184 protein-coding genes, 3 tRNA genes and 1 pseudogene (2 of these 188 only partly in view) are annotated in these 230,686 nt (G+C 42.0%); 87 read left to right on the top strand and 101 right to left on the bottom strand.

The window, feature by feature from the left end; all coding sequences use genetic code 11:
• A protein-coding gene (locus WKF66_RS12680) for a CocE/NonD family hydrolase (protein ID WP_489674828.1) crosses the window boundary here: on the top strand, positions 1-1,298 show its 3' portion. It extends 952 nt beyond the left edge of the window; only the last 1,298 of its 2,250 coding nucleotides appear in the window; its start codon lies off the left edge, out of view; its stop codon occupies positions 1,296-1,298.
• A 45-nt stretch (positions 1,299-1,343) separates the two neighbouring features.
• Here the strand turns inward: WKF66_RS12680 and WKF66_RS12675 are convergent, their stop codons facing one another.
• The 6 genes from WKF66_RS12675 to WKF66_RS12650 all read right to left on the bottom strand — a co-directional run bounded on the left by WKF66_RS12675 (position 1,344) and on the right by WKF66_RS12650 (position 12,043).
• On the bottom strand, positions 1,344-4,160 hold the full coding sequence (locus WKF66_RS12675) for a M16 family metallopeptidase (RefSeq protein ID WP_489674827.1): 2,817 nt from the start codon (positions 4,158-4,160) through the stop codon (positions 1,344-1,346).
• 262 nt (positions 4,161-4,422) lie between these two features.
• Positions 4,423-4,496: transfer RNA gene (locus WKF66_RS12670), tRNA-Pro, on the bottom strand.
• A 175-nt stretch (positions 4,497-4,671) separates the two neighbouring features.
• Entirely contained in the window at positions 4,672-6,300 is a 1,629-nt protein-coding gene (locus WKF66_RS12665; protein ID WP_489674826.1) for a sodium/sugar symporter, read from the bottom strand.
• Positions 6,301-6,368: 68 nt separating this feature from the next.
• Positions 6,369-8,042, bottom strand: a complete 1,674-nt coding sequence (locus WKF66_RS12660; protein ID WP_489674825.1) for a RagB/SusD family nutrient uptake outer membrane protein — start codon at positions 8,040-8,042, stop codon at positions 6,369-6,371.
• 18 nt (positions 8,043-8,060) lie between these two features.
• Positions 8,061-11,063, bottom strand: coding sequence for a SusC/RagA family TonB-linked outer membrane protein (locus tag WKF66_RS12655; RefSeq protein ID WP_489674824.1), 3,003 nt, complete (start codon positions 11,061-11,063; stop codon positions 8,061-8,063).
• Between the two features lie 107 nt (positions 11,064-11,170).
• Positions 11,171-12,043 (bottom strand): inositol oxygenase family protein, encoded by an 873-nt coding sequence (locus WKF66_RS12650; protein ID WP_489674823.1) that lies wholly within the window; start codon positions 12,041-12,043, stop codon positions 11,171-11,173.
• Positions 12,044-12,180: 137 nt separating this feature from the next.
• Between WKF66_RS12650 and WKF66_RS12645 the strand changes: the two genes are divergently transcribed.
• Complete coding sequence (locus WKF66_RS12645) at positions 12,181-13,194, top strand: LacI family DNA-binding transcriptional regulator (protein ID WP_489674822.1); 1,014 nt, start codon at positions 12,181-12,183, stop codon at positions 13,192-13,194.
• Between the two features lie 7 nt (positions 13,195-13,201).
• Here the strand turns inward: WKF66_RS12645 and WKF66_RS12640 are convergent, their stop codons facing one another.
• From WKF66_RS12640 to WKF66_RS12625, 4 genes are all read right to left on the bottom strand, one after another.
• Complete coding sequence (locus WKF66_RS12640; protein WP_489674821.1) at positions 13,202-13,666, bottom strand: hypothetical protein; 465 nt, start codon at positions 13,664-13,666, stop codon at positions 13,202-13,204.
• Between the two features lie 109 nt (positions 13,667-13,775).
• Positions 13,776-15,425 carry an ATP-binding protein gene (locus WKF66_RS12635; RefSeq protein ID WP_489674820.1) on the bottom strand — a complete coding sequence of 550 codons (1,650 nt, stop codon included), beginning with the start codon at positions 15,423-15,425 and terminating at the stop codon, positions 13,776-13,778.
• Between the two features lie 48 nt (positions 15,426-15,473).
• Entirely contained in the window at positions 15,474-16,349 is an 876-nt protein-coding gene (locus tag WKF66_RS12630) for a universal stress protein (RefSeq protein ID WP_489674819.1), read from the bottom strand.
• A gap of 207 nt (positions 16,350-16,556) precedes the next feature.
• Positions 16,557-19,268 (bottom strand): cation-translocating P-type ATPase, encoded by a 2,712-nt coding sequence (locus tag WKF66_RS12625; RefSeq protein WP_489674818.1) that lies wholly within the window; start codon positions 19,266-19,268, stop codon positions 16,557-16,559.
• A 173-nt stretch (positions 19,269-19,441) separates the two neighbouring features.
• Here WKF66_RS12625 and glgP point away from each other — a divergent pair, with 173 nt between their 5' ends.
• A complete protein-coding gene (glgP, locus tag WKF66_RS12620) occupies positions 19,442-21,106 on the top strand; it encodes an alpha-glucan family phosphorylase (RefSeq protein ID WP_489674817.1) in 1,665 nt (554 codons plus the stop codon).
• A gap of 30 nt (positions 21,107-21,136) precedes the next feature.
• Here the strand turns inward: glgP and WKF66_RS12615 are convergent, their stop codons facing one another.
• On the bottom strand, positions 21,137-21,466 hold the full coding sequence (locus WKF66_RS12615; protein WP_489674816.1) for a phage holin family protein: 330 nt from the start codon (positions 21,464-21,466) through the stop codon (positions 21,137-21,139).
• A gap of 109 nt (positions 21,467-21,575) precedes the next feature.
• Between WKF66_RS12615 and WKF66_RS12610 the strand changes: the two genes are divergently transcribed.
• Positions 21,576-22,160 (top strand): PAS domain-containing protein, encoded by a 585-nt coding sequence (locus tag WKF66_RS12610; RefSeq protein WP_489674815.1) that lies wholly within the window; start codon positions 21,576-21,578, stop codon positions 22,158-22,160.
• Positions 22,161-22,165: 5 nt separating this feature from the next.
• Here the strand turns inward: WKF66_RS12610 and WKF66_RS12605 are convergent, their stop codons facing one another.
• Positions 22,166-23,353: a glycosyltransferase WbsX family protein gene (locus WKF66_RS12605; protein ID WP_489674814.1), complete on the bottom strand. Its 1,188-nt coding sequence runs from the start codon at positions 23,351-23,353 to the stop codon at positions 22,166-22,168.
• Between the two features lie 442 nt (positions 23,354-23,795).
• Here WKF66_RS12605 and WKF66_RS12600 point away from each other — a divergent pair, with 442 nt between their 5' ends.
• The 4 genes from WKF66_RS12600 (at position 23,796) to WKF66_RS12585 (ending at position 27,365) form a co-directional block, all read left to right on the top strand.
• On the top strand, positions 23,796-24,353 hold the full coding sequence (locus WKF66_RS12600) for an RNA polymerase sigma factor (protein WP_489674813.1): 558 nt from the start codon (positions 23,796-23,798) through the stop codon (positions 24,351-24,353).
• The gene (locus WKF66_RS12595; RefSeq protein WP_489674812.1) at positions 24,346-25,137 is read left to right on the top strand and encodes a HEAT repeat domain-containing protein; all 792 of its coding nucleotides are present in this window, start codon (positions 24,346-24,348) and stop codon (positions 25,135-25,137) included. Before WKF66_RS12600 ends, WKF66_RS12595 begins: the two co-directional genes overlap by 8 nt.
• 13 nt (positions 25,138-25,150) lie before the next feature.
• Positions 25,151-26,071, top strand: a complete 921-nt coding sequence (locus WKF66_RS12590) for a DUF4097 family beta strand repeat-containing protein (RefSeq protein ID WP_489674811.1) — start codon at positions 25,151-25,153, stop codon at positions 26,069-26,071.
• 337 nt (positions 26,072-26,408) lie between these two features.
• On the top strand, positions 26,409-27,365 hold the full coding sequence (locus WKF66_RS12585; protein WP_489674810.1) for a CvpA family protein: 957 nt from the start codon (positions 26,409-26,411) through the stop codon (positions 27,363-27,365).
• On the opposite strand, the gene WKF66_RS12580 is transcribed toward WKF66_RS12585, so the two are convergent.
• The 3 genes from WKF66_RS12580 to WKF66_RS12570 all read right to left on the bottom strand — a co-directional run bounded on the left by WKF66_RS12580 (position 27,366) and on the right by WKF66_RS12570 (position 30,154).
• Entirely contained in the window at positions 27,366-28,214 is an 849-nt protein-coding gene (locus WKF66_RS12580) for an NAD(P)-dependent oxidoreductase (RefSeq protein ID WP_489674809.1), read from the bottom strand. It lies immediately after the preceding gene.
• Positions 28,215-28,419: 205 nt separating this feature from the next.
• The gene (locus tag WKF66_RS12575) at positions 28,420-29,475 is read right to left on the bottom strand and encodes an oxygenase MpaB family protein (RefSeq protein WP_489674808.1); all 1,056 of its coding nucleotides are present in this window, start codon (positions 29,473-29,475) and stop codon (positions 28,420-28,422) included.
• A gap of 199 nt (positions 29,476-29,674) precedes the next feature.
• The gene (locus WKF66_RS12570; RefSeq protein ID WP_489674807.1) at positions 29,675-30,154 is read right to left on the bottom strand and encodes a CinA family protein; all 480 of its coding nucleotides are present in this window, start codon (positions 30,152-30,154) and stop codon (positions 29,675-29,677) included.
• 139 nt (positions 30,155-30,293) lie between these two features.
• Here WKF66_RS12570 and WKF66_RS12565 point away from each other — a divergent pair, with 139 nt between their 5' ends.
• Positions 30,294-30,476: a hypothetical protein gene (locus tag WKF66_RS12565; RefSeq protein ID WP_489674806.1), complete on the top strand. Its 183-nt coding sequence runs from the start codon at positions 30,294-30,296 to the stop codon at positions 30,474-30,476.
• Positions 30,477-30,487: 11 nt separating this feature from the next.
• Here WKF66_RS12565 and WKF66_RS12560 read toward each other — a convergent pair whose 3' ends face one another.
• Together WKF66_RS12560 and WKF66_RS12555 are read right to left on the bottom strand one after the other, a co-directional pair.
• Complete coding sequence (locus WKF66_RS12560; RefSeq protein WP_489674805.1) at positions 30,488-31,903, bottom strand: PQQ-dependent sugar dehydrogenase; 1,416 nt, start codon at positions 31,901-31,903, stop codon at positions 30,488-30,490.
• A 22-nt stretch (positions 31,904-31,925) separates the two neighbouring features.
• Positions 31,926-32,930, bottom strand: coding sequence for a TIGR03885 family FMN-dependent LLM class oxidoreductase (locus WKF66_RS12555; protein ID WP_489674804.1), 1,005 nt, complete (start codon positions 32,928-32,930; stop codon positions 31,926-31,928).
• 130 nt (positions 32,931-33,060) lie between these two features.
• On the opposite strand from WKF66_RS12555, the gene WKF66_RS12550 reads away from it, so the two are divergent.
• Positions 33,061-33,894 (top strand): MBL fold metallo-hydrolase, encoded by an 834-nt coding sequence (locus WKF66_RS12550; protein WP_489674803.1) that lies wholly within the window; start codon positions 33,061-33,063, stop codon positions 33,892-33,894.
• Positions 33,895-33,915: 21 nt separating this feature from the next.
• On the opposite strand, the gene WKF66_RS12545 is transcribed toward WKF66_RS12550, so the two are convergent.
• A complete protein-coding gene (locus tag WKF66_RS12545; protein WP_489674802.1) occupies positions 33,916-34,209 on the bottom strand; it encodes a hypothetical protein in 294 nt (97 codons plus the stop codon).
• Positions 34,210-34,295: 86 nt separating this feature from the next.
• Entirely contained in the window at positions 34,296-35,222 is a 927-nt protein-coding gene (locus WKF66_RS12540) for a L,D-transpeptidase scaffold domain-containing protein (protein WP_489674801.1), read from the bottom strand.
• A gap of 156 nt (positions 35,223-35,378) precedes the next feature.
• Here WKF66_RS12540 and WKF66_RS12535 point away from each other — a divergent pair, with 156 nt between their 5' ends.
• The 4 genes from WKF66_RS12535 to WKF66_RS12520 are packed head-to-tail and all read left to right on the top strand — an operon-like array spanning position 35,379 to position 38,399.
• A complete protein-coding gene (locus tag WKF66_RS12535) occupies positions 35,379-36,149 on the top strand; it encodes an MlaE family ABC transporter permease (protein WP_489674800.1) in 771 nt (256 codons plus the stop codon).
• Positions 36,150-36,154: 5 nt separating this feature from the next.
• On the top strand, positions 36,155-36,898 hold the full coding sequence (locus tag WKF66_RS12530) for an ABC transporter ATP-binding protein (RefSeq protein ID WP_489674799.1): 744 nt from the start codon (positions 36,155-36,157) through the stop codon (positions 36,896-36,898).
• An 11-nt stretch (positions 36,899-36,909) separates the two neighbouring features.
• The gene (locus WKF66_RS12525) at positions 36,910-37,917 is read left to right on the top strand and encodes an MlaD family protein (RefSeq protein ID WP_489674798.1); all 1,008 of its coding nucleotides are present in this window, start codon (positions 36,910-36,912) and stop codon (positions 37,915-37,917) included.
• Positions 37,918-37,958: 41 nt separating this feature from the next.
• Positions 37,959-38,399 carry a universal stress protein gene (locus WKF66_RS12520; protein ID WP_489674797.1) on the top strand — a complete coding sequence of 147 codons (441 nt, stop codon included), beginning with the start codon at positions 37,959-37,961 and terminating at the stop codon, positions 38,397-38,399.
• A gap of 52 nt (positions 38,400-38,451) precedes the next feature.
• Here WKF66_RS12520 and WKF66_RS12515 read toward each other — a convergent pair whose 3' ends face one another.
• On the bottom strand, positions 38,452-39,834 hold the full coding sequence (locus WKF66_RS12515) for an NAD-dependent succinate-semialdehyde dehydrogenase (RefSeq protein WP_489674796.1): 1,383 nt from the start codon (positions 39,832-39,834) through the stop codon (positions 38,452-38,454).
• Between the two features lie 192 nt (positions 39,835-40,026).
• On the opposite strand from WKF66_RS12515, the gene WKF66_RS12510 reads away from it, so the two are divergent.
• Together WKF66_RS12510 and WKF66_RS12505 are read left to right on the top strand one after the other, a co-directional pair.
• Positions 40,027-41,277: a PAS domain-containing sensor histidine kinase gene (locus tag WKF66_RS12510; RefSeq protein ID WP_489674795.1), complete on the top strand. Its 1,251-nt coding sequence runs from the start codon at positions 40,027-40,029 to the stop codon at positions 41,275-41,277.
• Positions 41,274-42,326, top strand: coding sequence for a response regulator (locus WKF66_RS12505; RefSeq protein ID WP_489674794.1), 1,053 nt, complete (start codon positions 41,274-41,276; stop codon positions 42,324-42,326). Before WKF66_RS12510 ends, WKF66_RS12505 begins: the two co-directional genes overlap by 4 nt.
• 21 nt (positions 42,327-42,347) lie before the next feature.
• Here the strand turns inward: WKF66_RS12505 and WKF66_RS12500 are convergent, their stop codons facing one another.
• From WKF66_RS12500 to WKF66_RS12465, 8 genes are read right to left on the bottom strand one after another with little or no spacing between them, the layout of a single operon-like run.
• Complete coding sequence (locus WKF66_RS12500; protein WP_489674793.1) at positions 42,348-42,659, bottom strand: chaperone modulator CbpM; 312 nt, start codon at positions 42,657-42,659, stop codon at positions 42,348-42,350.
• On the bottom strand, positions 42,649-43,521 hold the full coding sequence (locus WKF66_RS12495; protein WP_489674792.1) for a DnaJ C-terminal domain-containing protein: 873 nt from the start codon (positions 43,519-43,521) through the stop codon (positions 42,649-42,651). The genes WKF66_RS12500 and WKF66_RS12495 overlap by 11 nt, the downstream gene beginning before the upstream one ends.
• 39 nt (positions 43,522-43,560) lie before the next feature.
• The gene (gene fumC, locus WKF66_RS12490; RefSeq protein WP_489674791.1) at positions 43,561-44,949 is read right to left on the bottom strand and encodes a class II fumarate hydratase; all 1,389 of its coding nucleotides are present in this window, start codon (positions 44,947-44,949) and stop codon (positions 43,561-43,563) included.
• 11 nt (positions 44,950-44,960) lie between these two features.
• Positions 44,961-45,707, bottom strand: coding sequence for a succinate dehydrogenase/fumarate reductase iron-sulfur subunit (locus WKF66_RS12485; protein ID WP_489674790.1), 747 nt, complete (start codon positions 45,705-45,707; stop codon positions 44,961-44,963).
• 4 nt (positions 45,708-45,711) lie between these two features.
• The gene (locus WKF66_RS12480) at positions 45,712-47,628 is read right to left on the bottom strand and encodes a fumarate reductase/succinate dehydrogenase flavoprotein subunit (RefSeq protein ID WP_489674789.1); all 1,917 of its coding nucleotides are present in this window, start codon (positions 47,626-47,628) and stop codon (positions 45,712-45,714) included.
• Positions 47,625-48,302 (bottom strand): succinate dehydrogenase cytochrome b subunit, encoded by a 678-nt coding sequence (locus tag WKF66_RS12475; protein WP_489674788.1) that lies wholly within the window; start codon positions 48,300-48,302, stop codon positions 47,625-47,627. Before WKF66_RS12475 ends, WKF66_RS12480 begins: the two co-directional genes overlap by 4 nt.
• A 15-nt stretch (positions 48,303-48,317) precedes the next feature.
• Positions 48,318-49,808 carry an anion permease gene (locus WKF66_RS12470; protein ID WP_489674787.1) on the bottom strand — a complete coding sequence of 497 codons (1,491 nt, stop codon included), beginning with the start codon at positions 49,806-49,808 and terminating at the stop codon, positions 48,318-48,320.
• A gap of 24 nt (positions 49,809-49,832) precedes the next feature.
• Positions 49,833-51,044, bottom strand: coding sequence for a porin (locus tag WKF66_RS12465; RefSeq protein WP_489674786.1), 1,212 nt, complete (start codon positions 51,042-51,044; stop codon positions 49,833-49,835).
• A 152-nt stretch (positions 51,045-51,196) separates the two neighbouring features.
• Between WKF66_RS12465 and WKF66_RS12460 the strand changes: the two genes are divergently transcribed.
• Positions 51,197-51,826, top strand: a complete 630-nt coding sequence (locus tag WKF66_RS12460) for a hypothetical protein (protein WP_489674785.1) — start codon at positions 51,197-51,199, stop codon at positions 51,824-51,826.
• A 7-nt stretch (positions 51,827-51,833) separates the two neighbouring features.
• Positions 51,834-52,619: a DUF3307 domain-containing protein gene (locus WKF66_RS12455; RefSeq protein WP_489674784.1), complete on the top strand. Its 786-nt coding sequence runs from the start codon at positions 51,834-51,836 to the stop codon at positions 52,617-52,619.
• Here WKF66_RS12455 and WKF66_RS12450 read toward each other — a convergent pair.
• Complete coding sequence (locus WKF66_RS12450; protein WP_489674783.1) at positions 52,597-54,099, bottom strand: hypothetical protein; 1,503 nt, start codon at positions 54,097-54,099, stop codon at positions 52,597-52,599. The two genes, WKF66_RS12455 and WKF66_RS12450, sit on opposite strands and share 23 nt — an antisense overlap.
• Positions 54,100-54,201: 102 nt before the next feature.
• On the opposite strand from WKF66_RS12450, the gene WKF66_RS12445 reads away from it, so the two are divergent.
• On the top strand, positions 54,202-55,515 hold the full coding sequence (locus WKF66_RS12445) for a hypothetical protein (RefSeq protein ID WP_489674782.1): 1,314 nt from the start codon (positions 54,202-54,204) through the stop codon (positions 55,513-55,515).
• Positions 55,516-55,618: 103 nt separating this feature from the next.
• Positions 55,619-57,784 (top strand): hypothetical protein, encoded by a 2,166-nt coding sequence (locus WKF66_RS12440; protein ID WP_489674781.1) that lies wholly within the window; start codon positions 55,619-55,621, stop codon positions 57,782-57,784.
• Positions 57,785-57,868: 84 nt separating this feature from the next.
• Here WKF66_RS12440 and WKF66_RS12435 read toward each other — a convergent pair.
• Both WKF66_RS12435 and WKF66_RS12430 read right to left on the bottom strand, forming a co-directional pair.
• A tRNA-Ser gene (locus tag WKF66_RS12435) sits at positions 57,869-57,955 on the bottom strand.
• A 65-nt stretch (positions 57,956-58,020) separates the two neighbouring features.
• Positions 58,021-60,099, bottom strand: a complete 2,079-nt coding sequence (locus WKF66_RS12430) for an HD family phosphohydrolase (RefSeq protein ID WP_489674780.1) — start codon at positions 60,097-60,099, stop codon at positions 58,021-58,023.
• 132 nt (positions 60,100-60,231) lie between these two features.
• Between WKF66_RS12430 and WKF66_RS12425 the strand changes: the two genes are divergently transcribed.
• The 7 genes from WKF66_RS12425 to WKF66_RS12395 all read left to right on the top strand — a co-directional run bounded on the left by WKF66_RS12425 (position 60,232) and on the right by WKF66_RS12395 (position 67,588).
• Positions 60,232-61,089: an SPFH domain-containing protein gene (locus WKF66_RS12425; RefSeq protein WP_489674779.1), complete on the top strand. Its 858-nt coding sequence runs from the start codon at positions 60,232-60,234 to the stop codon at positions 61,087-61,089.
• A gap of 11 nt (positions 61,090-61,100) precedes the next feature.
• Positions 61,101-61,277, top strand: a complete 177-nt coding sequence (locus WKF66_RS12420; RefSeq protein WP_489674778.1) for a type II toxin-antitoxin system antitoxin — start codon at positions 61,101-61,103, stop codon at positions 61,275-61,277.
• 31 nt (positions 61,278-61,308) lie between these two features.
• Entirely contained in the window at positions 61,309-62,487 is a 1,179-nt protein-coding gene (locus WKF66_RS12415) for an acetyl-CoA C-acyltransferase (RefSeq protein ID WP_489674777.1), read from the top strand.
• Complete coding sequence (locus tag WKF66_RS12410) at positions 62,487-63,410, top strand: hypothetical protein (protein ID WP_489674776.1); 924 nt, start codon at positions 62,487-62,489, stop codon at positions 63,408-63,410. Before WKF66_RS12415 ends, WKF66_RS12410 begins: the two co-directional genes overlap by 1 nt.
• Before the next feature lie 66 nt (positions 63,411-63,476).
• A complete protein-coding gene (locus WKF66_RS12405) occupies positions 63,477-65,246 on the top strand; it encodes a peptide MFS transporter (RefSeq protein ID WP_489674775.1) in 1,770 nt (589 codons plus the stop codon).
• A gap of 9 nt (positions 65,247-65,255) precedes the next feature.
• Positions 65,256-66,806, top strand: a complete 1,551-nt coding sequence (locus WKF66_RS12400; protein ID WP_489674774.1) for a peptide MFS transporter — start codon at positions 65,256-65,258, stop codon at positions 66,804-66,806.
• A 32-nt stretch (positions 66,807-66,838) separates the two neighbouring features.
• Positions 66,839-67,588 (top strand): polyprenol monophosphomannose synthase, encoded by a 750-nt coding sequence (locus WKF66_RS12395; protein ID WP_489674773.1) that lies wholly within the window; start codon positions 66,839-66,841, stop codon positions 67,586-67,588.
• Here WKF66_RS12395 and WKF66_RS12390 read toward each other — a convergent pair.
• From WKF66_RS12390 to proS, 4 genes are read right to left on the bottom strand one after another with little or no spacing between them, the layout of a single operon-like run.
• On the bottom strand, positions 67,575-68,087 hold the full coding sequence (locus WKF66_RS12390; RefSeq protein WP_489674772.1) for a YdeI/OmpD-associated family protein: 513 nt from the start codon (positions 68,085-68,087) through the stop codon (positions 67,575-67,577). The genes WKF66_RS12395 and WKF66_RS12390 overlap by 14 nt on opposite strands.
• Positions 68,088-68,098: 11 nt before the next feature.
• Positions 68,099-68,872: a TIGR02757 family protein gene (locus WKF66_RS12385; RefSeq protein ID WP_489674771.1), complete on the bottom strand. Its 774-nt coding sequence runs from the start codon at positions 68,870-68,872 to the stop codon at positions 68,099-68,101.
• 1 nt (position 68,873) lies between these two features.
• The gene (locus tag WKF66_RS12380) at positions 68,874-70,013 is read right to left on the bottom strand and encodes a cystathionine gamma-synthase (protein ID WP_489674770.1); all 1,140 of its coding nucleotides are present in this window, start codon (positions 70,011-70,013) and stop codon (positions 68,874-68,876) included.
• 26 nt (positions 70,014-70,039) lie between these two features.
• A complete protein-coding gene (proS, locus tag WKF66_RS12375) occupies positions 70,040-71,512 on the bottom strand; it encodes a proline--tRNA ligase (protein WP_489674769.1) in 1,473 nt (490 codons plus the stop codon).
• A 103-nt stretch (positions 71,513-71,615) separates the two neighbouring features.
• Here proS and WKF66_RS12370 point away from each other — a divergent pair, with 103 nt between their 5' ends.
• Both WKF66_RS12370 and WKF66_RS12365 read left to right on the top strand, forming a co-directional pair.
• Positions 71,616-72,527 carry a hypothetical protein gene (locus tag WKF66_RS12370; protein WP_489674768.1) on the top strand — a complete coding sequence of 304 codons (912 nt, stop codon included), beginning with the start codon at positions 71,616-71,618 and terminating at the stop codon, positions 72,525-72,527.
• Positions 72,528-72,550: 23 nt separating this feature from the next.
• Positions 72,551-74,062 carry an OmpP1/FadL family transporter gene (locus WKF66_RS12365; RefSeq protein ID WP_489674767.1) on the top strand — a complete coding sequence of 504 codons (1,512 nt, stop codon included), beginning with the start codon at positions 72,551-72,553 and terminating at the stop codon, positions 74,060-74,062.
• Positions 74,063-74,136: 74 nt separating this feature from the next.
• On the opposite strand, the gene WKF66_RS12360 is transcribed toward WKF66_RS12365, so the two are convergent.
• Together WKF66_RS12360 and WKF66_RS12355 are read right to left on the bottom strand one after the other, a co-directional pair.
• Positions 74,137-75,957 (bottom strand): UbiD family decarboxylase, encoded by a 1,821-nt coding sequence (locus WKF66_RS12360; RefSeq protein ID WP_489674766.1) that lies wholly within the window; start codon positions 75,955-75,957, stop codon positions 74,137-74,139.
• A 68-nt stretch (positions 75,958-76,025) separates the two neighbouring features.
• Entirely contained in the window at positions 76,026-76,505 is a 480-nt protein-coding gene (locus WKF66_RS12355; protein ID WP_489674765.1) for a Dps family protein, read from the bottom strand.
• Between the two features lie 204 nt (positions 76,506-76,709).
• On the opposite strand from WKF66_RS12355, the gene WKF66_RS12350 reads away from it, so the two are divergent.
• Positions 76,710-77,891: a LysM peptidoglycan-binding domain-containing protein gene (locus tag WKF66_RS12350; protein ID WP_489674764.1), complete on the top strand. Its 1,182-nt coding sequence runs from the start codon at positions 76,710-76,712 to the stop codon at positions 77,889-77,891.
• Positions 77,878-78,528: a uridine kinase family protein gene (locus tag WKF66_RS12345; protein ID WP_489674763.1), complete on the top strand. Its 651-nt coding sequence runs from the start codon at positions 77,878-77,880 to the stop codon at positions 78,526-78,528. Before WKF66_RS12350 ends, WKF66_RS12345 begins: the two co-directional genes overlap by 14 nt.
• Here the strand turns inward: WKF66_RS12345 and WKF66_RS12340 are convergent.
• From WKF66_RS12340 to WKF66_RS12325, 4 genes are read right to left on the bottom strand one after another with little or no spacing between them, the layout of a single operon-like run.
• Positions 78,525-79,184, bottom strand: a complete 660-nt coding sequence (locus WKF66_RS12340; protein ID WP_489674762.1) for a 3-oxoacid CoA-transferase subunit B — start codon at positions 79,182-79,184, stop codon at positions 78,525-78,527. The two genes, WKF66_RS12345 and WKF66_RS12340, sit on opposite strands and share 4 nt — an antisense overlap.
• 5 nt (positions 79,185-79,189) lie before the next feature.
• Positions 79,190-79,891 (bottom strand): CoA transferase subunit A, encoded by a 702-nt coding sequence (locus tag WKF66_RS12335; RefSeq protein ID WP_489674761.1) that lies wholly within the window; start codon positions 79,889-79,891, stop codon positions 79,190-79,192.
• A gap of 10 nt (positions 79,892-79,901) precedes the next feature.
• Positions 79,902-82,277: an endonuclease MutS2 gene (locus WKF66_RS12330; RefSeq protein ID WP_489674760.1), complete on the bottom strand. Its 2,376-nt coding sequence runs from the start codon at positions 82,275-82,277 to the stop codon at positions 79,902-79,904.
• A 2-nt stretch (positions 82,278-82,279) separates the two neighbouring features.
• On the bottom strand, positions 82,280-82,840 hold the full coding sequence (locus WKF66_RS12325) for a DUF4296 domain-containing protein (protein WP_489674759.1): 561 nt from the start codon (positions 82,838-82,840) through the stop codon (positions 82,280-82,282).
• Between the two features lie 70 nt (positions 82,841-82,910).
• Here WKF66_RS12325 and WKF66_RS12320 point away from each other — a divergent pair, with 70 nt between their 5' ends.
• The 6 genes from WKF66_RS12320 (at position 82,911) to WKF66_RS12295 (ending at position 90,471) form a co-directional block, all read left to right on the top strand.
• Positions 82,911-83,600 (top strand): YggS family pyridoxal phosphate-dependent enzyme, encoded by a 690-nt coding sequence (locus WKF66_RS12320; RefSeq protein WP_489674758.1) that lies wholly within the window; start codon positions 82,911-82,913, stop codon positions 83,598-83,600.
• A gap of 1 nt (position 83,601) precedes the next feature.
• Positions 83,602-84,063 carry a GNAT family N-acetyltransferase gene (locus tag WKF66_RS12315; protein WP_489674757.1) on the top strand — a complete coding sequence of 154 codons (462 nt, stop codon included), beginning with the start codon at positions 83,602-83,604 and terminating at the stop codon, positions 84,061-84,063.
• The gene (locus WKF66_RS12310) at positions 84,060-84,875 is read left to right on the top strand and encodes a DUF3298 and DUF4163 domain-containing protein (RefSeq protein WP_489674756.1); all 816 of its coding nucleotides are present in this window, start codon (positions 84,060-84,062) and stop codon (positions 84,873-84,875) included. The genes WKF66_RS12315 and WKF66_RS12310 overlap by 4 nt, the downstream gene beginning before the upstream one ends.
• The gene (locus WKF66_RS12305; RefSeq protein ID WP_489674755.1) at positions 84,875-86,149 is read left to right on the top strand and encodes an aspartate kinase; all 1,275 of its coding nucleotides are present in this window, start codon (positions 84,875-84,877) and stop codon (positions 86,147-86,149) included. Before WKF66_RS12310 ends, WKF66_RS12305 begins: the two co-directional genes overlap by 1 nt.
• A gap of 8 nt (positions 86,150-86,157) precedes the next feature.
• Positions 86,158-87,336, top strand: a complete 1,179-nt coding sequence (locus WKF66_RS12300; protein ID WP_489674754.1) for a THUMP-like domain-containing protein — start codon at positions 86,158-86,160, stop codon at positions 87,334-87,336.
• Between the two features lie 135 nt (positions 87,337-87,471).
• Positions 87,472-90,471 carry a glycosyltransferase family 117 protein gene (locus WKF66_RS12295; protein WP_489674753.1) on the top strand — a complete coding sequence of 1,000 codons (3,000 nt, stop codon included), beginning with the start codon at positions 87,472-87,474 and terminating at the stop codon, positions 90,469-90,471.
• Positions 90,472-90,515: 44 nt separating this feature from the next.
• Here WKF66_RS12295 and WKF66_RS12290 read toward each other — a convergent pair whose 3' ends face one another.
• The 4 genes from WKF66_RS12290 to WKF66_RS12275 all read right to left on the bottom strand — a co-directional run bounded on the left by WKF66_RS12290 (position 90,516) and on the right by WKF66_RS12275 (position 93,847).
• Positions 90,516-91,151: a peroxiredoxin gene (locus tag WKF66_RS12290; RefSeq protein ID WP_489674752.1), complete on the bottom strand. Its 636-nt coding sequence runs from the start codon at positions 91,149-91,151 to the stop codon at positions 90,516-90,518.
• 88 nt (positions 91,152-91,239) lie between these two features.
• Positions 91,240-92,169: a DUF72 domain-containing protein gene (locus tag WKF66_RS12285; RefSeq protein WP_489674751.1), complete on the bottom strand. Its 930-nt coding sequence runs from the start codon at positions 92,167-92,169 to the stop codon at positions 91,240-91,242.
• A gap of 18 nt (positions 92,170-92,187) precedes the next feature.
• Positions 92,188-93,276: a trypsin-like peptidase domain-containing protein gene (locus WKF66_RS12280; protein WP_489674750.1), complete on the bottom strand. Its 1,089-nt coding sequence runs from the start codon at positions 93,274-93,276 to the stop codon at positions 92,188-92,190.
• 4 nt (positions 93,277-93,280) lie between these two features.
• The gene (locus WKF66_RS12275; RefSeq protein WP_489674749.1) at positions 93,281-93,847 is read right to left on the bottom strand and encodes an RNA polymerase sigma factor; all 567 of its coding nucleotides are present in this window, start codon (positions 93,845-93,847) and stop codon (positions 93,281-93,283) included.
• A 139-nt stretch (positions 93,848-93,986) separates the two neighbouring features.
• Here WKF66_RS12275 and WKF66_RS12270 point away from each other — a divergent pair, with 139 nt between their 5' ends.
• The 3 genes from WKF66_RS12270 to WKF66_RS12260 all read left to right on the top strand — a co-directional run bounded on the left by WKF66_RS12270 (position 93,987) and on the right by WKF66_RS12260 (position 96,266).
• Complete coding sequence (locus WKF66_RS12270; protein ID WP_489674748.1) at positions 93,987-94,190, top strand: hypothetical protein; 204 nt, start codon at positions 93,987-93,989, stop codon at positions 94,188-94,190.
• Between the two features lie 100 nt (positions 94,191-94,290).
• Entirely contained in the window at positions 94,291-95,637 is a 1,347-nt protein-coding gene (purB, locus tag WKF66_RS12265; RefSeq protein WP_489674747.1) for an adenylosuccinate lyase, read from the top strand.
• A 77-nt stretch (positions 95,638-95,714) separates the two neighbouring features.
• Positions 95,715-96,266, top strand: coding sequence for a NifU family protein (locus WKF66_RS12260; protein ID WP_489674746.1), 552 nt, complete (start codon positions 95,715-95,717; stop codon positions 96,264-96,266).
• A gap of 299 nt (positions 96,267-96,565) precedes the next feature.
• Here WKF66_RS12260 and WKF66_RS12255 read toward each other — a convergent pair whose 3' ends face one another.
• The 4 genes from WKF66_RS12255 to WKF66_RS12240 are packed head-to-tail and all read right to left on the bottom strand — an operon-like array spanning position 96,566 to position 100,499.
• The gene (locus WKF66_RS12255; protein WP_489674745.1) at positions 96,566-97,366 is read right to left on the bottom strand and encodes an inositol monophosphatase family protein; all 801 of its coding nucleotides are present in this window, start codon (positions 97,364-97,366) and stop codon (positions 96,566-96,568) included.
• Positions 97,367-97,378: 12 nt separating this feature from the next.
• On the bottom strand, positions 97,379-98,533 hold the full coding sequence (locus WKF66_RS12250) for a prolipoprotein diacylglyceryl transferase (RefSeq protein WP_489674744.1): 1,155 nt from the start codon (positions 98,531-98,533) through the stop codon (positions 97,379-97,381).
• 29 nt (positions 98,534-98,562) lie between these two features.
• Positions 98,563-99,882 carry a tRNA (N(6)-L-threonylcarbamoyladenosine(37)-C(2))-methylthiotransferase MtaB gene (gene mtaB / locus WKF66_RS12245; RefSeq protein WP_489674743.1) on the bottom strand — a complete coding sequence of 440 codons (1,320 nt, stop codon included), beginning with the start codon at positions 99,880-99,882 and terminating at the stop codon, positions 98,563-98,565.
• Positions 99,883-99,935: 53 nt separating this feature from the next.
• A complete protein-coding gene (locus WKF66_RS12240) occupies positions 99,936-100,499 on the bottom strand; it encodes a UbiX family flavin prenyltransferase (protein ID WP_489674742.1) in 564 nt (187 codons plus the stop codon).
• Positions 100,500-100,798: 299 nt separating this feature from the next.
• Here WKF66_RS12240 and WKF66_RS12235 point away from each other — a divergent pair, with 299 nt between their 5' ends.
• Positions 100,799-101,671: an AraC family transcriptional regulator gene (locus WKF66_RS12235; RefSeq protein ID WP_489674741.1), complete on the top strand. Its 873-nt coding sequence runs from the start codon at positions 100,799-100,801 to the stop codon at positions 101,669-101,671.
• Positions 101,672-101,676: 5 nt separating this feature from the next.
• Here the strand turns inward: WKF66_RS12235 and WKF66_RS12230 are convergent, their stop codons facing one another.
• From WKF66_RS12230 to kduI, 3 genes are read right to left on the bottom strand one after another with little or no spacing between them, the layout of a single operon-like run.
• Positions 101,677-102,447: an SDR family NAD(P)-dependent oxidoreductase gene (locus WKF66_RS12230; protein ID WP_489674740.1), complete on the bottom strand. Its 771-nt coding sequence runs from the start codon at positions 102,445-102,447 to the stop codon at positions 101,677-101,679.
• Between the two features lie 4 nt (positions 102,448-102,451).
• A complete protein-coding gene (locus WKF66_RS12225; protein WP_489674739.1) occupies positions 102,452-103,597 on the bottom strand; it encodes a BT3233 family polysaccharide utilization protein in 1,146 nt (381 codons plus the stop codon).
• Positions 103,597-104,439, bottom strand: coding sequence for a 5-dehydro-4-deoxy-D-glucuronate isomerase (gene kduI, locus WKF66_RS12220; protein ID WP_489674738.1), 843 nt, complete (start codon positions 104,437-104,439; stop codon positions 103,597-103,599). Before kduI ends, WKF66_RS12225 begins: the two co-directional genes overlap by 1 nt.
• A 162-nt stretch (positions 104,440-104,601) precedes the next feature.
• On the opposite strand from kduI, the gene WKF66_RS12215 reads away from it, so the two are divergent.
• The 3 genes from WKF66_RS12215 to WKF66_RS12205 are packed head-to-tail and all read left to right on the top strand — an operon-like array spanning position 104,602 to position 107,293.
• On the top strand, positions 104,602-105,336 hold the full coding sequence (locus WKF66_RS12215; RefSeq protein ID WP_489674737.1) for a (Fe-S)-binding protein: 735 nt from the start codon (positions 104,602-104,604) through the stop codon (positions 105,334-105,336).
• Between the two features lie 3 nt (positions 105,337-105,339).
• Positions 105,340-106,719, top strand: a complete 1,380-nt coding sequence (locus tag WKF66_RS12210) for a lactate utilization protein B (protein WP_489674736.1) — start codon at positions 105,340-105,342, stop codon at positions 106,717-106,719.
• Entirely contained in the window at positions 106,709-107,293 is a 585-nt protein-coding gene (locus WKF66_RS12205; protein WP_489674735.1) for a LutC/YkgG family protein, read from the top strand. Before WKF66_RS12210 ends, WKF66_RS12205 begins: the two co-directional genes overlap by 11 nt.
• On the opposite strand, the gene uxaC is transcribed toward WKF66_RS12205, so the two are convergent.
• The 5 genes from uxaC to WKF66_RS12180 form a co-directional block, all read right to left on the bottom strand.
• Positions 107,282-108,691 (bottom strand): glucuronate isomerase, encoded by a 1,410-nt coding sequence (uxaC, locus tag WKF66_RS12200; RefSeq protein ID WP_489674734.1) that lies wholly within the window; start codon positions 108,689-108,691, stop codon positions 107,282-107,284. The two genes, WKF66_RS12205 and uxaC, sit on opposite strands and share 12 nt — an antisense overlap.
• Positions 108,688-109,878: a mannonate dehydratase gene (gene uxuA / locus WKF66_RS12195; RefSeq protein ID WP_489674733.1), complete on the bottom strand. Its 1,191-nt coding sequence runs from the start codon at positions 109,876-109,878 to the stop codon at positions 108,688-108,690. Before uxuA (WKF66_RS12195) ends, uxaC begins: the two co-directional genes overlap by 4 nt.
• 130 nt (positions 109,879-110,008) lie before the next feature.
• Positions 110,009-112,741 carry a TonB-dependent receptor gene (locus tag WKF66_RS12190; protein WP_489674732.1) on the bottom strand — a complete coding sequence of 911 codons (2,733 nt, stop codon included), beginning with the start codon at positions 112,739-112,741 and terminating at the stop codon, positions 110,009-110,011.
• Between the two features lie 62 nt (positions 112,742-112,803).
• Entirely contained in the window at positions 112,804-115,131 is a 2,328-nt protein-coding gene (locus WKF66_RS12185; RefSeq protein WP_489674731.1) for a glycoside hydrolase family 95 protein, read from the bottom strand.
• 19 nt (positions 115,132-115,150) lie between these two features.
• Positions 115,151-117,436, bottom strand: a complete 2,286-nt coding sequence (locus WKF66_RS12180; protein WP_489674730.1) for a glycoside hydrolase family 95 protein — start codon at positions 117,434-117,436, stop codon at positions 115,151-115,153.
• A gap of 191 nt (positions 117,437-117,627) precedes the next feature.
• On the opposite strand from WKF66_RS12180, the gene WKF66_RS12175 reads away from it, so the two are divergent.
• Positions 117,628-118,950: a hypothetical protein gene (locus tag WKF66_RS12175; protein WP_489674729.1), complete on the top strand. Its 1,323-nt coding sequence runs from the start codon at positions 117,628-117,630 to the stop codon at positions 118,948-118,950.
• A gap of 67 nt (positions 118,951-119,017) precedes the next feature.
• Complete coding sequence (locus WKF66_RS12170) at positions 119,018-120,139, top strand: Gfo/Idh/MocA family protein (RefSeq protein ID WP_489674728.1); 1,122 nt, start codon at positions 119,018-119,020, stop codon at positions 120,137-120,139.
• A 3-nt stretch (positions 120,140-120,142) separates the two neighbouring features.
• On the opposite strand, the gene WKF66_RS12165 is transcribed toward WKF66_RS12170, so the two are convergent.
• Positions 120,143-120,712: a pentapeptide repeat-containing protein gene (locus WKF66_RS12165; RefSeq protein ID WP_489674727.1), complete on the bottom strand. Its 570-nt coding sequence runs from the start codon at positions 120,710-120,712 to the stop codon at positions 120,143-120,145.
• Positions 120,713-120,799: 87 nt separating this feature from the next.
• On the opposite strand from WKF66_RS12165, the gene WKF66_RS12160 reads away from it, so the two are divergent.
• On the top strand, positions 120,800-121,309 hold the full coding sequence (locus tag WKF66_RS12160) for a PPC domain-containing DNA-binding protein (RefSeq protein WP_489674726.1): 510 nt from the start codon (positions 120,800-120,802) through the stop codon (positions 121,307-121,309).
• Positions 121,310-121,414: 105 nt separating this feature from the next.
• On the top strand, positions 121,415-121,975 hold the full coding sequence (gene efp, locus WKF66_RS12155) for an elongation factor P (RefSeq protein ID WP_489674725.1): 561 nt from the start codon (positions 121,415-121,417) through the stop codon (positions 121,973-121,975).
• Position 121,976: 1 nt separating this feature from the next.
• Here the strand turns inward: efp and WKF66_RS12150 are convergent, their stop codons facing one another.
• Positions 121,977-124,037 (bottom strand): FUSC family protein, encoded by a 2,061-nt coding sequence (locus WKF66_RS12150; protein ID WP_489674724.1) that lies wholly within the window; start codon positions 124,035-124,037, stop codon positions 121,977-121,979.
• A gap of 119 nt (positions 124,038-124,156) precedes the next feature.
• Here WKF66_RS12150 and WKF66_RS12145 point away from each other — a divergent pair, with 119 nt between their 5' ends.
• The 4 genes from WKF66_RS12145 to WKF66_RS12130 all read left to right on the top strand — a co-directional run bounded on the left by WKF66_RS12145 (position 124,157) and on the right by WKF66_RS12130 (position 126,502).
• On the top strand, positions 124,157-124,543 hold the full coding sequence (locus WKF66_RS12145) for a DUF4174 domain-containing protein (protein ID WP_489674723.1): 387 nt from the start codon (positions 124,157-124,159) through the stop codon (positions 124,541-124,543).
• 86 nt (positions 124,544-124,629) lie between these two features.
• The gene (locus WKF66_RS12140; protein WP_489674722.1) at positions 124,630-124,776 is read left to right on the top strand and encodes a hypothetical protein; all 147 of its coding nucleotides are present in this window, start codon (positions 124,630-124,632) and stop codon (positions 124,774-124,776) included.
• 3 nt (positions 124,777-124,779) lie between these two features.
• Entirely contained in the window at positions 124,780-125,643 is an 864-nt protein-coding gene (locus WKF66_RS12135) for an MBL fold metallo-hydrolase (RefSeq protein WP_489674721.1), read from the top strand.
• A 46-nt stretch (positions 125,644-125,689) separates the two neighbouring features.
• Entirely contained in the window at positions 125,690-126,502 is an 813-nt protein-coding gene (locus tag WKF66_RS12130; RefSeq protein WP_489674720.1) for an MOSC domain-containing protein, read from the top strand.
• A gap of 23 nt (positions 126,503-126,525) precedes the next feature.
• On the opposite strand, the gene WKF66_RS12125 is transcribed toward WKF66_RS12130, so the two are convergent.
• From WKF66_RS12125 to katG, 4 genes are all read right to left on the bottom strand, one after another.
• Positions 126,526-127,509 carry an HNH endonuclease gene (locus WKF66_RS12125; protein WP_489674719.1) on the bottom strand — a complete coding sequence of 328 codons (984 nt, stop codon included), beginning with the start codon at positions 127,507-127,509 and terminating at the stop codon, positions 126,526-126,528.
• An 11-nt stretch (positions 127,510-127,520) separates the two neighbouring features.
• Positions 127,521-130,670 (bottom strand): DEAD/DEAH box helicase, encoded by a 3,150-nt coding sequence (locus WKF66_RS12120; RefSeq protein ID WP_489674718.1) that lies wholly within the window; start codon positions 130,668-130,670, stop codon positions 127,521-127,523.
• A 2-nt stretch (positions 130,671-130,672) separates the two neighbouring features.
• Positions 130,673-131,104, bottom strand: coding sequence for a (deoxy)nucleoside triphosphate pyrophosphohydrolase (locus WKF66_RS12115; RefSeq protein WP_489674717.1), 432 nt, complete (start codon positions 131,102-131,104; stop codon positions 130,673-130,675).
• A gap of 85 nt (positions 131,105-131,189) precedes the next feature.
• Positions 131,190-133,466 carry a catalase/peroxidase HPI gene (katG, locus tag WKF66_RS12110; RefSeq protein WP_489674716.1) on the bottom strand — a complete coding sequence of 759 codons (2,277 nt, stop codon included), beginning with the start codon at positions 133,464-133,466 and terminating at the stop codon, positions 131,190-131,192.
• A gap of 153 nt (positions 133,467-133,619) precedes the next feature.
• On the opposite strand from katG, the gene WKF66_RS12105 reads away from it, so the two are divergent.
• Positions 133,620-133,961 carry a trimeric intracellular cation channel family protein gene (locus tag WKF66_RS12105; protein WP_489674715.1) on the top strand — a complete coding sequence of 114 codons (342 nt, stop codon included), beginning with the start codon at positions 133,620-133,622 and terminating at the stop codon, positions 133,959-133,961.
• On the top strand, positions 133,958-134,215 hold the full coding sequence (locus WKF66_RS12100; RefSeq protein WP_489674714.1) for a trimeric intracellular cation channel family protein: 258 nt from the start codon (positions 133,958-133,960) through the stop codon (positions 134,213-134,215). The genes WKF66_RS12105 and WKF66_RS12100 overlap by 4 nt, the downstream gene beginning before the upstream one ends.
• 487 nt (positions 134,216-134,702) lie before the next feature.
• Here WKF66_RS12100 and rnhA read toward each other — a convergent pair whose 3' ends face one another.
• Positions 134,703-135,164: a ribonuclease HI gene (rnhA, locus tag WKF66_RS12095; RefSeq protein ID WP_489674713.1), complete on the bottom strand. Its 462-nt coding sequence runs from the start codon at positions 135,162-135,164 to the stop codon at positions 134,703-134,705.
• 175 nt (positions 135,165-135,339) lie between these two features.
• On the opposite strand from rnhA, the gene WKF66_RS12090 reads away from it, so the two are divergent.
• Positions 135,340-135,415, top strand: a tRNA-His gene (locus WKF66_RS12090).
• 283 nt (positions 135,416-135,698) lie between these two features.
• Here the strand turns inward: WKF66_RS12090 and WKF66_RS12085 are convergent.
• Complete coding sequence (locus tag WKF66_RS12085) at positions 135,699-137,171, bottom strand: capsule assembly Wzi family protein (protein ID WP_489674712.1); 1,473 nt, start codon at positions 137,169-137,171, stop codon at positions 135,699-135,701.
• 1,786 nt (positions 137,172-138,957) lie between these two features.
• Between WKF66_RS12085 and WKF66_RS12080 the strand changes: the two are divergent.
• Positions 138,958-139,140: pseudogene (locus WKF66_RS12080) on the top strand (TOTE conflict system archaeo-eukaryotic primase domain-containing protein); the annotation flags it as partial.
• A 64-nt stretch (positions 139,141-139,204) separates the two neighbouring features.
• On the opposite strand, the gene WKF66_RS12075 reads toward WKF66_RS12080, so the two are convergent.
• Together WKF66_RS12075 and WKF66_RS12070 are read right to left on the bottom strand one after the other, a co-directional pair.
• Positions 139,205-140,650, bottom strand: coding sequence for a serine hydrolase (locus WKF66_RS12075; RefSeq protein ID WP_489674711.1), 1,446 nt, complete (start codon positions 140,648-140,650; stop codon positions 139,205-139,207).
• 74 nt (positions 140,651-140,724) lie between these two features.
• Positions 140,725-141,546 carry a universal stress protein gene (locus tag WKF66_RS12070; RefSeq protein ID WP_489674710.1) on the bottom strand — a complete coding sequence of 274 codons (822 nt, stop codon included), beginning with the start codon at positions 141,544-141,546 and terminating at the stop codon, positions 140,725-140,727.
• 208 nt (positions 141,547-141,754) lie between these two features.
• Between WKF66_RS12070 and WKF66_RS12065 the strand changes: the two genes are divergently transcribed.
• Entirely contained in the window at positions 141,755-142,108 is a 354-nt protein-coding gene (locus WKF66_RS12065; protein ID WP_489674709.1) for an MASE3 domain-containing protein, read from the top strand.
• Positions 142,109-142,452: 344 nt separating this feature from the next.
• On the opposite strand, the gene WKF66_RS12060 is transcribed toward WKF66_RS12065, so the two are convergent.
• From WKF66_RS12060 to WKF66_RS12015, 10 genes are all read right to left on the bottom strand, one after another.
• Positions 142,453-144,060 (bottom strand): RagB/SusD family nutrient uptake outer membrane protein, encoded by a 1,608-nt coding sequence (locus tag WKF66_RS12060; protein ID WP_489674708.1) that lies wholly within the window; start codon positions 144,058-144,060, stop codon positions 142,453-142,455.
• 23 nt (positions 144,061-144,083) lie between these two features.
• Positions 144,084-147,008 (bottom strand): SusC/RagA family TonB-linked outer membrane protein, encoded by a 2,925-nt coding sequence (locus tag WKF66_RS12055; protein ID WP_489674707.1) that lies wholly within the window; start codon positions 147,006-147,008, stop codon positions 144,084-144,086.
• Positions 147,009-147,075: 67 nt separating this feature from the next.
• Positions 147,076-148,590: a fasciclin domain-containing protein gene (locus WKF66_RS12050; protein ID WP_489674706.1), complete on the bottom strand. Its 1,515-nt coding sequence runs from the start codon at positions 148,588-148,590 to the stop codon at positions 147,076-147,078.
• A 5-nt stretch (positions 148,591-148,595) separates the two neighbouring features.
• Positions 148,596-150,035, bottom strand: coding sequence for a RagB/SusD family nutrient uptake outer membrane protein (locus tag WKF66_RS12045; protein WP_489674705.1), 1,440 nt, complete (start codon positions 150,033-150,035; stop codon positions 148,596-148,598).
• 12 nt (positions 150,036-150,047) lie between these two features.
• On the bottom strand, positions 150,048-152,792 hold the full coding sequence (locus tag WKF66_RS12040; RefSeq protein ID WP_489674704.1) for a SusC/RagA family TonB-linked outer membrane protein: 2,745 nt from the start codon (positions 152,790-152,792) through the stop codon (positions 150,048-150,050).
• Positions 152,793-152,813: 21 nt separating this feature from the next.
• On the bottom strand, positions 152,814-153,224 hold the full coding sequence (locus WKF66_RS12035) for a carboxypeptidase-like regulatory domain-containing protein (RefSeq protein WP_489674703.1): 411 nt from the start codon (positions 153,222-153,224) through the stop codon (positions 152,814-152,816).
• Between the two features lie 95 nt (positions 153,225-153,319).
• The gene (locus WKF66_RS12030) at positions 153,320-154,912 is read right to left on the bottom strand and encodes a fasciclin domain-containing protein (protein WP_489674702.1); all 1,593 of its coding nucleotides are present in this window, start codon (positions 154,910-154,912) and stop codon (positions 153,320-153,322) included.
• A 424-nt stretch (positions 154,913-155,336) separates the two neighbouring features.
• Entirely contained in the window at positions 155,337-156,215 is an 879-nt protein-coding gene (locus WKF66_RS12025) for an alpha/beta hydrolase (protein WP_489674701.1), read from the bottom strand.
• A gap of 35 nt (positions 156,216-156,250) precedes the next feature.
• Positions 156,251-157,093, bottom strand: coding sequence for a sialate O-acetylesterase (locus WKF66_RS12020; protein WP_489674700.1), 843 nt, complete (start codon positions 157,091-157,093; stop codon positions 156,251-156,253).
• A gap of 88 nt (positions 157,094-157,181) precedes the next feature.
• Positions 157,182-159,122: a sialate O-acetylesterase gene (locus WKF66_RS12015; protein ID WP_489674699.1), complete on the bottom strand. Its 1,941-nt coding sequence runs from the start codon at positions 159,120-159,122 to the stop codon at positions 157,182-157,184.
• Positions 159,123-159,351: 229 nt separating this feature from the next.
• On the opposite strand from WKF66_RS12015, the gene WKF66_RS12010 reads away from it, so the two are divergent.
• Genes WKF66_RS12010 through WKF66_RS11990 form a run of 5 tightly spaced genes read left to right on the top strand, consistent with a single transcriptional unit; the run spans position 159,352 to position 167,390 of the window.
• The gene (locus WKF66_RS12010) at positions 159,352-161,391 is read left to right on the top strand and encodes an alpha-glucuronidase (RefSeq protein WP_489674698.1); all 2,040 of its coding nucleotides are present in this window, start codon (positions 159,352-159,354) and stop codon (positions 161,389-161,391) included.
• Between the two features lie 15 nt (positions 161,392-161,406).
• A complete protein-coding gene (locus WKF66_RS12005) occupies positions 161,407-162,183 on the top strand; it encodes an SDR family NAD(P)-dependent oxidoreductase (protein WP_489674697.1) in 777 nt (258 codons plus the stop codon).
• A 21-nt stretch (positions 162,184-162,204) separates the two neighbouring features.
• Positions 162,205-163,416, top strand: a complete 1,212-nt coding sequence (gene uxuA / locus WKF66_RS12000) for a mannonate dehydratase (protein ID WP_489674696.1) — start codon at positions 162,205-162,207, stop codon at positions 163,414-163,416.
• The gene (locus WKF66_RS11995) at positions 163,409-166,270 is read left to right on the top strand and encodes a glycosyl hydrolase 115 family protein (protein ID WP_489674695.1); all 2,862 of its coding nucleotides are present in this window, start codon (positions 163,409-163,411) and stop codon (positions 166,268-166,270) included. Before uxuA (WKF66_RS12000) ends, WKF66_RS11995 begins: the two co-directional genes overlap by 8 nt.
• Before the next feature lie 22 nt (positions 166,271-166,292).
• Positions 166,293-167,390, top strand: coding sequence for a glycoside hydrolase family 43 protein (locus tag WKF66_RS11990; protein ID WP_489674694.1), 1,098 nt, complete (start codon positions 166,293-166,295; stop codon positions 167,388-167,390).
• Here WKF66_RS11990 and WKF66_RS11985 read toward each other — a convergent pair.
• Both WKF66_RS11985 and WKF66_RS11980 read right to left on the bottom strand, forming a co-directional pair.
• The gene (locus tag WKF66_RS11985) at positions 167,382-171,554 is read right to left on the bottom strand and encodes a hybrid sensor histidine kinase/response regulator transcription factor (protein ID WP_489674693.1); all 4,173 of its coding nucleotides are present in this window, start codon (positions 171,552-171,554) and stop codon (positions 167,382-167,384) included. The genes WKF66_RS11990 and WKF66_RS11985 overlap by 9 nt on opposite strands.
• 475 nt (positions 171,555-172,029) lie before the next feature.
• A complete protein-coding gene (locus tag WKF66_RS11980; RefSeq protein ID WP_489674692.1) occupies positions 172,030-173,700 on the bottom strand; it encodes a glycoside hydrolase family 43 protein in 1,671 nt (556 codons plus the stop codon).
• Positions 173,701-173,949: 249 nt separating this feature from the next.
• On the opposite strand from WKF66_RS11980, the gene WKF66_RS11975 reads away from it, so the two are divergent.
• The 8 genes from WKF66_RS11975 to WKF66_RS11940 all read left to right on the top strand — a co-directional run bounded on the left by WKF66_RS11975 (position 173,950) and on the right by WKF66_RS11940 (position 182,597).
• The gene (locus WKF66_RS11975; RefSeq protein ID WP_489674691.1) at positions 173,950-175,083 is read left to right on the top strand and encodes an endo-1,4-beta-xylanase; all 1,134 of its coding nucleotides are present in this window, start codon (positions 173,950-173,952) and stop codon (positions 175,081-175,083) included.
• Positions 175,084-175,108: 25 nt separating this feature from the next.
• Positions 175,109-177,547, top strand: coding sequence for a glycoside hydrolase family 95 protein (locus WKF66_RS11970; protein ID WP_489674690.1), 2,439 nt, complete (start codon positions 175,109-175,111; stop codon positions 177,545-177,547).
• 95 nt (positions 177,548-177,642) lie between these two features.
• Positions 177,643-178,164 (top strand): VOC family protein, encoded by a 522-nt coding sequence (locus WKF66_RS11965; protein ID WP_489674689.1) that lies wholly within the window; start codon positions 177,643-177,645, stop codon positions 178,162-178,164.
• Positions 178,165-178,224: 60 nt separating this feature from the next.
• The gene (locus WKF66_RS11960) at positions 178,225-179,121 is read left to right on the top strand and encodes a poly(ethylene terephthalate) hydrolase family protein (protein ID WP_489674688.1); all 897 of its coding nucleotides are present in this window, start codon (positions 178,225-178,227) and stop codon (positions 179,119-179,121) included.
• Between the two features lie 77 nt (positions 179,122-179,198).
• The gene (locus tag WKF66_RS11955) at positions 179,199-179,675 is read left to right on the top strand and encodes a MarR family winged helix-turn-helix transcriptional regulator (protein WP_489674687.1); all 477 of its coding nucleotides are present in this window, start codon (positions 179,199-179,201) and stop codon (positions 179,673-179,675) included.
• Positions 179,676-179,731: 56 nt separating this feature from the next.
• On the top strand, positions 179,732-180,727 hold the full coding sequence (locus tag WKF66_RS11950) for an NADP-dependent oxidoreductase (RefSeq protein WP_489674686.1): 996 nt from the start codon (positions 179,732-179,734) through the stop codon (positions 180,725-180,727).
• Positions 180,728-180,738: 11 nt separating this feature from the next.
• Positions 180,739-181,899: an iron-containing alcohol dehydrogenase gene (locus tag WKF66_RS11945; RefSeq protein WP_489674685.1), complete on the top strand. Its 1,161-nt coding sequence runs from the start codon at positions 180,739-180,741 to the stop codon at positions 181,897-181,899.
• Positions 181,900-181,913: 14 nt separating this feature from the next.
• Positions 181,914-182,597 (top strand): type 1 glutamine amidotransferase domain-containing protein, encoded by a 684-nt coding sequence (locus tag WKF66_RS11940; RefSeq protein ID WP_489674684.1) that lies wholly within the window; start codon positions 181,914-181,916, stop codon positions 182,595-182,597.
• Positions 182,598-182,699: 102 nt separating this feature from the next.
• Here the strand turns inward: WKF66_RS11940 and WKF66_RS11935 are convergent, their stop codons facing one another.
• From WKF66_RS11935 to WKF66_RS11860, 16 genes are all read right to left on the bottom strand, one after another.
• On the bottom strand, positions 182,700-184,259 hold the full coding sequence (locus WKF66_RS11935; RefSeq protein ID WP_489674683.1) for a protein adenylyltransferase SelO: 1,560 nt from the start codon (positions 184,257-184,259) through the stop codon (positions 182,700-182,702).
• A gap of 99 nt (positions 184,260-184,358) precedes the next feature.
• Positions 184,359-184,715, bottom strand: coding sequence for a nuclear transport factor 2 family protein (locus tag WKF66_RS11930; RefSeq protein ID WP_489674682.1), 357 nt, complete (start codon positions 184,713-184,715; stop codon positions 184,359-184,361).
• Between the two features lie 39 nt (positions 184,716-184,754).
• Positions 184,755-185,327, bottom strand: coding sequence for a DUF4964 domain-containing protein (locus WKF66_RS11925; protein ID WP_489674681.1), 573 nt, complete (start codon positions 185,325-185,327; stop codon positions 184,755-184,757).
• Between the two features lie 101 nt (positions 185,328-185,428).
• Complete coding sequence (locus WKF66_RS11920; protein ID WP_489674680.1) at positions 185,429-186,535, bottom strand: DUF5013 domain-containing protein; 1,107 nt, start codon at positions 186,533-186,535, stop codon at positions 185,429-185,431.
• A 173-nt stretch (positions 186,536-186,708) separates the two neighbouring features.
• The gene (locus tag WKF66_RS11915) at positions 186,709-187,737 is read right to left on the bottom strand and encodes a PKD domain-containing protein (protein WP_489674679.1); all 1,029 of its coding nucleotides are present in this window, start codon (positions 187,735-187,737) and stop codon (positions 186,709-186,711) included.
• 156 nt (positions 187,738-187,893) lie between these two features.
• Entirely contained in the window at positions 187,894-188,931 is a 1,038-nt protein-coding gene (locus WKF66_RS11910) for a PKD domain-containing protein (RefSeq protein WP_489674678.1), read from the bottom strand.
• 45 nt (positions 188,932-188,976) lie between these two features.
• The gene (locus WKF66_RS11905; RefSeq protein ID WP_489674677.1) at positions 188,977-190,464 is read right to left on the bottom strand and encodes a hypothetical protein; all 1,488 of its coding nucleotides are present in this window, start codon (positions 190,462-190,464) and stop codon (positions 188,977-188,979) included.
• A 57-nt stretch (positions 190,465-190,521) separates the two neighbouring features.
• Entirely contained in the window at positions 190,522-192,333 is a 1,812-nt protein-coding gene (locus WKF66_RS11900; RefSeq protein WP_489674676.1) for a DUF4983 domain-containing protein, read from the bottom strand.
• 49 nt (positions 192,334-192,382) lie between these two features.
• Positions 192,383-193,999, bottom strand: coding sequence for a DUF5008 domain-containing protein (locus tag WKF66_RS11895; protein WP_489674675.1), 1,617 nt, complete (start codon positions 193,997-193,999; stop codon positions 192,383-192,385).
• Between the two features lie 77 nt (positions 194,000-194,076).
• Positions 194,077-194,877: a fasciclin domain-containing protein gene (locus WKF66_RS11890; protein WP_489674674.1), complete on the bottom strand. Its 801-nt coding sequence runs from the start codon at positions 194,875-194,877 to the stop codon at positions 194,077-194,079.
• Positions 194,878-194,896: 19 nt separating this feature from the next.
• Positions 194,897-196,528 (bottom strand): RagB/SusD family nutrient uptake outer membrane protein, encoded by a 1,632-nt coding sequence (locus tag WKF66_RS11885; protein WP_489674673.1) that lies wholly within the window; start codon positions 196,526-196,528, stop codon positions 194,897-194,899.
• A 24-nt stretch (positions 196,529-196,552) separates the two neighbouring features.
• Positions 196,553-199,717 (bottom strand): SusC/RagA family TonB-linked outer membrane protein, encoded by a 3,165-nt coding sequence (locus WKF66_RS11880; protein ID WP_489674672.1) that lies wholly within the window; start codon positions 199,715-199,717, stop codon positions 196,553-196,555.
• A 25-nt stretch (positions 199,718-199,742) separates the two neighbouring features.
• Positions 199,743-200,855: a DUF5007 domain-containing protein gene (locus WKF66_RS11875; RefSeq protein WP_489674671.1), complete on the bottom strand. Its 1,113-nt coding sequence runs from the start codon at positions 200,853-200,855 to the stop codon at positions 199,743-199,745.
• Between the two features lie 29 nt (positions 200,856-200,884).
• Positions 200,885-202,111 carry an ATP/GTP-binding protein gene (locus WKF66_RS11870; protein ID WP_489674670.1) on the bottom strand — a complete coding sequence of 409 codons (1,227 nt, stop codon included), beginning with the start codon at positions 202,109-202,111 and terminating at the stop codon, positions 200,885-200,887.
• A gap of 16 nt (positions 202,112-202,127) precedes the next feature.
• Positions 202,128-203,678, bottom strand: a complete 1,551-nt coding sequence (locus tag WKF66_RS11865) for a RagB/SusD family nutrient uptake outer membrane protein (RefSeq protein WP_489674669.1) — start codon at positions 203,676-203,678, stop codon at positions 202,128-202,130.
• A gap of 48 nt (positions 203,679-203,726) precedes the next feature.
• Positions 203,727-206,735, bottom strand: a complete 3,009-nt coding sequence (locus tag WKF66_RS11860) for a SusC/RagA family TonB-linked outer membrane protein (protein ID WP_489674668.1) — start codon at positions 206,733-206,735, stop codon at positions 203,727-203,729.
• Between the two features lie 662 nt (positions 206,736-207,397).
• On the opposite strand from WKF66_RS11860, the gene WKF66_RS11855 reads away from it, so the two are divergent.
• From WKF66_RS11855 to pgl, 4 genes are read left to right on the top strand one after another with little or no spacing between them, the layout of a single operon-like run.
• A complete protein-coding gene (locus tag WKF66_RS11855; RefSeq protein ID WP_489674667.1) occupies positions 207,398-208,162 on the top strand; it encodes an ROK family protein in 765 nt (254 codons plus the stop codon).
• Positions 208,162-209,574, top strand: a complete 1,413-nt coding sequence (gene gndA, locus WKF66_RS11850) for an NADP-dependent phosphogluconate dehydrogenase (RefSeq protein ID WP_489674666.1) — start codon at positions 208,162-208,164, stop codon at positions 209,572-209,574. Before WKF66_RS11855 ends, gndA begins: the two co-directional genes overlap by 1 nt.
• Positions 209,575-209,592: 18 nt before the next feature.
• Positions 209,593-211,104, top strand: coding sequence for a glucose-6-phosphate dehydrogenase (gene zwf / locus WKF66_RS11845; protein WP_489674665.1), 1,512 nt, complete (start codon positions 209,593-209,595; stop codon positions 211,102-211,104).
• Entirely contained in the window at positions 211,105-211,833 is a 729-nt protein-coding gene (gene pgl / locus WKF66_RS11840; RefSeq protein ID WP_489674664.1) for a 6-phosphogluconolactonase, read from the top strand.
• 324 nt (positions 211,834-212,157) lie between these two features.
• On the opposite strand, the gene WKF66_RS11835 is transcribed toward pgl, so the two are convergent.
• Positions 212,158-212,757 carry a DUF4833 domain-containing protein gene (locus tag WKF66_RS11835; protein ID WP_489674663.1) on the bottom strand — a complete coding sequence of 200 codons (600 nt, stop codon included), beginning with the start codon at positions 212,755-212,757 and terminating at the stop codon, positions 212,158-212,160.
• A 133-nt stretch (positions 212,758-212,890) separates the two neighbouring features.
• Between WKF66_RS11835 and WKF66_RS11830 the strand changes: the two genes are divergently transcribed.
• From WKF66_RS11830 to WKF66_RS11795, 8 genes are read left to right on the top strand one after another with little or no spacing between them, the layout of a single operon-like run.
• Entirely contained in the window at positions 212,891-214,009 is a 1,119-nt protein-coding gene (locus WKF66_RS11830) for an NAD(P)/FAD-dependent oxidoreductase (protein WP_489674662.1), read from the top strand.
• Positions 214,010-214,723, top strand: a complete 714-nt coding sequence (locus WKF66_RS11825) for a methyltransferase domain-containing protein (protein WP_489674661.1) — start codon at positions 214,010-214,012, stop codon at positions 214,721-214,723. It begins immediately after the preceding gene.
• Positions 214,702-215,784 (top strand): type III polyketide synthase, encoded by a 1,083-nt coding sequence (locus WKF66_RS11820; protein ID WP_489674660.1) that lies wholly within the window; start codon positions 214,702-214,704, stop codon positions 215,782-215,784. Before WKF66_RS11825 ends, WKF66_RS11820 begins: the two co-directional genes overlap by 22 nt.
• Positions 215,778-216,575 (top strand): SDR family oxidoreductase, encoded by a 798-nt coding sequence (locus WKF66_RS11815; protein ID WP_489674659.1) that lies wholly within the window; start codon positions 215,778-215,780, stop codon positions 216,573-216,575. Before WKF66_RS11820 ends, WKF66_RS11815 begins: the two co-directional genes overlap by 7 nt.
• 29 nt (positions 216,576-216,604) lie before the next feature.
• Positions 216,605-217,051 carry a 3-hydroxyacyl-ACP dehydratase FabZ family protein gene (locus tag WKF66_RS11810; protein ID WP_489674658.1) on the top strand — a complete coding sequence of 149 codons (447 nt, stop codon included), beginning with the start codon at positions 216,605-216,607 and terminating at the stop codon, positions 217,049-217,051.
• Positions 217,044-218,312 (top strand): beta-ketoacyl-[acyl-carrier-protein] synthase family protein, encoded by a 1,269-nt coding sequence (locus tag WKF66_RS11805; RefSeq protein ID WP_489674657.1) that lies wholly within the window; start codon positions 217,044-217,046, stop codon positions 218,310-218,312. The genes WKF66_RS11810 and WKF66_RS11805 overlap by 8 nt, the downstream gene beginning before the upstream one ends.
• A 9-nt stretch (positions 218,313-218,321) precedes the next feature.
• Positions 218,322-218,576, top strand: a complete 255-nt coding sequence (locus WKF66_RS11800) for an acyl carrier protein (protein WP_489674656.1) — start codon at positions 218,322-218,324, stop codon at positions 218,574-218,576.
• Positions 218,573-219,037, top strand: coding sequence for a 4'-phosphopantetheinyl transferase family protein (locus WKF66_RS11795; RefSeq protein ID WP_489674655.1), 465 nt, complete (start codon positions 218,573-218,575; stop codon positions 219,035-219,037). The genes WKF66_RS11800 and WKF66_RS11795 overlap by 4 nt, the downstream gene beginning before the upstream one ends.
• On the opposite strand, the gene WKF66_RS11790 is transcribed toward WKF66_RS11795, so the two are convergent.
• From WKF66_RS11790 to WKF66_RS11780, 3 genes are all read right to left on the bottom strand, one after another.
• Positions 219,028-219,924, bottom strand: coding sequence for a Ppx/GppA phosphatase family protein (locus tag WKF66_RS11790; protein ID WP_489674654.1), 897 nt, complete (start codon positions 219,922-219,924; stop codon positions 219,028-219,030). The genes WKF66_RS11795 and WKF66_RS11790 overlap by 10 nt on opposite strands.
• A gap of 5 nt (positions 219,925-219,929) precedes the next feature.
• Positions 219,930-221,987: a polyphosphate kinase 1 gene (ppk1, locus tag WKF66_RS11785; protein WP_489674653.1), complete on the bottom strand. Its 2,058-nt coding sequence runs from the start codon at positions 221,985-221,987 to the stop codon at positions 219,930-219,932.
• 111 nt (positions 221,988-222,098) lie between these two features.
• Positions 222,099-222,689, bottom strand: a complete 591-nt coding sequence (locus WKF66_RS11780; protein ID WP_489674652.1) for a hypothetical protein — start codon at positions 222,687-222,689, stop codon at positions 222,099-222,101.
• Between the two features lie 94 nt (positions 222,690-222,783).
• On the opposite strand from WKF66_RS11780, the gene WKF66_RS11775 reads away from it, so the two are divergent.
• Both WKF66_RS11775 and WKF66_RS11770 read left to right on the top strand, forming a co-directional pair.
• Positions 222,784-223,275 carry a YajQ family cyclic di-GMP-binding protein gene (locus WKF66_RS11775; RefSeq protein ID WP_489674651.1) on the top strand — a complete coding sequence of 164 codons (492 nt, stop codon included), beginning with the start codon at positions 222,784-222,786 and terminating at the stop codon, positions 223,273-223,275.
• Positions 223,275-223,715: a GNAT family N-acetyltransferase gene (locus tag WKF66_RS11770; RefSeq protein WP_489674650.1), complete on the top strand. Its 441-nt coding sequence runs from the start codon at positions 223,275-223,277 to the stop codon at positions 223,713-223,715. The genes WKF66_RS11775 and WKF66_RS11770 overlap by 1 nt, the downstream gene beginning before the upstream one ends.
• Here WKF66_RS11770 and WKF66_RS11765 read toward each other — a convergent pair.
• Entirely contained in the window at positions 223,712-225,025 is a 1,314-nt protein-coding gene (locus WKF66_RS11765) for a nicotinamide mononucleotide adenylyltransferase (RefSeq protein WP_489674649.1), read from the bottom strand. The genes WKF66_RS11770 and WKF66_RS11765 overlap by 4 nt on opposite strands.
• Before the next feature lie 59 nt (positions 225,026-225,084).
• Here WKF66_RS11765 and WKF66_RS11760 point away from each other — a divergent pair, with 59 nt between their 5' ends.
• Entirely contained in the window at positions 225,085-226,797 is a 1,713-nt protein-coding gene (locus WKF66_RS11760) for an ABC transporter ATP-binding protein (protein ID WP_489674648.1), read from the top strand.
• Here the strand turns inward: WKF66_RS11760 and WKF66_RS11755 are convergent, their stop codons facing one another.
• On the bottom strand, positions 226,798-227,736 hold the full coding sequence (locus tag WKF66_RS11755; RefSeq protein WP_489674647.1) for a mechanosensitive ion channel family protein: 939 nt from the start codon (positions 227,734-227,736) through the stop codon (positions 226,798-226,800).
• A 111-nt stretch (positions 227,737-227,847) separates the two neighbouring features.
• On the opposite strand from WKF66_RS11755, the gene rnr reads away from it, so the two are divergent.
• Positions 227,848-229,980: a ribonuclease R gene (gene rnr, locus WKF66_RS11750; RefSeq protein ID WP_489674646.1), complete on the top strand. Its 2,133-nt coding sequence runs from the start codon at positions 227,848-227,850 to the stop codon at positions 229,978-229,980.
• Positions 229,981-229,991: 11 nt separating this feature from the next.
• Positions 229,992-230,686: the 5' portion of a polyprenyl synthetase family protein gene (locus tag WKF66_RS11745; RefSeq protein WP_489674645.1), read on the top strand. The gene runs 274 nt beyond the window's last position; the window shows 695 of its 969 coding nt (coding positions 1-695); the start codon lies at positions 229,992-229,994; the stop codon falls past the right edge of the window.

The raw sequence follows: 230,686 nt of genomic DNA, 5'->3' as shown, positions 1-230,686 counted from the left end.
ATCTGCATCCAGCCTTAAAAACCATAGTGCCCCAAGCGGCGGCTGCCCCTGGTGTAGATTTTCCGGTGATGAACGGCATCATCCCAACTTACTTGCTGCGTTACCTGCATTTTGTGATGGATAACAAATTGGCCGATTATGCAGGTTTTGCTAATGTTAAAAAGTGGGAGACCCTTGCAGGCACTTGGTATCAAAAAGGCACGAGTTTTCGGTCGTTGGATACATTGGAAGGCCGCCCCAACTCTGTATTTCAAAGGTATCTCAACCATCCTGCCTATGATTCCTTCTGGCAAAACATGATTCCCCAGAGAGAGGAATTCTCTAAAATTAATATACCGATCTTAACCACTACGGGGTATTATGATGATGATCAGCTTGGCGCAATGTATTACTACAAACAATACCATGAGTGGAATAAAAACCCCAATGATTACTTGCTTATTGGCCCATTCGATCATGGCGGTTCACAATATAAGGCTTCTAAAGTATTAGGTGGGTATGCAATTGACCCGGTTGCGCAAATCTCCATCATTGAAATCGTATTTAAGTGGTTCGATCATGTGCTAAAGGGAGGCGACCTTCCATCCATCTTAAAAGATCGGGTAAACTTTGAGGTGATGGGCGCTAACGAATGGCGTCACGTGCCTTCTTTAGCTCAAATGCACAATGATTCACTTATCTTATACCTTGGCAATACAGTACATGAAAAAATTTATCCGCTAAAGTCTTCAAAACCAACAAAGAAGGGTTTTATTAGTCAGCAGGTAGACTTTAGGGAAAGGACCGATATCCGTTTCAGGGGTGAGAATATAATTGCCTTCACTAAACTAACTGATAGTACGCTGAAACCTGAAAAAGAGAAACTGGTTTTTATAAGCGACCCTGTGGATGGGACGTTTGCCATCAGTGGCGCTTTGAAAGCCAATATCAACCTAATGATTAACAAGATGGATGTCGACCTGGTACTTGACCTTTATGAACAAACCCCTGACGGGCAATATTTCGCACTCAATGAGTCCTTACAACGAGCGAGTTATGCTAATGACAGAACTAAAAGACAGTTGCTGCGGCCAGGGAAGGTAACTACCGTTAAGCTTATACATAATTTCATTACAAGCAGAAAGCTGCAAAAAGGCAGCCGCATTGTTCTTACCGTCGGCATGAATAAAAGCCCCAACTGGCAAGTAAACTACGGTACGGGAAAGGATGTAAGTAAGGAAACCATTGCAGACGGAAAAATACCTTTAGACATAAAGTGGTTCAATAGTAGTTATGTCACCATCCCTATTCTCAGATGATTAATATCCGTCTTGATAGTGCTAATCAATTTACCAATGGGGCTTTTATTTAGTCATCAATATCGGCTCACCAAATCCCAACGCTGTTAGACGTGGCAGTTGTGTAGCGGCATCTCCTACAACCAACCAGATCATTTTGTTTACATCTAAATATTTATTGGCTAGTGCCTTAACCTGATCCAAGGTCATATTCCTGACAAGCTCTTCCCTATCTTTTACGTAGGTAGGTTTCCAACCGAACTTACTGATGTTCTCCAGCAGGTTTAATTTAGAAGCAGCAGTTTCAAATGAACGGGCAGTACTTTTTATGATAAAACCTTTGGTTGTTTCAAGGTCTTTTTGGTTGTAATTCGTTCCGTAATGCTGTAAAATATCTTTAATTGCTTGTGCAGATTCTAATGTCACATTTGCTCTCACGCTACTTGCAATTGTAAAGGGACCTACACTATTCGTTCCAGAAAAGCTGGAACCTATGCCGTAAGTGTAACCTTTACCTTCACGTAGTTGCTGTGTAAGTTGCGATGCAAAGCCGCCACCTCCTAGTATGTAATTCATTACAGTTGCCGCATAATAATCTTGATCTGTTGCCGCAAGCGCGGGATAACCGAAACGTATTACAGATTGTTTAGCGTTGGGCACATCGTAGAAATAAACCTGAGATTTCACTGGGACTTTTGGAACACTTGTCACTGGGATTGTAACCGGAACGTTCTTCCAATTTGTGGTTAGGGAAGCCATTGACTTTAGTATTTCGGTTTGACCGAGGGCACCTACCACATTCATTCTGGCAACTTCTGGAGAAATGTTCTTCGCATAAAATAATTTGAGGTCATTCAATACAATTGCATTTACGCTTTCAACAGTACCTAAAGCATTTTTAGATCGAATATTCTCATTTCCATAAATTAACTGACTGTATTTATTTTGTGCAATTGCATTTGGGTTGGCCTCTTGCTGACGAATCTGACTTACTGTACTCTCTTTTAAAAGTTCAAACTCTTTAGAATCCCAACGTGGCTCTAATAAAATCTCTTGTACTAGCTCAATGGTTGCAGCGTAGTTCCTGGCTAAAGTATTTACGATAATCCGGACATCCTCGGTACTCGCAGTGATGTTTATTCTGGCGCCAAGTTGTTCTATTGCCTCTTCCAATTGTTCAGGCGTTTTTTTCTGAGTTCCCTGCAATAACAATTTAGACATTAGATTGGCAACGCCTACTTTGTTAGGATTTTCTAATAGCAATCCTCCTTCAATAACCAGCTCAAACTGGACTAAAGGCACCTCTTTATTTTCGATTCCATATAAATGCAGTCCGTTCGGCAGTTTCTCATTCCAGACAACTGGGGTCTTGATGACTGGCGCTTTGCCATAAGCTGGTTCTTTACTGCGATCAAAACTAGATGGCGTACGGGTATAAGTAGCTATAATAGAAGGATCAATCTTCTCTTCAGCACCCTGCACAATGCTTTCTTCTGCTACTTCTGCCTTAACCGATGCAGTTAGCGCTAAATCTAATTGACCTTTCGGTACAAAACTGGTAGCCACATAGTTTTTATTTTTGATGTACTTGTTATATACCCGCATCACATCTGCTGTGGTTAATGCAAGGGTAGCGTTTATTTGCTTTTCAGTGTAACCCGGATCGCCTGCAAAAATATTATTCTGTGCCAATTGAGATCCTTTACCCAAAACGCTCGACAGAGAATTATAAAACTGTGTTTCCAGGCCCGCTTTTATTCTAACGAGGTCTTTTTCAGGCATACCTTCCTTCTCGAATTTCGCGAATGCTTCTGTTATCGCTAAAGCTACTTCGTCTAGCTTCCTACCTGCAAATGCAAGTACGGATAACTCGGTTTGTCCAGCAATTTCAGCATCACCATTGTACATGCTTACATCAGAAGTTAATTTCTTATCCTCAACAAGAACTTTGTATAAAGGAGCTTTTTTCCCTTCAGACAAATATTGCGTCAAGATCTGCAGCGGATAAGAATCTGGATGATACTCCTCTACAGTTGGCCACGCCATTGTTAGTTCTGGTAATCTGGCAAAATTATCCTCGTGGTAAAGCTTAATGGTTTTTTTAACAATACCAGGTTGCTTAACAAGCTGAGGAATTTCTTCACCTCTTTTGATTTCGCTAAAATATTTCTCTACCCATTTCTTGGCTTGCACAGTATCGAAATCTCCCGCTACTACCAATGTTACGTTATTTGGGACATACCACCTTTTAAAGAAGTCTTTAACATCAGCCAACGTTGCATTTTGCAGGTCTTCAAGAGAGCCGATTACCTGCCAATTATAGGGATGCACTTCAGGATAAAGATTCTTATCGATCACATAGGAAGTATGTCCATAAGGATTGTTATCATAACTTTGGCGTTTCTCATTTTTGACGACCTGTTTCTCTTTTGCTAAAACAGCATCGGTAACGGTATTGATGAACCAACCCAACTTATCTGCCTCTGCCCAAAGCATTTTCTCCAACGCATCATTTGGAACAGTTTGAAGATAATTGGTACGATCGGTATTGGTAGATCCATTAGCGCCCGAACCACCGATCCTTGCCGTCATTTTATCTAATCCCCCTTTACCAAGATTTTCTGACTCCAGAAACAATAGGTGCTCGAATAAATGTGCAAAACCTGTGCGACCCGGTTTTTCGCGTGCAGACCCCACATGTGCTGTTAGTGACACTGCGACAACAGGATCTGAGCGGTCAATGTGAAAAATCACCTGAAGCCCATTAGGTAAGGTGAACTTATCGAAATCAATCTTAAGCGCGCTTTTCGTTTTAGCGATTTGTGCGTGGGTTATTATAGAAAAGGCCACTATAAGGACCAATAGGAATTGAAGTTTACGCATTGTCGAAGCGGATAATTAGTTTTGATACTCTGATTCCCTAAATTTATCTTTTTTTAGAGATAAAAAGAAGTAAACCAGTTGCTAAATTGATGGTATTTCTACAAATCTGGATGTGTTTATTGAACTGATGCATCGGGTGATTTATATAAACCTCGAACTGTTCGTGTGAATGAAGTTTTGAGGACTATCTGGCAGAAAGACAGTGAGTTACTTGAAAATAAAAAAGGACAAAATGAAACTGAATTCACTTTGTCCTCTTATGTCGGGGTGGCAGGATTCGAACCTACGACCTCCTGCTCCCAAAGCAGGCGCGATACCGGGCTACGCTACACCCCGAACTGGTATCACCTTTATAAATGATAAATCATTTATCCTTCATAACTACTGGTGTTATTTGGGATTGCAAACATAGGAAACCAAACCTTCTTCTGCAACTTTATCTTACATATTTTGTAACCAAAACAGCAACTGGCTGACTCCCACCCTACTTTTCTTACGATAAAACATCCATTTACCAAAAGACCGTATACAAAGCGATCAGAATCCCCGAAATTAGAAGCGAGCCAATTGCAAAGCTAGTGCTGATCTTGAACATCGACGTATCCACTTCTATCGCCTGCTCATTTGCCAAAGTCTGTGGTTTGCTTAAACTAATGCCGATCATTAACAATACAATTACCACAAAGTCTATTGCCATGCGATCTAAGAAAGGATAATCAGGGAAGGCACCATTGGTCCACACCGGTAAGAATTTCAACACTGTAGAGAGTGGAATGGTAACTAAAGCACCTGCCATTGCAGCAGCCGCAGTGGTACGTTTCCAGTAAAAGCCCAGCAAGAATATCGCAAGCACACCAGGGGAAATAAAGCCCACGTATTCCTGAATAAACTGATAGGCCTGATCCAACGATTTTAAGGCAGGTGTTACAATCGCCGCAATAGTCATGGAAATGGCTACGGCCCAGCGACCAACCAACACCATCTTGCGGTCGGATGCTTCTTTGTTAAAGAACTTCTTGTAGATATCTAGGGAGAAAATGGTGGATATACTATTTGCCTTACCCGCTAAAGAGGCAACAATGGCTGCAGTTAATGCCGCAAATGCTACTCCTTTCAATCCAGGAGGAAGTAGGTTCATCAATGTTGGGTAAGCATGATCCGGTTTAAGGACTCCCCCACTTGACATTTCGGCCTGGAACAATCCTTTATTGTGCAACACGTACATCACAATCCCAGGAAGGACAGCGATAACAGGTACCAATAGTTTTAAGAACGCAGCGAATAAGATCCCTTTCCGTGCGGTATTCAAATCTGCTCCCAGAGCTCGTTGTACGATGTACTGGTTACATCCCCAGTAGGCTAAATTGTTAATTAACATTCCACCAAACAGCACAGATAATCCTGGCAGTTCTTTGTAATACTTGTCCGTCGGACTAAAGATCATGTGGAAGTGAGTCGGTGCTTCCTTCCTTAAAACAGATAGACCCGCGAAGATATCATCTCCAAAGCCGTACTCGTTGGATAGCAAGGAAAGCGCTAGATAGGTGGTAACAAGTCCGCCGACAATCAACACCAAAACCTGAATGACATCGGTATAGCCGATTACTTTCATCCCGCCTAAGGTTACAATCATCGAAAAGATGCTTAAGCCAACGATACACCACTCGAAACTTAGGTTAGAGATGGAAGAGATCGCTAATGAACCCAGGTAAATGATAGAGGTAAGGTTCACAAACACATACACCAATAGCCAAAATACTGCCATCACTGTGCTCACGCTATCATTATAGCGCTTGGCCAGGAACTGCGGCATCGTAAAAATCTTGTTCTTAAGATATACAGGGATAATAAAGATGGCCACAATGATGAGTGTTGCCGCGGCCATCCATTCATAAGTAGCAATGGCTAGTCCGAGCGCAAAACCGGAGCCAGACATACCAATAAAGTGTTCAGCAGAAATATTTGAAGCAATTAATGAAGCACCTATTGCCCACCAGGTCAGCGATCCTTCTGCCAGGAAAAAGTCTTTCGAACTGATGTTCTTCGACCTTTTCTTCTGATAGATATAATAGCCATACGCGGTTATCGCAATAAAATACACAAAGAAGACGATGTAGTCTGCAGTTTGTAAGTGGTTCATTGATTTGGTTAGTCTAATATACTATAATAACCCGGGGTATGAAATTAAACACCCCGGGTTTGTGGGTTTTAATAACCCGGGTTTTGCACTAAATATCCCGGTAAATTAGAAGAACCATCTATCTGCGTTTGTGGAATAGGGAAAATTCTCTTTCTCACATCAGTGTTCTTTTTCTCTGTCCAGATGCCTTCATACTTTCCAAAACGGATCATATCTGTACGTCTAACCATCTCCCAGTAAAACTCAAATCCTCTTTCTCTGAATAAAAGATCAAGGTTGATCGTGGTAAGCGGTGCAGCAGGTTTAGTAATTGTTCTAGCTGCTCTTACCATGTTTACATCAGCTAACGCAGTTGCATCGCCTTTTCTCAGCTTTGCTTCAGCACGCATCAGGTAAATATCAGCTAAACGCAAGATGATGATATCATGCTCTCCAAAGTTTCTTCCACTTACCGAAGTTTTACTAAACTCATACTTCGAAACGCGGTAACCGGTGTTGTAATTACTTCCAGCAACGGTATAATCCACAGTTTCCGTGAAGTCAACAGCCATTGTAGGCCTGCTACGCGTAACATAAAACAGCTTGTCTACCTGCAATTTGCCATCCGGACATTTCGCAAACACACCACCTGTTCTGATCAAACCATACTGTTGTCCACGTAAGATCCCACGGTTAATGTTAAAATTGGCAGCATCCACACAAGCAGTTGCTGATGGCAGATTTTGTTTGAAGAAACGAGGATCTGCAATGGCAGGATCTACCGCCCCATTAGCTTCAACCCATGTTTTGTAGAAATCAGAAGTAATAGCTGCACCATCGGTTCCATTAGCTCCTGTATAGGCAGGCAAGGGAAACTGATCACCAGAAAGCGAGAAGTATGCTAAACGGTTATGCCCGTTCAAATTAGCACGCTGGTCTACTGCGAAAATCAATTCCTTGTTCGAATGGTTATTATCGTTAAATAGAGAGAAGTAATCATTAGATAAATTGTAGGTACCAGAACTGATGATCTTATTACAATATTCAATTGCTTTGTCTAAATCATCAGGGTTGAACGTAACAGTTGGTGCATACACATTTCTGTAAACGCCTGCATTCATGTGTAGTCTCGCCAACAAGCCCCAAACCGCTCCTTTTGTAATTCTACCCGGACCAGTAGTAGTTTCTACAATAGGTTCTATCGCTAGCAATTCTGATTTGATGTACTCAACAGCATCATTGCCCCTCAAGATCTTTGAAGTCTCGCTCGCATCATCTTTCACAAATACCAGCCCATAAAGGTCTAACAAAAGCATGTTATAATAAGCTCTCATTCCTCTCGCCTCAGCAGCAAAAAGCTGAGCACCTGGGTCAGGGTTAGTTTGGAGCGCATTGATAGCGGTTACACTTCTTGATATTCCAATCAGGATATTGTTCCAGGTATTCCTCACGTTCACATCCGAACTGATGTTTTCATGCTGATGCAACTGAAGATAGATTCCATTATCTCCCCAATCTGTTCCGCCACGGAAAGGCAAGATCGCCTCATCTGTCGAGATTTCCTGTAACGCAAAGTAATTGGTGTGGATAAAAATGTCTTCTAATTTAGCATATACGGGTGCTATAATTCCCTCGGCCTGTTGTTTGTCAGTAAGCCCGGCAACTGATTTTTCGTCGAGTACCTTTTCTTCCAGTTTCGAACAACTGTAAGTCGCTGTTAAGCCTATAAAAGCTAAAGACAGCATCAATATTTTATTTTTCATACTTATGAATAAGACGTATTACAATGAGAAATTTAAACCGAATATTACCGTTCTTGCTTTCGGATAGCTTAAGAAGTCAATTCCGTAAGAAGACACACCGTTGATCGCTCTGTCAGCGTTTACCTCTGGATCATAACCTTCATAATCTGTTACGACAAAAAGATTCTGACCAGTTACCGATAAACGGATGTTCGAAAACCATTTGTTGATTCCTAAATTTTTGGTATTGAAAGTGTAGCCCAACGAAGCGTTGTTTAATCTTAAAAAAGCACCACTGCTCAGGTATCTGGTTGTTACCGGAGTTGCATTGTTGAGCGACTCGGTAGGATCTGCAATCGATTCAAACGTCGCGTTCGTGTTTTTCGCCAATCTCGATTTAGAGAAGCTTACATTCTGCGTGAAATCATAAATCTTGTTGCCAGCTACACCGTTGAAGTTTACACTCAAATCAAAGCCTTTCAAAGCAACACTTCCATAAAAGCCATAGATGGTGTTCGGGATCGCTGTACCAGCAGAAATCCTGTCCTTATCAGTGATCAGTCCGTCTCCGTCTAAATCACGGTAGGTACTCATACCTGCGGCATCAAATCCAGTAAATTCCTTCAGGAAGAATGTTCCTACCGGTTGATCATTGATGTATCCATTGATAGTTGAAGATGTAATACCAGCACCGGAAACTGATCCTGCAGGGATCACAGAATATGGTGAGTTTTTCACCTTATTTTTCAGATAGGTCAAATTACCACCTACGTTATACGTGATGCCGTTTTCTGCAGTATGTCTGTAATCTAACTCGAATTCTATCCCTTTATTGGTGATGGTCATGTCTTTTACGTTCGACCATACTTCTGTTGCTGGCTGAACCGGATCTGCCGGGATCACTTGCAATAAGATATTGTCCGAAACTTTGTTAAACACATCTATCGTTCCTGTAATTGCTCCATCGAACAAACCAAAGTCTAGTCCTATATCTGTTTGTTTCGAAGTTTCCCACTGAATGTCAGGGTTAGCCAAACGAGAATAGGTTGTTCCGGCTGGATAGGCTCCAGTTGGGTTAAGGGGATAACTTGCAGTTGGTTCCAATCTAAACAGATCTTGCGTAATTTTTGGTGGAATTTCCTGGTTACCCGTTATTCCGTAGCCTCCTCTTAATTTTAGAGTACTGAATATCGAGTTCTCCATGAAGTCTTCTTCCGCAATGTTCCATCCCAAAGAGAATGATGGAAAATAGCCATATCTGTTATTGGCACCAAACTTCGAAGAACCATCGGCTCTAAAGTTAGCCGTTAACAAATACTTGTTGTCGTATTGATAGGTTACTCTTCCAAAGAAAGATTGCAACTCGTTATTAAATGCAAATCCTCCGGGACGGTTGAGACCTAAGGTCAAATCCTGTCCAATACCAGGGTTAAAGATCGGGTCTATTCCGCCGACTAAAAACCTGTTGATGCTGCTGTTTCGTTGTTGTACAAAGATTTTCTGGTAAGAATGGCCTGCCAGTGCAGAGATGTTATGCACAGACTTTGTCCAGTTATACGTTAAGTAATTTTCTATTAACGTGTTTCTATTAATGTTATCGAAGGTCTCGAATCTTCCATCACGGAAAGGAACTGCATTAGGCAAATTCACTATGTCCCTTGTAGCCGTAGAATTGTCAATACCTAAATTCATCTTGAACACCAATCCTTCAATAATTTTAAATGAAGGGGAAAGATTACCGATCACACGGTTTGTAGTCGTGATTTCTTTATCCAAATCGAAAGATAGGTATGGGTTGGTAACGTTCTCATTAATTACGAGGTTGCCGTTTACGTCCCTTGCCGGATAAGTCGGGTTACTCACAAGCGCAGAGCCAATTATAGTTTCAAGTGGTGGGCGCTGCTGTTTAACGTTATTTGCACTCAAGTTAAGGTCGATCACCAATCGATCTTCCAGATACTTCTGGGTTGCATTGAACCTGCCTGAATACCTATCCAAGTCATTTTTCTTAATGATACCTTGCTGCTTTTGCACACCCAGAGAAGAGAAATAAGTAAGCTTCTCTGACCCACCGCTCATGTTTAAATTGTAGTTCTGAGTTTTGGCTGTTCTGGTGATCTCTTTTTGCCAGTCGGTAGAACCGCCTTTGTCATCAAGCGTACCACCTGCTTTCGGCACTTCCGTACGGAATTCATCTGCTGTTAAAACTGGTAAGGCTCTAGCCAGGTTAGAAACGCCATAGCTTACTACCGCACCAAGGGTTGAGGCGCCTGCTTTACCTTTTTTAGTAGTCACGATGATTACTCCATTTGCTCCTCTGGAACCATAAATAGCGGTTGCAGATGCATCTTTTAATACATCAATCGATTCGATGTCCTGTGGATTGAGAAAATTCAATGGGTCTCCGCCACCTGTACTTGAATTGTCCAATGGCAAACCGTCTACTACAAATAGTGGTGAGCTGCCAGATCTTACTCCACCAGGTCCCCTAACGTTGATCCCGGTAATTCCTCCAGGCTCGCCGCTTGCAGAGGTTACATTTACCCCTGATACTTTTCCTTGCAACAATTGCTGCGGAGAGTTGATGATCCCCTGGTTGAAGTCTTCGCTTTTCAACGACTTTACCGCTCCGGTTACATCGCTTTTTCTTTGGGAGCCGTAACCTACGACTACCACTTGAGACAAACTTGATGCGCTGGCAACTAGTCTTACTTCTATCCGGGTTCTGCTGCCAACTAAGACTTCCTGCGTCTCATAGCCTACATACTTAACCAGCAAGACTGCGTTATCATCGGGAACAGAGATGCTGAAAGAGCCGTTTCCATCTGTAATTACAGAAGTTGAGGTACCTTTAACTGTGATACCTGCACCAGGCAATGGCTTTCCTTCTTCGTCCAGGATAGTTCCGGTAATGGTTTTTTGCTTAACTATTTTCGACGTAGTGTTTGTGGCAAATGTATGCTCCGGACTTAAGGTGCAACAACTGATTATTAACGCCACAGAAAATAATTTTAGAAAGTAATGAACGTAAGTTTTACTCATATAGTTAGCTTTTGTTTGGTTGGATATTTTTCGGCAAAGTAAGGATGCGCGTATTAACTCCATGTTACTGGAAGCACACCTATTTGTTAATTATGAAGAAGATTAACCTAAAATTTTAAAGTATCCGGCAAGTATTTCGCAACGAGATCTTCGTAATAGGACTTCAGCTTATTCCAGTCTGGCGGTTCCGGATTTTTGGAATACAAATCATATGGATTAAACAATTTTACCCATTTCAACATCTCCCTGTCATGGTCGTCGAGCAAATATTGGTATTCACCCTCCCGATGCCAGGAGTAAAAAGAGTGATAGCGGAGCATGTACAGACCGCCTTCAGGGATCCGGCCTTTAAGCATTTGGTACACATATTCATCATGCCCCCAGGACATAGTTACATTACGTAAGCCACATCCTTCTGTATAGATTCCCAATGGTGTGTTGTATGCCGGGTTCGAGTAATCCGGATTGTTTTTAAAGAACTCAGGGTAGACAATTTTATCGGAATAGGCGCAACCTACCGGGAAGGTATCACCAACCACCGCCCATTGCGGTTCGTCAAATAAGCAGAGCACCTTGCCCATGTCGTGCATTAAGCCCACTAGCACCATCCAGTCCGGGTGACCATCGCGACGAATGGCTTCAGAAGTTTGCAGTAAATGTTGAAACTGATCCAGGTCAGTATCGGGATCCGAATCGTCTACCAGTTGGTTTAAGAACTGAAAGGCGTCCCAAACGGGCATTTCTTTTTTATCAAACTTTAAATAGTTGTTTCGTTTCTGTTGAACAAACTCATAGGTTTGATAGGTATGGTTTAACCTATAAAACTCTCTGACCGTGTCTCTACCCGGCTCATCGTAATTGCGATATTCGTCTGTTTTCTTTGCAGTGGCGATGCTATCCGGTTCTGGGTAACGTTGTAGTACATCATCCTCCCATTCTTCCAGATTGGCTAAAGGATTGTTTTGGTTTGAGTCCATCATACAAGTATTTGGTTAGGCTAATTTTGAGTTTTTTATACTTACTTAACGCATAATAGCCTGTGTTTATTTACGAAACCGTTTTCGCGATTCTTTAATTGTAAAGAAATTCGGTATGTTGTATCAGCAATTTGCGTCAAATGAAGAATATTAACATTAAAGAACTTGCGCTAAAGCTTAAACTCTCCGTTTCTACCGTGTCAAAGTCGTTGAACGACAGCTATGAAATTAGCGAAGAGACAAAGCGGCGCGTATTGGAAACAGCAGAATTACTGAACTATGTCCCAAATCCCTACGCCAGCAGTTTACGGGGCAGGAAAAGTAAGAATATTGGCGTGGTAATTCCAGAAGTTGCCGATAGCTTTTTTTCCCTTGCGATCAACGGCATTGAGTCGGTAGCCAAGCAAAAGGGTTATCATGTACTGATTTGTTTAACGCACGAAAGCTTTGAAAATGAGCAAACGATTTTAAAGGAGTTTCAGGGTGGAAGAGTAGACGGCGTACTCCTCTCCGTTTCGAGAGAAACCACGCAATGCAGTCACATCAACGATTTAATTGAGAACGGTTTGCCTCTCATTTTCTTTGACAGGGCATGCGACGATGTGGAGACCGCAAAGATTACTACAGATGATTTTGAAAGTGGATATAAAGCCACCGCTCATTTGATAGCGCAAAAGTGTAATGAGATTGCTTTTTTAAGCATTTCAGATAGCTTATCGATTAGTAACAAGAGACTGGAAGGATACCTGCAGGCGCTAGGCGATAACAAAATTAAGGTCAACTCTAAACACATCATACTTTGCACAAACGAAGCAGAACAAAACTATCTGCTGATTAAAAAGTTACTGCAACAAAAGAACAGGCCAGATGCTATTTTAGCCTCCGTTGAAAAACTAACCACACCGGTTTATATGGCTTGTGAAGCATTAGCGCTAAATGTGCCCAAGGATATAAAAGTAGTTTGCTTTTCAAATCTGGAGACAGCGGCTATTCTCAATCCATCGCTGACCACCATTACGCAGCCCGCTTTTGAAATGGGTAAAGCGGCTGCCTCACTCCTATTTAAAGCATTAGAAAACAGCAATTTTAGCATAGTGAAAGAAGATGTCATCATTCCGTCTATCCTTGTGGTAAGAAGGTCGACAGGCCATTAAAAAGCGATTAATAAATGGGATAGCGATGCGCCCTTTTGAGCGGACCGGCATTCTTTACCCGATTTCTAAACGGACTCTCCTGTTGAGTGAATGAACAAAGTTCGTCTTTTAGCAATTTTTCTGCAACCATTAATGATTTGATCTCGGTTACAATTGCAGCGTCCTCTTCAACGAATTCGAGCTTAATAGTCACCTTAGTACCCGCTAACAATTCTTCGATCTGACGTTTACGATTTAACAAAACAGTTTTCAGTTGCTTACGTCTTTCCAGAATAACGTTTAAAAGCGCACTGTTTAACTCAAGTTTCGGAAAACTTTCTCTTTTGACCCCTCCATCGAGTACCCGCTCAAAAAGCTTGTTTAGAAACCGCATTTCATCTTCCAGAAATAGGATGCCTGATAACCATTCTTTGTTTTCAAGGTACAATTCCTGAAGTTCAGCGGACAATGTTGAATCGATTAGCGTTTTCATAATACATCTAGTTTTATAGTCCAAAGATGAACATAGATGCGGGAGTGGCATGTGATTGCTGTCACTTGTTGAGTTGATTCTGGTCACCTTGCAGGCAGGGATTCAGCTGTCAAAGCGATGCCATTGGAACGCTAAAATAGAATGATGAACCTTGATTAATTTTACTTTCCATCCAGATCTTACCTTTGTGTTCTTTTATTATTTCAGATGATAGGTATAGTCCTAAACCGAAACCCGAGATGGTCTTCGTTTCCATAGATTTCACCCGGTAATAACGGTCAAATAGCTTATCCTGATCTTGCTTCTTTACGCCGATGCCCTCATCTTTTACACAAACCTGAGCCGCTCCATTAAGTTCAGTTAACGACAAATGGATAGGCTTTCCAGGCGGGGAATATTTGACGGCATTGCTAAGAAAGTTATTAATAACCTGTCCAATTTTATCACGGTCGGCATGAACTGTTAGTTCGGGGCAGCTTTCCAACACAATGTTTATAAGCGGGTTAACAAACCTTGACTCCTCCACAATCTCATCGATCAATACGCTCATTTCAAATGTCTCCAGGTCCAGGTTGAGTTGCCCCTCTTCTGAGGCTGCGACTGTCAAGAAGCCATTGATCATCCTGTTCATTTTTTTAATGGATGCATTCACTCTTGTTACCGAAGTGCTGACGATGTCTTCTTCCGCTTTTTTAAGCTTCATAGTAATTAACTGCATATAAGCCTGAATCGCAGCAAGCGGTGACTTGAGGTCATGGCTTACCATGGCAATGAAATCATTTTTTCGGATCTCATCTTGCTTATGTACGGTAATATCATTGAACACGCCCGTGAAGTATGACGGTGTTTTGTCGTTATTGTAAGAGAGGTTTCCAATAATTCTCAGCCAGTGGAGTTCATTATCTTTTACATGGCGGAACGGTACTTCCAAATCGCATTTATCACCTCGGTTGATGCTTGATTCAATTGCATTGACAAAATTTGCCCGATATCCATCCTCTATTCTTTCTACGACGTTTTCAAAAGACAATTCCTGATCTGCATAATAGCCGAGGATTGATTTAAGTTGCATAGACGTTTTGAAAGTACGGGTGCGGGCATCGATGGAAAAGGTTCCCAACTCAGCCGCATCTATACTCATAAGGAGCAGTTTATTGCTGCTATCCAATTCCAGCTGAACTTTCTTCAATTCAGTGATGTCGTTAAATGTAATGATCGCCCCACTGTTCCCGGGAGCAGACTTCCGCAAATAGGGCATGGTCATTACCTGGTACCATCTACCGTTAGTGGTCTCTATTTCCTTGGTTATGACAATCCCGTTGATGCAGACTTGCTGTACATCTTCTATAAGCGTCTCAATTTTGATATTGGTAGTAATATCACTTAACGGTCTGCCGATATCTGTATCCAGCAAGTTGATCAGTTTTACTGTTCCGGGTGAAAACTTCATGAGCAGCAAGTCTTTGTTGATAAACAACTGCCCATTGATATTGCTCCTGAAATAGTTATTCAGATCATCATTGATATCCAGCAGTTGCCTGTTCTTCAATTTATAGTCTAAATTGATGGCATCCAGCGCTACATTTACTGATTGTATCTCGTCGTTTGTACTCCGCATTTCTTCATTAGCAGCAGTCAATTCTTCGTTATAGGACTGCAAAGTCTCATTCGATCCAATCAACTGTTCGTAAGCAGAATTGAGTTTCTTCTTTGTTTCAAAAAGTTCCAGTTCCATATCAGTAACATGTCGTTTAGTCATTCTCTAATGAGTTATCTTTTTATTTATAGTAAAGTGGAGGCAGTTGCTTCAGTTTATAAGTTCGCGATCAAGCTCTTTTTTGAGTACGAGTAAGGGTAAGGTTAAATTGGCTGATAACTCTTGCGTAAAACTTCCTTTGAAAATCCCATCGAATAAGCCTCTATGACGATGAACTGTGACCAACAAATCTATATCACCAAGAGTCATTATTGATTCCAGGCCTGCTTTTTCTATCGTGCCTTTAATAGCCTTGTACTGAAGATTAGCACAGTTGTTATCAGCGCAAATGGTCGTCAAAATGTCTTTAACTGACTTTTCAAATTCTGGCTCCTCTTCTGCTGCTGAACATACGTGGGTAATTAAAACGTCCGCCTGAAGGAGGCTTGCAAATTCAATTGATCTTTTAACAAATTTCAGATCGCTTACCAGATCTTTAAAATCCAGAGCCAAACCAATCTTTTTGATAACCGTCAATTCTGACGTAGCTGGGATGATAAATACGGGTGCTCCGGTTTCATTGATCAAGCTTCGGACCTGATTTCCCATCACCAGCTTTTCCAAACCTGCTCCATGCGAAGCCATAACAATATAGTCTATGTGACTTTTGGCAGAGATCTTTCTTACTACATCAACAAGTATCCCCTTCCTGCTTCTAATGGAAACTTTAGGCCTGAAACTATCCTGATTATCTACTTTTTGCAGGAGTATTTTCAGCTTCTTTAACTCCAACTGGCTATCCTTTAAGTGCATTTCAGCATCTTGTAAAGGCCAGATCAGAAGACCTGCTTGCGGAAGTTCTGATTGTACGGCAAATACATTACATAAGATGAGACTGGCACGAAGCTGCTTGGCCAAAGCATAAGCATAGACAGCTGCATGATTTGCGGCTTCCGAAAAATCAGTGAGTACCAATAAGGTTTTCATACGTATATGTAAAAGCAACGTTTATGTTAGAATCCTTCAGCAGAATTGATTTAGACATGAGTTGATTTCAGCTGTAATGGCATTTCCTCCAAGTCGGTCATCAGATTGTGATTCATATGATAAAGATCGTCTTAAGCAGGTAGTTAGAAATGATCTAGCCAGGCAATTCGGGTGATGCTCATCACATTGGGTCGTGTAAAGACACGTTTAGCGATGAATTGTATCATACTTAATGGGATTGGTATTTGTTAATTTCCAGATTGCCTTATACAGCTGCACTAGTAGTAAAGGAAAAAAACTAGCGGATATAGCGACCATGATTGCCTGCATGGGAAGTAATGTTAAACCAAGCGCGACGCGTGATTGTGGAAATAAATAAACCGACAGGATAAGTAACGCGCATAGCACGAGTGCAAACCATATAAACTTATTTTTAGTGACTTCGTTCGACCAAACCTTAGCTCGTTTCGAGGACATATTGAATACATGAAATAGTTGAGCCATGGCTAAGGTAATGAAAGCTACATTATTAAGCACCTGAGGATCAGTGCTTACGTACGACCTGCAATAAAATACTGCTGCGGCAACGGAACCAGTAATTAAACAGGCGTAAATTACAATCACCAGCCAGTTTCTATTGGAGATTATTTCTGAATCTGGTTTTCTTGGTGGTCTTTGCATGACTGTTGGATCTCCCTTACCTAAACCCAGTGCAAGTGCCGGACAGACATCAGTAACCATGTTTAGGAAGAGGAGTTGTAAGGGAAGTAATGTGCTTGAAGGGATCAGAAATCCGAGGATGGTCACGATAAAGATTTCACTGATATTACAGGACACTAAGTAGATTACAAAGCGTTGTATATTCTGAAAGATCTCTCTTCCGTGGGCGACGGCTCTCGAAATAGAAATGAAAGAATCGTCTTTCAGCACGATGCTTGCGGTTTCTTTGGCCACCTGAGTGCCTCTTAATCCCATTGCAATCCCAATATCAGCTTGCTTTAGCGCTGGTGCATCGTTAACACCGTCCCCAGTCATCGCAACTAAATATCCGGCTTTCTGATAAACTTCAACGATTTCCAACTTCTGTCTGGGTGTAGTTCTTGCGAAGACTACTGCTGAAAGGATCTTCTTTCGCCAGGTTTCGCTGAGTGATTGCATATCTGGCAATTCGCTTCCTCTGATTACGATCTGATTGTCCTGAGCCGCTATTCCGGTTTTAAGCGCAATGTTCAATGCAGTGAGTGGATGGTCTCCTGTGATCATTACCGTTTTAATCCCAGCTTTTCTACAGGTCGATATCGCATCCTTTATGGCTGGCCTTGGCGGATCTAAGAAATTGATCATTCCCACATATACCAGATCTTCAACAAAATGTTCCTGGTTAATGTTGGGACCGATGCGGTATGCAAAGGCTAAAACGCGCATTCCTGCCGCAGATGCATCTTCCGCTGTTGATGTGATCTCTGCCTTCTGGATGGCACTCAATACCTGGTATTCTTCAGCAACTTGAAAATGTGTGCATTTCTCCAGTATACTTTCAACTGCACCTTTAGCGGCAACATAATGGCCTTTTTCGTGCTCATTTAGTGTCGCCATCATTTTGGTTTCCGCACTGAATGGGTGTTCAGCGAGCCTTGGATAAGCACTGAGCAGCTTCGGCAAAGACTCACCTGACGCTTCGGTCAAATGAAGTAAGGCCACTTCTATCGGATCACCCACATCTTTATGTCCCCCTTTTTCGTCCAGAGTAGCGTCATTGCACAACGATCCGATGAGGATCAATTTTTGCAAGGTCTGCAGATAGATTTTTGGATCGTTGTCCAGATATTTCAGCTGACCTTTGTCGATCGCTACCTTAAAAGCCTGATCTGGAAAGACGATTGATTCTACATGTATCTTATTTTCAGTCAGCGTACCCGTCTTATCTGTCAGTATTACGCTAACCCCTCCCAGCGTTTCCACTGCAGAAAGCTTTTTTACAATAGCATTTTTTCTGGCCATCAGCAACATGCCATAAGCCAATGCTACGGTAGCAACAATCGGCAGGCCTTCTGGGAAAGCTGCGACCGCCAGGGCAATAGACGTTTCGAGGATCGATAACCATGGCTTTCCTTCCAGTAGTGCCGAGAGCGAAAAAAAGCCTGTCATGATCAAAGTGATCCAAATCAACTTTTTAGTTAACCTGTTAATTTTCAAGTCGAGTGGCGTGGTGACTACTACAGAGTTGTCAACCATTGCGGTTATTTTTCCCAGCTCTGTGTTTTTGGAAATTCCGGTAACGACCACTTTGGCGTTGCCATTCACAACTGCGGTGCCCTTAAAGACCATATTGGTCCTATCTGCGAGTGCTGCCTCCTGCGATATTGGTTCTGGCTGTTTCAGGACAGGGAAAGATTCACCAGTGAGCGATGACTCGTCACATTGCAATTGATTACATTCTACAATACGACCGTCTGCCGATATGATATCTCCTGCTTCTAAGGACATCAGATCACCGGGTACTAATTGTTCTGCAAGAAGTGATTTCAATTTCCCTTGCCTGATGACCTTTGAAAAAGATTGATCCATTTCTCTCAGGGCTCGCATGGAAGTCCTCGCTTGTAGTTCCATCGAAAAGCCAATGATGGCATTCAGGAAAATTACCGCGAGGATGGTAATTGCCTCAATTTGGTCTCCGAAATAAACGGAGGCCGATGCGGCAGCAAACAGGAGATAAACAATCGGGCTTTTAAATTGCCCTATAAGAATCATCCAGATACTTTTCTTTTTTTGGTTTTGATAAACATTTAACCCGAAAGCTAAAGTTCGCTGTTCTGCTTCCGCATTTGTTATCCCGGAGATCTCATCAGTTGCGAGCTCCTCACATACCGTGGCAACACTTTGTGTATAGCTTCCTTCCAGAGGATAAGTTAGTTTCATTCCTGGTATCGCTTTGTTAACTGGCTTAAAGGTAATGCGCTATTCTTTTTTGCAGAATGATTATACCCCCAAACGATTGTGACGATCATCATTATTGGCTTTCGTTATCTTAAAAATACTTTGTCCTTGATGGCGGTCATTAATAATCTGCGGGAAATACAATAGCTTTGTTTATGATCAATAGCAGAAAGGACATATTCAATTACGATCCGAACCCAGCGTACAATTTACCAGTTGCCTACTTTTCAATGGAATTTGCCGTCGATCAGGCATTGAAGATCTATAGTGGTGGATTAGGCTTCCTCTCTGGATCACACCTTAGAAGTGCCTATGAACTGAAACAGAATCTAATAGGAGTTGGGATGCTTTGGAAGTACGGCTATTACGACCAGCAAAGGGATGGTAATAACTTAATGAAGGCCAACTTTATTGAAAAAGACTACTCCTTTTTAGAAGATACGCAAGTGACTATAGCTGTTAAAGTGCATGATGCCACGGTCTATGTTAAAGCCTTCCTGCTTCGGTCTGATATTTTTGGAACAGCGCCATTGTTACTGCTGAGTACAGACCTGCCTGAGAATGATGAGCTTTCACGGTCGATCACGCATCGCCTTTATGATGCGAATGAAGCTACGCGAATTGCACAGAGCATTGTCCTGGGAATTGGAGGAGCCATGATGCTTGACCAACTCAACCTTACTCCGGAGATCTATCATATGAATGAAGGTCATGCGGTAGCCTTAAATTTTTACCTATACCAGAAATTTCAAACTTTAGAACAGGTACAAAAAAGAGTTGTTTTTACCACGCATACCCCAGAGAAGGCTGGAAATGAAGAGCATGGTTTTGGGCTACTAGAAGAGATGTCATTCTTTTATGGACTGAACCAGGAACAGGTAAGGTCTCTTTTAGGTATGGAACAGGAAGGCTCTAGTTTCAGTTATACCCTTGCGTCATTGAAATTCGCCAAGAAGGCCAACGGAGTTTCCAAGTTACATGGCGAAGTGTCCAGAGACATGTGGTCCGGCTACCCCGGAATCTGCGAGATTCTTTCCATTACCAACGCACAAAATAGCAGCTATTGGGCAGATCTTGCCATTAGTAAAGCGATCAGCACGGGCGACAACGAGTCTTATATTGCCCGGAAAGCAGAACTTAAAGATCAGCTATTTCAGATCGTTGCAGATCAATGCGGCAAGCTGTTTAGTAAAAACAAGCTTACTATTGTTTGGGCGAGACGGTTCGCAGGTTATAAGCGGGCAGATCTGGTTTTACAGGACTGGGAAAGGTTTCTGAAAATGGTTAACAATACCCAATATCCTGTGCAGTTTATCTGGGCAGGAAAACCTTATCCAGAGGATTACGAAGCTATCAGCCAATTTAACAGTATTATCACCAGAGTCGCAGGTTTAGAGAACTGCGCCGTATTGACCGGCTACGAACTGGGCTTATCAGCTAGTTTGAAGAAAGGCTCGGATGTCTGGCTTAATAATCCGAGGATGTACCGGGAAGCTTCGGGAACTAGCGGTATGGCCGCGACAATGAATGGTAGTGTGAACTTATCAATGCCTGATGGCTGGGTACCTGAGTTCGCAAAGGATAAAGCAAATTGTTTCCTTATTCAACCAGCGCCCGATGGGATATCAGTTGAAGATCAGGACAAGTTTGACAACGCCAGCTTAATGAGAACATTGGAGGAAGTAGTTTTACCAACGTACTTTAACAATCCTTCTGCTTGGTTCTCAATTGTAAAGGAAGCTGCAACCGACGTAAAACCAATGTTTGAATCGGCCAGATTAGCCAATGAGTATTACGAAATGATGTATAAAGCGGAATGAGCTTAAAGTGTGAATGTATGTGTTCTTGCTCTAGAAATGGATTATACTTCCCACGATAGCCATGACAACTGCTATGATCACCGCCGGCATAAAGCCTTTGATCTCAAAATCAGAGAACACGATATCCGCAAGCTTGATCATCAGCGCAGTTACCACTAACCTCACGACAAAGGAAAGGAATCCCAGCGTAACAATATTTAATGGTAATCTGAGTAAAAATCCAACTGTGGCATTCAGGACCCCAATCACCAGGGCGACTAAGATTGCAGTAGTAAAGTTTTTTATCCTTACCGTAGGTAAAACATAAGCCATCCCGAGGATGATTGCAGCATTGAGAAGTAATTGTAGAAGGAAGTTCATATAAGTTTGTTTGTCGGCAAGGTAATAGTAACGGCCAGATAATTAATATCAATCAAACACTGCAATAACTAATAAGTTTTAAAAGCCTCACTCCTATGTTTACGAATAAATGTATATTTTTACGTCTTTAATGGGGATGCAGCAATTCGACGAGATTAAAGCCCTGTTGGGCGATTCTGGAACTTACTATTTAATCGCAATAGGCATGGATTCCAACTATAGTTACCTTAACAGACGTTATGCGGAAGTTTTTGAACCTATCTATGGTAATCTCATTGGTACCCATTATGCGGTAACCATGCATCCTGACGACCGCCATACTTGTGAGGTAGTTGGCGAAATGGCTTTTAATAATTTAAATTCGGTCTTTCCAGCGACTATCCGCAAACACGATGGTAAAGGTGGCTATCTCATCACGAGATGGGAATACAAGGCTATGGTTGACGATGATGGCACCCCCTTAGGGATGTTTTGCATTGGTCATGACATTACAGAATTAATGCAGGTGACTGGAGAACTCCATGAAGTTAAGGACAGCCATTCTCATACCGTTAGGCGACACGTAGCTAATTTAATAGGTCTTGGAAAATTAATACATGAGGCCGATGAGGTTGACGATATGCAGGTTGCTGCCAAGATGATCGTGGCTAGTGCCAACGAGCTCGACGTTGTCATTAAAACACTGTATAAATAGTCTCTTTATTTGTTATCCACAAACACCTTTTTAATCGCATTCAAATAGCCATATCCGTACATGTTATCCGGTTGCAGGTAACTGGTCTCCGTCCATTCGTTCCAGCTGTTAATGGTAATGAGTGGAACTTGCTTCGGATGGGCATCGGCAAATCCCTTCGCCATCCTTAAGCCTTTCTCAAAGTTTTCTGGTGTGTTGTTTCGCACCACCGCACTGGTTCCGGTCCTCGGACTATTGTCCCAGCCTACACTAATGTGTGGATAGTACTTGAAATCAAAGGCAGTATCAATTCTGGCCCACTCCTTCTTCACGTTGTCAAGGATCTTCAGGTAGTCTTCATTTACATTGGTAAAGTGTGCGAACTGATAGTGTGTTGCACTGCTAAATCCTAGTTTCTTTACGAAAGCATTCTCTGGATTTTGAGTTTTACTTCCATCGAAGCCACTGTAATTGAGGTTGATACTCCACATGGTCAATTGCAGCTCCAGTCCGGGGAAACCTGCTTTCTTTGTTTCGGCAGTGAACCACTTCAATGCGTCGGTTGCTTCTTCTACCCCACCCAATCCGGAAATCAGTTGCGGCATGTCGTAGATCATAAAGACTGGTTTTCCATCAATTTTATAATATTGTGGCAGCTTAAAGTACTTTTCAATATTGCGCTTACAGACCTTCTCAAACTCCGCTCTACTCACTTTCCCTGTCCAGATCACATTGTTTTCATTGTATTTGTTAAGGCGGGTGTCCCAGACGTTCACCACATCATGATTGGCCCACATGAGATAGAACTTCATTTTATTAGAATTGTCTGCCTTTAGGAAACCATTGTCGAGCGTTGTCTCCATGAACGGTCGACCGTCATACCAGTACCAGTCGAATATGAACACGTTAACGCCGTGCTTGGTTGCCTGATCAATTTGCATACCCATGACTGCAGGATCAGCTTCATTAAGCGGTCCCCAAAGCGGTTTGCGGTTCCAATAATGACCCGGGAAACGCTCTTGCATGTTCAGTACGGTTTCCCACTCTCCGTTGCCTTTTGGCCAGAAAGGTCTTAACCTGGGATCATCGCTGGCGTATGCAGGATATAAAAAAGCAGCGATGTCATAAGGCTTTTTAGCGGTTTTGCTTTGCGCGGAAAGTTGTTGGGTAGAGATTAGGATGAATATGATAAGGAGAAGGTTGGCTGGTTTCATAAGTTAATCTGGTTAGACAGGCGGGCTGCTGTACCAAATGTAAGAGATTGGATTGTGAAGAGTGTCCTGTACTGTCATGTTATCGTGTGAGCTTGAGTTGCCTTTTTGAGATTCGAGTGGTTTTGCACTCGTCTTCCTGAATTCGTCCTGCCGGCGAAGGGCATCAGGACCTCAGCACAGCGATGAAACCCAGTCCGAGGTCCCGGTCTTCACAGGGAAGACGAGTGTGTAAAACGCTTCCTGTCAGGTAAATAAATCTAGGTTCAGTAGGGGTTCAGTAGGGGTTGGCTTATCCCTAGCCTAAGAAACCCCTACTCAACGTCGAACCAACAGCCCTTCAATGATGAAGGAGTGCAAAACCGAAATAAATGTTGATCACCCATGCAACATTATCCCATTTACTGCGACTAACAACTGAACACCCGGTAAAGCACTTAATAAGTTGAGGAGCCACGAGATAACAGATCAAGAACTGATTGAAATGTGCCGTAGTGGCAAAGACTCGGGATTTACCGAACTATATAACCGCTACGCTAAGGGAATATACAATTCCATTAGCCGGATAGTATCTCATACTGGAGAAGCTGAGGACATTTTGCAGGAAACTTTTTTTACTGTTTTTAGTGAACTAGATAAACTTAATGACGTTGTAAGCTTTGAAGGTTGGGTAAAGAGAATCGCAGTTAACCGTTCGATTTCTCATTTAAGGAAGCAAAAGATGCTGTTTTCTGATCTATCGGAAATAGATCTTGTCGCCGAAGACAATTATGATCCCTCTGAACACGAGGTCTTCGATTGCAAAGTAGAAGACATTCGAAGAGGAATTGAGAGTCTGCCAACAGGATACAAGACCATTGTTAACCTTTACCTGTTTGAAGAGATGAACCAGGAGGAAATTGCCCTTATGCTTGGTTTATCACCCGTTACAGTTAGAACCCAGTATCATAGGGCAAAAAAGAAAATATTATTATCATTAAAAGACAAGTTGTATTATGAATGATCCGATCAGAGATTGCATAGCGAAGAACAGGGCGGAATTTGATCATCTTGAGGCACCAGCTTTTGATATAAAAAAGTTTAGAGAAAGAGTACCCGTTCCAACCTCAAGAAAGAATCAGGTTTTAAGACTGTTACCAGCTGCCAAATGGATTTGTGCAGCATCTATATTCGTTGCCGGAGCAACGTTTTTATATTCTACCAAGACTTCAGAGCGAATGGCCATCAAAGCCGTAGCTCATGATTACACCACGCTCGCATCCGCGAAAGCTAAAGCTAAAGGACCAGTTGAGCAGCCCGCAAATGCTTTTGTCCAAAGAAATAAAAAGCCGATGTGGAATGCGTCAAGCAGCAGAAGTAAAAAGGCGGTAAAAGTAATTGTGGTTGATAAGGGAGCGGAAAAGTTATTTGAGCAGCTGGCTGATAGTAGTTCGTCGAGTACCAGGTTAGCGGCGATCTTGGAGATTAAAAGGCAGGGAACACTGAGTAACTACGTGATAGACCGCCTTGCTGCAGTTTTAAATAATGACAATAACAGCAATGTGCGACTTGCAGCGCTTGGCATCTTACGAAGCTATGGTACAGATGAATATGTTTCTTCCCTACTGGTTTCATCGCTAGGCACCCAAATAGATCCAATGGTGCAATTAGAATTGGTTAGCCTTCTGGGTACCATGAATCATCTTAAAATTGAAGATAAACTGTTTGCACTGGCTGCAGATCCCAACACATTTGGCGCCGTAAAAGACGAAGCCTATAGCATTTTATTAAACCAGAACAAATTATAAACATAACCAAACCATGAAAAAGCAATCTATTTTAATGCTCTCTTTCCTAACCATCAGTTTAGCCCTATCCGCCCAGAATCCGAAGGAGTACAAGGTTGCGAAGAGCAACGGACGCCTTAATTTAAACATCAGCGGAGCAGTAATTGAAGGATATAAGGGCGATGAGATCGTTTTCACAGCTTCAAACACGGCAGAGGCTGAAATAGATGAGCGTGCAAAAGGCTTACGTGCAATCAGCGGCTCTGGGTTTAAAGATAACACCGGCCTGGGGATAGAGGTAGCTGAAAAGGGTCAGGATATAGACGTCAACTCTGTGAGTAAAAGGATTGAGGGCATTCTAACCATCAAGGTCCCTTATGGAATAAAGGTGGTTTTCAACAATAACAGCAACATTTATCAAAGTGATGTTACCTTCAAGAACCTTAAAAGTGAGATTGAAGTTTCAACCAGTTACAATAAGATTGTCTTAGAAAACAATAGTGGTCCGATGAATATTAAAACGCTTTATGGAACAGTTGATGCGGTTTTTACAAGTGAGATCAAAGGACCAGTTTCTATAGTCTCTGTTTATGGATATGTAGACGTTACTATGCCAACCACAACTAAAGCGAACATCGAACTGGGAAGCAGTCGTGGCAATTTATATGCGGCCGACGGTTTCAAAATTGCTATTGAAAAATCAAGTGATAAACCAGTTCCTCAATTGACCAATATATCTGTGAACAATCTGACTACGGTAACGGCAAGGGTTTCGGGCTTGGAAGAGAATGGAAATCCAAATATCCCTGGCATCAATAACCGGCTAAGAGGCGTAACCGTTAGTGCTTACGGTTCTGTTAAAGATGCAGAAAGTATTAATGGAAAACTTAACGGTGGAGGTACAGACCTGGTATTTAAATCAAGCTATCAGAACGTTTATCTGAGAACCAAGTAAATTGGGTAGAAAATGAAAAGGGATGTCGCATCCACGAAACATCCCTTTTTCTAACCAAATATAAACCAGCATGAACTGGATTTTAAACTTTTTATGAACCTGGAACAGCGCTTGTCTGAACCTGATTCTTAAAACACACAAATGTTTTAAAACTTTAATAAGATCCGCTATGAAATCTTAATGATACAAATATACACTTCTTTACTAAGTGTACAAGTTACACTAAGTAATGTAACTGATTTGTTACTTTAGGCGTATTTTGTAAAGCGCTCATCTCACAGGCGCTGGCCAAACATATCGATGCGATGCGTGTTAGCCTATAAAACTAACTTGCTGCATGAATTGGGTTGACCTCGTATTAATATTGATAATGCTGATGTCTATTGTCAGCTGTGTTAGCAGGGGATTTATATTATCTTCGCTCGACTTGATTTGCTGGGCAGGAAGCCTGATCATAAGTTTCTTGTTGTATGGATTCTTAAGCCGCCTATTCGACCGTTACCTCTCAGAATTAGGTCCTTGGTCTGCCCCTCTTGCTTTTATTATTATACTCATCATCAGCAGAATTGCTTTGGAAACCGGCTCTGCCAGAATTTTGGAACGTGTTTCTTTACGAACACATGCGCATAAATTCAATAAGTTAATGGGCATATTGCCGGGAATTATTAATGGCTTTCTCTGGGTGACGCTACTCGCTACCTTAATGGTTTTGATGCCGATCAGTAGCTTTTTGGCTAAGGGCACTCAAGACAGTCGCCTTAACCAATGGACGGTTAAAAAAATGGACTGGCTGGAAGAGCAATTGAGTCCCATATTTTCTGAATTGTTTAACAACATGAACCCCAGCTCTAATGCGGCTATCGGAGAATCAGAGTCTATCAAGCTTCCTTTTACCGTCAAGAGTTTCATAGATAGGAAAGATCTGGAAGCGGAGATGTTGGTGCTCATCAATAAGGCGAGAAAATTTGAGGGTCTGAAACCCTTAAAAGCAGATCCGGAAATCGCTGTCGCGGCACGGAAGCACTCGGCAGACATGTTTACCCGTGGGTACTTCTCACATATCAGTCCGGAAGGGAAAAGTCCCTTCCAGAGGATCAACGATGAGAATGTTCGTTACTATACTGCAGGCGAGAATCTCGCCTTAGCCCAAACCTTGGAGATTGCTCACGAGGGTCTGATGAACTCTCCCGGCCACCGCGCAAACATCCTGCGCAGAGGTTTCGGGCGGGTCGGTATTGCAATTCTTGACGGTGGTATCTATGGGTTGATGATTACACAGAATTTCCGGAACTGATTATTTGCCGTGTTGCGAAAGCACCATCCAGTCTTCGTTTCCATGACCATCTTCTATGAGCACATCCATAGCTTTAGCGATCTCAGGGATTGTAATCAAAGGCTGATCAGCTTTGCTTGCGGCTTCCATCATCAGTCCTGCATCTTTGCGGGCCATCGACAACTCCCAGTTAGGAACATCAAATTTCCCAGCTGTCATTTTCTCCAGTCTTCCCGTGAGGCTAGCTGCTGGATTCCAGTCTTTGAAAAGATTAATGACCTCCGTTAAGGGAATATCCAGACCATTAGCAACGGTTAATGCGTCCACAAGTCCTGCGTTCAAAGAAATGAGGAACAGGTTACCTATTAATTTTATTCCTGCTGCCCGGCCGGTTACTTCGCCTAGATTAATGAGTTTGCCAGTGAGCTTCGAAAGTTCTGGTGTTAGTTGAGCGATGAGTTCCTGATCTCCAGAGATGAGCATGTTGCCAGTACTCTCCAACGCATTCATAGGGCCCATAAACACAGGTGCGTGAATGTATTGAAAGCCAGCTTCTTTCCAGGACTTTGTACGTTGAATAGCACCAGCGGCTGAAGTGGTGCTGTGGTCAATGATGATGGCACCAGGCTGTAATCCAGCTGCGGCATCGGCAAGTACCTGATCCACTACGGCGTCGTCTTTAAGAGTCAGATGAATGATTGTAGCCCCTTTTACGGCCTCGGCTACATTTTCAAAGGCCTTTGCACCTTCTGATTCTAGCGCCAGTGCTTTAGCGTGTGTTCTGTTCCAAACCTGAACGGCTTCGCCTTGTTTCAACATGGCTTTCACAAAGTTTGAGCCCAACAGCCCTATTCCTAAAAATGCTTTCATTGCTTTTTTATTTTTTAAGCGCAAAAAAGGTGCCGCATGGTTTAGAAACCTACTTCTTCCTGAATTCATTTCAAGGCCTCGGCGTTTTAAAAACCCCCGTCATTCTGAATTAATTTCAGAACCTCGGAGTAGCGATTCCACCCAGTCCGAGGTCCTGGCATCGGCCAGGATGACGATTAAACGATTAAACGATTCCACGATTGTTTCAGCCTGCCGGATTCTGTCGCTTGAAGTTAAGATACGCTCTGTTGTATTGCTGAAGCGTATCCGCTTGCGGCAATATGTCCCCTACTGCATTCGCTACTTCCATTAAATTCAATTTATATGACGGTATCTGTGCCGCCTTAATGCTGAGTAAATCTGAAACCTCCGTACCAAGCAAGTGACGCATGAGTCCTAAAATATCTCCAGCGCTGGCTTTTGAGCTTTGTGCGGCAACAATGTGCTCGGTCAGAGAGCTAGTTAACGCCACGCCCTGAACAGAAGGTTTAAACTGTCGCCGTCTGATGGCAAGCTCCAGCTGTTGTGCCATTTTGATATCTTTAGGGATCATATCCGGGATCATGCCCAGCATCTGGCCTACAACCGACCAAAGGTGTATAAACGCCGTTTGCTCCGTATAAGTCACATTAATTCCAAGTTTGCGTAACCCTCTAATCACCAGCAATGAAAATGAAAGGTTAGTGCCCGCCATGTCTTCCTGGTTGATCGGCACTCCCCAGCTTCCCTCCCATTTACCTGTCTTAAGCACGTAGTATCTTCCGGCAGCATGCCTGATTCTAATTTTTAGTATTTCTACATAACCCTTTCCATTCCTTGAAAAAGCATCTGGGTTCATCATTTCCCAAACGAAAATAGCGGTATCGTATAGCCTTTTTCCAGTTTGATTACGCATCAGTTCCGATAGATAAAGCACCATTGCGCCATTTGCAGCAGCGTAGCAGTACGGAAGGGACAACAGACCGAGTAAGGTCATGATCTGCTGGGAATGGATCGCAAAGAAAGCCGCCCCTTTCGCCATTCGCTTTGGGTCTGACCATTCCGGAAGTTTACTGGCTTCAGCAATAAAAGTGAATTGCGGAAAAGTACTTTGTAATTCTGCCAGCATTTTGGCTGTAGACTTTTTCGACATCCATTGCTGTAAGGAAAGTTTTGCTTTTTCATCTGAAAAGACTTGGGCTACAAACTGATCAACAAAAGGATCAGCGGTCAAGCGCATTTCGTCAAGGAAGTCGTCTGTATAAAGACCGTTGCTGTTCATAATTTAATAAAGCAGCAGGAGCCCATAAAGTTTTAGATTACGGGATATTTGACCGCTTTTAAATAAAAAGGCTCTTACCATTGCTAGTAAGAGCCACTGATGATATATACCCCTATATGATAATCAGCACAGTAATATCAGAAAAATTCTCAATTATACCAAGAATGTGAAAAAATATTCTGCTGGTTAAGAGCTGTCATTAGCGCGGTATACCTTTTATAATTAATTCCGCTATTTCCTGTGCGGTTTGTCTGACGATCTCTTCTTCATCGCCCTGATAACATTTTTTTACAGCAAATATTTCTTTGCCTTGCAGTAAGCCGTTTATAAACATGGTACCTACAGGCTTCTCTTCGTTTTCACTGCCTCCTTCGCAAGTCAATCCGGTCACAGAGACATGAATGTCGGCAGGAATCAGGTCCATAAGGCCTCGACTCATTGCGCTGGTTACTTCTTCTGACTCCGGAGTATATTTCTCAATCAGATCTTCGGGCACGTTAAGAAGAGACTTCTTCAAATCGGCGTCATAGCAGGCTAAACCACCTTTAAGAAATTGACCTGCACTAGGCACCAATGAAAACTTGGCACTGAGGTAACCTGCAGTTGCACTCTCTGCAAAAGCGATCGTAAGCTTTTTGCTGATCAGTAATTCTCCGCAATCTAATATTCTCTTATCCATAGTAGTATTATCATTTAGTTAGCTCAAAACAAATAAAGCCTAAACAGTCAATTCAGTAACTTGTTTAGTAATTGACAGGCGGAAATTGAAAACTTCTTAAGATGTTGTCTGTTAAACCTGTACCTTTTATTTCAACGCCATGAGTATTTCACACACAGAAGACGAATCGTCAGCAACACAAGAGTCTAAAAAAACAGTTCGGGGCTCTGGCTTCACTTACGATGAGGAACAGAATCATACAGATGAGAGTATCCCACTTGAACAAGTACAGGAAGTTGAAGTCGTCAAGCTACCTGACCTGGGCATGCCTACCCGACCTTAAAGACTCTTCTTTTAAGGGAGCTTCGCAGTTCCGTTCTTTATATAAGTTAATTCTAAGATACAGCCACGCTGGCTGGTCACCTTCGGATTTTCGGCCGTCGGTCCTGATGTGATGGCCGAACTATCTGTCGCCAGGTAGATCTTCGTTCCATCTGCGGACACTGTTACATCGCGATAGCGCGCTCTTGAGCTGACGTATTCAAATATCTTTGGGTTCACCGAGCCATCATCATTCAGTTTTAAACGCAATAGTTTACCTGTTTTTAAAGAGGTAACCAGGAGCGACTGGTACCAACCCGGAATGGTTTTGGAACGATAAACCGCAATTCCAGAGGGTGCATATGCCGGCCATTCTGCTTTTTCGTCCAACTGAACCTTCTTGAAAAGTGATATTAAATCTGCCGAAGAGGTAGGATAAAAGCTCATTGCCGGTCCGCGGAAGTTAGCACCGATAGAATCAGCATTGTGTTTTTCGTTAGCAATGAAAGGATAGCTAGTGTGCCACTTGCCCGGATAGCGCTCCTCTTTGGATACCGAAGCAGCGAGTCCATTGTAATTGCCGTCTACGTAACCAATCACTAGCGGGTGTCCGTAATTCTTTCCTTTTTCAATTAAGTTGACTTCATCGTCCGAGTACGGACCATGCTCAGCACTGTAGAGCCTCTCTTTTCCGTTAAAAATGGTGAACGCGAGACCTTGTGGATTGCGATGGCCAACACTCCAGATTGCACTTTTTGTAAAGGGATTGTCGGAGGGTATCCAACTGCCACCCGTTGCCGGTTCCAGACTGAATCGAAGGATCTTGCCCTCATAACTGTTTCCTTGCTGAGCTCTGTTCGTTCTGCCACCATTGGAAAACTGGCCGGAACCCTGATCCCCTACTCCATAGAATAGAAAAGGTTTTCCGCTAACCGAGGCGATCAGCATCCGACCACCATTATGGTCGTTGCTCGCAGGAACCGTGTCGCAAAGGATTACCCCTGAATCAAGAACTTGCTTTTTAGAATCGTAATGGTATCTGGCCAATCTCAGCAGAAACTGGTGCTCCTGTAAATGTTTGTATACGTAAGAAAGGTAGACGTATGGTTTACCCTTTTCGAAGTCAGGATGAAGTGCCAGTCCCATTAATCCCCCCTGAGGTGTGGCTTGTTCCTGTTTCTTTAATTGATCGAATGAAGGAAACTTTCGCTCTGTATTTAAGTCGAGCACAGTTTTCTTCGCGCCGCTGCGCGGATCAAGTTTCACTACACGATAGCCTTTAGACTCGGTAAGCCAAAGCTCACCAGAAGGGGCGCAAACGACAGACCATGGGTCGCTCAGCCCGGATGCGACAATACGCACCTGGAACTCAGCATCCGCGGCACGGAACATGAAGGCACTGCAAACCACTCCTGCAGTTAGTATTACACAAAAAATGTATTTCTTCATTTTGTATCTTGATTCTATAGCGTTAAACAACCTGCGCTTGCGACAATTGACGAACAGCCGGGATTACGTATTTACCGAAGTCTTCGATAAACACTTCCTGTTCACGGTTTACATTGTGTAATACTATTTTCTCAAATCCGAAGTCCATATCTGCCATGATCCAGTCAATATGGTCCTGAATGTTGCTGGAGATCCGCACCATATCACGAAGATTTTCTGGCTTCACAAATTCTGCTACCGCATCAAAATGGCTGACACTGGATAGGTCGCCTAACACGGTTCCCTGAAAAATATTCGTCCGCCATTGATCATGAGCGCCTAAAAGTGCTGCTTCCGGATCCCTTGAATAGGACAATTGTACTTTCAATTGTATGGGTTTATTTGCACCACCGTTTTGACGAAAGGCATCAATCACCTCTCTTAATTCTGCGGCAGGACGGTGAACTGTGATCAATCCGTCGGCCCAGGCCCCTGCCCATTTTGCGGTTTCTTTGCTTACTGCTGCACAGAACAATCTAGGTTTTTGTGTCGGCAATGTATATAGCTTTGCGTTTTCAACAGTGACCAGCCCTTTTTGGCTAACTGTTTCTCCGTTCAGTAGTTTGCGCATGATTTGATAACATTCCAGTAAGCGTTGGTTTCTGGTCTGTTTGTCGGGCCATTTGTCGCCCGTAATGTTTTCGTTTAATGCTTCCCCACTACCAAGCGCTATATCGAAACGGCCTGGAAACAGTTCACCAAGCGTTGCAATTGCCTGAGCGATGATGGCGGGATGATAGCGTTGTCCGGGTGAACATACAACGCCATATGGAACTGTAGTCACTTGCATCGCTGCTCCTAACCAGGCAAAGGAAAAGCCACTTTGACCCTGACGCTCACTCCAGGGGTGAAAATGATCTGATGAATTTATACCTTCAAATCCAGCTTTCTCTGCGAGCTGCGCCCATTTTAGCAGCTCGCTAGGTAAAAATTGTTCATGCGAAGCTTGATATCCTAATTGAGTTCGGGTTTCTGTTTGTATATTCATAACTGGAAGTTGTTATATGTTGGTGATTGCATCACTAACAGCCTGGCAGGTACTTGACATAAATCTCTGGGTAGAAAAACATCAAAACATCTCCTTATGGTGATTGTTGAAATAATTAAACCAATTACTTATGAACCAGAGCGAAGATAATCACATCATTCCGATGACCTCCATTAAAGCGGGATCCGGAACAGAAGTTTGTTCGGATGTATATTATTACACCAACCAAATTGTAAATGTAGTCATGTTAGGACCTGCAAACGGCAAGTGGGTGCTGATAGACGCGGGAATGCCTGGCAGTGGCAAAAAAATCATTGAGGCCGCGGAGAAACGGTTTGGAGCTGGCACTGCACCGGAATGCATTGTTTTGACCCACGGTCACTTCGACCATGTTGGTGGAATCACTACCCTATTGGAGCACTGGAAAGTACCTGTCTACGCGCATTACATGGAACTTCCCTATCTAAATGGCTCGAAGCCTTACCCTGAACCCGATAGAACCGTTGAAGGGGGTTTACTTGCCAAAATCGCTGACATCTATCCTTTTGAGCCCGTAAATATTGCGGAAGCCCTTCATCCACTTCCACACGATTCAAGTTTACCAGAACTCTTGGAATGGCAATGGATTCATACCCCGGGACATTCGCCTGGTCATGTTTCTTTTTTTAGACAGCGGGATAAAGTTTTGATTAGTGGAGATGCAGTGATCACTGTACGCCAGGATTCCCTTTACAAGGTATTAACTCAAGCGGAGGAGCTAAATGGCCCACCCAGGTATTTTACCAACGATTGGGATCTTGCCAAATCGTCGGTAATTACACTAAGTAAGTTGGAGCCAGAGTTCATCGTGCCTGGTCACGGTCAATACCTCTCTGGAGAAAAAATTAAATCTGACCTGATCAACCTGGCTGAACATTTTGATGAATTGGCTAAGCCTAAATTTGGGAAATATGTAAATGACTAATGGTCATTTACATAAGTATGTTTAGCTAGCTTTTGTATTTAAGAATTCAATAAGATGCTGCTCTATCAGTTCCATATTATAGTCTACTTCGCTAGTATGATCAATAACCTGGATTTCATCCTCACTAACTGTTAACGTGTAAGCATTTCCTTCCGTTATTTCAGGAAAAGTAATGTTGATCACATCAAATACATGAGCAAATTCAATGGTAAGATTAGCGTCAAGCTGTTCATTAATATATGCTGCCAACTCCTTTTTTAATACATCAAATAGAGTTTCTGGGCTTAAAGGTTGTACGTTGTTAATCGAAATCATAAGTTTTCTATAGGTTACCCAATAATGGTGCCCGGATTCTCCAATTTGTAATGCGATCAAATCAACATTTACTCCTCATGGTTTGGTCAACCTTTTTTCGGTAGTATGTTTGGAGGCAACACGATTCTGTTCGTTGATGGAGACGGTTTACGTGGGTAATACATGGCAGCTTCAAGCGATGGATCTAGGTTACGGGTATCTTTATAAAATACCGGAAGCCCCTCGACAATTTTACAAGTTAAGTAGGCCGACTTTTGCGAATTAGAAGCGGTTCCCGCGAACTCCCACCAACGAAGTCGTTCCATGTTTATTGCAACTTTTCTCACCTGGGCTTCAGGGACTTCATAACAGTCACCTACATATTGCCCCTTGACTAGCCGCATGTAGCGCTGAAGATCGATATAGGTTTTAGATTTTGGTTGAGCAGTTAATATTGCTGCGGTGAAATCAGCTCCGTCGTTTGCTTTTACAAGTTCTGCAACTGCATTGAAACCATTTGATTTAGTCATACCGTCTAACTTCTTTGCCGAAAAGTATGGGTTTAATTTCCCATAATGCAAGTTATTGATCAAATTAATCATTGCATCGGTTAACATGATATCAAAATTTATCCTTTGCTCTATGCTGATCGTTCCGGGATCATTTAACATCGCTTGCAGGTTGTCATATACTAAGGCAGCGGGATGGTAATCAGCATGAGCCAGACCATACTGAAGTACACAGTCTAAAAGTAGCATCGCTTCGTGCGTTTGCTTCTCCTGAGCTCTATCGATCCAGACCATCTTTAGCTTATTTTGAACGTAGTACCGCTTAACAGACTTTGGAAAATGTAATGTAGATTGCTTTGCTCTGCTGTTTAGCTGAGTTGACAGTTGCGCCGAAATTTTACTGCTCTGCGCGTGCGCCCAAGTCTGGGCGAACAGCATCGAAAAAATCAGGGAAACAATTACGACATTCTTTTGGAGCTTGTTCAGAAACTTGTTCCCAATCGACTCATTCACATTATTTTCCATCCTTAAGTATTTTAACTGGTAAAATTGCACTACTACAAAATTGTAGGACACTGGTTATGCCGGCAATGACAATGGTCATAGACAGTTATGATAAGCATCATGACGTTTGACGTTTCGGTCATGGCAGGTTCCTCCTACCTCTTTTACCTTTATACCATGACACTAATAGTTAGCTTTCGAACGTTTGTTGACGAAACCGGAAATTTAGCCCGATTTACTGGTCGCTTCTTTTCAACAGGAATAAGACCCAGGTATGAGAATAAGGAGCTTCTTAACCAATGCTACAAGATTGGTTACCTTTCTTTTCCTTTGGTTGGACTTACCTCCTTTATTATGGGATTGGTGCTTACGATGCAGCTCAGGCCATCCCTTGTGGAGTACGGTGTGGAGTCGCAGCTACCAGTTATGGTAGGCTTGGCAATTGTTCGGGAGATCGGACCCGTGATTACGGCGTTAATATTTGCTGGAAAGATTGGCAGCAGCATCGGCGCCGAACTTGGCTCTATGAAAGTAACCGAGCAGATAGACGCGATGACGGTTAGCGGCATCAAGCCTTATAAGTATTTGGTTGCCACCAGGGTCATGGCCACCACACTAATGTTGCCCCTGCTCACGATACTTGGGGATGGTATTTCCTTGTTTGGTGCCTACTTAGGAGTAAACATACGCTCCGTGACCAGTATTGATCTATTCTTTCTTCAGGTCTTTAAAAGTCTTGATTTTAGTGATGTACTGCCAGCAATTATCAAAACTCTTTTCTTCGGTTTTGCCGTTGGAATCGTTGGATGCTATAAGGGCTTTAATTCCAGCAAAGGCACGCAAGGAGTTGGAATTTCAGCAAATTCTGCTGTAGTGCTTTCCTCTGTTCTCATCTTTATTATCGATTTACTGGCAGTGCAGGTCACTGAGTTACTTGGACTTAATTGAAAAACATGGAAGCAGCCATAAGTGATCCGGTAATTGTGATTAAAGATCTGGTCAAAGCTTTTGGGGACAAAGTTATATTGGATGGATTTAATTTAACTGTAAAAAAAGGCAGCAATGTAGTTGTTCTCGGGAAATCAGGTTCTGGCAAATCCGTACTAATCAAATGTATCATCGGACTTTTACAGCCAGACAGCGGAAGCATACATGTATTCGAGGAAAATATTCCAGGAATGGATGAAGAGGAACTAGATCAGGCACGGTCTAAAATTGGTTTTTTGTTTCAAAGTAATGCACTTTATGATTCTATGACGATCCGTGAGAATTTAGAGTTTCCACTTCTACGGCATTGGGTGGACATCAAAAGAGATGAAGTAGACAGATTAGTTAGCGAAGCTCTTGAAAATGTAGATCTGCTTCACACCCTGGATATGATGCCTTCTGAATTATCAGGAGGAATGCTGAAACGTGTTGCCCTGGCTAGAACCATGATCCTACGGCCGGAAATCATCCTTTACGACGAGCCTACCACAGGTTTGGATCCTGTAACATCAAGAGAAATAGAAGACCTGATCCTTAAACTGCAGAAGAAAAATCATACTTCCTCCATAATCATTTCACACGACATGAAGTGCGTAAAGAACACTGCCGATGTTGTGGTTCTTCTGCTGGAAGGTAAATGTTATATCGAGGGAACATATGAAGAATTGGAGCAGTCTGACGATAAAAATATTAAACAGTTTTTTAAATAATAATTACGAAAATGGCAGATCAAAAAGTAAATAATATCAAACTAGGGGCATTTGTTTTATCAGGGTTAATTCTGATGATACTTGCGTTCTTCTTCATCGGTAAGAATAAAAACTTCTTTGGAAGTGAATTTCAACTTAAAGTGAGGTTTTCCAATTTGAACGGTCTAACTGAAGGTAATAATGTGCTTTTTTCCGGTCTTCAGGCCGGAACAGTCAAAGAAATTGAACTGATAAACGACAGCACTATTGAAGTTACCATGCAGATTAATAGCAAAGTTAAATCTTTCATCAATAAGAATGCGGTAGCCGCAGTGGGCACTGAAGGCCTTATGGGAAATAAGGTCGTTAATATCACTCCAGTTAAAGGCATAAGCGCCAAGGTTACTGAAGGTGATCTTTTGCAAGCTAAGAATATGGCTAACATGGATGAAATTATAGAAAAACTATCTCAAACCAATAACAACGTCGCAAGTATATCAGAGGTGCTGAAGGGAACAGTTTTGAGAATAGACAGTAGTGCAATCCTAAAATTGCTGAATGACGAAACGATAGGAATTAGTTTGAAATCATCGTTACAAAACGTTTTCCAGACGACTAGCAGTGCCAACAAGATGACTCTAGGACTTAATCAAATTATTAGCGACATTAGAAACGGCAAGGGAACCGCGGGACTTTTACTTACGGATACAGCAATGGCGGGTACGCTCAGCGACGCTGTTGTACAGATCAAAGCTGCAGGAGTCAATGCAAATGCCATGACGCAGGAAATGAATACCATCGTGAGGACAATCAATAATGACCTCAATCATGGAAGCAACCCTATAAACACTTTATTGAAAGACTCCTTAACGGCTAAAAATATAAGTCTTACTATCGAGAACCTGGAAAAAGGAACGGATGGGTTTAATCAAAATATGGAGGCTTTGAAACATAACTTTCTCTTTAGGGGGTATTTCAAGTCCCTGGAGCGCCAAAAGAAAAAAGAAGCTAAATTAGCAGAAGTCCCTGCAGGAAAATAAGCTTATAGCCGGGTAAACTAACTAAGTATAAAAATCAGACCATGGAATTTCACAAAATACTTATCGCAATTGACAATAATCCGAGTTCCGAATTAGTCGCATTAAGCGGTCTTCAACTTGCACAGCAATACCACTCAGAAATTGCGCTGGTAAGCATACCGCTAAATAATAGTGATCCCAATGACGATCCTGCGACCCAAAAGGAACTGTATGACATGATGGAGCACAACTTCAATTCAAGTCAGCTTAATGTGATAGAGAAAGTGTTTAAGGGCGTTCCGGTCAAAAGCTTCGTAGAGAAAGGTGTACCCTACAAAGTGATTATCGAGACGGCAGAAAAATGGGGTGCTGACATCATTGTTATGGGCACTCACGGTAGAAAGGGACTACCGCATCTTTTAATGGGTAGCGTAGCAGAAGATGTTATTCGCCACTGCAAGAGAACGGTAGTAGTGATCCCAGTGATCGATGCGAAAAAGTAAAGTTCTGCTCTAACATGAAATGTCAAACTCTTGGTCATCTTTGGGGCTATCATTAGAAAGGATCGGTCAATTTGCTGATTCTAATTAATTTCTTGTTGACAAACTCCTGTATACCATAACTGGACAACTCTCTTCCATATCCAGACCCTTTAGTTCCACCAAAAGGCAGATCAGGTTGGGTCCAGGTGGGATGATTGATGAACACCATTCCAGTGTCAATCTGTTCGGCTAAGCGTTTGCCACGATCTATATTATTGGTGAAGATGCTTCCGCCCAATCCAAAGGACGAATCATTGGCAAGCCTGATGGCTTCTTGTTCATCCTTAACTCTATAAAACGACGCGACAGGCCCAAACAATTCTTCATGATAGGCTGCCATACCGGGTTTTAGATCACCTAATATGGTCGCCTCGATGAAGGCACCTTTTCGGGCAATCAATTTACCTCCAAGAAGGATTTTAGCTCCTGCCCTGACACTACGCTGAATTTGCTCGACGAGTTCTAGCACTGCTCCTTCGGAACTCAACGGTCCTAATTCTGTATCTTTGTCCATAGGATCGCCAACTTTAAGCGCAACCAGTTTAGCCTTGAACTTTTCCAGAAACTCATCGGCAACCTCTTCCAAGACGATAATCCGCTTCGAAGCCACACAACATTGACCGGTATTGTTCATCCTACCAATTACAGCCCATTCTACCGCTTTATCGATATCAGCATCTTCCAAGACAATAAAGGCATCGCTGCCACCAAGTTCTAATACCGACTTTTTTAAATATTTACCAGCAGCAGCGGCGATGCTGGCACCAGCTGTTTCGCTTCCCGTAAGCGCAACACCTTTTATTCTTGGATCAGCTACAATCGCTGCAATGCGGCCACCGCTCACAAACAAGTTCGTGTACAAACCTTCAGGCGCACCTGCGCGCCGAAACACCCCTTGAATAGCCAATGCACATTGCGGAACATTCGAGGCATGCTTTACAAGCACCACATTACCTGCCATGATGTTGGGAGCAGCAAAACGTGCGACCTGATAAAATGGAAAATTCCATGGTTCTACGCCAAGCAGCACTCCGATTGGCGTACTTTTTATATAAGCTTCACCAAATTTTGTGTTGAGCTTTTCATCTTTTAAAAAAGCTTCGCCGTTAACCGCATAATAATCGATAATGTCGGCGCTAAGTGCAATCTCAGCGTAACTTTGAGCCAGTAACTTGCCCATTTCCAGGGTAATTAAAGTAGCTAATCTATCTCTTTCTTCACGCATAATTTTAGCCACCCTCTTCAAAAGTGCTGCACGGTGGATATAGCTGGTTTTACGCCATTGTTGAAAGGTCTCATCTGCAATCGTGATTTCATCTTGAACCACTTCCTGGGAGATTTCTGGAAAGCTTTCAATTAACTCGTTATTAAAAGGATTAATAGTTTGGATAGCCATAATAAATCATTGAAGATGAATGAAGAAAAATCAAATTTACAGGCAATCTTACGCTTCAAAAATGACAAGAACCCACAGGAATTATGATGTTAATCACCGACCTTGATTCACAGGTAAGAACCTACATTAAACAAAATGCTCATTTTGGTGTTATAACAAGTAACAATTTCTTATATTCGAATTAATTATTTTATGGAAAACGCCGTCCTCCTAAAAGCGATTATCGACAATGCGATAGACGGCCTGATCACCATTGATCACAATGGAATAATCGAATCCATGAATCCATCAGCATGTAAACTTTTTGACTATACAGAATCGGAAGTTTTGTTAAAAAACATTTCCATGCTCATGCCCCAACCGGACCGTTCGAATCATGACGGTTACCTATCACGCTACAAAAACACTAGAGAAGCAAGTATTATTGGAAAGGGAAGAGAATTAATCGGTCTGAAAAAAGATGGTACTGAATTCCCATTTCGACTCGGTGTAAGTGAGGTCAGATACTCAGGACGTACAATTTATGCAGGATTTATACATGACTTAAGCAGAGAAAAAGAAGCGGAATCAAAGCTGCAAAACTATGCAGCATTGCTGGAGGAGCAGGTGCAAGAGCGTACACTCTCGCTACGCGAAACTGTATCTGCATTGGAGAAAACGAAAGCCGAACTTAATCTTTCGCTAATAAATTTACGGGATATCGTTGGTGTGTTAGAATTAACTCAAAAGGATTTGAACTTATCCCTTGACAAAGAGATGGAACTTGGAAAGCTAAAAAGCAGGTTTGTATCTATTGCCTCTCATGAATTTAGAACGCCTTTGAGTTTAGTACAATTGTCTGCCTCGCTAATTGAACGCCATGCGGAGCCTTATAGCAACCAAAATATCAGCAAGCATGTAGGTAAAATTAAAGATGCTGTACTAAATGTTACTGCAATCTTAAATGATTTTCTCTCCCTGGAGAAGCTCGATGGAGGGAAAGTGGAGGTGAAAGGTGAGGTCTTTGATCTGGCGAAATTGGCAGCAGAAGTATCGGAGGAGATGCAAATCGCCTTAAAGGGTAGGCAAAAAATAATATTCAGGCACAGGGGTTTGGAAACAGAGGTTCAACTTGATCAAAACCTCTTGAAAAACTGTATTGTGATACTCATCGATAATGCTATTAAATATTCGGGTCTGGAAAGTGAAATCCAATTCTCAACTAAGATCAGTCATACAAGTTGCATGGTCAGGATTTGCGACAATGGCATTGGAATACCGATCGACGATCAAAAGCACCTCTTTGAGGCATTTTTTCGGGCTAATAATACTGGAAAAATATCCGGCAATGGACTCGGCCTGAGTATTTTATCCCGTTATATCGGCTTGATGAAAGGGACGGTAGAATTTAGAAGCAGAGTAAACCGGGGTACGCTTTTCACACTAACATTTCCCAGATCATGAACAAAAAAATATTGATTATTGAAGATAATGATGCTATCCGGGAAAACGTTGTCGAAATCCTACAGATGGCCAAATATGAAGTTTATGAAGCCGACAATGGAAAACTTGGGGTTGAAATGGCTTTAAAACATCTGCCAGATGTGATTCTCTGTGATATTATGATGCCTGAACTTGATGGCTATGGCGTACTTTACATGCTGAACAAGTATGCAGAAACATCAACTATTCCCTTCATTTTTCTGACAGCGAAAGCAGATCATAGCGATTTGCGCAAGGGCATGGAAATGGGGGCAGATGACTACTTGACCAAGCCGTTTGACGATATGGAACTCCTGAACGCCATTGACGTCCGGCTCAGAAAAAGAGCCTACATAGAATTTCAGCGTCAAAATGACGCCAATGAATTTAAGGTACTTGTTTCTAAGACAAATGGACTTGCGGAGTTTGCGAAGCTGATAGAAGGTCACAGGAATCGAGAGTTTAGAAAGAACCAGGTGCTTTATTACGAATCCGACTTTGCCAAGGGCTTATATCTTGTTATCGAAGGGAAAGTAAAGACTATCAAGCTATCGGAAGATGGCCGTGAATTAATGACGGGAATGTATGGCACTGGGGACTACATTGGTATAAATTCTGTTCTGAGTAATAGCCCGCATACAGACACTGCAACGGCTATCGAAGACAGTAAGGTTTGTATGATTCCAACTGAGGAGATGGAGAAGGTGCTTAGTTTATATCCTGATGTTGCGAGGAAATTTATTCAGCTATTATCACGGGATAACCGAGAAAAAGAAGATCAATTGCTCCAACTGGCGTACCATTCAGTGAGAAAAAAAATGGCCGGAGCTATTCTAAGATTATATAATCAACAAAGCACAAAAACCGAGCTCTTATCTGTCTCCCGAGAGGATTTGGCGGCAATGGCATGTATGGCTATAGAAACAGTAAGCAGGACATTATCAGACTTTCGGGACGAAAAACTTATTGACCGGCAAGGTATAGTTATCACTATACTTGATTTGGAGCGGCTTGTAAAAATGAAGAACTAATTGCAATTTAGAATAGCTCATTTAGTCATCACTCCCAGACTCAGGTACAAATGCCAGTAACCTGTTTTGGGCAATGACCAGGGCATGTTGCAAATTGGTAATTTGTTTCAAGAGGCTTGCAATCGCATCTATGCCTTCCAGGTTGATGCCCAGATCAAAATGCAAGCGTACCATCTTCTCAACCTCCTTGATCTCGTCCACAGAGAGGTAATGTTCATTGCTTACTTCCAACAGGGTGATGAGTCCGAAGTCGTTAAGAGAGGTGATAAATGATGGTTCAACTTCATAATGCAAACAGAACTTTGCAATCAGGACTAGATTTTCATTTTCCATTTCTAAGGTGACTTAACTCTGTGAACAGTTCTTTTTCTTTGGCGGAAAGATTGGTAGGTAACTTGATCTGATAGGTGAATACAAGATCACCGAATTCATTCTCTTTTTTGTAGACCGGAAATCCTTTTCCCTTAAGCTTAACCTTTGTTCCTGTCGGAGTTCCAGATGGAACTTTAAGTTTGACTTTTCCGTTGAGGGTATCAATCAGGATCTCCCCACCCAACAGCGCAGTATAAAGGTCAAGATCAACATCCGCATAAAGATTTTTACCATCTCGTTTGAATCTTGTATTGTTATTTATGGAAAAACGAATATAAAGGTCTCCATCAGGGCCACCATTGGCACCCGGGCTACCATGGCCCCTTACCTTGATCTCTTGTCCATCTTCAATACCTGCTGGAAAAGTAAGACGAAGGTTCTTGCCATTCACATTGATGGTCTGTTGCTTACTCTGATAAACATCACTGAGGTTAAGACTCAGTTCTGCATTCACATCCTGCCCTCTAAACTTAGACTGCCTTCCCTGACCTCCTGAGCCACCAAACATGGACCCAAACAGATCAGAAAAGTTTTCTCCATAAGATTGTTGCCTGTTACTTCCTGTGGACTTACTTTGTTGCTGACGCGCTTGTTCAAACTGTTCAGCATGATTCCAATTGTCTCCATGCTGGTCGTATTTTTTCCGCTTCTCAGGATCGCTGAGCACTTCATTAGCTTCGTTAATTTCCTTAAATCTTTTCTCGGATTCCTTATCGCCTGGATTTAGGTCGGGATGGTGCTTTCTGGCCAGTTTACGGTAAGCAGATTTTATCGCTGCAGCGCTTGCCGTTTTAGGCAAGCCCAGTAATTTATAATAATCCATAGATGCGAATGATAGGTTTGAGCTAAAGGTATTAAAAAGTTATTGTCCCGTCATCTCTTCTGGCTTTACCCATTGGTCAAACTGTTCGCTTGTTACAAGGCCGAGGCCAATAGCAGATTCTCTTAAAGTAAGATTCTCATGCAGCGCCTTTTTAGCGATCTTTCCAGCGTTATCATAACCAATATGGGGATTGAGGGCGGTAACCAGCATTAGGGAGTGCTCCAGGTGTTCTTTAATCCCTTTGTAGTTTGGTTCAATGCCACAAGCGCAATGCTTTTCAAAGGAAACACATCCATCTCCAATCAGACGGGCCGACTGTAAAAAATTAGCAGCCATCACCGGCTTAAAAACGTTAAGTTCGAACTGCCCGTTTGAGCCTGCGATGGAAATAGTGACATCATTGCCCATTACCTGCGCGGCAATCATTGTTAGCGCTTCGTTCTGAGTCGGATTGACTTTGCCTGGCATGATAGAAGAACCAGGTTCATTTTCAGGCAAATGAAGTTCGCCGATTCCAGACCTTGGGCCCGAGGCCATCAGACGGATGTCGTTCGCAATCTTCATCAGGGAAACGGCAATTTGCTTTAGCGCACCATGACTTTCAACTATGGCATCATGAGCAGCAAGTGCTTCAAATTTATTTTCTGCGGTACGGAATGGAAAACCTGTGAATTGAGCAATGTATTTAGCTACAACTACGTCATAACCCTTCGGGGCGTTCATACCTGTACCTACCGCAGTTCCGCCAAGCGCAAGTTCGGCAAGATGGTCTAAAGTATTTCTTAAGGCTTTCAACCCGTGATCAAGTTGAGACACATAACCGGAAATCTCCTGGCCTAGCGTTAGCGGAGTAGCATCCATCCAGTGCGTACGGCCAATTTTTACGACCTGCATAAACTCCACTGACTTCCCCTTTAACGTGTCTCGTAACTTTTCAATCCCTGGTATAGTTACGTTAATTAGCATTTGATATGCGGCAATATGCATTGCTGTTGGGAAAGTATCGTTCGAAGATTGCGACTTGTTTACATCATCATTTGGATGGATGTCCGCCTTGCCTTCTCCAAGTTTGTTACCGCTAAGCACATGCGCACGGTTTGAGATCACTTCATTCAGGTTCATATTAGATTGCGTTCCTGAGCCGGTCTGCCAAATCACCAGGGGAAACTCATCATTCAACTTACCTTCGAGGATTTCTTCACAGACCTTGCCGATCAGATCCCTCTTCTCCGTGGTTAAGACTTTAAAATCTACATTCGCATAGGCTGCAGCTTTTTTTAAGAAGGCAAAGGCCTGGATGATCTCTGCTGGCATAGATGCCTTAGGACCTATTTCAAAGTTGTTGCGCGAACGCTCGGTCTGCGCGCCCCAGTATCGCTCTGCAGGCACTTGTACATCGCCCATTGAATCGTGTTCTGTCCTTTTCATAACGTGATATTTTAGTGTTTAAGAATTAATGCCTTGTTAAATTCCCAGTTCATTTGGGCAATGTTCAGGACTGAAATGCCCTGTGGGCATTTTGCCTCACAAGCTTCTGTGTTGCTGCAGTGGCCGAAACCTTCGGTATCCATTTGCGCTACCATCTTTAGTACACGCTTTTCGGCTTCCGCCTTTCCTTGCGGAACTTTGGCCAGGTGGGATATTTTGGCTGAGGTAAACAACGCTGCACTGGAATTTTTACAAGTTGCCACGCAGGCGCCACAACCAATGCATGCTGCCGAGTCAAATGCTGATTCCGCTGCATCATGAGTAATGAGCAGCGCGTTACCCTCGACTGGCTGGCCAGTATTTACTGAAATGAAGCCGCCCGACTGGATGATGCGGTCAAGTGCGGAGCGATCAATCTTAAGATCACGTTTCAATGGAAAAGCCTTGGCTCTGAAGGGCTCCACGTAGATGGTGGCTCCGTCATTAAACTCTCGCATGTGCAATTGACATACCGTGAGTCCGGACACAGGTCCGTTGACCTGCCCGTTGATCGTCATGGCGCAAGAACCACAGATTCCCTCCCGGCAATCGTGGTCAAATTCCACTGGATTTTCACCTTTTACGATTAGCTGTTCATTGAGCGTATCCATCATTTCGAGGAAAGACATGTGCGCCTCTACTTTATCCAGATCGTAATCAATGAGTGAGCCCTTGCTTTTCTCGTCCTTCTGACGCCATATTTTTAAGTGTACTTTCATAGGTCTAGCTATAATTTCTAACAGATAATTCAATAAATTCAAACTTAAGTGGCTCCGGATGCAAAACAGGTGTCTCCCCACCTCCCGGCCATTCCCAGGCGGAAACAAAACAGAAATCTTCATCGTTCCTTAATGCTTCGCCTTCTTGCGTTTGGTACTCTTCTCTAAAATGTGCGCCGCAGGATTCTTCACGGGTTAATGCATCATAACACATGAGAGCTGCCATCTCCAGGTAATCGGCTACACGGCCTGCTTTTTCGAGCTCTGCGTTCATATCAGCAGCATCACCGGTCACCATCAGTTCTTTGTAAAAGGAATCTGCTAATGTCTTGATGCCTGTAATTGCTTCTCCTAATCCTTTTGCCGAACGGGACAAGCCACATTTGTCGTAAAGTAGTTTACCCAACTGTTTGTGAAAGTAATCCGCCGTTTTGGTTCCTTTAATATTAACTAGCATTTCCAACCTGGCTCTCACCTCTTGCTCCGCGGCTATAAATTGGGGATGATCAGTGGTGACTTTTTCTGCTTTCAATTCGCCTGAAAGGTAATTCGCAAGTGTATAAGGCAATATAAAATAGCCGTCAACACAGGCCTGTAACAAAGAGTTCGCTCCTAGCCTATTGGCACCATGGTCTGCGAAGTTGGCTTCGCCACCGGCGAACAGCCCGGGGATAGTAGTCATCAGTTCGTAGTCTACCCACAGTCCCCCCATCGAAAAATGCGCTGCTGGCGAGATTTTCATAGGAACCTGGTAAGCATCATCCGCAGTTATCTTTTTGTACATGGAGAACAAATTGCCGTACTTCTCTTTAACCTTATCAAGACCTTGTTCTTTCAGTGCTTTTGAAAAGTCAAGATAGACTGCATTCTTTTGTGGACCTACGCCAAACCCGGCATCTATGCGTTCTTTTGCAGCACGGGAGGATATGTCTCTGGGAGCAAGGTTTCCAAAAGCAGGGTACCTTCTTTCCAGGTAATAGTCCCTTTCTTCTTCTGGAATTGCGCCAGGTTCCCTTAACTCATTTTCCAATTTTGGCACCCAGATGCGACCATCATTTCTTAAAGACTCAGACATCAAAGTGAGCTTAGACTGGTAATCTCCGGCCTGGGGTAGGCAAGTTGGGTGCATTTGCGTCCAGCTCGGGCAGGCCATGTAGGCACCGCGCCGATGGGCACGCCATATAGCAGAGCCATTGCAACCCATTGCCAGGGTAGATAGATAATAGATCTTGCCAAAGCCGCCCGTAGCAATTACTACTGCATCAGCAGCAAAGCGCTCGATCTCTCCGGTATCTAAATTGCGGACAATGATACCCTTTGCTTTACCATCAATCACAACCAGGTCAAGCATCTCATGACTCGTATGAAGGGTTACTTTTCCAAGGTCTACCTGACGCATGAGCGATTGGTAAGCGCCTAGTAAGAGCTGTTGGCCAGATTGTCCGCGGGCATAGAAAGTACGACTTACCTGTACCCCGCCAAAGGAGCGGTTGCTCAAGTACCCACCGTATTCTCTTGCGAAAGGTACGCCCTGGGCAACCGCTTGATCAATTAAGCTTAAGGAGCATTCTGCTAATCGGTATACGTTTGCTTCCCTCGCTCTGAAGTCGCCGCCTTTAAGCGTATCATAAAACATGCGGTAAACGGAGTCTCCGTCGTTCTGGTAATTTTTAGCGGCATTTACCCCACCCTGAGCTGCCACTGAGTGTGCCCTGCGTGCAGAATCCTGGAAGCAGAACGACTGTACCTGATAGCCTAGTTCGGCCATAGAGGCCGCAGTAGATGCGCCGGCAAGACCGGTACCGACCACAATAATGCGCAGTTTTTTACGGTTGGCTGGGTTGACGAGTTTTGCATGGTCTTTATATTGGCTCCATTTAGTTTCTAAGGGGCCTTCAGGAATTTTAGCGTCTAAGATCATAATCCGAAATGTGTGAGGTGGACATAAACAGGAATCAGGGAAAAACCAATGGTAATGGCATAGCTGTAAACGACGCCAAAGGTCTGCACATAGCCTGCATAACGTGGATGGTATAAACCAAGCGTTCGCACTGCGCTCTTAAATCCATGTAACAGGTGGTAGCCAAGTGCCAACATTGACACTACATATAATAGGACATACCACCAGGATGCAAAAGCATTAATGACGATCACATAAAGGTTTTTGTTGCCATTATTATCGACAGGTAAAGCGCCGAACTTATACACGTACCAAAAGTCCTTGAAATGGATCACCAGAAAAATTAACAGGATGGTACCCAATATTCCCATGTTCCGTGAATACCATTTACTGACCTTTTTGCGGTCGTCAAAAGCATATTTTCCAGCCGCTTTGCGGTTTTTGATGCTGATCACTAAAGCGTCTACCGAGTGTGCAATAAGCGACACATACAAAATGTAGGAAATCATTTTTATGAAGATGTTGCCTGATAGCAGGGCGGAATAGTGATTAAAGCTATCGGCTGCGCTCTCTTCAGGGAGCAACAACTGCAAATTTCCAAGCAGGTGAATAATTAAGAAGAAACAGAGGAACAGTCCGGTTAGGGCCATTAAGTTCTTGCGGGATAAGGTACTTTTTAAAAAAGATAGCTTCATGTGCGTTCAATAAGATTAATAAATACCTGTTACTTTCCACCAGAGACCTCCAAGGCCCATCCATATCGCAAGTAGCGCGACTCCGATGATTAAGCCTGTTGTCCACCAATGTTTGACATCTACATAGCCGCTACCGAAGAAGACGGGAGCAGTGCCATGTGCATAATGGGTCAGGGTGCCATAAAGTGACCCTGTGAAGCCGAGCATTAAAGCCAATAATAAAGGAGGCACACCCATTGCAATACCGACAGCAAGCAATGCGGCATACATTGCTGCAACGTGCGCTGTTGCGCTGGCGAACAGGTAATGACTAAAGAAATAGACCAGTATAATAATTGGGAAGGCGATGGTCCATGCTAAACCTAAAAGCTGAGTCTGAACAAGTTTTCCAAACCAGGGGATAAAGCCAAGGTCATTCAGTGATCCGGCCATCATCACCAGTGTAGCAAACCACACGATGGTATCCCAGGCGGCTTTTTCAGATTTCACATCTTCCCATGTTAAAACTTGTGTAAGAAGTAATATGCTTAGTCCGATGAAAGCTGTGGTTGTAGCGTCGATTTTGAAGATATCGCCTGTCATCCATAGCACTAGAAGAATCACGAAGGCAAGTACCATCAGCCATTCATTGCGGGTAATGGCTCCCATTTCTTTAAGTTTTGCAGCAGCCATTGCAGGGGCCTCTGTCGTTTTCTTTAGTTCGGGAGGGAAAACTTTAAATAACAGATATGGAATGATAAGAACGGATGCAAGGCCAGGTACAATGGCCGCCCAGAACCAGGACATCCAACTGATATGAATGCCTAGATCTGCTGCAAACTTCTGACACATTGGATTACTCGCAGTTCCGGTCAGGAACATTGCAGAGGCAATCAAGTTCATGTAATAGCTATTCAAGGTAAGGTAAGCACCAACCTTGCGGTGGGTCTCCGGCTTGTCCGGCATCGAGCCCAGGCTCATGGACATGGATTTCATAATGGGATAAATAATGCCCCCTCCCCTGGCCGTGTTACTTGGTATTGCCGGCGCCAGTATTAGATCCGCAGCACCCAGGCTATAAGCAAGTCCTAATGGGCTCTTGCCAAAAAGTTTAATAAAAATATAAGCTATCCTACTACCCAACCCTGTTTTTATAAACCCGCGTGCAATGAAGAAGCTGATCCCAATAAGCCAGATCACCTTATCTCCGAAACTTCTCAAAGCCAGTGTTATTGACTTTGCCGGGTTTCCAGGAGCGAGCACGCCGGTTAATGCCACGAGTGCAATGGCCAACATACACAAGGTACCCATACTGGCGGCCTTTAGAATAATGCCAAGTATTGTTGCCAGAAAGATGGCTAATAAGTGCCATGCTTCTGGCTTTACGCCCTCTGGTGGGGGAATAAACCAGATGATCATCCCGAAGGCGACCGTGATCAGCAAGGGGATGAACTGGATTTCTTTTTTAACGCCAGCGGCAGGTGCGTTAGCCGGAGCGTTAGCTGGAGCGGAGGTGGTGGGCTTCATAATGATAATTGTTGGCTTGGTAAGCTATAACCGGGATTGTACTTGCAGGATGAAAATAGAATTGTTGTATTGGGTGGTATTAGCAATGTTGCGTTTGTAACGGTCAATGTTCACACCCAATTGAATCCTTGCATTGTATGCTTTTAAGAACTCTGCACTCACCATTGGTGTCCAGGTTTGCCTTTCAGTTCCTGCATGCTTAAAGTCTTTATCGAAATATTCATACCGGCAAGAAAACTCCAGTGAACTTAACCGATGGTAATTGATCGCATAGCGGAGATTGGGCAAGATATAGAAGCCCCGCATTTTGTAATTACTGATACTACCGTCACGTTTGGCTGAATCGAGCCCGTTATATAAGGTATGGTTGTTGCCCTGTTTGGCCTCTGTTTCCAGTTCAAGTGACCATTTATTGGTAAGCTTAAACCTTGCAGACAGATCAATTCCTGATGCATAGGCCTCAGCTTTGAATACTCTTGCATATCCACCGTTAAGACCTAGTTTCATATTGAGCTGCTTAAGAATACCAAATTCTATTCGAGAGGAGAAATGCTTCCCGTTATCGTTGTCCATTACCTGGTTGCGGTTATTGCCATTCACTACGGAAACTTCGTACTTAACTGGTAACACTCCGTTTGTTGCTCCATAGATGCTTGCCCCGATCTGGAAACTCTGCCAGCCATTGCTTCCAAAGGCTGTGTACTGGTTCGAGTAGTCCATAGATTTGATCACATCTACCGGATACATATCTTCCAGACCAAATGCTGGTCTGAACTGTCCCATTTTAGCATTTAGGTAAGGATTTAGTCGGTAGGTAATGTAAGCGTTCTCCAGCACCTTGTTTTTTGGATCGGATTTAAAGTCGGCCAAATTGAGTAATAAGATCACGTCTGTACGATCGGAAATTTTAGATGCGAACTGAAGTCTGGCACGTTTAATATCGAAATCATTGTAAGTTGCGACACCATCGCTGTGATGCAGACCGTTAAGGTCAATGTTTTGATGTTCGCTGAATGAATACCTTGACTGGAAAAGGCCCTTCATGGTAATCTTTGCTTTTGTAGAGTCTGCCTTGGGAGGTTCCTGGCAAAAGCAAGCTAAGGAACAGAAGCTAATGGCGGTAAAAAGACTTAAGAATCTATACATGAAATGACGTACCAGTTGAATCAGAAAATACTGATTTTGGAAGTAGTCAAACCTACCGAATCTCAAAAGGCTGGAAGTGATTGGCATCATTCCGTAAAGTGACTTGCATCACAAAATAAGTTGAAGGTTTCTGCTCCTTTATATAGACGTTATGCTCTATTCTTGGCTTTTATAGGTTTTTTAATCTATAATTTGTATTTATAGCCTAAATGATCTATAATTGTTAAGTTAAACGCAGTTCCATGAAGAAACAAGCTGTAATTACCGGTGACATCATTAATTTCACAAAGCTACCTGCAAAAGCAAGAAAGCTGCTTATTGAGGAGACTGAGGTGATGCTAAAAACCTGGATCAATAAAAAAGCGAACGCGGAGATCTTTCGGGGAGACAGCTACCAGGTATTATTCGAAGACATACCCTTAGCCGTAACTAAGAGCATTCAGCTGGTGGCCTGGTTTAAAAAACAATCGAATGAAAAGGAGGACATTACTTTAAGTACCAGGGTCTCTCTTGGAATCGGCGAAGTTTCCTATCATGGGAAAAACGTTTTGAACTCAGATGGAGAGGCTTTTCATTTGTCTGGCAGAAACTTTGATACCATGAAGAAGGATGAATATTTAGCCATTCACACTCCTGATCACACCAGGAACGAGACTATTAAAATAATTCTTAACTTCGTTAACAAGTACCTTGCTGACTGGACTACGGCACAGGCGGAAGTCATCTTCTGGCATCTGGAAGGCAAAAACCAGCAGGAGATCGCCGAATTACTTTCTATATCGCAGCCCTCGGTAAATAGCAGACTGAAAGCAGCTGGTTGGAAAGAACTGGAGCCGTCCATTGCACATTTAGCTACTTTAGTGTTATCATAATTGGCTTATGGAAATTAACTTATTGCTCAGACTGATCATTGCGCACTTACTTACGGATTTTGTTTTTCAACCAACAAGTTGGGTAAGGGATCGGGAACAAAGGCAGGGGCGATCAATTAAATTGTACGTGCACGTGACCGTGACGACAATTGTAGCCTATTTGATTTCCGGAGCATATGACAATTGGGTAATTCCATTGGTTATATTCAGCTCTCACCTACTGATCGATTACGTGAAGTCTAAATTTGATAGCGGTAGATTCAGTTATTTTATAATTGATCAACTCGCCCATCTGGCTGTTATCCTGGTACTTTGGTTGTCGCTTGAGGGCAAATGGTCGATGCTCCCTAAGGCATTTGACTTCCTTAACAATAGTTCAAGTTTCTGGCTAATCGCGACCGGCTATTTGTTTGTTAGCTGGCCGCTAGGTATTCTTATAGGCAAAGCCACACAGAAATGGCGGGATCAGATTAGCAGGGAAACGGTCAGAGCTCCCGAAGGATCAGCAGAAGACACCGATCAACCCGTTGCTAGTGGAGAAGAGCAGGAACTTGGTCTGGCCAATGCAGGCAAGTGGATAGGCATCTGCGAAAGGATACTAATTTTTACATTTGTACTCCTGTCACAATATACCGCAATTGGCTTTTTGATGACGGCGAAGTCAATTCTAAGATTTAGCGAAAAAGAAAGCAATACTCAGCTTAAAACCGAATATGTGCTGGTGGGCACCCTGGTTAGTTTTACGCTGTCAGCAATGATTGGTATGGGCATTAAAATAATGTTGCCTGCTTAAATTTACCATTCAGTTCTACCTTCTTGCCGTTCAATTCTACGCTGCTGCCATACATATTAAAGCCACGCTTAACCTCAGTGGGAATGTTAATTAACGAACCACCACTATTGATGTAAAGGTTAGCGTGATCAAAAAAGACATCAGAATTACCAAAATCAAGCACACTGTTCTTTGTGATGTGGAAGTTGGCTCGAAAGCTTGCTGGTCCATTAAAGGTAAATACCGTGCTATTGCGGAGAAAAAGATCAACGGTACTGTCAAACTGCATCACTCCGCCCAATCCATAGCGCTCCTGTTTCGGATTCGCTTTTAGCAAGCCAGAGGCGGTACACTTGTCGTACGTTAGGTTGGTATTGATAGATTTAATGACCAGTGCTATTCCAAAGAAATTTCTAATCTTACAATTCGAATAGGTAATTTTCGAACTTATGCCTTCTACATGCAAATTGCGGTCATAATCGGATATGGTGGAATTCTTAACGTTCACATTCATTACAATATCGGGCGCAAACGAATTAAATGCTTCTACAGTGATTCCAGAACGACTTGCGAAGTTCCCGTTAGTAGCAGTGTTGTACCCTTTGATGATGCAACTGCTGATTGTAGCGTTCGTGTTCTTCCTTGTTCGGCGAACATTTTGCACATCATAATGACCCAGCCAAATGCCATCGCCGAAGCTGTCATTGCCATTTTCAATAGGGAAATGTCCACCTACGTTTGTTTCTATGACACCGCTGATAGTAGCAGATAAAAAGTTCTTTAGCCGGATCCCGTAACCACAGATGTCATTTAGCTTACAGTTGATGATGTTCACAGCGGAGACACCGGCTGTTTCCATAGCAATTACAAGCCTATGTGCCTGGTAATTGGTATTCGTCCATTGTGGGAGGATTTCTGGTGCTTTAATATTTAGGTTTTTGATGGTGATCGAGCTATTCAAGGAATTGTTGTCGCTGCATTTGAATGCCATCACATAGGTTTCCTGTGCAACAGCCGCAGCCTTTTTATCTACGATGATGGTGGATCCTTTGCCGTCTATAGTAAGTTTCAGCTGACTGGGTATTGTCCAGTAGTTGCCTGATTGAATGTAGTATGTGCCAGCCATTGGGAAGCTGACGACTGACGCGCGTTTGTCGATAGCAGCCTGAATCCCTTTTCGGAGGATAGCACTGTTGTCTGCGTTCTTGCTGCTTAAGTTATACCAGGATAGCTTAATCGTGTCTCCAACTATCCGCTCCCAGTATCCGCCATCTTTGGCTGCGAAAACAATTGCATCATCAACTTCTAAAGCGGAAGTATTGGGCTTGTAGTTGAACGTCCCACCCATCAGGTCATATTTAATGTAAACGGATTTAGATGACGGATAGTGGTGGTAAAGCGATAGGGTTATTTCGTGCGGCGAAGCAACACGGGGATATGCGTTTGCAAATGTAAATTGACCAAACAATATCCCAAGCAAATATATTACCGTCGTACTCATGCTGACATTTATTACATTAACAACTGATCTTCCGTTAAAGGTCATTATTATTTACTAATTTCAAATGCAGCAATCGGTAAACTAAGCTGCAATGTGATGCTTATGAAGAACTTAGTTATTGCGCTTTTTCTTTGTTTAAGTTCTACGGGCGGCCTGTGCCAGGGGACTGTTATTAAAAAACCTCAAATAACGGTCAGGGCGATGCCTAGCTCCTACGCTGCAGAAGCAGTCGGGGTAAATACTCACCTCAATTACCTGGGTTCTGTGTACAATCTGCATTACGAGGACATCATTAAACCGAAGTTAGTAGAACTTGGAACGAAGCATATTCGCGACCATTTCGGCAATGAAAAGATCAATGAAAGATATACTGATCTTGCTCATCAATTCGGCATCAAATTACTGTTGATTAACAACGACGGCGGTACCGATATGGAGAAAACGCGAGACGAAGTAATCAGATTAAACCAGATTGACAAGGGTAAACCAGTCGTTGATCTTATAGAGCCAGCCAATGAACGTGATATCGGATGGAAGAACGACTGGACTAAACTTTGCAGCTATCTGCATACATTCACTCAGGTCTACAAGACAAATGTAAACAGCAAAGGTATACCGTTACTTGGCCCCTCCTTCGCAGACACCCGCAACAGTGCCTTGGAATTTTCAAGGAGATGCAGCAATGCCTTTGATGGGATGGACATTGGGAACCTCCATGCATATAGCGGCCATTTTCCAGAAAGCAATTTGGCAGGCGGCTGGGGACTCAGTTTCCCTCAAGCCATTGGAAACTACAGGAAGTTAAGCGGTAATGCAGCGCTCATCGAAACAGAATGCGGATATAAAATGAGTGAAGGTGCCAACGGTCATCCGGCCGTTTCAACAAGAACTGCTGCCAAATATGCACCGAGACTTGTTCTGGAGCGGTTGCAAAGCGGTGTGAAAACGGTATACTTTTATCAGCTGATCAATAACGCTGAAGACTTCGGTTTATTAAATACCGATGGCACACCCCGGCTTCAATTTACGGCTTTAAAAAATTTCATTGTGCTTTTTAAGGATAGCAATAAGTCTTTCCAAACATCAAGCTTGAAATATTCCTTAACTGGAGACCTCAGAGACGTTCGACATATGGTGTTTCAAAAAAGCGATGTAAGATTCCTGCTGGCCCTCTGGCAGGGGGTTAATGGCTCAGAAGGTGGCTCAAAGGACAATGACTATAAAGACATTAATCATGATGACAAGACTGTACAGCTGGAATTGTACAAGAAGGCCTCCGTTATCAAGACATACCGTCCTTCATTTGACCGGATGCCTGAAGGAAATGGTGCGAACCCGCTGAAGACACTTCGAAATGTGAGCATTGTAGAACTAAAAGTGCCAGATCATGTTTTAATTGTTGATATAGGCTTTTAAGGGCAACCTAAAAGGTAAATTAAGACAGGTAACGATGAGAAGGATGCGCTGGGTCATTCGCCTTGCATTGTTTTTTTGTACTTTAGAGAACAAGAACACGCTTATGAAGAGAAAGACCGCTATTTGTGCAGTATTTACTTTGATGTTGGAGCTATGCAGCTATGCAACGGCTTACTGCTTTAATCATAATAAACAGCAGCCTAACCCACAGGGCAAGATAGTTTACAACAATAAAAAGCATAGCGCAACCCTATCCTGGCCAGCATTCGGGTCTTCCGGAAATTATGTAATCACAAGAGGAGGCAGTCGTCTGGCATCAGACTTTGTAATGGTAGGTTCCACTTCCAAAATGACCTTTAGTGATCCTAAGCCAAACGCAAATAAGTACGAAAACTATTATAGAATTACACGAAATGAGATCAGCACCATCGTTTCACTCGAGCAGCAGATTTTTGGGGACAACATGTATTTTTATGACAGGAAATATGAAAAACCGGAAACTGCAAAAACCGACATCAATTCGCAGTTTGGAACTACTGGCCTTGGGCGATCAAACGGAGAGTGGACGACCAAGCGCCAGAGCTACTATTTCAAAGCAAATATCAATGGGCAAAGTTACGATCCGGGCGGCTCTGGTTCTGCATCTTCGGCAGCAGCCAACTCGATAGAACTAGGATTCTATTCGCACATCGGAGGTCTGGGCAAAATACCGGGAGATGTCAAGTTGGGCGCCATATTCACCAGGCCTCACCTGTCGGGAGGCGCAAATGCGACCTGTACGTTTTGGCGTTCGGTGGAGAATGTCTCGGTAATGCGGGATTTTGCCTGGACAGTTTCTCAATCAACCAGTGCCCGAAGAATGCGAATTGAGAGTACTTCGAAATACATTTCAGATATCGGTGCCAACAATTTTTGGGGTAGCGGGGGCTTCATCGCCGACACTCACTATACTTCATCCAGACCGAACTGGGGTGGACAGCAGCAATGGTACACCAGGAATGCTGTTTTTCCTGCAGGTTCGTCATCCATGGGAGGTTCATACAATATGGTTTGGCAAGGTTGCACCAATCCACCGCGGGCCGACGCAATCAACACACCCATTTCCACTACACCTGTTATCAGAGAAAAGCCCTTCCTTTTTATTGATGACGACAAAGAATACAAAATATTTGTTCCCGCATGGCAAAAGGATAGAACGGGGGTTTCATGGTCGGAAACAGCTATGGGAAAAGGAAATATTCAGAATTTGCTTACCGATTGGTATGTTGCTAAAGAAGGCGATACCGATATAGAAATCAACAGTGCCCTGCAAGCAGGCAAAAACATATTTTTCACACCCGGTCACTACGCCTTGAATGCCCCTATCCAGGTGAACAGAAAAGATGCCATCCTTCTGGGTGCTGGTATCGCTTCGGTAACGCTGGAGCCTACTGAAAAGAACACATGGGGATGTATTTATGCAGACGACAAAAATGGGATCATCATAGCCGGACTATTGATGGATTCATCCAATAGTACCACCTATCAAATCAGAATTGGTGAAGAAGGAGCAAATGCTGACCATTCTGCAAATCCAATTCTGCTCACAGACATCACTTGCAGAGTGGGCGGAGTTCAGTCAAAAAACATTCAGGTCCATACTGCGATGCAAATTAACAGCAATCATGTGGTGGGCGACCACTTTTGGCTGTGGCGTGCCGACCACGGTTCGCAACCAGGTGGCGATGTACGTTGGGTTAGAGACCGGTGTAAAAATGGATTGATAGTTACCGGCGATGATGTCACTCTTTACGCCTTGTTTACAGAACACTTTCAGGAATATGAAGTGCTTTGGTTGGGCGAGCGTGGCAGGACCTATTTCTTTCAAAACGAACCACCATACGATGCCCCGAATCAGGACAGCTGGAGCAGTCAGAAAGGCAAATTTCATGGATTTGCTGCATTCAAGGTTGCCAATACCGTGAAACAACACCAGAGTATAGGAATGGGTTCCTACGCAGTTTTCACAGGGACCGATGGAAAGGTAAATAAGCGAAACGGCTTTGAAGTACCCAATAGTCCAAATGTGAGACTTGATAAGATGGTAACCACCCGCTTTTCTGGTCCGGGTAACATTCAAAGTGTGATCAATGGAACTGGTGGCAGTACCGCAAGTGGGGTAAAACGTGTGGCATCCTACCAAAACGGTGCAGGCATTCAACCTTACGATGAAAAATTTGAGTTGCCTAATCCTAAATCCTACCCTGCGTACATCGTTATGGAACAGTAATTCCTTTTGTGAGTTTCGGTAAAACAAAAAACCCCTGTAATCATGCGACTACCGGGGTTCAATTCATTTTGATGGGTTATCAAGCGGAGGAAGAGGGATTCGAACCCTCGGTACCGTTGCCAGTACGACAGTTTAGCAAACTGTTCCTTTCGGCCACTCAGGCATCCCTCCGAATTCTCAAAATGTCCCTTTTGAGGTTGCAAATATAGCAATTCATCTAAGTTTCCAAAAGAAAATTACAGTGTTTGCTGATAATCTATTCTAACGTGATAAATGCTCATTAGCATCGTCTTGAATATCAGCTTTATAGTTTCTATATCTTTTAAAGTAATATCACAATTATCTAGTTGGTCTTGCTCCAGTTTGTAGTCAATTATCCTTTCAACAAGCGCATTTATACTTTGAGTGTCCGGATTCTTAAGGCTTCTTGAGGCCGCCTCCACTGAATCCGCAAGCATTAATACTCCCGTTTCTTTCGAGAAGGGAATCGGTCCAGGGTAACGGAATATGTTCTCATCAACAAATTTCTCTGGGGAGTTTTTAAGGAAGGACTGATAAAAATAGTCCACCCTGGTATTGCCGTGATGCGTTCTAATGAAGTCGATCACACTTTCTGGTAACTGGTGCTTTCTTGTGATCTCTATCCCCTTATGTACGTGCTTTATTATAATCTGAGCACTTTGTTCATACGGGAGCTTATCGTGCGGACTAACAGCCGTATTTTGGTTCTCAATGAAGTATTGTGGGTTTTCAATCTTTCCTATGTCATGATATAATGCCCCTGCCCTTACTAATAGCGAATTACCGCCAATCTTAAAAATAGCGGCTTCTGCAAGATTGGCTACCTGTAAAGAGTGCTGGAACGTTCCTGGTGCCTTAAATGCCAATTCTCTCAGCAGTTTATTGTTGGTGTTGGTCAGCTCAATCAGGGCGATATCGGAAGTGATGCCAAACAACCGCTCAAAAGCGTAAATTAACGGATAAGCAAGTAGCGAAAGTAGAACGCTCACTATAAAAGGCACAAAGTTGGCCCACTCGATGTTGGTGATTGATCCTTCCCGCAGTAGTGCAATGCCGACAAAAGAAATGAAGTAAGCCGATAAAATAAATAATGCCGACAGCAGCAATTGTTCTCTTTTAATAAGATTTCTAATGCTATATATAGCGACCATACCGGCAGTAGTTTGAAAAAACACAAACTCAAAGCTATTGGGAACGAAAAACCCAGCGATCAGTATGACTAACAAATGCAGATAAAGTGCGAGTCGGGTATCAAACAGAATTCTGATAATGATTGGCACAATGCAGAAGGGTATGTAATACAAGCTCGGCAGATTTAACTTTATAGCCCAGGTGAGCGACAGCAACATAATGGTTGTTACTAGTAAGATCAGCGTGAGTTGTCTGTTGTCAGCAAAGATGTCTTTCCGGAAAAGTTTTAAAAACACCATCAATAAACTAACAATGAAACCGACAAGCAATATCTGACCAAAATAAACCAGTTTGCTATCTCCGATAGTTTTAGTCTGGGCTTCATATATCTCCTTGAACGACTGAAGTTTTTGATAGATTTCGTCGTCTATTACATTATTCTTTGCTATAATCAGTTCACCTTTTTGCACCATTCCCCTGGTGGTGGAGAGACTGTTAACTGCATTTTCCTGAAGCATCAGTGTTAGTTTCTCATCAAATACAATGTTCGCTCGTAGATGGTCCTCAATTAGGGTGAGCACAAGGTCCTTAACTTTCAAACTAACGGAGGTAAATGTGTTCTTATAATAATTTAGGGCGGTTTGGACGGTAAATACATCTGCAGAATTAAGCGTCTTGCTTACATTGTTTTGCAGCAAAGAAAAGTCATAATTCTTATTCCCCTTCTGTTGCTTAACATCAAGCGCTATAATCCCTTTGGCATAGATAGATCTTAGTATATTAACAGACGTCCTTTTGTAAACCTCCTTCTCGTTATCGGGTAAGCCACTAGCGCGCCATTTTACATCAAACTCACTTACATACGCCTCTTCAACTTCATTAATTAGTGCCGTATCCAGGGTATATATCGGTAGAATATTATCCAATGCCTCTTTCCTATCGAGATCAACCTGAGGCGTTGTTTTCAAAATAGCAAAGCTAAATGGAGATGCTAAGTCTTTGTTTTTCCATATCTCCCCTTTTTCAAACTCATACCTGAACCTTGGTTGTTTAGGTAGAAAGGCGGTGATGATAAAGACTGAAAATATCATCATCACATATTTGATGTTTGATGAATACTTTCTGTAAAGCACTCTATGAGAATTCTTTTTGATTTTAGCCAAAGTGATTTTGATTGATGGAATCAAAAATAAGATAAATTTCTTCAACTGAAGTAAGACTTTCAACACAGCAAAAATTGCATTTGGAATTCTGCTTTCTTTTAACGTCTTTTATGATATCAAACCAATATCATTATGTATCAGGAAAAAATCATTACACCACCATCAGGCTATCTAACATTTGCCTTATTTTTTGTCCTTTTGATCGGGGGCATTGCAGCTTTGGTCACACAACATTTTATACTAGGTCCTATTGTGTTGTTGCTAAACTTTGTATTGGTTTTGCCGGGACTCATTATTAATGATCCGAATGAATCCAAAGTGCTCATTCTTTTTGGGAAGTATGTTGGTACGGTGAAAGCAGACGGTTTTTTTTGGGTTAATCCGCTAACCGTTAAAAAGAAGGTTTCACTGAAAGCAAGGAATTTAAACGGCCATCAGATCAAGGTGAACGACAAGCTTGGAAATCCAATAGAGATTGCTGCAGTTGTTGTTTGGCAGATCGAGGAAACGGCGAAAGCGATGTTCGCTGTAGAGGATTATCTGCAATACGTCAACATTCAGAGTGAAGCGGCAGTTCGACATCTCGCAAACATGTTCGCCTATGACAATTTTGAAGATGAAGAAGCAACCATCACCTTAAAAGATGGAGCAGAAAAAGTAAGTACACTATTGGAAGCAGAATTAAGTGAGCGATTGTCCAGAGCAGGGATCCAGGTTTTGGAAGCAAGAATTTCGCATCTGGCTTATGCGCAGGAAATAGCGAGCGCCATGTTGCAACGTCAGCAGGCAACTGCAGTTATTGCGGCCAGAAAGCTCATTGTGGAAGGTGCAGTTGGGATGGTAGAAATGGCGCTGGAACGGTTATCAGAAAAGAACATAGTTGAGCTTGATGAGGAACGCAAAGCGGCTATGGTCAGTAATCTATTGGTAGTGCTTTGTGGAGATAGAAATGTTCAGCCTGTTGTAAATACCGGAACACTTTATAGTTAATGGATTAGACTATGTCTGAGAAGGAGAAAAAAGCGTTTGTGCTTAGAATTAATACTGAGGTGCTGAAGGAGATTGAACAATGGGCGGGAGATGAATTCAGAAGTACAAACGGGCAAATAGAATTCTTGCTCAATGAAGCGCTCAAGACAAAAAGAAAACACAGCAAGGTTAAAAATTCAGAAGATTGATCTAACTTTACTACAACTAACTATAAAGCGCATGAAAGAGGTGGTAATAGTGTCGGCAGTAAGAACGCCGATTGGAAGTTTTCGTGGGGAATTATCTGGACTGACAGCTACCCAACTGGGTGGCATCGCGATAAAAGAAGCAGTAAAACGTGCAGGCGTCCAGCCGGAAGATGTTCAGGAAGTATATATGGGCAATGTGTTATCGGCAGGCCTGGGCCAGGCTCCAGCTACACAGGCTGCAAAATTTGCTGACCTTCCTGATGTTCCGTCAACAACAATTAATAAAGTTTGTGCTTCAGGTACTAAAGCCATAATGCTGGCTGCTCAAAGCATCGCTCTCGGCGAGGCAGACGTTATTGTAGCAGGGGGAATGGAAAGCATGAGCAATGTTCCTTACTATTTAGACAAGGCACGTGACGGTTATCGTCTGGGACATGGACAACTGACAGATGGGTTGCTGAAGGATGGCCTATGGGATGTATATAACGACTATCATATGGGATCTGCAGCTGAGTTATGCGCGGAAGAGTGTGGCTTTAGTCGTGAAGAACAAGACGCTTATGCTATCTCGTCTTATAAAAAATCACAGTCGGCACAACAGGAAGGACGTTTTTCTAGTGAAATTGTTTCTGTTGAAATTAAGGACAGGAAAGGCAATGTGACCCTTATTGACAAAGATGAGGAACCGTTTGCTGTTAACTTCGAGAAAATTCCCGGCCTAAAGCCGGTATTTAAAAAGGACGGCACTGTCACCGCAGCAAATGCTTCTGCATTGAATGATGGAGCGGCTGCACTAGTGCTGATGAGTGCAGATAAAGCACTTGAACTAGGCTTAAAGCCCTTAGCAAAAATAATAGCATATGCCGATGCGCAACAAGCGCCGGAATGGTTCACGACTGCACCTTCAAAAGCAATTCCGCTTGCTTTAAAACGAGCAGGTATGCAACTCTCGGATGTTGACTTTTTCGAGATCAATGAAGCTTTTGCAGTGGTATCGCTTGCGAATAATAAAGAGTTGGATTTGAATGCAGAGAAGGTGAATATTAATGGTGGTGCAGTATCGCTTGGTCATCCGCTAGGTGCATCCGGGGCCCGAATTGTGGTTACCTTGTTGTCGGTGCTTTCGCAAAACGGCGGGAAGATTGGTGTGGCAGGTATCTGTAATGGCGGTGGTGGCGCAAGTGCCATTGTCATCGAAAATTTAGCGTAATGAAAGGAAGATTCGTCACGCTGATACTGGCTCTTTTGCTTTTTCAAGCATCGTCGCCTTTAAAGGCTCAACACAGCTTTAAAAACGATAACGGGCCGGTCATGGTGAAATACCAGGACTCCCTAATAAAGATCAGTGACGATATGGCTAATTCCCAAACTACTGGGGAGCGCTTTGCTAAAAACGCAGTCTTTATCAAAACCCTAGTTAACTCCTTAAAAACCCACAGCTCTTTCAGTTATCCCTTTGATTCTTTAAAAAGAGTGAGTATCGTCAAAGCCCCCGACAACTCTTTTCGAATTATATCCTGGTTTGTGCCACTTGACGATGGTAGTTACCGGTTTTTTGGTACTGTGCAAATGGGAACTAAAGATGGTAAGCTTAAACTATTTCCCTTATTAGACAATACCGATAATATTGCCGATCCCAACCTGCTTGGTAATAATAAAAGCTGGTACGGAGCTCGTTATTACGAGGTTGTGCCAGTCATTGTAAGTGGTCGGCAGCCCTATTACCTGCTTCTAGGCTGGAAAGGCAACAGTGCAAAAACGACCAAGAAGGTTTTAGATGTTCTTTCCTTTGAGAAAGATGAGCCCGTATTTGGAAAACCAATATTTGATGGCTCTAAGGGAATAACTACAAAAAACAGGATCATTTTTGAATACAACAAGCTAAATTCTATGACGCTGACGTTTGACAAGACCACAAACATGGTGGTATTTGATCACCTCGCTCCTTTCTCTGAAGATATGGTGGGGAATTTTGAATATTATGCGTCTGACCTTAGTTTTGATGCCTATAAAGTTCAAAACGGGAGGCTTAAACTGATTGAAAACGTTGAACTTAAGAATGACCCTAACAATTTGGATGAATTGTATGTGGATCCTAAGGATAAAGACACAAAAGCCATAAAAAAGCTATAAGTTTGAAAGTATGCCTCTGGGTAACTATCTTGCGCATTCAACGAACTAAATCACTAAAAAACTAAGATGAGTACAACTAATTTGGATACCCCAAATGACTTTTTCGAGAATAAGGTATTAGGACACCCAGCGGGACTGTTCGTTTTATTCTTCACAGAGATGTGGGAAAGGTTTTCGTATTATGGGATGAGGGCCTTACTTGTCCTTTTCCTGACTTCTTCTCTAACAGATATTAACCCCGGCTGGGGATGGCCAAGAGAGCATGCGCTGGCTATATATGGGTCTTACACTGGTCTGGCTTACCTGACTCCAATTTTGGGAGGATATATTGCAGACAGAATCATTGGTTACCGATGGGCAGTTATAGTTGGTGCACTCTTAATGACACTGGGACACCTCTCAATGGCTATGGAATTCCACCAGGCATTTATGTATTTAGGCTTAGGATTACTTGTAATTGGTAATGGATTTTTCAAGCCGAACATGACATCAGTATTGTCGCAGATGTACAAAAAACACTCCGATAAAAAAGATGGAGCCTATACCATTTTTTACATGGGCGTAAACTCCGGTGCCTTCTTAGGGATGCTTCTTTGCGGTTATATTGGTGAAAGTCCCGATTGGGGATGGAACTGGGGCTTCGGTCTTGCCGGTATTTTTATGTTCATCGGAATGCTACAATTTTATTTTACACAAGGAATATTTGGTGACATAGGCTTGAAGCCGTTAAAAAACCAAGTGGAAGAGGTCTCAGATAATTTGGAGGAGTCAACAAGGAACCCATTCTCTACATTTGACTCTATCATTATTGCTTTAATATCTGTTATCGGACTCGCCTGGATTATTAATGACCCAGTATCTAAGATCACCTCGTCGAACCTATTTAATTTCAAAGTAGGTAGCCTTGACGGGAGTAATTTTATGATTATTATAGCTTTAGTGTTGTTCCTGTTTATTTTGGTTAAAAGGATCGCACAATACACCCCTGTTCTTCGCGACAAAATGATTGCTGTTATTGTATTGGCGTTCATTACCATTTTCTTCTGGGCATCTTTTGAGCAAGCAGGTGGTTCTATGACCATTTTTGCTAAAGACTATACGCAGCGTGTTCTAACGGGAGACTCCAAGATTATCTTTAATGTGGTGAATACTTTGATAACGATTATTCCTCTTATCATTATCTCTTACGTACTATTTAAACTTTTCACTAAGACGTTCGCCAAATACGCACTCGGCAACATTATCCTTGCCATAGGTTTTGTGATCATTTGGGGCATTGTAATTTACATGCTTTCTAATCAGTATAATGAGGTTAAGTCCGAAGTTCCTGCCACTTGGTTTGGAATCTTGAACTCCCTATTTATCATAAGCCTAGCTCCTATTGTTTCTAAACTTTGGGAAAGCAAATACAACCCATCTGCAACAATGAAAAACGCTTATGGAATGATCCTACTGGGGATCGGTTTTGGAGCGTTGGCCTATGGATCAAGCACCATTCCTCAGGGAGCTGCTGTTGCGGCTGTAAGTATGATTTGGCTGGTATTGGCTTACCTTTTCCACACGCTTGGAGAATTATTCATCTCGCCTGTAGGCTTATCTTATGTCAGTAAATTAGTACCGGGAAGGATGATAGCGATCATGTTCGGTATCTGGTACCTGGCGATAGCGATTGGTAACAAGATAGCAGGAACCATGGGTGGAATGATCGATGAGATAACGTCCAAGTATTCAATGACTACCTTCTTTTTAATATTCACGTTAATTCCGATCGGCTTAGGCTTGTTAGTAATGATGTTAACACCTATCATGAAGAAATTAATGCACGGCGTAAAATAACATAACTTAATGACTGAGAACATCACCCTGGACCAAATCCAGGACTTCAAAGGGAAATACCCTAAACAACTTTGGTCGTTATTTTTCTCAGAGATGTGGGAACGCTTCTGCTTCTACGGCATGCGCGGGATGCTTACCTATTTTATGGTCACGCAGTTGATGATGAAAGACGTAGATGCCAACCTACAATATGGCGCTACGCAAGCATTTGTCTATGCTTTCACGTTTATTGGAGGTTTATTCGCTGACAAAATCCTAGGATTTAGGAAATCACTGTTTTGGGGTGGTATACTTATGATCGCCGGTAGTTCAATCCTTGCCTATGATCCAAAGGAATTTTTCTTTCTGGGAATTAGCTTCACAGTTGTTGGAACAGGCTTCTTTAAGCCAAACATCTCCACAATGGTAGGCAAACTTTATCGGTCAAATGATATTCGTCGTGACGCTGGATTTTCTGTGTTTTATGCTGGTATTAACATCGGTGCTTTATTGGGTGGATATGCTTGTATAGCGATCGGGAAACATAACTGGCACCTGGCATTTGGGCTGGCAGCAATTGCAATGACCATAAGTCTGATTACATTTATTTTTACACAAAGAACATTAGGACCGATTGGACTGCCTCCTTCGGATGAGGAAAATATAGTTGACGAAACATTTGTAGGTGCTGATGAAAAGGTTCAGCCTGAACCGGCTGTTATCATACGGAAATCGATCAATAAAAAGTGGTATGACTACGCTGTTTACATAGGCACTTTAGCGGTTGTACCAGTTATTATGATCATGGTAGCTAAAACACAGTATACAGATTGGTTTATGTATACAATTGGTCCAGCTACGTTGATCTACCTTTTTTATGAAATGTCTAAATACAATGTTGCAGAACGTAAGAAGTTGCTTGCTGCATTGGTATTCATACTGTTTTCAATTGTATTTTGGGGGATTTATGAGCAAAGTGGCGGTTCATTAGCGCTCTTCGCTGCGAGAAATTTGGATAATAAACTATTGGGAACAATTACGTTAGACCCAAATGGAGTGAACAATTCTGCAAACTCCTTGTTCGTGATCATATTTGCTTTTCTGATCAGCTTAATCTGGATTGGCATGGCAAAGAGGAAAATTGAGCCCAATACAATCATTAAGTTTGGGATGGGCTTCTTGTTTCTTGGAGCTGCATACTTCGTCTTTTATTCAACACGTTTCTTCGCTACTACTGAAGGGATAGCCTCTCTTGATGTGTTCACGATTGCTTACTTTGTAGTAACGCTTGGTGAGCTTTGCCTCTCACCGATCGGATTATCTATCATGACTAAATTATCCCCTCCTAAGCTTCAGGGAGTAATGATGGGTACGTGGTTTTTAGCGAGTGCATATGGACAATATGTAGCCGGTCTACTAGGTGCAAATCTGTCAAAAGCCGGAGAAAACGACAGCGCGCTACAAAAACTCATTACTTATACAGATGGCTACAAACAACTGGCAATTTATTCAGTCATCGCAGGAGTTGTTTTGATTGCCATTTCACCCCTTGTCAAAAAGCTAATGCAAGAAGTAAAGTAAATCCTTAACTTCGTGCTTTTAAACCCATATACGTGTCAGATAGTTTAGTAATCATCCCTACCTACAATGAGAAAGAGAATATTGAAAAGATCGTTAGAAAGGTTTTCTCTTTAAATTTCTTTTTTGAAATTCTCATCATTGACGATGGTTCACCTGACGGTACTGCCGATATCGTAAAGCAATTACAACAAGAGTATCCGGCTTTACATTTGGAAGAACGAAAGGGTAAGCTTGGACTGGGCACCGCCTACATCCACGGATTTAAGTGGGCGCTGGAAAGAGCGCAATATCAGTACATTTTCGAGATGGATGCGGATTTTTCCCATAACCCAGACGATTTGGTCAAGCTTCGAACTGCTTGCACTTCAGGGGCCGACATAGCAATCGGTTCCAGATATGTAAAAGGTGTAAATGTGGTCAACTGGCCGATGAGCCGGGTATTGATGTCTTACTTCGCCTCCATGTATGTAAGGATGATCACAGGTATTTCTATACAAGATGCTACCGCAGGGTTTAAATGTTACAGAAGAGAGGTTTTGGAGACCATCCCCATGAACAAGATTAGATTTGTTGGCTATGCCTTTCAAATTGAAATGAAATTCACGGCAATTAACTACGGTTTTAACGTTGTGGAGATCCCCATCATATTTACGGACCGAACAGAAGGCACATCTAAAATGAGCACAAAGATCTTTAGGGAAGCCTTTTTAGGAGTAATACAGATGAAGATCTCCAGCTGGTTTAGAGATTACAGTAGGCCTGTAAAGTCTAAGCTTTCATAGGCTTATCCTCCCGCATCATTTCGCCGAAGGTCTGACCCCTATCCATTGCTGATACGATTTTAACTATCCTTTTGATTCTTGTAGGCTCAGTTTTAGCAGAGTTGAGCCAATTGATGTACCAATTCTGATGAGATTTGGGAAGCTTTAGAAATGTTTGAAGCAGCTCGGGTTCGTCGGACAAACAAAGCTCAAGCTCTGGAGGCATCTTAATCTCAAAGTCCTTATCTTCCACGAGCCGGACATTAATGACGGCGCCACATTCCTTCTTAAGTTGTTTCCTTAGGCTTGCTTTTAATGCAAGAATAAAATCTCCCTCTCCCATTGGGACAATGGCGACACCCTCGATTTCAATGTTGTCAAGCTGTCCCTTTACACGAAAGCTTTTTTTGCAGTCTTTCTTTAGACTTTGAGCGAGTACAGCAGGAATGAAGATATAACTCCAGCCGGTCTTCTCACCCATTTCTGCAAACCGCTCGATTTCTGCCTTGAATTCAATCATGCCTGAAAATACTAGAATTTCTCTTCTATTCCCAATCCAAACAATGCGAAATCATATTTAACCGGATCTATTGGATCCAAGAGCACTAGCTGAGCACTGAGTTCGATGGCAGTAAGCCAGTCGGTTTGTTTTCTTTGAATCATTCCTAGTTTCCTAGCTACCCGGTCCACATGAACGTCGCAAGGGCAAATAAGTTCTGATGGCTTTAAGTTACTCCATACACCAAAATCCACGCCTTTATTGTCTTTCCGGACCATCCAACGCAAGAACATATTCAAGCGCTTACAGGTAGACTTCTGCATTGGGGAGGATACGTGCTTAATTGTACGGCCAGTGTAATCTGGCAAGGAAAAGAAATAAGACCTAAAATGATTAAGCGCACGTTCAATTCTCGGGGCGTCGCCTACTTCCGGAACTAAAAACGCAGACTCAAGTGTGTCAGACTCCTGATAATGCTGGTTAAAGAATGCTATAAAGTATAACAGGTCCGTATCATTGAAGGTCCTGTGTTTAAATCCCAGAAGCCGTTTAAGGTCGTCCGGACCATGGTTCAATACGAAATCATAGGGCGCATTATCCATGCGGGAAAACAAGTCATTACACTTATTTATGATGGTCTTCCGTTGACCCCAAGCTAAAATTGCCGCAAAGAATGCGGCAATTTCAACGTCTTGCTTAATGCTATACTGGTGCGGAATGCATATGGGATCATTAGTAATGAATGAGGGCTGATTGTATTGTTCAACCTTTACATCTAAAAAATCTTTAAGCTCCAGAAACTCCAAACTAACTTAAAGCTTGTTCAAGATCTGCCAAAAGATCATCGATATCCTCTACTCCTACACTTAATCTTAACAGATTATCTGTAACGCCAACTTTCTCCCGTTCCTCCTTAGGTATTGAACCATGTGTCATTGAGGTAGGATGGTTAATTAACGACTCTACTCCGCCTAATGATTCTGCCAGTGTAAAAACCTTGAATGATGAAGCAACTCTAAACGTTTCTTGCAAATCAGCGTCTTTGATAGTTATAGAAACCATACCTCCAAAACCCCTCATCTGCCTTTTAGCGACATCATGGTTCGGATGGTCTTCAAAACCGGGCCAATAGATATGTTCGATCTTAGGATGGTTCTTTAAAAAATGAGCAACCTTCTCGCCGTTCTCACAGTGCGCTTTCATTCTCAAATGAAGTGTTTTGATACCCCTCAATACCAGAAATGCATCCTGTGGTCCAGGTGTAGCTCCACAAGCATTATAAATGAACCAGAGCTCTTTATAAAGCTGCTCATCGTTAACAAGCAACGCGCCCATAACTACATCGGAGTGACCTCCAATATATTTCGTCACTGAATGCATTACGATGTCGGCTCCTTGATCCATCGGATTCTGTAAGTAAGGTGAAGCAAAAGTATTGTCTACTGCAAGAAGTATATTATTACTTTTGGTAATCCTTGCAACTCCCTCAATATCAATAATTCTCATGGTTGGATTGGTTGGCGTTTCCACCCAAACCAGCTTGGTATTATCATTGATATAAGGAAGAATGCTCTCAGGCTTTGACAGGTCCAGAAAATGAAACTTCAAACCGTACTTTTCGTAGATCTTCGTAAAGATCCGATACGAGCCACCATAAAGATCGTTTCCGGTAATGACCTCATCTCCTGGCTTCAACATACGAAGCACCGCATCAGTAGCACCCATGCCGCTTGAAAAGGCAAGACCGTATTTTGCATTTTCTAATGCTGCCAAACAATCCTCAAGCGCCTTACGTGTAGGGTTTGTACCTCTGGAATATTCATACCCCTTGTGGTCACCTGGCGACTTTTGCGCGTAGGTGGAAGTCTGATATATTGGAGTCATCACTGCTCCTGTTGTTGGATCAGGTTCTTGACCTGCGTGTATTGCTTTAGTTGCGAATTTCATTTGTCTTTTAAGTTTAGGAATTTCTTCTAATATGCTCTGGCAAAAAGAACACGTTGAGTTGATGGTTTGCCGCTGTAAATGCATATACCATCTTCTAATGGATTATCCAGGGGTATACATCTGATTGTTGCTTTAGTTTCTTCCTTAATTTTCTGTTCTGTTTCGGGAGTCCCGTCCCAATGCGCAGAAATGAACCCAGCTTTACCATCCAGCAGTTCTTTAAACTCATCATAAGAATTTGCGTCGGTGATGTGTTCTGTTCTGAAATTCAGTGCCTTGTTATAAATATTTGATTGGATGTCTTCCAGCAGCTGAGCAATGTAAACATCCAGTCCATCCTGTTGTACGGTCTGCTTCTCCCGTGTATCCCTCCTCGCTAATTCGACTGTTCCATTTTCTAAATCACGGCCGCCAATAGCAAGTCGGATAGGTACTCCTTTTAGCTCGTATTCCGCGAATTTGAAACCTGGACGCTGAGTGTCCCTGTCATCATATTTTACGGAAATACCCAGATGTTTCAATTTAGGAATTAAGCTGTTAACAAATACGGAGATTTTTTGAAGTTCTTCGTCGCCTCTATAGATTGGAACAATTACAACCTGTATTGGAGCCAGCTTTGGTGGCAATACTAAACCAGCATCGTCACTATGTGCCATAATCAGAGCACCCATTAAACGTGTTGACACTCCCCATGAGGTGGCCCAAACGTGTTCTATCTTCCCCTCTTTGTTGGTAAACTTCACATCGAATGCTTTTGCAAAATTCTGACCTAAAAAATGTGACGTTCCAGCTTGCAAAGCTTTACCGTCCTGCATCAGTGCTTCAATACAATAGGTATCTAAGGCACCGGCAAAACGTTCATTGGGCGTTTTAACACCTTTTACAACCGGTACTGCCATCCAGTTTTCAGCGAAATCAGCGTACACATCAAGCATTTGTCTCGTTTCAGCAATCGCCTCATCGGCGGTTGCATGAGCAGTATGCCCTTCTTGCCAAAGAAATTCAGTTGTACGTAAGAATAGTCTGGTCCGCATTTCCCATCGTACCACATTTGCCCATTGATTAATTAAAAGCGGAAGGTCCCTATAAGACTGCACCCATCCTTTATAGGTATTCCAGATGATGGTCTCGGAGGTCGGACGAACAATCAGTTCTTCTTCGAGCTTTGCAGTTTCATCTACAATCATGTTGCCATTACCATCATTTTTAAGACGGTAATGTGTCACTACGGCACATTCGGTGGCAAACCCCTCTACGTGAGAAGCCTCCTTAGAGAAAAATGACTTAGGTATGAATAAGGGAAAATAGGCATTACTATGTCCGGTATCTTTAAACTTTTGGTCCAAAACCGCCTGTATTTTCTCCCAAATCGAGTATCCATAGGGTTTGATGACCATGCAACCCTTAACAGAGGAATGCTCTGCCAGGTCGGCCTTTATAACAATGTCGTTATACCACTGAGAATAGTCTTCGTTTTTACTTGTAATGCCTTTGCTCATAGCTGTCTGGAACGTTTTTTGTGTTAAATCGCTTGTAATGTACGCTGCAAATTTATAAATTTATACCTACAAAAAGCTTCGAACACACAAAACCAATATATATATGAAACTAAATCAATTATTCACCAGTATGCTTGCCGTAACAGCAGTAGTTGTTACGTCTTGCTCAACGCCGAGAGTTGCTCAACAAGGAGCGGTTACCGATGACGTTTATAACAGCAATGCGCAAGCGAAAGTATATGTACCGGCACCAGTTAGAACGACTCAGCCAGCTACACAAGAATATCAGGAAGACGATTACTATGGTACCAGTGATCCATATTATGATATGGATTATTCTTCCAGGATAAATAGATTCTCTTATGGTTCTCCATGGAGGTCTTATTACGATCCATATTTCAACGGATATAACGACTTCTACGGTGGTTACGGAGGTGGTTTTGGAGGCGGATTTGGTATAGGCCTTGGTTGGGGAAGCCTCTATTCTCCTTTTTATGGCTATAACAACTGGGGCTTCAATAACTGGGGTTATAACAACTTTGGTTATGGAAACTATTACGGCGGCGGTTTTGGCGGCGGTTATTATGGTGGAGGCTTTTTAGGGGGCGGTTACTACGGTGGTGGTTATTATACTGGAAGAACTACAAACGTTCCTGAATATAAAGCAAGACCATATCTTGGTAGAGAAAACGGAGTTGGAACTAACCGCGGAATGGCCAGGTCTACTACGACAAGGTCTGACGTTAATGGCAATAGGGTTATAGAGAGAAGCCGATCTGAAAGATTTGGAAACGACAGAAACCAGACCACTCAGGGAAGAGTTGACCGTTCGAATGCTCCTACCCAAAGCAGACCTACCAGAACTGAGTCTGCACCAGCGAGATCGCAGCCAACATACTCGCCACCTGCAAGATCAGATGGTGGTGGTTCACGTAGCAGTGGTGGTTCATCTTCATCCGGAAGTAGCGGTGGCGGCGGCGGTGGCGCAAGACCTACAAGAGCCGGTAGAGGGTAGTTTAAATTAACGATCGAAAATACATGAAAAAACTTTTATTATCCTTAGCAGCTATAGTAGCTGCTACAGGAACTACCTATGCGCAGAGTTTCACTCCAGACGCATTTAGATTTTCCCAGACTAATTACGGGAGCACTGCCAGATTCAAGGGTATGGCAGGTGCTCAGATAGGTGTTGGTGGGGACATGGGTTCAATTACATCCAATCCCGCTGGTCTTGGGCTGTTTACCAAGTCAGAGTTCAGTTTAACGCCTGAGTTCAATAATATGAAAGGTTCAGCGAACTATTTGAACACCAATACGGAGTCTTCTAAAGACCGTTTAAACCTTAACAATATCGGAGTTATACTGTATAGTCCAACCTACAAGGCTCAGGGTCAAAATACAACTAAAGGATTAATAAGTAGTGTCTTTGGACTAGGATACGCCAGGAATAATGATTTCAGCGCTAATTTCTCTTACGGAGGAACAAATCCGAACAATTCAATTGCAGATTATTATTCAGAACAGGCAAATGCCCTTGGTGTAGCACCAGATCAGCTTCCGACGGGTTCGCAAGCTAGAATGGCCTACGACAGTTATCTTATAGGTCACGGGACAATTGTTCCTAATACGCCCTATAGTCCTGATTACTTCCCGGAAACTGATGTAAATAACATTCAGCGGAAATCTGAGATGAGATCAGGATCGACCTCTGAGCTTACTGCAGCAGGAGCGCTAAACATTTCAAACCAAGTATATATTGGTGCAAGTGTTGGGCTTGTAAACATTCGGTATGTGAATGACAGTGAATTTATTGAGGACGGCTTTAATGTAACAGAAAATTCGAATTACAGTATGTCGATGAGACAAAGTCAGGAAACTACCGGATCCGGTATTAATGGTAGATTGGGAGTTATATTCCGTCCTGTGACTAGCTTCAGAATCGGTGCTACGTTTCAAACCCCAACCTGGTTATTGATTGAAGACATTTCTTCTTATACAATTGATTCCAGGATCGCTACGGGTGCAGCAGCAGGTAATTACTCAAGTGATGCCGAAGTGTTTCCTTTCAGATATAAACTTAGGACACCATTGAAAGGATCTTTAGGAGCAAGCTATGTGTTTGGAGGAAAGGCTTTACTAAGTGCGGATGTTGATTATATTGATTACTCAAACATCAAGTTTTCTACTGATGCAGGAAATGATCCACAAAGGATCAGAAGCGAGAATGCTAATGTAAAGATGAACTATAAAGAAGCCTTCAACTATCGTGTTGGATTGGAATACAAAGTCGACAATGCATTTAGTTTGAGAGGTGGTTACGGTTTCAATGGAAGTGCGGTCAAAAGCGATAATGCTGGTTATTATGACGCGAATAGCTATACTGGTGGTTTAGGTTACCGGATTGATAACTACTACTTCGATCTAGCTTACCAACGTTACCAAACCAATACAGAATTAGCACCGTACGAGTTAAACGATTTTTCTGAGCCGTCAGCGGACATTAAAACATCAAGAAACAATGTGTTTTTAACGTTTGGAGTAAGGTTTTAGTTAGTTTCTTAAAAATAAAAATGAGGGAAAGCATAACAGCTTTCCCTCATTTTTATTTAAGCCTTATATGAAAACTAAAAGCCGCACCTGGCCAGAACCTCATCCACCCTTTTCTCCACATCCGGATCCTTAAACAATTCAGGAGCGTGATGTGGCTTCTTTCGAGCGTCAATGATCACAGGACCATCACATCCCCAGTGCTTATCGATCACAGACTCTCCAACACCATAGATATCGGTCGCCGGATTACTCCGAGTAAATGTTACCCAAACGAAGTTGTTAATATTCGCAGAAGTAAATTCGGAATCGTCGCAAAGAGTAATAAAAGCCAACCCAGACAAATCATGCTTATTAAGCTCCGCGCAGAGTAACTTAACCTGGCTATCAGTTTGCGCATAATCGGTAAAGGGTTCACAGGTCATAGTTGCCACGCCTGGAATAGCCAGCCGAAAATTAGACAACCCTTTGGGCAGATCCGTAGTGAACTCCAATGTTTTACACAGGCTCCGCTTTACTTCCCCTGCTGCTGCAAATACAACCTTAGAACCGCTGTTTAACCCTTCTGCACTGTAATCGAGGGTATCCATCGTTGTTTGAGTATGAAAGTGCATATCTCTTCTAAAATCAAGACGACTTAGCACGTGCTGCATAAATGCAGACAGGTCATGAGTACTTAAGTTGTCATCATCCTCCTGCGCGGTGATAAATAGGTACTTCGCCAGACTGAGCTGATTCTTACCTAAAATATGATTGGCAATGGTCAGTATCTCCTGAGGCCTCCGCTCTTTTAAATATGGCGTATACCGTTCACTTCCAATTGCAAAAAGAAGTGGATGTACCCCTGCCGCATCAACAGCATTAACTTCCTTCAGTCCATGGATTTCTTTTGGTAGTGCGGAACCAGATATTTCATGTATCAATGCGCCAAAGCTAGTGTCTTCTTGCGGCGGTCGGCCGACAACGGTAAACGACCATATGGCATCTTTGCGATGATAAACATTGTGAACCTTCATTAAAGGGAAGGGGTGTGTCAAGCTATAATAACCCAGATGGTCGCCAAAAGGTCCTTCGGGCTTAGTTTCATTAGGGTAGACTGTTCCCGTTATGATGAAATCAGCATCAGCAGAAATGCAGAACCCTTCTTCATCATAGAAATATCTAAACCTTCTGTTGCCGACAGCACCTGCGAAAGTCATTTCAGACAAGCCTTCTGGTAGCGGCATCACTGCCGCAAGCGGATGCGATGGTGGTCCACCAACAAAGATACTTACTTGCAAAGGCATTCCCTTCGCATTAGCCTTTGACTGATGAACACCGATTCCACGATGAATCTGGTAATGCAGTCCAATCTCCTTATTCAATTCGTAATCGTTACCTGCCAGCTGGATTCGATACATTCCAAGGTTGGCGTTTAAGATCCCGGCTTTATCGGGATCTTCGGTATACACCTGCGGCATAGTTATAAACGGACCGCCATCCATTGGCCAGTTCACAATTTGAGGTAAGGCATCAATAGTAGTTTTCACGAACTGCGACTTAAGCATGCCTTGCTTCAAGGGTAAAGCAGTAAGTGCGGTAAAGGCAATACCTGGAAGTTTAAAAGGGTTTTTTAGTGCCTTGACAGGATCAGAACGTAGGTTAACCAACAGTTCTACTTGCTCAAGACTGTCTCTAAACATAAATTTAGAGCGTTCCAAGGTGCCAAATAGATTAGAAACCGCTGGAAACTTACTTCCCTTTATCTTTTCGAAATATATTGCAGGACCTTGCTTATCGTAAACGCGCATATGGATCGCGGCCATCTCTAAGTATGGATCCACTTCCTCCCGAATTCTAAGTAAATGACCGTGTTTATCCAGATCAGAAACACACTCCGCTAAGCTTTTATATCCCATTAAGACAAAGGTATTAAAAAGTAAACGTCATGCTGATTTAGCATGACGTTCTTAAAATACTATTCAAACTATAACTTACCAGCAAATGACCTTAGCATCCAGGTAGTTTTTTCTTTAAACTGCATAAATCTGTTTACCATATCATTCGTGCCATCATCACTCGCTTCAGCAGATGCATCTAATAGATCACGTTCAAGTTGAATCAGCAAAGCCATGTCTTCTAAAATAGCATCTACCATCAGCATGTCTTCCATTCCTATGGTATCAATTTCTTTAATAGCGCTCTCCGAGATATAATCTGCGAAACGGCTATGTGGTGGTTTGCCTAGCGTCAGCACACGCTCAGCGATCTCGTCAATAGTTTCTTGTGTGTTTGTGTACAGCTCTTCGAATTTAACGTGTAAAGTGAAGAAGTTTTGTCCCTTAATATTCCAATGACAGCCTCTCAGCTTTTGATAATGAATATGATAATTCGCTAAATATTCATTTAGTAAATCTACTACCGGCTTAACAGCTTTCTCGCTTAAGCTTATTTCTTCTGCATCCATATATTATTTTATTATTTGTCCCTATTAGGGATGAACCTATGAATGAAAACAACAAGAGTGCCCATTGGTTTGAAAAATGTTAATCAGCGTACAATAGAAAAAACGAATGTTCGTTTTAAAAGAGCGTTCAGTTGAACGCGTCAACAAACAGGCTTTATTTATATTATTCGTATTATTGCCTATTGATAATCTTACCAAACATTAATGTATAAATATACAGTTATACCAGCTCTTGCTATCATCATTAATATCAGTACAACACACGCAAACCCAAATGTAAATAGCAAAATTGTCAGAGATTCCATCGGAGTCGAAAACAACAATGGGAAAAAGGTCATCATTCACCAGATCGTTGCAAAAGATACCTACTATTCTGTGTCAAGAAGATATGGCGTAAATCCAAAAGATCTAATGAGCTTCAACGACAGCAAATTCTTGCAAATCGGAGTCATCATCAAAGTTCCTACTAGTCTTCCTTTCTCAGGACCGGCTAACGTCTCAACTAACGGTAATGCGAGCTCATCTCAAATGCCAACAGATGCGTCAAATACTACAGGAGCCCTCGTAGAGCATACGGTCGCAAAAAAGGAAAATCTTAATATGCTGGCTGAAAAATACGGAACAACGGTTAATGAGATCAAACGGATCAATAACCTGAGGTCCATAAACCTTCAAATCGGACAAATATTGAAAATACCTACCGCTAATGCACCGGAAGAGGCTTCAGACTTAGTTACTGCCCAACCAGAAAAGCCTTCACCCGCAGTTAACCCAACCCCGCGAAAAGCAGCAGAGGAAAAAAGACCAGTAGTCATTACGCAGAAACCAGTAAGTAATGAAGACTTTATCGAGCATACAGTCGCCGGCAACGAAACGATGTACTCCATAGCCACTACGTACAAAATGACAATGGATCAGTTGAAGGCTAAGAATAATTTGTCAAACAATATGTTAAGCGTAGGCCAGAAGTTGCTTATAAAAGGTCAGTATCCGGTAAAACCGGCTTTTGTACCAACTGCTTCCAATCAGACTTTAGACAGCACAAACTCGATTAAGGATCCATCTTTAAGGTATCCCCCAAGCCGATATGGTTTGAATCAGGTGGACGAGAAAGGAACGGCAACCTGGATTGTTGATCAGGATATGGATCCGACTAAGATGCTTGTCCTTCACCGATCTGCACCCATTGGAACAGTTATGAAAATAACGAACCCCATGAGTAATCGTACGACCTTCGCAAAGGTTGTTGGTAAATTTACTGAGAATGAGTCCACAAAAGATATTATAATTGTAATGACAAAAGCAGTTGCTGATGCTATTGGCGCATTAGACAAACGTTTTTATTGCAATTTAACATACGGCGGACAAGAGAATGAACAAAAATAAGCCCTTCATAATTGGGATTGCAGGAGGTAGCGGATCCGGTAAAACTTTCTTTTTAAACGGGTTCCTTCATCACTTTAAAAATGATGAGGTAACCTTGGTTTCACAGGATGACTACTATATTCATGCTGGAGAAATGACCCAGGAGGAAAACAAGCTATACAACTTTGATTTGCCAGCAACTATAGACGATAATCAGTTTTTACATGACATCAAAAAGCTGGTAAAAGGCGAAGTTGTTTATAAAAAAGAGTACAATTTTAATAACCCGTTAGCGGTTGTTAAAATCCTTGAAATTAACCCTGCACCAATCATAATCGTAGAAGGTCTCTTTATCTTACATTTCAGACAAATCGCTGAGCTCCTTAATCACAAGATCTTTATTGAAGCTGATGAACCCGTAGCCCTCGCCAGAAGGATCAGACGTGATGGAATGGAACGGGGATACTCAGAGGACGATGTTCTATATAAATGGCATAACCATGTGGTTCCTGCATACAAGGAGTTTTTATTACCGTACAAGGAGGATTGCCAACAGGTGGTATTCAATAACTTCGATACCCCTGAGGACATTATAAGAATTACAGACGAGATTTCTGCAGAGTTTAAAGAACGTCTGGGCGCAAACGAAATTGGTTAATCGAGTTGCATTTCTGGCGCAAGGTCATCTGCAAATAGCTTCCCAAGCGTCGACGCTCTTATAAAATCAACGGATACTCCGGGAGCACGTTCTATTAACTTGAATCCACCATTAGGCAAAATATCGAGAACGGCTAACTCTGTCACTACTTTTTTAATGCACCTGACTCCGGTTAGCGGCAACGAACAGTTCGGAAGCAATTTGCTTTCTCCGACTTTGTTGATGTGTTGCATTGCGACAATGATATTCTTTGCTGATGCAACCAGGTCCATAGCACCTCCCATTCCCTTTACCATTTTACCTGGAATCTTCCAGTTAGCAATATCGCCGTTTTCAGAAACTTCCATAGCGCCAAGAATAGTCAGGTCTATCTTCTGACTGCGGATCATCCCAAAGCTCATAGCAGAATCAAAGATCGATGACCCTGGCAAAGTGGTGATCGTCTGTTTGCCCGCGTTAATTAAATCGGCGTCTTCTTCTCCTTCGAAGGGAAAAGGCCCCATACCTAAAAGCCCGTTTTCAGACTGAAGTACAATGTCTATCCCATCGGGAATATAATTGGCAACCAGAGTTGGTATACCTATCCCCAAATTTACGTAATAACCATTTTTAATCTCCTTTGCTATGCGCCTAGCAATTCCGTTCTTGTCTAGCATAACTCCTAAGCTTTAATGGTTACCGTTCTTTGTTCTATTCTTTTCTCGTAATTGCTGCCTTGAAAGATGCGGTGTACGTATACCCCGGGCGTATGAATATGATCGGGATCCAATTCACCAGCTTCAACCAGTATTTCTACTTCTGCGATGGTAGTTCTTCCAGCCATTGCCATGACGGGATTGAAGTTCCTGCTTGTAGACTGGTAAATTAAGTTTCCAGCAGTATCACCTTTCCAAGCCTTTACAATCGCAAAATCGGCATCAAAAGCGTATTCCATCAAATAATCCTTCCCACCAAAACTTCGTACTTCTTTTCCTTCGGCAACTTCAGTTCCCACACCAGCCGGAGTAAATATTGCTGGCATACCATAACCAGCGGCCATACAACGGGTAGCTAAAGTTCCTTGTGGTATGAGTTCTACTTCCAGTTCTCCACTTAATAGCTGACGCTCAAATTCTGCATTCTCACCCACATACGAGGAGATCATTTTCTTAACCTGACGGGTCTGAAGTAAAAGACCAATACCAAAATCATCAACACCAGCATTATTGGAAATGCATGTTAGATTTACTACACCCTTTTCAACCAACGCGGCAATACAATTTTCGGGTATTCCACACAGACCAAAGCCTCCTAACATCAGGATATCTCCGTCTTTAATGTCTTGAATCGCAACCTGTGCATTAGAAACCACTTTGTTAATCATAACTTATCGTTCAATTAAAGTATACATAAGTAATTCCATCGCCTCCTCTATCCGCATGCTCGTCCTCCACCCTATTTACCTGACTGTACTTTTTCAAATATTCACGGATCAGCTTTCTTAAGATACCGTCTCCCTTGCCATGTATTAACTTGATAAAAGGAAAGCCAAGCATGATTGATTTATCCAGATACTTCTCAACTTCATGCAAGGCATTATCACCGCGCATTCCCCTTAAATCAAGTTCGGCGCTGAAGCTGGATATCGCTTCGGACATGCTTCCCGTGTAAGAGTTGCTTTGAACCGCTTTCTTCGCCTGTTTATTGCTAATCTTGTATACCCTGCTTTTTTTCAAAACAGAACGTAGATCGCCAAGTGCAACCACAAGATTGTCTCTGTTAATTTCCAGAACCTGGCCCGTCGTGTCGCTATTGTTCAATTGTACCCAATCCCCGACTTCAATTGGAGTATTAACAGGATTAACCTTCTCTACAGGCTTCTTCTCTTCACGTACCTGATGTTGTACCAATTCCTTCTGCAGGATTTGTCTTAATTCTCTGGTTACTGTTTTATCGGCCTGCTTGTCTTTAATCTCCGCAATCGTATTCTCGACCAGCTTATTCGCGTTCTTAATAATAGCTTGCGCTTCCAATTTAGCCTCTTTGATCAAGACCTTCCTGTTTTCATCTAAGAACTCCTTCAACTTTTCATTCTCAGCAACCAGATTTTTAACCTTGTTTTGCTGATTAGATAAATAAAGCTTGGTATCGTAGATCTGCTTCTTTTCTCTTTCCAGATCTACCAGTAAACTATCTATTCTATTCTGATTGGTACCTGTCTTCTCCCTGGCGAGCTTTAACACCTCTGGTTGAAGACCAATATTCTGTGCAATCTCAAAGGCATATGAACTTCCAGGCTTACCGATCTCTAGTACATACATCGGCTTCATCTTGTCATTGTCGAACAACATCGACGCATTCTCGAGACCTGGCGTATTGCCTGCAAACAGTTTCAAATTGGAATAATGCGTAGTAATTACTCCTCTAACCTTTTTGTTATTTATTACCTCCAAAACCGCCTCGGCCATCGGACCGCCAAACTGAGGGTCGGTTCCGGTTCCAAACTCATCGATCAAGACAAGAGATTTTGGAGTAGCATGCGCCACAAAATACCTCATCTTAGTCAGGTGTGCGCTGTAAGTACTCAAATCACTTTCTATAGACTGGTCATCCCCAATATCGGCAAAGATCTGGTCGAAAATCCCTACCTCACTCGACTCGTGAACAGGGATCAATAAACCGGACTGAACCATGATTTGAAGTAAGCCAACGGTCTTCATGCACACAGACTTCCCTCCGGCATTAGGCCCCGATACCAATACGATCCGTAAGCTGTCGTTAATATGAATGTTCAGCGGAACTACCGTCTTCTTGTCCTCCTTAAATGATAAATAAAGGAGCGGATGTGTAGCATTCACCAGCTTTGATTTGGCTTCCTTAATTAGAACGGGCATTTCTGCTTCCACATCAATTGCAAACAAAGCTTTCGCACGCACAAAGTCGAGCTTTGTTAGAAATCCATGGTAAGACAATAGTAACGGCGTGTATGGCCTCAGTTCTGATGTTAGGGAGATTAGAATCTTGATGATCTCTCTTCTTTTATCGAACTCAAGATCACGCAACTTATTATTCAGTGTAAAAACCTCTTCTGGCTCTATATAAACCGTTTGTCCGCTGGCAGACTCATCGTGAATAAAACCTTTAAGCTTCCTTTTATTCTCGGCTAATACTGGAATACACATCCTACCATCACGTATCGTCAGACTTCCATCTGCAACCCAGTTGTTGCTTTGGGCCTGCTTATAGATCGAATCCATTCTTTTCCTGACATCTTGTTCAGCTTTAGAAATGTCTCCAAGAATCTGTTGCAACGTTGATGACGCATTTGGCTTGATCTTGCCTTTTGGATCCAGAACAGTCTCAATCTTTTTGAGGATGTTATGCTCTACTGGTATGTGCTCAAAAAGGGCCTCCAAACTTGGATAAACTTCCTTACGCTCTTCGAAAAAACGCAATACTGAAAATACAGTTTGCAAGGACACATACATTTGATAGAGTTCATCTTCCACAAGATAAGTTCCCTCTACCTTTATTTTATCAGCCAACGACTTGATGTCAAAAAAGTTGCTGATCTGCAAAGGTTCCTGGTTCACTAAAATACTTTTGAACTCGTAAGTCTGACGTAAAAACTTATTGATCTGATCAAACTTATTCATTACTTGCATCTTGGAAACCATTTGCTGGCCCATTACGCTCAGGCAATGCTTATGGATAAGTTGTCTGACCTCATTAAATCCCAACCGCTCTAAACAATTCTCCGGATATAGCATATTTATATTTTTGCCGGCCTCGCTCCCACAGTACGTTTCGTGACCGGAGGCTTAACCTTCATTATCAATTTTGATTTCTTTAAGGAGTCAATTCTCCTTTTTAACTTTACTTTGTTCAACGAATCCAGCTTCTTCTTTGAAACAACCTTCTTCGAAGCGTTTGCCGCTTTAACAGAATCTGCTTTTGCCTTTAGCTTCAACTTAGCTTGAGCCTTCACATTCTGTATCGAGTCTAAAGTGATCTGCTTCAACTTTTGTTTCAATAACCCAGCAGTAACTGTCTTATAAATACCATCCATAATAGAAGGATTCTTATAATAATAGTCCATGCTTTTGTAAAATTTAGCCGAATCGACATTAAACTTCTTATAGATCCCTTTATAAAGTGATGCTGCGACAATCTTTGAGGAATCGGGTCTGATGGTCGTAATGTAACCATCAACAATATGTATGTCGTTCAATACCAAAGCCATATCATCCGGCTGAATAATGTCACCAGGAATACCAGGCTTACAGGCAATAAGAAAAACGAAACAGAAAACTGTGATTGTGAACCTTTTCATTCGGTTTAAAGATGATTATTTCTTAGCCAAAGTTCGCCAAGGTTGTTAATTTTACCAAAAATACTGATAAATGAGTATAGCAGACAACTTATTGAAATATAAAACAGAGCTTGATGAGACTGGCGTGAAGCTGATCGCTGTATCAAAATACCAGGAGATCGACGCCATCCAGGAGGCTTATCATGCAGGTCAACGCCTATTTGGCGAAAACATTGTTCAGGAAATGGTGGAAAAAGAGTCGCAACTACCTAAGGACATCTCCTGGCACCAAATTGGGCATCTGCAGACCAACAAGGTAAAGTACATCGCTCCCTTTATTAGTCTAATTGAGTCAGTCGACAGCCTGAAGCTTTTAACAGAAATCAATAAACAGGCGCTGAAGAATAAGAGAGTTATTGACTGCCTGCTACAAATTTACATTGCTGATGAAGACACAAAATTTGGCTTAGGGTATGACGAGGCGATTGAACTACTGAGGTCAGAGGAATATACAGGTATGCAAAATGTACGGATCGTAGGGTTGATGGGCATTGCCAGCAACAACGCTCCTGAAAAGCAAACTTTAGATGAATTCACTGAATTAAAGGTCCTTTTTGATGGTATAAAAGCAAGTTTCTTTAGAAAAGAAGAGTCCTTCAAAGAGATCTCCATGGGCATGTCGGGCGATTACAAATTAGCTGTCGAGGCTGGTAGTACCATGGTTAGAATTGGAAGCAGTATATTTGGCAAGCGATCAGTTAAACAAGATAAAGCCGAATAATATGAACTTAAGAATTGCGGAACGCGATGATTGTCCACGTTTGCTGGAATTGATACAAGAGCTGGCAGACTATGAAAAGGCTCCGGACGAGGTGACCGTTACGCTGGACGAATTTGTTGCTGCTGGATTTGGGCCTGAAAAAGTCTGGACTGCATTTGTGGCTGAAGTGGACGAAACCGTTGTTGGATTTGCACTATATTACACCCGCTACTCTACCTGGAAAGGCTGCCGTCTTTATCTCGAGGATTTCATCGTGACAGAAGAGCACCGGGGAAAAGGAATCGGAACGCTCTTGTTTGAACGTGTTATTCAGGAAGCAAAAGATAAAAACTACAGTGGGATGGTTTGGCAAGTTCTCGACTGGAACGAACCCGCTATTCAATTCTATAATAAATATGCCTCACATATTGAAGAAGGTTGGCTAAACGCCTCTCTTTCCAGAGCACAAATTTCGCAACTATGAGAAAACTAGGTATGGCAATCGCCATTGCCACGATCGTCGCCTGTCAGAGTGAGAAGAAGAGCGATATGGCTACAGATTCGACCACTACGGCCGTACAGCTGACCACTGATTCCATCAGTTATACCTACGATTCCGTTAAAGTTTACAGCAAGAACCCGGTATCCAAAGATGCCCGGGTTACGGATACTGCGAAGGCTGTAATCACCTATCCCGTTTTTACTGACCAGAAGTTGAATGACTTTGTTCTTAAAAAGATCACCGGAACTGTCGATGGTGAAAGAACCTATAGCACGTATGATGCCTATACCAAGGGCTTTATTAAAGACTTTGATGATTTTCAAAACGACAATAAAGATCGGATACAGACCTGGTTTTTGATGATTAACACAAAAGTAATTAAACAGGAGCCGCAGTACATTGCATTCTATACCAGCTATATCAACTTTTCCGGCGGTGCGCACCCAAACAGTTCCTTTACCTATCAAAATTACAACCCGGTAACACATCAGCAAATTACGCTGGATTCTTTATTACTCCCTGGATCAAGCGATAAGTTGAATGCGATCGCCGAGCGGATATTCAGAAAGGACGAAAAGCTAACGTCAGATCAAAGCCTCAAAAATAATTACTTTTTTGAGCACGATACCTTCAAACTGAATACCAACTTTACCATTACAGATGAAGGCTTGCTATTCTTATATAATCCATACGAGATCAAAGCCTATGCGTTTGGAATTACCAAACTGCTTATTCCGTTTAGTGAATTGAAAGATATTCTGAAGCCTAATTCATTAATAAGCGGTAAGAGATAATGGAGGTATATAAATTTGGCGGTGCATCTGTAAAAGATGCAGATGGAGTTCGTAACGTAGTAGGCATCATTCAATCGGCGACGGATAAAGAACTTCTCGTTGTAGTCTCCGCGATGGGCAAAATAACCGACAAGCTGGAAGAGCTTACCAACGCATACCTGTTTGGACAGCCAAACGCCCATGAGATCTTCGAAGAGATTAAAGCATTTCATTTCCATGTCATAGCTGAATTGTTTGTTAACCCAAACCATCCGATCTACGATGATGTGGTCAACTCGTTTGTAGAAATTGAATGGCTTTTGGAAGAAGAAGCAACGGATGCACCAGATTATATCTATGATCAGATTGTATCTATTGGGGAGATTATATCTACCAAGATCCTCTGTGCTTTTTTAGAAGAATCAGGATTAAGGGCGAAATGGCTTGACGCAAGAAACTTTATTCATACCGACAACACCTACAAAGAGGCCAAAGTTAACTGGGACAAAACCGAACAGGAAATCCAAAAGCGTTTGATACCGCTCATTCAGGATCAGATCGTGGTGACACAAGGATTCATCGGAAGCACGAGTGAGAACTTCACGACAACACTTGGCAGAGACGGCTCGGATTACTCTGCTGCAATCTTCAGCGCTTGTCTTAATGCAGACAAAATGACGATCTGGAAAGACGTTTCCGGGGTTTTAAATGCGGATCCAAAGTGGTTCGATGAAACCCAGAGAATTCCACAACTGTCCTATCATGATGCCATTGAATTGGCTTATTATGGTGCGACGATTATCCATCCAAAGACGATCAAGCCCATTCAGAACAAGAACATTCCATTATATGTAAGGTCCTTCCTCGATCCCGATGCTGATGGTACCCATATCACTTCTGCTAAAAACCATACCCCGGTACCCTCGTTTATATTCAAAGTGAATCAGGTGTTGATTTCTATATTTCCAAAGGATTTTTCCTTCATTATTGAGGAGAACCTAAGCGAAATCTTTAACCTGTTTCATAAACACAAGGCGAAGATCAATACCATGCTGAACTCCGCCATTAGTTTCTCTGTTAGTTTTGATCATGACCCTCAAAAATTGGAATCATTGATCGCTGATCTTTCAACGGATTATAGGGTTAAGTATAACACCGGTATGGAATTGGTGACAATCAGATACTATAACCAGCAAACCATTGACCGTGTTACTGCTAGTAAAAACATCTTGTTGGAGGTTAAAAGCAGAAATACTTGTCAGATTGTTATGCGGGACAAAGTGCCTTCTAATTAAGCAAGATCTTGAACAAACGTATCTTAGACTCCGCTGCTCAGCACTTCATCAATGAACATCTTAATGAAGATGTGCATAAGATTGCGATGTCTAAGATCGGTATAGAAGGTGTAGAAGCCAGGGAGCTGGCCAATCAGATCAGTTCGAAAAAGAAAGCCAGAAGAAAACTTCCTACCTGGTTTGAAAGGCCTTTGATCTACTATCCTATAGCATTGTCTATCGAACAAACCTCCTCAGAAGTCACGGCAAGTTACAAGGCCACTCTTGCTATCGGCAGTTCGCTCATCGATCTGACCGCTGGTTTTGGGGTAGATAGCTATTACTTTTCCAAAAGGTTGGAACGCACAGTGCACTGCGAGATTGATGCAGATTTACTTGAAATAGCTGCCCATAATGCAGAGATCTTAGGTCAGACGAATACCCTATTTTTACACCAAGACGGCCTGGAGTATTTAAAAGGCGCTAAGATGTTTTTTGACACTATCTATATCGATCCGGTTAGACGAGGTACAACAGGCAAGGTGTTCATGCTTAAAGACTGCAGCCCCAATGTAGTGGAAAACACCGATCTACTGCTTCAAAGCAGCAATCGCGTGATCATCAAAACCGCACCGATGCTGGATATCACTGCAGGCCTTAAGGAGCTTAAAAATGTCGTTGAGGTTCATATTGTTAGTGTTAAAAATGAAGTCAAAGAGCTATTATGGGTGTTGGAAAAGGGAGATCACCCGACAGTTAAAATATCAGCGGTCACTATTAACGAACAACTAAAGACTTTTTCTTTTGATAAACTGGAAGAACATGAGCAGATTCTTCTCGATTCTGAACTGTCGGGATTCCTCTATGAGCCGGATGCAGCACTCCTAAAAAGTGGTGCTTTCAACCTGATCGCCAAACGATATGGTCTTAAAAAGCTAAATACGCAAACTCAATTGTATAGCTCAGAGCTGGTGAACACAGACTTCCCCGGTCGTATCTTCAAGATCAAGGGCATCATTTCCCCCGGAGAACTCAAGAAGGATAAGCAACTTTCAGGGAATGTAATCGTAAGAAACTATCGCGACACACCCGAAAACCTGGTGAAGAAGTACAAGATCAAATCTCATGACACCAGGTTTTTGATCTTCACCGAGAGTAAGCAGTCCGGCTATATCATTGTGGATGCAGACATCATCCAGCATTATTAACTGCCTCTCTCTGACTTGAAACAACTCATATGTTAAATCATTTAATTTAACATACTTTAACAATCTTTAACATTCGCCAATCCGCTAAAATTCAATGTTTTAATTATGTTTGAGTTAACTAAAATTAAACTCAACATGATAAACAGTTACCAAAAACTCAATACTATTATCGGTTTTGTGCTCTTTGTAATCGCCACAACTGTGTTTACCCTGACAATGGAACCCACTGTCAGCTTCTGGGATTGTGGCGAGTTCATTGCCGCATCTTATAAGCTTCAGGTAGGGCATCAACCGGGGGCTCCATTGTTTTTAATGATCGGAAAGCTCTTTTCGTTGCTGGCAATTGGGAACACTGCTAAGATTGCCTACTGGATGAACTTCAGCTCGGTCATTTTTAGTGCTGCCACGGTAACTTTTCTCTACTGGTCAATTACCATGTTTGCTTCGAAGATCATACAGCAGAAGCAAAAAGCCCTGACTAATCTTTCCGTTATCTCGGCTGGTGTTATTGGCGCGCTGGCCTTTACCTTTTCAGATACTTTCTGGTTTTCCGCGGTGGAGGCAGAAGTGTATTCGCTGTCCATGCTGTTCACTGCCCTGGTCTTCTGGGCCATTCTAAAATGGGAACGGAATCTGGACAATCGCTGGCTGGTACTGATTGCCTTCGTAATCGGGTTGTCTATTGGCGTCCATCTGTTGAGTTTATTGGCAATTCCAGCAATAGTACTTGTTTACTATTTCAAGAAAACGTCTAAAGTAAGCGCCATGGGTATCGCAAAAGCTATGGGAGTTGCTGCCATCATTTGGGTAACGGTGCAATATATTGTTGTACAATACGTCGTTCTTATGGCTGCCAAATTAGATATACTGTTTGTCAATACCTTTGGGCTGGGCTTCGGAAGCGGCGCTGGCGTATTCGTTTTACTTATTGTAGCAGCTTTAGCGTACGGTATACAATACTCCATAAAGCACAAAAAATACAACCTTAATCTTTCACTGGTTTGCCTGACTTTCGTTGTTTTTGGCTTTAGTTCCTACTTTTTAATTCTCATCCGGGCAAATGCTAAGACGAATCTTAATCTATCGAATCCAGACAATGCCTTATCACTTTATAAATACCTCGGACGTACCAATTATGGTGATACACCCCTGCTATATGGGCAAACCTTCAATGCCGATGTAGTCAACTATAAGGAAACAGGACTCGAATATAGAAGAGGTGATAAATCTTATGAAATAGCTGGAAAAACTACAAAGCCTGAATATGATAAGAACATGCTGTTCCCCAGAACATACAGTCAGAAACCAAATCATGACGTATTTTATAGGGACTGGCTGCATATGGAACCAGGTGAAACCCCAGGCTTCTTTCAAAACCTCGGCTTTTTTACCAGCTACCAACTGGGTTTTATGTACTGGCGTTACTTCTTCTGGAATTTTGTAGGGAAACAGAACGACATCCAATCCACTGGTCCTTCAAATGATGGGAACTGGACTTCCGGTATTAAGCCGCTGGATCAACTTAGATTAGGAAACCAGGACAAGTTACCGCCAAGCATTATCGACAATGAAGGGCACAACAAGTTCTATGGTCTGCCATTGGCGTTAGGGATCATTGGTATCCTCTTTATGTACCGTAAAAACCGCAACGATCTTGCAATTATTGCTACACTATTCGCTTTTACAGGCCTTGCGATCATAGTTTACCTTAACCAGGACCCTATGCAGGTCAGGGAGCGGGACTACGCTTATGTGGGTTCATTTTATGCATTTTCAATCTTCATTGGAATTGGTGTCCTTGGCGTTGAAACACTACTATCTCGTTTAAAGATGCCCAAACTGAGCCTTGCCATGGCCTCATTGACCTGTTTAATAGCGGTACCTTTTCTAATGGGTGTACAAGGTTGGGACGAGCATGACCGCTCAAATAAGACTACTGCATTGGATTGGGCAAAAAACTACTTAAACTCCTGCGCACCTAATGCCATTCTTTTTACCAACGCGGACAACGATACCTTTCCCCTCTGGTATGTTCAGGATGTTGAGAATTACCGTACGGATGTCAGGGTGGTTAACATTCAATACTTGTCGGATGGCAATTACATCGATCAAATGTTAACACAGTCCGGCAAGTCTGCCCCCTTACCGATCAAATCAGATCGAACAAAGTACCTTAAAGGTATCAGAGAATGGATGCCTTATTATGAATATGGTTTTACCGATAGTGTGGAGTTAAAGGACATCCTTGCAGTCATGACTTCGGATGCAGCAGATGATAAGGTTTCGCTCGCTGATGGCAGCAAAGAAAATTTCTTGCCGAGTAAAAAACTAAAGCTGACTGTTGATCCCGCTCAGGTTCTTAAAACTAACACAGTCGCTTCAAAAGACGCATCGCGGATTGCTTCAACGATGGAATGGACATACAGGGAGAATGTGGTCTTTAAGGCGAACCTTGCCATCTTTGATATCCTCGCCAATAACAATTGGGAAAGACCGATCTATTTCGGAACAACCATTACTACAGATAGTTACATAGGCCTTGAAAAATACCTATACCTTGAAGGTTATGCTTACCGGCTTCTGCCCATCAAATCCACTATACCTGATCAGTACTATACAATGGATGGACAAACCAACACCGAAGTGATGTATGACAATCTGATGCGTAAATTTGATCTAAAGGGTTTCAAATCCTCTAAATATCAGGATCCTGAAAGTAGGAGAATTGCAAGTACAACCGAAAGGTTCATGAATAACTTAACCGTAAATTTACTGCGGGAAGGCAAATTGGATCAGGCAAAGCAACTGATGACGAAAGTCGTAAGTGAGCTACCAGAGAAAATTTATTCCATTGAAGACACCTTAACTAAAGTGTATACTGTGGATAATCTCTATGCAGTTAACCAAAACAAATCGGCTAATCAGGTTTCGAAATACCTGGCATCGTTTATAGGAAAAGAACTGTCTTATATCGCATCGCTGGATTTAAGGCGGAGGAACTCTTATGGCAAGGAGATTAAGATTGGCGTGCAAGTGTTAGCTCGCTTGGAAAAGATGGCCTCAGATAACCAGCAGGCTGAACTGAGCGCTTACCTGAGGCAGGTTCATCAAGATTTAGAAGACCAATTCGGGTAAAACTAAAAAGCCTCCCGATTAACTCAGGAGGCTCTTTTACTTCTCTATTTATTTGGCTGAGGTGTGGTTCTCAGATAAGGCTTGATTACTTTGTGACCCTTGGGAAATCTTTCAGGTATATCTTCAGTCTTTATACTATTTATAACCACAACATCATCTCCATCCGTCCAGTCTGCAGGTGTAGCGACGTTATATTTAGCAGTCAATTGTAGAGAATCAATTACCCTTAACACTTCATTAAAATTACGTCCTGTGGATGCAGGATAAGTAAGCATAAGCTTAACTTTCCTATCCGGAGAAATCACAAACAGCGACCGAACGGTCAATGTTTCCGAAGCATTCGGATGAATCATATCATACAAGTCAGCTATCGATTTATCTTCATCAGCTATTATCGGAAACTCAACACTCGTATTCTGCGTTTCATTAATATCTTTGATCCAGCCTTTATGAGACTCCGCAGAATCAACACTTAAAGCCAGTACTTTAACATCTCTCTTTTCAAACTCTCCTTTTAATGAAGCAGTTCTTCCCAATTCCGTTGTACAAACTGGCGTATAATCTGCAGGATGCGAAAACAATACACCCCAGCTGTCTCCTAAAAATTCATAAAAATCAATATCTCCTATTGAAGTTTGCGCTTTAAAATTGGGAGCAGCGTCCCCTATTCTTAAACTCATAATCTATATTTTTTGGTTGAACAATAACGAATACAAAGTAAATAATAAAGTCTACAAAGCGGGTATACTTTATCTAAAATAATTGTTCTTATTTTGTAATATCTCCGCCCTTGCCGATAAAATTAACTTCAGGAAGACTCGCCCCTAGATGCTTATTGAATTGCTGTATCGTGTAGTTCGCAAGTATTGGGGTATCCCTTTCGTCGTGTTGATGAAGAAAGAAGTAAACTTTCTCAAGCCCCTTATTTAACCAGTTCTTTAAACGCAAAACCCATTCATCTACTCTTGCACAGTCGGAAGCCTGATGTGCAGATCCATTGCCAACAAACCTGATAAACACCTCCGGAACGGTCATTTCCATATGAACGCAATCTCTTCTGCCACTGGCGTCGGTGATCACTGCTCCTCTTTTTAACCTATGGAGCATCTCGAAAAGTTGTGTACGGGCGTCAACGTCAGAAAACCAGCTGGCATGGCGTACCTCCACAAACAATTGGAAGTCGGTCGGCAAATTCGACAGGTATTCTTCCAAAATATCAAAACTTGTGGGGGAGAACTTATCAGCCAACTGAAGAAAGCAAGGACCAAGGTATTGTCCAAACTCATGGATACTTGCAAGATAACGATCGGTAGCTGCGTTGGCGTCTTTCAATCGCTTCATGTGACTGATGCCGCGAGATATTTTAGGGAAGAACAAGAAACCGTTAACCGCGTTTTCTTCTGCTTTATCTTTCCATTTCTTAATAAGCTCCGGTTTAGGTATACTATAGAAAACCGCATTCAGTTCAATGGAATTGAAGTGCTTGACATATTCATCTAGAAAGTTTGCTGCCTTTGCTTTGGGAGGATAGATCATATTCACCCACTCCTTCCTGCCCCATTTGGCACAGCCGACATAGAATTCCGGAGAAACACTTTTAGTAAGGCCTGAAAGAGTTTCCAGCGTTTGCTTCCCGTCTGGAGGCAGAGTGAAATCCACACCTGCTAACTCCTCATCAGTAACCTTTCCGAAGTTCATCGTTAACGTTTAATGGAACTATTTATAAACCTTAACCATGAAGATATAATCCTGCATTTTCTCTGCCTGACGAGTTTTAGTAAGTCCTTGCAAAGAGTTCCTCTTATTGAACTTCACCTGACCACCTAATGAGTCATTAGGAATCATATTCAAGATCTCCTGGATATACTGGCTTTTAACAGCAAAGGTAGCGCCATCAACTAACTTAAGTTTAGCGGTGATTACACCAACAATATTTCCATTCTGATCAAGTAGCGGACCGCCACTGTTTCCTGGATTCACATCAATGGATACCTGATATTGAGTGGAGTCTGTTCCGCTGTAACCGGTTTTTGAACTTACGTAACCCTTTGCGTAAACGGCATCATCTTTAGGAAAGCCCAATGTATAAACGTCTTCACCGATTCCAATTGCGTTCTGTTTCAAACGGTAAGGCAATGCAGGAAGCTTAAATGATTCATCGATAATCTTAAGAACTGCCAAATCATATTGCGTATCTCTTCTATCCACTTTAACCCTATACTGGTTGCCCTTTGTATCCTGAACGTACACCGAATCAGCACCATCTACAACGTGTAGATTTGTTAAGATATAACCGTTAGTGGTTAGCGCAAAGCCTGTACCTCCAAAGTTAGCAGGCTTAATGTTGTTAGTGATAGTTGTGGAGTTGATCTTCCTGATCAGATTGTTATTAGAACTCTTCAGCGCGGCCAAATCACGTCTAACCAATTCTACGCTGCCAATTTGCTGCGTGTTTTGTTTAATCGAATGCAACATCACTAGAGTAAGAAATATGAAGGACGCAGCAACACCAATGGCAGCTCTGTTCTTTCTCCACATGTTAACTACAAATGAAGGATGCGGACCTAGCTTACGGATAAGCGCATCCACATCAATTTGTGCATGAGCAGACTCCATTTTATTTTTTAGCGTAGCTATAGTATTATAGTCGTTCAAAGCGTCTAAAAAGACTTTTTGCGTAACCACTTTCTGATCAACCGCCGGATCATTTGCGCGCATTTGCTCAAAAGCCGCCCGCTCTGCCTCATTGAGGTTACCCAAAAGATAATCTTCAATTATACTTTCTAAATCCATTTCGTTCTTCATCACCTTATGTCTGAAAAAATAACTTCTTTAATCTCTGCATGCATTTATACTTCTGAGTTTTAGCGTTATCCGTATTGGTATAACCAAACTTGTCAGATATGTCCTGCATAGACAGATTGTTCAAATAAAAATCCTGAATAATAGTCTTGCAAGGTTCACCAAGATGAAGGAGGGCAGCTTGCATTTTATCAAATTGCACTTCTTTCTGCTCGTGATCTTCAATATCTATGTCAGTAGCAACGATGTCCTCAAAGTCTGAAATGTTATTGGTCTTCTTGCTTTGCTGAGCAAGCTTCTTTAACCAAATTCTTCTGCAAACTGAGTATATATACGTTTTTAGTTTACTACTTAATTCAAAATCTCCGCTCTTAATCTTATTGTATAAAACAATAATGCCTTCCTGATACACATCCTTTGCGTCATCCTCATCACCGTTGTTGTTCAAGATAAATTGTAAAATCATTGGAAAATAACCGATGTACAACTTATTGAGCGCATCATCCGAATTGTTTAAGATCCCTAAAACAACCTCTCTATCTGTTGGAACTGAACTGCTTAACTTATTACTCACCAATTAATACATTTAAACGTGAATGGTAACCCAATGATAGGAAAAATAATATTTTTATTTTTTTAAAACTCTTGGGTTACCTTTTAAACTTTCGGGTATTAATCTGTAAAATTAATTAATTACTTTAAAAACCTTCAAAATGAAAAATGCATTCAAATTTGGCTTTTTAGCTCTAGCAATTTCTTTATCAGTAGCGGCTTGTAACTCAGAAAAATCTGGTGAGTCAACTGATACTTCTTTAGCTGATACTGCTGCAATCACTACTACTGTTGATACTACTGTTACTGATTCAACTGTACAAGATACTGCTATCACTGTAACTAAAGACACAACTAAATTGTAGTCTTAGTAACCAGAATACAAAAAGAGGGTGTCCAATGCTATTGGATACCCTCTTTTTTTGTGCCTAAAAATCTTACATTTGGGACTGATAAAATCAATTCATGAACCTTTCTTCTCTACAAGCAATCTCCCCTATCGACGGTCGTTACAGAAATACAACCAAAGCGCTTTCCAATTACTTCTCTGAATATGCGTTAATTAAATACAGGGTCTTTGTTGAAATTGAATATTTCATTGCCCTTTGTGAACAAGGAATCCCTGGAATGCAAACATTCGATAAGTCTAGCTACCCATTACTAAGATCAATTTATGAAGGCTTTAATGAATTCGATGCACAGGAAGTTAAAGACACTGAAAAAGTGACCAATCACGATGTAAAGGCAGTAGAGTATTTCATAAAAAAGAAGTTTGACGGCCTAGGTTTGGAAGATTATAAAGAGTTTATCCATTTCGGACTCACCTCTCAAGACATTAACAACACCGCAATTCCATATACGTTCAAATTATCTCTGGAGGAAGTCTATTACCCAAATATTGATCTCCTGATCGAGAAAATTAATGGACTCGCCACAGAATGGAAAGATATTCCGCTATTAGCGCATACCCATGGTCAACCGGCTTCTCCTACCAAATTAGGTAAGGAATTTTTAGTATTTGCAGAGCGAATCAAAATCCAGGTTCGTAACCTTAAAGCCATTCCCAACAGTGCAAAATTTGGTGGCGCTACCGGAAACTTTAATGCGCATCACATCGCCTACCCAGCTATTAATTGGGTAGATTTTTCCAACAACTTCGTCAACCAAACCCTTGGGTTAGACCGTGCACAGTATACTACGCAAATCGAGCATTATGACCAATTTGCGGCGCAATGCGATGCATTAAAGAGAATCAATAACATCATTATTGATATGGATCGCGATATCTGGGCATATATCTCCAAGAATTATTTCAAGCAAAAAATAAAAGAAGGCGAAATCGGTTCTTCCGCAATGCCACACAAAGTCAATCCGATCGATTTTGAAAACGCAGAAGGAAATGCAGGTCTTGCTAACGCTTCCTTTGAGTTCTTCGCTGCAAAGCTCCCGATCAGCAGGTTACAAAGGGACCTGACGGATTCAACAGTACTTAGAAACATTGGCGTACCCATGGCGCATACCCTGATTGCCATTAATTCTACACTACGAGGCTTGAATAAGATCATCTTAAATGAGGATGCCATCCATGCGGATCTTGACAACAACTGGGCTGTGGTTGCCGAGGCGATCCAAACAGTCCTGAGAAGAGAAGCGTACCCAAACCCTTACGAGGCATTAAAGGACCTAACCAGAACCAATCAAAAAATAACTGCCTCAACAATGGCCGAATTCATTAATGGCCTAAACGTCTCTGAAGAACTTAAGTCTGAGCTTAAACAGATCACCCCATTCAACTATACGGGAGTCTTTTAGTTAAATGACCCAAAACAGACACCCTAATTGTTAATTGAAGAGCTGAATTATTTATTTTTGTATCAAATATTAAGACAATGACTATTAACGTATATACAGAACAAACCCCGAATCCTGCCACTATGAAATTCATGGTCAACAAGTTGTTGATCAATGGCAGTGAAGATTTTGCTACCAGAGAGTCTGCTGAGCATTCTCCATTCGCAAAGGAATTGTATAAGTTTAATTTCGTTAACGGCGTTTTCTTTGCGAGTAATTTTGTGACGATTACAAAGACTGAAGACGCAGAATGGGCGGACATTGAACCGATCCTTAAAGAGTTTGTTAAAGGAGCTGTAGAATCAGAATATAAAATCAAAGAAGAAACAAGTGATGAGGCGCCGGCTTTTGAAGGCTCCGACCTTGAAATTAAGATCCAGCAAATTCTTCACGACTATGTTCGCCCTGCGGTAGAACAAGATGGTGGAGCCATTAGCTATAAATCATTCAATGAAGGTGTTGTAACTGTAGAGCTTAGAGGTTCTTGCAGCGGATGTCCTTCATCGACAATCACACTAAAATCAGGTATTGAAAATCTATTGCAACGTATGGTTCCTGAAGTGAAAGAAGTAGTTTCTGAAGCACTATAATACAGCAGAACCATTACAAAAGGTATAAAGCCAGCATTTAACGATGTTGGCTTTTTTTATGCGGATAAAATGCAGGATTTAAGCGCTTTACTTAATACCACGCTCGGTATAACGACACTTAGAGCCCACTGAAAGTACACTATAAGCTTTGCTCCTCCTCGGTCCCTCTTCGGTTGCTCTTCGGTTCAGAGCCGACCAGGGACCGTAGGAAAAGCGTCCAGGACCCGTAAAAGGAACGTAGATAGGTAAAGCTCAGAGTGAACTCAGTGCGTCGTCAGACTGAGCTCATTACGAGCCGACTATAAGCTACGGTTGAAGTGTTCCTCCATCAAGTCAATAACCTCTTTATGGATAAGACCGTTTCCGGCTAAGATTTCCCGGGTCTCCAAAAACTCTTCACCGCCTTTGAAGTTCATGACCGTCCCTCCCGCTTCCTGAACAATAAATGCACCAGCAGCGACGTCCCAGGAGTTTAAATTGTATTCGAAGAATGCGTCAAACCTCCCGCAAGCCACATAAGCCAGATCTACCGCAGCAGACCCAATCCGCCTTAAACCATGGCATTTCTGCATTAAGGTTGAAAACAGTTGCATGTACTGTGGCTGTTTATCAAACTGATAATATGGAAATCCAGTGGCGAGAAGGCACTCAGATAGTGAGGTTCTTTTTGATACGTTAATTGGCTTGCCATTTAAAAACGCCCCACCACCCAGGTAAGCTGAGAACATCTCTCCGCGGTTGATTTCATACACTACTCCAATCACTGGTCTTCCATGTGCATACAGCGCGATGCTTACCGCATAGGTCGGAATTCCATGTATAAAGTTCGTAGTCCCGTCCAGGGGATCTATAACCCAGTCGTAAACCTCTCCTTTGGTGTTAATGGTATCTTCTTCAGTCGTGAACCCTGCCTCAGGCAGAATTTTCGACAAGTTCTTTACAAGCTGTTTCTCTGCCTGCTTATCTACATAAGAAACCAGGTCATTCAGTCCTTTCAATTCTATTGAACTGGCGCTGAAGTTTAAAGATTCTTTTCTAATGAAGTTACCGGTAAGACGGGTAGTGGCAATCACTTTTGCACACAATAGTTCGTAATCCAAGGCATTAAGGTTTTAGTAACTGGCTAATTTATCTTTGTTTTTCGTTGCATTGACCACAAGAAGTAAGCCAGACAGGAACAACAAACTTGAAATTAGCTCGGCTTGAGTGAATGATATTCCTGCTACGTTATAACGGGAATTAACTCTGATCAGCTCTACGCAGAAACGCTCCGCGCCATTCATCATCAGATAAATACCAAACATCATCCCTGGGGATTTAAACTGATGACGGATCTTCCAGAGGATAAGAAACAATAGGAAACAAACGATTACTTCGTAAAGCGGGGTTGGATAAACAGGCTGGGCAAGTTCATGACAAAATTTACCTACACAATTGGCAATAGGCTCGCCTTCATTAGCTACGTTGTTGGGGTAAGTATATGCCCAAAGCCAGTCTGGCAACCAGTTGAAGGGCTTAGGATTTAAATTTGGAATACCCCAATCGCCATCTCCAGACATGTGGCAACCAATCCTTCCAACGCTATAAGCAAGCATCATCCCCGGACCGCCAATATCTAGCATATGCAGTGGTTTAATGCCATTTTTACGCGCGATGTACAATACCGCCGCTCCACCGCAAATTAATCCACCATAGAAGGTTAAACCGCTAAAAGACAGCAAGCCGCCAATCGGATCCTGAATGAACGTATCCCAATGCTCCAGGTTGTCAAAAATCTTAGCTCCTAAAAAGCCCCAGACAGCAGCCCATACGATCAGGTTACCCATCAACTCGTAAGGATGTTGAGTGACCTCAACAGTCTTCGGTGCTGGTAATTTATGAGCGTTCTTTTCTTTGTAATCCCAGTAAACAAAAAGTGCTGCAAATGCCAGACCACCAAGGAAATTGCCGGTTAAAGAGAGCAGAACTGTTTGCGCATCATTAACAAACAGCTGGTAGTTCAGTAGCGCATAAACAAGCTTATAACCTATCAAGAATCCGAATATCCCGTTACCAACCAGTTCTGCAGTACTTGCCGGCTGACCGATAGTTACGGTAGTTTTGATTGGTTTTAAGATTCCAAGAGCCTCTTTTCTTTTGAACTCCTGAGTAAAAGCCCAGTATCCTGCAATGAAAGCCAAAGCCACAAATACCCCAAAAGTATTGAATGGTAATGGGACCTGAACACCGAAAAGATATTCTAAAAAATGAGATACTGTAGGAAACATAAGGTTAAAAATTTTATGCGAATATAGGATTAATGCGCTAAAACCTGTTCTGTTTCTGTAACTTCTACCTCGCCGTCTGCCGTTAGCAAAACGAGGTTAACGGTTTTAATTTCATTAACCATTACCGGGTCATACTTCGCTTTAACTTTCACATAATTTTTAGTGAAACCATGCATAAAGCCGTCTTTTTGATCGTCTTCGAAAAGTACTTCTCCCACGGAGCCGATCTGACTCTGGTAAAAGGCACGACGTTTCTTGTCCGACAAAATGTGAAGCATCTTGCTGCGATCTGCTCTAGCGCTACCCGCAACAACACCAGTCATCTCTGCAGCTGCTGTCTGATCGCGCTCAGAGTAGGTGAATACATGCAGGTAGGAGACGTCTAACCCATTTAAAAACTGGTAGGTATCTAAAAAATCCTCATGCGTCTCGCCTGGAAAGCCGACAATGACATCTACGCCAATACAGCAATTTGGCATCACTGCTTTTATCCTTGCAACGCGCTCTGTGTATAAGTCACGTTGGTATCTTCTTTTCATCAGGCCAAGGATCTTATTAGAACCCGACTGCAGTGGTATGTGAAAATGCGGAACAAATCTTTTTGAAGTGGCTACGAAATCTATGATCTCATTGCTAAGTAAGTTTGGCTCGATAGATGAAATTCTGATTCTTTCAATACCTTCTACTTCATCCAAAGCCTTAACAAGGTCAAAGAACTTGTCTTCCCTGTTGCCGCTGCGAATTCCGAAATCACCAAGATTTACCCCGGTTAGCACAATTTCTTTGACACCACTAGCAGAAATCTGCCTTGCTCTATTCAGCACATTTTCAATAGTATCACTCCTGCTCCCTCCACGTGCTAAAGGTATTGTACAATAGGTACATGGATAGTCACAGCCGTCCTGAACCTTTAGGAAAGTCCTGGTCCGATCTCCAATAGAATAGGCAGCTATAAAATTATGGTTTACTTTTTCAATGTTTTGCTGATGAACTACAGCTTTTGGTTGCTTGGTCAGATCAGAAATGTATTCTACAATCCGGAATTTTTCCGCTGCACCCAATACCATGTCAACTCCCTCAATCTCCGCGATCTCAGTCGGCTTTAGCTGCGCATAACATCCAACGATCGTCACGTAAGCATTAGGTGAATATTTCAATGCTTCCTTTACTACTTTGCGACATTTTTTATCCGCATGTTCGGTAACAGAACAGGTGTTAATCACATATACATCAGCACCATCCGTGAAATTCACAACCACATAGCCAGCGTCAGTAAACAACCTGCCTATCGTTGACGTTTCCGAAAAATTTAACTTGCAACCTAATGTGTAAAACGCGACCTTCCTCATTGAAAAGGCAAAGTTAAGAAGAATTTTGATAATAGTCCGATAAGTCCTAGTCGCTATTCATTCCAGCGGTAAGCATCTTGTTCTAGTCCGGCAAGGTCAATAATTCTGCTTACAACCGTTTGTGCTACGTCTTCCAGTGTTTTTGGAATACTATAGAAGGAAGGATTTGCCGGGCAAATGATTCCACCAGCCTCAGTAACTGTTTTCATATTGTTGATGTGAATCAAACTAAAGGGGGTGTCCCGCACCACAGCGATCAGTTTTCTACGTTCTTTAAGGATCACGTCTGCTGCTCTTGAAATCAAGTCGTTGGATATACCATGTGCGATCCGTCCCAAAGTGCCCATTGAACAGGGAATAATGATCATGGTATCGAATTTCGCGGATCCTGATGCGAAAGGGGCATTGAAATCCATCTTCTGATAAAAGTCGAACGGATATTGATCATATGCGGTATTGCCCAGCTCAAAGGTCCAGACTTCCTTTGCATTATCAGACATGACAACACCTACTTTCTCGATCTGATCACTCAGCTTGACTAGATTATCGAACAGTACTTTGGCATAAATGGAGCCACTAGCACCAGTAATTGCGACAATAATCTTCTTCTTTTTCATAGCGCGATAAAGATACAGAACCGTGCCAATAAAAAAGGGCCGAATATAAATATTCGACCCTACATCTACCTATGAAAAACATACCCCCGAAAGGGTAAGCTCAAATGTAATTATCTTTTTGAATAAATGAAAGTTTAAACAGTCTTTTTTTAACGACTTAAAAATAGCTATAGGTTAAAAGACGATTCGTGCTACTCCCTATCATTGTGCGATATTGTCACATTTCACATCAAATGATTTAATTTTGGGTATTAATTAAAGATTTTCTATTTTTAGTTTTTGATAGCTAACCAAATCACATGAAACCGCAACTTTTAAAGGTATCCAACAATCCCGTAAATTCTTTTAGCGTTAGACGAGATGAGGTTCCTTATATCAACAACCGGTGGCATTATCATGCAGAAGTAGAGTTAATTTACTTTAAAAAAGGAAACGGAACTCAATTTATTGGCGACAGTATCAAACGATTCAGATCAGGCGATGTCTTACTGGTTGGCGCGCATTTACCACACTATTGGAGATTTGATGATGTCTACTTCAATGAGGATCAAAAAACGAGTGCAGATGTTGTTGTGGTTCATTTCAATGAAAACTTTTGGGGAAGTCAGTTCCTCGCACTTCCAGAAAACAAGATCCTAAAGGCAATACTTGAAAAGGCGCAACGGGGAGTTCAGGTTAATGAAAAGTCCAAGAGACTGGTGGGAGAAATCATCGAGTCGATCCTACATGTAGAGGGCACTAAAAAAATCATTTACTTGATGGAAGCCCTTGCAGCCATTGAAAACTCAACCAATCTAACCCAGTTGTCATCCATCGGCTTTAGGCACGACTTTGAAGACACAGAAAACGATCGCATCAATACCATTTACAACTATTCACTGGCTAATTTCAAAAGAAAGATCCAGATGGAAGAGATGGCAGGCGTAGCGAATATCAGTCCCAATTCCTTTTGCAGGTACTTTAAATCGAGAACCAGGAAGACATATACTCAGTTTATCAGCGAGATCCGGGTTGGTCATGCTTGTAAACTATTGATAGAAGACAACATGAACGTGAAACAAATCTGCTATGAAAGTGGCTTCCACAACTTCGCAAGTTTCCACAAGCACTTTAAAGTGATCACTGGCAAGAGTCCGCTTTCCTATCAAAAGAGCTATTTGAACAAAGTCTAAGGAGCTTACCTCCCCATCCATCCCCCATCTACAGTCATTACATGGCCATGCATGTAGCTTGAGGCGTCCGACGATAGAAATACAATGGGACCTTTGAAGTCAGAAGGTTCTCCCCAACGTGCGGCCGGAATCCGTTCCATTATCGATCGACTCCGATCTGCATCTTCGCGTAAGGCAGTGGTATTGTCCGTAGCGATGTATCCTGGCGCTATGGCGTTAACATTAACACCTTTACCGGCCCATTCATTAGCGAATGCTTTTGTGAGCTGCCCGATCGCGCCTTTACTCGCTGCGTATCCTGGCACATTAATTCCACCTTGAAAGGTTAGCAAAGAGGCGGTAAATATGATCTTTCCAGAGCCACGTTTAATCATTCCTTTTCCTATCTCCCTGGTTAAAATGAATGGCGCCGTTTGGTTGACAGCAATGACCTCATCCCAATATTCATCGGGGTGTTCAGCAGCCGGCTTTCTTAGGATGGTTCCGGCGTTGTTTACCAGAATATCTATAATTGGATGTTGGTTATTAAGCAGCTTAGTAAAGGAAAGTAAAGCATCCCTGTTGCCAAAATCACATTGATAAGCGTGGAAATCCCTGCCTAGAGCGTTTACGGCGAGCGCCACGGCACTGCCTTCCAATTCAAGATTTGCAGAAACGCCTATGATATCTGCGCCGGCTTCCGCCAATGCTTCTGCCATCGCTCTACCGATGCCTCTCTTGCATCCCGTAACCAAAGCTACTTTTCCTTTTAAATTAAAGAGATCTAAAACCGCCATATTATCAATTGATTTTTATCTTTAGAGGAGCTCTTAACGTAGTTTTGAAGCGATACAGATAACGGAACCATTCATCAGCGGTCTTAAACTCTCCTGCTTTATTCCAGGCTGCTCCCGTATAATAAACTACAGCTTCACCACTTTTTGCGTTGGTTTCCTGCAACAAATGCGTTTCTGTAACGACAGTTCTTGAAGGACTTAGCATGATCGTACCAATTCCTAATATGCCATCTGCACCATGTTCTGGTTCCCAGTAACCTAACATGCCACCATTGTATGTTAAAGCCGAAACCGTTCCTTTTTCCTTCCTTTTAACGATACCTGCTACCACGGGCAACACACCTTTGCTATTCTGAAATGAAAAGGTGGCGGCTACCCTGTTTAACTGTGACCCGGCATCCAGACTATATCTCTTAGTAACTTTTACGGTAGTGCCTGCAGCATCCCATTCTTCATATTCAAGTTCAAAGCTGAAGCGCAATGGTCCCTGATCAAGTATTTTCCACTTTCTATAATTCTTAGGAAAAGCGATTTTACCGTCAGGATAAGGAGCGATGTCGCCAGCACCTAAAGTGAAACCTACGCTATAGTAGTCGAGGCCATCGCCATGATCAGCATGGTAATCTCCGGTTTTATACCATTTATTCAGGATTAGTTGATCGGTGCGCTTAGCCCAGACATCAATTCCAAAAGCATTTTCATTGGTTCCCTCGAGTGCCTTTCCGTACATCCTGAAGGCGACTTTATCATTCTCCCATGCGAAGTCATCTTTTCGTTCAGGAACATATCTACCGAAAACCTTTGGAGCAATCGCTTGAGGCTTCCCCGCTACGATTCTTAACTTTAAGCCTTTTCCTGCAGGTACACTAACTTGCAGCAATAGGTTCTGGACTTCAGGTAGTCCTTTATATTCCAACTGAAACGGAACTTCGGTGTTGTCTGTCCCCAAAACCTTAAAATTATCTTGCTTTATTGAGGGGTATTTGGCTAGGATGTCCGACCATTTGATACTTAGCAGCTCCGGTAAACGCAGTAATGGTTTTGCCGGGCTTTTGATGGCTATGGTCAGTCCCTGCTTGTTTTGAGCCATAACAACTGCCTGAACCCCCATGATCACCATCAGCAGCAAAAAGTATTTCTTTATCATCATTACTTTAGATCAGTTATTGCACAGTGGTCCATATCACCATAATCAAGATTTTCTCCGGCCATACCCCATATAAAAGTATAATTACTGGTACCTGCGCCGGAATGGATCGACCAGTTTGGAGAGATCACGGCCTGTTCGTTTTGCACCCAAAGATGCCTCGTCTCATCAGGCTGACCCATAAAGTGGCAAACGCTTTGCCCCTCCGGAACCTCAAAGTAAAGATATACCTCCATCCTTCTGTCGTGGGTATGTGCTGGCATCGTGTTCCACACGCTTCCGGTCTTTAGTTCTGTCATTCCCATTTGCAGCTGGCAGGTTTGTACTACGCTATTTACCAATAACTTATTGATAACTCGATGGTTTGCCGTCTCAACAGCACCTAAAACAACAATCTCCGCCTCATTTTTAGTCACCTTTTTAGATGGGTAGGCATGATGTGCAGGTGCGGAATTGATGTAGAACTTAGCCGGACCAGCCATTTCTTCTGAACTAAAAGAGACTTCCTTCACTCCTTTTCCAATGTATAAAGCCTCTTTAAACGCCAGATTATAGGCAACACCATCGACAAGTACTGTTCCTGCTCCCCCAACATTTATGATCCCCATCTCTCTCCTTTCCAAAAAATAGTTTGCCTTAAGGTAGTATGGATTGGAAAGCTGTACCGCTCCATTTACAGGCATCACTCCTCCAGCGATATACCGGTCGAAATGCGATAGCGTCAGATTAAGCGCGTCTGCCTCGAAAATACCATTGATTAGAAAGTTACTTCGCAATAGCGTGGTGTCCATTCCTTTTACTTCATTCGGACTCACCGCCAGTCTGCTCTCCCAGGTGTTGCTCATTTCTTAATATTTATATGGTTAATAGCTATTGGCAAGCTAAACATTATTTGCATACTTTGAAACACCGGCCAGCCAGGCGTAAGATGATTCAATGCTTAAAAAGCATAATGATTTGGAACTAGATCTTAGTTTTTTAAGTTTTATATCACTTATATTTACTTTATGACCGTCGGACTATTTGTACCCTGTTATATCGACCAATTCTATCCAAATGCAGCGATTGCCACCTTCAGACTACTTCAAAAGTTAGGTGTAAATGTGGTTTATCCAACAAACCAAACTTGTTGTGGACAACCGATGGCCAATTCGGGTTTTGAACATTTGACGAAGAGCTGCAACGAGCTTTTTATAGACAACTTTTCCGACTTTGATTACGTTGTTTCCCCTTCAGGAAGTTGCACGTTACACATAAAGGACCATCTCCACTCCGAAACTAGAGAACCACAGGCAATTGGAATTCGTAAGAAAGTTTATGAACTCACGGAGTTTCTCACAGACATATTGAAGGTAGAGAAGCTCACAGCCAATTTCCCGCATAAGGTTGGCGTCCACCAGAGTTGCCATGGTCAGCGTGGGTTGATGCTGGCGCAGATGTCTGAGCTGGTAGCCGCTCCTTTTTCCAAACCGCTTCAATTGTTAAACATGGTGGAAGGGCTGGAAATTGTGCCTTTAAACAGGCCAGATGAGTGCTGTGGCTTCGGCGGAACGTTCTGCGTTGCAGAAGAGGCGGTATCTGTGAAGATGGGTAAAGACAGAGTCGAAGATCACCTGAACAATGGAGCTGAGTACATTACCGCAGCAGATATGTCATGCCTCATGCACATGGAAGGCATCTTAAAACGGAAACAGAGCAATGTAAAGGTAATCCACATCGCCGAAATACTAAACGCATCTTAACCAATGGGAACGACAACAAAAGACCACGCTGAGCTCTCAGATATATTTAATAAAGACGAAGACAGGGTAAACTGGCATGACGAGACGCTATGGTTTGTACGGGCCAAACGGGATAAAGCCGTTCATAATATCCCGGAATGGGAAGATTTTCGGGAGAACGCCTCTCAGATCAAAGACAACGTGCTATCCAATCTAAGCGCGTACCTGTTGAGCTTTGAAGAACAGGCTCAAAAGAATGGCATTATTGTACATTGGGCAGCTGACGCGCAAGAGCACAATCAAATCGTGCATCAGATACTAACAGAGAATAGCATTAATCAGATTGTTAAAAGCAAGTCGATGCTTACTGAAGAATGCCACCTCAACGAATATTTGCAACACAACAACATTGAAGTAATAGATACGGATCTGGGTGAACGCATTGTGCAACTCGCAAAAGAACCACCTAGTCACATTGTACTTCCGTGTATCCATAAGAAAAAAGAAGAAATAGGTGAGCTTTTTCATGAACATCTGGGTACTCCAAAGGGAGAGTCAGACCCTATATTCTTGACAGCTGCTGCGAGAATCCATTTGAGGGAAAAATTTATTACCCGGAAAGCAGCATTGACAGGCGTTAATTTTGCTGTTGCCGAGACTGGTGAATTCGTAGTTTGTACAAATGAAGGTAACGCGGATATGGGCGCACATCTTGCAGATGTTCATATCGCGTCAATGGGGATAGAAAAGATCATTCCCAAACGTAAACATCTTGCGGTATTCCTTCGCATCCTGACCAGAAGTGCAACCGGACAACCGATCACTACTTATTCCAGTCATTTTAAAAAGCCCAGACCAGGACAAAAGATGCACGTTATACTGGTAGATAATGGTAGAACAACCCAACTAAGCAGACCAGATTTCCGTAGTTCTTTGAAGTGCATCCGTTGTGCGGCCTGTATGAACACTTGTCCGGTATATCGGAGAAGTGGTGGCCACAGCTACCACACAGCGATCGCAGGGCCAATTGGTTCTATCCTTGCGCCAAACTTAGACATGAAGCAATACGCTGATCTACCTTTCGCTTCTACCTTGTGTGGGTCCTGCTCCAATGTTTGTCCGGTTAAAATTAACATCCATGAACAGCTGTACAAATGGCGACAAGTTATTGTAAAGGAGGGATATGCTGATCCGAAAAAAGCGGTTGCAATGAAAGCGATGGCGTTCACGCTTTCCAATCCCAGTGCCTATAGAACCGCTGGAAAAGCCGGACGATGGTTCATGAAACACCTCCCCTTCACCGTTAACAACAACATAAACGCCTGGTATAAGCAACGTGAAATGCCCGAAGTACGTAAGGAATCTTTTGGCGAGTGGTTTAAAAAAACAAGTCATGACAAGTAGAGAACGGATCTTGAAATTGGTGAAGGAGAATCAGCCCTCCTTGCGCGAACTGCCTGTCCTTTTTCCTACCTGGGAAAACGAGCAGCCGCTTACGGCGCTTTTTAGCACAGTTCTTACTACCATTGGTGGAACTGTAGTACCGGTAAACGATATGGCAGAAGTCGCGGCTTATATCTCAACCACCTATGGCAATAAGGGCCGGATCATCTCCACCTTACCTGAACTAGCTGGTGTGACTGAATCAGGTTGGGAAGACAAAGACCCACATACCTATGAAAACGTCGACCTGGCTATCATTAAAGCGCATTTTGGCGTGGCAGAAAATGCAGCGCTGTGGATTACAGAAGAGCTAATGCATCAAAGGGCGGTGCCCTTTATCTGTCAGCAGCTCGCAGTTGTCGTTTCCGCAAAAACATTGGTTCCGACCATGCACCAGGCTTACGAGCTGATCGGTGAGGCAGAATATGGCTTTGGTACTTTCATAGCAGGTCCGTCTAAGACTGCTGATATCGAGCAATCGCTGGTATTGGGCGCTCATGGACCAAAAAGCATGATCGCTTTTTTACTTCCTTAAACCGAAATAGTCTGCAGCGTTGTAGTAACAGATGTCGCTGATGATCTTGCCTATCCATTCTTGATCATTGGGTAACAACCCGCTTTCCATCTCCCCACCAAAGAGATTACAAAGGATCCTACGGAAATACTCATGCCTTGGATAAGATAAAAAGCTACGGGAATCAGTAAGCATACCAATGAAATTACTTACAATTCCCATGTTTGACAATGCATTTAACTGCTGCTCTATTCCGTCCTTCTGGTCCAGGAACCACCAGCCAGAACCAAATTGTATCTTACCCTTTGATCCTCCCTCGGCAAAATTACCTGTCATGGCTGCAAAAACGGCATTATCTGCCGGATTGAGGTTGTACACAACGGTTTTTGCCAGTTGATCTGTCAGACTAAGGTTCCCTAAAAAAGCAGACATCCGCTCTGCCTGACTAAAATCACCTATAGAATCGTATCCAGTGTCTGCCCCTAATTTGAGAAACATACCCTGATTATTGTTTCTTATGGCACCTAAATGAAACTGCTGGACCCACCCTTTTTGATGATATAATTTACATAAAGCAGTTAATAGGAAGCCGGTGAAGGCATCTGGATTCGAGAACGTGGCATCTGTATTTTTTAAAAATGAACTAAACTCCTGTTCCTCTGCATGCGTTAAACTTGTTTGTAAAGGCAGAGCCATTAAACCATGATCTGAGATACTACAGTTATGCTGTCCGAAATAATCAAGGCGCTTACCAAGGGCGGTTAATAAGCTATCAATATCTTTTATTTCAACCTCCGATACTTGAGAGAGTTTCAAAATGTAGTCACGAAAACCAGGTTTTTCAATCAATAACGCCTTATCAGGTCTGAACGAGGGCTTAACAACAACCTCGAACGTAGATTCGGATATTGCGCGATGATGTTTTAAATCGTCGCATGGGTCATCTGTTGTGCCCACCATTCTCACATCAAAATGCTTCAGTAAACCTTGAGTGGAAAATCCGGGCTCAGGCAGTAATTCGTTACATGAGTAATAGATCTGGTCGGCTGAACTGGCATTTAGATAATTGTTGATCCCGAAAGGGTTCTTCAATTCCATGTGTGTCCAGTGAAACAATGGGTTTCGCACCGTAGCAGGTACTATTGTCGACCAGGCCATGAATTTCTCCCTATCGGAAGCCGCACCGGTGATGTATTTCTCGTCAACACCCATAGCCCTCATTCCGCGCCACTTGTAATGATCACCCTTTAACCATATTTCAGTTAGATTGCTAAACTGCTTATTTCCTGCAATCTCCTCGGGCGGCAAATGATTATGGTAGTCGATGATGGGCAGAGATTTAGCGAAATTGTTGTATAGCAGCTCTGCAGTTTTATTAGTTAGCAGAAAATCTTCCGCGATTACGTTTCCTTCTCTCATGCTAAATGGTTGTTTATGATTGCAAATTCAAGACCTCTTAGTTCTGCTAATCCTTTTAACCTTCCAATACCGGAATATCCAGGATTGCTTTTCTTATGAAGATCATCCATCATCTGATGACCATGATCAGGCCGCATTGGAAGACTGATCTCTCTGCGCTGTTGAATGATGTACAACTCTTTAACTACGCTATACATGTCTACATCACCGTCGAGGTGGTTATCCTCATAAAAATCTCCGTCCGCATTTCTGCGCGTACTTCTTAAATGAACAAAGTTAATCCGGTCTCCAAATTGTCTCAGCATGTCTAAAAGATCATTGTCTTCCCTTACGCCAAATGATCCTGTACAAAAACATAGGCCATTACTTAAGGATGGGACAGCTTCAAACAGTCGTTCTACCATGTTCGAAGTGCTTAGCACCCTTGGCAGTCCAAAGATCGGATAAGGTGGATCATCGGGATGAATGGCCAGCTTTATTCCAACAGCTTCCGCTGTTGGTGTAATTTGCTTTAAAAAATCAATTAAATGATCACTAAGTTGCCGGGCATCAATGCCATCGTACGTGTTCAAAGTTTCTTGAAACTGAGCCAGCGTAAAGCTTTCTTCACTTCCCGGTAGACCGGCAATGATTGTCCTTTGAAGCATCACTTTCTCCGCATCATCCATCTCTTCGTATCGTTTCTTCCCATGTTCTAACTCCAATGGTGTATAATCGTCTGTTGCGCCTGGTCGCTGAAGCATAAAGACATCAAACGCAACTAGCGCGGCCTTTTCAAATTTCAGCGCCTTCGCACCGTTTGGTAGTTCAAAGTGGAGGTTGGTTCGCGTCCAGTCCAGTACCGGCATGAAATTGTAGGTCACCACAGTAATGCCACAGGACGCAAGGTTTGATAGGGAACGTTTGTAATTGTCGATATAATTTTCAAAACCAGCCGACTGAGTTTTAATAGCTTCGTGAACAGGTACACTCTCCACTACCTTCCACTCCAGTCCAGCTTGTTCAATGGTTTCCTTACGGAGCATTATTTCAGCTTTCGTCCACTCCGCTCCATTTGGAACGTGATGTAATGCAGTCACGACGCCGCTGCAACCCGCCTGCCTGATATCCGCTAAGGATACCGGATCTGAAGGACCAAACCAGCGCATTGTTTGGGTCATGCTGTAAATCTTTTTTGCTTCGCTCATTGCCAATTTTAGAGGGTACAAAAAAGCAGGACTATATGTCCTGCTTCAGTACTTAAAGATAAAAGATGTTTGAGTGATTCATAACATTCAAACTCGATTTATCATCGAAAACGTTTGCGCCATGACTATACTACTTCACTTCATATTTGAATATCTGACGACCTAAGATCCCATCTGCATTCATACCTTCTACCAATACGCGGTGCGTACCAACTCCATCTGAATTGAAGAAACTAAACTTAGCTTTTCCGTCACTACCAGTCACTACGGATGGATTCCAGTATAATGTTGTTCTTAGATCAACTACACGGCTATCATTTCCATCGTTATTGTAAACCGGTGAATAGAATTCCCGTACAATGTTATATCCTCTTGGAGTAATATTAATGATGTTAGGAGTATACGTTTTACGCAGCATTCCTACCCCTCTTTTAGTGGTAAAGGACAATGCAGGTCCTCCAAGCATATTAATTAAAGCCTGGTTAGTACGTACAACATCCATACGCTCGATATCACTTGGATCCATCTGGAAGAAATCCTGACTTTCACAAGGACTGATCGGCCGACCATCAACAAGAATTTTCATCACCTCAGTTCTGCTCACAGCTACGAATATTAAACCGCACTGGTCTGAGTCATCTTGTCTGAAAAGAATATTAGGCACTCTAAATTTAACCCATTCCAAAAGGTTCAGAAAGTTCTCATCACCAGTTTTGAATCTAATGGTTTGATCTGCATGACCATCCATGATCATGTCTACACCAAACCTGTTTTTCCTTTTACCGGCCGTGATCTTAACTTCCTTCAAGATCTGCGTACGCCCTAACATTCCACGCTTTTGAATGTCTTCTTCTAATTTCTTACTATTCTCATAAGAGGCTAATAATGTTTTGCGGAGGTCTGTATCTACGTCACTCCGATTTGGATTAGGGGTCATCGTTTCCTGTTTTACCTTGTCAACAGTAATCTCGACGTTATCACTGTTTTTTGGGCTCTTGCCTGAAAGCGTGAAGGCAAGTTCATTGGTCATTAACAGATCACTAAACTTAAACACACCGTTAGCATCGGTAATTTGAGTACCAATGATACCACCTAGCTTGTTGTTAAACAGCACGATTTGTCCACCAATAACGGGAAGCGGTTTCTTATTTAAAGTGACCAACTTACCAGTGATATCCGAAGTAAGTTTTTCAGCTTTAAAAGGCAACTTCATCGGATTCTCCGACATGATATCTTTCCAGGTGAATCTTCTGTATCCCTGAGTCATCATCAGAAGATCCAGGTTAGTTTTCGTTTCTACTGTTGGATTGCTGAAATAGTAATTTGGTTTTTCTATATAGCCTTTAAGGTCTGACGATAACAATAGATGTGATAAGATACTTGATTCTTTAGTTTCATCAACCGGAACAGATGCTTCGTTGATTACCGAAACAGAGAAAAAACCTCTCACTGCTGCGTTTTTTGCATCTAAAGCTTCAAGCGCGACTTCAATTTTCTCTTTTGGAGCATAGGTTTTTTTAGCTGTTGTAACCTTTAAATTAATCAGGTCGTTTCCTTGTACAAAAGCAATCCGCTCATTGACTGGATCGCCTGTTGCGGAAAATAATGTGAACTGTGCAATACCTGAAGGCAATTCCTTAGCAGGAATCATCACAGAAAAAGCTGGCTTGTTGAGTGGAACTGTGCTTGCATAGTGTACATTTCCGCCAGTCTGTATAACCAGACTCAGCGACTGACCGGCAGCTACTGCAGCCTTACTTGCATTTACTCGTACCAGTATAGTATCAGTCTCAGGGTTATTGAAAACACTTAATACATAACCGTTGTCAATAGCAGCTGGAAGCTTAACTGTTTTCTCAGAACCATCAGGATACGTGGCTTTAGCCTGATACGTTTTACCTGCTTCTGGTTGAAACCTGAAGAAGCCCATACCGAAATTCGCAGCTTCAAACTCAGCTACCGTGGCATTAGTTTCATCGGTCACGATACCTTTTACAGGAACACCTGTGCCATTAGAACCAGTGGCTTTAAAAGCGACACGACTCCTCACACCGTTGACAAGCGGTCCGCTTTCTGGAAAGAACTGCAAATCGGTTTGTGAAGACACCGCTTTTACGGCGAAATCCTTAACTACAGTCTCTTTATCAATCGTATTAATTCTACTATGGATTACCGTTCCATCTATTTTACCAGACTTTCCAGGCTGTAATACAACACGTATGCTTCCAGTACCATCCGTCTTCTTTGTCTGTGTGGTAATCATGTCGAAGTCTTCCAACAAGTCGTAGTTGACAGTCTTATTGATCATCGCCTCGCCTTTGTCATTGGTGTAAGTCAGCACAGCGGTCACCACATTCTTAGCTCCGTCTTTACTAAATTCATAGTCGATCTTCGCGAATACCGGATTGGTCACTGAGTTACCTATACTGATCACTTTATCATAATAATAGGCTGGTCCAGCGTTACGCATCCACTGCGTATAGGCTCTTAAACGGTAATTACCTTCCCGGAAGCTGCTATCCGCCAGCACGAAGTTACCTTTACTCATACCGGAAGTAACCGGAAGTTTTAAGGCTACGGCAAGGGAGTCTGACTCGGTAATTAAATCAACATACAATGCACCGCTCATGGCAGACAACTGATGCTTGTTACCAATGGTAACGTATCCCTTAAACCAGATGGTGTCTCCGACCACATAGTAAGGCTTGTCGGTTTGTAAATAAACTTTTTCTTGAGGGTTGGTGTCGTTCCACCGCTGTAGGGCAGTTACTATGGTGTCTACAGGATCTACGCCTTTAGGAATAAAAGCGAATGAAAATAACGAAATGAGGGCTAATGCGAGAACTGAGCGTTTCAAATTCATATTAAGGGAAAACTAATTGGTTAGAAGCACCTAATATAATAGATTAATAAATTATTTTCTAATTATTTAACAGCGAAGATTTCTTTTAACACTCCGTTAACCTTGACTTTAACTTTCCGCGGTACCGCTGCCCTTATTTTATAAGTGGTGACCAAACCATTCTTCCAACTGAAATCCACAGTATAATTCCCTCTGGCTTTTAGGCCACTAACATTGCCACTTGCTTTCCATGCGTCTGGTATAGCAGGAAGCAGATCAATAAAGCCATCATGGCTCTGCAGCAGCATCTCTGCGATGCCTGCAGTAGCGCCAAAGTTTCCGTCTATTTGAAAAGGCGGTCCAGCAGAGAGCATATTGGGATAAACTCCACCTCCTGCACCATAGTTGATGTCGGTTCGGGATGTTGGCTTCAGAATTTCTTTCAGCAATTTGAATGCACGATTACCATCCTTTAAACGGGCCCAGAACAGTAGTTTATACGCAATTGTCCAGCTAGGTCCATCGTCTCCCCTAACTTCCAACGTCTTTTTCGCTGCTTCCGCCAATAGCGGAGTCCTTGAGGGCGTAATTAGTGAGGCTGGGTATAGCCCCCATAAGTGCGAAATATGCCGGTGTTCCGGGTCAGTCTCCTTGTAATCTTCTAACCACTCCTGGATGCGTCCACTTTTGCTTACGACACCCGGCGGTGGTACCTGCTTTAACTTTTCTGTGAGTTCATTACGCAACGCTACGTCGGTCTTTAATACCTTTGAGGCCCTAATCACATTGCTAAACAGGTCACGAACAATCTGGTTATCTATGGTCGGTCCCATCGAAACATTTGCGGTTTTTCCATTTGGCAGGTAAAAGGAGTTCTCCGGAGATACGGATGGAGAAGTGACCAGCCATCCGGTTTTCGGATCTTTAACCAAAACGCTTTTATAGAATAAAGCAGAACCCTTCAGTATTGGATAGATGCTTTTTAAGTAGGAAATGTCGTTTGTAAAGGCATAATGTTGCCAAAGATTTTCGCATAGCCATCCGGAGCCCGCATTAGCAACGCCCCAGGACGCACTTTCACCGGGTTCTGTAAAGCCCCAAACATTGGTGATCACATGGGCGATCCAGCCATCCGCATTATAGTAAGCCTTAGCAGTCCGCTCCCCTGGTTCAACCAAGCCCCTAACCAGGTCTGCCAAAGGAAGGTTCAGTTCTGAGAGATTAGTGACCTCAACCGGCCAATGATTCATCTGAACGTTCACATCCAGGTGATAATCTCCATTCCAGGGGGTGTTGATCTCTTTTGCCCAAAGGCCTTGCAAATTAGGTGGCAGCAAGCCCACTCTGGTACTGCTAATGGTTAAGTATCTCCCAAACTGGAAGAAAAGCGCTGCTAATGCTGGATCGGAAGCATAGTTTTTATAGAAGTTGTCCAACCTGAGGTTAGTCGCCTTAACGGAGTTGGCTCCATTACCTAAGTTTAGGTTTACCCTCTTAAAGAATTTGCTAAAGTTGCTGATGTGGGTAGTTTTCTCAGCCTGATAGGTTCTAGTCATAGCCGAGGCAAGAATGGCCTTTGATTTCTCTTTGAAAGCATAGCCCCGGAAGTCCGTAGCAGCAGATACATAGATCAAAACTTCAGAGCTGCCTTTGATCACGAGGGCCTCCTTTTCAACTACAACCGTACCACCGCTTAATTTCGTCTGTACACGCGTCATGTACTGCATGCCTTTTCCATCCTTGCCATTATCTAACTGACCGGACATTTGCAGCTCTCTACCTTCCGTTTTAACGGAAAACCGCTCGGGCCGGCTTAGCGAAATCTTTACATTTATTGATCCGGGAGTCACCGCAGTCAGCCTTATGATGGCTACATCACTACTGAAACTAGTGAAGTATTCACGTTTGAAAGATTGCCCGTTAAGGGTGTAATTTGTGGTTGCAATAGCTTGATCCAGCGATAGCTGTCTTTTGTAAATTGATGGTACATTGTCGCCTTTAACGCTATAGTCGTAGTTTAGCTCAAGTGCGCCAAGTGTTTGATATTTACCCCACTGGGCGCTACCTGAACCTGGTCCGACACAAACAAAATTCTTGTTGACGAGATCCTGAGCTTCCTCATTCTTACCTTCCATAAGCAGTCGTCTGATCTCCGGCAGACTCTTATAAGCTTCATAATTATTGGCATCCTGCGGACCGCCAGACCATAGCGTGATGTCGTTCAACACGATTTTCTCCTGATACACTCCCCCATCAGGAGTCATCCCAAGTCTTCCATTTCCTAAGGGCAAAGTCTCTTCCCACATTTTTGCCGGCCCAGTATATTCTAGCTTTAAGGGCTTGTTTTGGCCTAAGGAGATCATGGAGAATAAACATATCATCGCAATTGATGAAAGGGCTGTTTTATACATAGTCCTGTATTCTTGGTCGTTAATTCTTAGCGCTAAAGCTATATGATTTACCTGCTTGTGTTTTAAAACTAGAAACAAAGTCGGGACCTGATTGGCTGGATGACACTGCTTTGAATCCCGCCTGCACCGCATTTAACGTACGGATTTTGCAATCATTACCTGATAGCGATTTGATTGTTAGCTTGGCCAGCTTTCCACCTGTCCATTGTAAATCTGTGATCTCGAAGTTGCCGCGAGCAATCAGTCCCTTTATGCTGCCGTCTGACCAGGCTTTTGGTAAAGCAGGTAGTATCTGAAGATCACCTGTATGACTTTGAACAAGCATCTCTGAAACCCCAGCTGTATATCCAAAGTTACCATCGATCTGAAAAGGCGGATGAGCGCAAAGCAAATTGGCATAGATGCCACCGCCTTCGTTGTAGTCAATGCCTGATCCACCTACTGGCGTAATGAAGTTCTTCAGGATGACATATGCATGGTCACCATCTTGCAGTCGTGCCCAGAAATTCATCTTCCAGGCCATCGACCAACCTGTCGATGCATCGCCTCTGGCGAGCAAGCTCGTTCTGGCCGCTTTAGCTAATTCAGGGGTGGTTATTGTTGTGATTTCTCGTCCCGGGTGCAAGCCAAACAGATGTGATACGTGGCGATGGGTGTCTTTTGGATCATCACGATCTGTTTCCCATTCCTGCAATTGTCCCCACTTGCCAATCTTCGGCTTAAGCAGGTGCGCCCTTAGGTCTGCGATATGATTTCGGTATACTTTGTCGACCCCTAAAATGTCTGCTGACTCAATGTAGTTTGTAAAGAGATCATATACAATCTGCTGATCATGAGTCACTCCATCTTCTGTTGGTCCATGCTCAGGCGACCATCCTAATGGCGAAACTAAGGTTCCGTCTCGTCTGCGCTTTAAATGATCATCCCAGAATTCAGAGATCTCTTTAATAATCGGGTAAGCAAAATTCTTTAAATACGCTTTATCTCTGGCATAAGAGTAGTGTTCCCAAAGTGCCTGTGCATACCAGGCACTTCCGGGAGTGTTCCAGGTATAGCTCTCCCCACCAAAAGGGTTACTTTCTGTTCTTAATGTCCAACCCCTTACACCGGGATATTCCTTTTGAGTATTGATCTTCCTGACTGCTCGAATAGCTTCTATATGATCCAGATAAGGCACTGCACACTCTGAAAGATTTGTAGGCTCAGCTAGCCAGTAATTCATCTGTATGTTGATATTGGTATGGTAGTCGCTTCCCCAGGGTGGAGTATTGCTCTCGTTCCAAAGCCCCTGGAGGTTAGCAGGTAGTCCGCCTTTTCTGGAAGAGGCGATCAACAAATACCTCCCATATTGAAAGATTAGGGACTCCAATTCCGGGTCTGGACTCTTCTTGTAGTTTTTAAGTCTTTGGTATGTTGGCAATGCAAGCGTGGTAGAAGGGCTTCTTCCTAAGTCGATGACAACGCGATCAGACAGTGCCTTATAATCGTCAACGTGTGCCTTAAGCAATGCTGAAAACTGTTTCCCCGATGCCTTGGCAAGGATCTGTTTGTTCTTTATATCCGGTGATCCGCCTCTCCATTTCTTGTTGTGATCGTTTAGGAAATCAGTTCCAGCAGCAAAAAGTATGGTAAAACCATCGGCATTTTCTATTCGGAGCTGGCTTCCCTTTTTACCATCGGATTCCACCTTAAGGGTACCGCCTGCTGATTGTATCAAGGCATTCGCCTGATAAAGCATTCCGTTACTAAGGTTACCAGCGATCTGCAAGGTCTTTCCGTCATTCCCCGGATTAGTGACCAAGGCACCGTGTTCATCTTTCAGCGTTACTACTCCTGAATAAGCGCCTTTTTTATCTGCAGTAAATTTAAGCACCATAACCTTATCAGGGAAGCTGCAGAAATATTCGCGTTTGAATTTGATTCCATTGGCTGTATAACTGATGGTATGTACCGCATTGCTAAGGTCCAGCTCGCGTTTGTAATCCTCCGGAACATTTAGTCCTCCGCTCCCCAATTTGATAAACAGGTCGCCGAAAGCCTGGTAGGTCCCTCTGTCTGTTTCATTACCTGTCCAAAGTGTATTGTCGTTAAATTGTATATGTTCTTCCGGAATGCCGCCGAATACCATTCCACCAATGCGCCCGTTTCCAATTGGATAAGCATCTTCCATCCATGCTTTCGCGGGACGGTTATCCCAAAGCTTTCGTTCTGTTTGAAGGCTGCCTGACTCCTTTACCTGTGCAGCTAGCTGCGTAGTAAATAAAAGAAGCAACAGGCATAGATAGTTCATTCTACTGCTGTTCATATCTGGTGATCTGTGTGTTAAAAAAGGGTACCGCTTGTTAGGCGGAAATTTCAAATGTAATCGCTTAGAACTAGAATGCATCTTTCAAAACACTTAAATTATTCTTAAATTCCCTCCTTTGAATATATTGCTTAATATTATGCTAAATAGGTAGATAGCAGATCTACCTGTATCCAACTTATAAATACAGTATGGTCAACTTCATATTTTTATTAAGTCTTTTGTTGGGTGATTCACCACCCAACACGGTTACCCGGCCCTCAGCGGTAAAGGCGATTCCTGTCGATAATTTTCTAAATAGCATTGGGGTTAATTCTTCCGTATCCAAACGCGGGGAGACTTTAGAACAGACCCTCAAGGCCATTAAATATCTTGGTATTCGGTGGATCCGGACGGGCTATGAGGGTGATATTCCACTTAATGATCTAATCCGGCTCCATCAAGAAACCGGACTTAAATACAGCTATGGTCTTTTAAGTGGCGGTACTGACATTCCGAAGCTATTAGAAAACGGAAAAGTTCTCGAAAGCGCTGGCGCCTTACTGGCTTTTGAAGGATTAAACGAGCCAAATAATTGGGGAATTACCTACAAAGCGGAAAAAGGCGGTGCCAATACGACCTGGAAACCTGTAGCTGCACTGCAAAAAAACCTTTACCATGCCGTTAAAAATGATAGACAACTGAAAAACTGTCCCGTGTGGAGTATTTGTGAAAACGGAGCACAAACAGACAATACAGGCCTCCAGTTTCTCGAAATACCGCCCAGCGCCCAGACCCTGATGCCTATAGGAACAAAATTTGCCGATTTCGCAGTGTGCCACAATTACTTTATGCATCCCTCCCATCCCGGGCTGTACGACAACCAAACCTGGAACGCTGCTGATCCAGGACCGGAATGTAAAGTCGACGGCCTTTTTGGGAACTATGGTATCACCTGGAAATCCAAGTTTAAAGGATATACAGTAGCGCACTTGGAAAAGCTTCCTCGCGTTACAACCGAAACAGGAATGACGATTGATACGGACAGATCTGAAGAAAAGCAAGCACGATTGTACCTGAATCTATACCTGGCTCAATTTAAGAGAAACTGGAGCTACACGGCAGTATACCTCTTAAGAGACCGGTCGGACGAAGATGGCAACCAATCTTTTGGCTTTTACACCAAAGATTATGTACCAAGGAAGTCAGCGCTCTATCTGCATAACATGACCACTATTTTAACGGACCAAACTGGTTCTACCACAAAGCGGAACCTGCGAACGCTAAGCTACCTGATCAAGGATCAACCCGCTACCGTACACGACTTGCTATTGCAAAAAAGCAATGGGAAACTTGCGCTAGTGATTTGGGCAGAGAAAGCTAAGGGATCTGAACAAATATCGCTCACTTTACCAGCAAACATAAAATCCGTTAAAGTCTTTGACCCTACTATTGGTACTGCTGTAACAGCCAGTTACGGAAACAAAAATATTATCCTCACCTTGACAGATCACCCAATGATTATCGAGATTTGATGACTGCTTGATGCAATCTTCAAAAACAATTTTCTAAACAGATTGATTATTAGTTAAATCCTTAATTATGAACACACGTAGAGACTTTTTACAAAAGATGGGCGCTTCTGCTTTACTATTGCAACTTGCAAATGTAACCTCAGGTTGGTCAAATACTTCCGGCAAGCTGGAATCATCCTATGAAGGACCTGTTCTTCGTGTGGCGATCATGGGGCTTGGTGGCTACGCGTCTATAGTTGCCAAGGCGATGGAGTCGTGCACCAGGGCCAAACTTGTTGGGCTGATCAGTGGTACTCCGTCAAAAATGAAAGAGTGGCAAACCAAATATAACATTCCAGACAAGAACTGTTACAACTATCAAACCTTCGATCAGGTTAAAAATAATCCCGACATTGATGCGGTCTATGTGATCACTCCAAATGCGTTGCATCATGACCAGGTTATCCGTGTAGCAAAAGCGGGTAAGCACGCCATTTGCGAAAAGCCTATGGCGATAAACGCTAAACAAGCTCAAGAGATGATTGATGCCTGTAAGGCGGCAAAAGTCAAGCTACTTGTCGGTTACAGAATGCACTTTGAACCTAAGACCCTTGAGATTATTCGGATGAGAAAAGCTGGCGAGTTTGGAAAGATCAAGTTTTTCCAGGGTCTCTGCGGGTTTACATCTGGAGACCCAAAACAATGGCGCTTAAATAAGCAGCTTGCAGGTGGCGGCTCTATGATGGATATCGGGATCTATGCCTTAAATGGGGCAAGATATATGATTGGTGAAGAGCCAATCTGGGTTACGGCACAGGAAACGAAGACCGATCCGGTTAAATTTAAGGAAGGTGTAGATGAAACCATTCAATTTCAGATGGGCTTTCCGAGTGGCGCGGTTGCCTCTTGTCTGTCTACCTATAATATGAACAACCTCGACCGCTTCTTCCTTACGGGGGAGAAAGGTTTCGCAGAACTGTTGCCTTCCACAGGATATGGTCCGATAAAAGGCCGCACACATAAAGGAGAACTCAATCAACCAGAGCCTACTCATCAGACCGTACAAATGGATGAAATGGCTCAGATTATTCTGGAGGGTAAGACCCCTATTGTTCCGGTTGATGGCGAAGAAGCATTGAGAGACATGAAGATAATTGATGCGATCTACCTTGCGACTAAATCAGGAAAGAAGATTGATTTAAAAAGCTAGCTTTCAATCTATCTCTATATCATACTTTTGGAGCAATCCAGCAAGTCCGTTTGTAGAAAAGCGGGCTTTTTTTATGCGGTTTTTTTCTGGATCGAGTGAATAGTTGTACGCGGTTCTAAAATCAGTTTTCTCCAGGATAGTATCGTCGAAGGTGGCACTCAGTAAATCACATTCATTAAATTGTACTGCAGTCAGGTCGCATCTGGTAAAATCACATTCCTGGAGCGCGCAGCCTTTAAAAACGGTTTTCTTAAGCTTTCGATTGTAAAAAGAACTGTGGTTAAGTAGGCAGTTTTCAAAGCTTAGCCCCAGTCCGAATTCATTAACCGCATCAAAATGAAGACCTAGCATCTTACAGCCGACAAACTTTACGTCCTGCATCCCCGTCTTGTTCAGCTTGGTGAGACTCAAATTACAACCGCTAAAAACGCAGTCGATAAAACGGTAGTCTGAAAAGTTAAGGTTAGAAAGATCGGCGTTGTTGAACAAGCAATTTTCGTAAACGGCTTTAACTAATGGCTTCTCAAGTAATAATTCTTTGTTAAACGTTTGGTCCTGGATCGTATCTGACATGTATAGGTATTGAGCGGCGCAATTTAGGAAAACATAAATTATCATCGACAAATGGCGCTTGTTTTTGTTAACAGAGAAAAGACAATTATGAAAATCAAGAATACTTGCCTCTTAACTGCTGCTGCTTTTATCGGACTGTTTACAACCGTAAACGCACAGTCTGCTGATACTACCAAACGCTACATCAAAGTCCCTGCAGGATATCTGATGGTACTCCGACAAGGAGATGATGTGTTCGCACAGATTGAAAAGATGGCCAATGCAGAACATATTCCGTCTGCTACCTTTACTGGTATGGGCTTCGTTAATGCCAAATTTGGCTTTTTCAATTTCAAAACGAAGGAATACGCCCCTAAGGAATTCAAGGATATGGAGCTGGCCAGCATGACTGGCTCAGTGGCATGGCAAGATGGTAAGGCATCGCTGCATATCCACGGTGTGGTTACTGGAAAGGATTTTAAAGCATACGGAGGACACCTGCTTGGCGCAACTGTAGGCACCGGCTCGTTAGAGATTACCGTGCACCTCCACGATAAGCCTTTAAAACGAATTAAAGAAGAACCATTAGGTGCGAATGTTCTCCAGCTGAATCCGTAGAAGATTCTAATGCAGGCTCGAGGAAGATGTCTGTCCATTCTTTAAAAAAACTTTTTAATTTGAACAAAGGATATATCTTTGAGCTCAAATTTTACAATAAACTTTATGGCAAAGGCTTCAGAGATAAAAACGGGCAATATTTTACGTTTCAACGGCGAACTGGTTACAGTTACCGAAATTCTACACCGTACACCGGGTAAAGGGGGCGCATTTTATCTCGGTAAATTTCGTAACATTAAGACTGGCAAAATAGTAGAAGCCCGTTTAGCAACTGATGAGCAGGTTGAGATTTGTCGGGTGGAGACCAATGATTACCAATATCTTTACGAAGAAGGCGAATATTTCGTGGTAATGGACAACATCACTTTCGATCAGTTTAACATTCCTAAGGCATTGTTCGGGCCGGCAGCTAAATTTTTAAAAGAAGGTATGGATGTCATTGTTTCTTTAGAAAGTGAAGAACCGATCATGGCACAAGCGCCAAATTTTGTGGACCTGGAGATTACTTACGCAGAACCGGCGGTTAAAGGCGATACCTCATCAGGTGCACAAAAATATGCAACTACAGAAAACGGCATAGAGATTAAAGTCCCTCTGTTTGTGAACGTAGGTGATAAAATTAAAGTCGATACCCGTACAGGAGAATACATCGAACGCGTTAAATAGATTAACAATTTGTTACCGCTGCCCTAAGCTGCAAACTTAGGGCAGTTATAGTTTCCATCAGCGTGTTTGAGCTAGGAGGCCCTTTTGGGGAAAAGCACTCCATATTTCCAGGGTTAAAAGACGCCGCATTCTTAATCGAGAACGCGATGTCATCCAAAGCCTGTCTGGCCAAAGATTGCACAAGGTCTGTATCTATAGGCGCAGGACTAAGATTTAGTGCTGTAGTCATCGCATTGATCCTGTAACTAATTACCTGAATTTCATAGAGCATCTGAACGTTGATACGCTTTACCTGCGGCTCTTGAAGAATATGCTGGATGGCCTCAGAGAATTTCGCAAGACTATTGTCTGCCAATTTCCTCGCAAGTTTCGGGGAAACTTTTAATCCTTCTTTCCCTAGTTTGGTGTCCAATACAGCTTCAAGATACTGGTAGTTGCCAGATAACAGTTTTGTAAGCACCGGTTTTAAGCTGTTGCTTTCCCAAATTGGGAAGATATATGCTGCAGCGAAAGCTATTCCACAGCCTAGGATCGTAAACAAGCTCCTTTCCAATAAGATCTCGGTAGAATAACCTTGCAACACAGATAGTGCAATTAGCGCACATGGGGTAATGCAGAGTACGCTTAACGCGTATTTAGGCCGATTGAACGTAAAGAATCCCATTAGAAAGATGGCTGAAAGGATCAGTAGCACAAGCGTGTTTTGAATCAGAAGCAAAAGGATCAGTCCTACCACTATACCGGCAAAACTACCGATGAGTCGCTGAATATTTCTCTTCCAGCTGACAGAAAACCGGGGCTTAGCTATGACTACCACAGTAAGCAATACCCAATAGCTATACTTCGCCGTTGGAAATGCGAAGCTAATTAGGCAGGCAGTAAGACAAAGCAAAGCCAACCTGAGGGAAAATCTCGCAATGGGAGAACTCAGTGTGAGGTTACTAATAACGACATTTATTGTGGCTGGAGCTGGCACGAAATCGCTGAATTTGATACTTGAAAACTGGTCTCCATGATCATTGACTTCGTGAATGTATTCGCTTACCTGCTTCAGATTCAGGGTTATATTTAGTAAAGTTTCTCTATCCGTACCTTCAAAGGCAAGCGCTTTCTTTTCAAGATCAGCTAACAGATCCGAGTAGGATTTAGTTGCAGTAACTGATCGTCTCGACTGCTGCAGATAACTCACACTTAGTTTCTTAAGATCTGTTGAAAGATATTCAATCAATACAACGACCGTTTCCAGTATTCCTGTACCTGCGTAACGTTGACGCAGTAAATCATAATTGTAATGTATTGCGGTAACTTGCTCGTAAAGGGAGAAAGTACTGTTGACAATGTTTAGCAAGCGCCTCCCCTTGGCGTTCGTTGGTCTCATGGCATGTTTATCTGTGAGCAGCAAGTTTCTGATCAGTTCTTGCTTTTCGAATACTTGCTGATGCTGGAATATTGTTTCCTGATAACAGTCTTCCAGGTTAGAGGAAGGATCGTAGAATTTAGCTTTCGTTAGGAGGAAATCTGCCGTTGCTGACAAACACTCATGGATGGCTTGATGCGTTGACCTATACGGCAGTATAGCGGTTTGCAGCAGACTTATGACGTAGTACCATGCACCTCCGGCCATGACCATCAAACTAAAAAACAGGTTGTCGCCCGGGTGTAGTCCCAACACGAAAACGGCGAGAATGATACACATGGTACCGACAACGGATTCTCGCGTACCTAAAGCACCCATCATGGCGTAAATGAAGCTCAGCAAAAAGATGCATGCTGCAGTTAGCCACTGACTTTGGAAAGATAGTCCGACTAGAAAAGTTGTTATAAAGAAAAGGGAAACACTTAGCAATGCAGTTTTGAGCTTCGCGGTTCTATGGCCTGGAAGATCAGTGAGACTGATTACCAGTGCACCTAACCCGGTTCCAATGGCAGCTTCTTTGTAGCCAAGGATAAAAAAGAGCCCAATTGGGAATACTACGCAGACCGTATTCCGTAACGCATCTTTAAAATATTCACCGTAGAAAAATTCAATGAGTAGCGATCTTATCCGGCCTGTTCTCTTCACCTGCGCAATTTACCTCATTTTCCTGACTTGTAATGCGCTTAAACGTATTGTTAAGAAAGCTAAAAATGCGCATATTCGTTTAGGAATAGCAAACACCCATAATTAGTAAACACTCAGCTATGAAATGTTTAATCTTTATACTCCTCGCTTTCACTACCAATGCCAGCAGAGATTTTTACCGTCGTCTTCCCGGTGAAGACCGGGACCTCGGACTTGGTGGCATCGCTATTGGCTCGAATGTAAGGGTTCTAGATGTTTATGCTAAAAGCAAATCAGATAAAGCGTTTGTGGAGCAAATGAAAGTTTTAGCAACAGATCCTAAGGGACTTAAAGTTCGTGACATACAGATCAAAGCGCATTTCGGAAGCGCAGTGTTCAAGATTACGCTAACTGGGAAAGATGGCATGATAAAGCTGAGCTCTAAATCAGTACTTCGGCTTCAAAAGCTCTATGATACGATAGATTCGATGCCCATGAGAAAAGCGGAAATGTTACGCCTACCTTAGCCCTCATGCATAGTAAGCCCGTTATCTGTATATTTTTTATAGTTTTTTTGCTTCTTTCTTCACAAGGATGCGGACTATTTAAATCCTTGGGTCGAAATCCGGAGGGTGCTGAACTTGCAAAACTGGAGAAGTTGCCGAACTACAAAGATGGACAATTTCACAATCTGGAAGGTGATGCTTCTGTTGAGATCAATGGCTTTAAAGCGCTGAAATCCATACTAAACCGGTCATAAACAGTGAGGCCTTTTAACCGGCTTCCCTTTATCAAAACAGATCTTAAAACACTTAAAGTACAAGCGCCGACCGTTATATGGTTTGGGCACTCTTCCCTTTTCATTAAAAGTACAAAAGGTACAATACTGATAGATCCGATCTTTAGTAAGAATGCTGGACCGGTGCCGGGGATGATTAAGGCGTTTCAAGGGAGTACATCTTACAGCGTTGATGATATGCCGGATATTGACGTACTTATCATTTCTCACGACCACTATGACCACCTTGACTACAAGACTGTAAAGAAGCTGAAGGACCGGATTCAACGAGTGGTCGTTCCGATGGGTGTTGGTTCTCACTTCCGGCGTTGGGGATTTGATCCAAAGAAAATTACAGAACTGAACTGGGGACAGTCGGCCGTTTTGCCTAATGGTATATCCGTTACGGCTACACCTGCCCATCACCGGAGTAACAGGACACTTAAAACCGACAAAACACTTTGGGCATCCTATGTCATCAAAACAGATGGTTACAAGATATTTTATAGTGGCGATGGCGGCTATGGCGCTCACTTTGCGCAAATCGGAAAGCAATATGGTCCATTTGATCTGGCATTGATGGAATGCGGACAATATAGCCCAAACTGGCCTACTCATCATATGTTTCCCGAACAGACTGCGCAAGCGGCCGCAGATTTGCAAGCAAAGGTTGTTCAACCGGTTCACTGGGCCAAGTTTACAGAGAGTCATCACCCATGGAACGAACCGGTTAACAGACTTTTGAAAGCAGCCGGCAATTTTGGTTACCAAGTGAGCGTCCCGGAGATTGGTCAGCCTTACACTTTGGGAGCGCCCGTTAAGAAGCGTGTTTGGTGGAACTTCGAATAATAGTCATCTTGTCTTTTTATTTCGCTGGGTTTTTTACCTTTAAAAAATGAAGTTACAACTTTCAGAAATCTACATCTACCCTATCAAGTCTCTTGGCGGTATAAGCATCAAGGAAGCGAAACTAGAGCAGAGGGGTTTACAATACGACAGAAAATGGTTGCTGATAGACGAGAATGGTACCTTCATTACTCAAAGAAAGCATTACAACCTTGCAATGCTGCAAGTTGCGATGGATGCTGACACAATTACGGTTTCTCATAAAACAGACCTATCGCAAAAAATATCCTTTCCAAAATTCGAAAGTACTTCTCAAAGAATCCAGGTTCGTATCTGGGATGATACCTCCAGTGGCTTCGAAGTAAATGCTAAAGTCAGTGACTGGTTTTCCGTCTTCTTAAACATGAAAGTTAAACTGGTAGGAATGGCTGACGATGATCAACGGCTTGTTGACCCTGAATATGCGCTAAACAGTGAAATTGTTAGTTTTGCGGATGCTTACCCCTGCCTTATCATTGGGCAAGCTGCTTTGGACTTCCTCAATGAAAAGTTAGCTGATCCTGTGCCAATGAATCGCTTCCGCCCAAACTTTGTCTTTACAGGAGGTGAGCCACATATAGAAGATCGCTTTGGCGAGTTCTACCTCGGCGAAAACCTATTTCAAGCGGCCAATCAATGTGCACGATGTGTCCTGACAACAGTAGATCAAGAAACGGGAATAAAAGGACAAGAGCCCTTAAGAACATTAACCAGCTATCGAACCGTGAATAAAAAGGTAATGTTCGGGCAAAACCTGCTTCATAAAGGCCCAGGGACAATGAAAGTTGGCGATGAACTGATTGTTAAAAGCTGGAAAGCTTAACCTATTAAATAAGCCGTTACAACTTATTGCTTGAAAACGTTGTTCCGATGCCATTCTATCGCTTGTCGCTCCGGATAATGTATTTCCTTATTTGGCAAGTACATCTTTCGGCCCCCTAAACTTTTCAAAGCGTAAACATGATTCTCATTTTCGATAAGATGCTTTGACACAAGTATCGTATAATCGTTGGAAATACTTATTAATCCGCGATCTAGAGCGCGGTGTAAATTAGGGCAAAGTGAAATGCCATTTGTTACCTTATCATTGTGCGTTAAGCTGAACGGCACAATATGGCAAGCATCAACAAAATTGTGCCCGAACGTACTGCTCAACTGCATACCAGAAAAGCTACACTGATTGTTGTAAATCTTAGGTACCAACTTTTTGAATAGGCCATTGCGAACAAACACATCCTCTTCAGTATTAATGATGACGCGTTTATACTTTACTTCTGGATCATTAAGTATGAAGCCTTCCTGGTCGTGAAGATAGCCCATGCCTTTATTCTTTGCCGCTAAGAAGCCTGAACCGACGTCGCTGAAATAAGTTTGGATCAACAAGTTGGTAAGCAACGATCTGTTAAGTGGGTCACACAGTAATAAATACAGTTCCGGTTCAAAGTAGCCGAAAGCACAGGTTTCGCTCAAGCGGGTTACCGACTTGATGTGCGCATTAATTTGCATACCCAGGTTGGGCTGCAATTTCCAAAAAAATTGACCTTCTACTTTCTCACTCTGCAAATAATAAAACGGCTGGGTAAAATCTGCCTGATGTAAGGTTGGTACTAGAAGTAACCAGTTCTCTTTGAACGTAGCAACCAAATCGGCGTTAACTTCAAACTGGTTGTTTGCTACAGTTTCTTTTTCGATTAGCTCAATTAAACTTAACAGCAATACAGGTTTATGTGGCGCTAGTCCATAAGCCGTTACACCTCGCTTAAGGCGACTAAATGCGGAAATATATTTATGTATTAATGGATTAAAATCGGCTGAATTGCTACTGGACATATTGTTCAAAACTAAGCTTGGGCCAATTTAGCACTGTCTTTCCAGATATAAGCAGGCATTGGTTCCTCCAATTGCCATTGAATATTCATTGGCTTATCGCCGTTACTGTCTAAGAAGCCCGCTTTTCCTAGAAAGACATAGCCCATAGTATTACCAAATTCATCTTCATTCTGTTCACGAACAAAAATCAAGATGCACTTACTAAGGCGCTTTTGCTCGATGTATGATTGTCCTTTTGGAGATGTAGAACTCGTTGCGTTTTGGGACTGCCAATGGAACATGGACTCGTTGACGGCATAATCATCATACAAGGTAGTAGGTGAATATTCTTTCTCTGACTTCTTTAACGTGATAAATAGTGCTTCTGTATTGAGCTTGCTATTCAAAGCTACCCCTTCCCTGTTCGAAGAACTTTTATTAAACTGATGCAGTTGGATTGCCACCAGAATCTGGTCTCTATTGTAGCGGCTATGGACCTTCAGCGGAAAAGCAAAAGGTAAAATAATTGGTTTTTCAACAAACTTGACTTGCTGAATGAGGTAGTGAATCACTTCTTTCATCTCAGCAAGCATCACTGGGTTCTCTCTGATCTGTTCAAAACATTCTTCCAAAGTATTGAAAGTAGTCTTCTTATCTGAGGGAAAGAAGTCGTAGTAGAACATCAGCGACATTTGTTTCTCTTGCTCCGTTGGATCGCTGGTTTTAAAGTCGTTTTCAATTAAGGTCACTAAAAAGTTAAAGTAAGAGATAGAATTCGACTGCATCAATTTCTTAATGCCTTTTGTTATAAGTAGCTCCAATGGCTCTTTAAAATCTTCGGTTACTCCTGCGTCTGCGCACAGCCTTTGCCAACCACCTTTCTTGTAAATAGTAGCCAGTTCTATACCTGTAGAATAAAGAAAGTTTTGGAGTGACAATTTAAGCGTAAATTGATGCTTAAAGTTCTGGAGTTTGGAAATGAGTTGCTTTCGATTTAAGCCCGTAGCAGCTTTGATATTTGCGAGAATAATCGCTTTCGCTTTCTTTTCTAGTACAATGCTGCAACCTAGTGGTAAATGCGGAAAGTTTTTTTCCACTTCTTTCAAGAGCGGCGTATTGGTCTTACCAATTAACGCTCTGAACTTATGTTCGAAATCATACTCAACCCTTGCTTGTCCGACGAAATCAAGTACGGTTAAGAAATCTTTGTTTTCAGCCAATCTTAAACCTCTGCCCAATTGCTGTAAGAAAATTGTTAAGCTTTCTGTGGGTCTCAAAAATAGCACGGTATCAATCTCAGGGATATCTATACCCTCATTGAACAAATCTACAACGAATAGAAAGTTGATTTCCTTATTCAACAGGCGTTGCCGAATGGCGTGTCGCTTAACAGCAGAATCTTCTGAAGTAAGATAATCAGCCCTCACACCATGAAACATAAACTTCTCAGCCATATATTCAGCATGCTCCTTATTGATGCAAAAGCCAAGCGCACGTACCTGACTGACATCCGTGAGGTACAATTCGCAGTTGTTCAAAATCTCCTGCACACGGCGGTCATTGCTGGTATAAATCTTAGTGAGTTCTTTACTTTCGTATTTACCATTTTTCCATTGCACCTGACTTAAGTCAACCGAGTCGGATAGACCAAAGTACTGGAAAGGTGTAAGCATTTTACTATTCAATGCTTCAGGCAATCGTATTTCCGCAGCAATGGTATTGTTAAAGTCTCTGAGGATGTCAATACCATCCATCCGCTCCGGAGTCGCAGTTAATCCAAGCAATATTTCCGGATGAAACTTATCAAGCACGGGGCGATAACTGTTAGCAGCGATATGATGTACCTCATCGATGATTATAAAATCGTAAAAGTCAGCGCTGAGTTTCAGGCTCGGCAGTCGGTTGTTAAGTGTTTGCACGGATGCAAACACATGATCGTATTGACTGGGTTCCATTCCATCCACCCAAAGGTCACCGAAGTTAGCATCACGAAGTACATGACGAAACATGTCTTGCGCCTGTTCAAGCAGCTCTTTCCGATGGGCAACAAATAAGAGCCTGGCCCGTGGATTGTTCGACTTAAAACGTTTATAATCAAAGGCGGATATGACAGTCTTACCGGTTCCCGTTGCTGCAACTATCAAATTTCTGAATCGTTGATGATTAACCCTTTCCGATTCCAGCTGCTCTAGAATCTCCTTTTGAAAATGCTTCGGTGTGATATCGAAGAAATTGATGATGCCTGGCTGATCGTGGGTACTTTGCTGCTTGAGTGCCGTACTCAATTTAATCTTATCTATACCAGGTATATAAGACTCAAATTCTCTATTGGCCCAGTAGGTATTGAATGTCTTTTTAAACTTATCAATGATATGACCTATTTCCTTTTGAGTGACCTTTAAGTTCCATTCCAAGCCATTAGTAAGTGCAGAACGGGACAGGTTTGAAGAACCAATATATCCTGTATCGAAACCTGACTTCCTTAAAAACAAATACGCTTTAGCATGTAGTCGCTCGTGTTCGGTGTTGTAAGAAACTTTGATTTCAGTATTCTTCAAGCCAGATAAAAACTCAACCGCCTTTACATCCGTAGCCCCCATGTAGGTAGTAGTGATGATCTTTAGCTTGCGGCCACTATCTGTGAAACTCTTCAACTCATCTTTAAAGATTCGAATTCCCGAGAACTTTATAAATGAAACCAGCCAGCAGATTTCATCAGCAGACAGGATCTCTTTTTTAATTTCGCTTTCCAAAGAAATACCCGCATTACTGCCCGTAAAAAGCTCGCTTTGACTCAACCTTGTGTAAGGCATAATTTGTCTTACCCGCTCTTTCAGATCCGGGAACGGAGAATCATTTAATGATAAAACTGCTTCTAGTAGTTGTCCTTCAGATGTGATTAGGTTATTTGTTAAACTTAGGTCTGGTAGCGCCGAGATCAGTACCTGAATGATCTGATTGGAAAGTTCAATTTTCTTTTGAATACCACCATGCTCCCCTTCCTTTATTTGTTGTAAAGCGAATTGTATAGTTTCAGATAGATAAATACTCAGATATCTTGCCGCCTCTGACTTATCGAGCACTGTTTTTTGAATGAAGAACTTATCTTCATCCATTTGGTCAAGTTTAGAAGCAATCAATTTGGTGATCAACTGTTCGTACAGACCTAATTCAAATGCCATATTTATGTGTTGAGCTTGGTTAGATAGTGTTGAGCAACTGGAATGTCGGCTGCTGCCCATTCCAAATCTAACAAGTTATTTGGGTTTACCCAACGGAAAGCATGATGCTCAGTCAGTTTTATCAAGCCTCTCACAATATTACAAACGAAAGGAATTAAAGTGATCGTAAATGTTGGATATTGGTGTGTAAACTCAGGCAATCTATTAATTATCAAAATCTTTATATGAAGCTCTTCATTTATCTCTCGTTTGATGGCTTCTTCATGGCTTTCCCCCTGTTCGACTTTCCCGCCAGGGAATTCCCATTTAAATGGTAAGGCCATTGTGGCGCTTCTTTGGGTAACCAGAACGTTTCCTTCACTATCTTTTATGATTCCACATACGACTAAGACGCTTTTTGTTTTCAGAGCAGAGGATTCATTTTGTGCATTCATATAACTTCATGAGTAGGCATTGTCGAAAGTAAAAAAGCTGGTCACCCTCACAGATGACCAGCTTGCAAACTTCTTAATAATTATCTTATTTTAGATCAAACCTGTCCAGGTTCATTACTTTAGTCCAGGCAGCTACAAAATCTTTAATAAACTTATCCTTACCATCTGCACTCGCATAAACTTCTGCAATGGCTCTCAATTCTGCGTTAGACCCGAAAACCAGATCCGCACGCGTTGCAGTCCACTTCGGCTGACCGCTTGAACGATCACTTCCTAAATACACTTCTTTATCTTCGGACATCTGTTTCCATGCAGTGTTCATATCAAGCAAGTTCACAAAGAAATCATTGCTTAACTGACCTGGCTGCTGCGTAAACACACCGTTTTTAGAACCGTCTGCATTGATATCCAACACACGCAAACCACCTAATAAAACTGTCAATTCTGGAGCGGTTAACGTAAGCAAATGCGCTCTGTCGATCAGCAGTTCTTCAGTAGAAACAGTAAATTTCAATCGGCGATAGTTGCGGAAACCATCTGCAATAGGCTCTAAGAAGCTGAATGAAATAACATCCGTTTGGCTTTGAGAAGCATCCATCCTACCCGGACTAAAAGTCAAGCTCTCCGTATGACCTGCATCGGTAATAGATTTTTCTATCCCTGCATTACCTGCAAGCACGATAAGATCTGCTAAAGAAACCTTTTTACCACCAAATTGCGTACCGTTAAACTCAGCTTGGATACCCTCCAATACACTAAGCACCTTTTGCAATTGTTCAGGTTTGTTCACCTTCCAATCCTTTTGAGGAGCAAGGCGAATTCTAGCGCCGTTGGCACCGCCTCGTTTATCAGAACCACGGAAGGTTGATGCAGAAGACCATGCAGTCGAAACCAGTTCAGCAACAGTTAAACCTGAAGCTAAGATCTTCGCCTTTAGCAAAGCGGTATCATTTTCATCCACCAATATGTGGTCCACAGCTGGTATCGGATCTTGCCAGATCAACTCTTCCTGAGGTACATCCGGACCCAAATACAGTTCTTTAGGACCCATATCGCGATGCGTTAATTTAAACCAGGCTTTTGCGAAAGCATCTGCAAACTGATCCGGGTTTTCAAGAAAACGTCTTGATATCTTTTCATAAGCAGGGTCCATCCTCAAAGCGATGTCTGAGGTTAGCATTGTTGGACGATGCTTCTTATTTGCATCGTATGCATCGGGAATAATCTCCCCTGCATCTTTAGCTACCCACTGTTGCGCGCCACCCGGACTTTTCGTCAGCTCCCACTCGAAACCCAGTAGGTTTTCGAAGAAGTTGTTGCTCCATTGTGTCGGTGTAGTAGTCCAGGTCACTTCCAGACCACTTGTAATGGTGTCAGGGCCTTTACCAGAGCCAAAACTATTGCTCCAGCCGAAACCTTGAGAAGCGATATCTGCTGCTTCGGGTTCATCTCCAACATGATCTGAAGGAGCAGCGCCATGAGTCTTTCCGAAGGTATGCCCTCCTGCAATTAAGGCAACCGTTTCTTCATCATCCATAGCCATTCTGCCAAACGTATCCCGGATATCTTTAGCCGAGGCTATCGGATCAGGGTTACCGTCTGGACCTTCAGGGTTCACATAGATTAATCCCATCTGAACCGCTGCAAGAGGTTTTTCTAAATCCCTTGAGTGAATATCGCCATCCGCATCATCATCCGATACCAAAACTCCACCATCTTTATGGGCACCATCGGAGCCATGACCGTATCTTAGATCACCACCCAACCAGGTGGTTTCTGAACCCCAGTATACGGACTCATCTGCTTCCCAGGCATCCTGACGACCACCAGCGAAGCCAAAAGTCTTGAACCCCATCGACTCAAGGGCGACGTTACCTGTCAATATAATTAAATCAGCCCATGATAATTTGCTGCCGTATTTCTGTTTAATCGGCCAAATCAATCTTCTGGCTTTATCAAGACTCACATTATCTGGCCAGCTGTTTAGAGGCGCAAAGCGTTGAAGTCCTGCTCCTGCTCCACCGCGACCATCACCTACCCTGTACGTTCCGGCGCTGTGCCATGCCATACGAATAAATAAGCCTCCATAATGACCGAAATCTGCCGGCCACCAATCTTGAGAATCAGTCATCAGTGCATGAAGATCTGCTTTCACAGCCTCCAGATCCAAACTATTGAAAGCCTCAGCATAATTAAAATCCTTGTCCATAGGGTTGGACAAAGACGAGTGCTGACGTAAAATATCAAGTTTGAGTTGCTTAGGCCACCAATCATTGTTTCTGGTACCGCCGCCAGCAACATTAGCCTTCATCGCTCCATGATCGACGGGGCATTTACTGATGTTGTTCAAATCGTTTTCCATGCTTTTATAGTTTAATGTTGGTTTTCCAGGCGCCAGAAGTAGGTCTGGGTCCATGTCTAATGTAAATATAGACTATTGAAAACTGTGTTCCGAATCATTAAATTCTATAGTTTTATAGTTAAACTCTATACCTTGACGTCTTTATGAGCCCATATGACCGTTTCATTCATCATTGAGGTACTTGGTACTGCTGCTTTCACCATCTCAGGCATATATTCTGCACTCCAAAAGCGACTGGACTTGCTAGGAGTATTGATCATCGGCTTTGTTACCGCTATCGGGGGAGGAACCATACGGGATGTTTTAATCGGTCACACGCCTGTTAGTTGGATGCAAAACCTGACGGCGCCGATTACAGTGTTGATCACCGCAGCATGTACCCTCTTTTGGAAACGCAGGGTTAAGAATTATAAAGTCACCTTGTTTCTGTTTGATGCGATCGGCTTAGGATTGTTTACAGTTATCGGGATGCAAAAGGGTATTCAAATGATTTGAACCCTGGTATTTGTGTTGCTTTAGGGACAATCACTGGTTGTTTTGGAGGCGTTTGCAGGGATATCCTCCTTGCGCAAATCCCGGTATTGTTTCGGAAAGAGATATACGCCACAGCTTGCATTGTTGGAGGAATCGGGTATTTCGTTTTACTTTCATTTACCGATAAAGCGGTTGCTGAAATTGCAACTGTATTACTGATCTGCACCGTGAGGATTGTAGGCTATAGAAGAAACTGGTACTTGCCTTCGCTTTAATGCGAGTTAGCTGCAACTGAAATACTAAATAGTTACCATCAAAATACCACTGATTTTTTCGTTGTTTGATTTTTTACGGACATCTGTGTTTGCCATTAGGTTGCTACCGGGTTGATACCGCGTTGGTACCGGGTTGGTACCGCCTTGATACCGCTCAAGCAGAATCAAGGGGGTATCAAGGGGGACTAAATGAAGCTTAACCAAAAGGGTATGACGAACGAACGGCACATCAAAAGAAGTAAACCAACCCCTACTCAACCCCGTATCAACATAGGTCAAAATTCAACTTATGTTAGACTTGTCTACTCGTGCTAAATTGAATTGAATTACAATGGAAGCGTTGTTACTATTCTGGGTTTACTACCGAAATTACTGTTACTGTTTGGAGTTTACAACGTTGTATTCTCGTTGTGATAGTGTGCTAAATACTTCAATCCAAAACATTGTCGGATATGTGGATCGACTTACCGATATGATCTTTAAGTTCTTAACTTCTGTTCTCTGATTCAAAAACATGGTCAATCGTTTGAGCTTGTTTGTTTTTGGAAGCCGCGACAGCCAGTTCGTCACACCTCTCATTTTCAGGGTGGTTGTTATGGCCTTTTACCCAAACAAACTTGACGTTATGCAATTTGTATACATGTAGGAACATCATCCAGAGATCCTTGTTCTTTTTACCTTTAAAACCTGTTTTTACCCAGCCGAAGACCCACTTCTTCTCTACTGAATCAATCACATACTTTGAGTCTGAGAAAATGGTCACATCCTGTCCGGGGGTCTTCAGTGCCGTCAACCCAACTATTGTAGCCATGAGCTCCATCCTATTGTTGGTCGTCATACGGAAGCCTGCGCTTAGTTCTTTGTAGTGACTTCCGGATCTCAGTATCACTCCATAGCCTCCTGGGCCAGGGTTTCCACTTGCTGCACCATCTGTGTATATCTCAATCATTCGCTGGCAAATCTATGTTTTTACGATCAAATAGCCATCTAAGTGCTGTAGATTTCATTTAAGCTTAAATTCAAGGGCTTGAAATTGAAATGATTAAAAGATTTTTAGCCTTTAAGCTCAAAATTATTTGAATAAAATGTTTTAAATCGTACTTTTGTAGCGTTGTAAAACACATGGTGGTTTTAGCTCAGTTGGTTAGAGCATCGGTTTGTGGTACCGAGGGTCGTGGGTTCGAGCCCCATATTCCACCCGTGATAGATGAAAGCAGTCCTAAAGGGCTGCTTTCGCTGTTTAAGCCTGTCATGGAGACACTGAAAAGACAATATTCGCCGTTGAGAAAGTTTAGACCACCTGAGATTAAGAAAACGAAAGATGACCATTGGTAAGCACAGTTTGTAACCCGAAGCAATAAGATAACCAGAAGTCTTAATTTTATAATGCGGCACAGGCCAGTACCCAGTTATACTTGGAAAAAGTGGAACTAAAATCAATGATTACATAGATAAAGCCTACTTCGGTTTAGCGCATGCGAACTCACTTGTTTAAAGCACCTACGTTAGTCCGCCATTGGAGTCCGACCAGGCCGCCGATATTGTTAGTAAAGTTACCGGCATCCAGGGCTAAGCCTGCTGAAAAGTTTAGGTTTTTAGAAAGGCTATAATACAGTTCCTGCAGGGAATAGAACTGGTTCAGATTAGGTCCGCTATCTTGATACTGCCCACGGGTATAGCTAAGCAGCGTTTTTGCGGAAAGTTTGTCACTGAACCTAAGCAGCAGGCCAATGTGCCCACCCATGACTTTATTATAGATGATGTTCGAATTGCCTGAAACCGTTGGATCGTTCCAGTCGAAAGGCTTTATGCCCTGTGCCTGGAAGTAAGAATAATGTTGGGCCCGAGTGCGGTTAATAAACAGCGGGGTTCCTATAATCCTGTTATGATATTCCCATCCAGTTTTATAATAGCCGTTATTGTAATAAGCCTGGCGTGCGAAGTCAGGCGCATAGTCTTGAGCCTGCTTGGTATAGATAAACTCAAATAATACTTTTTTAACAATTGCGTTCTTGGCTTTCGGCGTGACGCTTAATCCGGACAATTTATCAATATTTTTGGTTTTCACTCCCCATGAGCCGTCAAAGGGCGATTGGTGGTAAAAGTGAATCAGCGCCTGATTTAGCTCTAGATCAAAACCTAGTTCAATCAGTCCACGCACGTCACCTGCGTGGGCAGAGCCCGTTGTCGCGACGGTTTCAATACCAGAACCGTCATCGGCATTCCTAGTTGCAAACAGAACGTCGGTAAAGCCTTTAAAAGAGCGGTCAAGGCTCATCCCATCCCGCTTGCCACCCCACTCCACATAATGCTGCGCGCCAGCAAAAAGCTTGAACTTCTTTTTGCCAGCGCGCAGGTACAGGTTTTTGTCATGATAGTATGAATCGAGGTATCGGTTCTTACCAAACCAGCCATGACTGAGCTGCCCTTTTATCTGCAGCCAATCATTCGTATAGGGTATATTTACATAATCAGTTAGTGCGATAGTGATTTGCGGAATGGGCAGCGCGTTCCCGCTCACACCCATAGATCCCGAGGACAGATCCTGGTCCACTTCTCCTGGAATGTATTTGAAACGACCCGCACGGACCTCCAGGTCTTTGTAGCCTGCTTTAACATACGCCTGCTGGAAGGTCGTCCCTGTAGCATGATTATTATTGATTAGCGTTGCGCCGTACTTTACATAAAAAATGGATTGGATACTGCCCGGGGAGTTGGAACGGTTGGTATACTGGTTTCCAAAGTAATTTGCACCTGTAAAACCGACATAGGTAGAGGCATCATACTGCTCGTCTGAAACTGCGCCCCAGCGATTAGCTACGAGCCATAACGGCTGGTACCCGTCCTTGGCCACAGTGCCAAGTGTCCCTGCGGTTATTTGCAGCGAATCTGGCAACTGGCCATAGCTGCTGCTGGCGATAAGCATCAGGATCAGTGGAAGTAGAAGTTGTCGCATCGTAATGATCAATATTTGTAAAAACAGATTTTTATATATAATATATGCCAATGATCAAGCTTCTTTCATCGGCACCTCTTCCTCTTGGCTAAGACCGAGCGATACCTGTAGCAGACGTACTAATGTCGATAGCGTGGAATCTTAAATACCCTCGAAAAAGAACGAATTTGACAAAATACAGCCGGCATAACAGAAGAAAATCGCGATTTCCGCCAATGGCCGGAGTCCCTGAACGTCGTTTAGAAAAGTTTTGTTTGGGTTCATGTTTAATTACAAGCCTATCGCGTAAATATGTTTACTTAAGTGTTTAGTGATTTAGACAAACATAACAAGTTTTTCTGTTAATTGGTTATTATTTAAGATGTTGTCACTGAAATAGTTGTGAGCATTATAGAAGACTTACTGACACCTACCTACGTCCAATGTCATAAAAAAAAGCCTCACAGGTCATTTCGAACAAGTCATAAAAGCCTCAGATATTTTGGGAGTTAACATCGCAAGTGTTTCCAGTCAGAGAACTAGTAAGGCAGCAACTTCTGACGTGGTGTTTTGATCAACAAAGCTAAACCCCATATTCCACCCGTTAGTGTTTAGACCCTACTTCTTTATTTACTCGTTTATTTCAAGCCATCGAATAATTTAGATATAACATCTGTATCTTAGAATATGGAAACGAAACAAAAAATAAGCTGGTATAACTTCACCCAATCGAAAACCTATGCTAACATTCAAATAGTTAGCTGGATAGTGATGATTTTAGCAATTATCTTCTTTAGTTAAATCCTTCTGATAAGCATATAATACTTTACTGCTCTGTTGGTGAATACCCCAACGTATCTAAAAGTAAATTCCAGTGGAAAATTAATTATTTCAATCCTTGAAAGCGCTTCAATATAGCAAACTATGAAGCCAAGGATATTAAAATTAACTTCCAGAATGATATCACATTAACAATATGGTACTTGGAATCCCCTATAAAACGCCATTCTAGATGTAACTAGCAAATCTTTTGTTGGCCGTTAAGGTGTTCGTAAATAAATCTGCGATTCTTTTCATCATTTCTACGTACGAAATATATAACGATAAATGCAATGAGAGGCGTACTGACGCAAGCGAGTAAAAAACTCCCGAAAAAGCCTAGAGAAGTACTTCTACCGTATACACCAAGACTTATAATTAATAATATGCCAGCGATTATAAAAAATTCAATTGTTCCCATATGAGTCGTTATTTTTACTAAAATAGAAATAAATCTCTAGAAATTAAGTGCTTGGCATAATTATTTAGAAGCCGGTTTATCTTTGTTTTGAGCTAATTTCTTCTTTATACGTTCCCAGAAATCGAGTTTGCTAACACCTAAGTTTTAAAAAATGATTTTATTTCTGCCGTAGCAATAAATAGAGCTAGGATTTTCGTCTATACTGTCGACGATAGTGCTTCATTATTTCAATGACTAGAAAGCGATAAAGATTTGCTAAATACTGGCATTGGCCAGTACGCAGAAGAATAGGAAAACTGTAGCCAAGCTAGACGTATTCTGGCTATCGAATGAAAGTCGTTTAAGTTATTCTCCAGCATCGTTGATAATTTGAGTTGTTAACCAATCTGAAATCCGGAAATTAGTTTGTTGTATTTTGACAATACGGTTTGACTGAAGGAATAACACCGCTAAGTTTCGCGTAATGCCTACAGCTTTCAAGACGAGTTGTTTCCTCATGCCCTATTCGAAGAGCCTCAGGAACTTGGATGGTCATTGTAGTCATGATTTAAAGATAAATCTCTATTCAGAGGGCAGGAAGATGTTTATGCCATTCATTGGTCTAAAGGAACTAAAAGCGGTTACATGCCCGCTAAGTTTTATGATCCTTACTTCAACAGGATTTATAAAAAGAATACAAAACCAACCGATTCAGAAGCCATCAATTATCTTCCTCTGACCGATGACCAAATTACTCAGATGTCATTTTGAGGAAGGTTATTGTGCCAACCAGTTGCCCTGACTTTCTTCTTCAGCAATGGTAGTTGAGTACTGCCTATTCAAGTCTTTTTGCTTCAATCGTAGACCCTTGAGTAAACATCATTTTAGTCACCTTGCCCTTGTCGTCTTTGATAAACTCCATGGTCGCATGAATCACTTTAAAAAGGAATTTAGTGCTCGTCTCTGGATAGGCCTCAAGTTTGGTCTGGCCGGTTGCCTGTGCATATAATTGTTTTCCTTCTCTCGTTATAGTAAGCACCAGATCTGGTGTAAGCTGATATTTACCCAAATATTTGTCTAGCTCCGAAGAGGTCACATGGGCCAGTTTTATCGTCCTGCTTTTGTTTAACCCCTTGAAATTATACACGGTCGCGATGCTATTTATCAACTCCTGTATGATCTGGCCGTTGTCTGAATTAACCATTATGACTAACCCATTGCCATCTTGCAGACTTCCATAGTAACCGCTTTGAAAACCCTCATTGGAACCCCCGTGACCAAAGTATTTAAGGCCATCGTAATCCTCTATAAAGACGCCAAGGGCCGCTTCTGAATTTTCATAGGGGCTCAGACGTAATTTGGTGCTTTGCTGGTCCAATACTTTATCTGACTTTCCAGCATAAGCCAATTGCGTTTCAATGATATACTTTCCGAGATCTGTAGGATTGGTCCATAGTCCAGCTGCCGCCTGCTCCGGATAAAGGTGGTACTTACCTTTAATTTCATTCCCATCTGTATCGTAACCAGTTGCCAAAGCATTTAGCTTTTTTCCTACAGGTGGCTGAGCGAAGGTGCTACTGCGCATCCCAAGAGGTCTGAGGACCTGCTGCTCCATGTACTGCTCATAGGGCTGTTTCGAGATGTCTGTCATCAGCAATTGAGTGATGGTAATACCACCTCCAGAATATTGCTGACGCAGGCCGGGAGCAAATACCGACCGCACCGGATCAGAGTTGGCAGGTTTGTCACCATTCAGGATCTGGATCGCTGAAGGTAAAGGGCTCCCTTGCTCATAACCTCCAAATCCGTGTATGCTAAGGCCGGCGGTATGACTAAGCAGATTTGCCACATTGATCTTTTTTCCTCCTGATAGTGAATCGTAAGGAAACTTCCAGCTACTCAGGTACGTATTTATGTCAGCGAATAAATTAAGATTCCGAGATGAGAATAGTTTCATTACTCCTACTGCATTCAGTGACTTGCTAATTGAAGCTGCCTGGAAAAGAGTGCTTACTGTAACAGGGGTTTTTGATTCCGCATCAGACAAACCATAAGCTTTAGCCCAATCAATCTTATAATCTTTAATCACCGCAATACTAAGCCCTTTAACCTTATAATATTCCATCCGCTTTTGCAAATTGAAAGCAGCAGCGTCCTGAGTCCGCAAATTTTCAGTTAAGCTGTTTTCTACCTGCTTTATACGTTGCTGTAGAATAGATTGCGCAAAGCTAGAATTATTAAGAATTAACGTTATCGCCAGGGAAGTGATGATCCTTTTCATAATATAGTTTTAATGAGGACGAAAATTACGGACATACGGTTGCATAGGACACCTGAGTTTAGTAAAAAACCATTCTACAACGGAATAGAAAGCAATGGAATGTCTAAACCGGAGGCTACCATACGTGTTTTGCTTTTATGTACAAGTGAAGCCCAGAAACCATATTTTTTAGGAACCATGATCAAGAGCTCCGCCTGGAAAACAAGAATCTCCTTTTCTATCTCTCTGATTACAGCATTCGAACGCACATTTTTATGTGAATAGGTTATCCCATCAAGTCCATCACTGATCACATCAATTGCAAGCACCCCGGCATTAGTACTTTTTAACTCCTCTATTCTTTCATCTACAAAAAACACTTCAATTTGGGCATTTAAATCTGCAGTTAGTTCTTTAACCTTATCCAGTATTTTAACTGGTACTCCTCTTAAAACATCACAAGCAAATAACACTTTCTTCATCCCAGTAAATTTAGCACCCAGAGGCACGGCCAACACTGGAAATTTCATTTTCTTAATTGCAGCAGTGGTGGTATTGCCCAGCAGGTCTTGCTCTAGAGTTTTAGTGGACATCCCAAGTACTACAAGGCTGGCTTCGTATTTTAAAAGCAAATTCTTTAATTCATCTTCCACAAATGAATAACTCGACTCATAGCCGACTTCAATGTCATAAGTGAAGCCAATTACTTCAGCCCGTTGTTTAAGCTTGTGTTGATTTTCATCAAGTAATGCCTGGAAACTAGCTGCATTCAGCAGAGAATTAGCGGCATGAACTGGGATAATAAATGCATTATAGAGTATAATTCTTGCACGGAACTGTTTAGCCAGTGCCGCTGCATATTCTACGGCGTTATCTGCGATTGTTGAAAAATCTGTAGCAACAAGAAATGTGATCATGATCTTTAAATTTTGTTTTTTATATGAACTATTATGAGCAGCGCTGTAGGTCAAGGTGCACTAACCGATCTTAATATGGAGGTAAAAGTATAGTTTCGAAATGTTAAACTTCAACCCATTAGATCAAAGTAAAGTAAAAAGATGTTACAACACATTGTTACCGGAAATGACAATTTATCCTGCTTAGAAATGACTATACGTTTCTGGAATGATGCTTGCCTTCTACTTTTGCTTAAAAGAATGCTATGTACTTTTTCATACCGTAGTAGAGCTTTTCTCAATCATCGTTGCTTTTGCTGTGTTCATTGTAACCTGGAATTCGCGAAAGATCATGTACAACCTCTACCTGTATTTCGTGGGTATCTCTTACGCATTTATCGGAATATCGGATCTGCTTAATACCCTAACCTTCAGACGGATGAATGTCATTTCTGGGGAAGGTTACTATGCCAACCAGTTTTGGGTAGGAACTCGGATTATAGAAGCGGCAACCTTAGTAGTGGGATTTTATGTGAATCGTTCCCAATATCAGGGCAGCTGGCCCGATGGTTCATTGCACTAGATCAGCGCGCACGGTCAGGCGCGGTATAATGCCGGCGGCGAACCCGAACAGATGATAAGGATTGTGAGCGACATCACAGAAAGCAAAGCCGTTGAACAGCGCAAAGACGATTTTCTTTCTATCGCCAGTCATGAGCTCAAACTCCGATCACCGCTTTGAAAGCCTCATTACAATTTTTGAAAAGAATCAAAGAAAAGCCACAAACACCAATGCATGTCGAATTAATTGATCAATCCAATGTGAGTATAAAAAAAACGGTTGGAGCTTCTTAACATTAGGACAGCCTTGGATCGAAAGATCGCAGGCTGTCCTGGTTTATTAGAGAGACGAAGCTTTTTAACTATTTAAATCTTTGGTTTCAGATTCGGATTTAACCTGATCTCATTTGCATTGTATGGTAAATACCAATGTGCAGGATTACTTAACCATCCTTCCAGATAAGCGTGCGTGGCGACCGGAGCTCTGCGTTTTACAGCATCAATGAGTACCTTAGGCGTTCCGCGGTGATTGGCCATTCTTATCAGATCGTACCATCTGTATCCTTCGAAACCGAGCTCCAGACCACGTTCTTGTAAGATGGCGTCTTCAATTTCTTCGGTTGTTGATGTGGTTGTAACTAGACTGTTAGGTCTCCCGGCCCTGCCCCTTATGTTGTTCAGGTGTCCTATTGCTTCCGATTTTCTACCCAGACGGTTGAGGACTTCTCCTCTGAGTAACCAGGTATCGGCCACTCTGAAGATTCTAAACAATGCATCACTTTCATAGGGCGCTCTCACGCTCGGCGGGACGTTAATATTTGCTGGGTTGACTACACCAGTTCCAAGCCATTTCCAGATAACCGGTGCGCTACCAAGACGGTTGTAAAATGGCGCACTCCCTGCAAAGGACCGCCCGAATCCACGGTGTACGTCATCGGTTGCAAGAACCGTAGTATAAGCCGGATAATTTGGATGGTAAGTCTTCATTGCATTCAATGAAGGTGCGACCAGGTATTGTCCGCCCGATTTAGGATCGTTTGAAGTTATTTTCATTAGCGGGTTATTTTCTCTACTGTCATAACGGAATGCAACGTCGAGAAGAAACTGCTGAAATACTACAGGTGTAGTGAAGAATGAGAACCAATCGGCGTTACCAAAAGCACCCCAATCGTTCCAATGGGTTGCACCTTCCGCGTCGATCTCCATTTTAACTAGTGTATTCCATGATTCCTGATATTTGTTTCTCCAGCAAAAAACATGAGCCAACAGCGCAGCAACCGTACCCTTAGTAGCCCGCATGCGGGTTTGTTCATTACTATCCCTGTATCCAATGTCAAAAGTGTTTAACACCAAAATCACTTTATCTGTATTGGTATAAGCTTGTTGTAATTCGATTTCGATAAAGTCCAGGATCTTCTCCCCTGAAGTCGGAGCCAGGTATTGCACTTTAGACAAATCATCTACACTTTCAGTGAAAAAAGGGACGTCTTTAAAGTTGCGCACCAAATGGAAATAAGCAAGGCAGCGTAAGAATTTGGCTTCTGCAGTCAACTGCCTTTTGGTTTTAGCATTAAAGTACGTCGAGTCCATCGGTACCCGCTGTAAATTAGTAATGGCATAGTTTGCACGATTAATCATATCATAATAGGGCGACCAGTCTGTATACTTATTGTTGGATGTTACTTTGTGCTCCGACAATTCTCGGATGTCTTTACTATTGCCGGTACCGGGAGTTACCCAATCTGCCCTGACTTCACCTAAGATAAAAGTTGGCTCAACTATATTTTGCAGGCCCTGGTAAACTCCTCTCATCATAAAATCGGCATCCCAGAAGTTCTTTAAAAAGTCTTTGTCTTTTGTAAATTCCTTTGGCTTCACTTCCAAATGTTCGCAAGAGGTAGTGAAAAGCAACGCAATGGCTAAAGATAACAAAGCGAACTTGTTGCCTATTTTTTTAAGTATTAAAATCTTCATATCGTTTGTTTTTAATCAATATTTTACAAGCCTAATTTTATTCCAGCCAGGTAAGACCTCACCTGAGGGAGAGAGCCATAATTCTGTCCGTACATCAAGGGGTTGTTTACATTGGCTACCTCAGCACTTCCCATATCACTCTCAGAGAAAGTATACAAGTTTTGACCGGTTACTACTACCCTCGCACTCTTAAAGACACCTTTTAGGAATTTGGACACTGGAAGGTTGTATCCCAACGAAACGGAACGGAAGCGGACAAAAGATCCATTTTCCATCCAGCGGCTCGAAAAGCGGTTGTTACCAACGGCATCGCCATGCAATAGCCTCGGCATTTTTGTTACATCTCCGTCTTTTCTCCACCTGTCATTAATGGTCACTGACTGGTTATCGTAAGTTGACATCGCTTCTAAAGCAGCGCGCTGGCCATTATAAATTTCCTGACCGACAGCAAAGTCAACAAAGACACTAAGGTCAAGTTTCCCGAAAGCGAAAATATTGGTAAAGCCGCCAAAGAAGTCGGGAGTACTTTTTCCTATTGTCTTTTGATCCTTCTCGTCGATTATTCCGTTACCATCCAGGTCTTCGAAAATGATGTCCCCTCCTTGAAATGGTTGTAAGTTATCTGTGCCATTTTTTAAGACAACATCAGCATTGGCCCGATAGACGCCAATCGCGTGGTACCCGTAAAAGGCACCCGAGGCAGAGCCGATTTGAGAGATCCCGGAGAAATCCCCATAATTAATTACGTTGCGCAACAATGCAGGTAGTGCAATGATCTCATTCTTGTTGTAAGTAATGTTGAAGCTGGTTTGCCATGAAAACTTCCTTTTGATCAGACTTCCTGAAATGCCAAGTTCTACGCCTGTATTGTTAACTTCCCCCTCACTTACAGGATAATTTTTGAAGCCAGACGTTCCAGGAAGATCGATCCTGTGGTATAAATTCTTAGTATTTTTAAAGTAAACGTCTGTCGATAAAGATAATTTATTGTTAAATAATCCCAAATCAAAGCCTGCATCCAGCAGACTGGAATGTTCCCAGGTAAAGTCCTTATTACCCAGCGCACCTAACCGAACTGCAGGATAATTAAAATACGGGATCGGTGTGATGGCATTGAATGCGTTGTAATAGCCAACCAGGTTGCCTGAGAGTCCGTAGCTGGTTTTGAGCTTCAGATTGCTGATGAAATTAGAATTGGCGAGGAAAGACTCTGAGCTAATTAGCCATCCTAAAGATACCCCCGGGAAAGTTCCCCAGCGTTTACCTTTTTCGAGTGTACTCGAACCATCGCTGCGCAACGTTCCTCCAATCAGATATTTTCCTTTGTAGGCATATTGAGCCGTTGTAAACAGCGACATTAGGTTCCACTGAGGTGAATTACTGGTTAAGGTATCTATAAAACGTTGATCTGTTGTACTAGGTACGGTTAGCTGATCAGATGTACCGTTAATGAAGACGCCATATTTGCTATCTAAAGTGCTGGTCTGAATCGTAGTTCCAATCAGCGCGGAAATAAAGTGATCGCCGAATGTCTTACTGTAGTTAAGTACGTTTTCATTTAGCGCCATTAATTCCACACTGTTCTGGGTTGATGATTCACGAATTCGGTTTTCCTCAGGTGCAAAACCTGCAGCAGGCCTGAACCTTTTCTCATTTAACCTGTAATAATCAGCAAACAAACCGATTTTAAGACTTAAAGTCGGTGAAAAAGTGTATTGACCTACTACTCGTCCGGAGATCCTGTTTGTAGAATTCTCATTCCTCATTCTATTGACGATTGAATAGGGATTGCTCCTGCCGGTATAATCTGCACTATCTAGTTCGCGAAGATTGATTCCATCTCTGTCTTGCTGAAAACTTGTCAGCACCGGACTCTTCAATGCTGCCACATATAGCGGATTAGTTAAATAGGCATTTCCCTCTTCAGTTAAGCTTTTATTGGTCTGGGAATAGCTTAAGCTATTGGCAAAAGTAAGTTTCCTACCCACTTTATAATCAATATTGAACCTGATACTTAGTCGGTTAAAATCTGTGTTTACCAGATTGCCTTCCTGACCGGTATACCCTACACTAAGGGAATACCTTGCGATGGCATCTCCACCCCTGAGCATGAAGTGGTAATCATTATACACGCCACCCTTCTTTACCAAATTCTGCCAGTCTGTATCATTGTTATACCTTTCTCGCTGGCTATCAGGAGTCGATAATAGCAGGTACCGGCCAATTCCATTATTAATTTGCGCAGCCGTCAATCCCCTTAACGACTCTTTTTCGATGATGTAACCCCTATAGTCGTCTGCATTGAAAACGGGTACAGAGCCCGGTGCAGGGCTGATTCCTGTAGATGCCGCAAAGTTCAATACGGTCTTTCCGGTGGTGCCACCAAAGGTGTTTATCAGTACGACACCATTAGCGCCGCGCATACCATATTTTGCGGTAGACTGGCCGTCTTTAAGAATGGTGATCGATTCAATGTCGTTCGGATTAATATCTGCCAGTGGATTGTTATCTGAATTTTGTGAGAGCGGATTGACAACCCGGCTTGCTTTGACAGGAATTCCGTCAATAAGGTATAGCGGGTTGTTCAATCCATTTATTGATCCTGTTCCCCTGATATTAACAAGAGTACCTGCACCTGCAGCTCCGGATGAATTCACAACCTGAACACCGGCGAACTGACCCTGCAAGAGGGCATCGGGAGAAATTCGTGACAGGTCACTGAAACGAAGGGCCGGAACTGTAGCAATTGTGGGAGCGATGTATTTTCTTTTGAGTGATAAGTATCCAATATTAACCTCTTCCTCTGTTGAGGGTCCATTTTTTTTAGTCGTATCAGGCATTACTACCGGCTTGGTTTTTTCTTGAGCGGTAGCCTGCTCAAGAGAAATGGTAAGAACAGCTATCAGGGATGCTACGATAACAGCCGAATAAGCGTTACATTTAAACATACGTATTTGGTTTATAATTTAATTTTTTTAATGATTGTGGTGATCGAAATGCCAATTGCCGGAGGAGTTAGTATTCCGGCGTCAGCACCATTGTTTCAAATGCTACCCCAGGTGTCGCTGTACAAACAAACTTAATCCGCTTGTCCCCAGAAGTTTTGAACTCATATGAACCCATAATCACAGTGCTGTAAACAGTACCTGTACCAGTTACGTTCATGGCTTTTGGCGTTCCAATTAGATCGTTCTGATACATCAGCTGAGCAGATCCTCGGCTTCCACCGTTCTTGACGGCAACTCTAAAGCTGTATTTACCTTTTTTAATACCTCTCACTACAGTTACTACGGAATCCCCCGCTGCATCCCAGTTGGCATAGATAATTGATATTGCAGTTCTCTTTATACTTGCTGGAACTGCTGCAGGCTGATCATCACTATCAGCAGTGATTCGCCAGTTTGTACCGGAAGCTACAACTGCCAGGGACCCATCAATATAATTTGGAATCCCATATCCGTAATTTGCAGCATCTTTAAATAAGTGAAATATTGGAATCCGGTGAACTGCATCAGAAAATGTAAGACGGTTGTCCACATTATGAATGATGCCGTTTTTCATGATCACGTCACTAGCCAAGAAGTTTACTGAACCGTTAATCAGGCTTTTGGCCGCAAGATCAAAGTAGATCCACTCGTTATAACTTAAGGTATTTACTACAGTACTGTATCTTTCAGGCCATCCCAAATGAGGAATAGCTGTAGTCAATGGTGTATAGCTGCTGCTAAAGCCACTTCCTGAAATGATATGGTACCTCATTTGTTTAATCAGGTCTTCCAGGGGAACATTGTCAAAGGAGGTGATTCCTGCTTTTTGCAATACGGCATTCGTTTCTGCAAATAAGGTCAGTCGGATCCTCTCCTTTCGATCATTTTCTAAATTAGTTAGGGTATCCATCAGTCCAGCTCTTTTCAAGCCTCCGATCATAATGCTATACTGATCCGAGTTCAACGACAGGAACTGACCAATGGTAAGTGTTGGAGGGTCAAGTACTGCATCCATTTTATGGATAAGTCCATTCGAGACTTCAAAATCTGTACTGTAGATCGTAGCCTTTCCGTTTGCAACTGCTGTTGTCTTGAATCCTTTAGAAATGTCGAGTGTGATGTAATCCTTATTTCCCGTCGTCACTGTTTGAGGGCCTTGTAAAAAGCTGGCAGACTTCAATCTTGTCGGTAGAATATGGTAGGTCATGATCGTTTTCAACTCTGCTTCCGTAAAATCATCTAAACTCTTTTTACCGATGTTTTTGAAGTACTTCTTGAAAGCGTTATTGTCTGGAACAAAAAATGTAAAGGGTCCGTAGGTATTTAGCGTCGGCGCCATTTTGGCCTTCTCCAAAGCTGCAATTGCCATGGTTAATGAGGTATCTTGTTTCAGGATATCCAGCATTAGGGTTTGTCTTTTTGGCTCTTGAAAAGATAAGGTATTCTCTTTCCTGCATCCGTTTACAAACAGCAGTACAGCTGCCAAAATGATAAGTTTACTTATTCCAAAAGTCAACCTATTACGTTTTATATTTTCTTTCATCGCTATTATTTATAATAAGGGTTTTGAACCAGATTGGGATTTGCGTTTAGTTCATCTAGATGGATAGGGAGAAACCAGGCTCTGGAATCAACAATTCTAGGCCGGATGGTGGACCGCTCTCCAACTGTCCTGCTACTAAGAATTAGATCAACAAGAAGTTCAGGACGTTCATCATTTCTTGCAATGCGGAGTAAATCGAACCAGCGCTTTCCTTCCATTCCAAGTTCCATTGCACGCTCCTTCAATATGATGTCGACAATTGGTGCTGTTCCGATATTCCCATCAAGATCCACCAATCCAAGAAGCGCACGCGCACGGATAAGGTTGATCAATCTGATTGCTTCAGTTTTGTCTTCAAAACTTCCATGTGCAAGTGCTTCTGCCCGCATTAACATCACGTCTGGAAGACGGTACACTATAAAATTAGGATCCTGAGTCGGTCTCCGAAGTAGTTCCCTATTCAGTCCTGCGTATTTCCAGAATTGTCCGTTGGCAGAATAGGTTCCATTGTTACCCCTCACCAAGTCCTGTTCACTCTCAAAATAGCCGATCAAAGAGCGGTTCACTGCGTAGCCTCCGGAGGTATTCAATAAGTTGTTCAATTCGTTGAGAGTATAGTCAAACTGTACCTCAAAGATGCTTTCAGTGCTGTTCTTTACACTAAATATATTGAACCAATTGTCACTTTCCACTAAGGAATACAAGGCCGTATTGTCAATCACTTTCTTTGCTGCTGCTGCTGCTTCTACGTATTTGGCTTGCCAAAGGTATACGTCTGCCTGAAGGGCGTGGACACCACCTTTTGTTACACGTCCGCGGATCTCCTTATTTGCCCCAAAACTTACGGGCACAGACGTTTCAGCAAACATTAAATCTTCCTCTATCTGCTTTAGCACATTCTCTGCGGAAGTTTTGGCTGGACGGTAGTTGACGTCATCGCTGTTTGGTGCTTCCAGGACTAGCGGAACTTCGTTAAACGTTCTAACCAGGTAGAAAAAGGCCAGCGCTCTAAGGTATCGGGCCTGCCCTACTACGGCATTGCTCTCCTCCTGACTAAAATTATTGTCAAGCCCAACAATCCTTGGAACATCTGTGATGACCACGTTAGCTCTTGCAATCAATTGGTACGGCAAATCCCATTTCATCATTGCAAGCGTCGTATTGTCGAACAGTTGAAAATAGGGATAACCATTGGTCAGATCTGTGGAGGCCACCAGGTCGCCTCGGCTTTCGCCCCATAACCAGAACTGGCTTACAGAAGCTTGTAGTGCATCATAAACCCCGATTAATGCAGCATTAGCATCTGATTCTGTTCTAAAGAAATCATTTCTTGTTAGCGAACTGTCCGGCCGCTTATCCAACAGTTTTTTACAACCGCTGAACAATGATAAAATCAACACCAGGCTAAATAATAATCCTGTCCTTATATTTATCTTATTTTTCATGTCGTCTGATTATTAAAATTTAACATTTAGCCCTACTAAATATGCTTTTTGTCTGGGATTGCCACCTCTCTCTACGCCGGAAAGCGCCAGATCTGCACCTAAACCTATTTCAGGATCTGAGCCGGTATAGTTGGTAACTGTGAAGACATTACTTGCAGTGAAATAGATGTCAGCGGAACTCAGCTTGATTCGGTCAACAAATCTGCCCGGCAAGCGATAATTTAAGGTTACGGTTTTTAAGCGGGCGTAAGAGCCGTCTTCAATCCACCTGGTCGAGCCAATGGTATTTCGGTTATCTGCACGCAATGCTCTTGGCATATCGCTTAGATCTCCTTGCTTTCTCCATCTCCTCAATACACTGATGCCCTGGTTATTTTTATTATCCATGCGTTCCAATTCGTAGCGGGTTCCATTAATGATGTCGTTACCATAGGTGAAATTGATGAAGAAGTTTAAGCGGAAAGCCTTATAATTGAATGTATTGTTTAACCCTCCAAAGAAATCAGGATTGGAGTTACCTACAAGGATCCTGTCCTGGGCATTGATGATACCGTCATGGTTGAAATCTTCATACATGGCATCACCACCCCTGAAAGGAAGACCGTTTTCTGAATCTACCCTGATGGTACGGGGTGTGGTGCCGTCGAGTTCGAAAACCACGTTACCTGAAGCGTCTCGAACCACTGCGTCTTCATCACGTGCATAAACACCTTTAAAAACCAGACCGTAATACGTGCCAAGCGCATCTCCTTCTTTTACCTGACTACCAAAACGAGCGTAGTTGTTGTTGAATGTTAAAATACCGCCAGGTAAAGAAGTTACTTTATTAATGTTTCTTGAGATGTTAAATAATACATTCCATCTGAAACCATCTTGTTTTTTCGGGACGATCGGATCAAAGGCGACATCGAAGTCGATCCCGCGATTACTTAAATCACCGAGGTTGATCAATAATCCGGAAGTTAATCCGCTGCTGCTTGGCAACCTTAATGTGTACAGCAGGTCTCTGGTTTTCTTTTCATATAAGTCAATCCCCACTGTAATTTTTTTGAAAAGCTCCATGTCTAAGCCAATATTTTGTTGCATGGTGGTTTCCCATTTCAGATGGTTCAACTGTGGGTTATTTTGAGATACGCCAATCGCATCACCATAGGAATTACCTGTGTTGTACTGACTGATGTAGGCATAGTTTCCGATACCGCTGGATCCTGTTTCACCCCAGGAGTACCGTAATTTTAAGTCGTTAACGAACTTCAGTCTCTCCATAAATTTCTCCCCTGAGATTCTCCAGAAAACTCCTGCAGTTGGGAACATCGCGTACCTGTTTGAGGGTCCAAATTTCGATGAACCTTCTCTGCTTAACCCGAAGTTAATGGAGTATTTATCACCGTAAAATAACTGTGCCTGGGAGAACATTCTGATCAAGGATTCATCGCTGATCCCCGACCGTAGTGCTGCGTAACCTGCCGCGGCACCTAGCGAACGCATTTGGCCCGTACCAGTAGCATAGGCTTCAGTTGTTAAACTGTTTGATAATTGATTGGCGTATTCTGTTCCAAGCAACATGGTGGTCCTGAATTGTTTTCCGAAGCTTTTACCGTAGGTAAGGAATGCATTAGCATTAAAAGCTCTTCGCTCATTATCTCTATTCTGCAAACGGTTAAATTGTACGTCATTCCAGATTACTCCGGTAGCTTCCGGCGGCAAGAATGATGCACCGTTGTCGCCCACAAAATCAAGTGATAAGGTCGTCCTAAATTTCAGGTCCTTGATGATGTCCAGTTCAGCGTTGATGTTCGGTTTCAGATTGGTGCTGAATTGATAGTTGCTTACTGTATTTACATAAGCGATCGGATTATCCTGACCATCCATAAATCCCGGTAAAGAAAAATATCCTTGTTGTGGATTACCTTGCAAGTCAATATCAAACACAGGAAGTAGTGGTGTTCTTGTTAAGGCAATATTTAATGGCGAGCCTCCATTTATATTCCAATAGGTATCACGTTTGCTTCTTGCAAAGAACACGTTAGCTGCAAGCTTTAATTTTTCTGATACTTTATAATCTAAGTTGAACCGTCCGGTAAATCTTTTGAAGCCGACTGCCTTGAAAGCGCTCTGGTCGTCGGAGTAAGATGTGCTGAAATTGTATTTTACAGCTTCTCCACCACCGCCGACAGATAGATTATAATTCTGACTCAACGCGGTTTGGGTCAAGCCTTCGAACCAATTTGTGTTATTCTGATAATATAAGTAAGACTGAAAGGTCGGATCATCAATGATCGGTCGGATGTCATTATTTAATGGATTGATGTTACCATTATTTTGCTCAGCTTCTAAACGCATGGCTTTGTACTCGTTGGCATCCAGCACCGGAATCGGGCGGGGAGCTTCTGTATATTTCGTTTGATTGGAGAAAATGATTGTAGTAACCCCGGACTGACCTCTTTTGGTAGTCACGACGATTACACCGTTCGCGGCTCTTGCACCGTATATGGCTGAAGCATTCGCATCCTTTAAAACATCTATACTTAAAATATCATTTGGATTTAAATCGGCTATCGGACTGATCCTTGCGACATCTGACCCTGCGTTACTTGGATCAAATGAAGTGGATATGATTGGAATACCATCAACAATATAAAGTGGCTGGGCATTACCGGAAATGGTACCAACTCCTCTAATCCTGATATCAGTTCCTGCTCCCGGGTCACCGGACTCCGACACGATCTGAACACCTGCAAGTCGGCCTTGCATCATCTGGTCAATAGAAGTTGCAGGCTAATTGGCAATAGTTTCTGCCTTTAAAGAGGATACTGCACCAATGAGGTCACGCTTTGGCGTATTTACATAACCAGTACTGGCAGAGTAGCCTTTTTTAGCACTGATCAATACCTCTGATAATTCGTTGGCTGTTTCCAGACTTACGTTGATCACAGTTCTTCCATTAATGCTTTCAGTTTTTGTTTTCATACTGATGTAAGAAAACCTAAGCTTATTGGTTGCGCTTGTTAACTTGATGGCATAGGCGCCATCTGCATCTGTGATGACACCATTTACCTGCCTCCCATTTTCATTTACCTCTACAACAGAGACACCTGGCAGGGTTACACCGGAAGGGCTTTCACTTACTTTCCCTTTTATAGTCAGCACTTGTGCTGTTGCTACAGAAAAAAAGCAGAATATGAACATTAAAGCTGCTAAGCAACTCAGTATTTTCTTATTGAACATATGTAACTAATTAAAAAATTTTGAACGTTTATTTGCTTGGGTTCGCTGGAATAGTGTTAGAGTACCGGGGGGATAAGGAGCTTGTCAGTTTTATAGACGTAACCGGTATTGTTTGGTCCGGTATAAAGCAGAGGACTTACATTAGCTGTTATCCCATTTTCATTATTTACCTTACTGCCATTAGCAGTAAAGGTTACGTTATTGGTGGCGCCGCCAAACTCAGTTGTTTTCGACCCGGTTAGCGCCGCCTGGTTCAGGTTGCTGTTGACAATATTATGCTTAAGTAAATTTTGGAATTTAGAGGAAGACAATAACATACTGTTCAGTTGTAGCTGTGATGGCTTATCATAATTGACGTTGGCTTCTTTCATTGCTGCATTGGTAGGGATAAGAAATGTTCCTGTCCTGGTACTGACAGCATAAGTGTTTACCAATCCAGCTGCCTGCAGCGCGCCAAAAAACACTTTAAAATCCGGATCCTTAACGGCTTGGCCTAATGCACTTTTCTCCCTGTCGGATGGTAAGAAAGTATTTTTTATTATATGGACGATTCCATTACTTGCCCTGATGTTCTTTTTTACGAAATCATTTTCTGACCTTAACACTGTTGTTAATAAGGCGTCGCCGTTCGATGACCTCAAGACATTTATTCCGGCCCTGCTGATAATATTGGCAGCCGTCATCATGGTATCAGCCAGCATATAATTTTCCAGCACCTGCTCAATATAATTGGGCGTCAACAATTCTATTTTGTTCTCGAATTTCGCTAACGTTGGCGCGATGTAAGCATTTAAAACGGCATCATCAGGGATGATTAGCGTGGTATATGCAGGTGTTCCCTGACTATTAGCAACCGTTGCGCCGGCAGCCTTGAATTCAACTGCAATATTGGAACCCGCATTCAATAATGGATAGGTTACAGTGAAAGCAGAATCAATTATTCCATCTCTGTTTCTATCAAAAGTATTCAATGCATCTACAGTTTTGGATTGAAGAACCTTTAAGAGTTTGACAAATGTAGTGTTGGAAAGCTCCGGATCTGACTTAAGTATTTCCTCCAGATTTAATAGCGGTACCATTACATCTGATATACCATGTATCACACCATTGTTTGCATCTATGTCTTTTAGCGTAGTGACAATATCGATTCCGTTTATTTTGAATACTGTGGGCTGTGCGACATCAACGTTTACATATTTGCGGCTTCTGGTGATGTAAGTTGTATTTTTAGAGAAAAGTTTGTTTGCAATGTTGTTATACCTGTCCCGGAAGTTATATTCATACCACATACTATTAATTACATGGTAGCCTACGATCAAGTAGAGCTTCTCCAGGGGAACATTGGCTATCGACTGGTAATTATTAGTAGCAAGGTATTTGCTGAACGCTTCATTTGTTGGAGCGAATATTGTATAGGATCCTCCTTTTTCTAAAAATTGAGAATAATTTGCTCTTTCAAGGGCTTCAGTAAATAGACTGAATTCAGGTATTGACTTAACTTTGTCGTACAGATTGCCGCCTTTCGAGCGGTCTTCATTCCAATACTTATCAAAATTCTTGGTGCATGACAATGACAGTAGCGTTATCATGCTGGCAAGGGAGAGAAAAGCGAGGAATGACCGATTTTTCTTTTGTAAAGATTTTATCATCGTAGTATTATTTGGTTAGGTAATTCAATATCCGGCAATGACGAATTTCTAGACCTTTTTGCCAAAGGATTGAAAATCATTCGAAGACAGATTTAAAAGAAGTGATAATTGTTAGCTTCGGAAATGCTAAATCGATCTGACGATCTTAGTAGACTGGATTCCGGTTACGCTCGACCGCGCGTTGCTACTGCGATTAGATTGTTAAATAGTTTTTTTTTCATGATCATACATTTGGTTAGAATTAGTTTAATGTATTTTTCTATCATCGCTCTCAAACGAGAGATGATAAGTTTACATTTGGTTATCGAATATAATAACAACACCTATTTTTGGGATAGCACAATTGTTTAAATATATATGCTGAATGTTCAACGGCTTAAAAAGCTGCTCAAAATGCAAAAAAGGGGGTTTTATTAACCCGGTTTTAATATTTTGAAAAGGTAGCAGTATCAACAGGTTTGAAGAGCAACTGGGAAAACATATATAACCCATTTTTCCAAACCTTAAAGTCATGAAAACCCGGTTCAATGAAATATATGTGCGGAACCTTGTTCTCTAGTAAGTATTCATTAGTGCGCTTGCTGATGTTGACCAAACCATCACTGGCTCCACAAGATATAAATAAGACCTTTAGCATGTCTTTAGCTTTTTTAGGATCTGGCAACAATTCCTGTGGTGATTTCGTATTTGGAGCTGAGGAAAATCCTGCAACCCAGGCAAACTTATCAAGATTACCTAAACCGAAGTTAAGTGATTGCCCTCCTCCCATAGATAAACCGGCGATAGCACGATGTTCCCGATCCTGATACACGCTATAATTCTTTTCAACAAATGGAATTAAATCGTTTAGCAGATCTTTTTCGAAAGTTGAGAAAGCCTCAATCTTGTCTTTGGACATGATGTTTCCAGTAGCACGGTCGTCTTTCATTGCTCGCCCATTGGGCATAACCACAATCATCGGCTCGAGCTTCTTGTCAGCATAAAGATTATCCAAAATCACTTGCGGTTTTCCCCCGTTTAACCACTCTTTTTCATCTCCTCCAATCCCATGCAACAGGTATAGGACAGGATATTTATTGCTTTTCGAATACCCTGGTGGCGTATATGTAATCGCTTTTCTGTTTCCACCTACTGTATTTGAATAATAGCTGATCGTATCAATTTTCCCATGAGCTATAGCAGCGCTTTCGACATCGAATCCTGGAACAGCGGGAGCCACAGGTCCTTGGCCCTGGACTGATATTGAGAATAAAAAAGGCATAGCAGCAACTATCAGGTGCTTTCCATTTAAAAGTTTAGTCAATTGGATCATATTTGGTTTAATTATTAGTTTAGCTTTTAATGAGTATTGCCTGAAACCGCTAAAACTTTAGCCGCAAAGCGCTTGCCTAGTTCCCGGTACCCCGCTGCATTGAAATGGAGTTTGTCAGCCGCTGCGCTACAGCCGCTTGAGGAAATCACATAAGAATTAGGAATAACCTGTGGAAGTGTTGCTATGATTTTATTCATACTGGCACAGATGCCTCCCTGATCTGCATGAACAAGTTCACCAGCGAATAATGGAATTGAGTTATCCTTCAGATTAAGGTCTTTGAGCAGATGGTCGTACACAAGTTTTACCTTCTGTGTCCATAAGCTATCATTGGTATTTGATTCGCCCTGGTGCAGTAAAATGCCTTTGATCACTCCCTGTTTCTGAGCCGCTTTTGCCAGTTCAAGCAACCTTCCGTATGGATTGCCACCATATTGACTGATCATTCCTTTCATCCATTGGGGTGCAGTTGCTGTATAGGCCGAATAATTGTCTTTATCAAAAAGTTCGATTTTGCAACCTCCCACTGCTACATTTATAACACCAACGTGTATTTGATCAGGAAGGTTAGCAACCATCGTTCGTCCAAAGTAGTCTGCAGGAGACAAGCCTGTATTGCATCTGACTAATGGCGGAATAGCAGTGTACCAGTTCCCCGCTACCCTCGTGGAACCAGAACAATCGACAGCTTGTAATACTTTAAATCGATTATTAACACCGGCACTATCCTCGGACTCAATTTTAGCATTCCCTTCCATATTCGATTGTCCGAGACATAAGTAGATGTTGAAGTTTTTATCTTGTGCGAAAATGGTATTGATCATTAGCATGATCAGCATGGATAAAAGCCCTACTTTTTTGGTACTCATACGTGTTCAGTTTTATGCCCTGTAATACAAATTTAGTATATACATCAGATTCTGATGGGAAGAATTGACTAAGAAACGGGTAGAAATGTTATTTGTCTGTACGAAACGGTGAAGCTGGCAGCTTTTCCAAATTGTATAGATTAGGGTTCACCGGGCTATCTGACCAGGCGTAGCGAACATACTTTGGTTCCGAAATCTGATCTGACCAAACAATAACTTTAGCTCCGTCAATTTTCGCATTGGCCCAAATGAACTTCTTATCAGCAGAAGCAATCTCAAATTGAGAGACAGCTTCGCCGTCAATGGTCGTTAATCCGGTACCCGTGTGGCCGAAAGTCACAAAAACCTTATTCTCTCTAATTTCGCAGGATTCAAATACCGGTCCCGAATAAACCAGGTTTTTTTCGCCGTAAATATGGTGTCTGGCTATTAGGGCAAGCCGCTCTCCTACATCCTTCTTATTATCCGGATGTATGTCATTCCATTCGCCAAGGTCAATAGTTACGGCCATCCCTGCAAGGGGAACATTTAACGCCTGCAAAGCGCCTTCTCTAATCAGAGCCAAAGCACTTTCAGCCGGAAGATAACGCATGTCACCATAATTTGGTAACTGGACATAATAGAAAGGGAGGTCCGTCCTGGAGAAATTCCGTCTCCAATCCATGATTAGATTTGGTAGTAAGGTTTTATAAGATTTAGCATTACCAACATTGCTTTCACCCTGGTACCAAAGCACGGCACACAAGCCATAATTTGCTATTGGAGCGATCATGGCGTTATAGAGCGATGTAGGCTGCGCCTGCTCAGAAATTCCGCGAATAGCTGGCGCTTTCGAGGGAACATAAACGGCTCCTACCTTATACTTCCATTCACCTTTCAAATCCATAGATTGGGTACCAGCTTCGATCAAATATGGCTTATCGGGGACGAAACCACCCTTACCAGATGTATTTTCAACTCTGATTACAAAAAGGTTTTTACCTGGCTTTAAAATCCCTGGTTCCAGATTGTACCTTCGTTGCGGGTATTGGTAACCCGTGGATCCTACCTGCTGCCCATTGATATAAAACCTATCTGCATCTACAATCCTGCCCATTTGAATCCGCGCCGATACACCAGTCATTGTAGCAGGAACGTCAAAAACCCGGCGATACCAGATTACTCCATCCAAGTCGCGAATACCTTGGTCCTCCCAATATCCGGGTATATTCATACTTCTCCAGCCTTTGGGCTCGTATTTGACATCATACCATTTAAGATTTCCAGACAAACCCTGATCGCCACTAGCCCTGCCTGTTTGCGCGGCAGAATAAGCCTTACGGTTAATAGTGTTTACATAGGCTGTGTCTTTATTTCGCACAATAACCTCCGACAAGCCTGGAACATTGGCCAGCCCCTGCTCACTAGTCCAGGATTCAATAGCAGTACCACCAACACTGCAATTGATAATCCCTACAGGTATTTTATATTTTGTGAAGATCTGCCGTGCAAAGAAATAAGCTACGGCGGAAAAATCATTTACATCTTTGGAATTAGCAGACTTCCAGCTGCTTTTTGGCAGATCTGGAGAAGGCCCGGTCAACGAGGTGGTCGTAGGAACCCAAAATTGCCTTATTTCAGGGTAGTTTGCTTCAGCGATATCAGAGGCATAGGTAATGTTATGTATTTTCATTTGATGAACCATATTAGACTGGCCCGAACACAGGTACACATCACCAATCAGAATATTTTGCAATACAATAGTATCCAATCCTTTAATTTCCATTTTATAAGGTCCGCCTGCTTTCATGACCGGCAATTTTGCAAGCCATTTTCCATCTGCATCTGTGACCGCACTTACACGCTTACCGTTAAAGTTTATCGTCACTTTTTCTGCTGGCGATGCCCAGCCCCATATGTTAAGCACCACCCCACGTTGCAATACCATACCGTCCGTAATTAAACTTGGTAGTTTAATCTTTGCATCGCTTTGTAGACAAAAGAATAGACTAAGGCATAGGAAAAATGAGACCTGTTGGAAGTAGCGCATGTTAATAGGTTAGCTTTGGTTAGATCTCAAATCTAGCCTAAACCAGAAACATTACTCAGCAGAATTTGATAAATAGGCACAACAAATGTTTAATTCAGGTTCGGGATGTTGCTCTGAAGACCAGTTTGGATTAAATTAAACATTTTTACTAGGATTGGTAACATTAGACCTCTATACACCCTGTCTAGCTTATTACATTTAAAAACTCTAACCAAAATACCTACTGAGCATGAAATGGATTACGACAACGCTAATCACTATTCTATATTTCAATCTGGTGATATCTTCAGTGCGTGCAGAAGACGGTCATGAACTATGGTTAAATAGAAAAAGTGTATCTCCAGTCAAAGTAATCTGCGCAATAAAATCACCTGTACTGGACATTGCAGTACATGAGCTTACAGCTGGATGGAACGGCACTCCGGGTGCTACTATAGTTTTGAATCTAAAATTCGTTAATACCATTAAAAATGACGGCTTCATCCTGGGGAATAATGAAGTCAGGGCAAATTCTGAGCTCGGGATCTTATACGGCGTTTATGAATTGTTGCGTAGGCAGTCTACAGGACAAAAGACAAGTTCAGTGTTGTCAAACCCTTCTTATATGCACCGGATCCTCAACCATTGGGATAATTTAAATGGGACTGTAGAAAGAGGTTATGCAGGCAATTCTATATTTTGGAGAAATGAGAAGGATTCCCTGACCGTTACAGCAAAAGATAAAGCTTTATGGACTGAATATGCCAGGGCAAATGCTAGCATTGGAATAAATGGTACGGTGCTGAATAATGTCAATGCTTCTCCCGCGATATTGACAGCCCAATACCTTCAAAAGGTAAAAGCCATTGCTGAAGTCATGCGTCCATACGGACTTAAAACATATTTATCAGTTAACTTCTCTTCCCCTGTAAGGATTGGCGGACTTAAGACGGCCGATCCCCTAAATCCTGAGGTAAAGCAATGGTGGACGGATAAAGTCAGAGAAATCTATAAGCTCATACCTGATTTTGGTGGCCTGTTAGTTAAAGCTAATAGTGAGGGACAACCCGGTCCCCAAGATTTCGGACGTACGCATGTTGACGGTGCCAACATGCTCGCTGATGCGTTAAAGCCATATCAAGGGATAGTGATGTGGAGGGCTTTCGTTTATAGTCCTTCAAAGATGGACCGCGTGATGCAGGCTTACTCAGAGTTTCTGCCCTTCGACGGGCAGTTTAGAGACAACGTTATTATACAGGTTAAAAATGGTCCATTGGATTTTCAGCCTCGGGAACCTTTCAGCCCGCTTTTTGGGGGCATGAAGAAAACAGCGGTGATGCCTGAGCTTCAAATTACACAAGAATATCTGGGAAGATCAATCCACTTGGTTTACCTAGCGCCCAGCTGGGAAGAATTTTTGAAAAGTGATACTTACCTGAATGGTACCGGAAGCACTGTTGCTAAATACACGGATGGACGGCTGCAGCATCAAAAATATACTGCAATTGCTGGGGTGGCAAATATCGGCCTTGATACGAATTGGTGCGGTCATGATTTTGCGCAGTCAAACTGGTATGCATTTGGTCGGCTAGCCTGGAACAATGGCATGTCCAGTACAGATATCGCCGATGAATGGCTAAAGCTTACTTTCACGGAAAACACATCCAAAGTGATCGCTCCGCTAAAAGCGATTATGATGCACAGCCGGGAGGCAGCAGTCAATTATATGATGCCTCTGGGGCTCCACCATATTTTTGCAGAAGGGCATCATTACGGCCCCGCCCCATGGTTTGCCAACAAAAATCTAAGAGAAGACTGGACCTCTGTGTACTATCATAAAGCAGACACACAGGGGATTGGATTCAATCGCACTCGGACAGGCAGTAATGCCGTAGGTCAGTACAATGAACCGCTGGCCACTCGGTTTAATGATCCTGCAACCTGTCCTGAGGAGTATTTATTGTGGTTTCATCACCTACCCTGGAACTATCGTATGAAAAGCGGAGCTACGCTATGGAATGAGCTCTGTTTCAGGTATGACAAAGGCGTAATACAAGTCCGAGGATTCCAAAATACCTGGAACAAGCTCAAGCCTTATATGGATCAGCAACGTTTTGTTAAGGTACAGAAAAAATTAGAACGACAGTACCAGGATGCCCAGATCTGGAAGGATGCCTGTTTGCTATATTTTCAGCAGTTTAGTCAGCAACCAATACCAGCGCATCATGCTCAACCGACACACCAGCTAAAGGATTTAATTACAGCGAGGCCTCTGGGCATTACCCATTAATAAGAGAAAGTAAAAATGACAAATACTATTGATTCCATGAATTCACAGGATTTACAAACCAGAATAGCCCTGGTAACCGGCGGCGGAGCAGGAATAGGTTTTGCTATTGCAAAAGAGTTTACTGAGGCAGGTATTTATACGATCATAATAGGTAGAGATAACTTGAAGCTTGAAAACGCAAAGAAACAGTTGGGCGATCTTTGTGAGGTCATTGTGTTTGACCTGACTAAACTTGAGAACATTCCTGGGTTGGTACAGCAAATCATCGCGAGGCATAGCAGAATCGATATTCTAGTCAATAATGCAGGGATTAATATGAAAAAAGAATTCTGTGAAGTTTCAGATACCGACTTTATGGAAGTCATACAAACTAATGTATTATCAGTGTTTAGTTTATCGCGTGAGGTTGTTAAAAACATGCTGCTGAAAGGATCAGGTTGTATCATTAATATTAGTTCGATGGCGGCCCGCTATGGTATTCCCAAAGTAATTGCATACACCGCGGCCAAAAGCGCGATTGAAGGTATGACCAAGGCAATGGCCGTAGAGCTTTCCCCGAAAGGGATAAGAATCAACGCCATAGCGCCAGGCTTTATACATAGTGACATGTCAGCGAAGGCTTTGGATGCCGATCCTGAACGTAAGGCCAAGGTATTTTCACGCACGCCAATGGGAGTGATGGGTGAACCTGAAGATATCGGAGCGGCAGCCTTGTTCCTGGCTTCTGATGCCGCCAAATACATTACAGGTTTGATCATGCCGGTTGATGGCGGGAATTCAATTGGCTTTTAATTTAAGAAGAACGGTATGTTAATGGAACAAACAATGAGATGGTTCGGACCAAGCGACCCGGTCAGCTTACAGGATATCAGGCAAGCAGGATGCTCTGGAGTCGTAACGGCTTTACATCACATCCCTGTAGGTGACGTCTGGACGACAGCTGAAATTGCATTAAGAAAGGATATCATTGAGCTTGCAGGCTTGACCTGGACAGTAGTGGAGAGTCTTCCAGTACATGAAGCCATCAAAATGCGAACTGATGACTTCCAACTCTACATTAATAATTACAAGTTGAGCTTGGAAAATCTTGCTGAACATGGTATAAAAATAGTCACTTACAACTTCATGCCTATATTAGATTGGATCCGAACAGATTTGGAATACAAGCTGGAAGATGGCAGTAAAGCCTTAAAATTTGAGAAATCTGCTTTCGTGGCCTTTGATCTGTTTATTTTGAAAAGACCCAATGCCATTCATGAATACCCTCCTGAAGAGATCCATAAAGCTACGCAGCGATTTAATTCTATGTCAGCTGAAGAAACGCTTACCTTAACTAACACGGCCATGCTTGGTTTGCCCGGGAGTAGCGAACCATTCACTTTGCCACAGATCTTAGCAGCACTAAAAACATATGAACAAATAGACAACGCCGTCTTAAAAGCACATTTAATTCAATTTCTACAGGAGATTATTCCTTCAGCTGATCTTGCGGGGATAAAAATGGCAATACACCCTGATGATCCACCCTATTCTGTTTTAGGTCTGCCCAGGATACTCAGTACTGAACAGGACGTTTGGGATATCATTGATGCTGTTCCCTCTATGGCTAACGGGCTATGTTTTTGTACCGGTTCGTTCGGAGCAAGACCGGATAATAATCTCCCAGACATGGTAAAAAGATTTGCAGAACGCATTCATTTTCTTCACCTCCGCAGTACCCAGCAAGACTTGGAAGGGAATTTTTATGAAGCAAATCATCTGGAAGGGAATGCAGATATGTATAAAGTGGTAAAGGAGGTAGTTTTGCTTAGTACAAGGTTGGGAAAGTCCATTCCGATGCGCCCTGACCATGGCCATCAAATGCTCGATGACTTAAAGAAAGTCACGTATCCTGGATATTCAGCAATCGGAAGGTTAAAGGGATTGGCGGAATTACGCGGTTTAGAAATGGGGATATCAAGATTCCTGGCTGAATTGCATGTTGAAGCCGATTTCACAAAGCTCAATTTGGAAACAAATGGTTAGAAAAATCTTTCTCTTAGCCCTGACCTTATTTGTAAATACGTTATTAGCGCAAGCAGGTTTCCCTCCCTTTGTGTCTAAAATCAAAATAAAGGGAGGCTTCTGTATTGCGAGCAAACAGAAGATTGCTACTATAGTCTATAGTGACGGTGAATGGCCGGGGGTTATCAAAGCGGCGAAAGATCTGCAACAGGACATTAAATTGGTAAGCGGACAGGCTCCAGATCTGGTTTCAGGCCGGACTGCTCCAATGGCGATTATTATAGGCACTATAGGGCAAAGCCAAATCATTGATCAGCTAATTAAGAACAAAAAAATTAACACGTCAGGTATTTCAGATAGTTGGGAAGCTACACTGATCGAAGTGGTTAAAAATCCACTGCCGGGGGTCGATAGTGCACTCATCATCGCAGGGAGTGATAAGCGCGGAACCATTTATGGAATTTATGAACTGTCTTATCAAATTGGGGTTAGTCCCTGGCACTACTGGGCCGATGTTCCTGCTCAGAAGAACAAAACCTTATATGTTAGATCAGGTCGGCTTATAAACTCCTCTCCAGCAGTTAAATACAGAGGTATCTTTCTAAACGATGAAGCTCCTGCCCTCTCTGGGTGGGCAAGAAAAGAGTTTGGCGGCTTCAACCATAAATTTTATGAAAAGGTATTTGAACTAATCCTGCGACTAAAAGGAAATTACCTTTGGCCTGCCATGTGGGGTAGTGCTTTTAATGACGATGATCAAATGAATCCTGTGCTGGCTGATGAATATGGAGTGGTGATGGGAACCTCACATCATGAACCTCTGGCACGCGCACACGATGAATGGAGGAGGTTTAAAGGAGGAATTTGGAACTATGAACAAAATCCTGATCAGTTGCGTGCGTTTTGGAAAAGTGGATTAAGCCGTGTGGCCGGTAGGGAACAAATAATCACCGTAGGCATGCGCGGTGATGGAGATGAGCCCATGACCAAGGGAACTGCTACCGCTTTGCTAGAACAAATCGTCACAGACCAGCGTGAAATCATTTCCAATGTCACCAATAAGCCGGCTGCTAAAACTCCACAGCTTTGGGCTTTATATAAGGAGGTTCAGGATTATTATGATCAGGGCATGCGTGTACCCGACGATGTCACACTGTTACTTTGCGACGATAATTGGGGGAACATCCGAAGGTTGCCAGCACTTGATAAATTACCAAGAAAAGGGGGATACGGCATCTATTACCATTTTGATTATGTAGGTGGTCCAAGAAACTATAAATGGATAAATACCAATCCAATACAGAAAATATGGGAACAAATGAATCTGGCTTACCAATATAAGGCCAATCAAATCTGGATCGTTAATGTTGGCGATTTGAAACCAGTGGAGTTTCCCATAGAGTTTTTCCTTGATTTTGCCTGGGCGCCAAATGCTATCCCAGCAGAAAAGCTAAAGGACTACACCATTGCGTGGTGCGGTAAGCAATTCGGTTCTTCGAACGCCACTGAAATAGCAGATATCCTAGATTATTACACGAAGTACAATGGACGTGTGAAACCAGAGCTGCTAAACGAAAATACCTATAGTCTAATTAATTATCAAGAGTTTGATATAGTTGTAAAAGAATACAAAGCGCTCGAAACGAAGGCACAAGTAATTTACAAACGGATGCCTCAAGAATTAAGGGATGCATATTATCAATTGATCATGCATCCTGTCGAAGCAAGCGCTAACCTTTACGAACTTTATTACACAGTCTCAAAAAATAAGTTATATGCGAAACAGGGTCGAGTATTAACTAATGAGTATGCGGACAAGGCAGATTCTTTATTTAAAAGAGATGCTGAGATCAGCAAATACTACAATAAGGTTTTAGCTGCCGGTAAATGGGAGCATATGATGGATCAAACCCATATTGGTTACACTGGATGGCAACAGCCGCAGCGAAACGTGATGCCTAAAACTTATAGGAATTTACCTGCTAAGCCGGGCCTGGGTCTGGCAATCGAAGGTTCAGACAGCTGTTGGACGAAAGATGGTCCGCAGGTTAATACCCTACTCCTTCTGGAAAGACGGACTGGTCAAAGCTTTTACTTAGAATTATTTAATACAGGGAAAGGGAGACTATCCTATGAAATTCTAGCACCAAATTATATCCTGATCACTAATCCTAAAGATTTTCTTGAGACTGAAAAACGAATCAATATTAAAGTGGACTGGGCGAAGGCTCCTCAGGGTATTAAAACTGCACAGGTTGTAGTGAAAGGAAGTGATGGAACCCAAATTACTTTACAGCTCCGGACAAATAACAATAAAGAGGCGAATGCTGAACTGAAAAACTTCTTTCTTCCTCAAGCAGGATATATCTCTTTGGAAGCCCCAAGCTATTCTAGAGCCCTCAGTGGAGGCCCTATTTCCTGGAAAACCATACCCAATTACGGAAAAACAGCTGGTGGTGTAATGCCTGTTCCAGTTACTGCCGCCTCACAAATCCCTGGTAAAAATAGTGCGTATTTAGCCTACGATCTTTATCTGGACAGTGCGGGTACTTACCTACTGAACACTTATATATCGCCAACAATCGATTTCCAAAATACGGGTGGACTGAAATTTGCACTTTCTGTTGATGACCAGCCTGCAACAATAGTTAACACAAGCAGCGCATATAAAAACGAAGGGGCCTGGGGACGATCTGTTATCAATGCCATCAAGATATTTAAAACTCCTTTAAGTTTTGATAAACCAGGAAAACATACCATTAAATATTGGATGGTTGACCCAGGTGTGGTACTACAGAAGCTAGTCTTAGACCTTGGGGGACTGAAGCCTAGTTTCCTTGGGCCACAGCAAACGCGCAACATAAGAACCAAATAATCCTTAGGTAATAATTTAAGCTATGAACAATTTTCACAATAGTGCTCTTCTGTTAGCAACAATAGGTATAATGACATTGAATGGTTGTTACCAAAATGGGAAAGCGGCCAAATTGGAGACAGCTGATAGTACAAAAAAAGTAAAGTTCCTTTCTCCGCCTCTTATTTCTGATATCTATACGGCAGATCCGTCTGCGCATGTCTTTAACGGAAAAATTTATATATATCCTTCTCATGATGTTGATTCAGGCACTCCCGAAAATGACAATGGAGACCATTATGACATGCGTGACTTTCACATTCTGAGTATGGACAGCGTCAATGGCAAAATTAAAGACCATGGAGTTGCCCTAAGTATAAAAGATATCCCTTGGGCCGGCCGGCAACTTTGGGCGCCTGATGCTGCCTATAAAGACGGCACCTATTACTTGTATTTTCCCGTGAAAGACAATATGGATGTTTTCAGGATTGGGGTGGCAACTTCGGAAAATCCCTTCGGCCCATTCAAAGCAAAAGCGAAACCAATCGATGGCAGTTATAGCATTGATCCAGCAGTATTTACTGACACAGACGGCAGTAGTTATATGTTTTTCGGGGGCATCTGGGGAGGCCAATTACAGCGCTGGGATGGTGGCAAGTACGATGTTAATGGATCTAAAACTGATACCAAAAGAGAAAACGAACCAGCTTTGACTCCTAAAGTAGCCAAACTAAGCGCTGATATGCTAAGTTTTGATGGTAGTGTAAAGGATGTAAAAATCCTGGATGCAAATGGCAATGCATTGCTGACTAAAGACCACGACAGAAGATTTTTTGAGGCTGCATGGTTGCATAAATACAAGAATAAATACTATTTCAGCTATTCAACCGGCGATACCCATTATTTGGCCTACGCAATCGGCGATAGCCCATATGGTCCTTTCGCGTATCAGGGTAAATTGATGGATTCTGTTCAAGGTTGGACTACGCACCATTCAATTATTGAACACCATGGTAAATGGTTCTTATACTACCATGATACTCAGCTTTCTAATAAAAGTCACTTACGAAACATTAAGGTAACGGAACTTAAACACAATACGGATGGGAGCATCGAACTCATAAAACCAATTTTAAAGTGAGCGTGATTCTCCAGCCGCATAGATCTTTCGCCTTTGGTTAATGTATTCAGACGGCTGCATATTGTACTTGGCCTTAAACGATTTAGCAAAATAATTCGGAGTGGCAAAGCCCACCGTGTAGGCAACCTGAGAAACGTTTAAATCACTTTTCTCTAGTAACACTGTGGCTTTGTCCAGCTTAACAGACCTGATGAATTCTACAGGGGATATGCCGGTCAACTCCAGGATCTTATGATATAATGAACCCCTGCTCATTCCAACGTGCTTACTTAGATCTTCCACAGACAGCTTTGGATTGTTGAGATTCTCTTCAATATACAGCACTACTTTATTTAGTAACCGGTCGCTATAAGATTCGATTAACACCTCAGGGGTCTGAACCTTGATCTGTTTGGTGTAAGTGTTTTTTAAAGTCCGGTTTAGCAACAGCAGATTTCTAATCTTGGCATTGAGTATCTCGAAATTAAAAGGTTTGGATAGATAATCGTTCGCACCCGTTTCCAGTCCTTTAATCTGTTGTTCTTCTCCTGTCAATGCAGTGAGCAAAACAATTGGAATGTGATTTGTTCGCTTGTCAGACTTTACCTTAATACACAACTCTATCCCGTTCATGAAAGGCATATTGATATCGCTTACTATAATGTTAGGATGATTTGCAAGTGTCTTTTGCCATCCTTCCTGACCGTTTGAGGCTTCATATACCTTATAAAACGGCTTAAGGCAATCTTTAAGGTAAAACCTGTAATCTTCATTATCCTCTACTATTAAAATGGACTGCATTTCCGTACTTGTTTCATGGGTGTCCAAAGTTGCAACTACGTGAACCACTTTATCCATTTCGCAACATTCAGTAAACTCGAGATTTAGTTTATCACTTACGGTGTTTACAATAACGGGAAGCTCAATGGCAAAGGTGCTGCCAATACCAGGTTCACTTTCGACAACGATGCTTCCCCCGTGCATATCCACAAATTCCTTAGCGATCGACAAACCAATTCCACTACCTTGGTTCAGCACCGAGGCAGTGTTATCTACCTGGAAAAACCTGTCAAAGATCTTACTTGTGTTTTCAACCGGAATGCCAATCCCGGTATCAATGATCCTTATGATTAATATTGATTGGCTCGAATCCAGAGTTCGTGGACATTCTTCAATAGTCACCGTAATTGTCCCCCCTGCAGCAGTAAATTTAAAAGCATTAGACAGCAGGTTAAATAAAACACGTTCAATTTTGCTCTGATCGAAAGCAGTAGACAGGTACTTTAACTTGCTGCTAAACTTCAACTGGATCATTTTAGTTTCACTAAGATCATGAAACGATTCCAGCACCTCTTTAATGAAGGAAATCACATCCGCTTCTCTAAGGTCTAACTTAAGTTCGCGTTTTTCTATTTTTCGGAGATCCAGAATTTGGTTCACTAAATTAAGGAGTCGCCGTGCATTTCTTTTCACCATATTTAAAGGAGCGGTTATAACACCCTCTTCATCCTCGTTGATCAGCTTCTCAACAGGTCCCATTATTAAGGAGAGCGGCGTCCTGAATTCATGGCTCAAATCAGTAAGAAATTTGATCTTCAATTGATCTAGCTCCCTTAATCTTTCTCCTTCTTTTCTTTCCTGTTCCAACATTTGCTCAACCCTTACCTTTTCCTGTACGGCAGCAAATTCTAGTTTCAATTTTCTAATACCGAGATGACGGGTGTAAAGAATTGCTCCCGAAACGGCTAATGCATACAGCACATAGGCATATATGGTACGCCAGAACGGAGGCCGGACACTAATTTTTATAGTTGTTTCTTTGGCGTTCCAAATTCCATCATTGTTAGCCGCCTTAACATGAAAAACATATTCTCCCGGATCCAGGTTGGTATAAGATACTGATTTGACCGTGCCTGCATTTGTCCACTTTTTATCAAATCCCTCCAACCAGTAAGCATACTTGTTTTCCGGATTAGCTGTATAGTTCAGTCCGGAATAGTGCAGCATAAAGTTTTGTCCATATCCAAGATTGATTTCATCGGCAGCAGATATGTGTGATCTGAGCGCACCATCAGCAGAAGGACTTACAGAATTATTGTCAATCTTTAAATCTGTTAAAATGACTGCTGGAACATGTTTGTTTTTTTTGAAATCCTTTGGATTGAAATAATTAAATCCTTCAGCACCTCCAAAAAATATTTCTCCATCAGAGGATTTAAATCCGGCACCAGAAATAAAATTGTTGTTTTGAATGCCGTTGTAAATAGTGTAATTAGTAAATTTTCGAGTTTTCCTGTCAAAACTACTGATGCCTTGATTCGTACTCACCCAAATTTTACCTTGCGGGCCTTCAACGATTGCATAAACAGTCGCGCTATTCAACGCATCTTTTTCAGAAAACGTTAAGAAACGGCGCTTATTTTTATCGTATAGGCTTAGCCCACCATTTAACGTACCAACCCAGATGTCGCCCTGCCTATCTTTCAATATAGATAAAGAAACGTTACTGGGAAGTCCACTATTGGCTTTATTGAAATGAGTAAATTTCTTTGTGTCGATATTAAAGACGGCAATCCCTGACCCATAGGATCCAATCCACATATTGCCCTCGTTATCTTCTTCAATGAACCTGATGAAATTATTTGCTGGAATCAACTTTTTGCCTTTTGGCTCATTGAAATATTTAGTCACTACCTTGTGGTCCTGGTTCATTACATTTACTCCTCCCCCATTCGTACCAATCCATATTTGACCGCTCTTGTCCTCTTTTATGCAGAAGATCTCATTCGAATTTAATTGATCACTTCTATCGCCACGCTGGAACTGATGTGTTTTTTCTGTACCCACATCCATGACAAACAAACCCGTTCCATAAGTGCCGATGTAAAGCTTTTTAGCTCTGGTCATTTTCATTGTCATGATAGCAAGCCCAGTAGAATTCTGTTCATTCACTTCCGGCATTTTGATCCTCCTGAATAGTTCCGTTTTCCGGTCGAAAACATTCAGTCCGCCACCATCCGTTCCAACATAGATTTTAGCATCTGCGGATTCTGCAAAGGAGGTGACAATGGATGCATTTAGTCCATTGTGATCATACATGTTGCTCTGTTTCAAATGAAACAGGTTGAGATTGGTATCATACTTATTGATCCCTGCTCTGTATACAGCTAGCCAATACACGCCCTGGTTGTCGATGTACACGTATTTAATAGATTTGCTGGTGAGGCTGTAAATGTTTCTATGGTCAGGCATAAATTTACCCATTTCACCTGTTTTGATATTAAGAGTATGTAGCCCTTCGTCCGTTCCTATCCATAGCTGACTGTCATCATTGGCCGCAAGCGATTGGATTACATTGCTCGTCAATGACTTACTATCACTTTTTATATGCCTGATATTCTTAAATGAATTCGTGCCGGGAAGAAACAAACTGAGTCCGGTCTTTGTACCTATCCATATTTGTCCATCAGAATCTTCGGCAATCGAAGTTACCAAATCACCACTGAGACTGGAGAGATCGGACTTGCTATTTTGAAAATGTTTAAAGGTATGGGTAACCCTGTTATAAAGATATAGGCCAATATTTGTACCTATCCACATTCTATTGTCGCTATCTTCATAGAGGTAACTAACGAGCAAAGATGGATCTATTCCATTTTCATTTCTTGGAATCTTTAGTTTCCTGCTTATCTTAGTTCTCGGATCAAAGACATCTAGTCCGCCATACGTAGCGACCCATATATATCCTTCGACATCGCTGCAGATACTTTTTACTACATCACTGCTTAACGAATTAGGTCCAACGGCAGCCGGAAAATTAGTGAATGAATTATTTGATCTATTATATAAGCTAAGAGAGCCGCCAGAGCTTCCAATCCATAAATTTCCCATTCGATCCTCATGTAAAGCCTTAATATCATTCGCTTGTAAACCTGTCAGATCATCAGACCTATGTTTATATACAGTGAAGTTTGCCCCATCAAATCTGTTAAGTCCGTCTTCAGTCGCAAACCAGAGCAAACCGTAACGGTCTTTTAATATCGCGTTGACACTATTGGATGAAAGTCCATTCTTAGTATTTAAAGAAGTAAAGTCAATTTTTTGCTGTTGTGTATAGCCGGCATGAACACCAAGGATCAATACAGCTATTAAACATATGGTTTTTAAAACGGCCTGATTTAACATGATTGAACAGTCAATTTTTTAAGTACGAATAATTAGTTCTATGGATCCTGGCAGGGTCCACTTTCGATTAATCTGGCTTCCTTTAGCAAGATTTTTAATTAAGGATAATGGTGGCCAGTCAGTTCGACTTTAGCGAAAACCTAAATTATTGTGCATACTTGATTTGGTTTATTATTTGGTTAACTTTTAATATCGTATTGTATCAGAGCTACATTCCGAAACCACTCAATTAGCGTTTTCAGGCTAAGAGCAATCTGTTTTAGGGCGCTATGTGACTATAAATTATAGCCGATACTTGTAGATATTTATAAATGTCTAATTAACGTTTATTTATTCGGAAAAAAAATATAATCTTTTTTCTTTCTTATGATCCAGCTTAGACGTAGATCTGGAGCCATATATATTGCAAAATGTCACAATGGCTTGTCGCCAATGTGACATTTTCTTTGAATATTAGAATAAAATTTTGGAACGACTACTCGAATGTAGCATCATGGCCACTGTACTCGAGCCATTTATATTTACTGGTGTTCTCAGAAACTTTTCCGACTGATGTAGCATAAACACCATATAAGGATCCCACGAAACCCCTGGCAACCGCGGTACTTAAATACTTACCATCAAGTTGGTCTGCGAGGACTTTCCAATCCCCGGCTTTTAGCGCGTAAGAAAACGAATACTTGTCTCTGTCAGAATTGATTTTAAGGAAAATCTTTGCATTTGAGCGCGGTAACACTTCTTCCTTGATCAACTCCATACCGCCATCTGCGTTTGACTTACCCTTATAAAGCTGAATGACTTGTTCCCCTTTACTCTGGGATTTGCACAAGTAATAAAAGTTATTTTCGCTTTGAAATATAACGATACCTGACTTTTCATTATCCTGTTTGGCACTGAAATCCATCTCCGTCGACGCGAAGCTGGTCAAGTGTTGTTGTCTTCTTCCAATAAAAGCAGGATTAGCCCGCCCAGATATGGTTTCCGGTAGTAGTTTCAACGTCAGTGAATTTTTATTGTCTTTGAAGCTGTACCATGTTGGATTATGAGTGCGTAAGAAGAGAAATTCTGTACTTAAACTGTCTTTAAAAGGAGTTTTGATAACAAAATTGCCGTTAAGCGGCACCTGACCTTTAATTTTCTGCTCCTTCCAATTGAAGTTATATTGATATTGCACCTGCTTGTGATCTGGCTCGATCACTGGCCAACCCTCGATCCACTTTACCGGAGCAATGAACGTTTCGCGACCCGTATTGTAAAAGTCGGCCTCGTACGGTCTAACGCCAAGAAACACTGCGTAGGTTTGTCCATCAGGACCATCTACAAGATCTGCATGGCCAACGGAAGAAATAGGGTTTTTTCTTTTTGGATCGAGATTTCGGTGGGTAAGGATAGGATTATTTTCATAAGGGATAAATGGCCCACGCACATCTTTGCTTCTAAAAACCACTTTGGAGTGATTAACGCTAGTGCCACCTTCCGCAGCCATCAGGTAATAGAATTCATTCCTCTTATAAATATGAGGAGCTTCAATCCAAACCGGTTTTTTACTGAGGTCCACCCCACCATTAACCAGGATTTTCTCTGCTCCAACAGGTTTTAATGTAACTAAATCGATTTCAAGAATCTTAACCGTCCTGTGTCCGCTGTATAGTGATTTGCCATCAGGCGGATCACTGTTGTAAATCATATATGCCTTTCCTGCGTCAAAGAACATGGAAGGGTCAATACCACGTGCTTCTTTTATGTAAACAGGATTACTCCATGGACCAGCAGGGTTTTTAGCTGTCATGATAAAGTTTCCACCATGATCAATATCGGTACAAGTGATATAAAATGTTCCCTTTTCATGATTGATGGCCGGTGCAAATAGCCCGCGCGACGTTTGTTCTCCCATGAAGTCCATTTGAGAAGGCCGGGTAACGGCACTCCCAATTTGTTTCCAGTTTTTTAAGTCTTTACTATGCAAAATGGGTATCCCGGGAAAGTAAACAAAGGTGGAATTGACTATATAATAATCGGATCCAACTTTACAAATTGCAGGATCTGGATAAAATCCCGCAAGAATTGGGTTTTTGATGGTAATTTGAGCCTTCACATTGGTAGCAAAAGCACACAGAGAAAGCATAAGAAAAAATAAAACACGCATATTTTTTATCGGTTAGGTTGAACTAAATTGAATGACTAAACTAATCATCTGTCCTAACTTTATGGGCTACATTTGTTAAATTTCATGGAATATATGTCCGTAATAAAATTCAATACATCTGTTACAGACAAAAAGTAGTCTGTTATTGTCTAGTACAATCAATTACAAGCCATGTATTTTTGGGTTTGCGCTGATTTGATGTGCAACCTAACCAATATAAATTAAGCGATATTAGCTTCAATACCGAATATGGACAAATACTCAAAAAGTGGACAATCGATGGTCTATAACAACGCACGTGGTGTAAAACGCTGGATATTGTTCCTGCTTCTACTTACTGGTCCCCTCAGCTTAATTGCACAGCAAAAGAAAGAAGATAAACAGGGTCTGAAAGACTATTACAAAAGCTTTTTTCCCATCGGCGTGGCCGTAACTCCCCGCCAGTTGGTAGATTCTGAACAACGCGCATTGATTCTGAAACATTTTAATAGCCTGACCGCAGAAAATGCAATGAAGATGGGACCAATTCATCCACAGGAGGATCGATATGATTGGACAGGTGCCGACGCCATCGTAAACTTCGCGACTGCAAATGGGCTTAAGGTTAGAGGCCATAACCTCTGTTGGCATACTCAGGCTCCCAAATGGATGTTCGTTGATAGTGCGGGAAATCAGGTTAGTAAAGATGTTCTACTTAAACGTTTGAAAGAACATATCTACGCGGTCGTTGGTCGCTACAAAGGGAAAATCTACGCCTGGGATGTAGTCAATGAAGCAATTTCGGATAACCCAAAAGAATTTTTGCGCAACACTTTGTGGTACAAAATATGCGGGGAAGACTTTATCGCAAAGGCCTTCGAATACGCTCACGAGGCCGATCCAAATGCCGTTCTATTCTACAATGACTATAATACAGAATATCCGGAGAAAAGGCAACGTATTTTTTCTTTACTAAAGAAACTCCGCGACGCCGGTGTACCCGTACATGCAGTTGGGTTACAAGGTCATTGGTCCATCAAAGACCCCTCGCAGGCGATGATTAAGCAGGCTATCGATCAATATGCTTCACTAGATATTAAAGTTCAGGTGACTGAACTCGACGTTTCAGTATATACTGACGGTAATATTCAAGAGCAGGCAGGATCAGCAGGAGCCACAGGCTTCAATGCCGAGCTGCAACAACAGCAGGCCAACCAGTACGGCAAATTCTTTGAAACTTTTAGGCAATACAAGGGCATTTTAACCGGAGTTACGTTTTGGAACCTATCTGATCGCTATAGCTGGCTCGATAATTTCCCTGTTCGAGGTCGTAAAAATTACCCGTTGTTGTTTGATAAGGATCTGCAACCAAAAGCTGCTTACTGGAATGTAATCCGGTTTTAACCGAACTGTATAAATAGAGATTAACGTGAAGATAAAAACATTAGTACTCCTTTTTATGGGGCTTACGCTTCAAAGCTTTGGTCAGGACAAAGGACGTCATCAGCTATGGTATAATAAGCCGGCTAATAACTGGAACGAGGCATTACCAATTGGAAACGGCTTCATCGGTGGAATGATCTTTGGCGGTTTGGACCATGAACGGATCCAGCTTAATGAGTCCACGATCTGGGGAGGCGGACCAAATAACAACATTGATCCACAGGCCGGCAGTAGCATAGCTGAAGTTCGGGTGTTGCTGGCACAGAAGAAATATGTGGAAGCTCAGGAACTGGCCAACCGTAAGCTGGGTCCTAAAGGAAACAGCGGCATGCCCTATCAACTCGCAGGCAATTTATATATTGACTTTCCAGGTCATACGCAGAGTGAAGACTATCGTCGCGACCTTGATATTGCTAATGCAACAGCCTCAACTAGTTACAAGCTAGGCGGAGTTACTTACAAACGGGAGTATTTTACGTCCTTCGGCAGCCAGGTGATGATGGTGAGACTAAGTGCAGACCGTCCTAAAATGATCAGCTGCAAGCTTAGGCTTAAAAGTCCGCTTTCTACAGGCATTGATGTAAAAGCGAATGACCTGATCCTCCAGGGAAAGGGCAGTGACCATGAGAATCAAAAAGGTCAGATTAAGTTTCATGTCATCAGCCGGGTTAAAACCTCTGGCGGTTCTCAGCAAGCTGATACCTCGGGAATTGCAATTGTGAATGCTGATACGGCAGTTATTTATCTTTCGATAGCTACCAACTTCGTGAATTATAAAGATGTGTCTGGAAATTCGCTGTTGAAGGCACAACAGCTATTAGATAAAGCCTATACTCGCAGCTTTAGCCAATTGCTGGAGGCTCACCGTTTGTTTTACAAACAATATTACGACCGAGTGTCCCTCGATTTGGGTGTTACAAAAGCCGCGCAAGAGCCAACCGACCTTCGTATTAAAAATTTCTCGGATGGTAATGATCCGCAACTAGCTGAACTCTATTTCCAGTTTGGCCGTTACCTGTTGATTTCTGCTTCTCAGCCCGGTTCACAACCAGCCAACTTACAAGGGATCTGGAATGGTGAACTTAAAGGCCCCTGGGATAGCAAGTATACCGTCAACATTAATACCGAGATGAACTACTGGCCGAGCGAAGTTACACAGCTTTCTGAACTCAGCAAACCACTGTTTAATATGATCAAAGATCTATCAGTCACCGGGCAGGAAAGTGCAAAACAAATGTATGGTGCCAGAGGCTGGATGATGCACCACAATACAGATATCTGGCGAACTACTGGAATAGTTGACGGCGCATTTTGGGGTCTCTGGCCAATGGGCAGCTCTTGGCTTACTCAGCACTTATGGGAGCATTACCTATATACTTGCAATTTGAAATTCCTTAAAGAATACTATCCCTTAATGAAGTCCGCTGCATGGTATTATATGGATGTATTGCAACAGGATCCGGATCACAAATATATGGTCGTCTCACCGTCGATCTCTCCAGAGAATCAATATCTGGGCGGAAAGACTGCGGTTTCCGTAGCTGCTGGAACAACTATGGACAACCAGCTTGTCTATGGGTTGTTTACTAACCTCATTCGAGCTGCTGGGGTATTAAAAGTTGATAAAACATTTTCAGATAGCCTATCCCGGCTGCGTGACCGCCTGCCGCCAATGCAAATTGGAAAGCACGGGCAACTACAAGAGTGGCTGGAAGATTTTGATAATCCAGAGGATAAACACCGGCATGTCTCCCACCTTTACGGACTGTTCCCCGGTAATCAGATCAGCCCTTTTAAACATCCAAAATTATTTGCAGCTGCTAAAAATTCTTTAATATATAGAGGAGATGTCTCTACGGGATGGTCTATGGCATGGAAGATCAACCTTTGGGCAAGACTGCTCGACGGAAACCATGCTTATAAATTGATTACCGACCAAATAAAACCTGTTGGCGGAGGTTCTGGAGGAACTTACCCAAACCTGTTTGATGCCCACCCGCCCTTCCAGATCGACGGAAACTATGGCTGCAGCTCTGGCATAGCCGAGATGTTGCTACAAAGTCACGATGACGCTATACACCTGTTACCTGCCCTGCCGGATGCCTGGCCAAATGGAAACTTAAAGGGACTAATGGCCAGAGGAGGTTATGAAATTGAGGTGTCCTGGGCGGATCGTAAGATCAACAGGTTGGTTATTCATGCCTCTCAGAATGGAGTTTGTCGCTTGCGTCTTCCCCAGCCCGTCTCCAACAAGCTGTTGAAAAAATCTAACGGTATGCAAAAAGGCATTTTTAATACACCTACTGACATCAGGGAACCGCTGATTAAAGAGAGCCGAAAAGACCTAAGCGTTCAACTGCCGCAGACCTGGCTGTATGATTTTGTAGCTGCTGCTGGAAAGACTTATGTTATAATTGGAAAGTAAACGTCTATAGATCTGCCTTTACCCTGGAGAAAAAAAATTCAACCGAGTGATGAAAGTCACGAAATAAATACACCTCTAATTAACACACAAGGACCATGTACAAAACTATCTTCAAAACACTTCTCTTGCTATCAATTATAATGAATAGCAAAGTGGCAGTCTCCCAGAACAACTTCAGCAGCAAAGTGATCAACATCGGTGTGGTCGTTTCAGACCTCGACCGTTCCTTGGATTTCTATGTCAACGGCATTGGCATGACTAAAACAGGCGGATTCAGCTTAGACCAGGATTTTACTAAGCGATCGGGACTTTCCGGCGGCATACCTTTCGCGATCACGGTTTTAAAGCTTGAAAATAGCCCAGAGGCTACGGAGTTCAAACTAATGAGCTTTGAGAAAAAAGCGGCGCATCGCAAATCAACTTTTGTTCAAGACGATTTAGGTATGCAGTATATCACTATTAACGTTAAATCACTGAAGCCGATTATTGAAAGATTGACTAAATTAAAAGTCAAATTTCTGGGAAGTACTCCAACGCCTCTAAATAAGGACATGCATTTTCTTTTTGTGCAGGACCCTGACGGTAATTTCGTTGAATTAATTGGCCGTGCGGATTAACTAGTCACCTTCATCTATCAGCGCATTCCAGTTACAATAATACTTAGATAACAAAAGGCTATGAGAATTAAAGTTTTAACATTGATTGCAGTAATTGCTGGATTGACATTAAGCGTCAGAACCAATGCACAAACTGCCCAAACAAGCTCAAAAACTGTTGAAGATGGCGGATCCGGCCCCTATAAAGCGCTAATGATCCAAGAAATCTCCCTGCCGACCCATACAATTTTCCGGCCTAAAGACATCAGTGCTTTTGGTCCCAAAAGCAAGTTGCCAATAATTGCATGGGGTAATGGCGCATGCGCTAATTCACCATGGGAACATGTCAATTTCCTTTCCGAGGTTGCCTCTCATGGCTTTCTCATCATCGCTATCGGTCCTATGCCACAGGAAGGTGTAAAGCCAACAGGCCGTAGCTCTTCTGGCCAATTATCAGATGCCATTGACTGGGCAATTGCTCAAAATAACGACAAAGAAAGTCCGCTCTACCAAAAAATAGATGTGACAAAAATAGCTGTAAGCGGAATGTCCTGCGGAGGGCTTCAAACGCTTGAAGTGGCTCCAGATCCCCGGATAACTACCGCGGTTATCTATAATAGCGGCATTTTGGGGGCAGGTGGAGGAATGCCAGGGATGCCCGCACTGAATAAAACCCAGCTTTTAAAGCTACATACGCCTACCCTGTACGTTTTGGGTGGAGAAAAAGACATTGCTTACAATAACGGAATGGACGATTTTAAGCGCATTAATCATGTACCTGTTTTTGTTGCCAACTTAGATGTCGGCCATGGTGGAACCTACAGGCAATACCACGGAGGCGAGTTTGCAAAAGTGGCTATATCGTGGTATAAATGGCAGTTAAAGCGCGATAATAACGCAGGTAAAATGTTTACAGGAAATCCTCCTGGTTTAGCGAAAGATCCCGGCTGGAAAGTTGAAAAGAAGAATATGAATTGATGCAGGAAGCCACGAAAGCCAAAATAATGGCACGCTAAGCAATACTATAGCTATGCATTAACTAAGATGAATTATGCATGACACAAGATACCATCCATGGATGGTATCTTTGTATTGTAAAAATAGAAAATGAAATACAACATATTTTTTCCAGCGCTCAACAACGAGCACTTACCAACATCATCTTCACCTCCAACTGGATTTTAAACCGAATTGCAGCTTCCTTAAAGCCTACAAACCTTTCACTTCAGCAGTTCAATGTGCTGAGCATTCTTTATGGTCAGCCGAAACATACCGCTACTGTAAATCTAATTACTGAACGTCTGATTGACCGCATGCCCAATACCTCCAGACTCTTGAACAAACTATTGGAAAAGGGGCTAATCGAGAAAGAAAGAAACAGTAGCGATCAGCGTGTTGTTTATATCAAACTAACTAAGGAAGGGGTTCTCTTAAAGAAAAAAGCGCGGGTAATCATCGACTCGATACTGGTGAACTTAACAGACGAGGAAGCCGATCACTTAAATGATATGTTAGAAAAAGTAAGAGGTTAAAAAATTTACACATTTACCATCCATGGATGACATTCCTGGAATTAAAAAGAAAAATCATGAATAAAGTAATTCTGTTCAACAAGCGCCCGGTAGGAAAACCTACACTTGACGACTTTAAATTTGTGGAAGAAGAAAAACCTGCGGCAGCAGCTGGTCAGGTATTATTGAAGACATTATATGTATCTGTTGATCCCTACCTGAGGGGTAGGATGACTTCCGCAAAATCATACATCCCCCCTTTCGAGTTAAACAAACCAATCCAATCTGCCCTGGTTGCAGAAGTAGTGGAGTCGAAACTGGATGGTTTCAAAGCTGGAGATTTCGTTACTGGCAATTTAGATTGGAAAGAATTTCAGGTTTCCAACGGAGCTGGCCTGAACAAGGTTGATGCGAACGCAGCAAGCTTATCTACCTATCTTGGTGTATTGGGCATGACCGGTTTGACGGCTTATTTTGGCTTAACAAAGATTGCACATCCGAAACCAGGAGAAACGCTCGTCGTTTCAGGTGCAGCTGGTGCTGTAGGTAGTGTAGTCGGACAAATCGCGAAGATCTTAGGTTGCAAAGTGATTGGCCTCGCTGGTTCTGAAGAAAAAGTAGCACTGTTAAGATCTAAGTTTGGCTTTGACGAAGCGATCAACTACAAAACTACTGAGGATATGAAAGCGGCAATTGCACAGGCCGCACCTAATGGAGTAGACATCTACTTTGATAACGTAGGTGGTGAAATTTCAGATGCCGTGCTTGCCAACATTAACAAATTCGCACGTGTACCTCTCTGCGGTGCAATTTCAAGTTATAACGACACTGAAGTGGAAGTTGGTCCGAGGATCCAGGGAATATTAGTGAAGAATAGTGTACTCATGCAGGGCTTCATCGTCTCAAACTATATTGATCAGTTCAAGGAAGGAATTGAGCAACTCAGTACCTGGTTGCAAGAAGGAAAATTGACCTATTCTGAAACCATAGTCGAAGGTTTTGATCAGATCCCCCAGGCATTTATTGACCTTTTTGAAGGCAAGAACAATGGAAAGATGATCGTTAAGATTTAATTACACATACAATGTTGAATTTCGAATACATGAACCCTACCAAGATCATTTTTGGGAAAGGACAAATAGCAAAATTAACAAAAGAGATCCCTAGTGGTGCGAAAGTGATGTTGCTTTACGGTGGTGGAAGCATAAAAACAAATGGCATTTATGAACAAGTGACGCAAGCTTTACAGGGCTTTGAAGTCGTTGAGTTTTCTGGGATTCCTGCAAACCCGGAATATGAAATCCTAATGAAAGCGTTGGAGATCATTGAATCTGAGCAGATCACATTTATGCTGGCAGTTGGTGGCGGATCCGTAATTGATGGCGTAAAATTCCTCTCTTCCGCAGCCTTGTATGAAGGTGAAGAACCCTGGGATATTTTGAAGAAAAGTATCAGAACTGAAAAAGGCTTGCCTTTTGGAACGGTATTGACGCTTCCTGCTACCGGTTCTGAAATGAATTCTGGTTCTGTGATCACGCGCAAAGAAACACAAGAGAAATTGTCTATGGGCGGTCCTGGTTTATTCCCCATATTTTCTATTCTTGATCCACAGGTAGTGCAGTCAATCCCTCAGCGCCAATTGGCTAATGGCATCATGGATGCCTTCACCCATGTGCTGGAACAATATATGACCTACCCTACTAAAGCGTTCTTACAAGATCGGATTTCCGAAAGCATCCTGCAAACTTTGATTGAAATCGCACCAAGGGTGATGAAAAACCCAGCTGACTACGAAGCGGCAAGTAATTTTATGTGGAGTTGCACAATGGCCTTAAATGGTTTGATACAAAAAGGGGTGCCGACCGACTGGGCAGTCCATGCCATGGGACATGAACTAACAGCAATGTTCGGCATAGACCATGCAAGGACACTTGCTGTGATCGCACCAAGCCATTACCATTATAATTTTGAAGCTAAGAAAGAGAAACTGGCTCAATATGGTAAACGAGTTTGGAACATTGAGGCGGAAACTGTTGAGGAAACTGCAAAGGCAGCTATTGAAAAAACCGTGGAATTTTTCCATTCATTGGGTATCGACACCAAATTATCCGACTACACTGCTGATTATGAAGGCACAGCAGAGAAAATTTCGCAACGTTTCACAGCGCGTGGATGGTTAGGTTTAGGAGAGCACAAAACGCTTGCTCCATCGGATGTTGAACAAATAGTTAAAATGAGTTACTAATTAAAACAATAGTTATGAAAGTATTAGTGGTATTAACCTCACATAGTGAATTAGGAAATACCGGAAAGAAAACCGGTTTCTGGATAGAAGAATTTGCTGCACCGTATTATGCCATGGCAGATGCAGGTGTAGAAATCACAATTGCATCGCCCAAAGGCGGTCAGCCGCCGATAGATCCAAAAAGTGATGAACCCGAAAACCAGACGCCTGCTACAGAACGTTTCCATGCAGATGCAGATCTTAAAGCGAAATTATCTCAATCTGTAGTGCTTGCAGATGTAAAAGCGCAAGATTTTGATGCGGTATTCTATCCTGGAGGCCACGGTCCATTATGGGATTTAGCCAACGATAAAGATTCCATTTCTTTAATTGAAAGCTTTTACAACAGCAGTAAACCTGTTGCATTCGTATGTCATGCGCCGGGTGCATTAATTCATGTCAAAGATGAAAATGGCGAAGCATTAGTAAAAGGAAAGGAAGTTACGGGATTCTCTAATACGGAAGAAGAGGCAGTACAACTGACCAAAGTTGTTCCATTCCTTGTCGAAGACGAGCTGAACAGGTTGGGTGCAACTTATAGCAAAGGCTCAGATTGGGCTTCGTACGTGAAACAGGATGGTTTGCTAATCACTGGTCAGAATCCAGGTTCATCTGAGGAAACAGCCAAACTGTTGTTAGCTGCTTTAAGGAAAGGATAGTAAAAGGAAACCTGCAGCTCACTTTATTGCATGATAAGGATAAACGTTATTGAGAAAACACTAAATGTTTATCCTTATCATTATTCAATAGTTAATCTGGATCTATGAGCTGCATGACAACATTGAACAGCCAGCCTGTTGCGTCGCCCAACCTGGGCGTGTTTCAAAGAACTCATCATGGTCACTTGAATAAGGATCTTTTAGGGCCCGCTGCAGTTTCAAAAACAGTTGATTCTCGCCTTTTTGCAGTTCTTCAATAGCCATATGAAGTAAATAATTCCTCAAAACAAACCTTGGATTGGCTTTGCGCATCCGCGCTGAGCTGTCGTCGCTTGTGCAGGTGTTAACTTTTAAACGAGCTTGATAGCTCTTAATAAGCGTATGAAGCTGGGTGACATCCGCTGGTTCAGGATCACCATAGAGGCTGTTCCTAAAGTATTTAAGCACCTCTTCCTCTGTGGCGAATTCAGTCGGCAAATCAATTAGCAACTGATAAAATATGGTCATATCCGGCTGGATAGCGGTCAATACGTTCTCAAACTCGGCGACAAGCTTCTCGTCATCTTCACCTTTTATACCGTCTAAGCCCAACTTATTTGCCATCATAGCGTAGTACTTCAGCCAATAGAAGTCTGCATAGGTTTCCAGTTGTTTGGATAGTTTGTCATTGTCTGACATCAAGGGTACCAATGCATTTGCAAGGCAGCTCAGGTTCCAGTAAGCGATGTTAGCCTGCTGACCAAAAGCATATCGTTTGCCTGGCAGGTCGGTGGTGTTCGGTGTAAAATCCGGGTCGTAGTTGTCTAGAAAAGAAAAAGGCCCATAGTCAATTGTTAAACCAAGCACAGACATGTTATCGGTGTTCATCACCCCATGTACAAAACCTACCCTCAGCCACTCCACTATCATAGTGGCAGTACGTTCAACAACTTCGCCGAACCAACGAAGTACTTTGTCGTCGCCTTCAATATGGGGATAGAAGCGCTCGATTGTCCAGTCTACCAACTGCGTGAGATTGTCGATTTCATTCCTCGCCCTAAGCATTTCGAAGTTACCAAAGCGTAAAAAGCTTGGAGCGGTACGCATTACAATGGCGCCAGGTTCATAGGCAGGATGCCCGTCGTAAAACATGTCCCGCGCTACTTTGTCGCCGGTAGCAGTTAAAGCCAGTGCCCGCGTAGTAGGTACGCCGAGGTAATGCATCGCTTCACTCATGAGGTATTCCCGCACAGATGAACGCAAAACTGCCCTACCGTCGGCCCTCCGGGAATATGGCGTTGGGCCAGCGCCCTTCAATTGTAACTCCCAGGTGTTGCCTTGCGGAGTTTCCCACTCTCCCAACGTGATCGCCCGACCGTCTCCAAGCTGCCCTGCCCAGTTTCCAAACTGGTGACCGGCATAACAAGCAGCGTAGGGATACATTGTTGTCGTAACCAGGTTGCCGCCTAAAATATTTATGTCGTCGGGATTAGGTGCTGATATACCCAAACGCTCTGCCAGTTCGGTCGACCAGGCAAGAAGTTCAGGTTTCTTTACAGGAGTGGGTACTGCCTTGCTATATAGTACGCCTGGAGTTTGCCTTGCGCTGACATTACCGCTCTCATCCCCCGGGAACGTATCCACGAATTCAGTTTTAAATGCTTTAGAATTTAAGTTTTCCATAAAGTGCTGCTTGATCTAGCTATCGCAGCTAAAGCTATGCCATTTCTGCCAGCAGCGATGGCTTGATAAGCGACTATTGGAGCAAGGCCGGTTTACGGATTACTGTTTGAGTGAGTTACAATATGAATGTATCCTCTGGATCAAACCCGCAGCATTAAATTCATAAACATCACAAGAGTTGACAGCGTTTACCAGCTTTCCCCCTCTCTTAAACTCAGCATAACCATAGATGATTACTTTATCGTCGGATACCAAGTACCCATTTTCAAGGAAATTAGTCTCTACCGATAAAAAATACTTAGCAATCTCATCGCAAAATTCCATTACCTGAGCCTTACCAATTAGGTGTTTATCATCTTCATAGACGTGAAATTCCACATCATCATTAAGGTGTTGAGCTGCCTGATCAAAGTTTCCGTTAGAGAAAAACCTGCCAATTTCCAATTTGGTGTCCATATGATTGTCTAGTTATCAATAAATGCAGTTCCAATTCTTCTAACAAATATACAAAAACTTATTGTTAGTCCAGCCAACATGACTGTATATTAAACTACCGTTTAAATAAACCTCAATGTTATCATCATGATTCAACTTCAGTGCAAGATCCTTCAACATGGGATCAGCTAAATCAAAAGATCTTCTCACCCAAAGATTTTTAGATTTCCATGCCGTTTTAGCGAATTGAGATACATCACCAAAGGGTGCAGCTCCTGTTTTCCAATCACCGGCACTATAATCAGCTGCTTTCCAATCTCCGCTTGGAGTGTTCTCAGTGTAACTAAAATTATAGTCTTGTTCTTCCGAAGATGGAAGAATGGCGTTATATGCCTGCTCTGTATTTCCAAGGAAGCGGTAAGATTTACCGTCCACCTTAATTATTCCCAAAAGTGATTGTTCCGCTCCGGTCCAGTGGTTGGTCACGGAAGCGTTTAATTGGTCTGTGCTCGACCAAATGCTAAAATAAGCGTCATGTGTAATCAATGGGTAAGAGGGGGCTTTGCTTTCTTGAGCTACAGCAATAACAGCAACGAAAATAAAGAATAAGGCTAGTAATTGTTTTTTAATCATGCGATGTGGTACAAAAGTTAGGTGTGGATGTGGTTTACTTTTACTGCTAAAAACCCAGCTGTTTTTGGCAGCTGGGTTAGTATTTTAAAGATAACAAAGTTTTACTTTTCTAACTGATACAATTTGATATGTGTTAATTTGAAATTCTGATCCGCTTGCTGGAAGGTAGCTACAAAACCAAAAGTAACGTTTCTTACTTCCGTGACACGAAAAGCGGTATACGACACTAAAGGAGCATTTCCATTGAATTTTAAGCGACCAAGAACGTTAGCATCCGTTTCAACATTGCCTATGTCAGGAAGGCTGTTAGCTTTTGAGATGACATTATAAAGCTTGTCTTTCACGCTGAAGTCATGAAATTTCAATTCATAAAAGTATTTGTTTACAGGCAAAGGGGCTAAAGAAGTTTGTTCTATTTTACCATTTAAAATTTCCGGTTCACCGCCCCATTTCTCCATAGACATACTATTACCTTCCCATTCATCCCATCCACCCATTCCACCTTCTCTTTGTCTAACAGCTTGGTTAACTCTCCAATCAGCTACTACACCCCATCTGCTTCCAACACGTTCAGAAGCAACGAATTTTGGACCAGTATTCTTGATATATTTGCTGGTAACTTCTTCAACAGAACCGTCGGCAGATATCAACTTACTTATCGTCGCTTGAGATCCCTTTTTTGTTGTAAAAGTAGCTTTGGAAATAAAAAGCTGATCAACGCCATAAGTCTTTGCCGGCTCAAGTTGGTCTCCGGTTGTAGCATCCCCGAAATCCCATTTAATAGATTGGAGTGGTACTGTTGTGTTTATCTTAAATTTAACGGTATTGGCAGTTCCATTCGACGCAGCAAATACTTTTGCAAACTTATTTGCATCTATTTCTAAGACCACAAGTTTACGAGCCGTTGCTCCAGTCTCAGAAGTAGCTGTCATCACGACTTCATATTTTCCATCCCTAAGAAACAAGTGGGTAGGTGAAGTCTCCGTAGACAAGCTGTCATCGCCAAATCGCCATTCAATGGATTTAAAGGCTGTAGAATTGTTCTTAAATGAAAAGGTAAATGGATCGTCTGTTGCCACGATCTCGTAATTAACAGCGGGAAGTGCACCAGTTTCAGTAGTTTCAGCTGGAAAGACACGATCTTTCTCGCAGGCAATAAATGCTGCGGAGCAGAACAGAATTAAAATCGGTTTAAGGATTTTGTTCATGGGAGGGGAAATTTATATTTGGTTAATTTATGTACTCATCCCCTTTCTTAACCGGATGAGTACATAAATATAATGAATATTGTACAGGTAGTCAAACACCATTGTAACAAATTCGTTGTAAAATAAAAAAAGCCAACTCTCTATAGAGTTGGCTTTTAATGAGCAAGAGTATCTTACCTGAAAAGTCTTATTTCTGATGCTTGAAAGCTTGTACCATTAATCATGGAAGTAATGTTCCATCTGTAAAATATAAAAGGCTTCGGCTCTGCAACAGTGAAATAAAACAACTGCTTATATTTATTTCCTGCTTGAGCATAAAACGAGCTGGTTAGATTTCTAGAATCAAGAACTGTCCAGATTTCGCCATTGTCAGAACCCTCTAAAGTCCAGGTTTTTGGATCTCGGCTGTCAGAATCGTTTGCAGATCCTATCGCATAAATTTTAACCGTCTCAGCAGATGCAAATTGGAATTTAAATGTTAATGGAAGTGGCGCAGGGCCCAAATACATTTTAGTTTCTAAATTATTGTCAATTAGTTTGGCTGCATTCTCATTCGTATTGCCGTTATCCGTCGATGCAACGAAAGATAACGTACTTTGAGTGATATTATCAGCGACACCTTCAGGCGTTGCAAATTTATCAAATGTTAACACAGAACCTTTATCTGTAGTTATAGTAACACTAAAGCTATTGAAAGAACCAGGCTGATAATTACGCACAGGTGAAAGACTTTCAGAGACAACTGAAGGAGAAACATCATTAAATGTCCATTTTGCAGAGGCTATTCTTGCTTTACTACTTAAATTAAATTTAACCTGGTTTAATACGCCTGTTTTAGTTGCGGTTACCTTTACGACGCTATCAGCTATAATATTAATATCAACCATTTTTCTAGAAACACCTAATTCTGAATTAAATGCTTGTAAATCAACTTGATATAGACCTGGGGCTAGAAAGACATGACTAGGCGATAAAACTGTAGATAAAGTGTCGTCTCCAAAACGCCACTCTACTTTTTCAAAGCCAGAAGATTTGTTCTCAAATTTAAAAGTGAAAGGATCATCTCCGGGGATAATAGTATAATCTACTAGTGGAAGTTTTTCTGAAGCTGGTACTTCTTGAACTAATACCTGGTCTTTTTCACAGGAAACTAATATGGCAGCGAATACCAATAAAAGGAAGGGCTTAAATATTTTGTTCATTTTTTGGGGGGAATGGTTTGTTAAATAATATGCTAATTTAAACAAAACATATGCCACCAGCACGGATTATCCCCTTCGTACCCAATTTATTACATTCGTGTAAAATAAAAAAAGGTGGCTTTGGGAGCCACCTTTTAAACAAAATATTAAACGATTCTATCTAAATAGTCTGATTTCTGATATTTGGAAGTTGGCACTGCCAAAGGTTGAGGTGACTTTATACCTGTAAAATGCAAATGGTCTTGGATTTGCGATTGTAAAATAGAATAATTTCTTCCACTGGTTGCCAGCTTGGGCATAGAAACTTGTTGCTTGAGTTCTCGAATCAAGAACAGTCCATTCCGTACCATCAATTGATCCTTCGAGAGTCCATACTTTAGGATCTCTCGTATCGGAATCATTAGCCGATCCAATCGCATAAATCTTTACTGTCTGCGGTGAAGCATACTGAAATTTAAAGGTTAATGGGAACGGAGGCCCACCTAAATAAATTTTCGTTTCTAAGTTATTATCGACAAGCTTCGAAGCATTCTCATTGGTATTGCCTGTGTTGTTTGTTGATGGTGTGAACGCAACGTAATTTTGAGTGATATTTTCTGCGATTCCTTCTGGAGTAACAAATTTAGAAAGATCAACGACAGAGCCTTTGTCGGTTACGATATGAACGGTGAACGAATTAAATGATCCCGCTGAGAAAGTCTTTACAGGCTCCAAACTAGTGGATTTACTTTCACCCGCAGCTACACCTGTAAAAGTCCACTCAATCGTCTTGATCTTTGCTTTAACAGTTATTCCAAATTTAACTTGGTTAAGAACACCAGATTTAACAGCTGTAACTTTCGCCACGCTGTCCGGCACTATGTTTATGTCCACAAGTTTTCTTGTCACAGCACCTGTAGATGAAAACGTTTTCAAATCTACCTGATATTTACCTGTAGCCAAATAAACATGGCTTGGAGAAGCTACGGTACTTAAAGTGTCGTCACCAAATCTCCATTCTAATCGTTCATACTTTGAAGAAAGGTTGTTAAAACTATAGGTGAAGCCGTCATTTGGGTCCTTAACAACTTCGAAGTTAGCAAAGGGGTTTACTACAGCTCCTTCATCAACAATATTTGTAGGCTGGTCCTTTTCACATGAGGAGAAAGCTCCTGCTATAAAAAGTAATACTACTGGTTTAATAAATTTTCTCATGGCCTTGTGGTGGTTAAAGTTTGTTTGGTTATAGTCTAGGTAAGATTAGCTTTTTCTGGTGAATTGCAAGCCTTGGAAGTCGTATGCACCTCTGTTCATGAAGAACTTAACTATGTGTCTTCCTTTTTTCAAAGCGAACGTTGATAAATTGGGTTGAAAATTTCCATAGTTATCATTACCGGTTTTCTTATTCTTTAAAGTACCAGTCATATTGATTCCATCAACAAAAATGCTATACCGTCCATCCTCATTGCTACTTCCAATAAATGCATTCATGTCATATATTCCATCTGCCTCAACATTAACAGTGAAGTTTAGCCATTCATTATCTGATGTCCATCCAATAGCCCTACGTGGGATATCATTCACAATGTCTACATATTCACTTGGACGAAATGCTGAAGCTCCTTCTTTAGATTGATTGTTATTATGATAACCAATACCCTCACCCCCTAAATCAAAGATTGCAGCAGGTATAAACTCTGAAACTTTACCAATTGTTCCTGAAATAAGAAATGGCGTGCCATCATACGCACGTACCTGAGTACTTTCAGTGCCTATATATGGTCTTGACAAATTGTTTGCATCAATGACAACAACGATAGACTTCTTGTCTCCACTTGTTTGGTATTTTGAAGGATTATTTAAGGTTAATCCAATCAACCATTTCTTATCTGTAAGCATCATTAACTGCGAAAAATTCGTAGTCAACTGTAAGGTCGCAGTATTTTTTGAAGGATCAAAAGTAACTTTACCGTTTCCAACTGCAAATCTGTCATTAGGCAAAACTGCGGCATTGGCTGCGCCTCCGTTTGCTGCGATAGCCGCTGTAGCAACAGTAGCGTCTTTAATAACATCAACGGTAAACGTCGGTCCAGCAACCCCTGATAACGTCAGCGGAAGGCTAATAGTCAGGTCTTGAGAGCCGGTAGTAAAATTGTTATTGTTAGGCACCAGTAAAGAATTCGCTGTGAAGCCGATATAGTGCACAGCTTCAGCTGCAATTGCCTGCGCAGTATTAATGGTGATGATTCCAACGTTTTTGCCTGGAGCAATGGTATTCCCTTTAGCAGGGCCTGTCATTTTCAAAGCAAGAGCGACGATCTTACCATAATTAATTTCTAGAAAAGATCTACTTACTACAAGATTAAATGTTGCTTGAGTAACTCCAATCGGGACATTTAATACCGGAGGAAGTGAATATGTACCTGCGGCAATTGGTAATGTACCGGTGGCTAACGCGCCCGACGTTACTAAACTTGCAACGGTGTCTGGATTGGCAGTAAGCTGAATTGTAAACGCTCTGGAAGTCGCTGTAGAAAAATTCACGGTGACTGGAACTGTTAATTCTCCACCAGTTAATGTAAAAGCACTTCCTGTACCAATTTCTGTTTTTGTAGCAAGAGAAGCTGAAACGCTTCCATATTCCTCCTTAGACAGTACATCCTCAAGTTTTTCTTTCTCGCATGACGTGAATAAAGATGCACCAATGGCAAGAAGACAAAAGTGCATTAGGGTAAATACTTTTTTCATATTTAAAATCATAATATTATTTATAAGCGGAGCTGTTTAGCAGCTCCGCTAAACATTTTAGTTAGATATCCAAACTTTCCCGTCTAATCCCCACGACTCTTGACGAGGGATGTTGAACCAGCTTATAATTTGTGCAGGCAAATCTGAGTTTTTTGGAACTAGGTTACCTAAAGCAGTAACAGTTGGTGAACATATTAGATCAGAAAATGATTCCCAAGCGTAAGTACCTTGAAGAGTCATATTCGCTTCGAACGGACCCAAATCTTTCATCGTTGTACCTGATCCTTCATTTAGATGCCAATACCCTACAAGGTAATTATAATAAGGATGACTGGCATCCATAGAGGCATCACATGAGTACTGCTGTACCACCGATTCCGGCAATGCAACCTTCCAAATTTTCAATTCAGCTAAATTAACATTGATATTACCGAAATCACCATCCAGCTCACCTGGAGTAAATCCAACTCGCATTGGTGCGGTGTTGTTCATGTTTGGTTTACCTGATAACTTTACATCAACGCTAACCGGTCTTTCCGGAGAACCATTTGGTGCGGGATATGAACCTCCATTATTGGGGCCATTGGCCACTCCTTTTACTCCATCTGTGTAAACTCTGACGTATCTAAAGCCATCAGCCTTTCTCTCGACGACGACGGTTAAATCATGCCAAGTATTGCCGCTAAAATTAGCGCCAGCAATCTCAGTACCATTTCCGAAATCAGTACCTCCAGAGAGGAAGAAACGCCATCCATCATAAAACAAAGAAAAATCCCAGCCCGGATTACTCGCTCCCCAACCTGAATTAGCTTTTTTACCTAAGACAGATGGCCATGCGTAGTAGTAATCACCGCGGGATCTATTCTTCGTTAATCCCTTTTTAATTTTAATAGAAATACTAAAATCAGAAGTATCACCGAAGTTGAAGTTCACAGATTTTGCGTCACTTACTAGACCCTGAGTTTTCTCTGGATCACCCTTGTACCTAACTGCAGCCCCTGCAAAGGAGTTACCTAAGAAAGGTTTACCAATAAAAGTAGGTTTAAAACTAGCATTATAAATCACCGTGAAAACATTAGCATTCGTATTACTAAACACCGTTTTATCATCTTGGTTGGCAGGCAAAACAAACTGGCCACCACGGTTAGAAGTAATAATCACCAACCAGTTTTCTTTAGCGTAGGTTGGTCTTGCTTTAACTGCAGCTACCATCTCACCCACTTTTGCGTCAAACGCATTGATTGCCGCTTTATAAGGAGCAAATGAAACATCAAAGCCTGACGTCTTACCTGCAGCCTCTATTCCTGAAAACTGACCCATAACTAAGGAAGCCGTATCAGTCTTAAGAAACTCTACCATTCTGGATTTAACTGCTTCGTCGTTGCCTGCAAAAGATTCAGAAATATCGGCACCGCCTGTCAATCTCGTCTTAATTACCTCTGAAGAAGTAAAACTTGCAATCCTCAACTTTGGGTTGACAGATTTAATTCTATTAAATATAGAAGGGTACGCACCTAATTTGTTACCTGCAAAATCTTCTGAGATAACCCCATGCTTTTCTTTTTTGACACCGGTAATCATATCTGCCCAGTTAGTGGCATCATTCTTAGTCGTATCGGCTAAGCCAGTCCAGGTATATATGGAATTGCCTATAAGCGATTTAATGTTAATACTTTCTGCGTCTCTAACAGATGTACCCCTTGCTCCATCAGCAATAATATATAGCACTTTAGGAACCTTATAGTCAACATTAGACGATACCGGTGGCGCTCCAGGAATGACTTTTTCGAAGTCACTCTTGCACGACGTGGCAAAAGTTGCTATTAAGAGAGATGCTCCAATATAAGACTGGATCTTTAAATTTTTCATACTCTTTAGTTTATTTTTCAGTTGGTTAGTTTTAAACTGGTCTCTCATCTTATTCTAAAGTTACTCTTATGATATTATTGTAAGGCTTGTTATCGAACATATAAAATTGACCCATTAATATTAATGCACGTTTACCATCAGTCGAAGTGCTCTCCAATACGTCATTGATCTTTTGGTATGAGCCTAAAACATTACCAATTGTATTGTAACCAGCGGCAAGTCCACCAGTCTTATCTACAAACAAGAAGCCCCCTTTTGAAACGCCGTCATAAGACTTAAAATCGCCTGTAATGAGAGATAGACCATCGTTAAGTTGTTTAACAAACGCAGGCTGACCACCACCAAACACTTTTGGAGTGAACGAAGCATCAACCGAACCATCGTAGTTCAACTGAACCATATTAAGTGAAGGCTTGCCGTTAAACGTTCTAAAGTAACCTACCGCTACATATTTGTTGGTAGCCGCATTGTAGCTAACGGATGTGATAATATCATCTGCTCCTGCTCCACCTGGATTGAAAGTCTGGTCAATTGTACCATCTGCATTTAGTCTGATTATTCGTCCTACAGTAGCATCATCAAATTTAGGAAACGCACCATAGCAAAGAATCTTGCCATCCGTGTGCATCAAAGACAATAGAGCTCCTGTACCACCTGGTAAACTCCTACCCAACTTACCTTTATAACCCGGCGCCTTTGGTAAAAACCGCCAGGTAGAATCCAAGCTACCATTAGCATTGAACCTAACCAATTGCCTAACATCAACGCTATCAATTACAGTACTATCTTTATAGGTATAGCTTGGCTGATCATAACGACGCGAAAGATAATAGGTGAAATCTCCGGTAGCAATCAATTTACCTCCAAAACTATATAGCTTAGTTATTGCCCGGTCAACTCCGCCATTGAAAGGAGAAACGGTTACGCCTTTCTTAAGGTACGTTTCTCGTGAAACAGTGTCAATAACACCTGTACTATTGATTTGAGTGATATTACTAATACCTCCACCTCTCTGAGCATAGCCTCCAAAAGCACCTGCGATATAATACTTGCCGTTTAGAAACGCCATGTCATAAAGAGCGCCGTTAGCACCCTCACCTGACTGTAACGTACGGTCCCAGGTACCATCCGGTAATAATCTGGCAATTCGGTTAATCTTTTTGACAATACCTCTATTATCATAATTGGTAAAATCACCAAGGATCATAATATTATTATCCGGAAGTCTAACTCCTTTCAAAACGATTCTGTCAGTACCTATGGTACTTTTCCAGGTTAAGTCGATCTTAACTTTACCGGTAACTGTAAAGTTTGGGCCAAATACTAACTGGTCGTTAACAACAAAAGTAGTCACGCCTGAGCTTGCATTTTTTGGAACTCGAACTTTTATTCCAGCAGCAGTGACTTCCGTAATATCAGCGTCCTCCCCATTAAACTTGAATTTTAATTCCCCTGCCTTAAATTTATCTAATCCGGTAGCAGCAATACTAACAATTGTACCTGCTTCACCTGATTCTGGCACAGGAACTTGTTGAGCATTAGTGACAATACCCAATGCTTCTTTACCACCTTCATAAGGATTCTTGAAGTCCTGCCCCTCCTCCTTACATCCGCCTATTAGTAACCCGGCGAACACAACAACCAAACTGGTATATTTAAATTTCATACTGTTTATATTTAACTATTAAAACTATTTATGTTCCTCAGTATCTTCACCTTTAAAGAGAAGCTAACCATCTCACATTATTTACTTAAAACCACCTCTTGGTAAAAATCAAAATTAAAACCAAACAGGTTCGCTCCTGGACTGGTGATCACATCACCAATAGAAATACTACCTTGAACACCGTTTATGTAAATAAATGTGGTAATCGCCAAGGCATGTACAACGCCATTTTTAGGTTGAATGTCTGAAGAGGCAACCGCCGCTGGAATAAAACTTAACGGGTTTGCAGGATCTGGAATATAAGAGATAGATAACTGACGATATCCTGTGTAGGCAACGCTGTTCGCACTATTATAAACAACACCGATATTAGATAGGTCACCATTGATTCCAGTATAAAATCCACCTGGATAAAGTGGCTTAAGACGGAAGTCCAACTGTGGATAATCTTTTAGTACGTTCTTACCTTTAAACACGTAACGCATCAAGTACTTTCTCCAAATTTCTGAAGGAACATCAGCCAATGTGCGGATGGTATCTTTACGTAAATCAAACAACTGCTGATTTAACCCGTTCCGCAGAAATAGCACATTTGAATTCACCTGACCAATAGTACGTCTGATCACTTCATCAGTAGGTGCAAAGAAAGTAATGTCGTCATTATTAAAAACATCTTCCATGCCCGCCAGCTTGACAATCTGTGCTATGGTATCAAATTTCGGATTAGATTCAAGATACTGTAATACAGTACCATTATATTCTGCTTTGGAAGGTCCACCATCAACAAAGTAATCTTTTGAACATGAGGAAATCATCATTGTCAGCAAGAACGAACATACTGCAACAGACGTAAAATATCTCTTTATTAAATTTTTCATTTGGTTATATTCAATTAGATTAAAGACCGGTTCCTATCCAATATGAATTCAATGTCATATACGGATTATTTGTTAGCGCAGATGTTAGACCAGTAGGACCGTCATCAAGGGTGTTGATTGGCCAAGTCCAACCTCCTCTTCCAAACTTATCAGCTGTTAGTGGATTATCAGTGTAGGCTTTGTTCAAGATCTTTTTAGTACGAACAAGGTCAAAATAACGAGCACCTTCTCCCATCAATTCTTTGGCACGTTCCCAGAAGATGGCATCTTTTAAGTTACCGGCATAAGCACCACCTGGATAAAGAGTAGCAACTGCACGCTGACGAACCATATTTAACATCTTAGTTGCCTCAGCATCCTTTCCTCCCAATTCTGCATAGGCTTCAGCAGCTAGCAATATTGCATCTGAATACCTCATAATTAAATAAGTATTATCTGGGTTTATATCAAGATTAGGATTATTGGCATCGATAAAGGTATTCACAGCAAATTTCTTCAACTGGAATGTTTCCGCATTTTGGTCAAACGGCGCTGTAAACCACGTCGACAGACGTTGGTCATTTAGATCCGGATATAACTTTTGCATATATGCTTCAGTAAATACTGCATAATTGAAACGATGCGTATATTCCGGCTGTTTGTATGGGAAGTGGATAAAAGCATCTCCAAATGGAGAATAAGCATTCGCTTGAGCAAATGGGTTATTTAAGTCTGTATTGTAGTTCAAAGTTCTGAACAATTCAAACAAGCTTTCCTCAGATCGACCCTTAGCAACTGTTGACCATTCACTAATGTTTAGCAAGCGAAACGCACCACTATTTACAATCTCCTCTCCCAATGCCGCAGTTTCAGTATAATACTTCATCTTTTGCGTAGGATCGAAACCTGCATTCCACATATACATGTTCATCAATAAACCTATTGCTGCTCCACGAGTGGCACGTACACCTCTGAGAGATGGATCATTGATAGTCAGGGGCAGATCGTTTTTTGGACCTTTTAAATCCTCGATACATTTATTGACCACGGAGACCATATTTTCTCTAGGTATAGGATCTTTTTGATACGGGGTAGTATAGTATACAACATCTCCATATAACCTTACCATTGTAAAGTAACAAAAGCAGCGGATAAATTTCGCCTCGCCAATGTATCTTTTTGTTTGATCAGCAGTTAGTGAAGGAATACCTTCTTCTAATTTACTAACCAGAATATTGGCTGCCTGAATTACACGGTAGTACTGTCTCCAATTTGTCATATCACGGAAGTTGTATCCCCCTGAAGTAAGGCCCGCAAGTAATAAACGATCATTTACTGTAGTAACCGGTATCGTCTGCTTACCTAAATTACCTTGAGCATTGGGCGTCTGTCTGGTATGTCCTCCCAACAGGCCAATCTCAAGTCTTCCACCCTGAACTGAAGTAATAACCTCTCCTGAACGGAATTCACCAGTTGCTCCGGCAAAAGAAGTTGCAGTATATTTATCAAATAACTGTCCATACATATCAGTGATATTGCTTTCAACATCATCAGCTGATTGATAAAAGTTATTTCCCGTTAATTTGTCTATTGGGGTTATACTTAGAAACTTTTTACAACCGTATTGTGAAGCGCTTACCACAACTAATAAGCAAATAATAATTTTTTTCATATCTTATATTTTTTGTGACTCCAATTAAAATGTAACGTTAAAGCCTAATGTAAACGTTCTTGGGTTTGGATATCCAGCTGAAAGATCCTTACCTAGATTGGTTACATTCTCTGGATTTGGACCCGAATAAGGTGAGAACACAACCAAGTTTGAGCTAGATAAATAAGCACGCACATTGTTTAGTCCGATACGTTTAGAAACTTTTTTATCAAGGCTGTATGAAAGTGTAACCTGATTAATTTTAAAGTAACTTCCGTTTTCCTGCCATAAGGTCTGCTCATATCTAAAGTTATTCATGTTTCTCTCATGTGCATAGTTGTACGCATTTGCATAAGTTGCATCGGAATCACCAGGACCGCTCCAGATATTTAGTTCACCTGCTGGTGGAATGGAATTGGTATTAAAAGGATCACTTAGCAACAGTAAACGCTTAGCTAGCGCATTGTTCAATACGGAACGTTTTGCAGTAAAAGAAGCAAAGACATTTAGTCCAAATTGTTTATACGACCAGTTATTTGTAAAACCACCAGTAACCATAGGCTGTGTATTTCCAGATACCTGTCTATCACTACCACTAATCAGGTAGTCACCATTTGCGTCAAACATTTTTGCATCACCGCCCTGGTAAGAATATAGGTAGGAGCCGCTATTCTCATTTCGCATGCGAAGACCCGTAACAGGATCTACAGGTACATCAGCAGTACTTGCGTATACACCATTATTAACGAGCAAATAATTTGATAACGAATTTCTACCTGTTCTTAGAGCTATGAACTGATTAACATTGTCTTGATTAACCTGGTTTATATACTGTCCATTATATTCATTTGGAATACGAAGTAAAACATCCTGATTCCATGCACCATTCAATGAAACTGTCCACTGTAGTTTGCTTTCCTTTGATAATGGGCGGCTTGTTAACGACAATTCATAACCATAATTGGCAATTGCAGAACCATTACTTTGATAAGTGTCAAAACCTAATGTGTTAGACAATATGTTTGTAAACAGCTCGTTATCTACCTTTTTATAATAAGTATCAAATATAATATCCAGTTTACTATCAAACACACCAACATCAACACCAAAGTTGTATTGAATTACATTTTTAGCTTTCAAATATGGATTTGGAATACGTCCAGTATTGATACCAACCCGTGGCGAGTTGTTATAAAAACCTGTTGGATTATATTCACCATAGATATCAATTAAACTACCATTCGGATAAATATTCTGACCTGCAGTTAAACGGATGTCACCATAATTTAACCACTTTGAATTTTTAAACCAGTTCTCTTTATTGAAGTTCCATTTTAATCCAACGGAAGGATTTCTTGAATAAGGATCTAGTTGACCACTTGCCGACGATCCATCCAAACGATAAGTTAAATCAATAACGTATTTCTTTTGATAATCATAAGTGAAAGCCGCTGCAATAGCTACGGTTTTCAAATCTCGGAAGGTATTTAAAACACCACCGCCTCTAGAGAAATAACCATCATAACCTAGTGGACCTTCAAATTGATCATTTGGAGATCTTTCCAAACGAGTTGCTGCTTCCTGATTGTTTCTAATGTAAAGCTCACTAAATAAATTACCAAAGAAGTTATGGCTTTCATTAATAGATTTCACATAAGAAATGCTATTCCTATTGTATAATGTAGATCCATATCCACTGAAGTTATATACCTGAGCAAACTGACTGTTCGCAGCGGCCGGTAAAAATTTATCTTGTGTTTCCGTTACGTAGTCGTAGTTAACAGTAGTTCCAGCATTCAATCCGGGAAGAAGTTCATAGTTCGCATCCATCTGTGCATTAATGTTTCTTGGACCGGCACTTTCACGGATTTGTAGCGTAGACAGTACATCACTGGTTGCCAACAAGAATGATGGACCAGGTATTAACGACGATCGATTTGCACTGTTGTCAACTACTTTTTGCAATACTCCTGTACCACTACCAGATTGAACTTTTCCTAATGAACCTCTTACCTGACCGAAAAATCTTAGTCTCGTTGTAGGCTTAAATTCCATGTTCATACTCAGAGCGTATCTTTCGAAGCCTGTATTCTCGATAATACCACTTTGAGAGTAGTAACTAACATTTGTTTTATAGTTAAAAATCTCATCACCGCCGTTCAATGCAACGTTATGCGTTGAATTAAATCTATTGCCGTAAAATATATCCTGCCAATCCGTTGAATTGTTGTAAAAGGCATTTAAACTATCAGCCAAAAACGGTGTATTCGTAATTAAATATTTTTGTTCAAACTGGCCATACCGCTCGATTTGAGCAAGCTTGAAATCGCGTTCTGCCTTACCACCGTATGTCTCACGCAATGGTGGGACTGTCGACACAAAAAAGTTAGTAGTATAAGTGATCACAGGTACTTCAGATTTTCCCCGGACAGTCTGTATCAGGATTACACCGTAAGCACCACGTGAGCCGTATAATGCTGTTGCAGTCGCGTCCTTTAAAACTTCAATACTAGCAATATCCTCCTGAGGAATCAGTGAAAGCGGACTTACACCTGGACCCTGTTGATCAAAGCCAAACTCAGAAGCTTTATCAGCGTCCATTGGAACACCATCAATTACATATAGTGGCGACGTCGGTTGTAAGTAAGCACTTTCTCCAGAACCTGTTACCGAAATAGTTGATAATCCACGAATATTTGTACTGCCACGCATACCTGGAGCACCAGTATTATTCTGAATATTCAGTCCAGCAACCTTACCTTGAAGCAGTTGCTCAACGTTACCCACTGGATTGTCCTGAACCTCCTTACCGGAAACGATAAAGGAAGCACCAGTGGTAGTTTCGCGGGTTCTTTTAACGTAGCCCCTAATTACCACATTACCACCTAATGTATTTTGCGTTTCTTTTAAGCGGATGTTTACCACAGCCTGCCCTGCCTTAAGTTTAAGCGTTTGTGTATCGTAACTTACGTAACTGAATGTTAGCGTTGCTCCTTCATCGACAACCACTGAATAGGCTCCGTTAGCATTAACAGTAGCTAAAACCTTCAAAGGAACTCCAGAAGATACATATGCCCCAACCATTGGTTCGTTGGAAGCTGCATCCGTAACCGTTCCCCTTACGGTAACTTTTTTAGTTTGCGCCATCAAATCCTTGCATAGAAAAATGCAGCTGAAAAAAATCGATAGCAGAATTATTTGTTTTCTCATTGTATTAATTTTTATCATTTAGGATTTAATCGTTCTCGAATTTCGGGTTAACTGTTTTAAAATGAAATACAATTTCCCAGTCGCCCTTCTCAAATATTTGGAAATTGGTAGAGATTCTACCTGTTTCTCGGGCATTATTAAAACCTAAACGAGAGAAAAGGAATTCAACATAAGCCACATCCCCACCTTCTGCGAACGTTGGACCACCTGCTGTATACTGTGTGGGAATTCTTGCCAATGGAATTGGATAAGCTACATCGTATTTTACATATTGAGTAGTTTTTACCATGTTGAATCCGTGAACCAACTGATTCCATTTTGTATCACCAAACTTAGCAGGATCTATTGCCGCAGAATCCTTGTTCAGGAACTTGAATCTTAATGAACTACCATTAGCTCCATCACCAGTATATTTTCTAATATACATATACACTAAACCAGTATTGGCATTGTCAGCATTTAGGAAGGGCGTGTTAGTGGACTCCCCTCTGATGGTACCAGACAATTGTGGAAAATTATAAACTCTAGCCTTTCCACCTGGTGTAGTCGTGTTTGGTTTACCTGTTATTGTGTTATAATCAGCACTTGGTTCGTAAGGTACATCAATCTTTGGAGTAAACTGTAAGTTCTTAATTACTCTTGAACCGCCTGAATTACTAATCTTAACATCAAAATATCTGATGTCCTGAGGATAAATTACGGAATCCGCTGGCTTGAGGTCAGCTCTCGTTGCTGTATTCCACATGATGAATTCGCCCGAGTTTCTCATCTCTACCATAGGCCGGTCTTCCAACTTTCTTTTAGCCTCAATTTCAGCTAAACTGGTTTCCTTACCTGTATACTCTGATGTCCAAACGAGTGTCGGTCTGGTCTTTAACATATCGCTAGCATCTCTTCCATCTCCAAACCGTGGATTAACAATCTCGAAAGTCATAGGAAAACTTGAGTTATCAGCATTGAATATATTTTGACGAATAGTTGTTCTCCCCAATCTTGGGTCAAATGTTTTTACTGTAAAGTCAGCTCTTGTACTTAAATAATCTCTTTCGTCTGGTAGGTTGAATATTTTTCTACACCCAGAGAAAGCAACTACTGCAGTAAGCAGTATCAAGGCTTTATATTTTATTGCGTTTTGCATAATAGTCTTTTGGTTTAAAATCTCTGCTTCTAATCTAATTGCCTAAAGTTCATTGTCCATTCCGCCATTTGGAAGAGACCATCACCATGATTGGTTAGAATCGTAAGCCTATAATAGGAGTAAGCAACCGTGTTAGGGAAATCAAAAATCTTAGTTTCAAAATACGAATTGAAATCGATATCCTGACGGGTGTCTAACTGAACCCATGCAGCTCCATCTAATGAACCTTCTAATCTCCAACTTTTCGGATCTCTCGGATGAGAGTCATTCGCCGATGTTAAAGTGTAGACGTTAGCTACTGCAGGTCCTGTAAAAAACTTGTATGTAATAATTGTCGGATTATTATTTCCCTCTGTAAATCTCGAGATAAACTTAGTTAATACGTTATTGTCAAACAATTTATCAATCCTCTCACCGCCTGAAACCACACCATCCTGGTAGTCACCATTAAATTTAACACTATAGGGCGGTGTTGTTGGCTTAGGTAAAGCATTATTATACGCCGTCATATCTGCAAATATTAAATTTGTTGGAGGCGGAACCAAAGTTAGCCGTCTAACGAACTCATCGAAACCGAATACGTGATCAGGTCTCAACAAATGAACGATTCCATTTTTGGTTTTAATGTTCACAGAACTTGTAGTAGTTTTCGACCAATTTGGAACAAATACACTACGCTTGGTATTGGCAAATTCAATGATCTCAGAACCACCATTTTGCCATCCCTGAGCATCAGCATATAAGCGTTGCCCATGCATGGGATATCCATGACGGACACTAAGTATAGTTTGACCGTCGCCAACTGAGAAATCACTGGATAAGAACTGCTTCCTAATTATATACCTTGCAGTCATCGTATCAATGTGCGCCAAATCAGCATTCGCCTTTGGCAAGTCCTTAGATAAAACGGCCTTACCGGATACAATATCCTTTAAGAACACAGCAGGCTTATTTTGAGACCTACGAACCTCATTTAAGTTTTTAATAGCAATCTGAAAACTTAAGTTAGACGGCGCAAAAGTTGTAATGGTACTGTCTTCCAACGTTTTCTGAAGACCTAATTTATCTACCAAAAACAATAGAGAATCATAAACACCTGGTTTACTTTTCAAATAAGCGTAAGTACTTAAATCGGTTGTATTATCAACTGGTTTTGCTCCTTTGTAATCATCTTCTGTCTTACATCCCACTTGAAACATTAGTGCAGGCAACAATGCTGCAGCTAAAAATCTTGAATAAAAATTTGATTTTTTCATGTCTTTCTTTCCTTTATTACTTCCAGTATGAATTTTGTATTAACAGTGGGTTCTGAGCGATAAGGTCTCGTGAGATCGGCCAATATATTCCACCTGTAGTAATCAAGTTCATAAATGCGGCATTGGTTCCTTTGATCTTATTATATCTTACCTGGTCATAAAAATGAGTTCCTTCTCCCATGAATTCCTTTTGTCTTTCCAAAAAGATGGCATCAATCGGTGCACCATTCCTTGTCGCATTGTAAGCTACAAACGTACTTGCACTTTCATTTAATTGACCTTTATTGTCAACATTATATCTCAACTGTCTAACGGTATTCAAATCATTGATTGCATTTGCATTTTCTCCAAGCGCCGCATATGCTTCCGCTCTTAATAATGTAATATCTTCCAATCTCGATACTACAATCGAACTAGAGTAGATCCTGAAAGTTGGGTCAGTTGAACCATCTTGCATAACTTTGATCTTACTAAAGATTGGATACCTTCCAAGGAAGTTCGTGAAGTACGCCTGAGAACGAGTTACTCCGGTCGTATCAATACTGAACCTTCCATCATTCGTTTCTCTAAAGATCGTCAAAATCGAATCTTTCGGAACAAATACGTCTGGGATACTTTTGTTTACGACTGGCTCAGCTAAGGCTAAGGACTCCATGTTTCCGGTGAACGAAGCATCCTGGTGGCCCCAAACAAAACCAAAAGCTAGTAAATGCTCATTTCTTTTGTCATAAAAGAACCCATTTCTTTGAGTTAGAAAGGTTGTAGAGGTGTAGTTCATTGCCGCCCTTGGGTAATCCCTAAGTACAATGTTTGCATATTTAATAACATCTGTATACTTACCTTGCCAAGCTGCAACGTTAGCTAACATACCATAAGCAGTCAACTTTCTTATTAGCGCACCATTCCATCGACTTTCAGATTCGTTATAGTATTGACCTGGTTGTTGAATATCACTAACACTGTAACGATAAGGCAATATTAAGGCAGAAGCAAGCATTTCAGCTTGAACATACTCCAGAATCGCATCTTTATTGGTTCTAGGTACATTCTCAAACGTTCCATCACGAGAAGTAGTTAAAAATGGCACATCTCCCCATATTCTAACCATGTAGAAATATGCGTAAGCTCTTAAGAATCTAACTTGTGCAATATCTACCTCCATATTGTTCTGGGTATACCTGGCATCATTTGCTTTTACTTCAGGGATACGCTCTAGAAAGATATTAGCTGCATTGATGATCGCATAAAATCTTCTCCAATTTGATAGTTCTTTAACTACGGGATAAGATGCGTTAAGGTCGTTCTTGATGATCGCCTTAAGATCCTGACGTATAGGGCTATCAAAATTACCCATACGAATGTCCCCATAAATCCAATGGCCATTATTGTCGGCCAATGCAGCTCTGGTTAACCCGTACACTCCCATAATACCCGCACGGGCATCTTCAAGTGTATTCCAATAGTTCACTTCATTCACCACACGGGTTGAGTTGACATCCAGCGCTTTTTTACAGCCTCCGGCAAGAAGGGTAAAGAAGGCCAGACTCAGCAGAATTATTTTTTTCATTTTCTAAATTTTAAATGGTACTCCAATTAATTTGTCTACGATCAGGAATTAGAAATCCAGTTTTACACCAACAGTATAAGTCCTTGGGATTTGCAAGCCATAACCTGTATCGTATCCGGTAAAACCTGCTAATTCAGGATCCTGTCCAGTATAGTTTGTTAATGTGAACACATTGTGAACACTACCATACACATAGAAACGTTGTACGTTAGGTGACTTTTTGTTAAACATCTTTGTCAAATCGTAACCTATTGAAACTGTACGTAATTTAACAAACGATGCATTTTCAATAAATAGATCCTGATTAACCTGATACGGTGAAACAGAGCTCCATGGATTGTAAATAGGATATTTAGAATAGTCACCACGTTTTTCCCAGAAAGTTACTTCTCTTACTGAATTGATATCATTCAATCCTTCACGATTTACAAAGTCAAACCTGTTTGCCATCTCCTGGTTGATCAGGTCACGACCAAGGTTGTAGTAAAAGTTCAAACTTAATGTCCAGTTCTTATAAGCGAAATCATTGTTGAAACCACCAGAGAATGTTGGAAGCGCATGTCCTTTCAATGTTCTGTCTGCATCTGTAATCGCATTGTCTCCGTTGATATCTTTCCATCGTGGATCTCCAGCTTTCATGGTTATTCCATTATAAGCCATTTTACCACCAGTACTGTTAGAAGGAACTTCAGCATCTGTATTATATATGCCTTCATTAGTTAATACCCAGTAACCGTCAACAGCTTCTCCAACTTTCAATAACCTGTCACCAATAACGATTTGATCCAAGTCACCAGGTAAAGCAGTTAATTTATTTTGATTGAAGTTTACATTGATAGCTGAAGTCCATGAAACTGTATTTGTTTTAGGAAGGATATCACCGCTCAAGGTAAGGTCTACACCAGTATTGCGAATTGCCATTCCATTATTTATAATAGAAGTATAACCATACTCTGCACCAGATGGAATTCCTAATAACATGTTTTTATCATGCTTATAGTATCCGTCAATGCTAGCATGAACGCGGTCGTTTAAAAATGATGCATCAAGACCTAAATTTGCCTGATCAGTATAAGCCCATTCCAATCCATAACCAACTGCCCCAGTATTATATGGACGGGTTAAGGTTGCAATACCATTATATCCAGGAGCAATTAAGTTTCCTGTGAAACCGATAAAGGCGGTGTATTGTGGACCCTGAGCGTAATTGTCAAAGTTTTCATACCTACCCATACGGCCAACACTTCCTCTTAAGTTTAATTCAGAGAACGTCTCGCTATCGCCAAAAAACTCTTTTTTCATATCCCATCCTGCAGATATTACCGGAGAATAGAACCAACGGCTGGTTGGTTGCTGATTTGATGAAGCATCGGCCCGTAGTAATGCAGAGAAATTATATTTGTCTTTGAAACTGTAATCTGCTTTACCGTAAAAAGAAAGCTGATTGTTTCTAGTTCTATCCAGGAACTTATAGACCAATTCTCTTCTAAAGACATAAGGTTCAAGATATTCGGCTGTTCTATTTGGATCGGAACGTAGTAAATTTAACTTGATAAAGTCATTACTTCCTTTATAGGCATATGCAAAGCTATATCTGTAAGTGTCGTACTGTACTGTGTTACCAAGACTAAAATTAAATTTATGATCTTCATTTAGATCTAAATCATACGTTGCAACGTTATCAATCGTCGCACGTTGATTGTATCCGAAATAGTTGGAAGCATAGTTTGTCGTCTGCAATAAAGTTCTTGGAAAGAAAATATCACGGTAACCTTCATAATAATCTAATCCAGCAGTAGTTAGGAACTTAAATTTACCCAAATCAACACCTACTTTTATGTATCCTTCAATGATATTGGATTTGTTTTTATCAAATCCCTTGTCAAATTCTTTTAGATACTGACCATATTTATCTTTGTTCGGTGCAATTGGAGAACTTAAATCTGGAATGTAGTTCACTTGAGCCAATCTGTCACGAACACTTCTATTACGTGTACGTTGAATTCTGTTTGCATTAACCATTGCGCTGAATGTTAGCCATTCAACCGGTTTCATGTTAATAAGGAAACGAGTGTCGTAACGATCAGCTTTAGTTTCATCAGCGACACCAGCACTACGAAGGCTACCAACAGAAAAACGGAAGTTAGCACGGTCCGAACCACCTGCAATACTTGCATTCACACCATATTGTAATGACGAAGCGTAATAATCGTCATCCCAGTTAGATGTACCATAATAATCATTGTTTAATGAATCACTTAGATACAACGGATAGACATCATTGTCGCCGTAAATTCCATTGGCAGTATACTTATTGTAGAACTGTCTTCTAAAATCATTTTCAAATTTACCGTTTGTTGTGGTAACTGCATTTGGAGTAGCCACACCTACATAACTATCAAATGTGATCCTCTTTTTTGTAGCTGATGGGTTTGTAGTCAGTAAAATTACACCATTTGCTGCTTTCGGACCATATATAGCGGTAGCATTTAAACCATTCAGAACCTGAACGGATTGAATGTTAGCCATATTGATATTTGATAAAGGATTAGTTGCCGGACCGATTCTATCGAATTTGAATTGTTGAATGTCAAATGCGAAAGGATGCTCGCCAATTAGAGGAACACCATCTAAAACTACTAAAGGTTGAGTTTGGAAAACCTCACGTTGAGAAAGCAACGGTTGAGACGTTCCATGGATAAACATGTTTTGAACTGTTCCTGGTTCCCCAGATGGTTCAGTAACGTAAAGACCTGCTGCTTCTCCTTTTAAATACTGTTGAAGAGAAATTGCAGGAAAAATAGAAAGCTTCTTTGGATCAAGATTGCTACCCTTAGACTCCAGCTTTCTAGCGATGGTTTTCATCATGGGTTTAATACCAACCGTGGTGGTGTCTACTACTTTGGTAGTGTCCTGCCCTGCTTTGGTAGTATCTTGAAAAAAGCTTCCCTTGATCGAGAAGTTATTCGTAACACAGGCAGACCTAGCCGTATTGCCGAAGGAGTACGTTGTTGTACACAACACACCCAAAAAAGTTATAGTTGCAATAATGCGCATAACAGATAATTAAGTATTAACTGATTAAAAAACTGTTTATTGATTGTTTGATTGTAATTAGAAAATTTTAAATAACACGAAAATCATTATCTAACCTCGAAAATAGCAGAAGTAGTGAAAACAATTCAATGAATCCAAAAAATATTAATTAAATCGGTTTAGCTTGCTTGGAATACTAAAAATCAGTCATACGCAAAACCACACCTGAACCAGGCCCGTAGTGCTTTTGAAAGTGATTGAATGGCTGAAGCGAAAAGTCACTCCATAGGTTTTTTGTAAAAGTTCGATTCATAGCTTGGTTTATAATAAATATATACTTGGTTTACTAAATAACCGACCATTTGTGCAAAATCGGCTATTCCCTTAACAATGATACGAAAGAATTCGTTAATTGCAAATGATTTAACAAGTTTTTTTTTAACATTCTTTAACATTGATTAAAACGCAGTTTTCATATTCCGCTGAGTATTATGTTTGTACATAATAACATACAAAATATCAACAGACCGTAGAAAAATGATAGTTTGTTCACACATACTTTTACGTTTTAACATATCCCAGTAATTATTCCATACTATAAAAAATTACTTCGCTAGTTATCGGACTAAAATTTGTTATTTTGAATGGTATCTAATACAGGCCATTAAACTGATAAAACATATATGCCCGTTCAAAAAATGAATCAAAGCAGCAATATCCTTTCGATAGATATCGGCGGAACAAGTGTTAAAGGCTGTATTCTCAGCAAAGACGGTGAGATGATCACACAATTTCTAAAAGTTCCTACTCCTAAAAGATCAACTCCCGAAGCAATTATCAATTGTATTCAAGAATTGCTTAAATCTCTTAGTGGTGACTTTAGCAGAGTATCTATCGGTTTCCCTGGATATGTAAAAAAAGGAATCGTAGAAACAGCGCCAAATCTCGCAAAAAACAAGTGGTCAAATGTAGACCTCGCCCAGCAGGTGAGTGATCTGTTAAATTTGCCTGTCAGATTGATCAATGATGCAGACCAGCAAGCTTTAGGTATCGTCTCTGGCGAGGGCTTCGAAATTGTCGTAACGGTTGGAACGGGTTTCGGGACCGCATTGGTCTACGATGGAGAACTCCTCCCCCACCTGGAACTTGCCCATTTGCCTATTACAAAAACTAAAGACTACGATAGCTATATCGGAACAGAATCTTTAGAAGAAATCGGTGATGAACGGTGGAATGCAAGGTTGCAAAGAATCATACAGATTTATAAAACAGTTTTCAACTATGATACCTTATATATAGGTGGTGGAAATTCAAAACACATCAGTTTTGAGTTAGATCATAATATAAAGCTTGTAACAAATAGAGATGGCATTAAAGGTGGTGCTAAACTGTGGCAGGTTGCAGAAAAATATCATGTTTTTACTATCTACCCAAAAAACGATAAATAATGAGTAACAAATATACATTAGGAATGATCGGTCTCGGAACAATGGGCCGAAATCTATTGCTTAATATGGCCGATAAAGGCTTCCAGGTTACTGGCTACGACAAAGACAAAAAGATGCTGGAGAAGCTGGAGGAGGATGGTAAAGCTCATAGCCTCAAAGGCTACGAATCTCTGGAAGATTTTTTACAAAGTTTGGAGCTACCAAGACGAATCGTATTGCTCGTTCCTGCAGGCGCAATTGTGGACAGCGTGATAACTGAACTGGCTCCCCTTCTCGAAAAAGGCGATATTATCATTGATAGCGGAAACTCCCATTTTACAGATACCAGCCGTCGCGCTGAAGAATTGTCTGAACAAGGAATTCATTTCTTTGGTATGGGTATTTCAGGTGGTGAAGAAGGTGCACGCTTCGGACCAAGCATGATGCCTGGTGGTGATAAAATTGCCTACGAAGCTGTCCAGCCAATTCTTGAAGCAGTATCCGCAAAAGTTAACGGAGATCCTTGTGTAGCCTACATTGGTCCGGGCGCATCAGGCCACTTCGTTAAAATGGTTCACAATGGAATAGAGTATTCCATGATGCAGATCCTTGCCGAAACTTATGACCTCCTGAAGAACGGATTGGGTTATGATAATGATCAGATCTATGCTTTGTTCGACAAGTGGAACAATGGCCGCCTCAAATCTTTTCTCTTGGAAGTAACGAAAGAGATTTTCAAAGTTAAGGATGAGAAAACTGGCGGAATGTTGATCGACGTTATCAAAGATGAGGCCAAATCTAAAGGCACTGGCAAATGGACTACACAAGTATCCGTGGATCTGCAATTGCCAATTCCAACAATCAACGAAGCAGTAAGTACAAGAGATCTTTCTAAATTCAAAGCACTGCGCGTAGCCTTAGCAGAAGCGTTACCGCATGCGTCTCCGAAAATTGAAGATGCAGCTGGCTTCGAAGTTCAATTGGAACAAGCGCTTTATTTTGCGATGATCACATCCTATGCGCAAGGGTTACATCTTCTAGAACAGGCTTCAACATCGTTCGAATACAATCTCAACCTGAAAGAGATTTCACAAATCTGGCGCGGTGGATGTATCATCAGAGCAGAATTGCTGGAAGACATCTTCCAGGCCTATACCAAGCAGCCAACATTGCCGCATTTATATAGTGACGAAAGCATCCAGTCGCAACTAAAGGAGATCTTACCTGGTACAAGAACTGTAGTCATCACTGCTATTTCAAGTGGCATCGCAATCCCATGTTTCGCCTCTGCCCTAACCTACTATGACTCATTTAGAACGGCCAACTCTCCACTAAACTTAACACAAGCTCAAAGAGACTTTTTTGGCGCACATACTTTTGAACGTATCGACGAGGCAGGAATCTTCCATGCTGACTGGAATGCAAACAATTAGTCCTACAAACTTCAACAGATGAAAACAAACATCAATCTCAACCCAACAATAGTCGTAATTTTTGGTGGAACAGGCGATTTGAACTTACGCAAATTAGCACCGGCATTATATAATCTATATTCAGATAGCTATATGCCAGAGAAGTATGCAATAATCGGCACTGCGCGCAAGCCTCTTAACGACGAAGAGTTCAGAGCGTCTTTAAAGGAAGGCGTAAATACCTTTTCCAGGTCAGGGAAGGTTAAGGACGACAAATGGTCGGACTTTTCTAACCAAATATACTATACTCCGGTAGACGTGGAATCTCCGGAAACCTTCGGCAAGCTTAAAGAATTGATCGAAAAGTACCAAGGGGAATTTGGACCTAAAACTCAAGTTTTATATTACCTGGCTGTTGCACCGAATTTGTTTCCAATGATTGCCAAATGCCTTGCAGATCATGGCCTTGCTGGAACGGAAGAAACCACCAGGATCGTTATCGAAAAGCCTTTCGGAAGAGACCTCGAAACAGCAAAGGAATTAAACAGCATTTTAACCGGCATCTTTACAGAGAAACAGATCTATAGAATTGACCATTACCTTGGTAAGGAAACAGTTCAGAACATCATGGCTTTCCGCTTTGCTAACTCCTTCCTTGAGCCGCTTTGGAATAGAACTTATATTGATCACGTACAAATATCTGTAACAGAACAACTTGGAGTTGGAGACAGAGGTGGCTATTATGAAAGTGCAGGAGCATTAAGGGACATGATCCAGAATCACTTACTGCAGTTGGTCTGTTTAATCGGTATGGAAACTCCCGTGAATTTTGATGCAGATGAGATCAGAAATAAGAAGGTAGATGTTTTAAAAGCCATGCGACCGTTTTCGCCGGAAGACATCCGTTTCAGCACTGTTCGCGGACAGTATACAAGAGGCTGGGTAGAAGGAAAAGAAGTGCCTGGATACAGACATGAAAATGGTGTAGATCCAGAGTCAAATACCGAAACATTTGCGGCAATTAAATTTTTTGTAGACAACTGGAGATGGCAGGGAGTTCCGTTCTATGTAAGAACAGGAAAACGTTTGTTTCAAACATCATCCCTAATTGCGATTCAATTTAAAGACGTACCTCACCACATCTTCCCTCCTGCAGTAACGGAGCATTGGCAACAAAACAGGTTGATCATCAGCATCCAACCAGAAATGAGCATACGTTTACAAGTTCAGGGCAAGAGACCGGGATTAGACATGGTTTTAAATCCTGTCGACATGGTGTTCGACTACAAGGGTACCTATAACTCCGAAACTCCTGAGGCTTATGAGACGCTGCTTTTAGATGTAATGACGGGTGACCAAACTCAGTTTATGCGTGCTGATCAAGTGGAGAGTGCCTGGGAATTATTGATGCCGGTAGTAAATTCATGGGAGAACAAACGGTCGTTAAGTTTCCCAAATTATACAGCAGATTCATGGGGGCCGGAAGACGCAGAGGCTTTAATCGCCAGAGATGGCTTTCACTGGTTCACCCTCCCCTTAAACAAAGATTAGATGAGTGTTTTAATTTATAACAATTCAGCAAAATTATTCCATGATCTTTCGGAATATATCCTGAAGATAGCAAGCCACTCCATCGCAGAAAAGGGTTCTTTTAATTTCGTCTTAACCGGTGGAAATTCACCGAAAACGTTATATGAAATTTTAGCTTCGACCTACAAGGATAAGTTGGACTGGTCGAAGGTATTTTTCTTCTTTGGAGATGAGCGTAATGTGCTTCCAAATCATGAGAGTTACAATGGATTAATGGCTAAACGCTCTATATTGGAACCATTGCAAATTGCCGAAGATCACATCTTTTACGTAAATACCGCTCTTGAACCGGAACAAGCAGCGGCGGAATACAATGACTCAATTGTTAAACACTTTGGAGGCGATGAGATCAATTTCGACCTTATCTTACTTGGCATGGGTGATGACGCTCACACGGCATCTCTTTTCCCTGAAACCAGCATCCTTGATACCCACGAGGCAATTGTATCATCAGTCTATGTCGAAAAACTTTCTACCTATAGAATCACTTTCACAGCGGCACTGATCAATAAGGCCAAAAATATTGCTTTTTTAGTGTTCGGTGATTCTAAAGCACAGGCTATTCAGCATGTTCTAGGTGACACAGACAAAGACACTACAAAATATCCTTCCCAGTTAATTGCGCCGGTTAATGGCACGCTAACCTGGTTTCTGGATGATCAGGCAGCAGCTTTGCTTGAGAACCAATAACAACTGTACAAGCTTACTTTAACTTACTAGTGAGGTCGTAGTGAAGTCAGGCTAACGCCTGACTAAGCTCGACCCTTCGCCGGTTTCCAGACGCTCGATCTACGGTTCTTGGTCGCTCCCTCCTCGGCTCTGAGCCGAAGAGCAACCGAACAGGGACCGAAGAGCTACCGAAGAGGGACCGAAGAGGAGCAAAGCTTACACTGAAGTCAAAGTGAGCTCAGCAAGAGCTCACTAAGAGCCTAGACAGTGTTTAAACAGCATCTTTCAACAGGAATCCCTAAATTAAGTGCGCATTATTTAATTCAATAAGAAGCAAGGATTACTTTAGACAATTAATCGCTCGGTTACTAGCGCATCATTAGCTTGATTTACGCCCCGTAGCTCCACATACTTCACGTTTGGAATCCAGAATGAGCCTCCTTCAATCCGTACGAAGATGCGATCTAACAAAAGTTTCTTGTTGTTAATGGTCACATAAACATGATACTTTTTGTCTACTGCAGATTTAACTAAATATAAAGGCAACTTCTTATGCGACACGAAGCGCAATTCAAATTGGTCTTTACCAAGTTTCTTAGCGTCAATTCCATAAGCGAATTTACGTTGAACATAGGAAAGGTTTTTCTTTACTTGATTTTCATCATAACGGATCCAATAGGCAAGCACAGGTTGAGCTTCATTAACGTTACCGCTTTTGTCCAGATTCAGCTCATAAATTAGGGTATTGCGGTTAGGATCACGTTGCAAATAGAACAGCTGATTAGCAATGCCTTTAGGCAAGGGAAACTTAATTGGAGAGGGGTTACTTTTATCAGCCGATTGGCCAAATGTGTCGAGAAAAACAAATGGTGAAATTTGTAAAGCGAAAAATAAAAAGAGGAAAGCACTGTGCTTGAATGTCTTTTTTAACGTACTGGTTATCATTTCCAAAGATAACAACAACCATTGGCAACTGTAAAAGAAGATTGTCAGACAGACGCAATTATAGCGGATAGTACGTGCCGTCTTGTAAACATTATTAGGCTTTAAAAAGTATTATTGGTATGTTCAATTCCAGATGCCTAAAAGTATAGTGATTGTTGGTGGCGGGCTCGCCGGATTGACTTGCGCAATTCATTTGTTGCAGCGCGGCTATCCAGTTAAACTTATAGAAAAGAACAGGTATCCCCAGCATAAAGTATGTGGGGAGTTCGTATCCAATGAGGTTCGCTCCTACTGGACTTCAATCGGGATAGATGTAAATACCCTTTCCCCTGTCGAGATTTCTAAATTCTCGATCTCCTCGGCTGCAGGAAAGGTAATTTCAAGCAAGTTGCCATTGGGTGGTTTTGGAATCAGCAGATTTACTTTGGATTCTTTTCTTTTTGAAAAAGCCGTTCAATTGGGTTGTCAGGTAATCCATGATACCACTGCCAATATTAATTTTGCTAATGATGCCTTTCGTATTCAAACTTATGAGCACGGGACATTCTCAGCCGACCTGGTTATCGGAGCATTTGGCAAAAGATCCATACTTGATCAGCAATTAAACAGAACGTTTTTTGCTAGGAAATCCTCATGGCTGGCGGTTAAAGCACATTATAAAGGAACATTTAAAAGCGACGGAGTAGCCCTGCACAATTTTGAAGGGGGATATTGCGGGATTTCAAAAGTTGAGAATAATGTCATTAACGTTTGTTACCTCACGGACTCCACTCTATTCAAGAAATTCAAAACCATTGAAGAATTCCAGCAAAAGGTACTTTATCAAAATCCCCACTTAAAGCAGTTCTTTGAATCCGCGGAGATGATCTTTGAGCAGCCGATCACTATTGCCCAGGTCTCCTTTGCGAAAAAGTTGCCGGTTGAAAAGCATATTCTGATGATTGGCGATACGGCAGGTTTGATACATCCCCTTTGCGGTAACGGTATGGCAATGGCAATCCACAGCGCCAAGTTATGTGCCGAATTATGCGACGATTACTTGCAAAATAAGATAAAATCCAGAGCTCATTTAGAAGCGGCTTATACCGCCATATGGAAATCAGTTTTTCAGAAAAGACTCTTGATGAGTAAGATATTATCGTCGATCTTAAACAATAGAAAAGTTTTTAATGTTTTACTGCATTTATTGGCTAGGTTTCCGTTCCTATTGCCGGGAATAATAAGAAGTACTCATGGAAAATCAAATATATAAATGCTGGTAAATACGGAGTTTAGAAGCCAGGCCGTAGAGATCATGGATGATTTTGCCTTAGAAGGCGATCTCCTTCTAGACGCCCTGGACAAAATTGCGAAGATCAACGCCCTCCTAGGTGGCAATAAGGTTACAATAGAAGGCCTTGAAAAGCTAATGCTTAAGCAAAAATCCGGAGCTGAGCTCCGTATTTTGGACGTGGGTTGTGGCAATGGCGACATGTTGCGGACACTTGCCGACTATGCACAGAACAAAGGTCTAAAGTTCCAGCTAATTGGGATGGATGCAAATGCCTTCACCATTGACTACGCGAAAAAGTTGTCTGAAGACTATAAAAACATCAGTTATGTCTGCGCAGATATTTTTGATGAGATTAAACAAGAGCGGCACTATGATGTTATTCTTTGTACATTAACACTACATCATTTCAAGGATGAGGAGATTTTAAAGCTGGTAGCAGGATTTAGGGAGCAAGCAATATTGGGAATCGTAATTAATGACCTACAAAGAAGTAAGCTGGCCTACTATCTTTTTATTGCCGTGTGCAAAGTTTTTGGACTAAATAAAATGTCTAAAGATGATGGGTTGGTTTCTATACTGCGTGGCTTTAAAAAGGATGACATTCTTAAATACGCATCACTTTTGAATATAAATAAACACATTTTGCGTTGGCGATGGGCATTCCGTTACCAATGGATAATACCAACGATATGAGCCACGCGAGCGCTGTAAGAATAAAGACCGTTGCCAAAGTATTACCGGAATTTTCCAGAGAAACTGAAGACATACTACCCTTCCTGGATGTCTGGCTGAGCGGACAAGAAGAGCGTTTCATTAGAAAGGTCAAAAAGATATTTGAGAATGCAGGCGTTTCTAAAAGATACTCGATCATGTCTCCTGCAGAAGTTTTTAGCAAGATTTCTTTTGAAGAACGTAATGACATATACATTAGGGAAGGGATAAAACTAGCTTCGAAATGTCTTTCTGATGCGTTAGAAAAAGCGAATTGGAAGCCAGAGGATTTGGATTACATCATTACGGTCAGTTGCACAGGAATCATGATTCCCTCCCTGGATGCTTACCTGATTAACAAATTAGGCTTAAGGCAAAACATAGTCAGGCTACCCGTAACCGAGATGGGCTGTGCAGCAGGCGTATCCGGGATCATTTATGCTAAAAACTTTTTGGCTGCAAATCCTGGTAAACGCGCAGCGGTAGTAGCTTATGAGTCACCTTCAGCTACGTTTCAGTTTGATGATTACTCCATGGCAAACGTGGTAAGCGCGGCAATTTTCGGCGACGGTGTGGCTACAGTGCTACTTTCTTCTGACCCTGCTGACGAAGGTCCGGAAATACTATCAGAAGAAATGTACCACTTCTTTAATGCAGAGGAAATGATGGGCTTTAGACTCTCCAACACAGGTTTACAGATGGTACTTGACGTTGCCGTTCCGGATACGATTGAAAGCCATTTTCCGGCGATCATCCATCCTTTTCTAGCGGCAAACGATCTGAAGATCGAGGATATCAATCATTTGATATTTCATCCAGGAGGCAAGAAGATTGTCCAGGTAGTAGAAAGTCTATTTGGAAGCTTAGGGAAGAATATAAACGACACGAAAGCCGTCCTGAACTTATATGGAAACATGTCTAGCGCTACCGTTTTATACGTCTTGGAGCGGATGATGGATGCTAAACCTTTAAAAGGAGATTACGGGTTGATGCTTAGCTTTGGTCCTGGTTTTTCTGCTCAGAGGATACTTTTGCAATGGTAAAGGAATTTAGCGAACATAACTACTGGGCGCTGATCCTGGGCGGAAGTACTGGCTTAGGCCTCGCTTCCGCAAAGAAATTAGCAGCGCATGGCATGAACATCTGCATTGTCCACCGGAATCCTGGAATAGAGATGGAAGAGATCTCCTCTAAGTTTGCCGGCATCAAAGCAAGGGGCGTTAAATTTCTGAGTTTTAACCTGGACGTCACTGCTGCTCAAAAGCGCCAGGGGATGCTCAACGACCTTAAAACAGCCTTAGGAGCAACCGGCAGTGTTAGGTGCTTAATTCATAGTATTGCAAAAGGAAGCTTAAAACCGATGACCAAGGAGAACGGGTCCGGGCTTAGCAACGATGACTTTTTGATCACCATGCAGAACATGGCGTTGAGCTTGTACGACTGGACATCCGCAGTATTTGAAGCTGGCCTTTTTGCAAGTGATGCCCGAGTAATCTCTTTTACCAGTGAGGGAAGTACAAAAGCATTAAAATACTATGCTGCAGTTTCTGCTGCAAAGGCAGCAATGGAAGCCATCTCGAGGAGCATTGCACTCGAATTTGCCCCTCATGGGATCCGTGCAAATTGTATACAGGCCGGGCTTACAGAAACGAAGTCACTGAAACAAATACCAGGCAGTGAAGCGCTCATAAAGCACAGCCTGGATAGAAATCCCTATAAACGCCTGACGCAACCAGAAGACGTAGCCAATCTTGTATATCTACTTTGCAGGGATGAAGCCGCATGGATTAATGGTGCTGTAATACCGGTAGATGGCGGAGAACACTTAAATTAAAGGCGAAAGCAAGGATAAGATTTAAGCCCATGAACAAAGAAGAAGTGTTAGCTAATTTGCCCTACAAGGCACCCTTTTTGTTTGTTGACGAGATCCTCGAAATAAACGAAACCAAGGTCATTGGCACCTACACCTTCGTGGCTTCCCTTGATTTTTACAAAGGTCATTTCAAAGATTATCCGGTCACCCCGGGTGTGATTCTCACTGAAACAATGGCTCAGATAGGGCTCGTTTGTCTGGGTATATACCTTTTTGAAAGCTCAGAAGGTGGCCTACCTGAACAAGTGATGCTGACTTCAACTGCGATAGACTTCATGAAGCCGGTTTATCCTGGAGAAAAGGTTAGGGTGCAGGCGGAAAAGCTTTATTTTAGATTTAACAAACTTAAATGCAATGTGCAGATGTTTAATGAAGCAGGTGAAGTCGTTTGCGGAGGTACAATTGCAGGAATGATAAAAAGTAATTTACATGTCTAACAGGGTTGTCATCACAGGTCTTGGCGTAGTTGCTCCAAATGGAGTTGGGATAACTGACTTCAGGCATGCCATAAAAAACGGAATTTCTGGTATAAAACACAACTCAGAATTGGAAGCCCTTCAGTTCTCCTGTCAGATTTCAGGTACTCCTCCACTCCTGCCCGAACACATCGCGGCGTGCTTTTCTGATTTAGAGCTTAGGAACTTTAAAAGCACGGGGATTATGTATGGCGTCATTGCTGGAATGGAAGCATGGAAGGACGCTGGGTTAGCAATTTCAAATGATGAGGCACCCGATTGGGATAGTGGAATTGTGTTTGGCGCCGGTACCTCCGGGATCGATAAGTTTAGAGAGGCCATCTATAAAATTGACAACCTTGAGGTAAGGAAACTGGGTAGCACCGTGGTTTCCCAGATCATGGGGAGTGCGGTAAGTGCACACCTTGGCGGCAAATTAGGCTTAGGAAATCAGGTTACCTCTAACTCCTCCGCCTGCGCTACCGGAACAGAAGCTATTTTAATGGCATATGAGCGAATAAAAACCGGCGCGGCGACTCGAATGCTTGCCGGCAGCACAAGTGACTCCGGGCCCTTTATTTGGGGCGGTTTTGATGCTATTAAAGTTTGCACCTATAAGCACAATGATTCTCCGGCACAAGGCTCAAGACCAATGAGTGCAACCGCAAGTGGATTTGTGCCAGGAAGTGGCTCTGGTGCGATGGTTCTGGAATCCTTAGATTCTGCGTCAGAAAGAGGCACAAAAATCTATGGAGAAGTGTTGGGCGGGAACGTTAATAGCGGTGGCCAACGTGGTTTAGGTACGATGACTGCACCAAATAGCGACGCTGTGCAGCGGTGTATCGTGGCTGCGCTTAAGAACTCTAGGGTAACCGGAAGTCAGGTCGACGTAATTGCTGGTCATCTAACGGCGACATCAAAAGATGCATTGGAGATTGAGAATTGGACAAAAGCTTTAGAAAGATCCGGAGAAGATTTCCCTTACATAAATTCTTCGAAATCGACCACCGGACACTGCATCAGCGCTGCAGGGAGCATAGAATGCGTCGCATCGGTACTTCAATTAAATGAGGACTTTATTTTCCCCAATGTGAACTGTGAAGACCTTAACCCTGAAATTGAAAAATTAATATCGCCCAGCCGGGTTCCCCAGGTATTGTTACAACATAAGATCAATATCTTAGCTAAAGCCAATTTTGGTTTTGGCGATGTAAACGCCTGTATTATTTTTAAAAAATATTAGAATTATCAAATGACCAACGAAGACTTAATTGCTAAACTAAAACCTATTGTTGCCAATTATGCACAGGATAAGGTGGCCTTGGAACAGATCAATCCAGAGACGGATTTTATAAAGGATCTTAAAATCAACTCTGCAAATCTTGTTGATGTGGTTCTCGATGTGGAAGAAGAATTTGACATCGTCATAGACAACGAATCGATGGAACGGATGTTGGATGTGAAGTCGGCAATGGAGATCATAGAAGCAAAGCTTGGAGAAAAATGATAGGTAATGACATCGTGGATCTTAGTCAGGCCGAGCACGACAGCAACTGGAAAAGGCCAGGCTTTTTAAGCAAGTTGTTTACCATAGAAGAGCAGTTTTTAATCTCGTCAAATATCCAACCCGCTAGTATGGTTTGGCTGCTATGGTCAATGAAAGAATCTGCTTACAAGATTGAATCTAGGAATAGCAAGTTAAGAGAATTTGCACCTGTTAAATTATCCTGTAATAACCTGATCATCCATGAAAATACCGCAACTGGTAACGTAACCTACAATGATCAACTATACTTTACAAGCAGTATTATAGAAAAAACCTATATACATACAATTGCTGCAATTACAGTTAATGAACTCAATTCAATTACGGTCCAGATCCTTGAATCCACTAACCATCAAATGCGTATCAATAACCCGGATTCAGTGAGTCACCATGGCAACTTTTTAGCTTTCGCTTATGCGTAGGTTTGCTGGGTCAGGTTTTCTTCAATCAGAAGATTTATAATACCATCTACCATCCCTACCTTCGGCACGTAGATCTGCTTTATCCCCGTCCATTTCATTAGTGTAATAAAGATTTCACAGGCCGGGATAATGACATCAGCACGATCAGGGTTCAAGTCAAATATCGTGATGCGTTCTTTAAGAGAGTGGCTGTTTAAGCTATTGTAGAGAGACTTTAATTTTAAATAAGGAAGTGGCAGCCCTTCTTTTTCTTCAGACATTCTAAACAACTTATTAATATTTCCACCGGTACCAATTCCTGCAAGATTTTTCAATTCTCTTGTATGGTCTTTGACCCAGTTTTTCATCTCTTCCCAAGTCTCTTCCTTGTCCTGATTGTCCAAAATTCTGATGGTTCCGATATCAAATGATTTTGATGCAACGGGTACTTTATTTACAAAAACGGATAGCTCTGTACTTCCACCACCAACGTCGATATACAAATAGTTTTTCTTGATATCCAGATTCTCCTCAATGTGATTCGCATAGATAATATTCGCCTCACGCTGACCTTCAATAATTTCCAGATCAACATCTGCATGTTCCTTTACCTGCTTAACAATGTCAGCACCGTTTTCAGCTTCCCGCATGGCTGATGTTGCACAAGCGAGATATTTGGTAACCCCGTAAACGTCCATCAGACTCTTAAAAGCGGACATGGTTTTCAACAAATCACCCACTTTTTTCGGAGAAATTTTGTGATTTAAGAAGGCGTCATCCCCCAATCTCAAAGGCACCCGGATCAAAGTGTTTTTCTTAAACCTAAAACCTTCATCATCTTTCGAAATATCGGCAATTAAAAGTCTCACTGCATTGGAACCTATGTCTATGGCGGCGTATCGTAGCATTAGCGTTATTGGTGTTTATTTTTAAGGTAATTATAGGTCTGCACTTGCGCCCTAACTTTGGTGGTCAACCTGTTTTTATGGTACTTATTATTGTTCATTTTAGTAATGTCACGTGCTTTGACGTTGTCTTGCAGTTGGAACTCAATGATGTCCCGAATCTCTTGCTGGACTTCCTCATCGAGGACTGGAAACCCTACTTCCACCCTATGCTCAAAATTACGGCTCATCAAATCTGCAGATGACAAGAACATTTCTTCCTTACCGCTATTGCCGAAGATAAATACCCTCGCATGTTCCAAAAATTTATCTATGATACTGATCACAGTAATGTTTTCACTAAAACCCTCAATCCCGGGAACCAGTGTACAAATTCCTCTTATAATAAGTCTGATCTTGACCCCTGCATTACTTGCATCGTAAAGTTTCTGGATAACGCCTTCATCTGCCAGACTATTGACTTTCAAGATCATGTAAGCCGGTTTACCAAGTTTAGCGACCTTAATTTCACGATCAATTAAGCCATATATCTTATTCCTTGACTCCATTGGCGAAACGATAAGGTGTTTAAATCCTTTAGTTACCGTCTTTTTATTTAAAGCCCCGAAAAGCTTAATTAAATCATTGGTTATCTCTTTTTTTGCAGTAAATATGCTATGGTCGCAATACAACTTTGCCGTCTTTTCATTGAAGTTTCCGGTAGCTAGATTGGCGTAATATTTTGGTCTGCCTTTCTCCATTCGTTTGACTAAACAAATCTTGGAATGCACCTTATAATCCGTCAGTCCGTAATTCACATTCACCCCCTCTTCCTGAAGCCTGCTTGTCCAGAAAATGTTCGCCCGCTCATCAAACCTCGCCTTCAACTCTACCAGGCAATGCACCTTTTTTCCATTCTTGGCAGCGTTTATCAAGGCATTGATAACTCTTGAATTTTCTGCAAGTCTATACAAGGTGATATGGATCTCCGTTACCTTTGGGTCAATGGCAGCTTCACGTAAAAAAAGGATGATATAATCATAAGACTGATAGGGCAGATTAACTAAATAATCACGTTCCTGGAGCTTATTGAAAATACTTTCTGTCCGGTGTAAGCCAGCAACTTTTAAAGGGACATTAGGGGCATATTCCAATTCTTTAACGCCCACATTAGGGAACTTTATAAAATCTCCGAATCTATGATATCTGTTACCAGGAATTAAGCTTTCGGCTTCGATCTTCATTTTGGTAACCAGCACGGTAAGCATTTCAAATGGCATTTCCGTATCATACAGCAGTCGCATCGGCTTGCCTTTTTTCCGCTTATCCAGGCTTGCTTTCAGTTCATCAATGAATTTATCACTAATATTTTTATCAATATCTAATTCCGCATCTCTGGTCAATTGAATGGAAAACGCATCGAGAATGTCATAGTTAAAAACGTAAAAGATGTCGTCGAGGCAATACTTTATAATGTCTTCTGCAAGGATGATAAACTTCAAACCGTTCGTTTCCGGTAAGACTAGAAAACGGGGAAGATCTGGCGGTAGTTCAATCAGCGCATATTTTTCGTTTCTTTTCGAAGAGGTATGCGATAACCGTACAAAAAAGTAGAGATACCGGTCTTTCAACTCTGGAAAGGGCTTGTCCAGATCAAGCATAATGGGCACAAGATTGGAGAGGATACGATCCCTAAAATGGTTTCTTACAAACTCGCCCCTTGATACGTTGAGCTGGGTCTCATTCAAAATGAAGATCCTGTTCTGCGCAAGCTCATTCATAAGCGTTGCCTGAAATAGTTGCTCGAACTTTCGCTCCTGCTTTACGACAATATTCTTGATTTCATTAAGGACTTTCTTAGGATTAAACCCTAACAGGTCTTTAGCTTTATCATTAAGATTAGCTAGCCTGCTCATAGTGGCCACCCTAACCCGGTAAAACTCTTCAAGGTTTGATGAAAAAATTGACAGAAACTTAATGCGTTCTATAAGTGGAACAGTTTCGTCGGAAGCTTCTTGTAAAACCCTGTCGTTGAAATACAACCAACTAATTTCCCGGTTTAAGAAAGGCGCTTTTTTTTTCGTCATAAATTAAATACAAAAATCCCTGTTTCCAGGGATATACAAAACTGCAGATTCTAATGTTAAGCAATTGTTAATTAGCAGGCAATTAGTCCGGTTAATTATGTTACTGAACAGTTATTCCGGGGCTTCGGTTTTGGTTTTCGAAGAAACTCTTGGCTTTGCTTCAAGGTCCGTTGCTACCGCTTTAGCTGCTTTGTTAGCAGGCCCTTTAGCTGCTAATTTTTTTGCAACTGCAGCACTGGCTTTTTCAACTGCAGGCTTTACCGTTTCAGCTACAGCCTCGACAGCTGCTTTCGCCGGTTTAGCAATTGCTTTAGCAGCTCTTTCCTCGGTTTCAATTGCAGAAACTTTCACACTCTGAACAACTGGCTTTGCTTTGTTGACTGCTTTCTCGACTGCTTTCTTGGTAGTCTTAGAAACTTTAACTGCGGTCTTCTTAACAGCTGCAACTTTCTCTTCAACCGCAGGTTGAGCGGCAATTTCATCAACCTTCGCTTCTACTGCTGATTTCGCTTCCTTATACTTTTTTGACAGCTTCTTTGCCAGGAATTTACTAACCAATTCAATATCCTTTCCCACTCGCTCTGCATCTTGTCCGAAGTGCTTCACCACTTCAAAAATCTTTGAACTCAGGCTTTTTTCGAATTCCTTTTTCGCTGCCTTTTTAGCGTCTTTCACTCCGGATTTAGGTTTATTGGCTTTCATATTTGTATATTTAAATGTTTAAAGAGATGTATTAGATATTATATTAATCTATACTTTAAATCTACCATAATTTTTTACCATAAAAGCTATAATCATGCCCACTTTTGATATTGTTAGTAAAGTTGACGCGCAAACCTTTGATAATGCGATGAATAATGCAAAGAAAGAAATCTTAAACAGATATGATTTCAGTACCTCTAAAAGCACCATCGAACATGATAAAAAAACAAACCAGATCACAATTGTAACGGAAGATGATATGCGACTGAAAGCTATTGAAGACGCCATAATTTCAAGAATGATTAAGCAGGGACTGGATGCGAAAAGTCTCGACTTTGGAAAAGAGCAATATGCTTCGGGAAATATGATCAGAAAAGAGATTTCTATTAAAGAAGGGATCGATAAAGAAATAGCTAAAAAGATCGTTGCCAAGATTAAAGCCAGTGGCTTGAAAGTACAGGCCTCAATGATGGATGATCAGGTACGGGTTCAAAGCAAAAATATTGACGATTTACAAGGCGTCATTGCATTGTGCAAAAAGGAAGATTTCGGACAGCCTTTGCAATACATCAACATGAGGAACTAATGGAAATCGAAGACCATGGATTCGTGTTTTCTGATGACCCTCAAAAGCTCGATCCCATAAGCATTCATCGATATCTAAGTACGCAATCGTACTGGGCGCAAAACATACCTTTGGAAACCGTAGAACGCTCCATTGACAATTCCCTTTGCTTTGGTGTCTACAAGGACACTATTCAAATTGGATTTGCCCGTTGGATAACAGACAAGGCTACTTTTGCTTACCTCGCCGATGTATATATTGAGGAGGTCTATCGTGGACAAGGGTTATCGAAGAAGCTGTTGTCTTTAATGTTATTTCATAAAGATCTACAAGGCCTGAGAAGATACATGCTCGCTACGCAGGATGCTCAGGGCTTGTATGCACAGTTTGGATTCAAACCGATTGAACATCCGGATCGACTCATGGCAATTGCTATTAAAGATCCCTATAACGATCTTTAAACGGTTTTTACATCTTCTTCTTCGTAATCCTGAATATCGGTGATGTAGCCGTTTATCTTCAGGAAATCAAATAGTGACCGCGCATCAGGAGTGACTGGCATGTTCTCCGTAGTGATCACCTCATTTGTCTTTTTATCTAAAAATGGATAAGCGAAGAGCTTTACGTTTTTACTAAACATATCACTAACGTAACTAAGCAATTGACTGGAATAATTGCCTCCGAAATTAGATGAATTGAACACGAACTTTAGGTTGTTAATGTTGGTTGTAATTCCAACACTTTGAGGGCGACATCGGTCCAGGTATTTAGCCAGTTTGTTGTGTCTTGCAAAGTTGGAAACAATAACTTTGTTACCTGTCTTGCACATCTCCTCGGCTCGTTTTGCAACAGCTTCCAAATCAACGTCTGTAGGTACCGCATCTTCATCAGAAAGCAGGTTGGACATCAGGACCTCAATCAATACACTCAGGTTTTCTTCCTTAACATTTTCGGTACGCACAAACTGGTCCACCGCTTTGTTAAGCATACTAAAGTTAGGGTTGGACTTTTGAAGATACTTTGTCCGCAAAATCATGATGTCTTTCTTATAAAGCAAGTCCTTTGGCAATCTAGGTTTACCCGTTGCGTCAAAGATCGCAGCGTCAGAAAAGTCTTTTGCAATCAGGTATAGGTTGAGCAGTATGTTATTTATGTTCGCAAATGCAGGCCCATTGACTGATATTAAGTCGATTTCCACTGACCCGATCGTGAGGTTGTCTGCTAACGATTCAATCATCGTTTTCGGGTCCTGATGGTGATAGAACGCTGCGTAAACTAGATTTACTCCTATAATCCCCAGCATGTTTTGCTGTAAAGCAGCATCTGTATCTAACAGTCGCACATGGAATACAATTTCATTTGGCTCGCCGCCAGGCTCCACTTGAAAACGTAAACCTATCCATCCATGTGGATCGTTTGACTTATTATAGTTCAATGTAGTTACGGTATCGGCAAACGCAAAAAAGGTACGGTCATCATACTTTTCACCAAATAGTCTTTCGTTTAAAAGGCTGTATTCATGATGTAACATCTTTAGCAACCGCGATTGGCTCACGTACCTTCCAGACTCTTCAACTCCATAGATAGCATCACTAAAGGTCATATCATAGGCAGACATTGTTTTAGCAACTGTACCCGAAGCAGCACCTGCAGTAAAGAAATTACGGGCAACCTCCTGTCCTGCTCCGATCTCGGCGAAAGTGCCATAGATTTTATGATTTAAATTAATCTTAAGGGCCTTTCTCTTGGTGTCAAGTATTTCTCTTTCCATACCGCAAAAATAGCAAAACTGATGGATAATAGTGTCTGGGATCGTATCTTAGTATCCTGATGCTAAACGTTGATAACCTCCGAATACAATTCCTGAATAAAGAAGATAGATCCTGGTCCACAGCGGTGACTAACATCAGCTTCCATGTTGAAAAAGGAAAGGTGCTGGGAATAGTTGGAGAATCCGGTTCTGGAAAATCGGTCACCTCCTTCTCCATCATGCGGCTTCATGATCCACAAGCTACAAAAATAGAGGGTACCATACGGTTCGACGATGTTGATTTACTAACGATTTCTGCTGAAGAAATCCGCCGTTACCGGGGTAATAAAATCGCCATGATCTTTCAGGAGCCGATGACTTCCCTAAACCCCGTATTTACTTGTGGCGAGCAGGTGAAGGAAGCAATTGCACTACATCAACAATTAAACGCCAGAGAAGCAAAAGAGAAGACAATAGCCTTGTTTAAGGAGGTACAACTACCTAGACCTGAACATATATTTGAGAGCTACCCTCATCAGCTGTCTGGGGGACAAAAGCAGCGTGTGATGATCGCGATGGCCTTAAGTTGTAATCCTGAACTGTTAATTGCAGATGAGCCGACAACCGCTTTAGATGTGACTGTTCAAAAGACCATACTTGAGCTGTTGCTGAGATTGAAGACCGAGCGACAAATGGCTATGATATTCATATCCCATGATCTTGGGGTAATTAGTGAAATTGCAGATGAAGTAGCAGTGATGTACAAGGGAAATATCGTGGAGCAGGGACCGGCAAAACAATTGTTCGCCAACCCTAAACATCCCTACACAAAAGGACTTTTGGCTTGTCGCCCCGTGCCTCAGCGGCGTCTGAAAAAACTGCCTGTAGTAGCTGATTTTCTCAATGAAGAGAGCGACCGGTCTATGGCGCATCTTCTTGCAGAAAACACCTATAGCAGTGCTGAAATTGAAGCGAGAAGAGCTTTGCTTTACGCCCGGGATCCGATACTTAAGATAAGTCATCTTTGCACCTGGTTTCCGATTAGGAAGGGCCTTTTCGGGAAAACCACCGATTATGTAAAAGCTGTTGACGATGTCACCTTCGAGGTTTATCCGGGAGAAACATTGGGTCTGGTCGGAGAATCAGGTTGTGGTAAGACAACTTTGGGCAGAAGTATTATCAGGTTGGTAGAACCAACATCGGGGCAGATGATCTTTGACAACACTGATTTGTTATCGTTAAATAAATCTGGTCTTAAGGCGATGAGAAGAGATGTGCAGATTATATTTCAGGACCCTTATTCCTCTTTAAACCCCCGCTTAAGTGTAGGCAGCGCATTGATTGAGCCACTACAGGTACATGGTCTGTTCGACAATGACACTAAACGAAAGCATGTTATTTTAGAACTATTGGAACGTGTAGGCTTAAAGGCAGAACATTACGACAGATATCCACATGAATTTTCCGGAGGTCAGAGACAGCGGATTGTGATTGCAAGGGCACTTGCCTTACAACCTAAATTCATTATTTGCGATGAATCAGTTTCTGCACTCGACGTATCTGTGCAGGCTCAGGTATTGAACTTACTTAGGGAATTGCAACAAGAGATGGGTTTGACCTATATTTTCATTTCTCATGATCTGGCGGTTGTTAAGCATATTTCTGACCGGATGATGGTAATGAATAAAGGAAAAATAGAAGAAATTGGCTTTCCAGACGACATCTACAACCATCCTCAGGCAGCTTATACAAAGAGATTGATTGCGGCAATCCCTGGTGCAGCGGCTGTTTAATTACCGCAGTTCTTTCTTTGGAGACTTGAATGTACTGTTAGGATCCTCTATATTTAAATTATCTGGCTTCTTTAAATCAGCGGACAACCGGATCAGAGCGGTGTTAATCGACCTTCTGATCTCCCTCTCCTTAAGCTTATCGTAATGCTTAAGTAAAACCATTGCTTTGAAGATGACTACATCCTTGTTGATTTCGAGTGTTTTAACGGTCAATCCTTCAGGTACTACATTCGCAGAATAGCCATCAATGGCTTTACTTAAATACTTCTCGAGATATTCAGGCGTGTAACCGTTTTCAATCGCCATGTCGAACTCCACCGAAAGCTTCTTTGTGTTTTGCTTGGACTGGTTGATAATAACAGAACTGAATGCGATTGAGTTTGGAACGATCACCATATCGCTGTCTTCGTTTTGCAAGATCATATTGATCAGTGTGATGTCTAGAATCTTTCCTTCGTCGTTCCCTATTCTGATATGGTCGCCCAGGGATAACCGGTCGGAGAACATAATGATCAGGCCGTTAATCATGTTGTTGATATACTCTTTAAATGTTACGGCGATTGCAGCAGCCACGATTGAAACACTAAAAATGAAGTCCTTAGGATCCACCTTAAACAAAGTAATGAAACCTACCGCAATGAAGACGGTATTTAAAATGGAGACGATCCTGTTGATTCCAAGAATGAAGTTGTCTTTGATGTTGCTTTTAAATTGATGCTTACGGATGTACCAGTAAATGACGGTCAATCGAAGAGTTGAAACCACTAAACTGGCACCGAGAACGATCAGCAAGGCTTTGGCTATGCTATGTATGGGTGTATCCGTATCGTGAAGTACAGGTTTGCTAAAGTAGAAATACATCAAAACGCCCCATACTAATGCCCTAAATATGATGAGGAGGAGTTCCTTACCGGCCTTTCTTTCTCGTTCTTGAATCATTCTTTTTTATCAAACTATAGTAAACTAAACACCGCAAGGGTGATGCGAAGGTACAAAATACAACAATCTATCACTTCAAATTGTTACCTTCACATCATTGATATATTACCTATGGCAAAAAAGAAATCTTCTCACATAGAAGTCGTATTAACACAATTAATTAGCGACGTTCTCGAGAAAAGCAATAATGAGGCCTTGAATTACAAACAGGTTTCTGCACAACTAAACATAACTGACCCCGCATCACGGGAAACTATACTTGAAGTACTTAAAGAGCAAACGAAACAGGGCGTATTTATCGAGCCTGAAAAAGGCAAGTTTAAATTTAAAGATCTTAAAACGTTTGTAACTGGCAAAGTTGATATGACTGCAGACGGTTCTGCGTTCATCATTCCTGACGATGAGTTTGAAAAAGATATTTTCGTTTCGTCCCGCAAGCTTCACAACGCCTTAAACGGCGACAAGGTGAAGGTTTATATGTTCGCTAAAAAGAGCGGAAGAAAGAATGAAGGAGAAGTGATTGAAATTATACAACGGGCGAAGACTGACTTCATCGGCGTTATCAAGATCTCTGATCGATTTGCTTTCGTTAACATCGACGACAGAAAGATGCTTCATGACATCTTTGTACCGCTTACAGACCTTAACGGGGCTAAGAACGGTCAGAAAGTACAAGTGAGCATTACAGACTGGCCAGATGGCGCTAAGAATCCAATTGGGAAAATTACTACCATTCTAGGCGAGCAGGGAGAGAACAATACGGAGATGAATGCCATCCTGGCTCAATTCGGCTTTCCCTTAGAATTCCCTAAAGAAGTAGAGAAAGAAGCAGATGCGATTCCTGAAGGAATTACTGAGTCAGACATGGTAGGCAGAAAAGATTTCAGGGACACGATCACGTTTACTATAGATCCAGCGGATGCTAAAGATTTTGACGATGCGATCTCCTTTAAAAAGCTACCTAACGGAAATTATGAGGTTGGTGTTCACATCGCCGACGTATCTCATTATGTAAGACCTCATACCAATTTAGACAAGGAAGCTTATTCAAGAGCAACATCAGTCTATTTAGTAGACAGGGTGATTCCAATGCTTCCCGAGCGTTTGAGTAATGGTGTTTGTTCACTGCGACCGAATGAAGATAAGCTCTGCTTTGCTGCCGTCTTTGAACTTGATGAGCATGCTAATATCGTCAGTGAATGGTTTGGAAGGACAGCTATTAATTCTGACACCCGTTTCAGTTACGAAGATGCGCAGGAAGTCATTGAAAACAAAGCTGGTAAGCATGTTGAAGAGATTCTTAAGCTCGACGAACTAGCTTATATTTTAAGAGACCGTAAGTTTAAGAACGGAGCGATCAGCTTTGAGAGTACTGAAGTAAAGTTTAAACTTGACGAAAAGGGTAAGCCCCTTGGAGTGTACATCAAGGAACGTAAAGATGCTCACAAATTGATTGAGGACTTTATGTTGCTTGCCAATAGAAGAGTCGCGGAATTTGTTGCTAAAAAGGTGACAGGAAAGAAGAAACTAACGTTTGTGTATCGTTCCCATGACTCGCCAAACCTAGAGAACCTGGGTAACTTTGCGCTTTTTGCTTCCCGTTTCGGATACAAGATCAACATGAAGAATGATAAGGAGATCGCAAAATCATTAAACTTTTTGATGGAGGACGTAGAGGGCAAGAAAGAACAAAATGTGCTGACTCAACTGGCGATAAGATCAATGGCTAAAGCCATATATACCACAAAAAAGACAGGTCACTACGGCCTGGCGTTCGACTATTATACCCATTTCACCTCTCCTATTCGCCGGTATCCAGATGTGATGGTTCACAGGCTGCTAGCTTCGTATCTGAACAATGAGAAGTCAGCTGATGAGGACGACTATGAAAATGCAGCTTCGCATTCATCCGCTATGGAAAAGCGCGCTGCAGATGCGGAACGCGCATCTATTAAGTATAAACAAGCGGAGTATCTCGAAGAGAATGTAGGAAATGAATTTATAGGTATCATATCCGGCGTTACTGAGTGGGGTATGTATGTAGAGATCATTGAAAACAAGTGTGAAGGCATGATCAGATTGCGGGACATCTCGGATGACTTTTATGTGCTTGATGAAAAGAACTATTGTATCGTTGGGCAGCGTAAAAAGAAAAAATATCAGCTGGGTGATGAGGTGAAAGTCAGAGTAAAAAAAGTAGACCTTGCCAAGCGTCAGATAGATTTCACCTTAATCCAAGATTAGTTTCCCTATAAATGCATTCTCCTACAGATCTTTTAAAGCGCATAGAACAAGCAATCTCGACAACACAATATCCAACATATCCAGCGTCATTATATGAGCCTATAAGCTATATTATGAGTTTGGGCGGCAAACGCATAAGACCGACCATGTTACTGATGGCTGTGGATCTTTTTGAGGGCGACTTAGCTGCCGGGATTCCAGCAGCATTAGCGATTGAAACCTTCCATAATTTTACGCTGCTTCACGACGATATCATGGATAACGCTCCACTTCGGAGGGGTCGAGAAACGGTTCATGAAAAATGGGGAACCAATACCGCAATTCTAAGCGGAGATGTCATGATGGTGGAAGCAAACAAACACCTCACTAACGTGCATCTGAGTGTGCTTAAACCAGCACTGGATACTTTCAATATTACTGCCCAGGCGGTCTGCGAAGGTCAGCAGTTAGACATGGAATTTGAAACAAGAGATAATGTAAGCATAGCCGAGTACATTGATATGATCCGCCTCAAGACCGCCGTCTTATTGGGTGGTGCAATGAAGCTAGGTGCTATTGTTTCAAATGCAACGCCGGAACACGCAGAACTCATCTATCAGTTCGGAGAAAACTTAGGAATTGCATTTCAGTTGCAGGATGATATCCTTGACGTTTACGGTGACCCTCTGAAATTCGGAAAACAAGTTGGAGGAGATATTATTTCTGA

Origin of the sequence: Pedobacter sp. (assembly GCF_037719805.1) — a bacterium.
GTDB lineage: Bacteria > Bacteroidota > Bacteroidia > Sphingobacteriales > Sphingobacteriaceae > Pedobacter.
Note: the sequence above shows the minus strand (reverse complement) of the source record. Positions and strands in the feature narration are given on the sequence as shown.

Bases quoted from the DNA above. Each gene is read 5' to 3' on its own strand.
- WKF66_RS12675 (WP_489674827.1), bottom strand. From the start codon at position 4,160: ATGCGTAAACTTCAATTCCTATTGGTCCTTATAGTGGCCTTTTCTATA.
- WKF66_RS12665 (WP_489674826.1), bottom strand. From the start codon at position 6,300: ATGAACCACTTACAAACTGCAGACTACATCGTCTTCTTTGTGTATTTT.
- WKF66_RS12660 (WP_489674825.1), bottom strand. From the start codon at position 8,042: ATGAAAAATAAAATATTGATGCTGTCTTTAGCTTTTATAGGCTTAACA.
- WKF66_RS12655 (WP_489674824.1), bottom strand. From the start codon at position 11,063: ATGAGTAAAACTTACGTTCATTACTTTCTAAAATTATTTTCTGTGGCG.
- WKF66_RS12650 (WP_489674823.1), bottom strand. From the start codon at position 12,043: ATGATGGACTCAAACCAAAACAATCCTTTAGCCAATCTGGAAGAATGG.
- WKF66_RS12645 (WP_489674822.1), top strand. From the start codon at position 12,181: ATGAAGAATATTAACATTAAAGAACTTGCGCTAAAGCTTAAACTCTCC.
- WKF66_RS12640 (WP_489674821.1), bottom strand. From the start codon at position 13,666: ATGAAAACGCTAATCGATTCAACATTGTCCGCTGAACTTCAGGAATTG.
- WKF66_RS12635 (WP_489674820.1), bottom strand. From the start codon at position 15,425: ATGACTAAACGACATGTTACTGATATGGAACTGGAACTTTTTGAAACA.
- WKF66_RS12630 (WP_489674819.1), bottom strand. From the start codon at position 16,349: ATGAAAACCTTATTGGTACTCACTGATTTTTCGGAAGCCGCAAATCAT.
- WKF66_RS12625 (WP_489674818.1), bottom strand. From the start codon at position 19,268: ATGAAACTAACTTATCCTCTGGAAGGAAGCTATACACAAAGTGTTGCC.
- glgP (WP_489674817.1), top strand. From the start codon at position 19,442: ATGATCAATAGCAGAAAGGACATATTCAATTACGATCCGAACCCAGCG.
- WKF66_RS12615 (WP_489674816.1), bottom strand. From the start codon at position 21,466: ATGAACTTCCTTCTACAATTACTTCTCAATGCTGCAATCATCCTCGGG.
- WKF66_RS12610 (WP_489674815.1), top strand. From the start codon at position 21,576: ATGTATATTTTTACGTCTTTAATGGGGATGCAGCAATTCGACGAGATT.
- WKF66_RS12605 (WP_489674814.1), bottom strand. From the start codon at position 23,353: ATGAAACCAGCCAACCTTCTCCTTATCATATTCATCCTAATCTCTACC.
- WKF66_RS12595 (WP_489674812.1), top strand. From the start codon at position 24,346: ATGAATGATCCGATCAGAGATTGCATAGCGAAGAACAGGGCGGAATTT.
- WKF66_RS12590 (WP_489674811.1), top strand. From the start codon at position 25,151: ATGAAAAAGCAATCTATTTTAATGCTCTCTTTCCTAACCATCAGTTTA.
- WKF66_RS12585 (WP_489674810.1), top strand. From the start codon at position 26,409: ATGAATTGGGTTGACCTCGTATTAATATTGATAATGCTGATGTCTATT.
- WKF66_RS12580 (WP_489674809.1), bottom strand. From the start codon at position 28,214: ATGAAAGCATTTTTAGGAATAGGGCTGTTGGGCTCAAACTTTGTGAAA.
- WKF66_RS12575 (WP_489674808.1), bottom strand. From the start codon at position 29,475: ATGAACAGCAACGGTCTTTATACAGACGACTTCCTTGACGAAATGCGC.
- WKF66_RS12570 (WP_489674807.1), bottom strand. From the start codon at position 30,154: ATGGATAAGAGAATATTAGATTGCGGAGAATTACTGATCAGCAAAAAG.
- WKF66_RS12565 (WP_489674806.1), top strand. From the start codon at position 30,294: ATGAGTATTTCACACACAGAAGACGAATCGTCAGCAACACAAGAGTCT.
- WKF66_RS12560 (WP_489674805.1), bottom strand. From the start codon at position 31,903: ATGAAGAAATACATTTTTTGTGTAATACTAACTGCAGGAGTGGTTTGC.
- WKF66_RS12555 (WP_489674804.1), bottom strand. From the start codon at position 32,930: ATGAATATACAAACAGAAACCCGAACTCAATTAGGATATCAAGCTTCG.
- WKF66_RS12550 (WP_489674803.1), top strand. From the start codon at position 33,061: ATGAACCAGAGCGAAGATAATCACATCATTCCGATGACCTCCATTAAA.
- WKF66_RS12545 (WP_489674802.1), bottom strand. From the start codon at position 34,209: ATGATTTCGATTAACAACGTACAACCTTTAAGCCCAGAAACTCTATTT.
- WKF66_RS12540 (WP_489674801.1), bottom strand. From the start codon at position 35,222: ATGGAAAATAATGTGAATGAGTCGATTGGGAACAAGTTTCTGAACAAG.
- WKF66_RS12535 (WP_489674800.1), top strand. From the start codon at position 35,379: ATGACACTAATAGTTAGCTTTCGAACGTTTGTTGACGAAACCGGAAAT.
- WKF66_RS12530 (WP_489674799.1), top strand. From the start codon at position 36,155: ATGGAAGCAGCCATAAGTGATCCGGTAATTGTGATTAAAGATCTGGTC.
- WKF66_RS12525 (WP_489674798.1), top strand. From the start codon at position 36,910: ATGGCAGATCAAAAAGTAAATAATATCAAACTAGGGGCATTTGTTTTA.
- WKF66_RS12520 (WP_489674797.1), top strand. From the start codon at position 37,959: ATGGAATTTCACAAAATACTTATCGCAATTGACAATAATCCGAGTTCC.
- WKF66_RS12515 (WP_489674796.1), bottom strand. From the start codon at position 39,834: ATGGCTATCCAAACTATTAATCCTTTTAATAACGAGTTAATTGAAAGC.
- WKF66_RS12510 (WP_489674795.1), top strand. From the start codon at position 40,027: ATGGAAAACGCCGTCCTCCTAAAAGCGATTATCGACAATGCGATAGAC.
- WKF66_RS12505 (WP_489674794.1), top strand. From the start codon at position 41,274: ATGAACAAAAAAATATTGATTATTGAAGATAATGATGCTATCCGGGAA.
- WKF66_RS12500 (WP_489674793.1), bottom strand. From the start codon at position 42,659: ATGGAAAATGAAAATCTAGTCCTGATTGCAAAGTTCTGTTTGCATTAT.
- WKF66_RS12495 (WP_489674792.1), bottom strand. From the start codon at position 43,521: ATGGATTATTATAAATTACTGGGCTTGCCTAAAACGGCAAGCGCTGCA.
- fumC (WP_489674791.1), bottom strand. From the start codon at position 44,949: ATGAAAAGGACAGAACACGATTCAATGGGCGATGTACAAGTGCCTGCA.
- WKF66_RS12485 (WP_489674790.1), bottom strand. From the start codon at position 45,707: ATGAAAGTACACTTAAAAATATGGCGTCAGAAGGACGAGAAAAGCAAG.
- WKF66_RS12480 (WP_489674789.1), bottom strand. From the start codon at position 47,628: ATGATCTTAGACGCTAAAATTCCTGAAGGCCCCTTAGAAACTAAATGG.
- WKF66_RS12475 (WP_489674788.1), bottom strand. From the start codon at position 48,302: ATGAAGCTATCTTTTTTAAAAAGTACCTTATCCCGCAAGAACTTAATG.
- WKF66_RS12470 (WP_489674787.1), bottom strand. From the start codon at position 49,808: ATGAAGCCCACCACCTCCGCTCCAGCTAACGCTCCGGCTAACGCACCT.
- WKF66_RS12465 (WP_489674786.1), bottom strand. From the start codon at position 51,044: ATGATGCCAATCACTTCCAGCCTTTTGAGATTCGGTAGGTTTGACTAC.
- WKF66_RS12460 (WP_489674785.1), top strand. From the start codon at position 51,197: ATGAAGAAACAAGCTGTAATTACCGGTGACATCATTAATTTCACAAAG.
- WKF66_RS12455 (WP_489674784.1), top strand. From the start codon at position 51,834: ATGGAAATTAACTTATTGCTCAGACTGATCATTGCGCACTTACTTACG.
- WKF66_RS12450 (WP_489674783.1), bottom strand. From the start codon at position 54,099: ATGAGTACGACGGTAATATATTTGCTTGGGATATTGTTTGGTCAATTT.
- WKF66_RS12445 (WP_489674782.1), top strand. From the start codon at position 54,202: ATGAAGAACTTAGTTATTGCGCTTTTTCTTTGTTTAAGTTCTACGGGC.
- WKF66_RS12440 (WP_489674781.1), top strand. From the start codon at position 55,619: ATGAAGAGAAAGACCGCTATTTGTGCAGTATTTACTTTGATGTTGGAG.
- WKF66_RS12425 (WP_489674779.1), top strand. From the start codon at position 60,232: ATGTATCAGGAAAAAATCATTACACCACCATCAGGCTATCTAACATTT.
- WKF66_RS12420 (WP_489674778.1), top strand. From the start codon at position 61,101: ATGTCTGAGAAGGAGAAAAAAGCGTTTGTGCTTAGAATTAATACTGAG.
- WKF66_RS12415 (WP_489674777.1), top strand. From the start codon at position 61,309: ATGAAAGAGGTGGTAATAGTGTCGGCAGTAAGAACGCCGATTGGAAGT.
- WKF66_RS12410 (WP_489674776.1), top strand. From the start codon at position 62,487: ATGAAAGGAAGATTCGTCACGCTGATACTGGCTCTTTTGCTTTTTCAA.
- WKF66_RS12405 (WP_489674775.1), top strand. From the start codon at position 63,477: ATGAGTACAACTAATTTGGATACCCCAAATGACTTTTTCGAGAATAAG.
- WKF66_RS12400 (WP_489674774.1), top strand. From the start codon at position 65,256: ATGACTGAGAACATCACCCTGGACCAAATCCAGGACTTCAAAGGGAAA.
- WKF66_RS12390 (WP_489674772.1), bottom strand. From the start codon at position 68,087: ATGATTGAATTCAAGGCAGAAATCGAGCGGTTTGCAGAAATGGGTGAG.
- WKF66_RS12380 (WP_489674770.1), bottom strand. From the start codon at position 70,013: ATGAAATTCGCAACTAAAGCAATACACGCAGGTCAAGAACCTGATCCA.
- proS (WP_489674769.1), bottom strand. From the start codon at position 71,512: ATGAGCAAAGGCATTACAAGTAAAAACGAAGACTATTCTCAGTGGTAT.
- WKF66_RS12370 (WP_489674768.1), top strand. From the start codon at position 71,616: ATGAAACTAAATCAATTATTCACCAGTATGCTTGCCGTAACAGCAGTA.
- WKF66_RS12365 (WP_489674767.1), top strand. From the start codon at position 72,551: ATGAAAAAACTTTTATTATCCTTAGCAGCTATAGTAGCTGCTACAGGA.
- WKF66_RS12360 (WP_489674766.1), bottom strand. From the start codon at position 75,957: ATGGGATATAAAAGCTTAGCGGAGTGTGTTTCTGATCTGGATAAACAC.
- WKF66_RS12355 (WP_489674765.1), bottom strand. From the start codon at position 76,505: ATGGATGCAGAAGAAATAAGCTTAAGCGAGAAAGCTGTTAAGCCGGTA.
- WKF66_RS12350 (WP_489674764.1), top strand. From the start codon at position 76,710: ATGTATAAATATACAGTTATACCAGCTCTTGCTATCATCATTAATATC.
- WKF66_RS12345 (WP_489674763.1), top strand. From the start codon at position 77,878: ATGAACAAAAATAAGCCCTTCATAATTGGGATTGCAGGAGGTAGCGGA.
- WKF66_RS12340 (WP_489674762.1), bottom strand. From the start codon at position 79,184: ATGCTAGACAAGAACGGAATTGCTAGGCGCATAGCAAAGGAGATTAAA.
- WKF66_RS12335 (WP_489674761.1), bottom strand. From the start codon at position 79,891: ATGATTAACAAAGTGGTTTCTAATGCACAGGTTGCGATTCAAGACATT.
- WKF66_RS12330 (WP_489674760.1), bottom strand. From the start codon at position 82,277: ATGCTATATCCGGAGAATTGTTTAGAGCGGTTGGGATTTAATGAGGTC.
- WKF66_RS12325 (WP_489674759.1), bottom strand. From the start codon at position 82,840: ATGAAAAGGTTCACAATCACAGTTTTCTGTTTCGTTTTTCTTATTGCC.
- WKF66_RS12320 (WP_489674758.1), top strand. From the start codon at position 82,911: ATGAGTATAGCAGACAACTTATTGAAATATAAAACAGAGCTTGATGAG.
- WKF66_RS12315 (WP_489674757.1), top strand. From the start codon at position 83,602: ATGAACTTAAGAATTGCGGAACGCGATGATTGTCCACGTTTGCTGGAA.
- WKF66_RS12310 (WP_489674756.1), top strand. From the start codon at position 84,060: ATGAGAAAACTAGGTATGGCAATCGCCATTGCCACGATCGTCGCCTGT.
- WKF66_RS12305 (WP_489674755.1), top strand. From the start codon at position 84,875: ATGGAGGTATATAAATTTGGCGGTGCATCTGTAAAAGATGCAGATGGA.
- WKF66_RS12295 (WP_489674753.1), top strand. From the start codon at position 87,472: ATGATAAACAGTTACCAAAAACTCAATACTATTATCGGTTTTGTGCTC.
- WKF66_RS12290 (WP_489674752.1), bottom strand. From the start codon at position 91,151: ATGAGTTTAAGAATAGGGGACGCTGCTCCCAATTTTAAAGCGCAAACT.
- WKF66_RS12285 (WP_489674751.1), bottom strand. From the start codon at position 92,169: ATGAACTTCGGAAAGGTTACTGATGAGGAGTTAGCAGGTGTGGATTTC.
- WKF66_RS12280 (WP_489674750.1), bottom strand. From the start codon at position 93,276: ATGAAGAACGAAATGGATTTAGAAAGTATAATTGAAGATTATCTTTTG.
- WKF66_RS12270 (WP_489674748.1), top strand. From the start codon at position 93,987: ATGAAAAATGCATTCAAATTTGGCTTTTTAGCTCTAGCAATTTCTTTA.
- purB (WP_489674747.1), top strand. From the start codon at position 94,291: ATGAACCTTTCTTCTCTACAAGCAATCTCCCCTATCGACGGTCGTTAC.
- WKF66_RS12260 (WP_489674746.1), top strand. From the start codon at position 95,715: ATGACTATTAACGTATATACAGAACAAACCCCGAATCCTGCCACTATG.
- WKF66_RS12250 (WP_489674744.1), bottom strand. From the start codon at position 98,533: ATGTTTCCTACAGTATCTCATTTTTTAGAATATCTTTTCGGTGTTCAG.
- mtaB (WP_489674743.1), bottom strand. From the start codon at position 99,882: ATGAGGAAGGTCGCGTTTTACACATTAGGTTGCAAGTTAAATTTTTCG.
- WKF66_RS12240 (WP_489674742.1), bottom strand. From the start codon at position 100,499: ATGAAAAAGAAGAAGATTATTGTCGCAATTACTGGTGCTAGTGGCTCC.
- WKF66_RS12235 (WP_489674741.1), top strand. From the start codon at position 100,799: ATGAAACCGCAACTTTTAAAGGTATCCAACAATCCCGTAAATTCTTTT.
- WKF66_RS12230 (WP_489674740.1), bottom strand. From the start codon at position 102,447: ATGGCGGTTTTAGATCTCTTTAATTTAAAAGGAAAAGTAGCTTTGGTT.
- WKF66_RS12225 (WP_489674739.1), bottom strand. From the start codon at position 103,597: ATGATGATAAAGAAATACTTTTTGCTGCTGATGGTGATCATGGGGGTT.
- kduI (WP_489674738.1), bottom strand. From the start codon at position 104,439: ATGAGCAACACCTGGGAGAGCAGACTGGCGGTGAGTCCGAATGAAGTA.
- WKF66_RS12215 (WP_489674737.1), top strand. From the start codon at position 104,602: ATGACCGTCGGACTATTTGTACCCTGTTATATCGACCAATTCTATCCA.
- WKF66_RS12210 (WP_489674736.1), top strand. From the start codon at position 105,340: ATGGGAACGACAACAAAAGACCACGCTGAGCTCTCAGATATATTTAAT.
- WKF66_RS12205 (WP_489674735.1), top strand. From the start codon at position 106,709: ATGACAAGTAGAGAACGGATCTTGAAATTGGTGAAGGAGAATCAGCCC.
- uxaC (WP_489674734.1), bottom strand. From the start codon at position 108,691: ATGAGAGAAGGAAACGTAATCGCGGAAGATTTTCTGCTAACTAATAAA.
- uxuA (WP_489674733.1), bottom strand. From the start codon at position 109,878: ATGAGCGAAGCAAAAAAGATTTACAGCATGACCCAAACAATGCGCTGG.
- WKF66_RS12190 (WP_489674732.1), bottom strand. From the start codon at position 112,741: ATGAATTTGAAACGCTCAGTTCTCGCATTAGCCCTCATTTCGTTATTT.
- WKF66_RS12185 (WP_489674731.1), bottom strand. From the start codon at position 115,131: ATGTATAAAACAGCCCTTTCATCAATTGCGATGATATGTTTATTCTCC.
- WKF66_RS12180 (WP_489674730.1), bottom strand. From the start codon at position 117,436: ATGAACAGCAGTAGAATGAACTATCTATGCCTGTTGCTTCTTTTATTT.
- WKF66_RS12175 (WP_489674729.1), top strand. From the start codon at position 117,628: ATGGTCAACTTCATATTTTTATTAAGTCTTTTGTTGGGTGATTCACCA.
- WKF66_RS12170 (WP_489674728.1), top strand. From the start codon at position 119,018: ATGAACACACGTAGAGACTTTTTACAAAAGATGGGCGCTTCTGCTTTA.
- WKF66_RS12165 (WP_489674727.1), bottom strand. From the start codon at position 120,712: ATGTCAGATACGATCCAGGACCAAACGTTTAACAAAGAATTATTACTT.
- WKF66_RS12160 (WP_489674726.1), top strand. From the start codon at position 120,800: ATGAAAATCAAGAATACTTGCCTCTTAACTGCTGCTGCTTTTATCGGA.
- efp (WP_489674725.1), top strand. From the start codon at position 121,415: ATGGCAAAGGCTTCAGAGATAAAAACGGGCAATATTTTACGTTTCAAC.
- WKF66_RS12145 (WP_489674723.1), top strand. From the start codon at position 124,157: ATGAAATGTTTAATCTTTATACTCCTCGCTTTCACTACCAATGCCAGC.
- WKF66_RS12130 (WP_489674720.1), top strand. From the start codon at position 125,690: ATGAAGTTACAACTTTCAGAAATCTACATCTACCCTATCAAGTCTCTT.
- WKF66_RS12125 (WP_489674719.1), bottom strand. From the start codon at position 127,509: ATGTCCAGTAGCAATTCAGCCGATTTTAATCCATTAATACATAAATAT.
- WKF66_RS12120 (WP_489674718.1), bottom strand. From the start codon at position 130,670: ATGGCATTTGAATTAGGTCTGTACGAACAGTTGATCACCAAATTGATT.
- WKF66_RS12115 (WP_489674717.1), bottom strand. From the start codon at position 131,104: ATGAATGCACAAAATGAATCCTCTGCTCTGAAAACAAAAAGCGTCTTA.
- katG (WP_489674716.1), bottom strand. From the start codon at position 133,466: ATGGAAAACGATTTGAACAACATCAGTAAATGCCCCGTCGATCATGGA.
- WKF66_RS12105 (WP_489674715.1), top strand. From the start codon at position 133,620: ATGACCGTTTCATTCATCATTGAGGTACTTGGTACTGCTGCTTTCACC.
- rnhA (WP_489674713.1), bottom strand. From the start codon at position 135,164: ATGATTGAGATATACACAGATGGTGCAGCAAGTGGAAACCCTGGCCCA.
- WKF66_RS12085 (WP_489674712.1), bottom strand. From the start codon at position 137,171: ATGCGACAACTTCTACTTCCACTGATCCTGATGCTTATCGCCAGCAGC.
- WKF66_RS12075 (WP_489674711.1), bottom strand. From the start codon at position 140,650: ATGAAAAGGATCATCACTTCCCTGGCGATAACGTTAATTCTTAATAAT.
- WKF66_RS12070 (WP_489674710.1), bottom strand. From the start codon at position 141,546: ATGATCACATTTCTTGTTGCTACAGATTTTTCAACAATCGCAGATAAC.
- WKF66_RS12065 (WP_489674709.1), top strand. From the start codon at position 141,755: ATGATGCTTGCCTTCTACTTTTGCTTAAAAGAATGCTATGTACTTTTT.
- WKF66_RS12060 (WP_489674708.1), bottom strand. From the start codon at position 144,060: ATGAAGATTTTAATACTTAAAAAAATAGGCAACAAGTTCGCTTTGTTA.
- WKF66_RS12055 (WP_489674707.1), bottom strand. From the start codon at position 147,008: ATGTTTAAATGTAACGCTTATTCGGCTGTTATCGTAGCATCCCTGATA.
- WKF66_RS12050 (WP_489674706.1), bottom strand. From the start codon at position 148,590: ATGAAAGAAAATATAAAACGTAATAGGTTGACTTTTGGAATAAGTAAA.
- WKF66_RS12045 (WP_489674705.1), bottom strand. From the start codon at position 150,035: ATGAAAAATAAGATAAATATAAGGACAGGATTATTATTTAGCCTGGTG.
- WKF66_RS12040 (WP_489674704.1), bottom strand. From the start codon at position 152,792: ATGATGCAAGGCCGACTTGCAGGTGTTCAGATCGTGTCGGAGTCCGGT.
- WKF66_RS12035 (WP_489674703.1), bottom strand. From the start codon at position 153,224: ATGTTCATATTCTGCTTTTTTTCTGTAGCAACAGCACAAGTGCTGACT.
- WKF66_RS12030 (WP_489674702.1), bottom strand. From the start codon at position 154,912: ATGATAAAATCTTTACAAAAGAAAAATCGGTCATTCCTCGCTTTTCTC.
- WKF66_RS12020 (WP_489674700.1), bottom strand. From the start codon at position 157,093: ATGAGTACCAAAAAAGTAGGGCTTTTATCCATGCTGATCATGCTAATG.
- WKF66_RS12015 (WP_489674699.1), bottom strand. From the start codon at position 159,122: ATGCGCTACTTCCAACAGGTCTCATTTTTCCTATGCCTTAGTCTATTC.
- WKF66_RS12010 (WP_489674698.1), top strand. From the start codon at position 159,352: ATGAAATGGATTACGACAACGCTAATCACTATTCTATATTTCAATCTG.
- WKF66_RS12005 (WP_489674697.1), top strand. From the start codon at position 161,407: ATGACAAATACTATTGATTCCATGAATTCACAGGATTTACAAACCAGA.
- uxuA (WP_489674696.1), top strand. From the start codon at position 162,205: ATGGAACAAACAATGAGATGGTTCGGACCAAGCGACCCGGTCAGCTTA.
- WKF66_RS11995 (WP_489674695.1), top strand. From the start codon at position 163,409: ATGGTTAGAAAAATCTTTCTCTTAGCCCTGACCTTATTTGTAAATACG.
- WKF66_RS11990 (WP_489674694.1), top strand. From the start codon at position 166,293: ATGAACAATTTTCACAATAGTGCTCTTCTGTTAGCAACAATAGGTATA.
- WKF66_RS11985 (WP_489674693.1), bottom strand. From the start codon at position 171,554: ATGTTAAATCAGGCCGTTTTAAAAACCATATGTTTAATAGCTGTATTG.
- WKF66_RS11980 (WP_489674692.1), bottom strand. From the start codon at position 173,700: ATGCGTGTTTTATTTTTTCTTATGCTTTCTCTGTGTGCTTTTGCTACC.
- WKF66_RS11975 (WP_489674691.1), top strand. From the start codon at position 173,950: ATGGACAAATACTCAAAAAGTGGACAATCGATGGTCTATAACAACGCA.
- WKF66_RS11965 (WP_489674689.1), top strand. From the start codon at position 177,643: ATGTACAAAACTATCTTCAAAACACTTCTCTTGCTATCAATTATAATG.
- WKF66_RS11960 (WP_489674688.1), top strand. From the start codon at position 178,225: ATGAGAATTAAAGTTTTAACATTGATTGCAGTAATTGCTGGATTGACA.
- WKF66_RS11955 (WP_489674687.1), top strand. From the start codon at position 179,199: ATGACACAAGATACCATCCATGGATGGTATCTTTGTATTGTAAAAATA.
- WKF66_RS11950 (WP_489674686.1), top strand. From the start codon at position 179,732: ATGAATAAAGTAATTCTGTTCAACAAGCGCCCGGTAGGAAAACCTACA.
- WKF66_RS11945 (WP_489674685.1), top strand. From the start codon at position 180,739: ATGTTGAATTTCGAATACATGAACCCTACCAAGATCATTTTTGGGAAA.
- WKF66_RS11940 (WP_489674684.1), top strand. From the start codon at position 181,914: ATGAAAGTATTAGTGGTATTAACCTCACATAGTGAATTAGGAAATACC.
- WKF66_RS11935 (WP_489674683.1), bottom strand. From the start codon at position 184,259: ATGGAAAACTTAAATTCTAAAGCATTTAAAACTGAATTCGTGGATACG.
- WKF66_RS11930 (WP_489674682.1), bottom strand. From the start codon at position 184,715: ATGGACACCAAATTGGAAATTGGCAGGTTTTTCTCTAACGGAAACTTT.
- WKF66_RS11925 (WP_489674681.1), bottom strand. From the start codon at position 185,327: ATGATTAAAAAACAATTACTAGCCTTATTCTTTATTTTCGTTGCTGTT.
- WKF66_RS11920 (WP_489674680.1), bottom strand. From the start codon at position 186,535: ATGAACAAAATCCTTAAACCGATTTTAATTCTGTTCTGCTCCGCAGCA.
- WKF66_RS11915 (WP_489674679.1), bottom strand. From the start codon at position 187,737: ATGAACAAAATATTTAAGCCCTTCCTTTTATTGGTATTCGCTGCCATA.
- WKF66_RS11910 (WP_489674678.1), bottom strand. From the start codon at position 188,931: ATGAGAAAATTTATTAAACCAGTAGTATTACTTTTTATAGCAGGAGCT.
- WKF66_RS11905 (WP_489674677.1), bottom strand. From the start codon at position 190,464: ATGAAAAAAGTATTTACCCTAATGCACTTTTGTCTTCTTGCCATTGGT.
- WKF66_RS11900 (WP_489674676.1), bottom strand. From the start codon at position 192,333: ATGAAAAATTTAAAGATCCAGTCTTATATTGGAGCATCTCTCTTAATA.
- WKF66_RS11895 (WP_489674675.1), bottom strand. From the start codon at position 193,999: ATGAAATTTAAATATACCAGTTTGGTTGTTGTGTTCGCCGGGTTACTA.
- WKF66_RS11890 (WP_489674674.1), bottom strand. From the start codon at position 194,877: ATGAAAAATTTAATAAAGAGATATTTTACGTCTGTTGCAGTATGTTCG.
- WKF66_RS11885 (WP_489674673.1), bottom strand. From the start codon at position 196,528: ATGAAAAAAATTATTATTTGCTTATTAGTTGTGGTAAGCGCTTCACAA.
- WKF66_RS11880 (WP_489674672.1), bottom strand. From the start codon at position 199,717: ATGAGAAAACAAATAATTCTGCTATCGATTTTTTTCAGCTGCATTTTT.
- WKF66_RS11875 (WP_489674671.1), bottom strand. From the start codon at position 200,855: ATGCAAAACGCAATAAAATATAAAGCCTTGATACTGCTTACTGCAGTA.
- WKF66_RS11870 (WP_489674670.1), bottom strand. From the start codon at position 202,111: ATGAAAAAATCAAATTTTTATTCAAGATTTTTAGCTGCAGCATTGTTG.
- WKF66_RS11865 (WP_489674669.1), bottom strand. From the start codon at position 203,678: ATGAAAAAAATAATTCTGCTGAGTCTGGCCTTCTTTACCCTTCTTGCC.
- WKF66_RS11860 (WP_489674668.1), bottom strand. From the start codon at position 206,735: ATGCGCATTATTGCAACTATAACTTTTTTGGGTGTGTTGTGTACAACA.
- WKF66_RS11855 (WP_489674667.1), top strand. From the start codon at position 207,398: ATGCCCGTTCAAAAAATGAATCAAAGCAGCAATATCCTTTCGATAGAT.
- gndA (WP_489674666.1), top strand. From the start codon at position 208,162: ATGAGTAACAAATATACATTAGGAATGATCGGTCTCGGAACAATGGGC.
- zwf (WP_489674665.1), top strand. From the start codon at position 209,593: ATGAAAACAAACATCAATCTCAACCCAACAATAGTCGTAATTTTTGGT.
- pgl (WP_489674664.1), top strand. From the start codon at position 211,105: ATGAGTGTTTTAATTTATAACAATTCAGCAAAATTATTCCATGATCTT.
- WKF66_RS11835 (WP_489674663.1), bottom strand. From the start codon at position 212,757: ATGATAACCAGTACGTTAAAAAAGACATTCAAGCACAGTGCTTTCCTC.
- WKF66_RS11830 (WP_489674662.1), top strand. From the start codon at position 212,891: ATGCCTAAAAGTATAGTGATTGTTGGTGGCGGGCTCGCCGGATTGACT.
- WKF66_RS11825 (WP_489674661.1), top strand. From the start codon at position 214,010: ATGCTGGTAAATACGGAGTTTAGAAGCCAGGCCGTAGAGATCATGGAT.
- WKF66_RS11820 (WP_489674660.1), top strand. From the start codon at position 214,702: ATGGATAATACCAACGATATGAGCCACGCGAGCGCTGTAAGAATAAAG.
- WKF66_RS11815 (WP_489674659.1), top strand. From the start codon at position 215,778: ATGGTAAAGGAATTTAGCGAACATAACTACTGGGCGCTGATCCTGGGC.
- WKF66_RS11810 (WP_489674658.1), top strand. From the start codon at position 216,605: ATGAACAAAGAAGAAGTGTTAGCTAATTTGCCCTACAAGGCACCCTTT.
- WKF66_RS11805 (WP_489674657.1), top strand. From the start codon at position 217,044: ATGTCTAACAGGGTTGTCATCACAGGTCTTGGCGTAGTTGCTCCAAAT.
- WKF66_RS11800 (WP_489674656.1), top strand. From the start codon at position 218,322: ATGACCAACGAAGACTTAATTGCTAAACTAAAACCTATTGTTGCCAAT.
- WKF66_RS11795 (WP_489674655.1), top strand. From the start codon at position 218,573: ATGATAGGTAATGACATCGTGGATCTTAGTCAGGCCGAGCACGACAGC.
- WKF66_RS11790 (WP_489674654.1), bottom strand. From the start codon at position 219,924: ATGCTACGATACGCCGCCATAGACATAGGTTCCAATGCAGTGAGACTT.
- ppk1 (WP_489674653.1), bottom strand. From the start codon at position 221,987: ATGACGAAAAAAAAAGCGCCTTTCTTAAACCGGGAAATTAGTTGGTTG.
- WKF66_RS11780 (WP_489674652.1), bottom strand. From the start codon at position 222,689: ATGAAAGCCAATAAACCTAAATCCGGAGTGAAAGACGCTAAAAAGGCA.
- WKF66_RS11775 (WP_489674651.1), top strand. From the start codon at position 222,784: ATGCCCACTTTTGATATTGTTAGTAAAGTTGACGCGCAAACCTTTGAT.
- WKF66_RS11770 (WP_489674650.1), top strand. From the start codon at position 223,275: ATGGAAATCGAAGACCATGGATTCGTGTTTTCTGATGACCCTCAAAAG.
- WKF66_RS11765 (WP_489674649.1), bottom strand. From the start codon at position 225,025: ATGGAAAGAGAAATACTTGACACCAAGAGAAAGGCCCTTAAGATTAAT.
- WKF66_RS11760 (WP_489674648.1), top strand. From the start codon at position 225,085: ATGCTAAACGTTGATAACCTCCGAATACAATTCCTGAATAAAGAAGAT.
- WKF66_RS11755 (WP_489674647.1), bottom strand. From the start codon at position 227,736: ATGATTCAAGAACGAGAAAGAAAGGCCGGTAAGGAACTCCTCCTCATC.
- rnr (WP_489674646.1), top strand. From the start codon at position 227,848: ATGGCAAAAAAGAAATCTTCTCACATAGAAGTCGTATTAACACAATTA.